The sequence below is a fragment of the Bradyrhizobium agreste genome, from assembly GCF_016031625.1.
Taxonomy (GTDB): domain Bacteria; phylum Pseudomonadota; class Alphaproteobacteria; order Rhizobiales; family Xanthobacteraceae; genus Bradyrhizobium; species Bradyrhizobium agreste.
The window spans coordinates 1-222396 of record NZ_JACCHP010000017.1 but is presented as its reverse complement, the minus strand read 5'-3'; the positions used below and the strand labels follow the sequence as shown (position 1 = coordinate 222396).

Annotated in this window: 205 protein-coding genes, 1 tRNA gene, 1 other RNA gene and 8 pseudogenes; 93 read left to right on the top strand and 122 right to left on the bottom strand. The window is 64.6% G+C overall.

The genetic code is table 11. From position 1 onward, the window contains the following. From HZZ13_RS24725 to gspD, 8 genes and pseudogenes are all read right to left on the bottom strand, one after another. Positions 1-832 (bottom strand): annotated as a pseudogene (locus HZZ13_RS24725) (RHS repeat domain-containing protein); the annotation flags it as partial. 151 nt (positions 833-983) lie between these two features. Then, a complete protein-coding gene (locus tag HZZ13_RS24720; RefSeq protein ID WP_197962102.1) occupies positions 984-3788 on the bottom strand; it encodes a SpvB/TcaC N-terminal domain-containing protein in 2805 nt (934 codons plus the stop codon). Between the two features lie 615 nt (positions 3789-4403). Further along, the gene (locus HZZ13_RS24715; protein ID WP_197962101.1) at positions 4404-5189 is read right to left on the bottom strand and encodes a type II secretion system protein GspK; all 786 of its coding nucleotides are present in this window, start codon (positions 5187-5189) and stop codon (positions 4404-4406) included. Positions 5190-5205: 16 nt separating this feature from the next. Next, complete coding sequence (locus HZZ13_RS24710) at positions 5206-5871, bottom strand: type II secretion system protein GspJ (protein ID WP_197962100.1); 666 nt, start codon at positions 5869-5871, stop codon at positions 5206-5208. Beyond that, positions 5868-6299: a type II secretion system protein gene (locus tag HZZ13_RS24705; RefSeq protein WP_197962099.1), complete on the bottom strand. Its 432-nt coding sequence runs from the start codon at positions 6297-6299 to the stop codon at positions 5868-5870. The genes HZZ13_RS24710 and HZZ13_RS24705 overlap by 4 nt, the downstream gene beginning before the upstream one ends. Then, positions 6286-6738: a GspH/FimT family pseudopilin gene (locus tag HZZ13_RS24700; RefSeq protein ID WP_283817189.1), complete on the bottom strand. Its 453-nt coding sequence runs from the start codon at positions 6736-6738 to the stop codon at positions 6286-6288. Before HZZ13_RS24700 ends, HZZ13_RS24705 begins: the two co-directional genes overlap by 14 nt. Beyond that, positions 6738-7958 carry a type II secretion system F family protein gene (locus HZZ13_RS24695; RefSeq protein WP_197962097.1) on the bottom strand — a complete coding sequence of 407 codons (1221 nt, stop codon included), beginning with the start codon at positions 7956-7958 and terminating at the stop codon, positions 6738-6740. The genes HZZ13_RS24700 and HZZ13_RS24695 overlap by 1 nt, the downstream gene beginning before the upstream one ends. 5 nt (positions 7959-7963) lie before the next feature. After that, positions 7964-10066 (bottom strand): type II secretion system secretin GspD, encoded by a 2103-nt coding sequence (gene gspD / locus HZZ13_RS24690; RefSeq protein WP_311972751.1) that lies wholly within the window; start codon positions 10064-10066, stop codon positions 7964-7966. A gap of 446 nt (positions 10067-10512) precedes the next feature. On the opposite strand from gspD, the gene gspG reads away from it, so the two are divergent. Both gspG and HZZ13_RS24680 read left to right on the top strand, forming a co-directional pair. After that, entirely contained in the window at positions 10513-10983 is a 471-nt protein-coding gene (gene gspG / locus HZZ13_RS24685; protein WP_197962096.1) for a type II secretion system major pseudopilin GspG, read from the top strand. 318 nt (positions 10984-11301) lie between these two features. Continuing rightward, positions 11302-11760, top strand: a complete 459-nt coding sequence (locus HZZ13_RS24680; RefSeq protein ID WP_197962095.1) for a GlcG/HbpS family heme-binding protein — start codon at positions 11302-11304, stop codon at positions 11758-11760. A gap of 227 nt (positions 11761-11987) precedes the next feature. Here the strand turns inward: HZZ13_RS24680 and HZZ13_RS24675 are convergent, their stop codons facing one another. After that, complete coding sequence (locus HZZ13_RS24675; RefSeq protein ID WP_197962094.1) at positions 11988-12770, bottom strand: enoyl-CoA hydratase/isomerase family protein; 783 nt, start codon at positions 12768-12770, stop codon at positions 11988-11990. Between the two features lie 166 nt (positions 12771-12936). Here HZZ13_RS24675 and HZZ13_RS24670 point away from each other — a divergent pair, with 166 nt between their 5' ends. Further along, complete coding sequence (locus HZZ13_RS24670; protein ID WP_197962093.1) at positions 12937-14322, top strand: caspase family protein; 1386 nt, start codon at positions 12937-12939, stop codon at positions 14320-14322. Here the strand turns inward: HZZ13_RS24670 and HZZ13_RS24665 are convergent. From HZZ13_RS24665 to HZZ13_RS24645, 5 genes are all read right to left on the bottom strand, one after another. Then, a complete protein-coding gene (locus HZZ13_RS24665) occupies positions 14295-16421 on the bottom strand; it encodes a molybdopterin oxidoreductase family protein (RefSeq protein WP_197962092.1) in 2127 nt (708 codons plus the stop codon). The genes HZZ13_RS24670 and HZZ13_RS24665 overlap by 28 nt on opposite strands. A gap of 162 nt (positions 16422-16583) precedes the next feature. Continuing rightward, the gene (locus HZZ13_RS24660; protein ID WP_197962091.1) at positions 16584-17390 is read right to left on the bottom strand and encodes an SDR family NAD(P)-dependent oxidoreductase; all 807 of its coding nucleotides are present in this window, start codon (positions 17388-17390) and stop codon (positions 16584-16586) included. A 22-nt stretch (positions 17391-17412) separates the two neighbouring features. After that, positions 17413-18705 carry a TRAP transporter large permease gene (locus HZZ13_RS24655; protein WP_197962090.1) on the bottom strand — a complete coding sequence of 431 codons (1293 nt, stop codon included), beginning with the start codon at positions 18703-18705 and terminating at the stop codon, positions 17413-17415. Further along, positions 18696-19247, bottom strand: a complete 552-nt coding sequence (locus HZZ13_RS24650) for a TRAP transporter small permease (RefSeq protein WP_197962089.1) — start codon at positions 19245-19247, stop codon at positions 18696-18698. Before HZZ13_RS24650 ends, HZZ13_RS24655 begins: the two co-directional genes overlap by 10 nt. A 64-nt stretch (positions 19248-19311) precedes the next feature. Further along, a complete protein-coding gene (locus HZZ13_RS24645) occupies positions 19312-20283 on the bottom strand; it encodes a TRAP transporter substrate-binding protein (RefSeq protein ID WP_197962088.1) in 972 nt (323 codons plus the stop codon). 238 nt (positions 20284-20521) lie between these two features. Between HZZ13_RS24645 and HZZ13_RS36970 the strand changes: the two are divergent. Beyond that, positions 20522-20630, top strand: a pseudogene (locus HZZ13_RS36970) (cyclase family protein); the annotation flags it as partial. Positions 20631-20640: 10 nt separating this feature from the next. On the opposite strand, the gene HZZ13_RS24640 reads toward HZZ13_RS36970, so the two are convergent. The 3 genes from HZZ13_RS24640 to HZZ13_RS24635 form a co-directional block, all read right to left on the bottom strand. Further along, positions 20641-21369, bottom strand: coding sequence for a Crp/Fnr family transcriptional regulator (locus tag HZZ13_RS24640; RefSeq protein ID WP_197962087.1), 729 nt, complete (start codon positions 21367-21369; stop codon positions 20641-20643). A gap of 281 nt (positions 21370-21650) precedes the next feature. Further along, positions 21651-21776, bottom strand: a complete 126-nt coding sequence (locus tag HZZ13_RS37250; protein ID WP_283817188.1) for a hypothetical protein — start codon at positions 21774-21776, stop codon at positions 21651-21653. 96 nt (positions 21777-21872) lie between these two features. Continuing rightward, positions 21873-22586, bottom strand: coding sequence for a helix-turn-helix domain-containing protein (locus HZZ13_RS24635; protein WP_197962086.1), 714 nt, complete (start codon positions 22584-22586; stop codon positions 21873-21875). Between the two features lie 151 nt (positions 22587-22737). Between HZZ13_RS24635 and HZZ13_RS24630 the strand changes: the two genes are divergently transcribed. Next, positions 22738-23055: a c-type cytochrome gene (locus tag HZZ13_RS24630; RefSeq protein WP_197962085.1), complete on the top strand. Its 318-nt coding sequence runs from the start codon at positions 22738-22740 to the stop codon at positions 23053-23055. Positions 23056-23061: 6 nt separating this feature from the next. On the opposite strand, the gene HZZ13_RS24625 is transcribed toward HZZ13_RS24630, so the two are convergent. From HZZ13_RS24625 to HZZ13_RS24615, 3 genes are read right to left on the bottom strand one after another with little or no spacing between them, the layout of a single operon-like run. Further along, on the bottom strand, positions 23062-24165 hold the full coding sequence (locus tag HZZ13_RS24625; protein ID WP_197962084.1) for an ABC-type transport auxiliary lipoprotein family protein: 1104 nt from the start codon (positions 24163-24165) through the stop codon (positions 23062-23064). 3 nt (positions 24166-24168) lie between these two features. Further along, positions 24169-24936 carry an ABC transporter ATP-binding protein gene (locus HZZ13_RS24620; RefSeq protein ID WP_197962083.1) on the bottom strand — a complete coding sequence of 256 codons (768 nt, stop codon included), beginning with the start codon at positions 24934-24936 and terminating at the stop codon, positions 24169-24171. Positions 24937-24938: 2 nt separating this feature from the next. Then, positions 24939-26075 (bottom strand): ABC transporter permease, encoded by a 1137-nt coding sequence (locus HZZ13_RS24615; protein WP_197962082.1) that lies wholly within the window; start codon positions 26073-26075, stop codon positions 24939-24941. Between the two features lie 173 nt (positions 26076-26248). On the opposite strand from HZZ13_RS24615, the gene HZZ13_RS24610 reads away from it, so the two are divergent. Together HZZ13_RS24610 and HZZ13_RS24605 are read left to right on the top strand one after the other, a co-directional pair. Further along, complete coding sequence (locus tag HZZ13_RS24610; RefSeq protein ID WP_197962081.1) at positions 26249-26524, top strand: hypothetical protein; 276 nt, start codon at positions 26249-26251, stop codon at positions 26522-26524. Further along, a complete protein-coding gene (locus HZZ13_RS24605; protein ID WP_197962080.1) occupies positions 26525-27013 on the top strand; it encodes a phage holin family protein in 489 nt (162 codons plus the stop codon). 397 nt (positions 27014-27410) lie between these two features. Here the strand turns inward: HZZ13_RS24605 and HZZ13_RS24600 are convergent, their stop codons facing one another. Together HZZ13_RS24600 and HZZ13_RS24595 are read right to left on the bottom strand one after the other, a co-directional pair. Beyond that, positions 27411-30104 carry a bifunctional acetate--CoA ligase family protein/GNAT family N-acetyltransferase gene (locus tag HZZ13_RS24600; protein ID WP_197962079.1) on the bottom strand — a complete coding sequence of 898 codons (2694 nt, stop codon included), beginning with the start codon at positions 30102-30104 and terminating at the stop codon, positions 27411-27413. A 63-nt stretch (positions 30105-30167) separates the two neighbouring features. Then, entirely contained in the window at positions 30168-31001 is an 834-nt protein-coding gene (locus HZZ13_RS24595) for a universal stress protein (RefSeq protein ID WP_197962078.1), read from the bottom strand. A 180-nt stretch (positions 31002-31181) separates the two neighbouring features. Here HZZ13_RS24595 and HZZ13_RS24590 point away from each other — a divergent pair, with 180 nt between their 5' ends. From HZZ13_RS24590 to HZZ13_RS24580, 3 genes are read left to right on the top strand one after another with little or no spacing between them, the layout of a single operon-like run. After that, complete coding sequence (locus HZZ13_RS24590) at positions 31182-32165, top strand: zinc-dependent alcohol dehydrogenase family protein (protein ID WP_197962077.1); 984 nt, start codon at positions 31182-31184, stop codon at positions 32163-32165. 23 nt (positions 32166-32188) lie between these two features. Beyond that, complete coding sequence (locus HZZ13_RS24585) at positions 32189-33727, top strand: bifunctional aminoglycoside phosphotransferase/ATP-binding protein (RefSeq protein ID WP_197962110.1); 1539 nt, start codon at positions 32189-32191, stop codon at positions 33725-33727. Next, positions 33727-34713 (top strand): CHAD domain-containing protein, encoded by a 987-nt coding sequence (locus HZZ13_RS24580; RefSeq protein WP_197962076.1) that lies wholly within the window; start codon positions 33727-33729, stop codon positions 34711-34713. The genes HZZ13_RS24585 and HZZ13_RS24580 overlap by 1 nt, the downstream gene beginning before the upstream one ends. Here the strand turns inward: HZZ13_RS24580 and HZZ13_RS24575 are convergent. Then, positions 34710-36536 (bottom strand): PHA/PHB synthase family protein, encoded by a 1827-nt coding sequence (locus HZZ13_RS24575; protein WP_197962075.1) that lies wholly within the window; start codon positions 36534-36536, stop codon positions 34710-34712. The genes HZZ13_RS24580 and HZZ13_RS24575 overlap by 4 nt on opposite strands. A 210-nt stretch (positions 36537-36746) precedes the next feature. Here HZZ13_RS24575 and HZZ13_RS24570 point away from each other — a divergent pair, with 210 nt between their 5' ends. After that, positions 36747-37475, top strand: a complete 729-nt coding sequence (locus HZZ13_RS24570) for a CBS domain-containing protein (protein ID WP_197962074.1) — start codon at positions 36747-36749, stop codon at positions 37473-37475. 26 nt (positions 37476-37501) lie between these two features. On the opposite strand, the gene HZZ13_RS24565 is transcribed toward HZZ13_RS24570, so the two are convergent. The 3 genes from HZZ13_RS24565 to HZZ13_RS24555 form a co-directional block, all read right to left on the bottom strand. Further along, complete coding sequence (locus tag HZZ13_RS24565; RefSeq protein WP_197962109.1) at positions 37502-37960, bottom strand: RidA family protein; 459 nt, start codon at positions 37958-37960, stop codon at positions 37502-37504. A 21-nt stretch (positions 37961-37981) separates the two neighbouring features. After that, a complete protein-coding gene (locus HZZ13_RS24560; RefSeq protein WP_197962073.1) occupies positions 37982-39670 on the bottom strand; it encodes a benzoate-CoA ligase family protein in 1689 nt (562 codons plus the stop codon). A gap of 145 nt (positions 39671-39815) precedes the next feature. Further along, positions 39816-40307, bottom strand: coding sequence for a MarR family winged helix-turn-helix transcriptional regulator (locus HZZ13_RS24555; RefSeq protein WP_122406549.1), 492 nt, complete (start codon positions 40305-40307; stop codon positions 39816-39818). A gap of 281 nt (positions 40308-40588) precedes the next feature. Here HZZ13_RS24555 and HZZ13_RS24550 point away from each other — a divergent pair, with 281 nt between their 5' ends. Together HZZ13_RS24550 and HZZ13_RS24545 are read left to right on the top strand one after the other, a co-directional pair. Then, positions 40589-41764, top strand: a complete 1176-nt coding sequence (locus tag HZZ13_RS24550) for an ABC transporter substrate-binding protein (RefSeq protein WP_197962072.1) — start codon at positions 40589-40591, stop codon at positions 41762-41764. 105 nt (positions 41765-41869) lie between these two features. Next, positions 41870-42325, top strand: coding sequence for a cupin domain-containing protein (locus HZZ13_RS24545; RefSeq protein WP_197948733.1), 456 nt, complete (start codon positions 41870-41872; stop codon positions 42323-42325). Between the two features lie 7 nt (positions 42326-42332). Here the strand turns inward: HZZ13_RS24545 and HZZ13_RS24540 are convergent, their stop codons facing one another. The 4 genes from HZZ13_RS24540 to HZZ13_RS24525 form a co-directional block, all read right to left on the bottom strand. Next, positions 42333-43583, bottom strand: a complete 1251-nt coding sequence (locus HZZ13_RS24540) for a flavin-dependent oxidoreductase (RefSeq protein WP_197962071.1) — start codon at positions 43581-43583, stop codon at positions 42333-42335. Positions 43584-43634: 51 nt separating this feature from the next. After that, on the bottom strand, positions 43635-45986 hold the full coding sequence (locus HZZ13_RS24535) for a bifunctional salicylyl-CoA 5-hydroxylase/oxidoreductase (RefSeq protein WP_197962070.1): 2352 nt from the start codon (positions 45984-45986) through the stop codon (positions 43635-43637). Between the two features lie 101 nt (positions 45987-46087). Beyond that, positions 46088-46924: an enoyl-CoA hydratase family protein gene (locus HZZ13_RS24530; protein WP_197962069.1), complete on the bottom strand. Its 837-nt coding sequence runs from the start codon at positions 46922-46924 to the stop codon at positions 46088-46090. A 41-nt stretch (positions 46925-46965) separates the two neighbouring features. After that, entirely contained in the window at positions 46966-47727 is a 762-nt protein-coding gene (locus HZZ13_RS24525; protein ID WP_197962068.1) for an SDR family NAD(P)-dependent oxidoreductase, read from the bottom strand. A gap of 212 nt (positions 47728-47939) precedes the next feature. Here HZZ13_RS24525 and HZZ13_RS24520 point away from each other — a divergent pair, with 212 nt between their 5' ends. Genes HZZ13_RS24520 through HZZ13_RS24500 form a run of 5 tightly spaced genes read left to right on the top strand, consistent with a single transcriptional unit; the run spans position 47940 to position 53658 of the window. Beyond that, on the top strand, positions 47940-48737 hold the full coding sequence (locus HZZ13_RS24520; RefSeq protein ID WP_210349455.1) for an alpha/beta fold hydrolase: 798 nt from the start codon (positions 47940-47942) through the stop codon (positions 48735-48737). A gap of 12 nt (positions 48738-48749) precedes the next feature. Then, the gene (locus HZZ13_RS24515; protein ID WP_197962066.1) at positions 48750-50039 is read left to right on the top strand and encodes an acyl-CoA dehydrogenase family protein; all 1290 of its coding nucleotides are present in this window, start codon (positions 48750-48752) and stop codon (positions 50037-50039) included. A 2-nt stretch (positions 50040-50041) separates the two neighbouring features. Next, complete coding sequence (locus HZZ13_RS24510) at positions 50042-51577, top strand: class I adenylate-forming enzyme family protein (RefSeq protein ID WP_197962065.1); 1536 nt, start codon at positions 50042-50044, stop codon at positions 51575-51577. Beyond that, entirely contained in the window at positions 51574-52662 is a 1089-nt protein-coding gene (locus tag HZZ13_RS24505) for an NAD/NADP-dependent octopine/nopaline dehydrogenase family protein (RefSeq protein WP_197962064.1), read from the top strand. Before HZZ13_RS24510 ends, HZZ13_RS24505 begins: the two co-directional genes overlap by 4 nt. A gap of 3 nt (positions 52663-52665) precedes the next feature. After that, on the top strand, positions 52666-53658 hold the full coding sequence (locus HZZ13_RS24500) for a 3-hydroxybutyryl-CoA dehydrogenase (protein ID WP_197962063.1): 993 nt from the start codon (positions 52666-52668) through the stop codon (positions 53656-53658). Here the strand turns inward: HZZ13_RS24500 and HZZ13_RS24495 are convergent. The 6 genes from HZZ13_RS24495 to HZZ13_RS24470 form a co-directional block, all read right to left on the bottom strand. Further along, positions 53655-54701, bottom strand: a complete 1047-nt coding sequence (locus tag HZZ13_RS24495) for a 2,5-dihydroxypyridine 5,6-dioxygenase NicX family protein (protein WP_197962062.1) — start codon at positions 54699-54701, stop codon at positions 53655-53657. The genes HZZ13_RS24500 and HZZ13_RS24495 overlap by 4 nt on opposite strands. A 32-nt stretch (positions 54702-54733) precedes the next feature. Next, positions 54734-55501: an ABC transporter permease gene (locus HZZ13_RS24490; protein WP_197962061.1), complete on the bottom strand. Its 768-nt coding sequence runs from the start codon at positions 55499-55501 to the stop codon at positions 54734-54736. Beyond that, entirely contained in the window at positions 55498-56283 is a 786-nt protein-coding gene (locus HZZ13_RS24485) for an ABC transporter permease (protein ID WP_197962060.1), read from the bottom strand. The genes HZZ13_RS24490 and HZZ13_RS24485 overlap by 4 nt, the downstream gene beginning before the upstream one ends. Next, entirely contained in the window at positions 56280-57125 is an 846-nt protein-coding gene (locus tag HZZ13_RS24480; protein ID WP_197962059.1) for an ABC transporter ATP-binding protein, read from the bottom strand. Before HZZ13_RS24480 ends, HZZ13_RS24485 begins: the two co-directional genes overlap by 4 nt. A gap of 94 nt (positions 57126-57219) precedes the next feature. After that, the gene (ilvD, locus tag HZZ13_RS24475) at positions 57220-58914 is read right to left on the bottom strand and encodes a dihydroxy-acid dehydratase (protein WP_197962058.1); all 1695 of its coding nucleotides are present in this window, start codon (positions 58912-58914) and stop codon (positions 57220-57222) included. 75 nt (positions 58915-58989) lie between these two features. Continuing rightward, complete coding sequence (locus tag HZZ13_RS24470) at positions 58990-59973, bottom strand: ABC transporter substrate-binding protein (RefSeq protein ID WP_197962057.1); 984 nt, start codon at positions 59971-59973, stop codon at positions 58990-58992. Positions 59974-60132: 159 nt separating this feature from the next. On the opposite strand from HZZ13_RS24470, the gene HZZ13_RS24465 reads away from it, so the two are divergent. After that, positions 60133-61050 (top strand): NAD(P)-dependent oxidoreductase, encoded by a 918-nt coding sequence (locus HZZ13_RS24465; RefSeq protein ID WP_197962056.1) that lies wholly within the window; start codon positions 60133-60135, stop codon positions 61048-61050. Between the two features lie 7 nt (positions 61051-61057). Here the strand turns inward: HZZ13_RS24465 and HZZ13_RS24460 are convergent, their stop codons facing one another. The 9 genes and pseudogenes from HZZ13_RS24460 to HZZ13_RS24420 form a co-directional block, all read right to left on the bottom strand. Continuing rightward, positions 61058-61621, bottom strand: a complete 564-nt coding sequence (locus tag HZZ13_RS24460; protein WP_197962055.1) for a flavin reductase family protein — start codon at positions 61619-61621, stop codon at positions 61058-61060. Between the two features lie 9 nt (positions 61622-61630). Continuing rightward, positions 61631-62836 (bottom strand): acyl-CoA dehydrogenase family protein, encoded by a 1206-nt coding sequence (locus tag HZZ13_RS24455; protein ID WP_197962054.1) that lies wholly within the window; start codon positions 62834-62836, stop codon positions 61631-61633. 89 nt (positions 62837-62925) lie between these two features. Beyond that, positions 62926-64194 carry a CaiB/BaiF CoA transferase family protein gene (locus tag HZZ13_RS24450; RefSeq protein WP_197962053.1) on the bottom strand — a complete coding sequence of 423 codons (1269 nt, stop codon included), beginning with the start codon at positions 64192-64194 and terminating at the stop codon, positions 62926-62928. Positions 64195-64408: 214 nt separating this feature from the next. Continuing rightward, complete coding sequence (locus HZZ13_RS24445; RefSeq protein WP_197962052.1) at positions 64409-64837, bottom strand: GNAT family N-acetyltransferase; 429 nt, start codon at positions 64835-64837, stop codon at positions 64409-64411. 441 nt (positions 64838-65278) lie between these two features. Continuing rightward, positions 65279-65878 (bottom strand): annotated as a pseudogene (locus tag HZZ13_RS37420) (PBSX family phage terminase large subunit); the annotation flags it as partial. A 562-nt stretch (positions 65879-66440) separates the two neighbouring features. Continuing rightward, positions 66441-67175 carry a hypothetical protein gene (locus tag HZZ13_RS24435; protein WP_197962050.1) on the bottom strand — a complete coding sequence of 245 codons (735 nt, stop codon included), beginning with the start codon at positions 67173-67175 and terminating at the stop codon, positions 66441-66443. A 52-nt stretch (positions 67176-67227) separates the two neighbouring features. Beyond that, on the bottom strand, positions 67228-67608 hold the full coding sequence (locus tag HZZ13_RS24430) for a hypothetical protein (RefSeq protein WP_197962049.1): 381 nt from the start codon (positions 67606-67608) through the stop codon (positions 67228-67230). Then, positions 67598-67870: a hypothetical protein gene (locus HZZ13_RS24425; protein ID WP_197962048.1), complete on the bottom strand. Its 273-nt coding sequence runs from the start codon at positions 67868-67870 to the stop codon at positions 67598-67600. The genes HZZ13_RS24430 and HZZ13_RS24425 overlap by 11 nt, the downstream gene beginning before the upstream one ends. Positions 67871-68184: 314 nt before the next feature. Next, positions 68185-68571: a hypothetical protein gene (locus HZZ13_RS24420; RefSeq protein WP_376707077.1), complete on the bottom strand. Its 387-nt coding sequence runs from the start codon at positions 68569-68571 to the stop codon at positions 68185-68187. 455 nt (positions 68572-69026) lie between these two features. On the opposite strand from HZZ13_RS24420, the gene HZZ13_RS36965 reads away from it, so the two are divergent. Further along, positions 69027-69380: a hypothetical protein gene (locus tag HZZ13_RS36965; protein WP_246504545.1), complete on the top strand. Its 354-nt coding sequence runs from the start codon at positions 69027-69029 to the stop codon at positions 69378-69380. A gap of 194 nt (positions 69381-69574) precedes the next feature. Next, on the top strand, positions 69575-71095 hold the full coding sequence (locus HZZ13_RS24410) for an FAD-dependent monooxygenase (protein ID WP_197962047.1): 1521 nt from the start codon (positions 69575-69577) through the stop codon (positions 71093-71095). A gap of 137 nt (positions 71096-71232) precedes the next feature. Here the strand turns inward: HZZ13_RS24410 and HZZ13_RS24405 are convergent, their stop codons facing one another. The 5 genes from HZZ13_RS24405 to HZZ13_RS24385 form a co-directional block, all read right to left on the bottom strand. Then, positions 71233-72813, bottom strand: a complete 1581-nt coding sequence (locus HZZ13_RS24405; RefSeq protein ID WP_197962046.1) for a hypothetical protein — start codon at positions 72811-72813, stop codon at positions 71233-71235. A 356-nt stretch (positions 72814-73169) separates the two neighbouring features. Further along, positions 73170-73790, bottom strand: a complete 621-nt coding sequence (locus HZZ13_RS24400) for an imm11 family protein (protein ID WP_197962045.1) — start codon at positions 73788-73790, stop codon at positions 73170-73172. A 43-nt stretch (positions 73791-73833) separates the two neighbouring features. After that, positions 73834-74037 (bottom strand): hypothetical protein, encoded by a 204-nt coding sequence (locus HZZ13_RS24395; protein WP_197948756.1) that lies wholly within the window; start codon positions 74035-74037, stop codon positions 73834-73836. Further along, entirely contained in the window at positions 74037-74813 is a 777-nt protein-coding gene (locus tag HZZ13_RS24390; RefSeq protein ID WP_197962044.1) for a DUF4261 domain-containing protein, read from the bottom strand. Before HZZ13_RS24390 ends, HZZ13_RS24395 begins: the two co-directional genes overlap by 1 nt. A gap of 502 nt (positions 74814-75315) precedes the next feature. Then, positions 75316-75489, bottom strand: a complete 174-nt coding sequence (locus tag HZZ13_RS24385; RefSeq protein ID WP_197962043.1) for a hypothetical protein — start codon at positions 75487-75489, stop codon at positions 75316-75318. Between the two features lie 332 nt (positions 75490-75821). Between HZZ13_RS24385 and HZZ13_RS24380 the strand changes: the two genes are divergently transcribed. Together HZZ13_RS24380 and HZZ13_RS24375 are read left to right on the top strand one after the other, a co-directional pair. After that, complete coding sequence (locus tag HZZ13_RS24380) at positions 75822-76022, top strand: hypothetical protein (protein WP_197962042.1); 201 nt, start codon at positions 75822-75824, stop codon at positions 76020-76022. Beyond that, entirely contained in the window at positions 76019-76243 is a 225-nt protein-coding gene (locus HZZ13_RS24375) for a hypothetical protein (protein ID WP_197962041.1), read from the top strand. The genes HZZ13_RS24380 and HZZ13_RS24375 overlap by 4 nt, the downstream gene beginning before the upstream one ends. Before the next feature lie 110 nt (positions 76244-76353). On the opposite strand, the gene HZZ13_RS24370 is transcribed toward HZZ13_RS24375, so the two are convergent. After that, complete coding sequence (locus tag HZZ13_RS24370) at positions 76354-76602, bottom strand: hypothetical protein (RefSeq protein ID WP_197962040.1); 249 nt, start codon at positions 76600-76602, stop codon at positions 76354-76356. Positions 76603-76717: 115 nt separating this feature from the next. Between HZZ13_RS24370 and HZZ13_RS24365 the strand changes: the two genes are divergently transcribed. Further along, a complete protein-coding gene (locus tag HZZ13_RS24365; protein ID WP_197962039.1) occupies positions 76718-77125 on the top strand; it encodes a hypothetical protein in 408 nt (135 codons plus the stop codon). 196 nt (positions 77126-77321) lie between these two features. Here the strand turns inward: HZZ13_RS24365 and HZZ13_RS24360 are convergent, their stop codons facing one another. Next, entirely contained in the window at positions 77322-77549 is a 228-nt protein-coding gene (locus HZZ13_RS24360) for a hypothetical protein (protein WP_197962038.1), read from the bottom strand. 128 nt (positions 77550-77677) lie between these two features. Between HZZ13_RS24360 and HZZ13_RS24355 the strand changes: the two genes are divergently transcribed. From HZZ13_RS24355 to HZZ13_RS24340, 4 genes are all read left to right on the top strand, one after another. Beyond that, the gene (locus HZZ13_RS24355) at positions 77678-77869 is read left to right on the top strand and encodes a hypothetical protein (protein WP_197962112.1); all 192 of its coding nucleotides are present in this window, start codon (positions 77678-77680) and stop codon (positions 77867-77869) included. 250 nt (positions 77870-78119) lie between these two features. Beyond that, positions 78120-78305: a hypothetical protein gene (locus HZZ13_RS24350; RefSeq protein WP_197962037.1), complete on the top strand. Its 186-nt coding sequence runs from the start codon at positions 78120-78122 to the stop codon at positions 78303-78305. 148 nt (positions 78306-78453) lie between these two features. After that, positions 78454-79740 carry an NRAMP family divalent metal transporter gene (locus HZZ13_RS24345; protein ID WP_197962036.1) on the top strand — a complete coding sequence of 429 codons (1287 nt, stop codon included), beginning with the start codon at positions 78454-78456 and terminating at the stop codon, positions 79738-79740. A 141-nt stretch (positions 79741-79881) separates the two neighbouring features. Continuing rightward, positions 79882-81141 (top strand): mandelate racemase/muconate lactonizing enzyme family protein, encoded by a 1260-nt coding sequence (locus HZZ13_RS24340; protein ID WP_197962035.1) that lies wholly within the window; start codon positions 79882-79884, stop codon positions 81139-81141. Positions 81142-81153: 12 nt separating this feature from the next. Here the strand turns inward: HZZ13_RS24340 and HZZ13_RS24335 are convergent, their stop codons facing one another. Then, on the bottom strand, positions 81154-81432 hold the full coding sequence (locus tag HZZ13_RS24335) for a hypothetical protein (protein ID WP_197962034.1): 279 nt from the start codon (positions 81430-81432) through the stop codon (positions 81154-81156). 164 nt (positions 81433-81596) lie between these two features. Continuing rightward, on the bottom strand, positions 81597-82574 hold the full coding sequence (gene rocF / locus HZZ13_RS24330; RefSeq protein ID WP_197962033.1) for an arginase: 978 nt from the start codon (positions 82572-82574) through the stop codon (positions 81597-81599). 247 nt (positions 82575-82821) lie between these two features. Here rocF and HZZ13_RS24325 point away from each other — a divergent pair, with 247 nt between their 5' ends. From HZZ13_RS24325 to HZZ13_RS24315, 3 genes are all read left to right on the top strand, one after another. After that, complete coding sequence (locus tag HZZ13_RS24325) at positions 82822-83082, top strand: hypothetical protein (protein ID WP_197962032.1); 261 nt, start codon at positions 82822-82824, stop codon at positions 83080-83082. A 334-nt stretch (positions 83083-83416) separates the two neighbouring features. Beyond that, entirely contained in the window at positions 83417-83734 is a 318-nt protein-coding gene (locus HZZ13_RS24320) for a hypothetical protein (RefSeq protein ID WP_197962031.1), read from the top strand. 58 nt (positions 83735-83792) lie between these two features. Continuing rightward, positions 83793-83978: a hypothetical protein gene (locus tag HZZ13_RS24315; RefSeq protein WP_197962030.1), complete on the top strand. Its 186-nt coding sequence runs from the start codon at positions 83793-83795 to the stop codon at positions 83976-83978. On the opposite strand, the gene HZZ13_RS24310 is transcribed toward HZZ13_RS24315, so the two are convergent. From HZZ13_RS24310 to HZZ13_RS24300, 3 genes are all read right to left on the bottom strand, one after another. Then, on the bottom strand, positions 83975-84565 hold the full coding sequence (locus tag HZZ13_RS24310) for a MarR family transcriptional regulator (protein WP_197962107.1): 591 nt from the start codon (positions 84563-84565) through the stop codon (positions 83975-83977). The two genes, HZZ13_RS24315 and HZZ13_RS24310, sit on opposite strands and share 4 nt — an antisense overlap. Before the next feature lie 405 nt (positions 84566-84970). Then, positions 84971-87709: an EAL domain-containing protein gene (locus HZZ13_RS24305; protein WP_197962029.1), complete on the bottom strand. Its 2739-nt coding sequence runs from the start codon at positions 87707-87709 to the stop codon at positions 84971-84973. A gap of 59 nt (positions 87710-87768) precedes the next feature. Beyond that, entirely contained in the window at positions 87769-88995 is a 1227-nt protein-coding gene (locus HZZ13_RS24300; protein WP_197962028.1) for a FecR domain-containing protein, read from the bottom strand. A gap of 125 nt (positions 88996-89120) precedes the next feature. Here HZZ13_RS24300 and HZZ13_RS24295 point away from each other — a divergent pair, with 125 nt between their 5' ends. From HZZ13_RS24295 to HZZ13_RS24285, 3 genes are all read left to right on the top strand, one after another. Further along, positions 89121-90917, top strand: a complete 1797-nt coding sequence (locus HZZ13_RS24295) for a ShlB/FhaC/HecB family hemolysin secretion/activation protein (protein ID WP_197962027.1) — start codon at positions 89121-89123, stop codon at positions 90915-90917. A gap of 148 nt (positions 90918-91065) precedes the next feature. Further along, positions 91066-91896 carry an alpha/beta fold hydrolase gene (locus HZZ13_RS24290; RefSeq protein ID WP_197962026.1) on the top strand — a complete coding sequence of 277 codons (831 nt, stop codon included), beginning with the start codon at positions 91066-91068 and terminating at the stop codon, positions 91894-91896. 282 nt (positions 91897-92178) lie between these two features. Beyond that, positions 92179-92496: a c-type cytochrome gene (locus tag HZZ13_RS24285; RefSeq protein WP_197962025.1), complete on the top strand. Its 318-nt coding sequence runs from the start codon at positions 92179-92181 to the stop codon at positions 92494-92496. Positions 92497-92781: 285 nt separating this feature from the next. On the opposite strand, the gene HZZ13_RS24280 is transcribed toward HZZ13_RS24285, so the two are convergent. Both HZZ13_RS24280 and HZZ13_RS36955 read right to left on the bottom strand, forming a co-directional pair. Continuing rightward, positions 92782-93123: a phasin gene (locus HZZ13_RS24280; RefSeq protein WP_128926959.1), complete on the bottom strand. Its 342-nt coding sequence runs from the start codon at positions 93121-93123 to the stop codon at positions 92782-92784. Between the two features lie 145 nt (positions 93124-93268). Continuing rightward, a complete protein-coding gene (locus HZZ13_RS36955) occupies positions 93269-93454 on the bottom strand; it encodes a hypothetical protein (protein WP_246504543.1) in 186 nt (61 codons plus the stop codon). 570 nt (positions 93455-94024) lie between these two features. Between HZZ13_RS36955 and HZZ13_RS24270 the strand changes: the two genes are divergently transcribed. Then, positions 94025-94381, top strand: coding sequence for a hypothetical protein (locus tag HZZ13_RS24270; RefSeq protein WP_197962023.1), 357 nt, complete (start codon positions 94025-94027; stop codon positions 94379-94381). A 45-nt stretch (positions 94382-94426) separates the two neighbouring features. Here the strand turns inward: HZZ13_RS24270 and HZZ13_RS24265 are convergent, their stop codons facing one another. Beyond that, positions 94427-95002, bottom strand: coding sequence for a hypothetical protein (locus HZZ13_RS24265; protein WP_197962022.1), 576 nt, complete (start codon positions 95000-95002; stop codon positions 94427-94429). A gap of 46 nt (positions 95003-95048) precedes the next feature. Next, on the bottom strand, positions 95049-95585 hold the full coding sequence (locus tag HZZ13_RS24260) for a GcrA family cell cycle regulator (protein WP_197962021.1): 537 nt from the start codon (positions 95583-95585) through the stop codon (positions 95049-95051). Positions 95586-95741: 156 nt separating this feature from the next. Here HZZ13_RS24260 and HZZ13_RS24255 point away from each other — a divergent pair, with 156 nt between their 5' ends. Together HZZ13_RS24255 and HZZ13_RS24250 are read left to right on the top strand one after the other, a co-directional pair. Next, positions 95742-96350: a S24 family peptidase gene (locus HZZ13_RS24255; RefSeq protein WP_024343287.1), complete on the top strand. Its 609-nt coding sequence runs from the start codon at positions 95742-95744 to the stop codon at positions 96348-96350. 102 nt (positions 96351-96452) lie between these two features. Next, the gene (locus tag HZZ13_RS24250; protein WP_197949840.1) at positions 96453-96728 is read left to right on the top strand and encodes a hypothetical protein; all 276 of its coding nucleotides are present in this window, start codon (positions 96453-96455) and stop codon (positions 96726-96728) included. Between the two features lie 138 nt (positions 96729-96866). Here the strand turns inward: HZZ13_RS24250 and HZZ13_RS24245 are convergent, their stop codons facing one another. Then, on the bottom strand, positions 96867-97841 hold the full coding sequence (locus tag HZZ13_RS24245; RefSeq protein ID WP_197962020.1) for a quinone oxidoreductase family protein: 975 nt from the start codon (positions 97839-97841) through the stop codon (positions 96867-96869). A 223-nt stretch (positions 97842-98064) separates the two neighbouring features. Between HZZ13_RS24245 and HZZ13_RS24240 the strand changes: the two genes are divergently transcribed. From HZZ13_RS24240 to HZZ13_RS24230, 3 genes are all read left to right on the top strand, one after another. Next, a complete protein-coding gene (locus HZZ13_RS24240; protein ID WP_036007702.1) occupies positions 98065-98265 on the top strand; it encodes a hypothetical protein in 201 nt (66 codons plus the stop codon). Positions 98266-98412: 147 nt separating this feature from the next. Beyond that, positions 98413-99360: an AAA family ATPase gene (locus tag HZZ13_RS24235; RefSeq protein WP_197962019.1), complete on the top strand. Its 948-nt coding sequence runs from the start codon at positions 98413-98415 to the stop codon at positions 99358-99360. 5 nt (positions 99361-99365) lie between these two features. Beyond that, positions 99366-100745, top strand: coding sequence for a vWA domain-containing protein (locus HZZ13_RS24230; RefSeq protein ID WP_197962018.1), 1380 nt, complete (start codon positions 99366-99368; stop codon positions 100743-100745). A gap of 19 nt (positions 100746-100764) precedes the next feature. Here HZZ13_RS24230 and HZZ13_RS24225 read toward each other — a convergent pair whose 3' ends face one another. Continuing rightward, the gene (locus HZZ13_RS24225) at positions 100765-100941 is read right to left on the bottom strand and encodes a hypothetical protein (protein ID WP_197962017.1); all 177 of its coding nucleotides are present in this window, start codon (positions 100939-100941) and stop codon (positions 100765-100767) included. A 349-nt stretch (positions 100942-101290) separates the two neighbouring features. Here HZZ13_RS24225 and HZZ13_RS24220 point away from each other — a divergent pair, with 349 nt between their 5' ends. Continuing rightward, the gene (locus HZZ13_RS24220) at positions 101291-101512 is read left to right on the top strand and encodes a hypothetical protein (RefSeq protein WP_197962016.1); all 222 of its coding nucleotides are present in this window, start codon (positions 101291-101293) and stop codon (positions 101510-101512) included. A gap of 8 nt (positions 101513-101520) precedes the next feature. Here HZZ13_RS24220 and HZZ13_RS24215 read toward each other — a convergent pair whose 3' ends face one another. The 3 genes from HZZ13_RS24215 to HZZ13_RS24205 are packed head-to-tail and all read right to left on the bottom strand — an operon-like array spanning position 101521 to position 105456. Beyond that, positions 101521-102903: an NCS2 family permease gene (locus HZZ13_RS24215; RefSeq protein ID WP_197962015.1), complete on the bottom strand. Its 1383-nt coding sequence runs from the start codon at positions 102901-102903 to the stop codon at positions 101521-101523. An 11-nt stretch (positions 102904-102914) separates the two neighbouring features. Further along, positions 102915-104780: an adenine deaminase gene (locus HZZ13_RS24210; protein WP_197962014.1), complete on the bottom strand. Its 1866-nt coding sequence runs from the start codon at positions 104778-104780 to the stop codon at positions 102915-102917. Positions 104781-104793: 13 nt separating this feature from the next. Then, positions 104794-105456, bottom strand: a complete 663-nt coding sequence (locus HZZ13_RS24205; protein WP_197962013.1) for a TetR/AcrR family transcriptional regulator — start codon at positions 105454-105456, stop codon at positions 104794-104796. A gap of 216 nt (positions 105457-105672) precedes the next feature. Between HZZ13_RS24205 and HZZ13_RS24200 the strand changes: the two genes are divergently transcribed. Further along, the gene (locus tag HZZ13_RS24200; RefSeq protein ID WP_197962012.1) at positions 105673-106686 is read left to right on the top strand and encodes a formamidase; all 1014 of its coding nucleotides are present in this window, start codon (positions 105673-105675) and stop codon (positions 106684-106686) included. Positions 106687-106723: 37 nt separating this feature from the next. Beyond that, positions 106724-106905, top strand: a pseudogene (locus HZZ13_RS37675) (hypothetical protein); the annotation flags it as partial. Here the strand turns inward: HZZ13_RS37675 and HZZ13_RS24195 are convergent. Together HZZ13_RS24195 and HZZ13_RS24190 are read right to left on the bottom strand one after the other, a co-directional pair. Then, a complete protein-coding gene (locus tag HZZ13_RS24195; protein WP_197962011.1) occupies positions 106872-108245 on the bottom strand; it encodes a hypothetical protein in 1374 nt (457 codons plus the stop codon). The pseudogene HZZ13_RS37675 and the gene HZZ13_RS24195 sit on opposite strands and share 34 nt — an antisense overlap. Before the next feature lie 107 nt (positions 108246-108352). Then, the gene (locus HZZ13_RS24190) at positions 108353-109609 is read right to left on the bottom strand and encodes an allantoate amidohydrolase (protein WP_197962106.1); all 1257 of its coding nucleotides are present in this window, start codon (positions 109607-109609) and stop codon (positions 108353-108355) included. A 394-nt stretch (positions 109610-110003) separates the two neighbouring features. Here HZZ13_RS24190 and HZZ13_RS24185 point away from each other — a divergent pair, with 394 nt between their 5' ends. Genes HZZ13_RS24185 through HZZ13_RS24160 form a run of 6 tightly spaced genes read left to right on the top strand, consistent with a single transcriptional unit; the run spans position 110004 to position 115882 of the window. After that, positions 110004-111116 (top strand): BMP family ABC transporter substrate-binding protein, encoded by a 1113-nt coding sequence (locus HZZ13_RS24185; RefSeq protein WP_197962010.1) that lies wholly within the window; start codon positions 110004-110006, stop codon positions 111114-111116. Then, positions 111113-112225, top strand: coding sequence for an ABC transporter permease (locus HZZ13_RS24180; protein ID WP_197962009.1), 1113 nt, complete (start codon positions 111113-111115; stop codon positions 112223-112225). The genes HZZ13_RS24185 and HZZ13_RS24180 overlap by 4 nt, the downstream gene beginning before the upstream one ends. Position 112226: 1 nt before the next feature. After that, on the top strand, positions 112227-113153 hold the full coding sequence (locus HZZ13_RS24175; RefSeq protein ID WP_197962008.1) for an ABC transporter permease: 927 nt from the start codon (positions 112227-112229) through the stop codon (positions 113151-113153). A gap of 17 nt (positions 113154-113170) precedes the next feature. Then, entirely contained in the window at positions 113171-113854 is a 684-nt protein-coding gene (gene biuH, locus HZZ13_RS24170) for a biuret amidohydrolase (RefSeq protein ID WP_197962007.1), read from the top strand. Next, positions 113851-115383 (top strand): ABC transporter ATP-binding protein, encoded by a 1533-nt coding sequence (locus HZZ13_RS24165; protein WP_197962006.1) that lies wholly within the window; start codon positions 113851-113853, stop codon positions 115381-115383. The genes biuH and HZZ13_RS24165 overlap by 4 nt, the downstream gene beginning before the upstream one ends. A 13-nt stretch (positions 115384-115396) precedes the next feature. Next, on the top strand, positions 115397-115882 hold the full coding sequence (locus tag HZZ13_RS24160) for a nucleoside deaminase (RefSeq protein WP_197962005.1): 486 nt from the start codon (positions 115397-115399) through the stop codon (positions 115880-115882). A 77-nt stretch (positions 115883-115959) separates the two neighbouring features. Here HZZ13_RS24160 and HZZ13_RS24155 read toward each other — a convergent pair whose 3' ends face one another. Next, complete coding sequence (locus HZZ13_RS24155; RefSeq protein ID WP_197962004.1) at positions 115960-117063, bottom strand: hypothetical protein; 1104 nt, start codon at positions 117061-117063, stop codon at positions 115960-115962. Between the two features lie 568 nt (positions 117064-117631). On the opposite strand from HZZ13_RS24155, the gene HZZ13_RS24150 reads away from it, so the two are divergent. From HZZ13_RS24150 to HZZ13_RS24135, 4 genes are all read left to right on the top strand, one after another. After that, complete coding sequence (locus HZZ13_RS24150; RefSeq protein WP_197962003.1) at positions 117632-119203, top strand: ABC transporter ATP-binding protein; 1572 nt, start codon at positions 117632-117634, stop codon at positions 119201-119203. Next, the gene (locus HZZ13_RS24145; RefSeq protein ID WP_197962002.1) at positions 119187-120278 is read left to right on the top strand and encodes an ABC transporter permease; all 1092 of its coding nucleotides are present in this window, start codon (positions 119187-119189) and stop codon (positions 120276-120278) included. The genes HZZ13_RS24150 and HZZ13_RS24145 overlap by 17 nt, the downstream gene beginning before the upstream one ends. After that, positions 120265-121182 (top strand): ABC transporter permease, encoded by a 918-nt coding sequence (locus tag HZZ13_RS24140; protein WP_197962001.1) that lies wholly within the window; start codon positions 120265-120267, stop codon positions 121180-121182. The genes HZZ13_RS24145 and HZZ13_RS24140 overlap by 14 nt, the downstream gene beginning before the upstream one ends. A 76-nt stretch (positions 121183-121258) precedes the next feature. Further along, positions 121259-122335 (top strand): BMP family ABC transporter substrate-binding protein, encoded by a 1077-nt coding sequence (locus HZZ13_RS24135; RefSeq protein WP_197962000.1) that lies wholly within the window; start codon positions 121259-121261, stop codon positions 122333-122335. A gap of 109 nt (positions 122336-122444) precedes the next feature. On the opposite strand, the gene HZZ13_RS24130 is transcribed toward HZZ13_RS24135, so the two are convergent. After that, positions 122445-123794 carry an 8-oxoguanine deaminase gene (locus HZZ13_RS24130; protein WP_197961999.1) on the bottom strand — a complete coding sequence of 450 codons (1350 nt, stop codon included), beginning with the start codon at positions 123792-123794 and terminating at the stop codon, positions 122445-122447. A gap of 146 nt (positions 123795-123940) precedes the next feature. On the opposite strand from HZZ13_RS24130, the gene HZZ13_RS24125 reads away from it, so the two are divergent. Together HZZ13_RS24125 and HZZ13_RS24120 are read left to right on the top strand one after the other, a co-directional pair. After that, positions 123941-124768 (top strand): FAD binding domain-containing protein, encoded by an 828-nt coding sequence (locus tag HZZ13_RS24125; RefSeq protein WP_197961998.1) that lies wholly within the window; start codon positions 123941-123943, stop codon positions 124766-124768. Then, on the top strand, positions 124765-127491 hold the full coding sequence (locus tag HZZ13_RS24120) for a molybdopterin-dependent oxidoreductase (protein ID WP_197961997.1): 2727 nt from the start codon (positions 124765-124767) through the stop codon (positions 127489-127491). Before HZZ13_RS24125 ends, HZZ13_RS24120 begins: the two co-directional genes overlap by 4 nt. On the opposite strand, the gene uraD is transcribed toward HZZ13_RS24120, so the two are convergent. The 5 genes and pseudogenes from uraD to HZZ13_RS24095 form a co-directional block, all read right to left on the bottom strand. After that, positions 127488-128375, bottom strand: a complete 888-nt coding sequence (uraD, locus tag HZZ13_RS24115) for a 2-oxo-4-hydroxy-4-carboxy-5-ureidoimidazoline decarboxylase (RefSeq protein ID WP_197962105.1) — start codon at positions 128373-128375, stop codon at positions 127488-127490. The two genes, HZZ13_RS24120 and uraD, sit on opposite strands and share 4 nt — an antisense overlap. 4 nt (positions 128376-128379) lie before the next feature. Then, positions 128380-129315 carry an allantoinase PuuE gene (gene puuE / locus HZZ13_RS24110; protein ID WP_197961996.1) on the bottom strand — a complete coding sequence of 312 codons (936 nt, stop codon included), beginning with the start codon at positions 129313-129315 and terminating at the stop codon, positions 128380-128382. Beyond that, positions 129316-129729, bottom strand: a complete 414-nt coding sequence (locus tag HZZ13_RS24105; protein ID WP_036045261.1) for a DUF3830 family protein — start codon at positions 129727-129729, stop codon at positions 129316-129318. It lies immediately after the preceding gene. Positions 129730-130050: 321 nt separating this feature from the next. After that, positions 130051-130275, bottom strand: coding sequence for a hypothetical protein (locus HZZ13_RS24100; protein WP_197961995.1), 225 nt, complete (start codon positions 130273-130275; stop codon positions 130051-130053). 567 nt (positions 130276-130842) lie between these two features. Continuing rightward, positions 130843-131616, bottom strand: a pseudogene (locus HZZ13_RS24095) (nitrilase-related carbon-nitrogen hydrolase). 259 nt (positions 131617-131875) lie between these two features. On the opposite strand from HZZ13_RS24095, the gene HZZ13_RS24090 reads away from it, so the two are divergent. The 6 genes from HZZ13_RS24090 to HZZ13_RS24065 all read left to right on the top strand — a co-directional run bounded on the left by HZZ13_RS24090 (position 131876) and on the right by HZZ13_RS24065 (position 134612). Then, on the top strand, positions 131876-132100 hold the full coding sequence (locus tag HZZ13_RS24090) for a hypothetical protein (protein WP_197961994.1): 225 nt from the start codon (positions 131876-131878) through the stop codon (positions 132098-132100). A gap of 85 nt (positions 132101-132185) precedes the next feature. Then, positions 132186-132512 (top strand): hypothetical protein, encoded by a 327-nt coding sequence (locus HZZ13_RS24085; protein WP_197961993.1) that lies wholly within the window; start codon positions 132186-132188, stop codon positions 132510-132512. Positions 132513-132669: 157 nt separating this feature from the next. Next, positions 132670-132972: a hypothetical protein gene (locus tag HZZ13_RS24080; protein ID WP_197961992.1), complete on the top strand. Its 303-nt coding sequence runs from the start codon at positions 132670-132672 to the stop codon at positions 132970-132972. 537 nt (positions 132973-133509) lie between these two features. Beyond that, positions 133510-133725 carry a YrhB domain-containing protein gene (locus HZZ13_RS24075; RefSeq protein WP_246504550.1) on the top strand — a complete coding sequence of 72 codons (216 nt, stop codon included), beginning with the start codon at positions 133510-133512 and terminating at the stop codon, positions 133723-133725. 47 nt (positions 133726-133772) lie between these two features. Beyond that, a complete protein-coding gene (locus HZZ13_RS24070) occupies positions 133773-134219 on the top strand; it encodes a hypothetical protein (RefSeq protein ID WP_197961991.1) in 447 nt (148 codons plus the stop codon). A gap of 78 nt (positions 134220-134297) precedes the next feature. Then, on the top strand, positions 134298-134612 hold the full coding sequence (locus tag HZZ13_RS24065) for a hypothetical protein (RefSeq protein ID WP_197961990.1): 315 nt from the start codon (positions 134298-134300) through the stop codon (positions 134610-134612). A 741-nt stretch (positions 134613-135353) separates the two neighbouring features. Here HZZ13_RS24065 and HZZ13_RS24060 read toward each other — a convergent pair. Next, positions 135354-135430: transfer RNA gene (locus HZZ13_RS24060), tRNA-Pro, on the bottom strand. Positions 135431-135498: 68 nt separating this feature from the next. On the opposite strand from HZZ13_RS24060, the gene HZZ13_RS24055 reads away from it, so the two are divergent. The 6 genes and pseudogenes from HZZ13_RS24055 to HZZ13_RS24030 all read left to right on the top strand — a co-directional run. Next, the gene (locus HZZ13_RS24055) at positions 135499-136488 is read left to right on the top strand and encodes an L-threonylcarbamoyladenylate synthase (RefSeq protein WP_197961989.1); all 990 of its coding nucleotides are present in this window, start codon (positions 135499-135501) and stop codon (positions 136486-136488) included. 16 nt (positions 136489-136504) lie between these two features. Beyond that, positions 136505-137932, top strand: coding sequence for an FAD-binding oxidoreductase (locus tag HZZ13_RS24050; protein ID WP_197961988.1), 1428 nt, complete (start codon positions 136505-136507; stop codon positions 137930-137932). After that, positions 137929-138375 carry a GNAT family acetyltransferase gene (locus HZZ13_RS24045; RefSeq protein ID WP_197961987.1) on the top strand — a complete coding sequence of 149 codons (447 nt, stop codon included), beginning with the start codon at positions 137929-137931 and terminating at the stop codon, positions 138373-138375. The genes HZZ13_RS24050 and HZZ13_RS24045 overlap by 4 nt, the downstream gene beginning before the upstream one ends. Positions 138376-138385: 10 nt before the next feature. Then, positions 138386-138967 carry an NUDIX hydrolase gene (locus HZZ13_RS24040; protein WP_197961986.1) on the top strand — a complete coding sequence of 194 codons (582 nt, stop codon included), beginning with the start codon at positions 138386-138388 and terminating at the stop codon, positions 138965-138967. 156 nt (positions 138968-139123) lie between these two features. Next, positions 139124-140053, top strand: coding sequence for a glycine reductase (locus HZZ13_RS24035; RefSeq protein ID WP_197961985.1), 930 nt, complete (start codon positions 139124-139126; stop codon positions 140051-140053). Positions 140054-140088: 35 nt separating this feature from the next. Then, positions 140089-141144 (top strand): annotated as a pseudogene (locus HZZ13_RS24030) (CaiB/BaiF CoA transferase family protein); the annotation flags it as partial. Here HZZ13_RS24030 and HZZ13_RS24025 read toward each other — a convergent pair. Then, positions 141141-141788 (bottom strand): annotated as a pseudogene (locus HZZ13_RS24025) (SOS response-associated peptidase); the annotation flags it as partial. The pseudogenes HZZ13_RS24030 and HZZ13_RS24025 overlap by 4 nt on opposite strands. A gap of 63 nt (positions 141789-141851) precedes the next feature. On the opposite strand from HZZ13_RS24025, the gene HZZ13_RS24020 reads away from it, so the two are divergent. From HZZ13_RS24020 to HZZ13_RS24005, 4 genes are all read left to right on the top strand, one after another. Next, positions 141852-142361: a hypothetical protein gene (locus HZZ13_RS24020; RefSeq protein WP_197961984.1), complete on the top strand. Its 510-nt coding sequence runs from the start codon at positions 141852-141854 to the stop codon at positions 142359-142361. Positions 142362-142370: 9 nt separating this feature from the next. Further along, the gene (locus HZZ13_RS24015) at positions 142371-142805 is read left to right on the top strand and encodes an NUDIX hydrolase (protein ID WP_197961983.1); all 435 of its coding nucleotides are present in this window, start codon (positions 142371-142373) and stop codon (positions 142803-142805) included. Positions 142806-142850: 45 nt separating this feature from the next. Continuing rightward, positions 142851-143228, top strand: a complete 378-nt coding sequence (locus HZZ13_RS24010) for a TIGR02301 family protein (protein WP_197961982.1) — start codon at positions 142851-142853, stop codon at positions 143226-143228. Between the two features lie 257 nt (positions 143229-143485). After that, on the top strand, positions 143486-143752 hold the full coding sequence (locus tag HZZ13_RS24005) for a hypothetical protein (protein ID WP_025034564.1): 267 nt from the start codon (positions 143486-143488) through the stop codon (positions 143750-143752). Positions 143753-143799: 47 nt separating this feature from the next. On the opposite strand, the gene HZZ13_RS24000 is transcribed toward HZZ13_RS24005, so the two are convergent. From HZZ13_RS24000 to HZZ13_RS23980, 5 genes are all read right to left on the bottom strand, one after another. Then, a complete protein-coding gene (locus tag HZZ13_RS24000; protein ID WP_197961981.1) occupies positions 143800-144120 on the bottom strand; it encodes a cupredoxin domain-containing protein in 321 nt (106 codons plus the stop codon). A 9-nt stretch (positions 144121-144129) separates the two neighbouring features. Next, positions 144130-144663 carry a DUF4142 domain-containing protein gene (locus HZZ13_RS23995; protein WP_197961980.1) on the bottom strand — a complete coding sequence of 178 codons (534 nt, stop codon included), beginning with the start codon at positions 144661-144663 and terminating at the stop codon, positions 144130-144132. A gap of 86 nt (positions 144664-144749) precedes the next feature. Continuing rightward, positions 144750-145442 carry an RNA polymerase sigma factor gene (locus HZZ13_RS23990; RefSeq protein WP_197961979.1) on the bottom strand — a complete coding sequence of 231 codons (693 nt, stop codon included), beginning with the start codon at positions 145440-145442 and terminating at the stop codon, positions 144750-144752. Positions 145443-145552: 110 nt separating this feature from the next. Next, positions 145553-146422 carry a sulfurtransferase gene (locus HZZ13_RS23985; protein ID WP_197961978.1) on the bottom strand — a complete coding sequence of 290 codons (870 nt, stop codon included), beginning with the start codon at positions 146420-146422 and terminating at the stop codon, positions 145553-145555. A 163-nt stretch (positions 146423-146585) separates the two neighbouring features. Continuing rightward, positions 146586-147920 (bottom strand): dihydroorotase, encoded by a 1335-nt coding sequence (locus tag HZZ13_RS23980; protein WP_197961977.1) that lies wholly within the window; start codon positions 147918-147920, stop codon positions 146586-146588. Between the two features lie 97 nt (positions 147921-148017). On the opposite strand from HZZ13_RS23980, the gene ygfZ reads away from it, so the two are divergent. From ygfZ to HZZ13_RS23945, 7 genes are all read left to right on the top strand, one after another. After that, positions 148018-148893, top strand: a complete 876-nt coding sequence (ygfZ, locus tag HZZ13_RS23975; protein ID WP_197961976.1) for a CAF17-like 4Fe-4S cluster assembly/insertion protein YgfZ — start codon at positions 148018-148020, stop codon at positions 148891-148893. Then, positions 148890-149516 (top strand): DNA-3-methyladenine glycosylase I, encoded by a 627-nt coding sequence (locus HZZ13_RS23970; protein WP_197961975.1) that lies wholly within the window; start codon positions 148890-148892, stop codon positions 149514-149516. The genes ygfZ and HZZ13_RS23970 overlap by 4 nt, the downstream gene beginning before the upstream one ends. Then, positions 149513-150127 carry a YfbR-like 5'-deoxynucleotidase gene (locus HZZ13_RS23965; RefSeq protein ID WP_197961974.1) on the top strand — a complete coding sequence of 205 codons (615 nt, stop codon included), beginning with the start codon at positions 149513-149515 and terminating at the stop codon, positions 150125-150127. Before HZZ13_RS23970 ends, HZZ13_RS23965 begins: the two co-directional genes overlap by 4 nt. Before the next feature lie 144 nt (positions 150128-150271). Beyond that, complete coding sequence (locus HZZ13_RS23960) at positions 150272-150778, top strand: tyrosine phosphatase family protein (RefSeq protein ID WP_197947694.1); 507 nt, start codon at positions 150272-150274, stop codon at positions 150776-150778. Further along, positions 150775-150963 carry a hypothetical protein gene (locus HZZ13_RS23955; RefSeq protein WP_197961973.1) on the top strand — a complete coding sequence of 63 codons (189 nt, stop codon included), beginning with the start codon at positions 150775-150777 and terminating at the stop codon, positions 150961-150963. Before HZZ13_RS23960 ends, HZZ13_RS23955 begins: the two co-directional genes overlap by 4 nt. Beyond that, positions 150960-151928, top strand: a complete 969-nt coding sequence (locus tag HZZ13_RS23950; RefSeq protein ID WP_197961972.1) for an NUDIX hydrolase — start codon at positions 150960-150962, stop codon at positions 151926-151928. Before HZZ13_RS23955 ends, HZZ13_RS23950 begins: the two co-directional genes overlap by 4 nt. Before the next feature lie 51 nt (positions 151929-151979). Continuing rightward, positions 151980-154691: a DUF2339 domain-containing protein gene (locus tag HZZ13_RS23945; RefSeq protein WP_197961971.1), complete on the top strand. Its 2712-nt coding sequence runs from the start codon at positions 151980-151982 to the stop codon at positions 154689-154691. 3 nt (positions 154692-154694) lie between these two features. On the opposite strand, the gene HZZ13_RS23940 is transcribed toward HZZ13_RS23945, so the two are convergent. The 6 genes from HZZ13_RS23940 to HZZ13_RS23915 form a co-directional block, all read right to left on the bottom strand. Further along, positions 154695-156383 carry a methyl-accepting chemotaxis protein gene (locus HZZ13_RS23940; RefSeq protein WP_197961970.1) on the bottom strand — a complete coding sequence of 563 codons (1689 nt, stop codon included), beginning with the start codon at positions 156381-156383 and terminating at the stop codon, positions 154695-154697. A 285-nt stretch (positions 156384-156668) separates the two neighbouring features. After that, entirely contained in the window at positions 156669-158405 is a 1737-nt protein-coding gene (locus HZZ13_RS23935) for a methyl-accepting chemotaxis protein (RefSeq protein WP_197961969.1), read from the bottom strand. A gap of 191 nt (positions 158406-158596) precedes the next feature. After that, entirely contained in the window at positions 158597-158842 is a 246-nt protein-coding gene (locus HZZ13_RS23930; RefSeq protein WP_197961968.1) for a DUF6894 family protein, read from the bottom strand. 163 nt (positions 158843-159005) lie between these two features. Further along, complete coding sequence (locus HZZ13_RS23925) at positions 159006-159593, bottom strand: hypothetical protein (protein ID WP_197961967.1); 588 nt, start codon at positions 159591-159593, stop codon at positions 159006-159008. 114 nt (positions 159594-159707) lie between these two features. Continuing rightward, positions 159708-160694, bottom strand: coding sequence for an acrylyl-CoA reductase (NADPH) (gene acuI, locus HZZ13_RS23920; protein WP_197961966.1), 987 nt, complete (start codon positions 160692-160694; stop codon positions 159708-159710). A 42-nt stretch (positions 160695-160736) separates the two neighbouring features. Then, positions 160737-161990 (bottom strand): MFS transporter, encoded by a 1254-nt coding sequence (locus tag HZZ13_RS23915; RefSeq protein ID WP_197961965.1) that lies wholly within the window; start codon positions 161988-161990, stop codon positions 160737-160739. Positions 161991-162324: 334 nt separating this feature from the next. Here HZZ13_RS23915 and nadA point away from each other — a divergent pair, with 334 nt between their 5' ends. Genes nadA through nadC form a run of 3 tightly spaced genes read left to right on the top strand, consistent with a single transcriptional unit; the run spans position 162325 to position 165954 of the window. Continuing rightward, a complete protein-coding gene (gene nadA / locus HZZ13_RS23910) occupies positions 162325-163449 on the top strand; it encodes a quinolinate synthase NadA (protein ID WP_197961964.1) in 1125 nt (374 codons plus the stop codon). A gap of 11 nt (positions 163450-163460) precedes the next feature. Next, positions 163461-165065 (top strand): L-aspartate oxidase, encoded by a 1605-nt coding sequence (locus tag HZZ13_RS23905; protein WP_197961963.1) that lies wholly within the window; start codon positions 163461-163463, stop codon positions 165063-165065. Positions 165066-165075: 10 nt separating this feature from the next. Then, positions 165076-165954: a carboxylating nicotinate-nucleotide diphosphorylase gene (gene nadC / locus HZZ13_RS23900; RefSeq protein WP_197961962.1), complete on the top strand. Its 879-nt coding sequence runs from the start codon at positions 165076-165078 to the stop codon at positions 165952-165954. Positions 165955-166069: 115 nt separating this feature from the next. Here the strand turns inward: nadC and HZZ13_RS23895 are convergent, their stop codons facing one another. The 20 genes from HZZ13_RS23895 to rsmH all read right to left on the bottom strand — a co-directional run bounded on the left by HZZ13_RS23895 (position 166070) and on the right by rsmH (position 193989). Continuing rightward, on the bottom strand, positions 166070-167524 hold the full coding sequence (locus HZZ13_RS23895; protein WP_197961961.1) for a cell wall hydrolase: 1455 nt from the start codon (positions 167522-167524) through the stop codon (positions 166070-166072). A gap of 308 nt (positions 167525-167832) precedes the next feature. Continuing rightward, positions 167833-169986 carry an NAD-dependent DNA ligase LigA gene (ligA, locus tag HZZ13_RS23890; protein ID WP_197961960.1) on the bottom strand — a complete coding sequence of 718 codons (2154 nt, stop codon included), beginning with the start codon at positions 169984-169986 and terminating at the stop codon, positions 167833-167835. 154 nt (positions 169987-170140) lie between these two features. Continuing rightward, the gene (recN, locus tag HZZ13_RS23885) at positions 170141-171814 is read right to left on the bottom strand and encodes a DNA repair protein RecN (RefSeq protein WP_197961959.1); all 1674 of its coding nucleotides are present in this window, start codon (positions 171812-171814) and stop codon (positions 170141-170143) included. 13 nt (positions 171815-171827) lie between these two features. Beyond that, positions 171828-172718 (bottom strand): outer membrane protein assembly factor BamD, encoded by an 891-nt coding sequence (locus HZZ13_RS23880; RefSeq protein WP_197961958.1) that lies wholly within the window; start codon positions 172716-172718, stop codon positions 171828-171830. Between the two features lie 243 nt (positions 172719-172961). Continuing rightward, positions 172962-173924 (bottom strand): UDP-3-O-acyl-N-acetylglucosamine deacetylase, encoded by a 963-nt coding sequence (gene lpxC / locus HZZ13_RS23875; protein WP_197961957.1) that lies wholly within the window; start codon positions 173922-173924, stop codon positions 172962-172964. Between the two features lie 363 nt (positions 173925-174287). Next, positions 174288-176072, bottom strand: a complete 1785-nt coding sequence (ftsZ, locus tag HZZ13_RS23870; protein ID WP_197961956.1) for a cell division protein FtsZ — start codon at positions 176070-176072, stop codon at positions 174288-174290. Between the two features lie 87 nt (positions 176073-176159). Beyond that, positions 176160-177482 (bottom strand): cell division protein FtsA, encoded by a 1323-nt coding sequence (ftsA, locus tag HZZ13_RS23865; RefSeq protein WP_197961955.1) that lies wholly within the window; start codon positions 177480-177482, stop codon positions 176160-176162. Continuing rightward, positions 177479-178501 carry a cell division protein FtsQ/DivIB gene (locus tag HZZ13_RS23860; protein WP_197961954.1) on the bottom strand — a complete coding sequence of 341 codons (1023 nt, stop codon included), beginning with the start codon at positions 178499-178501 and terminating at the stop codon, positions 177479-177481. Before HZZ13_RS23860 ends, ftsA begins: the two co-directional genes overlap by 4 nt. 351 nt (positions 178502-178852) lie before the next feature. Further along, positions 178853-179839: a D-alanine--D-alanine ligase family protein gene (locus HZZ13_RS23855; RefSeq protein WP_197961953.1), complete on the bottom strand. Its 987-nt coding sequence runs from the start codon at positions 179837-179839 to the stop codon at positions 178853-178855. Positions 179840-179935: 96 nt separating this feature from the next. Continuing rightward, a complete protein-coding gene (gene murB, locus HZZ13_RS23850; protein ID WP_197961952.1) occupies positions 179936-180856 on the bottom strand; it encodes a UDP-N-acetylmuramate dehydrogenase in 921 nt (306 codons plus the stop codon). A 186-nt stretch (positions 180857-181042) separates the two neighbouring features. Next, positions 181043-182446 carry a UDP-N-acetylmuramate--L-alanine ligase gene (gene murC, locus HZZ13_RS23845; protein ID WP_197961951.1) on the bottom strand — a complete coding sequence of 468 codons (1404 nt, stop codon included), beginning with the start codon at positions 182444-182446 and terminating at the stop codon, positions 181043-181045. A gap of 185 nt (positions 182447-182631) precedes the next feature. Then, positions 182632-183732, bottom strand: a complete 1101-nt coding sequence (gene murG / locus HZZ13_RS23840) for an undecaprenyldiphospho-muramoylpentapeptide beta-N-acetylglucosaminyltransferase (protein WP_210349452.1) — start codon at positions 183730-183732, stop codon at positions 182632-182634. A 170-nt stretch (positions 183733-183902) separates the two neighbouring features. Next, the gene (gene ftsW / locus HZZ13_RS23835) at positions 183903-185054 is read right to left on the bottom strand and encodes a putative lipid II flippase FtsW (RefSeq protein WP_197961950.1); all 1152 of its coding nucleotides are present in this window, start codon (positions 185052-185054) and stop codon (positions 183903-183905) included. Between the two features lie 210 nt (positions 185055-185264). Continuing rightward, a complete protein-coding gene (murD, locus tag HZZ13_RS23830) occupies positions 185265-186662 on the bottom strand; it encodes a UDP-N-acetylmuramoyl-L-alanine--D-glutamate ligase (protein ID WP_197961949.1) in 1398 nt (465 codons plus the stop codon). 10 nt (positions 186663-186672) lie between these two features. Beyond that, positions 186673-187776 carry a phospho-N-acetylmuramoyl-pentapeptide-transferase gene (gene mraY, locus HZZ13_RS23825; RefSeq protein ID WP_197961948.1) on the bottom strand — a complete coding sequence of 368 codons (1104 nt, stop codon included), beginning with the start codon at positions 187774-187776 and terminating at the stop codon, positions 186673-186675. Between the two features lie 140 nt (positions 187777-187916). Further along, the gene (locus HZZ13_RS23820; protein WP_197961947.1) at positions 187917-189299 is read right to left on the bottom strand and encodes a UDP-N-acetylmuramoyl-tripeptide--D-alanyl-D-alanine ligase; all 1383 of its coding nucleotides are present in this window, start codon (positions 189297-189299) and stop codon (positions 187917-187919) included. After that, positions 189296-190768, bottom strand: a complete 1473-nt coding sequence (locus HZZ13_RS23815; protein ID WP_197961946.1) for a UDP-N-acetylmuramoyl-L-alanyl-D-glutamate--2,6-diaminopimelate ligase — start codon at positions 190766-190768, stop codon at positions 189296-189298. The genes HZZ13_RS23820 and HZZ13_RS23815 overlap by 4 nt, the downstream gene beginning before the upstream one ends. An 84-nt stretch (positions 190769-190852) precedes the next feature. Continuing rightward, positions 190853-192607: a peptidoglycan D,D-transpeptidase FtsI family protein gene (locus HZZ13_RS23810; protein WP_197961945.1), complete on the bottom strand. Its 1755-nt coding sequence runs from the start codon at positions 192605-192607 to the stop codon at positions 190853-190855. Beyond that, on the bottom strand, positions 192604-192996 hold the full coding sequence (gene ftsL, locus HZZ13_RS23805) for a cell division protein FtsL (RefSeq protein ID WP_197961944.1): 393 nt from the start codon (positions 192994-192996) through the stop codon (positions 192604-192606). Before ftsL ends, HZZ13_RS23810 begins: the two co-directional genes overlap by 4 nt. A 3-nt stretch (positions 192997-192999) precedes the next feature. After that, on the bottom strand, positions 193000-193989 hold the full coding sequence (gene rsmH / locus HZZ13_RS23800) for a 16S rRNA (cytosine(1402)-N(4))-methyltransferase RsmH (RefSeq protein ID WP_197961943.1): 990 nt from the start codon (positions 193987-193989) through the stop codon (positions 193000-193002). A gap of 515 nt (positions 193990-194504) precedes the next feature. Between rsmH and HZZ13_RS23795 the strand changes: the two genes are divergently transcribed. After that, positions 194505-195287 carry an N-acetylmuramoyl-L-alanine amidase gene (locus tag HZZ13_RS23795; protein WP_376707078.1) on the top strand — a complete coding sequence of 261 codons (783 nt, stop codon included), beginning with the start codon at positions 194505-194507 and terminating at the stop codon, positions 195285-195287. 200 nt (positions 195288-195487) lie between these two features. Here HZZ13_RS23795 and HZZ13_RS23790 read toward each other — a convergent pair whose 3' ends face one another. Together HZZ13_RS23790 and HZZ13_RS23785 are read right to left on the bottom strand one after the other, a co-directional pair. Further along, the gene (locus tag HZZ13_RS23790; protein WP_197961941.1) at positions 195488-196717 is read right to left on the bottom strand and encodes an RNA polymerase sigma factor; all 1230 of its coding nucleotides are present in this window, start codon (positions 196715-196717) and stop codon (positions 195488-195490) included. Positions 196718-196739: 22 nt separating this feature from the next. After that, positions 196740-197093, bottom strand: a complete 354-nt coding sequence (locus HZZ13_RS23785) for a YciI family protein (protein ID WP_197961940.1) — start codon at positions 197091-197093, stop codon at positions 196740-196742. 148 nt (positions 197094-197241) lie between these two features. On the opposite strand from HZZ13_RS23785, the gene rnpB reads away from it, so the two are divergent. Continuing rightward, an RNA gene (gene rnpB, locus HZZ13_RS23780) (RNase P RNA component class A) lies at positions 197242-197673 on the top strand. A 269-nt stretch (positions 197674-197942) separates the two neighbouring features. Here rnpB and HZZ13_RS23775 read toward each other — a convergent pair. Beyond that, positions 197943-198380 (bottom strand): DUF983 domain-containing protein, encoded by a 438-nt coding sequence (locus tag HZZ13_RS23775; RefSeq protein WP_376707076.1) that lies wholly within the window; start codon positions 198378-198380, stop codon positions 197943-197945. A gap of 78 nt (positions 198381-198458) precedes the next feature. Here HZZ13_RS23775 and HZZ13_RS23770 point away from each other — a divergent pair, with 78 nt between their 5' ends. Both HZZ13_RS23770 and HZZ13_RS23765 read left to right on the top strand, forming a co-directional pair. Next, entirely contained in the window at positions 198459-199829 is a 1371-nt protein-coding gene (locus HZZ13_RS23770) for an aminotransferase-like domain-containing protein (RefSeq protein ID WP_197961938.1), read from the top strand. A gap of 136 nt (positions 199830-199965) precedes the next feature. After that, complete coding sequence (locus HZZ13_RS23765; protein WP_197961937.1) at positions 199966-200709, top strand: sulfite exporter TauE/SafE family protein; 744 nt, start codon at positions 199966-199968, stop codon at positions 200707-200709. 51 nt (positions 200710-200760) lie between these two features. Here HZZ13_RS23765 and HZZ13_RS23760 read toward each other — a convergent pair whose 3' ends face one another. The 4 genes from HZZ13_RS23760 to HZZ13_RS23745 all read right to left on the bottom strand — a co-directional run bounded on the left by HZZ13_RS23760 (position 200761) and on the right by HZZ13_RS23745 (position 207479). Further along, entirely contained in the window at positions 200761-202161 is a 1401-nt protein-coding gene (locus tag HZZ13_RS23760; protein WP_197961936.1) for an MATE family efflux transporter, read from the bottom strand. Between the two features lie 52 nt (positions 202162-202213). Next, a complete protein-coding gene (locus tag HZZ13_RS23755; protein WP_197961935.1) occupies positions 202214-204013 on the bottom strand; it encodes an ABC transporter ATP-binding protein in 1800 nt (599 codons plus the stop codon). A gap of 361 nt (positions 204014-204374) precedes the next feature. Further along, entirely contained in the window at positions 204375-205961 is a 1587-nt protein-coding gene (locus tag HZZ13_RS23750) for a DHA2 family efflux MFS transporter permease subunit (protein WP_197961934.1), read from the bottom strand. Between the two features lie 207 nt (positions 205962-206168). Then, a complete protein-coding gene (locus HZZ13_RS23745; RefSeq protein WP_197961933.1) occupies positions 206169-207479 on the bottom strand; it encodes an HlyD family secretion protein in 1311 nt (436 codons plus the stop codon). Between the two features lie 192 nt (positions 207480-207671). Here HZZ13_RS23745 and HZZ13_RS23740 point away from each other — a divergent pair, with 192 nt between their 5' ends. Both HZZ13_RS23740 and HZZ13_RS23735 read left to right on the top strand, forming a co-directional pair. Then, positions 207672-208307: a TetR/AcrR family transcriptional regulator gene (locus HZZ13_RS23740; RefSeq protein WP_197961932.1), complete on the top strand. Its 636-nt coding sequence runs from the start codon at positions 207672-207674 to the stop codon at positions 208305-208307. Between the two features lie 43 nt (positions 208308-208350). Then, on the top strand, positions 208351-208680 hold the full coding sequence (locus HZZ13_RS23735) for a DUF6665 family protein (protein ID WP_197961931.1): 330 nt from the start codon (positions 208351-208353) through the stop codon (positions 208678-208680). A gap of 168 nt (positions 208681-208848) precedes the next feature. Here HZZ13_RS23735 and HZZ13_RS23730 read toward each other — a convergent pair whose 3' ends face one another. Further along, positions 208849-210045 carry an extensin-like domain-containing protein gene (locus tag HZZ13_RS23730; RefSeq protein ID WP_197961930.1) on the bottom strand — a complete coding sequence of 399 codons (1197 nt, stop codon included), beginning with the start codon at positions 210043-210045 and terminating at the stop codon, positions 208849-208851. A gap of 95 nt (positions 210046-210140) precedes the next feature. Here HZZ13_RS23730 and HZZ13_RS23725 point away from each other — a divergent pair, with 95 nt between their 5' ends. After that, entirely contained in the window at positions 210141-210308 is a 168-nt protein-coding gene (locus HZZ13_RS23725; protein WP_197961929.1) for a hypothetical protein, read from the top strand. Between the two features lie 240 nt (positions 210309-210548). Here the strand turns inward: HZZ13_RS23725 and HZZ13_RS23720 are convergent, their stop codons facing one another. Beyond that, positions 210549-211460 (bottom strand): DUF2147 domain-containing protein, encoded by a 912-nt coding sequence (locus HZZ13_RS23720; protein WP_197961928.1) that lies wholly within the window; start codon positions 211458-211460, stop codon positions 210549-210551. 195 nt (positions 211461-211655) lie between these two features. On the opposite strand from HZZ13_RS23720, the gene HZZ13_RS23715 reads away from it, so the two are divergent. Together HZZ13_RS23715 and HZZ13_RS23710 are read left to right on the top strand one after the other, a co-directional pair. Further along, positions 211656-212438, top strand: a complete 783-nt coding sequence (locus HZZ13_RS23715; protein WP_197961927.1) for a DUF2147 domain-containing protein — start codon at positions 211656-211658, stop codon at positions 212436-212438. Positions 212439-212702: 264 nt separating this feature from the next. Beyond that, a pseudogene (locus HZZ13_RS23710) lies at positions 212703-214144 on the top strand (FecR domain-containing protein). A gap of 186 nt (positions 214145-214330) precedes the next feature. Here the strand turns inward: HZZ13_RS23710 and HZZ13_RS23705 are convergent. Together HZZ13_RS23705 and asd are read right to left on the bottom strand one after the other, a co-directional pair. Continuing rightward, the gene (locus HZZ13_RS23705; protein ID WP_197961926.1) at positions 214331-214894 is read right to left on the bottom strand and encodes an NUDIX hydrolase; all 564 of its coding nucleotides are present in this window, start codon (positions 214892-214894) and stop codon (positions 214331-214333) included. Between the two features lie 68 nt (positions 214895-214962). Beyond that, positions 214963-215826, bottom strand: a complete 864-nt coding sequence (gene asd / locus HZZ13_RS23700; protein ID WP_197961925.1) for an archaetidylserine decarboxylase — start codon at positions 215824-215826, stop codon at positions 214963-214965. Positions 215827-215861: 35 nt separating this feature from the next. On the opposite strand from asd, the gene HZZ13_RS23695 reads away from it, so the two are divergent. Then, positions 215862-217526 carry an aminotransferase class III-fold pyridoxal phosphate-dependent enzyme gene (locus HZZ13_RS23695; RefSeq protein ID WP_197961924.1) on the top strand — a complete coding sequence of 555 codons (1665 nt, stop codon included), beginning with the start codon at positions 215862-215864 and terminating at the stop codon, positions 217524-217526. A 201-nt stretch (positions 217527-217727) separates the two neighbouring features. On the opposite strand, the gene HZZ13_RS23690 is transcribed toward HZZ13_RS23695, so the two are convergent. From HZZ13_RS23690 to HZZ13_RS23680, 3 genes are all read right to left on the bottom strand, one after another. Further along, the gene (locus HZZ13_RS23690) at positions 217728-218387 is read right to left on the bottom strand and encodes a hypothetical protein (protein ID WP_197961923.1); all 660 of its coding nucleotides are present in this window, start codon (positions 218385-218387) and stop codon (positions 217728-217730) included. 237 nt (positions 218388-218624) lie between these two features. Further along, positions 218625-219314 (bottom strand): class I SAM-dependent methyltransferase, encoded by a 690-nt coding sequence (locus tag HZZ13_RS23685; RefSeq protein ID WP_197961922.1) that lies wholly within the window; start codon positions 219312-219314, stop codon positions 218625-218627. A gap of 33 nt (positions 219315-219347) precedes the next feature. After that, positions 219348-220400, bottom strand: a complete 1053-nt coding sequence (locus tag HZZ13_RS23680) for a glycosyltransferase family 4 protein (RefSeq protein WP_197961921.1) — start codon at positions 220398-220400, stop codon at positions 219348-219350. Positions 220401-220673: 273 nt separating this feature from the next. Between HZZ13_RS23680 and HZZ13_RS23675 the strand changes: the two genes are divergently transcribed. Both HZZ13_RS23675 and HZZ13_RS23670 read left to right on the top strand, forming a co-directional pair. After that, positions 220674-221399 carry a L,D-transpeptidase gene (locus HZZ13_RS23675; protein ID WP_197961920.1) on the top strand — a complete coding sequence of 242 codons (726 nt, stop codon included), beginning with the start codon at positions 220674-220676 and terminating at the stop codon, positions 221397-221399. Positions 221400-221498: 99 nt separating this feature from the next. Further along, a complete protein-coding gene (locus tag HZZ13_RS23670; protein WP_197961919.1) occupies positions 221499-221930 on the top strand; it encodes a c-type cytochrome in 432 nt (143 codons plus the stop codon). Positions 221931-222396 lie beyond the last annotated feature (466 nt).

Here is a 222396-nt window from a genome sequence, read left to right as displayed (position 1 = left end):
GGCCGAGTGCATTGGTCTTAGTGACGGACAGGCCGTGATAGGCGACCTGGGACACGCTGCCGTCCGGCTTGGTCTTGGTCAGGGCGCGGCCCAGCGCGTCGTAGGTGAAGGTCGTGTATTGCGGCGTCCCGCCGTTGACGAAGTAAGGCCGGCTGGTCTGCGACACCCGCCCGAGCGCGTCGTACATGGTAGCCACACGGATCGCGGTGCCGTCAAAGCCCTGCGTCTCTCGCGCTATTTCGCGATCGAGCTGGTCGAAATACACGGTGACCGTCGGTCCGCTGATCGTGCCGTTGGGCGCATATGGTCGTTTTGCGACGAGATAGCTCGCCCCAGCGACGCACACTTCGGTGCCTCCGGCGACGCCGTTGCACAGCCTGTAGAACCACCATGTATAGGTGCCGTCCGGGCGGATCTCGCGAACCTTGCGACCGAAGCTGTCGTATTCCCAGGTCGTGGTCAGGCCGTTGGGGCCGGTCTGGCTGGTGGGCGAGCCGAACCGGGTGTCATATTGCCAGCTCTCGCTCTGGTTCAGTGCATTGGTATTGCCCGTGTTGAACTGCCCTTTGGCGTCGAAGCTGGAGGCCGAACTCCGGGTCGCGATATCAGCGCCGCTGACGGTCACCGTCAGTCTGTTGCCGAAGCTGTCATAGGTGTAGTCGGTTTGCAGCCGCAACGCCGGCGTGTCCGGTTCGACCACCTCCTGCACTAGCAGGCCCGAGGCCCCGTCGTAGGCAAACGACGAGGTTCGCGTCACGCTCGAGCCCCATGCCGCGCTCGACATCGCTGCTACGAGCCCCGCCGCAGCCGACAGCTTCTTGATCGTATCCATTGCCATTCCCAAGCCCCAGATTCCAAAATCGTGCCCGGCACAGATCGAGCGGTGCCGCAGCCAGCTCACGCCAGCCTCAACTCATGCAGATCGCTACGCAAACGAAGCACGCCCGGCCGGAGCAGCTCCGGCCGCGGCAAATCCTGATCAGCTATGGCGCGACACCGGTGACCGACGATCTCGTCAGCCGCCCCAAATACCAAGCGCTCGTATCGTTACTGTAGGTACTTACGGTCGTCTTGCTGAAGCCGTCAGAAGTCGATGTCACGACCTGCGTCGGGTTCAGATAGGCATCGTACTGGTTCGTCGTCGTCACCGACGGCAACGCCGATCCATCGAGATCGGACCCGCTTGAGACGCTCTGAGACAACGACACCTTGTATGGCGCCGAGTTGACGCTCGGCGAGCTCACGCTGGCCGCACCAGACGCATTGCTGAACTGATAGCTGTTCGACAACTGGGTCAGTTGCATTCCCTGAGCCGCAGCGCCTCCCGGCGGCGTGCCAGGCGTCACGCTCTTGGCCGTTGATGCGATCATGCCAGTATAAGGAAAGTCCTGCCGGTAAGTCGTCGTACTCGCGATGCCGGTCTGCAGGTCCTTCACGCCGGTCTGGGCAAAGCCGAGGAACGCCCGCCTGCGCAAGTCGATCCGCCCTCCAGAATAGGTATAAGACGCGCCGACGGTGCCGCCGATCCCGTTGCTGGTGTTAACCTGCGATACGACATATGCGGACGAAACAAGGTCAAGCATGGGGAACGCCGTGCCCGTTCCCTTGGTGACAACCGACGTGTTGGTGCCGGGCTGGTACGTGAACGTAGTCGCACTGCCGAGGCCATTGACAGCCGAAGTCATGACATCGGCAGCAGGGCCGCTCGTCCCATTTGTAGCGACGCATATGTCCGAGGCAGCGAAACCAACGATCCCCTGAAAGCCCGTGCCTTTAACATCGACCAGCATCCTTGGATAAGTGTTGTTGTCTGTCCAGCCGGTCGATACGCCCCACGCATCCGTGCTCCAAGTCTGACGTCCGCCAAAGCTCGTTCCGGTATTAAGGGAAACCATGACGGCCGACGCGGCAATTCCCACCAAGTCGGGAAGACCATCGCCATTTACATCAGTGAACCACCGCGGATACGTATTGTTGTCGGTCCACCCTGTCGAAGTACCCCAAGGATCGCTGCTCCAATACTCGCGGGGGCCAAAACTAGCGCCTGTATTCAAGGCGACCATGACGTTCGACGCTGCAATACCTACCAGATCCGGCAAACCGTCGCCGTTCACATCGACCAACGTTCTCGGATAGGTGTTGTTGTCGGTCCAGCCGGTCGATACGCCCCAGGCATCCGTGCTCCACGTTTGGCGTCCGCCAAAGCCCGTTCCGGTATTGAGGGAAACCATGACGGCTGACGCGGCAATTCCCACCAAGTCCGGAAGACCATCGCCATTTACATCAGTGAACCACCGCGGATACGTATTGTTGTCGGTCCACCCTGTCGAAGTACCCCAAGGATCGCTACTCCAGTACTGGCGGGGGCCAAAACTAGCGCCTGTATTCAAGGCGACCATGACGTTCGACGCTGCAATACCTACCAGATCCGGCAAACCGTCGCCGTTCACATCGACCAACGTTCTCGGATAGGTGTTGTTGTCGGTCCAGCCGGTCGATACGCCCCAGGCATCCGTGCTCCAAGTCTGACGCCCGCCAAAGCTCGTTCCGGTATTAAGGGAAACCACGACGGCCGACGCGGCAATTCCAACCAGATCCGGCAAGCCGTCGCCGTTCACATCAACCAACATTCGGGGATAGGTATTGTTATCTGTCCACCCCGTCGACGTACCCCAGGCATCCGTACTCCAGACTTGGCGGGCGCCAAAACTCGTTCCAGTGTTGAGAGAGACCACGACCGCTGAGGCTGCTATTCCTACCAGGTCCGGCAGACCGTCCCCGTTCACGTCCATGACCCAGCGAGGATACTTGTTGTTGTCAGTCCATCCCGTCGATACACCCCAGGGATCCGAATTCCATATCTGACGGCCGGCGAAGCCAGACGACGTGCTCGTCCAGTTGAAGCTTGTCGAGGGCAAGCAAGAGCCGCTGCCATCGCAGATCGAGACCTTGGTCAGTCGGCTGCGATTGGCAGGACCACTTTGCTCGTATGCGAGCCGATAGTCCGACACCAGGGTAGACCCCACGTAGGTCTTCACATTTGTCAGGCGAAAGGCGGTCGTGAACCGAAATCCTGCCTGGTACTGCGGAATGATGTCCGGACGCGTCGCATAAGCGAACTGCACCGAGTTCGACGCGCCGACTCCCGTTGCCACGTTCCCGGTGTAGTCGATCCTGCTCGGATAAAATTGTCCGTTGGTAAGATCGCTGGTGTAGGTGACTGCATAGAAATTCGACTTGCTGTCGCTAACTTTGTTGACGCCCCAGACCCGCACTGACGCCTGCCCCTGCGCCAGCAGGCGTGAATCGGCGGTGTTGCCAAACTCCATCGTCTGGCCGGACTTGGTGTGGACCTCGAACCAGGCCGGCCCGCTGCCTGCGCTGCCGTGTGAGATGATCTTGGCGAGCGATTCGATCTCGGTGCGATACTGCGTGCCGTCGCCACCGTAGGTACCACTGGTCGCCACAAGCCTCTGCCCATTCATGCAAAAGCGGTCATTCGCATCGAAATTGACACCGCCAGTCGCGCCGTCTTGGGCCAATGTCCTTCCACAACGTCCAATCGACGGCAGGCCTGCGAGAGCCCATCCCATTCCCAATGGGCCGTTTCCGCCCTGACTGCTATAGGCTAGCGACAATGCTGGCATCATGCCCGCCGCGCCCGGCGGCACACTGATCGGCATCGAATAGGTTGCGGCTCCCGTCGGACTTACATCGAAGCTGCCAGGAACAGACATCGTCCCGGCGAATCCAGAAACAGAACCTCCAGCAAACACAATTGCGGACATCAAGATCGCAATAGCCGGCCGCGCCAACGCTCTAGAGCCTCCGTCACTCGGAGAACCAAAAGCCAGTCTGATCATTTGCACTCTCTTCTGATGATCTAGAAATCGGACCCTCGCGCGAACGACGACGAGCAGATACGTCTGCTTGAACGCTCACGCGTAAGCTGGAGACAGATTCGGTAAGAAGGTGATGCTAGACGCGCCGTTATCAGACAAGCGCGACCGCAATCTTTCTCACGGTACGCTGTAGGCGAGCCGCCAAAAGATGAAACGCGAGCAAGCTCGCTCGAGTGCCACCAATATCCCCGAAGCAATCATCAATCGCCCCTGCACTCCCATTCCACAGCGCAAGGAAATAAACCTTCAGTTGTCTTGGTCGTCAACGCGAAGCAACACTTCTCCACAACTCAAAAGAGTCAATGCAGAGCTGCATGGAGATCCGGCAATGCAGCACCTGTTGTAGACATCGTCGGCCGATCAACGATCGCAAGAATGGCAGCAAGGACACTTGTTGGAAGCATTCTTCGCGTGACGCATCCATGACGCTCGTGTGAAGGACCGAGTATGATGAGACAAGCGGCGCGATTGTTCGCAGCGTTGCGCGCTGCCGGCCTGAGCTCAGCTCTTCGACACGATCTGAAAATCCAGCAGCCAGTACGGCTTGGCGCGATCATCGGTGAAGCGGATGGCTGCGCGATAAGCCCGCTTGTGACTGCCGTCGGTAGCCTCGATCGCAAGCGAAAAGGCGCGGCCCTTCAAGGACGGCGCAATTCCGAGCGTGTCTTGCGCGCGACGGGCCAGGGCTTGGGCGACCTGATCGCGCGTCGCGCCGGGCAATGCGAGCAGGGCTTCGAGCGGCGCGAGTTGAGGGTCGAACGTCGGGCGCTGCGAATAAACCGTAAGGGCCGGCTCGATCCTGGCGAACAGGTCCTGCGAGATACCGGGAACGAGAAGCAATTCGTTGACAGCATGAAACAGACGCCGTTGCGGCCAGCCATTTGCACTTACGCCGGGGACCGGCATCATCCGCCACTCGATGATTGACAGCGCGAGTGCGGTGGCCTTCTGCGGCTCGGATCCGACAGACCGAAGCAGCCCGAACAGCAGATCTTGATCCGCAAAATTGAGGTCAATGCGACCGAGCTCGTCCTGGATCCGGACCACCGCGCGCCATTTACGAAGCTCGAATTGGCGTGGCCGGCCATCGGCGCGCCAGCCCGTTCCCGGTGCAGGGTCGGACAGGCCGATGGCCGCCCGCACGATTGCCGCCTCCGCCATCGCGTCGGCTTCGGCAGCATAAAGGCCATTGTCAGCAAGTTTTCGTGACGTTCCGGTTGCATCCATGACGGTCGTGGCGATGACGGCAAGAAGCGCTATTCCCCACAACACCGAGACCAGCGGCATGGCTCAACTCTCCCTTCTAGCGACCGCGGCAGCGCTTGGTGAGATCATCGAGCACGCAACCGACGTCGACGTCGATGCGAAGCACGATCAGCAGTTCCGGCCACACCCGCTGATCACCCGGCGGAAACCGAACGTTGACCCGAATGGCTGCAGGCAGTGCCGCCCCTGCATCCCAACGATCCGCCCACCGCGCCTCGCCGGACGCGACCTTCGGAAGATAGGAGAACGCGACGCCGGCAACGTTTGCGAGCAGCACATCCTTGCGGCCATTCGTGGCTGCGCGGGGATCGTCGATATCGACCACCAAAGCCGGTGGGCTGGACGAGTTCATCGCAATTGTAAAATTGGACCGGCCGCCACGACCGCCGGACTGCATCGCGGGTGCAACAAAACGGATCGAGGTCGGCGTTCCCTCGAACTCCAGGCGGCCCGTTCCGTTAGCCTCGCCAATGAGCCGGGGATAGGCCAGCGTGAGACTGTTGCGCAGGAAATCTTGAACGGCGACGACCTTGTCGAAGGCCGTGGCCCGGAGCGCGGTTCGCTCCCGAATTGTCAGGCCGTAACGGATCGCACCGAGCAGCATGACTGCAAGCAGGCTAGTCAGGACAAGGCCGACCAGCATTTCCACCAGCGTGAACCCGGCCTCGGACGCGTTCTGCTCACTGAGGAAACCATCGGTCATCGCGGCCGCGCGCCTCCAGCGAGACGAAGCGTCGTGAGGCGGATCGATTTCTCGGCTTCCCCCTCCCCCCAGAAAACCTCCGCCGAGACCTCGATCGCCATGATCGCCGCGCGGCCGTTGCCGGGCCCGTCCCCGAAAGCCTTGCGACTCAGGCGCCATCGGAGGCCATGACCATCATCGCCCGACGTTTCGCCGGCGCTCGCGGGAATGTCGGTTCCGACCTTTGCGATCAGTCCTTGCGCAACCAGCCGCGCGCGGTTGACCGTCTCGGCGTAGCTTTGATTCCCGAGTGCATTGGCGAGGACGTGATAGATCACGCCGAGCGAGAGGGACAGGATTGCGAGCGACACGACGACTTCGAGCAGAGTAAAGCCTTCGGTCGCCAGGCATCGTCGCGCCAGCACGGCGGGCGATCTAATCGCAATCATCGCGCGGGAGCCCCGTCAGCCAGTGAACGCAAAGGCGCGCGATCCGGTCGTCAAGTCTGAGGGTCAGGTCGCCACCGGTCGACGAGCCATCCGGATAGAAGCGGATCTCGGCATGAGACCTATCGGTGGCTTCGAGACCTGCCACCTTCAGCGCGAGCTCGATCTTTGCCGGCAGCATCGTCGTGGGAAGTGCCGGTGACTGGAACGTCCGCGCGTTCAGATCGATCACCAGCGAGGCTTCAGTGCCTCTGATGATGGCTGCTGCGCGCGTCGTCTTGAGTGCGTTCAGGAGCGCGGTCTGCGCGGACTCCAGCTGAAGACGGTCAGCCGTCCTGCCGATGAGAGGTTGGGCCAGCGCAAGCCCCGACGCAATGATGGCCAGCACGACGAGCAGCTCCAGCATGGTGAAGCCGTCGTCCTGATGCAGCAACAACCGCATCAGCGCCCGACCACGTCGTTGATGCTGAGAATCGCCATCATAACGGTCAGCACCAACCCGCCGACGACGACAGCAACGCTCAAGGTGAGCGCCGGCGTCAGAAGCGCCATCGCGCGGTCGATACTCTTGAGCGCCCGGTCCTCGAACACGGCCGCGGACCGGAGCAGCATCTGATCGAGTTTGCCGGTCTCCTCGCCGATCGCCATCATCCGGATCGCGGCGGGGGGAAACACGCCCTCGTCCCGCAAAGCGACGGCCAGCGGCCTGCCTTCGCGAACGAAACCGACTGCTCTCTCGACCTTGGTTGCCAGCAGCCTGTTGCGGATCACCGCCTGCGCGGACATGGATGCCTCAAGCAGCGACACGCCGGCCCGCAACAGGGTACCAAGCGTTCGTTGAAAATTGGCGGTGTCCTGGCTGAGCGAGATCATGCCGATAATCGGCAGCTTCAATCGATACGCGTCGAAGGCGAGGCGCCGTGCAGGCGAACGTCGGATGCCGATCCAGCATGCGAGTGCTAGCCCGCCCAGCGCAAGCATGCCGACGGCAACGAATCCCCAATTATCGGCCAAGGTCACCAGCAGCAGAAGGGCTCCAGGCATGGGCTTGCCCCCTTCTTGAAAGATGGGTGCAATGCTCGGCACCAGGGCTCCGATGACGATGGCGATCGAGACCACTGCCAGCACGAGCAGGATTGCCGGATAGGTCAACGCCGACTTTATCTTGGCGTTCAGCTCCTGCCGTCGCTCAAGCAGGCGCGCCAGCTCCTCGAACGCCGGCCCCAACGTGCCGCTGGTCTCACCGGCGCGTACGATGTTGATGAAATCACCGGGATAGGTCGCGGGCCGCTCGGCCATTGCCCCGGATAGCGTCGCGCCGTTCAGAATGTCTTCCAGCAAGCTGTCGCAGGTCTGCCGAAGCTCGCGGGTAGTCGATTGCTCGGCAAGGATGCGCAGACAATCGTCCAGCGCTACACCCGACTTGTAAAGATCCGCAAACTCGCGCGCGAAAGCCGCCAGGTAGGCTGCATTTGGACCGCTCTTCGACAGCAGATCACGCTGCCACCATGGCTGCGTGTGCTGTGACACCTCGATCAGCTTGAATGCCGTCAGCCCACGCCGGCCAAGAAGGGCATCGGCCGCATCGGCGGACAGCGCCTGGATGCGCCCCTCCGCGAGCTCCCCACTGCTGCCGTAAGCTTTGTATAGAAACGACGGCATGCCGCCTACTCCAGGGTCCTGCGCAACTTCTGTTCGGGGGTTCGCGGAGGTAGGGGCCGCCGCCCGTACGGCATGATGATCGCAAGCTCGCGCCTGAATTCATCTGTCATCTGCCGGGCTTCGTTCAGGTTCCGGATGACGTGAGGCGCGATCATGATGACGAGCTCGGTCTTGCCGATCAGGTCTTCCTTCATCCTCATTGCGTTTCCGAGGATCGGGATATCTCCAAGGACTGGAATCTGCGTCCGCGTCTTGGTTCTCTTGTCCTGAATGAGCCCACCCAAAGCGAACGCTTCGCCGTCATTGACGACGACCGTCGTCCTCACGCGCCGCTGGCTGATCGTCGGAGAATTGATCGACGATGTGGTCGTCTCGGAAACGGTCGACACTTCCTGCTCGATGTCGAGCATGACCCGTCCGCTTTCGCTGATCCGTGGCGTGATCGAGAGAATGACGCCGGTGTCCTTGTAGCTGACAGAATTCACGACCGGCGCCCCCGGCGTCAACACGCTGACGGCCGATTGCGTGGTGATCGGCACCTGGTCGCCGACCTGAAGAGCCGCGGTCCTGTTGTCGGCAACGGTCAGCGAGGGAGATGAGATCACATTCACGTCGGTGATCTCATTAAGCGCCGTCAGCGTCGCCGCGATATTGGACGCCCGCACCGCATAGTTGAAGCCTGGAAATACCGAGCCGATCGACCCCGAAAGATCGTCGGTCAAGGTACCGCTCTGGTTCTTGTTGCTCAGGAACCATCGCAGGCCGAAGCGCAACTCGTCCTTCAGGGTCACCTCGGCGATCATCGCCTCGATCAGAACCTGGTTCGGGATGACGTCGAGCGTACCGATCACACGAGCGACACGCCGATAGTCGGCGGCGGACGCCTCGATCAGGACCGTATTCTTCGCTTCGTCGGCAACGACCTTGATGCGTGGCCCGCCCGTGCTGTCGTCCTTACCGATCTGAAGCGAGGATGTTGTTTCCGGCCCGGTATCCGCGGCTTTTGCGGCGGACGGAGCGCCGGGTTGCGAACCACCCATGCCGCCCAAGCCGCCGGATTGCATAGACGCACCTGCCTGTTGCTTCATACCCGACGTCTGAGCGCTCACCTCGGTATACTGTGGGGCGACGCTGCGGGTACTACCGCTGTCGCTGCCGCCATCCTTGCCCTGGGTGAACATGGATTGCAGGACGCTGACCAACTCCGTGGCGCGCCGGTTTTGCACCACGTAAGTATAGAATTGCTTCTCGGTCCCCTCGCCGCGGTTGTCCAGCCGACGAATCCAGGTCGTTGCCCGCGACAAATATTGGGGTTGAGGCGTGATGACAAGAATGGCGCCCATTCGCTTGTTGGGCAGAAAACGGACCATTCCTGCCATCGGGCCTTCCCGATCGGAGTCAAAGACCTTGCGAAGTTCGTCGGTGATAGCGGCCGGATCGCTTGCTTTGACGGGCACGATACCAAAGGACATGCCCTTCATCACGTCGACATCGAAGACACTGATGGCATCAAGGACGCCGCTGATATCCTTGTCGTTGCCTGACAGCGTGATGGTGTTTCGGGCATCGTCCGTCCGGACGATCGTACCGCGCGGCGAGATCGGCTCGACCACGCGGCGGATCTCCGAAGCGCTCACATATTTGAGCTGCACGACGCGCAAACTCGAGGCGATGGCGCCGGTGCCGTCCGGATCGCCGTCGATCTGGAGGTTCGCCCCCACAGCGGCCTGGTCGAGCGCCACAATCTTGTACGCACCGCCCGCGTAGATCAGCGCCGCGTTGTTGGAACGGAGCGCGGTCTGAAAGAGGTTGAGAGCGGCCGACCGCGGGATCGGTCCTGGACTTTGGAGCGTAACCTTCCCGTCGATACCCGGATCAATCGTATATTTTGCGGCAAGCAGGTCGCCGAGCACCGTTTTTGCGGCTTGAGCGACGGATGCATTGAGCAGGTTGAGTGTGACGCCATCCCCCGCCTCTTCGGGGGCCGCCCCTGTCGAGCCCGTTGGCTTGCTGCCGAGGAAACGTCCCGAACCGTTGAAGAAAACCGGCTCGCCCGTCGTTCTTGGCCCTAGCGGAGATGGTATGGCCTGATTGCTGTAGCTGCTCACGGCAGCGGTTCGCGCTGCCGGCGGTGGAGCATTCCAGGCCTCTCTCACGCTATCAGAAGAACTTTCAATCAGTGCAGTCTGACAGGCAGTAAGGCCTAGCAGAAGGCTGAGAGAAGCCAGTCTAGCTAGGCGCTTGTGACAGATTGCTGACACCGACAACTCCGCTGACTCAAAAACGCCAGCGACTTCGCAATCAGTCCTTGGTTAGATGCAGGGGAATTGCTCCAACCGCTTATCACGATCGGCCCGTATCAACTGTCCCGCCCACACAAAACCAGCGGCAACGATAGCGCTTGGGTTTGGTCCAACAGAACTATAGCCCAGCGACATCACACCGCGTGGTTGGGCCCCGGTTTTTCCACAACTATCGCCAGATTGCACAGGACGAAACCTTGGTCGTCTCTGATTTTGCAGATACGACAAAAGGAGCAATGTCAGGTTGAGCAATGCGCAAGTATCAGCAGTGTTTAGATCCGCTAAAGAGGCGTGTTCCCCGCCTGTTGCAGGAGGACGGGTTCACACTCGTCGAAATGCTGGTCGTGATTACCATCATAGGTCTGGTCGTGGGTCTTGTCGGCCCCCGCGTTCTCAATCATCTTTCTGATTCAAAGACGAAGGCGGCCAAGATTCAGATTGAGGGGTTAGCTCAAGCGCTTGACCTCTACTATCTCGACAATGGCTCATATCCGCCCACGAATGTTGGCCTGACCGCGCTGGTGCAGAAGCCAAACAGTGCCGAACGCTGGAATGGCCCTTACTTGAAGGGTAATGCGGTGCCGAACGACCCATGGGGCAAACCGTATACGTATGCATTCCCGGGAACGCACGGGCTCGCCTATGATCTTGCGTCCCTTGGAGCCGACGGTCGCGAAGGGGGGACCGAGCAGGCGGCCGATATCGTCAATTGGCAGAAGTAACGTGAGTAGCCGTTCGAAGACGGGGGACGAACTATCGAATACGATCAGGCGAATATTGTTTGCCGGAACGAAGATGCTCACTACGGAAAGCGTAGCAATCAGTCCAGTTTCTGAGGGTCTGACAGCTGGCCTACCTGCTCGACAATGGAGCACAGCAGGACCCTTTGCTAAATTAAGTGTCTCGAACCTGGGCAAGTAAACCGACAAGCTTATGTTTCCTATCAGTCAATCGCGTCGAAGCCACAGACAACTTTCACACGGGCCCAAGAGTCTCGCACGTGGGGACTCACCGACTAAAAGCGACTTGGCCCAATTGCGATGCGCCGCCTTCATAATCAACTAGGTCAGAGACGGAGCGCGAAGGGGCGGCGCAGAAGCGATACCTCCAGAGCCGCCTTCGCAAAGGCCGGCGAGCTCAAGCTGAAGCCGCTGGTCGTCACCATCCTGGACGCGCGCGGCGTGCTCAAGCTCGCGGCCGCGCAGGACGGCACCAGCCTGATGCGCGCCGAGATCGCGCATGGCAAGGCCTACGGCGCGCTCGCCATGGGCATGGGCTCGCGGGCTTTGTTCCAGCGCGCGCAGGAGCAGGCCTATTTCATCGATGCCGTGAACACGATTGCCAAGGGCGCATTGGTGCCGGTCCCCGGCGGCGTGCTGATCATGGACGGCGCGACCCTGCTCGGCGCGGTCGGCGTCTCCGGCGATACGTCGGACAATGACGAGGCCTGCGCGGTGGCGGGTATTCAGGCGGCGGGATTGAAGGCGAACGCGGGGTAGGATGCCGTAGGGCCCGAGTTTGCGCGAAGCTCAGTTGGCTGGAATCATCGACCTCTTCTGGTCGCATGCTCTCGTGCCCCGGACGCAGCGCAGCGCCCCTTGCGGTGCGCTGCAGAGCCGGGGCCCATGTCACCGCATGTCTCCGCGCCGCCTTCTGGGTCCCGGCTCTGCGCAGCAACGCTAACGCGTTGCAGCGCGTCCGGGACACGAGAGCTGCGCTCCATCCCCTACCGCCCCGTCCAGACCGGCTTCCGCTTCTCGCTGAACGCTTTCAGGCCTTCCTTGGCGTCCTCGGTCATCGCGAGCAGCGCGATCTGGCTTTCGGTGTAGGCGATGCTCTCGTCGAACGACATCGAGGCGATCGCGCGCATGGCGTATTTGCCGCGGCGGATCGCGGTCGGCGATTTGTCGACGATGCGGCCGATCAGCCAGTCGACCTTGGCATCTAACTCGGCGGCAGGCACGACGTAGTTGAGCAGGCCGGCGGCCTGCGCGGCTTTGGCGTCGAACGGCTCGCCCGTCAGTGCCCATTCGTTGACGAGACGGGACGGAGCGATGCGCTGGAGCAGGCTCAGTACCTGCATTGGGAACACGCCGACCTTCACCTCCGGCAGGCCGAAGACGACGTGATCGGCCGCAACCGCCATGTCGGTCATGCAGAGCAGGCCCATGCCGCCGGCCATGCAGACGCCGCCGACCCGCGCAATCGCCGGCTTGGTGGCGTTCTGTGACAAACGTAACAGATCGGCATAGTCGACATTTGGTTTGGAATGATCCATCGCGAAAGCCGCGCCGGAATTCTGCAGGTCGGCGCCCGCGCAGAACGCCTTGTCGCCCGCGCCCGTCAGCACGATGACGCGGACGTCCTTGTCGTCATGCGCGTCGCGATAGGCTCTTGTGATGCCGGCGATGACCTCGCCGTTCAGCGCGTTGCGTTTCTCCGGCCGGTTGATGGTGATCCAGAACGCCTGCCCGCGCTTCTCGGTGATGATAGCTGTGGTGTTGGTCATGGCATGCTCGCTTGCTTGGTCCCGTTTTGCAGCCATTTGCGGCAGCTCGGGCCGCGCGCGCAAGGGCAATCTGCGAGGTCGCGTCAGCATAGCGCGTGGGCGCAACTTCGCTTCGCGATTGAATTGGGGCTTGCGCGCGTTATCCTGACCGGAGATTTGAGCACCGATGAGCCATTTCATGCGCGCCGCATTGATGTTGCTGCTGGCAGGACTGGTCGTGCTGAGCGGCGGCGCCGCATGCCATGCGGCCGACGCCGCACGAATCGCGCTGGTGATCGGCAACGCGAAATATCCCGACAATGAGTTCGTCCTCAGCGAGGTCGCCAATGATGCCCAAGACATGGCCGACGAATTGAAGCGCAGCGGCTTTGTCGTCGACAGGCAGAGCAATATCACCGGCGATGCCATGCGGCAGGTGCTGGGCCGCTTCTACGACCGCATCGAGCGCGGCACGGTAGCGCTGATCTTCTTCGACGGCTTTGCCATCCAGTCCAACCGTCAGACCTATCTGCTGCCGGTCGACGCCCAGATCTGGACCGAGCCGGACGTCTCGCGCGACGGCTTCAGCCTCGACACCATCCTCGCCGAGATGAACACGCGCGGTGCCGCGATCAAGATCGCGCTGATCGACGCCTCCCGCCGCAACCCGTTCGAGCGGCGCTTCCGCCGCTATTCGGCCGGCCTGGCGCCGGCGATCGCACCGAGCAATACGCTGGTGCTCTACTCCGCTGCACTCGGCGCGGTCACGGCGAGTGGCAAGAGCGATCGCAGCCTGTTCGTCGCCGAACTGCTGCGCGAAATGCGCGCACCGAACATCAGCGCCGACCAGGCCCTGACCAACACCAAGAACGGCGTCGTTGCCGCCACCAAGCGCGAGCAGGTTCCCTGGCTATCTTCCTCGCTGACGACGGACTTCTCGTTCGCAGGCACGGCGGCGCGGCCGCGGGACGATGCGGCTCCGACCAAGCCGGAGCCGCAGACAGTCGAGCCGCAGAAGCCGGTCTGCGAGGTGCCCCAGGCGGAGCCCGCCCCGAATACGGACGAGCTGGCACGAGATCCCGTCATCGCCGATCTCAGCCGCAAGATCACGGCCAACGCAAACGATGTCACCTCGCGCTACAAGCGCGGCCAGGTCTACGCGATCAAGCGCGCCTATGCGCTCGCGATGCAGGATTTCGACGCGGTGCTCCGCCGCGCGCCCAGAGACGCGGAAGCCTTGAATAACCGTTGCTGGACCCGGGCTGCGACCGGCGACCTGCAAGGCGCGCTCGCCGACTGCAATCTGGCGCTCCAGATCAACCCGGGCTTGAGCGACGCGCTCGACAGCCGCGGGCTCGTCAACCTCAAGCTCGGACGCAATGCCGAGGCGATCAAGGATTATACCGACGCGATCCAGCGCAACCCCCGCTCCTCATCCTCGCTGTTCGGCCGCGGCATCGCCGCGCGCAGAAGCGGCGGCGACGGCGCCGCCGACATCGCGCAGGCGAAGGCGATGAACCCGAACATTGCGAAAGAATTCGTAAGTTACGGCGTCAAGGAATGCGGGCCCTGAGCTGAGGCCGCCTTCCTGATCCAGACCTTGTTGTCGTGGAACGCCGCGCCGCCGATCGGTGCGACGGCGTCCGCGCCGGTCAGCATGTTGATGCCGCGGCCGCCGATATGGTTGCTGTTGGGATGAACGGATTCGGCGATCAGGACGCCGCGCTGCACGCCCTCGAACAGCTTCGCGATCAGCGTGGCCTCGCCGCGGCCATTGCCGAGCGTCACCGCATCGCCATCGGCGATGCCGAGCGCGGCGGCGTCGAGCGGGTGGATCATCACGCTGGCCCTGCCCTCGCGCGCCTGCGAGGACGGCGTCTCGTTGAAGGTGGTGTTGAGGAAGCTGCGCGAGGGGCTGGTCGCGAGCCGGAACGGATGGGCCTGGTCGGCATGCTCGATCACCGCCCAATGATCCGGCAGACCGGGCATCTTGTCGACGTCGCCCATGATCTGGCCGAACGGCGGATGCGCCCAATCGGCTTTGAAATGGAACTTGCCGTCGGCGTGAGCGAAGCCGTCGAGATAATGCGAGGTGCGGAAATCCGGCTGCAGATCGCGCCAGATGTCGGCCTCGAGGCCGGCGATGTCGCCGTGATTGCTCAGCTTCAATGTCGCGTCGATCAATTCGCGCGGGCTCATCTCGAAGCCTGGATGCCGGGCGCCGAGCCGCGGCGCCAGTGCCTGCAACACCTCGTGGTTGGAGCGGCATTCGCCCGGCGGGTCGATCAGCTTCGGCCCGACCGAGATGTGCTGGTGACCGCCGCCGTAATAGAGGTCGTCATGCTCCATGAACATGGTCGCCGGCAGCACGATGTCGGCCATCTGCGCCGTCTCGGTCATGAACTGCTCGTGCACCGCCACGAATAGATCCTCGCGCGCAAAGCCTTGGGCGACCAGCGCCTGCTCCGGCGCCACCGTCATCGGATTGGTGTTCTGGATCAGCAGCGCCTTGACCGGGCCCCTGCCGCGCAAGGCCTCGGCGTCGCCGGTGAGGATGCGGCCGATCTTGGACTGGTCGAGCGCGCGGACGCTCGGGTCAATCGCATCGTGGCCTTCGATGATGGATTCGTTGAAGTGCCACAGCGCGTAATTGTTGAAGAAGGCGCCGCCGCCTTCATATTGCCAGGCGCCGGTCACCGCGGGGATGCAGTTTGCGGCGTGCATCTGCGTCGCGCCGTTGCGGCTGCGCGTAAAGCCGTAGCCAAAGCGGAAGAAGGTGCGCTTGGTTTCGCCAACGGCTTTGGCGAAGGCCTCGATCTCCGACACCGGGACGCCGCAAATGGCCGAGGCCCATTCCGGCGTGCGCGTCTTCAGATGCGCCTCGAGCTCGGCCGGGCAGTCGGTGTACTTGTCCATGTAGGCGCGGTCGGCATAGCCGTCGCGGAACAGGACATGCATGACGGCGCAGGCGAAGGCGCCGTCGGTGCCGGGGCGCAGGATGATCCTGATGTCGGCCTGCTTCATGGTGTCGTTGTCGTAGATGTCGACCGCCGCGATCCTCGCGCCGCGCTCCTTGCGGGCGCGCGAGGCGTGCGTCATCACGTTGACCTGGGTGTTGACGGGATTGGTACCCCAGATCACGACGAGGTCGGACAGCGCCATCTCGCGCGGATCGACGCCGGCGATCTTGCCGGTGCCGATCGCAAATCCGATGCGCGCGACATTGGCGCAGATGGTCTGATAGAAGCGAGAATATTTCTTCACATGCGTGAGGCGGTTGAGCCCGTCCCGCATCACGAGCCCCATCGTCCCCGCATAATAATAGGGCCAGATCGATTCCGCACCGAACTCGCGCTCCGCCTGGTTGAACCGGTGGCCGATTTCGTCCAGCGCCTCGTCCCAGGAGATCCGCGCGAACTGCCCTGAACCTTTGGGCCCGGTGCGGCGCAGCGGATAGATCAGCCGCCCGGGATGATGGATGCGCTCGGCATAGCGGGCGACCTTGGCGCAGACGACGCCGGCGGTGTAGGTCTGCTTCTTCGAACCGCGGACGCGGCCGATGCTGCGGCCTTCGACCACCTCGACATCGAGGGCGCAGGCCGAGGGGCAATCATGCGGACAGGTCGAATGGCGGATCTCGATCTTCGTGTCGATCTTGGCGTGCTGGTTCATGTCCCAGTTCGTAACACCAAAATACCGGCCAGCCGAGCGCATTTATCCGGCAAGCCCCATGCGATTTGCTCAAACTGCGCGCCGGAGCTTCCTGCTGCGGTTGCGAAGGAGGCCGGCCAGTGAGCCGCACTAGGTGAAAGCGCAACCCGAGCTGCGCCTGTGCTACTTATGCAACTGGGTGAGGCCGGTCGGCGGGCCGTCGACGGCGGTCCAGCCGCCGTCGACGAACAGCGTGCTGCCGCTGACATAGCTCGCGGCATCCGAGGCGAGATAGGCGACCGCGGTTGCGACCTCGTCGGCGCTGCTCCAGCGGTTGAACACGGTGTGGCCGGCGTAGAGATTGTAGATGTCGGGGCGCTGCTTGAACGGGCCGGTCAGCGCGGTCTCGGCGATGCTCGGGGCGATCGCGTTGACGCGCACGCCGGCATGGCCGACCTCGGAGGCAAAGCCCTTCACCAAGAGGCCGATCGCCGCCTTGGTCGAGCCGTAGACGCCGAGACCGGGCTCGATGGTCACCGCGCGGACCGAGGAGCAGGCGATGATGCTGCCGCCCTTCTGCGCGACCATGATGCGGCCGAAGGCCTGGAAGAAAAAGACCGTGCCCTTGACGTTGAGGTTGAGGACGCGGTCGAGATCCTCCTCGGTGTAGTCGAGGATGGTCTTGCGGATGTTGAGCCCAGGCGTCGTCACCGCGATGTCGAGCCGCGGAAACTTCTGCATCACGGTTTTCGCGAGTGCGTTGACGTCCGCGGCGCTTGCGGCGTCGCAGCCGGCTGCTTCCGCCCAACCGCCCTTGTCGCGAATGCCGGCGGCGGTCGCCTCCGCTGCGTCGAGCGCGCGATCGGCGCAGACGACCCGGGCGCCGAGATCCGCAAGCGCTTCGGCCGACGACCTGCCGATGCCGGATGCAGCGCCGAGAACGAGCGCGGTCTTGCCGGTGAGATCGAACAGCTTGCGATAATCCGTCACTGACGATGTCTCCCTGGTGCTGCTAGCCCTTGTAGCCCATCAGGAGGCGCGGCAGCCACAGCGAGAATGCAGGGACGTAGGTCACGAACATCAGTGCCGCGATCAGCGCGGCATAGAACGGCAGGATGGTGCGCATCACCGCGCCGACCGAGATGCCGCCGATGGCGCAGCCGACGAATTGCGTCGTTCCGACCGGCGGCGTGTTGAGCCCGAGGGCGCAATTGATCAGCATCAGCATGCCGAACTGCACCGGGTCCATGCCCGCCTTCATCGCGATCGGCAGGAAGATCGGGGTGCAGATCAGGATGGTCGCCGCCATGTCCATGAACGTGCCGAGCACGAACAGAATGACGTTGATGAGCAGGAAGATCACCCAGGGCTGCGTCGACACCTTGCTCATCATCGCGCCGGCGAGATCCGCCACCTCGTAAAGTCCCATCAGGTACTGGAACATGGTGGAGACGCCGATCAGCAGCAGCACCACTCCCGTCGTCTTCACCGCCTTGGCGGCGGCGCGCAGGAAGTTGCCCCAGGTCATGCTGCGGTAGATGAGGAAGGTCAGCAGGATCGTGTAGGTGACGGCGATGGCCGCCGATTCGGTTGCCGTGAAGACGCCGGACAGGATGCCGGCCAGGATGATGCCGACGATCAAAAGCCCCGGCAACGCGGCTGCCAGCGAACGAACCACCTCGGCCCAGCCCGGGAACTTGCCGGCGGGATAGCCGCGCTTCACCGCGACCGCGTAGGCGGCAACCAGCATGCAGATCATCAGCACCAGCGCCGGCAGCAGACCGGCGGCGATCAGCGCGCCGATCGAGACCTTGCCGCCGGCCGCCAGCGCATAGATGATCATGTTATGGCTGGTCGGCATCAAGGCGCCCACGAGCGAGGCGTGGGTGGTGACGTTGACGGCGTAGTCGGTGTCGAACCCCTCCTTCTTCATCATCGGGATCATCACCGCGCCCATCGCCGACACGTCGGCGACGGGCGAGCCCGAGACGCCGCCGAACAGCGTGCAGGCAACCACGTTCGACATGCCGAGCCCGCCGCGGATGTGCCCGACGAGGTTCTTGGCGAGCTGCACGATCTTGTCGGCGACGCCGCCATGCAGCATCAGCTCGCCGCTGAAGACAAAGAACGGGATGGCGAGGAAGGAGAAGATGTTCATCCCCGACATCATCTGCTGGAAGATGACGGCGACTGGCAGGCCTTCGTAGAGAATGGTGCAGATGGCCGACAGGCCGATCGCGAAGGCGACCGGTACGCCGAGGATCAGAAAGCCGAAGAAGGTGGCGCCGAGGATGATCAGTTCCATGACGGGACGACCTCTTCGCCGCGCAGGAGAGCAATGATGTGCTCGATGGAAAACGAAACGATCAGGATGCCGGAGGCGATCAGCGGCACGTAGCGGATCACCTCGGGCAGGCCGAGATTGGGGATCTTCACGGTGCCGACCGACGCGCCGAGGATCCAGCCGTTATAGGCCATGGCGAGGCCGAACACGGCGACCAGAACGTGGATCACGATCTCGATCTTCTCCCGCGCGTGATCGGGGAGCATGACCAGCAGGCTGTCCATGCCGATATGCCCGGCATCGCGTACGCCGACGGCGGCGCCGATCAGCGTGACGTAGAGGATCAGGACCAGCGCCAAATTCTCCGTCCAGGTCGGGCTGGAGTTGAGCACGTACCGTCCGAACACCTGGTAGAAGACGATGGCGACGATGACGAGCAGGCCGCTCACCGACAGGTACATGCCAAGGCGCGCGATGGGGGCATTGACCCGCGACAGCAAGCCCGTGGACGGGCGTGCCGCTACGGCGCCCTGCTCGTGACTTGCGATGTGTGGGTCTGTCATGGCCGCGCCTCCTGAGGTGTCCGGTGCCGCCTCGCGGCGACGCCGGACCCGGTCCCCGAATGTCTTACTTCGTGTCCTGGATGCGCTTGACGAGGCTCTGCAGCTTCTCGTCGCCGGCGAACTTCTGGTAGACCGGCTTCATTGCATCGACGAACTCCGCCTTGTTGGCGATCGTGACGACCTGAACGCCGGCGGCTTCGACCGTCTTGCGGGCGGCCTGCTCACGCTCGTCCCAGAGCTTGCGCATGACGGGCACCGATTCCTTGGCTGCCTTGCGGACCATCGCCTGGTCCTCCTTGCTCAGCGTGTCCCAGACCTTTTTCGAGATCACGAGAACTTCGGGCGCGAGGGAGTGCTCGGTGATGTTGTAGAACTTGGCGGCCTCGAAATGCCGGGAGGATTCGTAGGACGGCCAGTTGTTCTCGGCAGCGTCCACGAGGCCGGTCTTGAGCGCGGTGTAGACCTCGCCATACGGCATCGGCGTCGGGTTGGCGCCGAGGCTCTGGATCATGCCGACCCACAGGTCGGATTGCTGGACGCGGATCTTCAGGCCCTTCAGATCGGCAAGCGATTTGACCGGTGCCTTGACGGTGTAGATCGAGCGCGCGCCGCTGTCGTAATAGGCAAGGCCCACCAGGCCCGCGGGCTCCATGGCCGCCAGGATCTCATCGCCGATCGGACCGTCGAGCACGGTGCGCATGTGCTGCGTATCCCGGAAGACGAAGGGCAGGCACAGGGCGATGGTCTCGGGCACGAAATTGTTCAGCGGCGATGCATTGATCCGCATCATGTCGAGCGCGCCGATCTTGAGTTGCTCGATCGTGTCCTTCTCCGAGCCCAGGGCCCCGTTCGGAAACACCTTCACGCCGAGCTTGCCGCCGCTCGCCGCCGCCAGCTGCTTGCCCATGAACTTGACCGCCTCGACGGTCGGATAATCGGCGGGGTGAACGTCGGCGGAGCGGAAATCGCGTGCGGTGGCCAGGGGTGCTGAGACCGCCAGTGCAACGGCTGTGATGATACCGGTGAGCGTCTTCATTTGGGCTTTCCTCCTGGGTTGATCGGATTGATTGTATCGTTGTCGGCCCGGCTGCAGGCCGCCTTGGGTCGCTCCGCTTCAGGTGTGAAGTCAAGCGCCAATGTCGTCCGTAGGGCGGGCGGCATTCTCTGTCCAAGCCAAATCCGGCATCGATCGATGCAAGACTTGCATCGATCGATTTCTGGCGCAATTCGCACTATGGTGGGTAGGGCGGGCTGGCTCGACGTCGCTGGCCCGTGACTTGACGCCTCGGCCATCGACCGGATTCACGATCTCGTGCGTCCCGGTGAAGATCGAGCGCGCCTCCGCAGGGCTGGACCCGCGCGGTCGCCATCATCGACAATTAGGCCGACGCCGTCACTCGCCGTCGAGGCCGCTCTCGGCGAGCTCGCGCAGCGCGTCCGTATCCAGCACGACGATGGCGCCGTGCTCGAGGCGGACCCAGTTGCGGCCGGCCCAGGCGCGCAATTGCTTGTTGATGCTCTCGCGCGTCATCCCGACCATCTCGCTGATCTCCTGCTGCGTGATGGCGAGCGTGCCGCTGCCGGAATCCAGCTTGCGCTCTTCGGTGAGACCGAGCAGTGCACTGGCAAGCCGGCCCGGCAGATTCTGCAGGATCACCTGCTCGACCTGCTGACTGGTCCAGCGCAGACGCGCGCACAACAGCTCGATGAACTTCATCGCCAGCGCCGGCTGGCTCTTCACGAACGGCAGGAAGTCCCGGCGATCGATGACGTAGAGTTCGCAATTGGTATTGGCGGTCGCATCCGCCGACCTGGGAGCGCCGTCGAGCACGGCGATCTCGCCGAAGATTTCTCCCGGGCCGATCAGATTGAGGATCGCGTTCCGTCCATCAGGCGAGGAGGAGGAAATCTTGACCGTCCCCGCGATCACCGCGAACAGATTGTTGCCGGGATCGCCCTTGGCGGCGATCGTCGCGCCACGCTTGACGGTGGTGTGCTTGGCGTAGCGGCAGAGCTGATCCAGCGCCTCCGGCTCCAGATCCGCGAAGATCGGGTGCTTGCGCAGGACCGATAGTTTGTGACCCGCCTGTTGTCGGGGGTCGCCGGTCTTGTCCTGAGGCACGCCGCGGGGCTCCTAAGACTACGAGGCATCGAGGTCCTGCGTAGTCAACGTTACCAGGCATTTCAACCGGAAAGCACGTGCGCGATTTGAGGCAAATGCCACGAAAAGGCCGTAACGTCGGAAGTCAGCAGCCGAAAGCTGCGGCGATGCGCCTCTCTCGACGCAGAGTTGCGGATTGCGCAAACCGCGATTGCGTTGAGACGCTGCCGAGGGCCAGCGCCCCCGCCTGGGCGAATATCGACCCCAGGCGCGCTGGCCTCAGACCAAACCTGCAGAAGGCTTCAGGGCCTGGAATCCGGATCGAGCCGGCCCGCGCTGGTTTGCCGGTCTGCCCAAGCCAGAACTGCGCCAAACACGACGAAGATCGCGACGACGACAACGGTCACCAGCAACGCATCAGCGGGCATCATCCCCTCCCGGATCTGTTTCCGGCATTATTTTGCGGGGCATGGCCGGCGTCATTGATCGGGATCAAATTTGCCGAAGACGCCGTGGACGGGAGGTCAGGCGGCGGCCATGGCCTCGACGCGGGCCGGATCGAGCAGGGTGATGCCGCCATGAATGATCTCGATCACGCCCAGACGCTCCAGTTTGGTGAAGGTGCGGCTGACGGTCTCGATGGTCAGGCCGAGATAATCGGCGATATCCTGGCGGCTCATTGGAAGCGCTACCATGTCGGACAGACCCATGAGCGAGACCAGCCGCTCACGCCAGCCAAGCAGAAAGGTCGCCACCTTCTCATCGGCCGAGCGTCGGCCGAGCAGGACCATGTGGTCGCGAGCCTGGCTCAACTCGCGAATGGCCAGCTCGTTGATCCGCCTGAGCAATTGCGGCCGGCCCTCGATGAAACGGCCGAAGGGCCCTTTTGGGAATTGGCAAACGTTCACCGCGCCGATCGCATCGGCCGAAAAATTGTGACGGCCGGACAGATTCATTCCCAGGAAATCACCGGGCAAGGCAAAGCCGACGATCTGCCGCCGGCCGTCAGGCAGCAGCTTGTACAGCCGCATGACGCCTTCGAGGACGTTGTAGAACGAGGTCGTGATGTCCTCCTCGGAAAACACGGTCTCGCCCGAACCAAAGTGGACGCGGCGGCCGAGATGCTCGAACTCCCGGAGTTCGGCCGCATCCAGCGACGAGCAGACCGCCGCTCCGCGAACGGCACAATCGTCGCAAAAATGCCCGTTCGGCTCACTCGTGACCGCGAAAGGCTTCATCCACCGCTCCCCGCGCCGGCCGCTCCCGACGTCAGGCCGAGTCCACCGCGCGGCTGCATTTTACTGCACCGTGCCGCAGCCGATTGACTCAGATCAAATTCGGCTGGCACCCCCCTCTTATTCTGCTTTCACGGTTCGACGGGATGATTCCATGCTGCAAAGCGCACTGCGTCACGGCCTGATTGGGCTGCTTCTGATCACGCCTGCGCTAGCGGCCCCGACAGCCGAACAACGCGGCAAGGCTCTTGCCCGAGCCAATTGCGCGCGCTGTCACGCGATCGACCGCGCCTCCAGGAGCCCGCTGGAGATCGCGCCCCCGCTGCGCAACCTGCATCGGCGCTATCCGATCAACAGCCTCGGCGAAGCGCTGGCCGAGGGGATCTACACCGGACATGCCGACATGCCGGCCTTCGAGTTCAGCCCGGACCAGATCCACGACCTGCTGTCCTATCTGAAGACGCTGGAATAGTCGGCCTCACACCGCCTGCACGGTCCATCCGATCAGCTCCTTGGCGATGCGCGCGAAGGCCGCATCGAAGGCGGCGACTGAAGCGGCCGGTTCGACCTTGTCGAGCTTTTCGCTGGTCTCGATGAGCCGCGATGCGATCACCTTGCCGTTCTTGTCGACGATCCGCGCCGACAGTCCGATCTCGGCCCGAGCTTCCCCGTCCGTGGCGATCCGAAAGCACCGGATGTCGATCAGGAGCTGGTAATCCGCCGGCCCGAGGTCCGTCGTGCGCAGTGGGGCGTGGGCGATGTCGTAATTCTCGAAACTGTCGATGAGGCGCGCCTGCACCAGTTTCGGAATGCTGTCAGCCCAGAGGAAGTCCGCAAAGCCCGGCCTGTCCCCGCTCGGCGCGAACAGCATGCGCTGGGTCTGCAGCATCGCCACGGCCGTCGGCTCGGGAATGGCCAGTGAGGCGGCTAGCATCTTGCCGGCCGGCCCGAGATTCTGGGGCGTGCGCAGGTCGTAGGTGATCTTCTGCGCCGGCGTGCCGCCGCCGGTCATCTTCTCGAGGCCCGCCAGGATGCCGTCGATCTTGCCGGCGTTGCGTGCGAGCCCGTCGGAGAAGGTCTTGAAATTGGCAATGGTGTCCTTCAGCGGGCCGGAATTGTCCTGAAGCACGGTGTCGACCCGCCGCAGCGCCTCGCGCGCCGCCTGCGTCATGCTCTGGCCTGCGCCGGCCTCCGCAATCAGGGTTGGCAGCTCGCCGGACTTGGCGACGATCATGCCGCCCACCAATGTCACCACGGGAACGCCGGTCAGGCCCTGGAATTCGAGACCGACCTTGGTGTCGGCACGCACCGGCGTCGCCGTGGCGACCGAGATCGTCGCATTGACGAAGCGCGGGTTATCGGGCGCGAGCCCGAGCTGGGTGACCTCTCCGACCCGAATGCCGTTGAACAGCACGCCGGCGCCGACCAGGAGGCCGGGCACCGGGCCCTGGAATTGGACGTGATAGCTCGTGCGCGGCCCAATGCCGCCGGTGTTGTTGAGCCAATAGACGAAGCCGAACACCGCGACGATCGCGGCCAGCACGAAACTGCCGATCAGCACATAGGGAGCGCGGGTTTCCATCTCTCATCTCATCTCGTGTTGCAGCATCTGCGAGCGCTTGCCGTGGAAATAAGCACGCACCCAGGGATGCTCGGATTGCAGCAATTCGCGCATCGGGCCGATCGCCACGATCTTGCCGTCGGCGAGCGCGGCGACGCGGTCGCAGACCGTGGTCAGGCTCGCAAGGTCATGGGTCACCATGAACACGGTGAGCTCCAGGGTCTTTTGTAGCGTCTTGATCAGCGCGTCGAACTCGCCGGCGGCGATCGGGTCGAGGCCCGAGGTCGGCTCGTCCAGGAACAGGATCGGCGGATCGAGCGCGAGCGCGCGCGCCAGCGCCACGCGCTTGGTCATGCCGCCGGACAGCTCCGCCGGATATTTGTCGGCGTCCTCGGCACGCAGGCCGACCATTTCGAGCTTGGCGATCGCGATCTCGTCCATCAGCTCCTGCGACAGGACGAGATTCTCGCGCAAGGGAAACTGGACGTTCTGGCGCACCGTCAACGAGGAGAACAGCGCGCCCTGCTGAAACAGGATGCCCCATGCCGTCGCTGCGCCGCGGCCGTGGCCGCCGGCGGGTTGTCCCATGACCTCGATGGTCCCGCTCCGGCGCGGGATCAGCCCGATGATGGTCCGCATCAGGACCGACTTGCCGCCGCCGGATGCGCCCACCAGCCCGAGGATCTCGCCGCGGCGAACGTCGAGCGACAGATGGTCGAGCACGGTCTGGCGGCCGAAGCCGACCACGAGATCGCGGACGCGGATCGCGAACTGGTCTTGGAATGCGTCCATCGTCACATTCCGATCGAGGCAAAGAAGACCGCGAACAGACCGTCGAGCACGATGACCAGGAAGATCGATTTCACAACCGAGGTCGTGGTCTGCCGCCCCAGCGACTCGGCGCTCCCCTTGACGCGCAATCCCTCGCTGCAGGCCACGATCCCGATCACCAGCGCCATGAACGGCGCCTTCAGGATGCCGACCTCGAAATGGGTGACGGAAATAGCCTCGTGCAGGCGCGCGATGTAGATCGCCGGCCCCATGTCGCCATAGAACTGCGCGACGAGCCCGCCGCCGTAGAGCGCGGCGATCGATCCGATGAAGGTGAGGATGGGCAGCGCAATGACCAGGGCCGCAACGCGCGGCAGGATCAGGACGTCGACCGGATCGAGCCCCATGGTCGAGAGCGCGTCGATCTCCTCGCGCATCTTCATCGAGCCGAGCTCGGCGGTGTAGGCGCTCCCCGACCTGCCGGCGACCATGATGGCGACGATCAGCACGCCGAGCTCGCGCAGCACCAGGATGCCGACCATGTCGACCGTATACGATTCCGCGCCGAATCTGCGGAAGTGGAAGAAGCCCTGCTGCGCGATGATGGCGCCGATCAGGAAGGTGATCAGCGTGACGATGGGGATCGCCTGCCACCCGATGCGGTAGAGCTGATACACCAGCGAGGTCAGCCGCAGCGAACGCGGCCGGCGCAGCACGCCGATGATGGCCATGAACAAGGCGCCGAGCATCTGGAGGAAGATCGTGATGTCTTCCCGCGCGCCGACCGCGGACTTGCCGAGCTCGCCCAGCCTCGCCAGAACCGGATTCGGCGCAGCGCTCGGACCCGGTGTGTGGCGGTTGACCTGGCGCACCTCGTCCAGCAGCCCGCTGAAATGATCGGCGACGCCGACGAACTCGGCTGGCCGGCCTGACGAGGCGGCCCTGCGCGACAGCTTCTCCAGGACCCAGGCGCCGAGCGTATCGAGCGCGCTGATGCCCGACATGTCCAAGGTGACGGCGCGTGAGCGATCGACGTCGGTCCCGACCGAACGGGACAAAGTCTCGAGCGTCATCACGTTCGCGGCGGTCCATGGCCCCTCGGGGCGCAATTTCAGCACGTCGCCGGACGGTGTCACGTGCAGCAGCGGTTCGTGGTTCACGCTTTCCACCTCATCGGGACAATTGGTCCCCAGCCGGCATTTCTAGGCCAGCATGTGGCGGCCGGATTGACCTGTCTCAACAGACCCGAACACGCCCGCCTCTTGACGCAAATCAAGCGCGATCGCGCCGGCGGGTCCTAGGCTCGCTTGGGTTCAATGGGGACACTAGATCCATGTTCGACAGTGACAGGATGAGCGAGGAATTGCAGGCGTTGAAGGTCGACGTCACCCGCCTCTTGAGCACCGCCGGCGAGGAGATGTTCGAGAGCTCGAAAGCTCGCACCGAAGCGCTCGCCGGTCAGGTCAGGGCCGCGCTCGCCGAGCTCGGCGAGACCGTCGAACAAGAGGGGGAGCAGCTCCAGGACCTCGTTGCGGAGCGTCCGATCAGCTCGCTCGCCTCCGCCTTCGCACTGGGCGTGGTTGTCGGCTTCATGCTGAGGAGACACTAGGTGAATACCGAGAATGTCGTCAAACATCTGCGCGTGCTGTGGCGCACCGACAGGATCATCGCCGACATCAGGCTGCGCCATTTGCTGATCGGCCTCGGGCTGCGCGCCTTCGCGGCGCTGATCGCCGCGTTCGGGCTGCTGATGCTGGAGCTGTCGGCCTATTTCGCGTTGGTGCAGATCTGGAGCGCGATTGCCGCGGCTGCCATCCTCGGCGCCGTCAATTTCGTCATCGCGGCCGCTCTCTTCCTGATCGCCGGCCGCGCTCCGTCGGGGCGTGACATCGAGCTCGCCAACGAAATTCATGACACCTCCATCGAAGCCCTCCAGCTCGAGGCGCGTGCGCTCCAGGCCCAGGTGTCAGGCGCGGTGCATCATCCGCTCAGCACGATCGTGCCGATGCTGATGCCGCTGATCGCGATCATCATCAAGAATCTGCGGACGTCGGCCAGGACATCCGCCGACGCAAATTCGGCTGAAGCGCGCTCCTGAGACGCCCGCCGTTGGCGGGCCCTCAGGATGAGGTTCGAGGGCGGCTACGCCAGAACGCTGCCTCCCAACAAAAATTCGAAAACAACCCCATGCACAGTAGACCGCCCCTGTCAGAACAAGGACTTGCGGGATGGACGAAGCATTTTCGGATTTACGAAATAAATCCTGGCACGTCGGGCAAAACAGTGGCATACTAGCATCATCGCAACAGTCACGAGCGTCACGGCCTGAAAGCCGCGACCATCCCGACGCGGTTGCGCATAAACCCTTCATCGACATTTCGAAATTCGCATTCGCGCACAGCGCGCCTGCGCCGCCAGAAGGACTCAGTGCGCAAGCGGGAGGGGAGTACACCTCCGTCGTGCCACAAACCTGATTCAGCGCGCAGGTCCGGACGTCAGAGCTTCAGCCTGACGTCGCAGATTTCAGGCTCGGCCGGGTCCGGCCTGACCTCGAAGCCGAGCTGCCGGCACATGTCGAGCATCACGGTGTTCTCCTGCAGCACGTCGCCCGATATGGTCTTCAATCCTTCCGACCGCGCGTAGTCGATGATCAGCTGCATGAGGGCCCAGCCGAGCCCCCTGCCCTTCAGGTCGGACCGCAGCAGGATCGCGTATTCGCCGGTCTCGTAGATCGAGTCGGAATGGAGCCGGACCACGCCGACCATTTCGCCGGTGGCCTCGTCGAATGCGATGAAGGCCATCGCGCGCGCATAGTCGAGCTGGGTCAGGCGTGCGATGAATTCGTGCGTGAACTCCTTCATCGGGGCGAAGAAGCGCAGGCGCAGGTCGTGTGCCGTGACGTGACGCAGGAATTCGTGGATGGTCGGCTCGTCCTCGGGGCGCATCGGGCGCACGAAGATGCGCCAGTCGTCCTTGAGCTCGAGGCGGCGCTCCCATTGCGACGGATAGGCGCGAACGGCGAAATTGGCCGGACCGGAGCCGGCGAACTTCCGCTGCGGCGGCCCGACCGCGACGCGGGCGTCCACCGCGGTCACGCCGGTTTCGTCCGCCAGCAACGGATTGATGTCGAACTCGCGGATCTCGGGAATGTCGGCCGCCATCTGCGCCAGCTTGACCAGCACCATGGCGACGGCGTCCTGCTTGACCGCCGGCACGTCGCGATAGGACTTCAACAGCCGTGACACGCGCGTGCGGTCTATCAGATCGCGGGCCAGTTGCAGGTCGAGCGGCGGCAGCGCCAGCGCCTTGTCGTTGATGATCTCCACTGCCGTGCCGCCGCGGCCGAAAACGACCACCGTGCCGAAGGTCGGATCGTCGGCGAGACCCAGGATCAGCTCGCGTGCCTTTGCTTTGACGACCATGGCCTGGACGATGACGCCGCCGATGCGGGCCTCGGGCCGCAGCTTTCTGGCTCGCGCAAGAATGTCGGTGGCCGCCGCACGCACGGCCTCCGGCGTCGTCAGATTGAGCACGACACCGCCGACGTCGGATTTGTGGGTGATGTCCCGCGACATGATCTTCAGCACGACGGTGCCGCCTTGCGCGAAGATATCCTTTGCATAGGTCACCGCCTGCTCGACATCGGCCGCCGCATAGGTCGGCACCATCGCGATGTCATAGGCTTCGAGCAGGTGCTTGATCTCGACAGGTTCGAGCCACTGGCGGCCGTCCGCGATCGCCGCCGTGACGATCTCCCTGGCCCCCCTGGCATCCGGAACGAACGTATCGGGCATCGCGGGGGGCACCTGGCTCAGCTCCTCCACCACTTCCCGGTGCCGGACCAGATGCATGAAGCCGCGCACGGCATCGTCCTCGGTCGGATAGTTCGGCACCCCGGCGCTGGAGAGTGCCTGGATGATGTGCTGATCGGCGCCGACCCAGGCCGCCAGCACGGGCTTTGCCCATCGGCGGTGCTGCTCGCGATACTTAGCCACGAGCTCCGTCACGGTCTTGGCGATCTCGGCGGCCGATGCGATCGCCGTCTGCACGTTGAGGACGAGGACTGCGTCGTTGTCGCGATCGGCCAGCAATTCCTCCAGCGCCGCAGCATAACGCGCAGCGTCGGCGTCGCCCACGATGTCGACGGGGTTTGCACCCGACCAGGTCGGCGGCAGCGCCGCATCGATCTTCCCGCGCGCATCAGTCGAGATCGTCGCCGGAATACCTCCGAGCTCGACCAATCGATCGACGGCGAGGACGCCGATGCCGCCACCGTTGGTCAGGATGGCGAGACGCTTTCCCGTCGGCGATTCGACCCGGCCGAGGGTCTCGGCACAGTCGAACAGCTCGCGCAGATCGGATACCCGCAGCACGCCCGCGCGGCGGAACGCCGCATCATAGACGGCGTCGGCACCGGCGAGCGCCCCGGTATGCGTGGCAGCGGCCTTCGCACCCTGCGCCATGCGGCCGGACTTCACCACCACGACGGGTTTCACCCGCGCGGCCGCGCGCGCCGCCGACATGAACTTGCGCGCATCCTTGATCGCCTCGATGTAGAGCAGGATCGCGCGGGTCTTGTGATCCATCGCGAAATGGTCGAGCAGATCGGCAATGTCGACGTCGATCTGATCGCCGATCGAGACGATGCCGGAGAAGCCGACGCCGCGCTGCGCGGCCCAATCCACCATGCCAGCGGCAATGGCACCCGACTGCGAGATCAGCGCGAGGTTGCCGGCCCCCGGCATGTGCGCGGCGAAACTGGCATTCAGGCTGACGCCCGGCATCATGATGCCGAGGCAGTTCGGCCCGATCAGCCGCATGCCATGTTTGCGGGCAGCAGCGCTAGTCGCCTCCTGCAGCGATCCCGGTCCCTGGCCGAGACCGGCCGAGACGATCAGCGCACCCGCAGACCCGCGACGTCCGGCCTGGTCGACGATGCCCGGAATCTCGCCCGCGGGCGCGGTGACGACGACGAGCTCGGGCACGAAGTCCAGCCTGTCCAGGCTCTTCACCGCCGCAAGACCGCCGATCTCGGCGTGGCGCGGATTGACGAGGCCAAACCGCCCCTTGAATCCGGCCTGGCGAATGTTCTCCAGAACCGCGCGTCCAACGGACGCCGGACGCGCGCTCGCGCCGACGAGCGCGACCGAGCGCGGCGACAGCAGATTGTTCAGACGGTAAGTCGACATGAAAACAAATGCGCCGCGTCGGCGGCGGTTCCGATGATTGACGATCGGGCTGGAAGAAGACGCCTAGTGCGAGATCATAACCCAGCACGGTGGCTGGCCAATGACGGTCTTTGTCACACCGCCCCACACGATCTCGTTCAGGCGCGAATGATGATAGGCGCCCATCACGATCGCATCGATGCCATGGGAATTCGCCCAGCTTCCCAGTACCTTGCCGGTCGAGCTGCCGCCCCCCTTCGTGGTTTCGAACGAGGCGAAGACACCGTGTTCCCGCAAATGGTCGACGAGTGCCGTTCCGGATTGCACGACCGCGTCCGTCTTGCCCTCCGCCACGGTCAGCACACGAACCGAGGTCGCAGCCTGAAGAACAGGCAATGCATCGCCGACCGCACGCGCGGCCCGCGCAGAATGATCCCAGGCAATCATGACGTTCTCGATCTCGGGCCGGAGCTCGTCAGCGCGATGTTCGGGACAGAGCAGAAGCGGCCGTCCGGATTCGAACAACAGCGCCTCCACGAGGGCCTCCATTCGGCTGTCGTGCGGCTTCACGGGAACCAGGGTGAGGTCGCTGAAGCGGGCGTGCTCGGCAAGGATCGTTCGGATCTGATCCGCAGGCAGCTTGCCCGACCGGCTCTGCGCGCGGACGTTGGCGCGCGAAGCCGCGTTGGTGAAGGCATTCAGCAGTCGTTGCATGTCGCTGGCCTCGAGGCTGGCCCGCGCGGAATCGCGATCGTCGGGCAGCATCACCCTCGGTCGCTCGAAGACATCTTCCTCGAGCGCAAGCGCGGTGATCCTGGCGCCGAGATCGGCGGCCACAGCAACGCACTTCTCGATCGCGACCAGGGCTGGCCCACGCGGCTGGCCGACAAGGGGCAGAAAGACATCCTTGATGGGCATCGGAATCTCCTGAGTCACCATAATAAGCCGGCTGTCGTCGAGACCCTTGATCCTCGTCAAGACCGCAGGAAACTCCGTCCGATCACCCCCGAGGAACAGGCGTTGACTGACGTCAAGGACTGGCCACCCGGTCGGTCTATGGAGATAATTCAGTCGGAGCGGTTCGCCCCGGAGACAGACATGCGTGCGATGGTGTTGCCGGCCCCACGAGCGCGGCTCCAGTTGGAGGAACGGCCCGACCCGATGCCGGGCGAGGGTCAGATCCGGGTGAAGATCAGCGCCTGCGGGGTATGCCGGACAGATCTTCATCTCGTCGACGCCGAGCTGCCCGGCATCCACTATCCGATCGTGCCTGGCCACGAAATCGTCGGACGGGTCGACCTCATCGGTGCGAATGTGACGACACATGTGCCTGGTGACCGCGTCGGCATTCCCTGGCTCGGCTTCACCTGCGGAAAATGCCGCTTCTGCCGGGAGGGCATGGAAAACCTCTGTGACACACCGCTGTTCACCGGCTACACGCGCGACGGGGGCTACGCGACCCACACCATCGCCGACGCACGTTACGCTTTTCCGCTCGGCGAGACGGGCAGCGACGTGGAGATTGCGCCTCTGTTGTGCGCGGGGCTGATCGGCTGGCGCTCGCTGGTCCTGGCCGGCCCCGCCGAGAGGCTCGGTCTCTATGGCTTCGGGGCCGCCGGCCACATCATTGCGCAAGTCGCGGTCTGGCAGGGACGCTCCGTCCATGCATTCACGCGGGCCGGCGATGCCGCTGCACAAGACCTTGCTCGTCGTCTCGGCTGCGTCTGGGCGGGGTCATCGGACCAGGTGCCGGATGAGCCGCTCGACGCTGCGATCATCTACGCACCAGCCGGCGAGCTGGTGCCGGCAGCGTTGCGCGCCGTGCGCAAAGGCGGTCGCGTCGTTTGCGCCGGCATCCACATGAGCGACATTCCGAGCTTTCCGTATGATCTGCTGTGGCAGGAACGGCAGCTGGTCTCGGTCGCCAACCTGACCCGGCAGGACGGCCTCGATTTTCTCAAGGTCGCGCCGCAAGCCGGCGTGCGCACCGAGACGACGGCGTTTCCGCTCGATCAGGCCAACGAAGTCCTGGCCTTGCTGCGCAATGGCCGGATCCTCGGCGCGGCCGTGCTGACGCCCTGATGGTGCTTGCCATGTCCGCTGCGATGAAGGATGACACGGCGGCCCAGGAGCGCATCTTTCGGATGCTGACCGACCATCCCGGCGTGACGCGCATCGACACGCATGCTGCCTCGGTATTCCTGGACGCAAAGCGCGCGCTGAAGATCAAGCGCGCCGTCCGATTTCCCTTCCTCGACTATTCGACGCTCGAAAAGCGCAAGGCAGCCTGCGAGGAGGAGATCCGGATCAACCGGCCCCTGGCGCCGCAGATCTATCATCGCGTCGTAGCGATCACGGAAGAGCCCGATGGATCGGTGAAGGTCGACGGCAGCGGCCGGCCGATCGAGTATGCGGTCGACATGTCGCGCTTCGACGAAAGCAGGACGCTGGATCATCTGACCGAGACGGGCCCGCTGGACGCGAAGCTTGCCGCGGCCGTCGCTGACGCAATCGCGGCCTCTCACGCGGCGGCGGCACGCGCCGACGGAAAAGCATGGGTCTCCTCCATCCCGGCCCTGATCGACGGCAACACGAATGGCCTGCGGGCCGGCGGATATTTCAGCCCAGAGAAGATCGAGCAACTCGGCGAGGCCTCGCACACGGCTTACTTGCGCATTCGTCCCCTGCTCGCAGAGCGCGGCCGCCGGGGCTTCGTGCGCCGCTGCCATGGCGATCTGCATCTGGCAAACATCGTTCTGATCGAAGACCGGCCCGTGCTGTTCGACGCGATCGAGTTCGACGCGCAGATGGCGACGGTCGACGTGCTCTACGATCTCGCATTCACGCTGATGGACCTGTTGCAGCACCATCAGCCGGGCGCGGCCAACTTGGTGCTGAACCGCTATCTCGCCGCGACGCCAGCCGACAATCTCGAGGCGCTCTCGACCCTGCCGCTGTTCATGTCCATCCGGGCGGCGATCCGCGCCCAGGTGACCTTGGCACGACTCAAGCGGTCGCATTCCGACGGTCACGACATGCTCGACCAGGCACGGCGTTATTTCGACCTCGCCGAGACGCTGATCCATCCGCCTGCTCCGCGTCTGATTGCGGTCGGCGGACTGTCCGGCACCGGAAAGACCTCCCTGGCGCACGCGCTCGCGCCGGTCGTGCCACCGGAGCCGGGCGCCGTCGTGCTGCGCAGCGATCTGGTCCGCAAGCAGATGTTCGCCGTCCAGGATACCCACCGCCTGCCGCCTTCGGCCTATACGCCGGAGGTCACGGCCCGCGTCTACGACACGCTGGTGCAGCAGGCCCGGCGGGTGCTGGCGCAGGGCCATTCGGCGATCGTCGACGGCGTATTCGCGCGCGAGGACGAACGCGATGCGATCGCGGCGCTGGCGCGCGAGCGCAACGTGGCGTTGAACGGGCTGTTCCTGGTCGCAGATCTTGCGACGCGGCAGGCGCGCATCGGCAACCGGAGGGGAGACGCATCGGACGCCACGCCGAAGGTTGCCGCACTGCAAGAGCACTATAATATCGGCCATGTCGGCTGGGCGACCATCGATGCATCCGGGACACAGGAGCAGACGCTTCAGAACTGCCGGAACGCCATCGCTGAGGGGCAAACAAGGCAATCAGACTGATGCGGGCAAGGAAGACGCGACCCACCACGCGCTCGACGGCGACCACGCCTGCCAAGCCGGCGACGCGGCGCAACGCGCTTCCCGCCCGCCTCAGTCCCGGCATGGCCTGCGACACGGCCTTCCGGATCATCGCCCGCCGTCACCTCGATGCGGTGATCGCTCAGCACGACGGCACCTGCCGCGGCGATCCGGATGCGCTGCACGAGATCCGGATCGCACTGACGCATTTGCGGACTGCCATTCGCTTCTTCTCGCCGATGGTCGACGATGCGCTGCGGCCGGATGTCTGGGCCGAGCTGAAGTGGCTAAACGGTCAGCTCGGCATGGTGCGGGACCTCGACGTGGCAATCGAGCGGATCGTTGCGGAGAGTGGCGCCGAGCTCGCCGTGGTCGCCGAGCTTCAGCGCTGGGACGAGAAGCGCGCGGAGAGCCACCGGCTGCTGGCACGTGCGCTGCAATCGGCGCGGTATCGCCGCCTGGTCGAGCAAACCTCAACGTGGATCGAAAGCGGCCCCTGGTCGACGCGCCGCAGCAAGGAAGCGATCCGGCTGCGCCGCCGTACCCTCGCCGACCATGCGACGGAGCGGCTGACCGAGTGGGAGACGACGCTGCTCAAGAAAGCCCGGAAGCTGAAGAAGCTCGATGTCGGGAAACGTCACAAGCTGCGGCTCCTCAACAAGCGAATGACCTGTTCGGTCGAGTCGCTTGCGGATCTGTTCGCCGATGGAGCGGCGGTGAAGCAGAAGTCCATCCTCAAGCAATTGCGCAAGGCACAACGGTCGCTCGGCCAATTGAACGACGATGCACGCGGACAAGCGCTGGCGACATCGTTGAATGGCGCCGGGATCGATGCCAGCAACCGATTCCTCGATCGCAAGCGCGAAAAGAAGCTGTTGCGGAAGGCCTCGACGGCCTACCGGAAACTGGACAAGGCCAAACCGTTCCGCTCCTCGGATCTCGCCCCGAGTTCGGACCCGGAGGCTTAGGTGTGGACGTAATCCCCCGGTGCATCGGCCAGGCCAAGGGCGCCTCCAAGCCCGATCTGCGGGGGATCGCAGGGGGCGCCGGAACGTGCCGCCAGCCAATTGGTCCATTCCGGCCACCACGAGCCCTCGACGCGCGGGGCCAGCTTCAGCCATTCGTCGGCACCGATATAGGGCGCGTCAGCGGCCTTGGTCAGCACCTGATAGAAGTGGCCCTCCTCCTGCGGAGGCGCAACGACACCGGCATTGTGGCCGCCGCTGGTCAACAGGAACGTCACGTCGGCATCGACCTGGTAATGAATTTTGTAGACGGATCGCCATGGCGCGACGTGATCGGCGAGCGTGCCGACCACGAACATCGGGGTGTGAATGTCGGACAGCGAGATGCTCCTGCATTCGACGCGATAGCGACCTTCCGCCAGATCGTTGTCCAGAAACAGCTGGCGCAGATACTCCGAGTGCATGCGATAGGGCAGCCGCGTGGCGTCGGCATTCCAGGCCATCAGGTCGCTCGGAGGCGAGCCGTCGCCCATCAGATATTCACGCGAGAGCCGCGACCAGATCAGTTCGTTGGAGCGCAGCAGCTGGAAGGCGCCGGCCATCTGCGTCGTGTCGAGATAGCCCCGCTGCCACATCATGTCTTCGAGAAATGCCACCTGGCTCTCGTTGATGAACAGCGTCAACTCTCCCGCCTCGGTAAAGTCGGTCTGGGCTGCCAGGAGAGTAACAGTGCCGAACCGGTGATCACCGTCGCGCTCCATCGCGGAGGCGGCGATCGACAGCAATGTGCCGCCCAGACAATAGCCGAGGGCATGGGTCTTCCGACCCGGCATGATCAGGCCGATCATGTCCAACGCCGCCATGACGCCCAGCTTGCGATAGTCGTCGAAAGCGAGGTCCCGGTCCCTCGCATCCGGATTGCGCCAGGAGATCGCGAACACGGTGAAGCCTTGACCCGTCAGATATTTGACCAGCGAGTTCTGCGGCGACAGATCGAGGATGTAGTACTTCATGATCCAGGCCGGCACGATCAGGATCGGTTCGGGTCGCACCTGCGCTGTGGTCGGGTAGTACTGAATCAATTCGATCAACTCGTTGCGGTAGACGACCTTGCCGGGCGAAGCCGCCGCCGTCTTGCCGACGACGAACTGATCCTCGCCGGTCAGCTTCGAGCCGGACAGCAGGCGCATCAGGTCGTTGCACCAGTTTTGCCAGCCGAACACGAAATTCTCGCCGCCGCTCTGGAAGGCTTTTTCCAGAACCTGTGGATTGGTGGCTGCGAAGTTCGAGGGCGCCAGCATATCGAGCATCTGGCGCATCGAGAACTCGACGATAGCTTCATTTGCGTGGGACACACCGCGTATGCCGGTCGTGGCATCGTGCCACCAACGTTCGGTGAGCAGAAACGCCTGCGCAAGCAGATTGAACGGCGCGGCCTCCCATTGCCGGTCCTTGAAGCGGCGATCCCGCCCCTGCGGCCGGATGACGGACCACGGTCCTTGCGACGTCGCGTGCGCGGCAGCTTCCAGCAAGCGGCCGGAATCGCGGAAAATACTGCGGGAGAGCTCCATCTGGTGCTGAGGCGCCGCCGCAAGATGCGCGCCCCAATCGAGCCAGGCGAGCGACAAGGCCACCGGCGAAATCCCGCCCGTGAACCGCGCCAACATGGCATGAAACGCACGATCGAGCGGATAGGAATCCGTCGCTTGCGGGCAAGTGTAGTCAGCCGGCCTCCCTGCGAGCTTTTTGGCAATCTCGGCAACCGGCCTGGCTGCGGGAGCTTGCAGCGGCGCTTCGGCCCGTGGAAGTATCTTCACGACGCTCATGGCTGATTGTTCCTGCGGGGTCCTGTTCTACGCCTGCGGCAGGATATGGCGACGCTTCCGCCACGCGTTGAGCTGCATCAAATCCGCGCACGGATCGCAATCGGTCAATCAGGGCAAGAACGGCTTGGTCCGCTTGACTTGGGTCAAACCGCACCCCGACGGTTTGACTAGGTTTTGCGCATTCAAGTCGACATGCCAGCGGAGTTGTCCATGCGCGCCCACCAGATCATGACCCGGTCGGTCATCTCGGTCACCCCCGACACCAGCATCGTCGAAGCAGCCAACATCATGTTGAAGCGACATGTGAGCGGTCTCACGGTGGTGGACGATAGCGGCAAGCTGGTCGGCGTGGTGTCGGAGGGAGATTTCATCCGCCGCAGCGAAATCGGCACCGGGCGCAAGCGCGGGCGCTGGCTGCGGTTCATCCTGGGTCCGGGCAAATCCGCCAGCGACTTCGTCCACGAGCACGGCCGCAAGGTGTCGGAAGTGATGACCGACTCGCCCGTGACCATCACCGAGGATACCGCCCTCGCGGAGATCGTCGATCTCATGGAGCGGAACAACGTCAAGCGGCTGCCGGTGGTGCGGGGCGACAAGATCGTCGGGATCGTGTCCCGCGCCAACCTGCTGCAGGCGGTGGCGGGGCTCGCCCGCGAAGTGCCGGATCCGACCGCCGATGACGATCACATTCGCAGCCGCATCATCGACATCATGGAGAAGCACGAGTGGTGTCCGTTCGGGCTGAACGTCATCGTGCGCGACGGTATCGTTCATCTCAGCGGCGTCATCACCGAAGAGCGCGCTCGGCAGGCTGCAATCGTCGCCGCGGAAAACGTCGAGGGCGTGAAGAAGGTGCACGATCATCTCTGCTGGGTCGACACCATGTCCGGCGTCTATCTCAACTCGCCCGAAGACGACGAGCTCGCCAAAGCGAGCTGATCAAGGCGAGCTGATCGCGGCAGAGTTCAGCTCGGAATGACGGCGGTGGCTTCGATCTCGACGCGCGCCGCCTTCTCGACGAGGCGGACGACCTGTACCAGCGCCATCGCTGGATAGTGCGTCCCGAAGACGTCGCGGTAGATCTTGCCGAGTTCCTTCAGGTTGGCCAGATACTCGTCCATGTCGACGACGTACCAGGTCAGGCGCACGAGGTGCTCGGGCCGGGCACCGGCCTCGGCCAGGATCGCGGCGATGTTGTCCAGGGTCTGGCGCACCTGCGCGACGAAGCCGTCCGCGAGACGCTCCTCGGCGTCCCAGCCGATCACCCCGCCGGTGACGACGATGCGTCCTTCGGCAGCCATGCCGTTGGCATAGCCCTTCGGCAGCGGCCAGCCTGACGGCTGCAGGATCTGCGCCTTGACGCGCATTCCGTCCTCGGCTGCGGTCGGCAGCACCGCGAGTTGCGGGCCCTTCGGCGTCGTCACAGACAATTCTCTATCCTTCTCTCATTCCGCGGCGACGCCTGAGGACGTCACTGCCTGCGCCAGCTGCCGCAGGGCAAAGCGCTTCAACTTGCCGGTCTCGGTCTTCGGCAATTGCGCCACGAACTCGATGGCGCGCGGATACTTGTACGGCGCGATCTCGCGTTTGACATGCTCCTGCAACTCGGCCACCAGCTGAGCGTCAGGCGTCACGCCGGGCGCGGCAATGATATAGGCCTTCACGATCATGCCGCGCGCCTCGTCGGGCGCACCGACCACACCGCACTCGGCGACCGCCGGATGCGTGAGCAGCGCCGCTTCGACGTCGGTTCCTGCGATGTTGTAACCGGCCGACACGATCATGTCGTCGGAGCGCGACTGGTACCAGAAATAGCCGTCGCTATCCATCAGATAAGTGTCGCCCGTGATGTTCCAGCCGTTCTGGACGTATTTCCGCTGCCGCTCGTCGGCCAGATAGCGGCAGCCGGTCGGCCCGCGCACGGCGAGACGGCCCATCGTTCCGGGCGGCACGTCCCGACCCTCATCATCGACAATCTTGGCTTCATAGCCCGGCACGGGCTTGCCGGTGGCACCGGGCCGGATCTCGTCCTCGGTCGCGCTGATGAAGATGTGCAGCATCTCGGTCGAGCCGATGCCGTCCATCAGCTTGATCCCGGTCGCCTTGAGCCAGGCATCGAATGTCGGCTTGGGAAGGGTCTCGCCCGCGGAGACACACTTGCGGAGCGAAGAAATGTCGCGGCCTGCAAGCTTGCCCAGCATGGCGCGGTATGCGGTGGGCGCCGTGAAGCAGACCGTGGTCTTGTACTGCTCGATGGCATTCAGAATGTCGTCCGGCGTCGTCTTCTCCAGCACGACGAAGGAGGCGCCGATATGCATCGGAAACAGCACGCCGCCGAAGCCGAAGGTGAAGGCGAGCGGCGCTGAGCCGATAAAGCGATCGTTCTGCTCGGCCCGCAGAATGTTGCGCGCGTAGCCATCGCAAACCGCGAGCATGTCGCGATGGAAATGCATGGTGCCCTTGGGATCGCCTGTCGTGCCCGAGGTGAAGGCGATCAGGCAGATGTCGGCGGCGGCGGTATCGACCGCCTTGAACTCCGGATTGGCATCGGCGATCAGCGCTTCGAGCGAATCCGCCGCGCCATTGCCCCAATAGACGACCCGTTCAAGACCGGGCGCGCTAGCTTTCGCCTTCTCCATCTCCTCGGCGAGTTTTCCGTCGCACAGCGCCAGCGTGATCTCCGCCTTCTGGATCGGATAGGACAGCTCCTTGGCGCGCAGCAGCGGCATCGTCGCCACGCAAATTCCGCCGGCCTTGATCACCGCGAGATAGGCCGCAACCATCATCGGATTGTTGGCCGAGCGCAGCAGCACACGCCCGCCGGTGACGAGACCGAGCTTGCCAACCAGCACATTGGCGATGCGGTTCACCAGCGTCTGCAGCTCGCGATAGGTGTAGCTGACGGCTGGGCTGATGACGCAAGGGGCATCGCCATGGCCCTGCTCGACCCAGCGATCGAGGAAATAGCCGACGCAGTTCAGTCGCGGCGGATAGTGCAGCTCCGGCCGCGTGAAGATGAATTCGGGCCAGAGCTCGCGCGGCGGCAAATGCTGCTGCGCGAACGTATCGACATGGGCCGTCGCGGCGCTGCCGTCAGACGAGCCCGTCACGTGAATCTTGGCGGCGTTGGCCATCGCACGCTCCTTTCAGCATGGATTGCACCCGGCAGCACGATCTGGAAAACATTTTAGGCTTAAAACAATTCGGCGCAATAGGGGATTTTGGGCAGCCCGTGCTTTTTCATGCGGCAAAAGGGCGGCGGCTGTCGCGCCCACGCGGCTACGGCCGGCGGCGCGCGGCCGATTTCTGCGCGGACGCCTTGGTTTTGGCGAGGAGACGCATCAATTCGCGCACATCCTTCGGCGAAAGGTCGGCGAAGAGATCGGCGATCCAGGTCTCGTGTTCGGCGGCCATCCTGCGGAACTCGGCACGCCCGAGCTTGGTCAGACGGATCACCTGAACGCGGCGGTCGGTTTCCGAGGTCCGCCGGTCGAGATGGCCAGATTCCACCAGGCGCTCCACGAGCCCTGTCACATTGCCGTTCGACACCATCATGCGCTTGGAGACATCGGACAGGGTCATGCCGTCAGGCGCCTTGTCGAGCTGTGCCATCAGGTCGAAACGCGGCAGCGTGACGTCGAACCGCTGCCGCAGCCGGCCGCGCACCTCGCCTTCGATCAGCGTCGTGCAGGTCAGGAGCCGTAGCCACAGCCGGAGCTCTTCGGCGTGGTCCTCCGGTGTTTCGACGGCCTTGGTCTCGGAATCGAGCATGTCGATGCAGTTCACTCACGGCCGGCATTGGCGCGGGCACGGATTCCCCAACGTTTTGAGCTTCAAATAAATCCGCGCCGGCCGCAAGTCCAAAGCTGCAACAATCGACCGCACGCCGATTTCTTTAGGCTTCAAATAATTGGCGCGCCGCTTGCATGTGCAGCTGCCCGCAAGGATGCGACGCCACGCGCTCGGCTTGCCGCGGCGGCCGTCATCGGCATAAGCTTTGGATTGGAGTACGTGGCTTGCAGCGCAAGCCAAATCGTCACGAGGGACAGATCATGAAGACGCAAATGACCTTGGCCGCAGCCGCGATGCTGCTGGGCACCGTGGTGACCCCTGCCCTCGCCCAGGAAAAAATCAAGCTGGGTCTGATAGTGACCCTGTCGGGGCCTGCCGCAGCGCTGGGCCAGCAGGTTCGCGACGGCTTCGCGCTCGCCGTGAAGGATCTCGGCAGCAAGATGGGCGGCCGCGACGTCGAGCTCATCGTCGTCGACGATGAGCTGAAGCCGGATGCCGCGGTGACCAAGGTGAAGGGCCTTCTGGAGCGCGAGAAGGTCGACTTCGTGGTCGGGCCGATCTTCTCCAACATCCTGCAGGCCATCCACCGACCGATTACGGAGTCGAAAACCTTCCTGATCAGCCCCAATGCCGGTCCGTCGACGTTCGCCGGCAAGGATTGCAACCCGTTCTTCTATGTGACCTCGTATCAGAACGATCAGGTGCACGAGATCCTCGGCAAGGTCGCGCAGGATCGCGGCTACAAGCGAATGTACCTGATGGTGCCGAACTATCAGGCTGGCAAGGATTCGGTGGCGGGATTCAAGCTCGACTACAAGGGCGAGATCGTCGAGGAATCCTACATGCCGCTGAACACGCTGGATTTCCAGCCGGAGCTCTCCAAGATTTCGTCACAGAAGCCCGATGCCCTGTTTACGTTCATGCCGGGCGGCCTCGGCGTCAATCTCGTCAAGCAGTACCGGCAGGCCGGGCTCGCCGACACCATTCCGGTGCTCTCGGCCTTCACGGTGGATGAATCGACCCTGCCGGCGCAGCAGGATGCGGCGGTCGGCATGTTCGGCGGCGCGAACTGGGCCCCCAATCTCGACAATCCCCAGAACAAGAAGTTCGTTGCCGCCTACGAGGCCGCCTACAATAGCGTTCCCGGCACTTACGCCGCTCAGGCCTACGATGCCGCGATGCTGATCGACAGCGCCGTCAAAGCCGTGAAGGGCGACCTCTCCAACAAGGACGCCGTTGGCGCCGCCTTGAAGAAGGCCGACTTCACCTCGGTCCGCGGGGCCTTCAAGTTCAACAACAACAATTATCCGATCCAGGATTTCTACCTGACCAAGGTCGCCAAGCGTCCGGACGGCAAATTCCAGACCGAGATCGTGCAGAAGGTGTTCGAGAACTACGGCGACCGCTATGCCAAGGATTGCAAGGCGGCGAACTGAGCATGATCCTGATCCGAAGGGCCGCGTCAGCGCAAAGTGCGCAGCTTTTTCCGAAATTGATCATGCTCTAACAATCGCCGCGCATCGCGTTAGGGGAGGACTGCAATGAAGAGCGAAATCACCGGCATCACGCGGGCCAATGAGGGAATCCAGGGCATTTCCTGGAACATCCTCGGCCAGACCTACGTGCCGAAGAGCTACGCCGAGAACAGCTTCTCCTGGCACGCGACGCTGCCGCCGGGCACCTTCGTGCCGCCGCACATTCATCCCGACCAGGATGAATATCTCTACATGCTGGAGGGCAAGCTCGATTTCGTGCTCGGCAATTCGGAGGCGCAGGCAAGTGCGGGCGACCTGATCCGCCTCGGCATGGGCGTGCCGCACGGCATCTTCAACAAGTCGGAGCAGACCGCCAAGGTGCTGTTCTGGGTCTCGCCAAGCCGCAAGCTGTTCGACCTGTTCTGGGGCCTTCACAACATGAAGGAGCAGAAGCCGGAGGACGTCGTGGCGATGGCCGCCGAGTTCAACATCCACTTCCTGCCGCCGCCGCCCGGCGGCTAGCGGCGCCTCAGGCGCGCACCGCCGCGAGTCCGGGCACCGCGGCGAAGCCTGCCTTGGTGGCATAGCCGCGCACGATGGCTTCGCGCTGGGAATAGCTCAGGACGTTGTCGACATTGTCGAAACCGTCTGGCGCGAGCTGCTCGACGGCGTCGATGACGCCCTCCGGCCCGCCGCGCCGGTTGGAGCGGACGATCTCGGCCGTCATCGGCAGACGCTTCTTCTCGTACTCGAGCAAGGCCTGACGCGGGTGTTCGGCGCGCACCAGCACATCCGCAAGGCAGCGCGCGTCGAGAATGGCCTGCGAGGCGCCGTTCGACCCCACCGGATACATCGGATGCGCGGCATCGCCGAGCAGCGTGACCCTCCCCGATGACCAATAGGGCAAGGGATCGCGATCGCAGGTCGGATATTCGTAGAATTCCGGCGTTGCCGAGATCAGGCTCTTCACGTCGATATAGGGCACCGAGAAGCGCGCCACATGCGGCATCAGCTCCTCGCGGCGGCCCGGCCGCGACCAGTCTTCCTTCCGTGGCGGCGGCGCGTTGCCCTCGCCCACTTTCACCAGCACCGCCCAATTGGTCAGGCGGCTCGCCGGGCTCGATCCTTCCGCGATCGGATAGATCACCACCTTGGCATTGAGACCGCCGGCCACGATCATCGATTTGCCGGTGAGGAACAGCGGCCAGTCGCGCGCACCGCGCCACAGCATCAGGCCGTTCCAGCACGGCGGCCCTTCGTTCGGAAACAGCGTCTCGCGGACGCGCGAGTGAATGCCGTCGGCGCCGATCAGGATATCACCGCGCGCGGTGTGGACATGGGCGCCGGCGCGATCGAAGAAGTAAGCGGTGACGCCGCCCTCGTCCTGCGTGAACGCGCCGAGCCGGCAGCCGGTGTGAATCGCCTCTGCCCCCAACCGCTCCTCGACGGCGCGATGGATGACGCCCTGAAGGCGGCCGCGATGGATCGAGAATTGCGGCACGTCATGGCCGGCGTCGATGCCGCGCGCTTCGCGCCAGACCTCCTGGCCGTGACGATTGAGATAATAGAGCTGATCGGTGCGGATCGCGACCTCGTCGAGCTTCTGCAGCAGGCCGAGGCCGGCCAGCTCTCGCATCGCATGCGGCAGCGTGTTGATGCCGACGCCGAGCTCGCGAATGGTGTCGGCCTGCTCGAAGATCTCGCAATCCAAGCCGCGCGAGCGGAACATCAATGCCGTGGTGAGACCACCGATACCGCCACCGACGATAATCGCCTTCATCGCCCTAACTCCACTCGAAACACAGGCAATGGCTTAACGTCGCACGGGCGGTCACTCCGCCGCAAGCGGCTTTGTCGCCTCCGCCTTGAGCTCGGCCCGGGTCTTGGGCTTAGCCTTAATCTTCAGCTCCTCAAGGTCCTGCCGGTCGCGCACGCTGTTGCGGAAAATTTGGTCCTTGCCAGGCAGATATTGCGGGGGACAGAAGGCGTCGTTTGCCCCGTACCAGGCCGCGGCTTTCATGGTGAAGAAGGGATCGACCAGATGGGGACGGCCGAGGGCGACGAGATCGGCCCGACCGGCGGCCAGAATGGTGTTGGCCTGGTCGGCCGTGGTGATGTTGCCGACACACATCGTCGCGACGCGCGCCTCGTTGCGGACCTGGTCGGAGAAGGGCGTCTGGAACATGCGTCCGTAGACCGGCTGCGCATCGCGCACGGTCTGGCCGGTCGAGACATCGACGAGATCGACGCCCGCCTCGGCAAAGGCGCGTGCGATGGCGACGGCATCATCGCCGGTGATGCCTCCGTCAGCCCAATCGGTCGCGGAGATGCGCACCGACATCGGCTTGTGCGACGGCCAGACCGCGCGCAGCGCCTCGAATATCTCGAGCGGGAACCGCAGACGGTTGGCGAGCGAGCCGCCATACTCGTCGGTGCGGGTGTTGGTCAGCGGGGAGATGAAGCTGGCGAGCAGATAGCCGTGGGCGCAGTGCAATTCGAGCATGTCGAAGCCGCAGCGCTCGCCGCGCTCGGCCGCAGCGACGAAAGCGTCCCTCACCGCATTCATGCCGACGCGGTCGAGCTCTCGCGGCACCTGGCTGTCGGGGAAGTAGGGCAGCGGTGATGCCGAAAAGACCTCCCAGCCGCCCTGCTCCAGCGGGCGGTCCATGCCGTCCCACATCAATTTGGTCGCGCCCTTGCGGCCGGCGTGACCCAGTTGCAGGCAGATCTTTGCGGCCGAGTTGCCGTGGACGAAATCCACGATGCGATGCCAGGCGGCCTCCTGCTCGTCGTTCCACAGACCAGCGCAGCCGGGCGTGATCCGGGCCTCTCGGCTGACGCACGTCATCTCGGTGAAGATCAGGCCTGCGCCGCCGATCGCGCGCGAGCCGTAATGCACCAGGTGGAAGTCTGTCGGCACACCTTCTTTCGCCGAATACATGCACATCGGCGACATCACCGCGCGATTGGCGAGCTTCATCTCACGGAGGCGGAACGGCTGGAACAACGGCACGATCGGCCGCTCGGTGTCGACATCGAAGCCGCTGCTGCGCACCTGCCTCGCAAACGACTTGTCGACCTCCGCCACGAAATCCGGTGCGCGGAGCTTCAGATTATCATAGGTGATCGCCTTCGAGCGCGTCATCACCCCGAAGGCGAACTGCACGGGATCGAAATCCCAGAAGCGGTTGACATGCTCGAACCAGACCAGCGAAACGTCGGCGGCATGCTGCGTCTTCTCGACCTCCTCGCGACGGCCGTGCTCATAGATCTCGAGCGCGGCCTTGATGCTGGGCGCCTTCTCCATGGCGTCGGCCAGCGCGATGGCGTCTTCCATCGCGAGCTTGGTGCCCGAGCCAATGGAGAAATGTGCGCTCGCCTTGGCGTCGCCGAGCAGTACCATGTTATCCTTGACCCAGCGCTTGCTGCGGATCATCGGGAAGTTGCGCCACATCGAGCGGTTCGTCAGCAGCTTGTGCCCATTAAGGAACCAGCCGAAGATGTCGGCCATCCGCGCGGCGGACTGCGCCTCGTCGAGACCCGTCAGCCCCGCGCGCTTGAACGTTTCAGGATCGGTCTCGAATATCCAGGTCGAGTGCCCGGCCTCGTACTGATAGGCATGGGCGATGAATGGCCCCCACTCCGTTTCCTGGAAGATGAAGGTGAAGGCGTCGAGCGGCCTGGTCGAGCCCATCCAGGCGAACTTGTTGGCGCGCAGGTCGACCTCCGGCTGGAAATGATCGACGTATTTCTCGCGGAAACGGCTGTTGATGCCGTCGGCGAGCAGGATAAGATCGGCATCGGCGAAGCCGGATTCGTCGTCGATATCGACCTCGAAGCGCAAGGCGACACCCAGCTCGCGTGCACGCTCCTGGAGGATCAGAAGCAGCTTCTGCCGCGAACAGCCGCAGAAACCGTTGCCGCCGACGCGGTGCACAGTGCCGCGGAAGTGCACCGCGATGTCGTCCCAGTAGGCGAACTCCTGGGTGATGCGGCGATAGCTCGGAAGATCGTGCTTCTCGAAATTGTCGAGGGTCGCATCCGAGAACACCACGCCGAAGCCGAAGGTGTCGTCGGCCCGATTGCGCTCATAGACCGTGATGTCCGCGCCCGGACGCTGCTTCTTGAGCAGGATCGCAGCATAGAGACCCGCAGGTCCGCCACCGATGATCGCGACTTTCATGGGAGCCTCGTCACTTCACCCGGCCATGAAACTATTTTAAGCCTAAAATAATTTCCCGCAAGTCCCCCTCGCTGGATTGGCTCCAGATAATTGCAACCGGCTCAATCGCCCCTGAAGACCGGTTTGACCTTGTTGGCGAAAGCCTCGAAGGCGCGCTCGAAATCCGCCGTGGTCATGCACAGCGCTTGCGCCACGGCCTCCGCTTCGATCGCCTCCTCCACCGACATCGCCCATTCCATGGCCAGCATCCGCTTGGTCATGGTGTTGGCGAAGGTCGGGCCTTCCGCGACCTGCCTAGCCAGAACCTGCGCCTGAGGCAGCACCTGCTCCGGCGTGACGATGCGGCTGAAGAAGCCCCAGCGCTCGCCCTCCTCCGCGGTCATGAACCGGCCGGTGTAGAGCAGCTCGGAGGCGCGGGACTGCCCGATGATCCGCGGCAGAATCGCGCAAGCACCCATGTCGCAGCCGGCCAGCCCCACCTTGTTGAACAGGAACGCCACCTTGGCTCCGCTCGCCGCAAGGCGCATGTCCGATGCCATGGCGATAATCGCTCCGGCCCCGGCACAGATACCTTCGACCGCGGCCACGATCGGCTGCGGACAGGCCCGCATCGCCTTGACCAGGTCGCCGGTCATGCGCGTGAAGGCGGTCAGACCCTTGGTGTCCATCTTCACCAGCGGGCCGATGATCTCGAACACGTCGCCGCCGGACGAGAAATTGCCGCCGGCACCGGTGACGACGATCGACTTGACCGCGTCGTCGAAGGCGCAGGCACGGAAGAAATCGGTCAGTTCCCGATAGCTCTCGAACGTCAGCGGATTCTTTCGTTCGGGGCGATTGAGCGTGACCGTGGCAACGCCGTCGACCACGGCCAGCAGGAAGTGCTGCGGCGAGTAATCCGCAACCGGCACCGTGACGGGATTTGCTGGTCTGCTCATGGGATCTCCTTGGCTTTCTTGTTCCGTGCCTGCCAGACAGGCTAGACTTCGCCACCGGCCACCGCGATCGCCTGTCCGGTGATCGCGCTCGCGCCCTCCCCGCACAGCCAGAGAACCGCGTCTGCGACCTCCTGAGGCGTGACCAGGCGTCCTTGCGGATTGTGCTTCGCGAGCTCGGCAATCGCCTGCTCGCGGGTTCGGCCCGTCTTCTTCATGATGTTGTCGATGCTCCCAGCGACGAGGTCGGTGTCGGTGAAACCGGGGCACACCGCATTCACGGTGACGTTGCTTCCGGCCATCTCGAGGGCGAGCGAACGCACCAGGCCGATGACGGCGTGCTTGGCCGCTGCATACGCGCTGACATAGGCATAGCCCTTGAGCCCTGCGGTGGACGCCACCGCGACGATGCGGCCGTAGGGACGATCCTTCATGCCCGGCAGCACGGCCTGGACGGCATGCACGACGCCCATAAAATTGACATCCATCATCCGGCTGAAGAGCGCGCTGTCCGATTTCGCGAACGGAGCCGATTCAGCGCTGCCCGCGTTGGCAATCAGAATGTCGATCGGCTTGCGCGCACTTGCCCCGGCGATCGCGGCTTTCAGAGACGCTTCGTTCGAGACATCGGCGACAGCCGCAAAGTGCGCGGCGCCTGCATTGACCGCCTCGTCGAGAACCGCCGCGCTCCGGCCGAGCACGGTTACGGTCGCGCCGGCGCCGACGAGAGCCGACGCGATAGCGCGGCCGATGCCCCGTCCGCCACCGGTGACCAGCGCGTGCGGCGAATGCGGCAATCCGGACATGCGCTGGCTCCCTCGGATCTCGTGATCGTACTTCCGATATATTTTAACCTTCAAGTTTTTGCAACGAAAGCGGCGCTCGGCCGGCGAGTGCGTCGCATCGGAGGCGGCCCGAAAATTGCTTTAAGTATAAAATTATCGCTTTCCATCCCCCACAGGCCTGTTAGCATCGATGGGGCCGAGCAGAAGGATGTCGCGTGTCGCAGCCTGTGCCAATGCTAACGACGGACGGACGTTTCGCCTACGAAGCCGCGGGCGATCCGGGCGCGATACCGCTGATCTTCCTGCACGGCATCGGCGGCGCGGCGCGGGCCTGGCGGCGGCAGCTTGCCACATTCGGGGACCGTTTCCGCGCGATCGCATGGGACATGCCCGGTTATGGCGGATCGGCGCCGCTTGCGAGCGTCAGTATCGATGCCCTGGCGGAGGCGCTGCAGCAATTCATCGCGCAACTCGGCGTCAGCAGGCCAGTTCTGATCGGCCATTCCATCGGCGGCATGATCGTTCAGAAGTGGCTGGTTCAGTTCCCCAAATTGGCACGCGCGGTCGTGCTGGCGCAGACCAGCCCTGCCTTCGGGAAGGCGGACGGCGACTGGCAGAAATCGTTCATCGCGGCAAGGCTCGGGCCGCTCGATCGTGGGGAGACGATGAGGTCGCTGGCCCCCTCCCTGGTGAAGGAGCTCGTCGGCGACGATCCCGATCCGAACGGGATGGAGATTGCCCGCGAATGCATGGGGAGCGTGCCCGAGGCCAGCTATCGCGCCATGATGCTGGCTCTCATCGGCTTCGATCAGCGCAGCACGCTTGGCACTATTTCCGTCCCGACGCTGCTGCTGTCCGGCTTAAAGGACAACAACGCGCCCGCGGCGATGATGGCCAAGACGGCGACCTTTATTCCAGGGGCTGAATATGTCGAACTGCCTTGCGTCGGCCATCTCGCCAATCTCGAACGTCCCGAGGCCTTCGACGAAGCTCTCGGGCGGTTTCTGAACTCTCTCGCGACGAAAGCGTAAGGTGACAGCGCGATGACCATGCAAGTCAGCAAGACGATTGGCACGACCAATAAGGTCGCGCTGGATGCGCCGATCTTCGACCCTGTCGCATTCCGCTTGAGGGAGGAGCAGGCCGATATCGTCACGCGCGCTCGCGAAATCGGCCAGAGCGTATTCGCGGCGCGCGCCGCGGCCTATGATCGCGAGGCGACGTTCCCGACCGAGAATTATCGTGACCTTCATCGCGTCGGTCTGCTCGGTATCGCCGTGCCAAAGAAGCACGGCGGCCTCGGTGCGAATTACCAGACCTATGCACTCGCGGCAGCCGAGATCGGCCGCTATTGTGGCGCGACCGCGCTGACCTGGAACATGCATGTCTGCTCGACGCTGTGGTCAGGTCCCCTCGCCGACGATCTGGACATGGATGGGCAGACGCGCGCCGAGCACGAGCAGCGGCGCGCGATCCATTACAAGCGCATCGTCGAGGACGGCGCGATCTATTCGCAGCCCTTCTCCGAAGGCGGAGCTGCCGCTGCCGGCGGCGTTGCTTTCGGCACGGAAGCAAGACCGGTCAAAGGCGGCTGGATCGTCAACGGCAAGAAGATCTTTGCCTCGCTCTCAGGCCACGCCGACTATTATGGCGTGCTTTGCACCGAGATCGAGCAAGGCGAGAAGGCGTCGCGCCGCAATACGCTTTACCTGGCGATATCGGCCAAATCAGAAGGCGTCTCGGTCGTCGGCGACTGGGATCCGCTCGGCATGCGCGGCACGGTCTCACGGACGCTACTGTTCAAGGACGTGTTCGTTCCGGAAGATTCGGCGCTGATGCCGCGCGGCGTCTATTTCCAGGCCGCGATGCGCTGGCCCCACATGTTCCTGACGCTGTCGCCGACCTATATGGGCCTGGCGCAAGCCGCCTACGATTTCACCGTGCGTTACTTGCGCGGCGAAGTCTCGGGCATGCCGCCGGTCAAGCGCCGCATGTACCCGACCAAGCAGATCGCGGTGGCGCAGATGCAGATCAAGCTGGAGCAGATCAAGGCAATCTGGTTCCAGGCCGTGACCGAGGCGCGCGCCAATCCGAGCAAGGAGCAGGTGCTGCGCGCCTATGCCGCGCAATATTCGGTGATGGAGGGCGCCAATGAGCTCGCCGCGCTCGCGATCCGCACCTGCGGCGGCCAGGCCATGCTTCGCTCGCTGCCGCTGGAGCGGATCTATCGGGACAGCCGCTGCGGTTCGCTAATGCTGCCCTGGACCGCCGAGCTCTGCCTCGACCGGATCGGCCGCGAAGCGCTTTACGAGGCCGGTGAAACGGACGACTGACCGTGGACCTCTGTAGCCTGATCGACCGCAACGCGGCGTTCGCGCCAGACAAGACGGCCATTGCCTTCGAAGGCAGGCGGCTGAGTTACGCGGCATTCGCCGCACGGATCGAACGGACCGCGACAGCCTTGAAGCGGGAGCTCGGCGTCGGCCGTGGCGACCGTGTCGCGATTCTAAGCCTGAACCGGCCGGATTATCTGGTTGTGCTCTACGCCTGTGCGCGGCTCGGCGCGATGCTGGTGCCGCTGAACTGGCGACTGGCCGTCGCCGAGCAGCTTTTCATTCTCAGCGATGCCGGTGCCAAGGTCCTGTTGCTGGAGCAGGCGTTTTCCGGAGTGCTTGCCGAGCTTGGGCACACCGCGGCTGGGACATCCGTTGTCGGCCTCGACTTCACGCCGCCTCGCGGCACGACGTTCGAAGACTTGCTGGCCCGCGGTGACGGCACGAGCCGAAATCCGCACACCGACCTCTCCTGCCCGCTGCTCATCGTCTACACGTCAGGCACGACGGGAAGGCCCAAGGGCGCGGTGCTGCGCCAGGAGGCGCTGTTCTGGAACGGCGTCATGAGCCAGCACATGCACAACATGACGTCTGACGACCACGTGCTGACCGTGCTGCCGTTCTTCCACGTCGGGGGTCTCAACATCCAGACCACGCCCGCGCTCCAATTGGGCGCGACGGTCACGGTGCACGCGCGCTTCACGCCGGACGCCGCGCTTGCAGCCATCGAAGGGGAACGGCCGACACTCACGGTGATGGTTCCTGCGATCCTTCAGGCGGTGAGCGAGCATCCTGCCTGGGCGACCGCCGATCTTTCCTCACTCAGGGCCGTTGCCACCGGCTCGACCATCGTGCCACCGCACCTGATCGAGCGCTTCGTTGCGCGCGATGTCCCGGTGCTTCAGGTCTATGGCTCGACCGAAACCTGCCCGATCGCCGTCTACACGCGGCTTGGCGGCGATCTCTCGCGCTCAGGGTCGACCGGCCTTGCCGGCCTGTGCTGCGAAGCAAAGGTGATCGATCAGGCCGGCGACGAACTGCCCGCGAGCACGCCGGGCGAGATCGCCGTGCGCGGCCCCAACGTGTTCTTCGAATATTGGGGCAACGAGGCCGCAACGCGCGAGGCGCTGCACGACGGCTGGTATCGCACCGGCGATATCGGCCTGTGCGACGCCGACGGCTATTTCTGGGTCCGCGACCGCAAGAAGAACATGATCATTTCAGGCGGAGAAAACGTCTACCCGGCCGAGGTCGAGCGCGTCCTGCTCGAACACCCCGACGTCAGCGAATGCGCCGTGATCGGCCGGCCTGACCCGCGCTGGGACGAGGTGCCGATCGCCTATGTCATTGCGAGATCCGGCTGCAGGCTCGAGGCTGACGAATTGAAGGCGCATCTTCAGGCGCAACTCGCGCGCTACAAGGTTCCGCGCGAGATCGTCTTCGTCACCGACCTGCCTCGCACGGCGCTTGGCAAGGTCCAGCATTTCCTGCTGAAGCAGCTTGATGCGCAGTCGCGCGCGCAAGGAGAAGCGTCTTGAAGATCGCGGTGCTGGGTGGGGGAAACGGCTCTTTCGCGGCGGCCGGCGATTTTGCGCTGTCGGGCCATGAGGTGCGGCTCTGGCGCCGCGATGCCGATCAGGTCGCGGCGCATCGCGCTGCCGGCTCGCGCATCCTGGTCAAGGATCACAACGGCCGTCATGACGCGAAGCTGGCGCTAGTCACGACCGACATGGCGGACGCCGTCGATGGCACGGAGCTGATCCTGTGCCCGGCTCCTGCCTTCGCGCAAGCGGACATCGCTCGCCAGCTCGCGCCGCATCTGCGCGACGGTCAGGTCGTCTTTCTGCCGCCAGCGACGTTTGGCTCGATGATCTTCGCCCAAGCGGCCCGAGATGCCGGCAACCATGCCAAAGCAAGCTTTGTCGAAACGGGCACGCTTCCGTGGCTGACCCGCAAGCACGGAGCGTTCGAGGTCGCGATCACCATCCGCGCCAAGCGACTGCCGGTCGGCGTGTTCCCGCTCGACCAGGCGCCCCACGCGCTCGGAATGATCGGACGCGCTTTCCCGGACGTGATCGAGGCATGCGGAGACGCGCTGTCGGGCGCACTGATGAACGCGGGCCCGATCATTCATCCACCGTTGATCGTGATGAACGCAGGGCCGATCGAACATTTCGAGCGCTGGGACATTCACAAGGAAGGCACGCAAGCCGCGATCCGCCGCGTCACTGACGCGCTCGACGCAGAACGCATCGCGGTGCGCGAGGCACTCGGCTACGGCGCGCCGCATTTCCCGCTCGCTCACCATTATGCGAGAGAGGGCGAGATCTGGATGTATGGCCGCGGCTCGCACGACCGTCTGACCGATTCCGGTGACTGGCGCGAGCGGATCGTGCTGACCGAGCACCGCTACATGCGCGAGGATCTGCGACTCGGGCTGTCGCTGCTGGTGTCCGTCGCCGGCCTGGCTGGCGTGGACACACCGCTGGCCAAAGCATTCCTGTCGATCGGCGGCGCCGTCTGCGGCGAAGATTTTGCGCGAGGTGGCCGAACGCTCCAGACGCTGGGACTCGGCGATCTCAGCAAGGCTGAATTGCAGACGCTGCTTCGCGATGGATTCTGATCAATGACCAGTCGCGCCAACATTGCCTGTCTCGGGGCCGGACGCATGGGGCGCGGTATCGCCGTCGCGTTCGCCTACGCCGGGCACAAGGTCACGATGATCGACGTCAAGGCTCGGTCCGCGACAGACTTCGCCAAGCTGGAGGCGGACGCACTCGGCGAAGTCAGTAAGACCTTCGCCAGCCTGTCCAAGCTGGGTCTACTCAGCGACGCGGATGTCGATCCGCTGATCGCGCGGGTCTCGGTGGTGCCGGCGAGCCGGAGCGGCGCAGCGTTGGCCGAAGCAGGAATGGTCTTCGAAGGCGTTCCTGAAGTCGTCGAGCTCAAGCGCGAGGTGCTGGGGGCGGCGTCAAAGCAGGTCCGCCCTGACACGATCATCGCGTCGACGACCTCGACCATCCTCGTCGACGATCTCTCGGGCGAGATCGTGAACCCGCGCCGCTTTCTCAATGTGCATTGGCTCAACCCGGCCTATCTGATCCCGCTGGTCGAGGTTTCGCCCGGCAAGACGACGGACCCGGTCGTCATCGACGAGGTCAAGACGCTGCTCGAAGGCATCGGGAAGGTGCCGGTGGTCTGCGCCGCCACACCGGGTTTCATCGTTCCGCGCATCCAGGCGCTGGCAATGAACGAGGCCGCGCGTATGGTCGAGGAAGGCGTCGCCAGCGCCGAAGAGATCGACAAGGCGATTCGCTACGGCTTCGGCTTGCGCTATGCCGTGCTTGGGCTGCTCGAGTTCATCGATTGGGGCGGCGGCGATGTCCTGTACTACGCCAGCCGTTACCTCGAAGGCGCGCTCGGCAGCGACCGCTATCGCGCGCCGGAGGTCATTTCCCGCAACATGCATGAAGGCCGGATCGGCCTGCGCACGGGCGCCGGCTTCCTCGACTATTCCGGCCTCGACGTCGACGCCTATCGCGCGAAACGGCTCCAGGCGATGGTCGACCTGCTCCGGCACTTCGGACTGGCGCGCCCCCCGGTGCTCGACCGCAGCTAGCCAAAGACGTCCTGGAGCACACCCTCCCGGACCACCGCAACGCCGTCGAGCTCGATCGTCGTTCCCATCATTGGCAGGTCGAAATGCCCCGCCGTATAGCGCCCTGCGAATTCATTTGCGCCGGTCGAGAACAGGAAGTTGCCGGAGACGGCCCGAATTTCGGTGCCGTTGGTGTCGCGCTGGTCGTACATGGATAGCGCCTCATAGCGCGCACCGGGATTCATGCCAAAGCCGACATGCGACACGGCATAGGCTTCGCGATCACCCCAGGCGGCGAGATAAGCGCGCATCATCGCGGCATCCGTGCCCTCGCCTTCGAGCTCGACGACATAATCGTCCTTCAGCGCCATCTTCACCGGCGACGTCAGATAGCGTTTGAAGGTGAGGTTGATGTCGCCCGGCGCCATCACCAGCGTGCCGTTGATGGTCCCGCTCTTGGGGAAACTGACGACGATTCCACCGGGCCAATGCGCGAGCGTGCCGGGCTTGTCGGTCCAGCCCCACACACCGACCGTGGAGGCCCCGACCATGTCGACGTCGAGAGCCGTGCCGGCCTTCGAGGTCACCCGCATCCGCTTGGTCGCGCGCAACATCTTGGCCGCGGCACGAACGCGCTTCTCGAGCGCGGAATCCGGCACCATGCGCTCCAGCGCTTCGGGATGCTCGTTGGAGATCACCAGGATCCGCGCGCCGGCTTTGAGGATCTCCGGCGTCTCGACCGCATGCATCAGTCCTTCGATGGTGCAATCCACCACGAAGCCGGCCTGCTGAAGCGCCGTGATGACTGGACCAAGCTTTTGGATCGCCTCGCTCGCCCCGGTTGAGCGGACCGGAACGACATGCCGGTTACGCGGTGTCGGCATCACCACATGAAACGGCCGCGCCCCCATCCGCAGCAGGGCCAGCTCCGCGAGATGCACGTTCAGCGCGCGCGACTGGGTTTCCGAGAGGATCGCCGCGGTATCGCCGGCCTTGACCGCGCATCGCTCAAAGATCTCGCAGAATGCGTCGATCCATTTTGCTTCGATGCGATCAGCCAGCATGGCTCACTCCCGGTCTTATGGATTCTTGTTTGTTACGCTTCGGGAAAGCCCCGGAGCAAGTACGAGCGTACGACTCCCAGCAGCCCATTCAGGACCAAGCCCAGCAGCGAGATCGTGATCAGCGGCACGAACATGTCAACGGCCTGGAAGGTTCGAGCCGCCGTCACGAGCGCGTGCCCCAATCCGTCCGTCGACGTTATCATTTCGGCCAGGAACACCACGATGCAGGAAATGACAAGGCCGATCCGGCATCCGGTCAAGATCGATGGCATCGCCGCCGCCAGCACCACCTTGAAGAGGATTTCGTAGCGTGGCGTTCCCGCTGCCATGGCCGACCAGATCAGCTTCTGCTCGACGGTCGACGCACCGTAATAGGTCGACAGCAGGATCGGGAAAAGAGCATCGGCAGCCACCAACGTAATCTTCGATCCATGGCCAAATCCGAGCAGCAGCAGCAAGGCCGGATAGAGCGCGACCTTGGGCAAAGGCGCCAAGACGCGCACGATCGGCCGAACCACGGCGTTGATCGCCGGATTGGCAGCGGCGGCGATGCCGATGCTGACACCGAGCACGACAGCAATCGCGAAGCCGGCAAACAGCCTGATCAGGGTCGCCGCGATCTCGTGCTGGAACGTCGAAGTCACGAGCTGCTGGAGCAGCCGGCTGAAGACGAATCCCGGCGGCGGCAGCAGAACTGCGGGCGCGAAGCCCAAAGACACCAAGCCTTGCCACAAGGCGACCACCAGGATGATCGGCGCAATCCCGAGGACGACGTTTGGTGAGAGAAACCGCGACATCATGAGAAGCTCAGCGGCATGTCGAACTGCGGCTCGGACCAGCGCACGAGCCTGGCACGAACCCTTTCGAAAATCGCGTCGAGGCAGATTCCCATCGCCCCCACGATGATGATCATCGCAAAGACGGTGTCGTATTGGCCCATGTCGAGCGCATTGAACAGAATGTTCCCGGCACCGGACTGACGGGCAATCATCTCGCTCGTGATCATCGTGATCAGCGCCAACACCAATCCCGTACGGCACCCCGTCAAAATCTCCGGCAGCGCCGCCGGCAGCACGATGCGTACCAGACGTTGCACCGGCAAGAGCCCCATCGCAGCACCGGACCACAGCATCTTCTCTTCGACCGCCTTGGCGCCTTCGAAGCTGTGATAAATCACGGGCAGGCTGACGCCAAGAAAGATCACAAGCGTCTTCGCGATGTCGCCGACGCCCAACCACAGCATGATGATCGGCATCAAGGCCGCCTTCGGCACCGGATAGATCACCATCAGGAGCGGATTGAAGAAGGCCGCAATCGCGGCGCTACGCCCCATCAAGAGGCCAAGCGGTATCGACACGAGCACGGCCGCACCAAATCCCATCGCCATGCGCCGGAGCGAGGCCAGAATATTGACCAGGGATTCCTTGTCGCCAAGGATGTCCGGAATCGCCGTGATCGCTCCCATCGCAGTCGGGAAGCTGTCATTCTTCAGCGCCAGTGATGCGACCTGCCACACCACCAGCAATCCGATGCAAGCGAGCACCGGGGCAGCGCGCTTGGTCATGCCGGCTGGCGACATCATGCGGGCACCCCGCCCTCGTCGCTCTCGTCGAACATGCGCTCGATATCGACGACGTACTTCTGGTAGCGCGGGTCGAGCAACAGCTCGTTGCGGCGGCGCGGCCGCGGCAGGTCGATGTCGATGACCTGCCGGATTCGGCCGGGCGATTTCGACATCATGACGACCTTGTCCGAGAGGAAGACGGCTTCATCGACCGAATGGGTGACGAACAGCACCGTCTTGCGGTCACGCTCCCAGATGTTCAGAAGATCGTTCTGCAGGCGCGTCCTTGTATGAGCGTCGAGCGCCCCGAACGGCTCGTCCATCAGCAGCACTTCGGGATGGTAGGCAAGGGTCCGCGCCAGCGCCACGCGCTGCTTCATGCCGCCCGACAACTCCTTAGGATAGAAGTTCTCGTAGCCCTTGAGGCCAACCATGTCGATCAAGGCCCGGCTCTGCGCTTCGGCCTCGGCGGCGCGAATCCCTTGCTGACGCGGCCCATACATCACGTTACCGAGCACGGTCTTCCAGGGAAACAGCGCAAACTCCTGGAAAACCGGTCCGCGATCCGGACCGGGGCCCTTGATCGCCTGTCCCTTCACCTTCGCCGCGCCGCTGGTTGGACTGACGAAGCCGCCGACGATGTAGAGCAGTGTCGACTTGCCGCAGCCGGACGGGCCAAGGATGGAGACGAAAGCTCTCTCCTCGATCCTCAGCGAGATATCCGACAGCGCAACATGATCTTTGCGTGCCGAGGTCTGAAAGACCTGCGAGACGCGGTCGATCTCGATGATTGCGGAAGCCGGGTCTTGTTGCGTCACCGGTCTCACCCATTCGCTCGATCTCGCGGATACTACCGTCATCCCGTCTTCCGTCCCACTCGCACGAAGATTCAGCGGCACGAGCCTAGCAAGAAGTCTGCCAGACAAGCTTTCATTTTCGCACCCGTGCGGTGCGTCATTCGAACCACGGCCATTCTGCCGGGCCTTCATGCGTCACGGCTCCGCCCGGCGCCTGCCCCACCAGCCGCGCATATTTTGCCAGCGCACCTGCACGGTGGCGTGGCGGGCGCGGCTTCCATTCGCGTCGCCGCGCGGCGAGCTCCTGTTCCTCGAGCAGGACATCCATCCGCCGATTTGCGGCATCAATCCGGATCCTGTCACCATTCCGGACCAGCGCCAGCGGACCGCCAACAAATGCCTCGGGGGACACGTAGCCGATGCACATCCCGCGGGTCGCGCCGGAGAACCGGCCATCGGTGATCAGCGCCACTTTTTCACCCATGCCCTGCCCATAGATCAGCGCGGTGACGCCGAGCATCTCACGCATGCCGGGTCCGCCGACCGGCCCCTCATTGCGGATCACGAGAACCTCGCCCGCCTTGTAGTTGCGGTCACGAACAGCTGCGACGCAGGCTTCTTCATCCTCGAAAACACGCGCCACGCCTTCGAAGAACTGGCTCTTCAAGCCCGCGACCTTGATCACCGCCCCATCGGGACAGAGGTTACCCTTCAGCACCGCGACGCCGCCGTCTGGCATGATTGGCGCGCGAGCCGTGTACACGACCTCTCCGTCGGGCGCGTTGGCCGCCCTGTACTCTTCGGCAAGTGTGCGGCCGGTGATCGACAAGCAGCTGCCATCGATATGACCGCTCTGGATCAGCTCGCGAATGATGACCGCAGCGCCGCCGACATCGTAGACATCCTTCGCCGTATACTTACCCCCGGGGCGCAAATTGCCGATCAACGGCGTCCTGGCAAAGACCTCACCCACATCATCGATGCTGAATGCAATCCCGGCCTCATTCGCGATCGCCGGCAGGTGCAGCGCGGCGTTGGTCGAGCCGCCCGTCGCTGCCACGATCGCCGCTCCGTTCTCTAGTGATTTCCGCGTCACGATGTCGCGCGGTAGCGGCCCGCCGCGGTCCAGCATCTCCATGATCAGACGTCCGGCGCGTCGGGAGATCTGCGCCCGCTCGGAATAGACGCCGGGCACCATCGAGACGTTGGGAATGGTCAGCCCCATCGCCTCCGAAACCATTCCCATGGTGTTGGCGGTGAACTGGCCGGCGCAGGCACCGATCGTCGGCAAACACGCGCGCTCGATCCGCTCGAGCGTGGCGCCGTCGATCTCGCCAGTCATGAAGCCGCCGACAGCCTCATAGGAATCGAGCACCGTCAGCGTACGTCCATCCACGCGGCCCGGCAGCGAGCTGCCGCCATAGATGAAGATGGAGGGCACGTTGCAGCGGACCATCCCCATCATCACGCCAGGGAGGGTCTTGTCGCAGCCGCCGTATCCGATCAGCGCATCGTAGGCCAGCCCATGGACCACGGCTTCGATCGAATCGGCGATCAGCTCCCGCGAGAACAGGGAGAACTTCATCCCCTCATGATTCATGCTGATGCCGTCGGACACCGAAATAGTCGCGAACTCACGCGGTGTACCGCCGGCCTCCTCGATGCCGGTCTTGGCTGCAGCCACCTGGAAGTCGTGGGTCATGTTGCAGGGCGTCTGCTCGCCCTTCATGCTCACGATGCCCACCATCGGCTTCGCAATCGCGGTGTCGTCGAGCCCCATGGCGCGCATGAATGCACGATGCGGCGCTCGGTCGAGCCCGTCCGTTGTGACCCGTGATCGCAACTTCTTCATCTATGCATCTTCTTCATGCAGCGTCCCGGATGATCCGGAACGCCAGGATGTTACGTTCGGTAGTTCGACCCGCTTCTATTGCAGCGGCGCGACGATCGAGGGATGCTTGAACTGTGCGACATCCAGCTTCGGAAGCATTCCGGTCTCCGCATAGATGTCCAGCATCTTCTGGATCGCCGGGAAGTTCGGCGCTGCGCCTGGGTCGCGGCCGAAATCATTGTCCTTGAGCAGATAGGTCTCGAGCACCGGGATCGGGGCTTTCAGCACTTCATTGACGACCTTGAGAGTCTCCTCGCGGTTCGCCAGCGCCTTCTTCATCCCCGAGGTGATGTCGCGGACATAGGCCTTGACCAACTCGGGGTTCTTGTCGACGAAATCGGCACGGCAGGCTTCCAGGATGTGCACGATGTTCGGCATGGCCTGGGAGAGCGAGAACAGCTTCCTTGTGCCGCCCTTCGCCTCCGCGCGCGCCGCAAACGGCTGGTTCATGTTGACCGCGTCGACGCGGCCTTGGCGCAGCGCGTCCTCGGACACGGCAAAACCGACCTCGACCAGCTTGATGTCCTTGGCCGGATCGACGCCATTCTGCTTCAAGAGCAGATTGAACGGTCCTTGCGTGCCGCCACCGATCACGGAAATGCCGACCGTCTTGCCCTTGAGATCCGCGATTGTCTTGATGGGTGAGTCATCCTTGACGGCCCAGTAAACCGAGAAGCCGCCGGGCATCTCGAAAACGTGTTGCGCCACGATGTAAGCCTTGAGATTGCCGCCGACGACCCCATTGGAGAGCGAGAGCGGCGCCTGCGTCGCACAGTCCAGTGCACCGGCTGCCAGGGCCTGCGTCATCGGCGCGGTGCCCTGGAATTGGGTCCATTCGATGTTGTAGGTCTTGCCGAGATTGGGAAATTCGGTCGGCCGGCGCATCATCCAGTACTTGGATTCCTCTGCAGGGATGGTCCAGCCGACGCGGATCGTCTGCTGCCCCCATGACGGGCTTGCGCCCGCGCTCACGGCTGCTGCCGCTCCCAAAGCCAGGATCCACTTCGAAACGGTTCGCATCGTGCCACTCCGCTGCTCTGGCGCCGACCGGCGCCCCCAACCCGACCGCCTCAAATGTTTCATGGTTCAAACAATCAGGCAAGCCATGCGAGGCCGGCGGTTTTGCCGGCAGATAGGCATTGTATGGTAAAGCGGCGCGGCGACAGAAGGAGGCAACCTATGGCTGACGACAGCAAGGCAAACCCGCAACGCGTCGAGAAGCTCGGCTATCTCGGCCAGGGACTCATGGGAACGCCCATGACCCGACGCCTGCTGAAGGCCGGCTATTCGGTCGCGGTTTGGAACCGCTCGGAAGGCAAGGTGGCGCCACTCGTCGAAGCCGGCGCCAAGCGTGCGGTCACGCCCCGGGATCTCCTGGCGAGCTCGGATATAGTCTTCATCTGCGTGACGGATGCGGCGGCGGTGGAGGAGGTGATCTTCGGGCCCGAAGGTCTGGCGGCAGCCCCTGGCGCGGGCAAGCTTGTGGTCGATTTCTCGTCAATCCATCCAGACGCGGCGCGCGACCTCGCAAGGCGATTGAAGGACGCGAACGGTGCGGGCTGGATCGATGCGCCGGTGTCCGGGGGCACGAAGGGCGCCGAGGAAGGCACGCTCGCCATCATGGCGGGCGGAGAAGCTGGCGACATCGAGAGGGTGCGGCCCTATGTCCTGGCCATGGCGCGCAGGTTCACGCACATGGGCCCGATCGGCGCCGGCCAGACCACAAAGCTGTGCAACCAGGTGATCGTCGGATGCGCGATGGCCGTGCTCGCGGAAGCAACACGCCTTGCCGTGAACGCCGGAATTGACGCCGATCGATTGCCCGAAGCACTCGCCGGCGGCTTTGCGGATTCCATCCCGCTCCAGCTGTTCGTGCCGCGGATGGTCAAGGGCATTCACACCCCGCCGCTCGGCCACATCGCCACGATGCTCAAGGACCTCGATACGGTCGCCGATGTTGCACAGGCAACCTCGACGCCGGTGCCAATGGCCGCGCTTGCCGGACAGCTATTCAGGCTGGCGAAGGCCGCGCGAGGTGCGGACGCGGACGCGCTGGAGATCTACAAGCTTTCGGCGGCAGAGCGCAAAGCGCTCTAGGGGCGCGTTACGGCCCGTTCTTGCGCTCATCGTCGGCCATGAAGCGACCGAACGTCCCCCGCGCAAAGAGCAGCGGCTCCTTCGCATTGTAGGTGTATGCCTCGACCGCGCCGAGAAAGATCACGTGGTCACCGCCATAATAGCGATTCACGGAGCGGCATTGAAAATTGGCGACGCTCTCGGCGAGCACTGGCGCGTTGCCGAGGCCAGGGTTCCAGTCGACGCCAGCGAACTTGTCGTCCGACGATTTTGCGAATTTGTTCGCAAGCGCCTGTTGCGAAGCGCCGAGAACGTTGACGCTGAAATGGCTGGCGTTCTGGAAGACGGTCAGGCTCGAGGAATAGACGACGAGGCTCCACAGAACCAGCGGGGGATTCAGTGAGACCGAGGCGAAAGAATTACACGTCAGCCCGTACGGCCTGCCGTCAGGCGCTGCCGCCGTGATGATCGTCACACCCGTTGCATAAGTTCCGAGCGCGTTGCGAAAGTCGCGAGGATCGATCTGCGAGCTGTCGCTCGCGAACTCGTTGGCGGGATCCGGAGCGCGAGGCTGCTTCGGCAGGTCATTCATCGACCGACCTCACAGCGTGAGATTCTCGGAGGGCAGGCCGAGGGCCACCCGTCCGTAGTTGGTCCCCGCCGCATCGAAGTTGAATGCGAGATGTGAGTTGATCGCGTGCGCATCGCGGAATTGCCGCTGTAACACGCCGCTCGTGAACAGGCCACGCGCGCCGCTCGCGGCGAACAGCATCGAGACCGCGTCCGTGCACAAGTTCACGGAAAAGGATCCGTCGCGGCGATATCTGGTCTTCGTCGCCATGTCAGGGATATGGCCGCGCCGTGCGTCCTCCATGGCATCGAGACAGACCGACCGCATGATCAGGCGTGCCGCATCGATCTTGGCCGAGGCCTCGGCGATCTTGATCTGCGTGCTTTGAAAATCGCTCAGCTTGGCGCGGTTATAGGTCGAAACGCGATGACGCGCGACTTCCGTGTAATCGTCGAGGCACGCCTGTGCATTCCCCAGCGCGACACCGGAGAGGACGTAAGGAAACAGCGAGAAGACAGGCAGCGCATACAGCGGATTCGGATTGACCGCGCTTCCCGGCGTCGGGCCACCTGAAAGGTCCCCTACGGCGACCGTCATATGATGAGGAACGAAAGCGTCCCTGATCTCCACATCGCAGGATCCCGTCCCGCGCAATCCCGCGACATTCCAGGTGTCCAGCACCTTGTAATCGGCCTCGGGCAGCAGGAAGATCCGATACTCGATGCCGTCCGCCTCATCGTCGGAATAGACCACGCTTGCCAGCATGTTCCATTCGCAGGAGGCAACACCCGAGGAGAACGGCCAGCTGCCGCGCAGCTGGTATCCGCCCTCGACTTTCGTCGCGCGCCCGGCCGGAAAAATGAACGAGGATGCAATCAACGTGTCCGGATTGCGGCCCCAGACCAGATCCTGCGCCCTTGGCTCGAACATTCCCAGCATCCAGTGATGGCTCGCCAGATTGGCGAGATTCCAGGCGACCGACGCATCCGCCTGCCCGAGCAGTTCAGCGCAATCGACGAGAGCGACATAGTCGAGCTCAGCGCCACCAATCCGGGCCGGCTGCAGCATCCGGAACAGGCCGGCGTCGTGGAGATCCCTTTCGGTTTCCGGGGGAAGATGCCGCAGCTCCTCCGTCCGCGCCGCCCGCTCGCGCAGTCGCGGCAGAAGCGCCCGAGCCTTCGCGATCATTGACGCATAGACCTCGCCGCCGGCTTGCAGGCCCGCGGGCTGGGTCATGCTCGGCTCCTGGCCAGGCGCCATTCGTGTCCCTCGCTTTCACACATTTATGCGGCGGGACCTTCGCCAAATCAAGCCGAGCCATTGCCTCAAGTCGACCTCAGAGGCTTGACCGAGCCAAAGGCGCCCTTCTCGACAAAATCGGCGATCCGATCTTCGTCGTAGCCGAGCGTTTCATGGAGGACCTGCTTCGTATGCTCTCCCAAGAGAGGTGCCGCGACAGGATCGATCGTGCCGGTCAGGCTCATCGTAATCGGCGGCTCGATGTTGGGCACCCACTCGGCTGTCGGATGCGGAATCCGGTTCAAGCGATGGCGCTCGCGAGCCTCGGGGGCGTTGAAGCCCTCCTCGACCGTGCGGAGATAGCCGACCGGGATATTGGCCAGCTTCATCTTGGCCATCCAGTTCTCGAGCGTATCGCTGGCGAAGACTTCGGCAATGGCTGCCCGCAGCAGCTCCTTGTTCTCCGAACGGGCTTTGCGCGTCGCAAATCGCGGATCGGTGATGAGATCGGGCCGATTCAGCACCTCGACCACAAGCCGGCGATAGAGCCGGTCGTTGGCGCAGGCCATGTAGAGCGGCCCGTCTGAGGCCTCGTAGACGCCGACGGTGGGAGACCCGCTCGGCGAATTGCCGAACCGGCCGGGGTTTTCGCCGTTGATGAGATAGGCCATGCCGTAGAAGCCCGTCATTCCCATCGCGACGTCGAACAGCGCAACTTCGACATGCTGCCCACGGCCGAGCCGCTCCCGCGCCAGCAGCGCCAGCAGGATGGCATTGCAGGCGGACATCCCCGTCGCCATGTCGACGATGGGCGGGCCGGTGCGAACCGCCGGGCCGTCGGCAAATCCGTTAAGCGACATGAAGCCGCTTTCCGCCTGCGTGATCGGATCGAAGCCGGGCCGCGAGGCAAACGGTCCGGCGCGTCCGTAGGCGGAGATCGAGCAATAGACCAGCCGCGGGTTCAGCGGCGCAACCGACTCATAGTCGAGCCCGAACTTCTTCATGACCCCGCTCGAAAAATTCTCCACGACCACATCCGCCTTGCGGATCAGGTCCAGCGCGATCTCGCGCGCCCCTGGCACGGCAAGATCGAGCGCGATGCCGCGCTTGTTGCGGTTCAGGCTGAGAAAGGCGGCGCTCTCGCCTCCGATCTCCGCGTGCTCGTAGGTACGCGTGTCGTCGCCGCCATCGGGATTCTCGATCTTGATGACGTGCGCACCGTAGTCGGCGAGCGTCTGGGTGCAGGCCGGACCGGCGACCACGCGCGTGAAATCGACCACCAACAGGCCATCGAGCGCGGTCGGTCCTCCCGTCCTTTGCGAGGCACGTACCGGCAATTGAGGTTTGCTGGGCATCGATCGCGCTCTCCCTGACATCGGCTTATGGCCGCCGAATTTCCTGCAAGAGCAAACTTAAAGCCCGGCGCTGCCGTCTTCGCAAGTCCCCGCGCCGGCATCGCTTCAATACGCAAAAAGGACCCGGCAGCCCTCGGGCTGCCGGGTCCTCGGACGTTCCACGCACGTACCGGCCGTTAGATAGATGGCCCATTCCGTGCGGCGGCAAACCTGCTCAGTGCAGCCACTTCCGCCAATAGAGCGTATGCGCCCAAGCCCAAGGGATCTCGGGCTCGAACAGCCGATAGCCCGCCTGAATGAAGTTGTTCGCCGAAACCGGGTTGTCCGTCGTATCGGAGACGATGCTGTCCCATCCGGTACGTCGCCCCTTCGCCTCGATCACACGCATCAATCTGCGCTGAAGGCCGCGTCCCCAATGCCGTTGCAACACGCCAACTCTGGAGAAATAGCCGCCATTTCGAACGTGGGTCGACGGCACGACCCCGGCGAAGGCGACTGCTGCCTCTTCGTGATAAGCCAGCCACCACGCGCCAAGGTCGAACGTGGGCATCGCCGCGGCATCGAAGAACGTCTGTCGATGCAGATCGGCCAGGGTCTCGGCAACGTCCTCATCGGAGGCATCGACGATTCGAATTCTGTACATGAGCGACTCATTGGGCAGCAGATCTGGGGCAGCAGATTATGATCGGGCGCGGAGCGACGTCACCGCCGCCATCAAAGCTCATTTGCCCAGCACGACCTTGACACCAAGCCAGACCGCACCCATCAGGCCAGTGGCAATCACTGTGATCACCGCCTTGAAGGTGTAGCTCTGGGCCTGCTCCACGCTCTTTCGCCACCTCCGCAGGTGTTGAAAGTCGGCTCGCAGCTCGCTCCCGACCCACTGGACGATCCACATCGTGAAGGCATCCGCCGCAGCACCGGCGCCGCCGATGTCGATGAAGGCGCGCAGCGGCAACAGCGGATCCGCGGCAACCTTTCCGATCCGCCCTTGCGCGCGCGCTTCGGACAGGAGCTGCGCGAAATAGGCGCCCTCGAAGGCGCGCGCATAGTCTCCCTCCCAGATGTGGTCGTAACGCTCCGGATAGAGCTTCTGGTCGAGCACCCGCTCCTCCTCGAGCACATCGGGGAACCAGGGGTTGTCGCGCCAATTGGCTTTCACCACCACGGCACCATCCGGCTGTCGCCCACGCAGAAAATCGTCGATCGCATCGCTCTTGCGGCGCGGATTCCAGCTTGCCCACAATTCGGAGTCCTTGGCGCGGATCGTCGGCCGCAGCAGCGCGAGGCTGCGCGCGCTCAAGGATTGCGCCTCGTCGATCCAGGCGATGCGAAATCCCTCCAGAGATTTGATCGAGTCGGCCGTGTGATCCTGAAGTCCGCGGAAGATAATGAGCCCATCGCCGGGTGTCTCGATCTTGTCGCTGAACAACTTGAAGCAATGTCCGAGCCCGAGGCTCGCGATCTTGCCTTCGATCAAGCGCTTCGACGATTGCGCCAGCGTTCGCTGCGCCTCACGGATGCAGACCGCGAGCGTGCCGCGCTCGGCCTGGCAGGTCTCGACCAGGAGCTCGCCGAAGAAATGCGATTTGCCCGAGCCACGTCCGCCATAAACGCCCTTGTAGCGCGCAGGCTTCAGCAGCGGCTCGAAGATCTTGGCCGTCGGAATTTTCAGGATAGACAATGGCTGCGCTCGCTCGCCCTAGGGCAGACCGGTGCGCCTGCGCCACATCGCGGACCAGTCTTCGGTGTTTGGTGAGTCGGATGGGCTTTGCGGAGCTTGATATGCACCGGCAAGGACGCCGCCGGCAGGTGTCGGCCACGATCCGAATCGTCTCTCGAATTCGCTCTGTGGCGAGAGCGGAAACGACGCGTCGGGAGGAACAAACGGCACCGGCGCGCTGTCACTCGAGAAGGCGGATCGATCCGATTTTTCGGCAGGCATCCTCCTCAGAACCCGCACGTCTTCCAAGCGGGTCCGAGGCACGCGATCCGCATCTTGCAGATACCGTAGATACTCCGGAATGTACGCAGGTGGACCCGAGTTGAGATCGACTGATGGCTGCACGTCAGCACGAGGCGCGGGACTTATGATCCTATCTGCGGCATTCCTGACAGACCGCTGGTCGTCAGCAAGTCCCGCGCGGTCGTTGGTCGCATTCCAGCGATCGGAAAAGCTAGCTGGCCCATCAGCCAACGCTCGAATGATCGCAGGTTCGTTTGCGAGATATGTTGCACCGGCGCCGTCAACGCCTATTCGGGGAACATAGGGGAAGCCGTTCTGCGCAGCAATCATCGCGTTTTTTTAACGCGAGTTTCGGTGTTGGTCCCTGCTTGTAGAATTGAACCAGCAATGCATTTCGGGTCGATGGATCCAAACGTTTCCAAGCGTCGATCCCGGTCGTCAGATTGCCATGGACGCTCATGTTGGATTGATAGTTTCGAACGCCTTCACGCAAATATGCGCCAATGGTTGACGCCATGAGTGCGTGATCGCTGCCTTTATGCAAAGCGACGCCGGCCGAATATAGATCCTTCACATATGGCGCGAATGCAGGATCATCCGGGTTATTGAGAATTGCCCGAATGGCGTTCTGGAATTTCATTCCAGAAGGGCCATAGTCAACGAGCAGAGGATTTCCAAGCTTCTTTCTGATGTCCTTTCCGACCGTCATCGCATTCGGATCGGCGTTGTACCTATCCAGGATAATATCCGAGGCTCCTTGTGTGGGATGCAATCGGTTCCGTGTTCTTCCGTCAATGAACATCCTGTCAAGAAATTCACGTGCAAGGACGGCAGAGCCGACCATCCTCGCGTAATTCGTCAAAGAGTCCTGTTGGTCAAACTGCTCTTGAGCCAACGCGCCAGCGATTGCTTCGGCGGGCACTCCGTACCTCGCCGCCGCAGCAGCGATCTGAGACGGCATCTTTCCGAGCAGAGCGAGATTGTCTTGAGTATAGGACGGAAGCTTCCTGGCCATGACGGGCCTCGATCCTTGTTTTCAGGTACGGCGTTTCAGCGGTCGTGAGGCGCTAGGAAAGAGCAAGGAGGAGCATGGACATTCCAGTCCAGTCGAGAATGACGCTGGCCAGAACCACCGTGCTCCATAAGCCGACACGGGTTACGTGCCCAATGCAGGCAAGTATCACGATGAGGACGATGACAAGCGGCGAAAAATGGGTAACCACATTGAATACAAGCAATCGATCATATTGATGCGAAAACGGCCAAAGAACCGGCGTCATCCCGATCGCAAATGTCGAAAGACCGAAAACAATCCCCAGCGACAAGACCAGCCTGTAAGTCGCAGGTTGAAGACGAAGAAAGTATGTTGGGAGCACGGATACGATCGAAGCGACCGTCGAGAAATCATTGATCGCAGGGATCGCGCTCACGAGTTGATCAATGTCCATGACTTGGCCTCGCGGACTGATCGAGAGAAGCGCAGATGCTGTCCACGAATGGGGAGACGACTATTTCGCCCGCGCTCCAACTGCCGCTCGGCACATCCATCAGACTGTTGATCAGCTCGCGCATATCGATCGTGCGCTTGCTGCCGCCGCCCTTCATCGGCGCAATTGGCCTCTCCCCCAGCGCCAGTTCCTCGTCTGTCGAAGCACCGAGACAGCGCATCCAGCTACGACTGCTCCGGTCGCGCGTCTTCCTCGTCGACATTACCCCCTCCTTACAAGTCTGAGGGCCTCATTGAATCAGGAATGATTGCGAAGATTCAAGGTCGCAGACGTGCAGAATTTCATGAAAGACACCTCATTCTGGCACTCTCGCGCTGTTCCCACATCATTGGCAGGGAGTCACAATGGCGATAGCTGTCCCGTTGCAGCGCGCCTATGCTGGACTGCTGCGGACGAGCAATCAGACCAGCAATTTGTCCAAGACATCAAGACAAAAAACCCGCGCTGGATCGCGTCCGCGCGGACAACAACAACTTCTGTCGACGATGCCATTCTGCCAGTGTTTTGCCCGACGGATCAACCGGCAATCGAGGCGCGATTGCCGGTCGGGATCTCCGCCGTCTCGAGCGTGGTGACGGCGTCACCACCGTTCGAGCTCGCGGGATGCACGATGATGCGCTCGATCCGATGAATCAATTCCAGCACTCCGTCCTGGCCGTTCTCGACGGGCTGTGCGGCCTTGCCCCAGCCGCGATCAAGGATGGCGTTGGCAGCCGAGACGCGCGCCGCCGGCGTCGCATCCTCACTTCGCATGATGCCGACGAGCACCCTGATGGCGGTTCGGGTGTGGCTGCGCGCAAGCGAGCGGATCTCGGTCAGGTTGCGCGCCCGCGAGGTCTTCCCGCGCGCGGGCAGGCGGACCGGCGCGCGCTCGCACTCGCCTTCGATGATGTCCTCGCTCACGAAAACGTCTCCCACAGCAGGATGGCAACGAGGCCGGCGACGGCCAGCGATATCAGGTAGGCGGTCATCATCTCTCCTTGTCAAGAAAATGCGCGGCAGATCGCGCGGAAAGCGCGCGATCGTTTCGAGCGCGAACCCTATCTCCGGTCCCCGGAGGCCGCAGCGGCGCGGGGCAATGGCCCGGCGCCGCGGGCCGGCACGTTCGCGCGTGCACGGCCATCAATGGTTCGGACGACGGCGCGCCAATCGGCGCTCCCTAAACGCGTTATCCAAGCGAGTGCGTGGCCGCAATGCGCCGCCGCCGTCCGATTCCGAAATCGAGAACGAAAAAACCCGCAGCGGATTTTGTCCCGCGCGGGTGAACCAAACTCGTCTCGATGATGACATTATGCCGGTGTTTTGCCCGACGTGTCAAAACCTCCATACTTGCGCGACTGTCGTCGCGCCAAGCGGACATGAAAAAGCCCGCCGCGGATTGCATCCCGCGCGGGCCAACTCAAACTCGTTTCGATGATGCCATTCTGCCAGTGTTTTGCCCGACGTGTCAAACGAACGAATTCGCACAAGCCGCGTTGGACAATCAGGAGCGACCGGCCATGACCATCAAGACGCCCTCACACGGCACATCGCCAAGCGACACGTCGCGAAATCGTCCGGGCTCAAAACCCGCATCGACAAAGAACGCGCCACGCAGCAAGCGACCGAAGACCGCCGACGAGCCGGCGGATGACGATCGCGATCTCGCACATGGCGAAGGCGGCACCATCGATCTGCCCACAAGACCCGGCGATATGTCGAAGGACGATTGAGCCGGCCCGCAGGCCGCGCGCGCATCTCGATGATGCCATTTACGAAGGTGTTTTGCCCGACGCGTCAATCGACAGCGCGCAAAATCGGAAAGCCCCTCCTCCCAGCTCAATATGTGGTGCGCAACGGGCTTGCTTCAAGCCCCCGATGATCGCGTAAGACCCTCGGCCCGAACAACCAGTCGAGGGGTCACGACATGCCTTTGCTGCTTCCGACGTCGCGGTCGCGCGGCCGAACCAGCGCGCAACGCGCAACAGCCGGCCATGCGGTCATCATCGCCGGCGCCGGCCCGACCGGCCTGATGCTGGCCGCCGAGCTCGCGCTCGCTAGAATCGACGTCGCAATCGTCGAACGGCGCGCGAGCCAGGCCATCGTCGAGACGCGCGCCGGCGGACTGCACGCGCGCAGCATCGAGATCCTCGATCAGCGCGGCATTGCCGATCGCTTCCTGCGCGAAGGGCAGATCACCCAACTCGCCGGCTTCGCCTGGACGAGGCTCGACATCAGCGATCTCCCCACGCGGCACCCTTACGGGCTGAAGCTGCGGCAGACCCGCATCGAGCAAATCCTGGCCGATTGGGTCGAACAGCTCGCGGTGCCGATCTATCGCAACCGCGAGGTGACGGGCTTTGCCGAAGACGCGACCGGCCTCGACGTCACGCTGTCCGGCGGCGAGCGCCTGCGCGCACTTTATCTGGTCGGCTGCGACAGCGGCCGCAGCCTGGTGCGCAAGAGCGCCGGCATCGACTTCCCCGGCCCGGAACCTTCGCTCAGCAACCTCATGGCCGAGGTCGAGATGGGCGAGGCGCCGGAATTCGGCCTGCGTCACGACGCGCTCGGCTTCCACGGCCTCAGCAAGACCGAGAGCGGGCGCGTGCTGGTGGTGCTGACGGAGGCAAATCTCGCGCGAGGCAGCGAGCCCTCCTTGCGCAATCTCAGCGCGGCGCTCAAATCCGTCTACGACACCGATTTCGGCGTCAAGAATCCCGCCTGGATCTCCCGGTTCACCGACGCGGCGCGGCAGGCCGCCTCCTATCGCAAGGGCCGCGTGCTGCTCGCCGGCGATGCCGCGCACACTCATCACTCCGTGGGCGGCCAAGGCCTCAACCTTGGTGTGCAGGACGCGGTCAATCTCGGCTGGAAGCTGGCGCAGGTGGTCAAGCGCATCTCGCCCGAGAGCCTGCTCGACACCTATCACGGCGAGCGCCATCCCGTGGCCGCGCGCGTGCTGAAAAACACCATGGCGCAGATCGCCCTGCTCCGCCGCGGCGACGACGGCCGCAAGGCCGCGCGCGAGGTGATCGCCGAGCTGCTCGCCATGGACGAGCCGCGACAGCGCTTTGGTGCGATGATGAGCGGGCTCGACATCGCTTACGATCTCGGCGCAGGCCACGCGCTGCTCGGGCGCCGCATGCCCGATCTCGATCTCGTGGTCGACGGACGGAAGCTGCGGTTGTTCACGCTTCTGCACGGCGCGCGCGGCGTGCTGATCAATTTCGGCAAGCGCGGCGACATCGACATCACGCCCTGGGCGGATCGCCTCGCGATTGTCGATGCCGATTACGACGGCCCCTGGCAGCTCCCGGCCATCGGAGCGGTCGCAGCGCCGCGCGCGGTGCTGGTGCGGCCCGATGGGCATGTGGCCTGGGTGGGCGAGGAGAGCCAGCGCGGGCTTGCGGAGGCGTTGGCGCGGTGGTTCGGGCCGGGTGGCGCGTAGAGCACAAACCTCGCTACGCCGCCAACACAAACAAGCCCGCAGTAAACCCGCGGGCTTGTTCCGAATTCTTCGATGATGCCATTCTGCCAGTGTTTTGCCCGACGTGTCAAACGACGGCTCTCGCTCCACCACAAACGTCATTCCGGCGGAAGCAAAGGCCGTATCCAGCGCGAGAACCATTCCTCGCTGTCACTGCGTGGATTGACGGAGCCGTCCACTCCGAAGATCGGTGGGGAAACGAGGTAGCTCGGCTCGTCTGCAAACACGCCAATCGGCCTGCTCGGTTGCGGATGCTGGCTGCCAGCGGTCGGGGCGGTCCAATACCCAAACCGCCCGTCGAACTCAGTAGACGGCAGATACGGGACTGGCGCACTGCCCGTCGTGAACACGTTGCCCGCGTTCGTCTCGTTCACACGGGCGAGACGCCGGACATCTTCGGGTGCGACTGATCCGCTTAAGCGCGAGACTCCTGTTTGAAGCGCTTGCGGCTGCTGAGCTGGTTTCTCAGAGGTATCGTCCTGATTTCCGCGATGATCCATCATTAAGGACGTTGCGATCGGTTTGGCATCTTCGTTCGACCAAGGGCCCGCATTCAAGCCGCCAACGTAGCTACTCGTCTGGTCGCGATTGAATGGATCATATCTGGGCGCTCCGGTGGAGAACACTCCTCCGTCGCCAGTCCGAGCAGTTGCTAGCGTAGGTGCGCTAGCAGCTAGCCCAGCGACCCCTACTCGAGCCCAGAGAGGCAAGAATTGTGGCGCTAACACCGCAGCCGCGGCAAGTCCCGCTCCCATGTAGAGGCCAGCCGGCGGCGTTGCATGAGACGGAGCGCCGGGGTCCAATATCGGTGAGCGTTCGGAGAATGGAAGGGCCCAACCGGTTGCTGGATCAAACTTGAGCACTAAAGGATCCTCGGCCACCCCAGTAGTAGGAGGTAGTTGTCCAAAGCCTTGAGGATTGGTCGCCGGAAATCCCGGCAACCCGTACGTGATAAGCGGATTGCGAGGCGTAAATCCTTCCGGTTCGTTGATTTCCTCAAGCGGAGGCGGAATAAAGCCTGGCAAACGCGTATTGACGAAGGGCGGCACGAGGCCCGGAAGATCGGGGACAGGTCCGACGTTAGTAAATTGCAGCGAAATAGGAGAGCCTTTCGGCGAACGCTTCAGGATTTCGATCCTCTCTGCCATGCTGAGACCGCTCGTCGGAAAGAGAAGCGGAAAGTCCAAGGCCGCGTCCGCGCGACCGGCAGCGAGGAATTGGTCCACTGTCTCCTGCATCTGCTGGATCTGCGTCTGATGATCGGCGGCATATGTTCTCCAGTTCTCGAACCATTGCTTGTTCACCGCATTTGCGTTTTCGGGGGACATTCCCGTAGGGGTATTGGCAAACAGATGACCGTTCGCCAGCGCGTATTTGGCAGCCGCGACAAATGCGTTCACGTCCGAAACAAGCTCATCGAGCTCATGCGGATCACCCGCGAGAGCCGCCGCGTACCTCGCAGATTTTTGAACCATCTCCAGGTAGTCGCCGAACCCCTTATAATACGTCCCGAGATGGCCTCCAGTATGAGGGCTCGCACTCAGATCGGTTGCCACCGATTGTGCGGAGGGCAAATTCATACGGTTTCGAATTGCGTCAACTTCAAACCGTCCACGTAGAAAATGGATGACTGGGTGGTCGGCGAAATGCTGAAGCAGAATGTGGTGATTTTGAAACATGAGAATGCGGCTCCTGCCGTACGCCGGCATCCGCGCTGCTCCTGAATTGCAGCCGGCGTTCTGGTTTGAATGCTGTTTGGATGGCCAGCAGCGAGGGAGGCTGGCCTCTGGATTTGCAGGTCGCGTCGTTCGGGTCGGGCCGGGAGGACGTGTGGCACGAAGCTGCTGCCGTCGTCGGCATCTGCCGAAAGGCTTCGGGACAGCGGAGGGTTCGCTACATTACGAAGATCGGGGGAATTCCCCGCACAGAGAACGCGCAAGCATCTTCGGACGCGGGCGATTTCACCTGCGTTGAAAGATCATTGAGTCTCAGGAGACTATCGACCTATCTCAGTGCAAGAAAGCTACGGCTGGGGTTAACCCCAATTGACGTAAGGGTTTCCAAATCTTAGGCCTTTCAGACCGGCAGCCTTACAGGCGTCCTTCATTGCTTGATCACAAACAACTTTGTACAAAAAGCGGGCTCGGAAGATATGAGCCGAACCGATGACCTCTTCGCGAAAGACGAACCTGGAATCCGACGCCATGCGGTCGTACTGCCTGAAATCAGTCCCATCGTCCAGGACTTTAAAGTTCGACTTCTCCTCATCGATGACATCGAGCTCACGGACGATGTCGCAGAGCCAGTATACCGGTGCTTCTCCCCTCAACGACCGCGTTTCGCATCTCAGAAAAGCAACCCCCTCTCTGTCCACCGACTCGAGAACGTTTTTCATCCGATCGGACACGAGCCAAAAGTCGTGAAATGGCTCCCAGTCGGCCGGCGGCCGCCCGAGAGATCTGGCGATCAGCAGCCGCGGCGTTTCTAAGAGCGGAGGAAAGCTTCGCTTGCCTCGTGGTGAATACAGCACGGGGCCAACGCCCAAGGCGTCGAAATTTTCCATGTTCCAACCGGGCGACGTGCTAACTCTATCCCGTTCGAACTTGTATAACTTTGACGACTTTTTCTTTCGCGCTGCAATACCTGACACGGGCATCGTTTGTCGCTCCTTTGGCCTATTCGTTCGGCCCACGCGCTTCTCAGAGCTTTGAAGTCCTCAAGCCGATTTCTTTGCGCGCCATTGCCTTACAGGTGGAACGCGGCTTCCGCGCAAAAATAAAGCCCACGGCTTCCCGCGAGCTTGATCGGCCTTTTTCGATGATGCCATTCTGCCGGTGTTTTGCCCGACGTGTCAAACGATCGATCTCGACCAATGAATCTGGCTGCAAGTCGCGCGCCACCATCAGTGCCCGACCTCATCCACACAGTAAAACACCGGCAGCCCACCAAACGCGCCGGAATCCCTGTGACGCACCTGGATCCGCTCGCTCGAGCTTGCTCCGATCGTATCGCCGTCCTTCACCACGTTTCCGTGCTCGATCAGATACGCGGAAAGTCCTGCCACCTTCTCGAACAAGGCCGGAAGCGCGAGCTCACCGGTCACGAATTCGATCTCGCGGCCCACAAACGCAGACAATCCCACGGTAATCATTCCGATCTTCGCGCCTGACCGGAACGGAAGAATGTCGACCCACAGTGTAAACGGATAACGGGGAAACGGCGCAAAGGAGCGGCTCGACTCTTCCTGCCAAAGGCCGGACGGTCGCGCCACCCGGCCGTCCCAAACCACGCCACAACATTCCGGCAAGGCGGCGATCAACGCGCCGACCACCGCGGTGGTGACGCGCGCGGCGACGAGAGGACTCTCGTTCTTTGCCAGCGCCGAGACGACCAGGTGACCGCGATGCCGGACGGCCACCGCCTTGCCCTCCGGCCATATCGTGGCAGCGCGCGTCCACAGACCGGCATCGTCCGGTATCGGGGATGGCATCGGCATGACGGCAACAAGCCGGTTGCCGCAGCGAAGGAGCGGCGAGCTTGCTTGGACCTGTCGCTCGCCAGGATCGTTGGGCTCCGTCATCAAATCCGGATGTCGCGCGCGAAGGATCTTCGCGACAGCGGACATGTCGGGCGTGACCGGTCTGTCCAGCAACACAAAAGTAATAAACGAGTTACTCATGAACTGCCCCGCCAACGCTTCGGGCGAGACCCCAGGTCTCGCTCACAGGTAGAACCTTCCAATGGAACAAATAGAGAACAATGTCAACAAACATTCTGCACTCTTTCACCAGCGACGCCCTTCCGGATTGAATGTGGGTCAGTGCAAGAGCGGCACTTCGTGTTGGCCGATCACCGCGCCTCCGAATGCGAGGCGTTATAGGATCCAAAAAATAAGGCCCGCACGATCGCCGCGGGCGTTATCGGATTCCATCTCCATTATGTCATTCTGCCTGTGTTTTGCCCGACGTGTCAAAGCCATTTCGGGCGGTGCAAGTGCTACTGGACACGCTCAAGAAGCTCGGGAGACTAGTGCTCGAATTCATCCGTACAATGAAACACCGGCAGACCTCCAAAGACATCGACGCACCAGCGCTCGATTGCCCACGCGATCCGTGACCGCGCCGCGCAAACCCGCACGCTGCAAGCCGGCCTTTTCCCGACCATCGCTGTTGCGCCGACGCTCAACCCTTCTCGTTCGGCGTAGCGTCTGACTCGGGCGGGAAAGGCTCGTGCGTCTTGCGTCCGAGAAACGTATCGGGCAGCGGCTGCTTCAACAGCTCGCGGCATTCGCGCACGATTTGACGCATGTATTCAGCCTGCTCGTGTTCGACAGGCAACGGCCAAAACACTGGCATGGTGCGGCTCCCCTTGCTTTGCAGGCGGGAGCACGCTCGGTCTCTCAGCCACCGACGCCTACGGACGAAGCCTTGGCCGGTGATGTCCTGTAAACTACTTGAGGTCAGTTTGGTTTCAAGGTGAACTTAGTCTCACCGAAGCACTCAAGTTGAGTAAGTGGCTCAACACGCTGAAATCGCGCGCAAAAATTTAATCGGCGCCTCATATCATATGATGTGACTCTCCGCCGCCGGAGGCGTAGGGTTCATACATCACCGCAAGGCCCGTGGCATGAGATCGGTGATGAGAACGCCAGTTGCGCTCCCGCCTCTTTCATACAAGGGAGTACGCCATGCTGAAGCGGCGTAGGTTCAAGCAGACCACCACACTGAACGAAAGACTCGCAGACGCGGCCGCGCGCTGCCGCGAGGAGGCGCGCACGCTGACGCCGGGCCGCCGCCGCGACATGCTGCTGCGCCAGGCGCGGCAGGACGAGACCGCCATGCAGATCGACGCCTGGCTGCGCTCGCCCGGGCTGAGGGCGCCGACATGATGCAATATCGCGCTTATCTCGTCGGCGAGAACGGCGTCCTCCGCTCCGCCGAAGCGTTCGAAGCTCCGTCCGATTCCTCCGCCCTGGACTTTGCGAAGCGGTTCACGCGGCTCGGCAAGGTTGAGGTCTGGCAGCTCGGCCGGAAGATCGCCGTGCTGGACTCCGAGCAATTGTGCCCGCCCCTGCCCGACCCAACCCGGCCGACGCTGACGCGTCAATGACCGCGTGACTGCGGCCGCGACCTAAGATCTTCGACCTGGAAATTGAACTTCACCTGCATCACAGGACCGCTCGCATCGCGAACCTCCGAGCCCGGCCGGCTTGCGCCGGCCTACTCCTCCGTGAGCTTGCACTCGATATAGGCGTCCACCGTCTCGGCGAACGAGCGCTGCACCCCGACCGCGACATCGTGCTGGTCGAGCGCATCGCGCTGGAGCACGCGCAGGCCGCGCCCGCGCATGCTCACTGGTGCCGTGTTCAGGAACTGGTCGATGGCGCCCTTGGCTAGCGGGATGGCCTTGGGATCGCCCCTGGCGATCAGGAGCCGGAGCAGGCTCTGGCATTCGGCCAAACCGGCCATGGCGTCGCTCACCGTTGCCGCGATTTCGGCTTCGGCCGCTCTACCTTCTGGGTATGGGTGCCGAACAGCGCCAGCAGCAGCGCGACTTCTTCCTTCGAACCGATCTGGATCATGATTGTCTCTCCGTTTCGCTTCGTTGGTCGGCGCTCGGCCCGGCGGAGTTCAGGACGATCTGGTTTCAGCATGGTTTCAGGCGTGTTTCGTCAGTGGGCTGCACCGCGCGTTCGGCGGGCTTGTATGCACAATGGCTGATCCCTGGCTGATCGAGCTTTCGCTGCAGCCATTCTTCGAGACGCCCGCTCCTCTACCAGGGCACTTGTCACTCGAGCCGAAGATGGACGAGCTGAAGGTCATCGAACTGCAGCCGGGAGTAGCCCAACTCTACGTGCCGATAACCTTCAAGATTTCACCGGCTGGGCAGACGGCGCAACCTGCGCGGTTTCTGATGAATCAAGTGCTTGTTAAGACGGGTGATGGTTGGAAGATAACCAGCATTCTTTCAATTCCTGCGCCTCAGCCGTAAAGCGAGCACGCGCTTCACGACGTGGACTTAGCAAAAGATAAGCCCGCGGCGGATTGCTCCGCGCGGGCTTGATTTCGAGCGCAGCTCAGGTGAGAGCCTTCGCTCAGTGCATGTGGCCGATCAGATCGATGCCGCCACCGAGAACGATCACGGCCGGGACGCCCCACAGCAACAATGCGGGCATCCCATCTTCTCCTTAGTTCGAGGTGCAGACCTTGACCGTCTTCATGCCGGCCTCGGCTTCCGCCCTCGTCTTGTACACGGTGTCGCCGCTCACCACCGTCGTTTCAGTGGTCGTCGGCTTCGACTCGGTGATGGTGCACTTCTTGGTCTTGACGTCCTGCACAATGTAGAACGCTTGCGCGAACGCGGGCGCCGCAACCGACGTCAGTACGGCGGCGGCAATGATCGCTTTGATCCTCATCGTGTCCTCCTCCAGCAGCCCGGTCATCCAGGCGTGTGTTCTACAAACCCGACAAATTGCCGCTTGTTCCCGACCGTTCCCCGAACCAACTCCGCCCGATTGCGTTGGTGCGCAAACAGGAGGCTTCGATGCTGGATGTGCGGCTGGTCAGGACCGCGCGCGCCTCGATGCGCTTCTGCACGAGCGATCGGTCAACCTTCAGGAGCGCAGCGCCGTCTTGGCAGAGGTCCGGCTGGACCGACTTCGATGCCACCAGCCCGCCATTGTCGCCGAAGGATATCGTCCGCGAGCGCGAGCTCTACGGTGTGGGCCGGCGGTAGGGCAGCGGATCTCTCGCGCCAGAGGCCTCCACAACGAACTCCGACACGACAAGGCCCCGCCATGCGGGGCCTTTTTGATGTCGACGACCAGCCATCACGCCGGCACGCGTTGATGGTGCCATTTTGCCAGTGTTTTGCCCGACGGATCAAACTTTATCTCAAATGCTACAAATCGGATTGGGCGAAGTGAAATCTCTTCGCCGCATGCTGGGACATGTCGCCTGGACAGGGCAAGCCGGAGAGACCTTCGATGTATTACGTCGCCGCTGCATTGCTGGTGCTGTCGGGACTGTTCTACTCGGCCAGCCATCATGAGCTTGGCCAGTTCGGCGCCGATGTTTGTCGATATGGCAGCACGTTCTGCAACAATCCGGTGATGCTGTTCACCGGCGCCGCGCTGGCCGCGGCCTGGGGCATGTTCGTCAGCATCAAGTAGGCCGATCATGGCAATCTAGCCCTGTTTTGCCCGACGGAGCAAACTCACTTAGCATTTTCGAAAATCAGCCGCCCGCGCCGGCAGCGGGAACTTCTGTTCCTTGATTCGCATTTGCTAAGTCGACGTCCGCACCCGTTCGAGCCCGTTCATGAGCGAAAGCGCCATCACCCCGACGAAATCCGCGCTCTCGCTGCTGCAACGGTTGGGGCCCGGCCTCGTTACCGGAGCGGCCGACGACGACCCGTCGGGCATCGCCACCTATTCGCAGGCAGGCGCGCAATTCGGTTTCGGTCTGCTGTGGACCGTGTTTCTGACCACGCCGTTCATGATCGCGATCCAGCTCGTCAGCGCGCAGATCGGCCGCGTCACCGGCAGGGGGCTCGCTGCCAACGTCATGCGCGTCGCGCCGCGCTGGGCGGTGCTGGCGCTGGTCTTCATGCTGGTCGCCGCGAACACGTTCAATATCGCCGCCGACATCGCCGCGATGGCCGAGGCGCTCTCGCTCGTCATCGGCGGCCTCAACCACGAGCACGCGCTGATCTTCGCGGCCGGCTCGACCCTGCTGCAGGTGTTCGTGCCCTATCGCCGCTATTCGCCGGTGCTGAAATTCCTCACGCTGGCGCTGTTCGCCTATGTCGCCACCGCCTTCACGGTGCAGATTCCCTGGAGCACGGCGCTGCTCGCCGCGGTCTGGCCGAAGGCCAACGTCAGCGCCGACTATCTCCTGATGGTCGTGGCCGTGCTCGGCACCACCATCAGCCCCTATCTGTTCTTCTGGCAGGCCTCGCAGGAGGTCGAGGAGATGAACCAGGGCGAGCGCGACGAGCCGCTTCGCAAGCTCAAGCGCGGCGGCGGTCACGAGCTCGACCGCATCAAGACGGACACCATCTCGGGCATGCTGCTCTCGAACGGCATCGCCTTCTTCATCATCCTGACCACTGCATCGGTTCTGCACGCCAACGGCGTCACCAATATCGGCTCGGCGACGGAAGCGGCCGAAGCGCTGCGGCCGCTCGCCGGCGATTTCACCTTCGCCCTGTTTGCGACCGGCATCATCGGCACGGGCCTGCTAGCGATCCCCGTGCTGGCGGGCTCGGCGGCCTATGGCGTTGCCGAGATCTTCGGCTGGCGCGCCACGCTGGAGGCCAAGCCGGACGATGCGGCCGGCTTCTACACCATCATCGCCGCGGCAACCCTGATCGGCTTTGGCCTCGGCTTCACTGGCATCGACTCGATCCACATGCTGGTTTGGAGCGCGGTGCTCAACGGCATCGTCGCGGTCCCCATCATGGCGATGATGATGCTGATCGTCTCGAACCGCACCATCATGGGCCGCTTCAGGGCCCGCTCCTGGCTGATCGCGCTGGGCTGGCTCGGCACCGCACTGATGGCGCTCGCCGTTCTCGCCTTGCTCGGCTCGTCGGTGATCGGCTGACGCAAGGCCTGCTTGGGACGCGCTGCCGCGCCGCATCGCTGCATCTTCCCGCCGCCCCACGCTTGGCTTAACAATGCGGTCCGGGCCCGGCCTGAGATCGGGCCGCGAAAAACAAGCCCGGCCGGGCGAGTAGGGAGCGACATGACCAAATCTTCAAAAGCAACAAGCCTCGAGATCCTCGCCTGCGATGCCGGCTGGAGAAACTATCATTTCGTCAAGCTGACGACCGAGGACGGCATCGTCGGCTGGAGCGAATTCGACGAAGGCTTTGGCTCACCCGGCGTCAGCGCCGCGATCCAGCGCCTCTCGGCGCGGGTGATCGGGCAGAACGTCTTCCAGCACGAGCGCATCTTTGCCGAATTGTTCGCGGCGACGCGTCCTGCGGCCGGCGGCGTGGTGGCGCAAGCGTTAGGAGCGATCGAGAATGCGCTGCTCGATGCCAAGGCGAAATCGCTCGGCATTCCCTGCTATGAGCTGCTCGGCGGCAAGATCCGCGATCGCGTCAGGGTGTACTGGTCGCATTGCGCCACCTGGCGCATCAACCACCCGTCCTGGTACAGGCCGCCGATCGAAAGTCTCGACGGCGTCAAGGCGATGGGACGCGAGGTGCGCGAGAAGAAGTTCACCGCGCTCAAGACCAATATCTTCTCCTATGACGAGGGCAAGCCGACCGGCTGGCGCCCCGGCTTCGGCTCGCCCTTCGCGCCCGAGATCAACGTCGACCGCAAGATCCTGCGCGACCTGCACATGCATCTGGAAGCGATCCGCGACGGCGCCGGCCCCAACGTCGACATCCTGCTCGACTGCAACTTCAACGCCAAGACCGAAGGCTACTTGAAGATCCTGCGCACCATTGCCGACGTCGACATGTTCTGGGTCGAGATCGACAGCTTCAATCCGGAAGCGCTCGGCTATATCCGCCGGCAAAGCCCGCACCCGATCTCGTCTTGCGAGACACTGCTCTCCTTGCGTGAATTCCTGCCCTATTTCCAAGCGCAGGCTATGGACGTCGCGATCATCGACACGCCCTGGAACGGCGTCTGGCAGTCGATGAAGATCGCCGCGGCGGCCGAAGCCTTCGAGGTCAACGTCGCCCCGCACAATTTCTACGGCCATCTCTGTTCGATGATGAACGCGCATTTCTGCGCCGTGGTGCCGAACCTGCGCATCATGGAGATCGACATCGATCGCCTGTCCTGGGATCGCGAGCTGTTCACGCACGAGCCGGAGATCGAGAACGGGTATCTCATCATCCCGAACCGGCCCGGCTGGGGCACCGAGCCGAACGAGGACGCTTTGCGCGCCCATCCGCCGAGGACGAGTAGCGGGCTGCTCAACTACGTCGCAAGAGCTGAGAAGCTAGAGCATGATCCGCTAATGCGCGATGACGGTCCATCCTAATCGCATCGCGCTTTACGGCGTCACGGGATTGACGGTCGGAGAGGTCTTCGGCCGCTGCGGCTCGATCGGCGATTTCGGATTGGTCGGGAGCACCAGGGCGCCAGCGGCCCGTGCCGCTTCGCCCGTGGTCGCATACATGGCGACATGGGCCGGCTGTGTCTTGGCCCGGCTCCACGGGCCGTGGTCGACGATCAGCATGGCCGCAATCGTCACACCCGCCACGATCAAAGCGACCACGCCGGGATGGCGGAGCGCGTTGGAGATGGAATCCGCGAAGCGAGTATTTGTCATCGAGGGATCCACATTTTTCCTATCGCAGGTCAACCCATTCGAGGCCACCCCGGTTCCGCGATTCCACGAGCAGGTTCCAAGCCTGCCGCGCCCGCCCCCAAGGCTTCAGCCGAGTTCCACTGCACGATTGTTCACCACCGCGCTTCAGAGTTCGAACACGCCGCTCACTCGCCCGGCGCGATGGCATTGCTCGGCGTCGGCCGGTCGGTGATCTGCTGGCCGAACAGGCTGCCGATCAGCTCGACCGCCGTGCGCGCGGTCCGGCCGCGTTCGTCCAGGAACGGGTTGAGCTCGACGATGTCGACGGATCCGACGACGCCGGAATCGTGCAGCAGCTCCATGATGAGGTGCGCCTCGCGATAGGTGGCGCCACCCGGCACGGTGGTGCCGACGCCCGGCGCCACGCAGGGATCGAGGAAATCGACGTCGAAGCTGACATGCAGCACGCCATTGCTCGCCTTGACGCGTTCGATGACGCGGCGGATCAGGACGGCGACGCCGAACTCGTCGATCTGGCGCATGTCGACGATCCTGATCCGGCGCGAGCGCATCAGCTCCTTTTCGAGCTTGTCGATCGAACGCGCGCCGAACAGGTCGAGTTTGTCCGGGCCGATCGAGGCGCGTGGATCCTCGCCGAGCAGGCCCTCAAGCCCGGGCTCGCCGCACAGGAACGCCGCTGACATGCCGTGCATGTTCGCGGTGATCGTCGTCTCCGGCGTGTTGTAATCGGCGTGGGCGTCGAGCCACAGCACGAACAGGTCGCGGCCGCGGTCCTGCCAATGCCGCGCCATGGCATTGACCGACCCCATCGACAGGGTGTGATCGCCACCGAGAAAGATCGGGAGCGCACCCGTCGACGCGATCTCATAGCCTTTGCGGCTCAGGATGCGCGTCCAGCGCTGGATTTCGCGGTAGTGATTGGCCTTTTCGGGCGGCCTGTCGGTGAGGTCCCGGACTTCGGCCACGGACAAATCGCCGTAGTCGACCACCTCGAAATCCAGGCTTTCCAGCAACGTCGCAAGGCCGGCGGTGCGCAGCGCCGCAGGCCCCATCAAGGTGCCGCGCTGCGAAGCCCCCATATCGATGGGAGCACCGAGCAAAGCGATGCGCCGGGCTCGATCCGTCATGGTCCGGTCGGTCACGGCTGTCTCCTGACGTCAGCAAGGTTCACCCAGCCTAACAGAGATTCGCACCCGTCGTTTCCCGGCCGGCATATCGTCCGGAACAAAATTCCCTGCGCTGAATTGCCCCTCCAAGGCCGGCACCCGCCGTCAATCACGGCGCCTGTCGCGGATAGCCAAAGGTCACCAAGACCCGCTGTTCAAAACGAGCGCTCGCGCGGATAGCCAAAGGTGCCGGCTTCCATCAACACGCCTGGAGGTCGCGCCCTTGAGCACGGAGATACCGGAATCCACGTCCCAACCCGGCATGGCCGAGCGTGCCATCGATACGGCCGCGGACGTCTCCCGTACCATTGGGGAAGTCGCCGGAGGCCTGCACGCCGCCGTCGACCGTCTGACCTCCGCAGTCGAGGAATCGCGCAAGCCCGGCGGGGCACTCGCGACAGTCGCCGCGATCACGCGCGAAGCACCGCTTGCGAGCCTGTTCGTCGCCTTTCTCTTTGGCGTGGCGGTGGCGCGGCGGCGGTAGCGACGTTTTCGGCAACCGCCGCTCTCGGTGAGATCGTCCTCCATCAGGACGCACCGAGCTCGCGGCTGGCGGGCCGAAGGAAAAACCGGCCCGCCCGGAGTACCGGACGGGCGAACACGAGAAACGGGTGACCACCGGTAGCTCGTCCGGACCGAGATCCGCACCGGCGAGCGCGTCCCCGAGGGCGTGGAGATCGAGGCGAGGTCTATCGCGAAGCCCCGGCACTGCGTGAATACTGGTACATCAACCGCGACAGCCGCACCCACATCGTCGAACCGGGCGATCGTCGCATCATCGAAGAGATCGATTGAGTTCACATCGAGGAGAAACCACCATGAAGACAATCGTACTTGCTGCAGCGGCCGCGGCGCTGCTGGGATCGGCGGCAGTCGCCGCTCCGCTCAATCCGACCGCCATCGGTTCAACGGAAGCCTCCACCATCGACCAGGTCCGCCTGGTCTGCAACGAATATGGACGTTGCTACCGCACCCGCGGCCCCCGCTACGTTCAGCGTTACTATGACGCCGATGACGGATACGTGGTGCGCCGCAGCTACGGCTACTATGGAGCGCCCGGCTATTACGATCGCGGCTACGGCTACTACGGCGGTGGCCCGAGCATCGGCTTCAGCTTCGGCACGCGGAGCTGGTGAACTAGGAAAGGGCTGCTCTCAGAGTGGCCCTTTCGGCCATTCCGTTGTCGGTGATCTGATGTCTGCTGTTGCGAAGCTCCTGGCTCAGAAAGAGCAGTTGCTGGCGCGGCTCGAGAGCGATCCCGGCTCGAACGAGAGCGCCGAAATCCAAGCGCTCCTCGCCAAGATCGAGACCGCGCTGAAGCTGCTTGGCGACCCGGATTCCGGGGCGTGCGCGCCGACTTCATCCTTGTCGGAGAACTAGTCGGGGAAGGCGCCGCTCTCTCTACGCTCGAAATTGAAGCACAGAAGATCGATTTCGGATGCGTCGACATTTGCACGAAAGAATCTGCACGTATATTCAGGCCGCCTTCTGCTCGCCGGGCTGGAGGCCGCCTCACTTAGGAAGATGCACTTTCTGCAAAAATCCGCATGGTGACGATCCCGGCGCGCGTCGAGTTGCTCCAATATTTGGCGAAGCGAATCTCGAAAGTTGTTTGCGCCACGTTCAAGCGAAGCAATCGCGTCAACGAGCTGTGTGATAGGGTCGCTTAGGAGCAGCTTCTCTCCTCGCGGAGTTACATCGAGAATCACCGAGCGCTTGTCTTGATCGGAATTTCGGCGCTGAAGGTAGCCCTTGTCTTCGAGACGCTTGACTGTCTGAGAAGCGGTAGCACGAGTTGTGCCGACAAACTGGGCTAATGCGGAAGGGGTCCGCGAGAATCTGTTTGCACGCGCGAGAAAGCGCAGCGCCATCCACTCTCGATCACGCAATCCGTTGAAAGCATCGTCAAACTGCCAACTGCCCGCGGCTTGAATTAGCAGGTCGACTGCTTCCTGTGCTGCCGTGATCATCCTCGTCCTCTCGTATGCTCTGGCAATACACTGGTCAGAGCTAGCAGCGCACGGAGAAAACGAAGTCTACATACGAAGGTTTACAATCAACACTTGTGCGGCCACGTTGACGATCATCTGCAATAGGCCATTGCTTACATGAATCTGACGGGGGTTACCGCCTACGGCGCGGCAGTTCAGCGTGTAAGAAGTCCACCGTCAGAGATTCACATCACGCATGAGTCGCAAGCTCCAACAGTTCAGTGCGCTAGACTCGCTTCGCAACCAATTGCAGCAGTAAGCGGCGGATGGCTTCAATTCAGCTCGTGCATGAGAAATTGGCGCTGCTCCTGATGTGCTGGCGCACCATCTCCCGAAGCTCGTTGACCCGCCTTTGCATCTGGATCATGAGCTTCTTCTCGCTCAGGCCGCGCTGACGGTGGCGAGCTCAGCCAGGAACTGTTTCTCGAATGCCTCGGCCGGCATCGGACGGCCGAAGAAATATCCCTGCCCTTCCTCGCATCCCATGCTGACCAGGAGGTCGGCCGTTGCGCGGTTCTCGATGCCTTCGGCCACGACCGTGAGGCCGAGCTGCTTGCTGAGTCCGATGGTCGAGCCGACGATGGCGGCGTCGTCGGAGTTCGAAAGAAGACCGAAGACGAACGACCGGTCGATCTTGAGGCCGTCGAGCGGAAACTTCTTGAGATAGCTCAGGCTCGCATAACCGGTGCCGAAATCATCGAACAGGATCCGAACGCCGAGCTCCTGGATTCGCTTGAACATTTCGAGGACGCGGCGTTCGTCATGCAGCAGGATGTCTTCGGTGACTTCGATCTCGAGCAGCGACGGCGTCAGTCCCGTCTCGTCGAGCAGTGCGGCGACCGAATGCGCGAGATCGCCGGACTGAAGCTGCGAGGGGGAGAGGTTGATCGCGACGCGCACATCGTTGCCGGACAATTCCCAGGCTCGCGCCTGACGGCAGGCGGTCTCCATCACCCACTTCGCGATCCGCTCCGACAGCGCCGAGGTGTTGACAACAGGCATGAATTCGGCAGGCGAGACGTAGCCGCGCACCGGATGCCGCCAGCGGATGAGCGCTTCGGCGCCGACCAGACTGCCGTCGATCAGATGAACCTGGGGCTGGTAGAACAGCTCGAATTCGCCGCGATCGGCGGCAAGCGCCAGCTCGCCCTCCAGCGTCAGCCGGTGCTCGAGCTCCTGCCGGATCGCTGCTTCGAACACCACATGACTTCCGCGCCGCGTCGCCTTCGCGCGGCTCAGCGCCAGATGGCCATTGCTCAGGAGATCGTCGGCCTTTTGCCCGCCTTCGGGATAAACGGCGACGCCGACGCTGATCCTGACGCGGTGCTGCCGGGCGCCAGCTGCGACCGGGGTCTCGAACGCACGCGCGATCCGCTCGGCGAACGCCGGGACCGGCTCGCCGAGGTCAGCGCAATCGATCGCGATGGCAAATTCGTCGCCGCTGAGCCGGGCGACGATCGCCTTGCCCTCGACTTCGCCCCGGAGCCGCTCAGCGACCGCGCGCAGCACGAGATCGCCGGCGGAGTGTCCGAGCATGTTGTTGATCTCCTGGAAGCCGTCGAGCCCGAGCACGAGCAGAGCAACTCCCGAAGATGGCTGCTCCGCCGCAGCGATCAGATCGGTGAGACCGACGTGCAGCTTGTTCCGGTTGGCAAGCCCAGTCAGCGCGTCGTGTTCAGCCAGATACCTGATGCGTTCGGCTTCGCGTTTGCGCACCGAGATATCGCGCAGGATCGCACCATATTGAAAGCCGTCCGTTCCCTGCCAGCCCGAGAAGCTCGCCTCGACCGGAAAGGTTTCCCCGGTCTTGCGCCGGCCTTCGAACTCGACGACGACGGCGCCGCCCGGAACGAGGAGCGCCTGGCGCGCGGCGTCGTGCATGGAGGGCCTTGCACCGCCGTCCGCGGGCGGAGTGCACAGCGTTTCGAAGGGACGACCGATGATCTCGGCCGGCATGTAGCCGAAGATCGCGCTGGCGCCGGGATTCCAGACCGTGATGCGGTGATCCTCGTCGGTGCAGACCAGCCCGTCGCCGAGCGACATCGCGATGCGATGAAAGCGGCTCTCGGCGATGCGCCCGAGCAGGCTGCGGAAATCGATTTCGTCGAGCGCAATCGCCGTCAGGTAAGCGATGATCGCGATGTGGAACAGCGACGTATCGATGACGAGGGGCCATCTAGCCTGCACGAGGAGAGCGGCGAGTTCGACCGCCGCCCAGGCTGCGATCAGGATTGCGACGCGAAGTCCTGGTGCGACGCGGCGCCACGAATACATCATCAGCAGGGAGATCGCGCCCAGCCCGAGCACCATGCCCATATCGGAGGTCCAGCGCAGCATCCGGTTCTGAAGGATCGATTCAGCGGCGAGCGCCTGGAGGACCGGCCCCGAGATGATCCTGCCATTCGGAACGCTGAAACGGTCGCCGAGCTCGAGCGCGGTGGCGCCAATGATGACCTTCTTGCCTTTCAGCTTGTCGAGCGTGGCACTATCGCCGCGCAGCACGTCGACATAGGAGAACGCGGGAATGGAGGGTGCACGAATGCTGAAGTCGACGAGAAAGGGCGGCCGCTGATTGGCGTCACGCCCGGCCAGCACGACGGCCATCGAAGGCATGAAGGCGTCGCCGAGCTTCTCGCCGAACGGATAACGGCGAACCAGACCGTCGGATTCGATCGCGACATTGACGACGGCCGGCCATGACTGGTTGCTGAACGCCTTCAGCGGCCGGTTGACGTGGGCCGGGCCGCCCTTCGGCGTCGGCTGCTTGAAGGATGGCAGGACCGTCGAGCCGCCGGCGTCCCGCAACGCCTTGGCGAAGGCCTCGTCGGAGGCGGAATCTGACGGCGTGCTGAAATCGACATCGAAGGCAACATCCTGCGCTCCCGCCGCTTCCAGCCTTCGTAGCAACTCGGCATGGAGATGCCGCGGCCAGGGCCACACCCCGATCTGGTCGATCGACGGCGCATCGATGCCGACGACGACGATGTCGCCGGTGGCCTCACGCGATTGCCACTTGAATCGGAGATCGGTGAGCGCATTGCGAAGCGCAGCGTGCCAGCCCGTGGACAACACCACCGCGAGCGCGATCACGACGAGAATATGCGGCCGATAGCGTTTCACCCGATCCTCCCGCGCACCCGCTACCAGCGGATGCGCCCCTCTTCCCCTAGCAGACCGCCTTAATGTCGGCTGCGGCCGTGGCCATTGCCGCCGGGACCGCCGCCGTTCGAACCGCTGTTACCGCTGTTGTGCCAGCCGTTACCGGTGGCGCCGTTGTTGCCGCTGTTGCCGTTGCCGCTATTGTCATTCTTGCCGTTGCCGGAGTTGCCGTCTCCGCCGCCGCCGTTTCCGTTATTGGCCGCCGCTGCCGCCGCTGCAGCTATCGCAGCGCCAGGATTGGATGAGCCGCCGGCGCCGGGAGTTGTGGCACCACTCCTCGTTGCAGGGGTTTCAATCGCGCTGTTGGATGCCGTCGTGCTGGTCTTGTTGTCGCTCCAGACCGTCTCGGCACTCGCGCCGGCATTGGCGTTACGCACCTGACCGGGCACCACGGCGCCGTGGGCAAGCCCGCGCGTGACCTTGTGGAAGTCCAGCTTGACCTCGCCGAGCGAGCTCGAGATCCGCACGAGGCCGGCCTTGGCGACGTGACCAGCAGCCGCCTGATGCGACGGCTTCGGCGCGCCGGCCGTCTTGTTGCCCTTGTCGATCGGACCGAGCGCATGGATGGCATGGCCATTGGCCGCATGGCGCGGCGCCGACAGGCCTGATTTCGGCACTGGGACGCGCTCGATCGTGGGCGCGCGGGGCTTGCCCTGCTCGATCGGATTGAACGTCCCCGCACCGCTCAGGTTGAGACCGGGCTTGCCGTGTTCAAAGACGGTGGCCGCTTGGCCGGGCATCACTTGTGCAATCTGCCCCGTCTTGAAATCGGAGACTTCGACCTGGCCGCGGAGCACGCCGACCTTGGTGCTGCCGGCGCCGACCGTGACGCTGAACTGGGTGCCCTTGACCACGGCGGCGAGATAGGGCGTCTCGACCTCGAAATGCTTGACGTTGCGCTTCTCGACCTCGAGCAGGATCGAACCCGCCTGCTGGATGATGGTGGTCGACAGGCCGTCCTTCTTCTCGGCCGGCAGGCCCACCACCGAATTGGGAGAGATCAGGATCGTTTCCTCGCCGCGGACGAGGAGTACGCGGCCGTTGCGACCGGTGCGAATTGTATCGCCAGGTTTCAGCGTTCCTTCGGGGGTCAACGACACCTGTTGGGCAGCGCTCGTTGCAAGCCAGACCTCGCCCGAGGATTTGCTGACGGACCACACACCGTCGTCCGCCGCGAATGCACCGGAGGCCGTGCCCAGGATCAGCGCCGCCGCCAGGGCGCGCCGCATTGCAACTTTGCCGAACATGATAACCCTCAGCCCGCGTTTACGGCTGAGGGGTATCCGAAATGACTCAAGATAGGATTATCGGAAAGCGGCCAGCGGCGCGGCCTGATTAACCAATCGTTGACCATAAAAAACTATGAAAAATCATGCGGCTAACGAACCCTTACCGCCCCGTGGCAGATCCTCCGTTGAACTACGGAGACAGTGTCGCCGCGCGCTGTGAGAAACGGCATCTCCTTACCGCATTGGCATCGCTGGCAGCAATTTTCGCGGCTGTTCCAGTGGCATTCGCGCAGCAGGCGAACCAGCCGGGTTTCGATCCGCGCCAGCCCGAGAAATATTTCGATAACCAGACCGAGCAGGAATCGCTCGGCCGTCCAGCGGTCCGGTTGCCGAGCGTCGGACAGTCCACGACGGACGGCGATACCAAGCCGCAATTCGTCCTGCACGGCGTCAGCGTCAGCGGAGCCCATGCCGTTTCCCCCGACCGCATCGCTGCGGTCTACCGGCATTATCTAGGCCGGAAGGTCTCGCAGGCGGATTTGGGCACGATCGCAGGCGCCATCAGCGACCTCTATCGCGAAGCCGGCTTTCATCTGAGCCGCGCCATCGTGCCACCGCAGGACATCGCCGACGGCCGTGTCCGGATTCAGGTCTTGGAAGGCGCAATCGTGCAGGCCGAGCTGAAGGGCGACGGCGCCGAGCAGTTCGGCATAAGGCCGATGCTCGCGCCGGTTCTGGCCGAACAGCCTTCGCGACTGGTAACGCTCGAACGCCAGCTCTTCCTGATCAATGGCAGGCCGGGCGTCCGGATCACCGACACTGCGCTGGAGGAGATCGGCGGTACGACGGGCCGCTTCCGCCTGACCATCTATTTGAAAACCTGGCACGTCTTCTCCTCGTTCGGCCTCGACAATCTCGGATCCTCGTCGGTCGGTCCCTGGCAAACCTACGCTACCGGCGCGTTCAACTCCTACCTCACGCCCGGCGACACCTTGGCGGTCAACCTGTCGACCATTGCCAACGACCCCCGCCAGCTCGGCTTTGCACGCCTGTCGTACGATGCACCCGTCGGCATCGACGGTGTCCGCCTCGGCGCTTCCGTGCTGTACAGCGCGGTACGGCCGGGCGACATGCGCCGGCTCGACAGCGACATCACCACGACCGAGGCGTTCGAGCTGCGTGCCAGCATGGTCCCGTTGCAGTCGCAATCCTCCACGCTCACGCTGACCGCTGCGACGACCTTCAGCAATGTGTCCGAGCATGACCTTTACGGGCCCTGGTACAACGACCACATCAGGACGGCGAGCCTGACCGCCGACTACCGGCTGCTGGATCGTTTTGGCGGTACCAATTTTGCGACTCTGGCTTACCGTCAGGGCCTGGACATTTTTGGCGCCTCGCATTTCGACGACGATCTGTTGTCGCGCGACGGCGCCTCCTCGAACTTCTCGGTGCTGAACCTCTGGTTCACGCGCTATCAGACACTCAACGATGTCTGGTCGCTCAAGCTCGCTGCGGCGAGCCAGACGGCGTCGCGTCCGCTGTTCACCTCACAGCAATTCTATCTCGGCGGCGCGGCCTTCGGCCGCGGCTATCGCGCAGCCGAGATCAGCGGCGACAACGGCCTCGCCGGCTCGCTCGAGCTGCGCTTCGACCAGAAGCTCAATTTCCGCTACTGGACCGGCTATCAGCTCTATGCCTTTGGCGACGCCGGCGCCGTCTGGAACCACGGTTACCGCCTGAGCGACGGCCTGTCGCTGACATCGGCCGGAGCCGGTGTGCGCTTCTTCCTGCCGGACGACCTCCAGGCCGATTTCGGCGTCGCCGTCCCCCTGAGCTACCGGGCGCCGGACAACGAGCGTCGCAGCCCGCGCTTCCTTTTCACGCTGTCGAGCGCGTTCCGGCTCTGCCCCGAACGCGGCCGGGCGAGCTGTCTCTAGCCCGTTCTTCGCGCGATCGAGCCGGCTTGCGGCCTTTTCGCGGCCTTGTCCACAGACTTGCCTAAATTTGATCCCGTAACCTCCTCACGATCGCTCGACCGGGAGTTCCCAACGATCATGTTCAGGCAAAGGTGATTTGAGACGGATCATGAAAAAGGTGTTTGCCACCCTGGCGCTTCTCTGCGTCCTCGGCATCGGGCAGTATTTCGTCGTCAGCCAGTTCGCGATCCGCCATGAGGCCCTGGCCCTCTTCGACGCCTCGCGCCAGCGCCCGATCTCGGTCGAGATCGCCGTGCGGCGCGACTACGAGACCAAGGCCAATCTCGGCCTCTGGAAGCTTCCCCTCGCCGTCATCAGCAACGGCAACACCGTCAAGGCGACCGAATATTCCTTCCTTGCCAACGTGCTCGCCGCGCGAGGCTATCTGGTTGCCAGCATCCAGCAGGACTTGCCGAGCGATCCGCCGCTGATGACGCAAGTCGGTCAGCAATATGTCGGTCGGCGTGACGTCTACATCCGCTGCGAAGCCAACATTCTCTTCGTGCTGGGCGAGCTGAAGAAACGGCAGGAGAACGTCGAATACGACCACATTACCCTCGTCGGCCACTCCAATGGCGGCGACGTCTCCATGTATGTCGCCCATCAGCACCCGGAGCTGGTGTCGAAGGTGATCACGCTCGACAATCTGCGGGTGCCCTTTGTGGTCAGCGACCACATGAAGATCCTGTCGTTCCGCTCGAAGGACCCGCACTTCGTGACAGACCCCGGCGTGCTTCCGACGCCGGAAGAGGCCAAGGCGCGCGGCATCGACATCATCCTCACCGGCGCACAGCACACGGAGATGAGCGACCGCGGTCCCACCTCGGTCAAGGAGAAGATACAGGAGACGCTCGACCGCTTCCTGCGTGACAGCGCCAGCAGCGCGCTCGCGCCGGCGGAAACGAAGAGCCCAATGATCATGAACCCAGGAGATTATTAGCCGGGACGCTTTGCGGCAGATCAAGGCGGCTCTCACGCGGCGCGGTAGAAAACCACATGGCGTCGGAGAGACACGTGTCGCACGATACCGGAAGTCTTGATACGAAAAGCTTTGTTCCGAAGGGCCAGCCCGCGGCGAGAGTGCCGGGATTCATGCGGCATCTCTATCGTTCGACCCGCAGGCTACTGCGCTCGATCGTCGCTCGCATCGATCTCTCGCAGTTTCCAGGATCCTGCTGCGGATGAGCGCGGCAGCCGCAAGCGAATGCAGAAAGATTGCCCTATGCTCCGGCATGTGAGACGGATTTTCCTGCTGCTTGGCCTCGTCTCTGGCTTCGGCTCGTCGTCTGCTCTCGGCGCTGATGCCAATCACGGCGCCGAACTCGCCAGGCGCTGGTGTGCCAGCTGCCATGTCGTGGCGAACAGACAGGCCCAGGCGAGCGCCGACGTCCCTTCCTTTACGTCCGTCGCGCGCCGGCCGGATTTCAGTGCGGAAAGGCTCGCCTTCTTCCTGCTCGATCCGCACCCGAAGATGCCGAATTTTCCCCTGAGCCGAACCGAAGCCGGCGATATCGCGGCCTACATCGCATCGCTGCGTTAGATGCCTGATCGGCCGCCGAAGGCCGCGCTCGCGCAAACAGCGCAGCGCATTTCCGAAGGTCATGCTTCAGGAATAGATCGAGCTTCATCCCTGATGGTTACGCCGGGCTGCACGAAGGCTGCAAATGCAAATCCCTGCCGGTGGACCGGCAGGGATCAGCAGAAAGGATGACGGACGGCGAATGGGATCATTCGGTGGCCCGTCATGGACCTGCACCGGTATCGAAGCGCGGATCTTCACGTCATACAAGATCAATTTGTGGGCACGCTGTACACAGACCGAGAATCAGGACTTGCCTTTGCCGGGCTGCATGAGACTGCCGGTCATCTGACGCATGTGATCCCCGGCGCTGGTGAACTGACTGCGGAGGAAATCGGATTGGATTCGCATCGCCTCCTGGAGGTCGGTGGCATGCACCAGCTTGCGTGCATGCTCGAAGGCCGACTTCATGTTCTGCTCCGTGAAAGCCAACGCCTGCTTCGACACCTCTGTCCCCGCCCCCGGAACGGACGACATCGATTTGGTCGCCGCTTCAAAGAACATGCCGAAAGCCTTCTCCGCCTGGTCGATCGTCTTCTCGGCCAAGTCGCGCAGTTCGGCCGGAACTTCGAGCTTCGGTTCGATCATGATCGCACTCCTCCCTTTTTCCCATCTGAATACCACACTTGCCCGGCCGCTATCCAGCGGCCAGCCCTGCGGGGAACGACACCGGGAGCCCTGCTTCGGCAGGAAAGGATCGGGAAACGGCATGGGGCCGGCGCGCGGCCAGACTTTAGGATAAGGGGTGCTCGGGAAGAACTTCTTCGGTGGCGAGATCTTCGACCAGCTTGATCACCTCGAAGCGCTGTCGCGGCGCAAGCTTCAGGAAGGCGCGGAGCAGGCGCAGACTTTCGACAGTGCTGCCTGCAGGCACACCGAGCTTGAGATGCAGCTCGGCCGCGAAATTGAGGTTTTTCATCTCGCACCTATGACAAGCATCGGTCGTGATCCTCTCGACAACCGAACGCCGAACAGAACCATGGCGACGAACGTTCGGCCGAAGGGACCCGCCGGGTTGCACGCTGAACCGCATCCAAACGACAGCCGCCATCTGGTTGCAACTATGCCAAGCAACAACCCATCCGGCAAGCCCAACCGTGGGTATAGCGATGCCTGGTCTGCATCGCGCTACGGCGTTTTCCGGATAACAGGAATATCGCTCGCCGTCACCCACCTGCGTCAAGAAGCGGCATCAATCACGCAACACAGGCCCTCGTGGGTATCAATCGACACAGGGTTTCGTCGTGTTTCCGATGTGAATGCACGTTAGCGCGCACGAATTGGCGATTCTTCGGCAATATACACGCATTTGTTGAATCCGGTCCCGGCGGTTGCATTAGGCGCGTGAAAGTCGATCTCGCGGCCGGTCCACCGTGAACCGCCGTCAATGCGCAAGCGACCAAGCCGTTGCGGCACGGCCACGCAGATTGGGGCGCCATGGCTGAAGACTCTCCGATGTGGGCGCGCCTCAGCACCAAAGGACGACGGCATGCTTTCTCGCTGCGATCTCATCAAGGGCGCCGCAGTCGCGCTTCTCACCCTCTCGACACAAGGCGCATGGGCGCAGGAGACCAAGATGAACCTGTTCAAGATCGTCACCGTCAAGGACGAGATCGTCGTCGGACTGTCGGCGGAGGAGCTTCAGGCGCTCGGCGGCAATGATGCGAGCGCCGTTGCACATGCGCTGGCACAGAAAGGCGATCTCACCGTCTGGCAATACAACGTGCATCGTGGCCCCAACGGCGAATTGCAGCAGGCACCGACAGCCAAGATCGGCCTGCTGGCCCATGCCTCGCTGCGCGTCGAGCCCTACACCACGCCCTACCGAATCGTCCCTCATCCGTAAGCAATCGATGGGACGCCGGCGGCCGCGACCGCCGGCGTTCCGCAATCATCCGCGCCGGCTCCCGCGCGCCGTTCCCGTCTCCGTCGCGAAGCCGTAGATCAGCGCCAGCCGGTCCAGGCATTCGCGAAAACGCCGCGCGAAGTAATCGTTCCAGCGTTGCGTGCGGACGGCACGACGCTGACCGACCTGATCCATGGTCAGACCCAGCACCAGTACGTCGTGTACCAGCGCGGCACCGTCGGTGCCGAGCTCTCGCTCGACTCGATTGAGCCGCAACACCGCCTGACGCTGGCTCTCGGTGACGGGCTCGCGCGTGCCGGTCCCATCGACATATTCGCGCGTCGTATCCACCGCCTGCGGGCCACGCTCCGCCCGCTCCCAGTCGTTCTGGAAGGCGCGCCCGCCGCGGTACTGGGCCTCGTCGATCTGGTGGTGCGCGTGCAGCCGGCCGAGCGGATCGCCGCGGACGGACCGGATGGCCAGGATCTTCTCGCCGGAATCGAGCCCGAGCGGATTGTCGACCTCCACCTCCGCGATCTCGGCGTTAAACGGCACCTCCCGCGACCGCCGGTCGTAGATCTGCGCTAATTTGTAGGACTTGTTGCGTCGGGCACGAGCCACTCGGATACTCCTTGCAAGACTTGGGATTGAACGGCGGGCGGGACTGTCAGACGACCGAGACCAGCCGCAGCACGACGGGTCCTGCGACACGGGTTGCTGACGCAGCCTCGGAACGGCGCGTCAGGCGGCCATGCGGCGCGCAATAGCTTGAGCCCGGCTGGCGCGGGTGGCCGCAGAAGGCGATTTCCTCACCGTCCTTGTCGCCGCCATAGGGATAGCGGCAGTCGGTCGGCTCGAGTTCGACCAATGGGATCAGGCGCGGCTGGATGCCGACACAGCGCAACTTCAGCCGCGCCGCAGGCTTCATGGCGGACTTCGGCGGCAGATTGAGGCTCGGCCACGTGGCCCGGCGCGGCGAAATCAGGCTCGGTTCGCCCGGCAAGGGCGGCGCCAGCGCCGGGCTGGTCATCCATTGCGGCACGATGAGCCCGAGCCGCTTGGCGCGGCCGATCACCGCGCTTCGCGTATAAGCCGTTCCAAACCTTGCGTTTAATTGCCTTCCAATCTCCGCATAAGACATGCCTTTGTGAAAATAGTCGCGAAGCGCGTCGGAGTGCTCCGACGGCCAATGGCCCGGTTCCATGCTGCTGTCCTGTGATGCGCCTCCACCCGAGAGGCGAGACACACATTCCGTTATTCCGAATATAGAGTCAAGCTCGTATTTCTGATATTCATAATTGCATCAATTCCGAATTTCGGATTATAAGAGGCGAAACGGTGCGCAATCGAGGGAATCACCATGTTGGACGTAGCAATGATCGAGCGGGGCCTTGAGAAGACGGGCAAGAGCAAGGGCGGCCTGGCGGCGGCCATGGGCGTGCGACCCGGCGCCGTCTCGGAGATTCTCGGCGGCGAGCGCCTGGTGAAGGCCTCGGAGATCATTCCGATCATGGAATATCTCGAGCTCAATCTCGCGCCGATCATGGGCCGCGTCGGAGCCGGCGCGGTGATCGAGCCGGATTACGAACAGGTTCCGCCGGAAGGTCTCGGTGACGTCACATTGCCCTTCCCGATCATGGAAGAGACGATCGCATTCGAGATCGTGGGCGATTCGATGCTGCCGAAATACGAGAGCGGGGACGTCATCGTCGTCTACAAGGACCAGCGCCACCCGCTGTCGAGCTTTTACGGCGAAGAGGCAGTGGTCCGCCTCAAGACCGGCGAGCGCTATCTGAAGACCATCGAGCGGGGCAAATCCCCCTCGGTGGTCAACCTCACGAGCTTCAATGCCAAGCCGATCGTCGGTGTCAAGCTCGACTGGGTCGGGGAGATCTGCCTGTCCATGCCCAAGGGGCAGCTTGAGCGGCTGCGCGCGAAGTCGGCGCGCCCGCGCAAGAAGGGTAAATGAGACAGCCGCCATTTCCGATTTATAGAAATCGCGCTTGACATAATTCCGATTTTCGAAAATAATCTGCCGCACCCCGACCACGGAGCGCGGCAGGATCGTTTCATGCAATATTTCGTCGTGATGATCGATTATGGGCGGCGGGGCCGCGAGGCGGTCGTCGATCCCGAAATCACCCGGCGCGAGGTCATCTCCCGCCTCGCCTCGGGTGAGTATCGGAACGTCTCGTTCATCCACGAGATTGTGGAGAACTCGGTCGAGGATGTCACCGAGGCCATCCTGGCCGAGGCGGCTCTCCCACAGATCGAGCCCGAGGACGTCGATCTCCAGGCAATCCGCCTCGATCACATCCGCGACCTGCGCAAGCACGAGAGGACGTGACGCAGGCCAAGAGCATGATCCGGAAAAGCGTGCCGCGGTTTTCCGAAAAGATCATGCTCCGTCAATAGCCTAAAGCGCGATGACGATTCATCCTAATCGCATCGCGCTTTAGAGCCTGCGCCACCGCCCCGTCGGGCATTACACCAGGAGAACGGTCGATCCCGTGGTCTTGCGTGCCGCAAGATCGGCGTGCGCCGTGGCGGCGTCCTTCAGCGGATAGGTCTGATGCACCTCGATCTTGACCGCACCGGACTTGACGACGTCGAACAACTCGCCCGCCATCGCCACCAGATTTTCGCGCTTGGCGGCATAGGTGAACAGTGTCGGACGCGTGACGTAGAGGGAGCCCTTCTGGGCGAGCAGGCCGAGATTGAGCGGCTCCACTGCGCCGGAGGACTGGCCGAACAGCGCAGCGACGCCGAGCGGGGCGAGGCAATCCAGCGATTTCAGGAACGTGTCCTTGCCGACGGAATCATACACCACCGGCACCTTCTTGCCGCCGGTGATCTCGTCGACCCGCTTCACGAAATCTTCCCTTGTATAGATGATCACGTGGTCGCAGCCATGCGCCTTGGCGAGCTTCGCCTTCTCGTCGTTGCTGACGGTGCCGATCACAGTCGCGCCGAGATGCTTGGCCCACTGGCTCAAGATCAGGCCGACACCGCCGGCGGCGGCGTGGAGCAGGATGGTATCGCCAGCCTTCACCCGATAGGTCTGGCGGATCAGATATTGCGTGGTGAGCCCCTTGAGCATCATGGCCGCCGCCGTCTTGTCGTCGACGCCGTCGGGCAATTTCAACAGCCGGTCGGCGGGAATCAGCCGCGCCTCCGAATAGGCCCCGAGCGGCGAGGCGCCATAAGCGACTCGATCGCCCAGCTTCAGATCGGTGACGCCGGGCCCGACCTCCTCGACGACGCCGGCCGCCTCGCTGCCGAGCCCGCTCGGCAGTTGCGCCGGATAAAGACCGGAACGGTTATAGATGTCGACGAAATTGAGGCCGACCGCGGTGTGGCGGATGCGCGCCTCGCCGGGCCCAGGTTTGCCGACGCTGACCTCCTCCCAGACCAGGACTTCCGGACCGCCGGTTTTGTGAAAGCGAATGGCATGCGTCATGGGCGTGCTCCCTTATCGTTGAGATGAAAGTCCGAATACCGGATCGGCCTTTGAAATAGCCATTTGGTCCGCCCGTTACAGTACAGAGCCGTAACAAGAATGTCACAGCGAACGACAAACGCCCGCCGTTCCGCCTCCGTTCGAAAGAGTTGATGAGGGGATCAGGGCAACCGGCAGTAGCCTTTGCGCGGGGTTTGATGGTCGCCTGCGAAGGAGAGCCGAGATGCCAGCTTACGTTCAGCATCATCAGGACGTCGAAATCGCGCCAGTGAATTGCCCTACCTGTATGGGGTTCCTGCCGATGTATGTGCGCGAGGTCGAGCCGCATTGGAGCCTGGCCAAGATCGACTTCGTCTATGAATGCGCCGATTGCGGCGCCGAGCTGCGGCAGACGATCCGCAAGCCGGAGCTGCTGCGGCACTGACCGCGCCAAGGGCGAACCGCTCAACTATTTGCGCTTAGCGGAAAAAATGCCGTTCGCGCGGGTCTGATGTCTCCCAAACGTGGCTTGTTCTTTGCCGGGAACGCAGGCAGAACAAGCCTCAAGCAAGACCTTTGGGAGCGCCCTTTCGTGGCTGATCAGAAGGCCTCGACCTCGATCGAGGCAGTGGAGAGCGGCCTCGCCGCGCAGGGCTACATCGCGAGCCGGCAGATCGCGACCGCCGTCTATTTGTCGCAGCAGATCGAGAAGCCGATCCTGGTCGAGGGCCCCGCGGGCGTCGGCAAGACCGAGCTCGCCAAGGCGATCGCGGCCTGGCGCGGCCTGAAGATGATCCGCCTGCAATGCTACGAAGGCCTCGACGAGGCCAAGGCGCTCTACGAGTGGAAATACGCCAAGCAGCTTCTCTACACGCAGATTCTCAAGGACAAGCTCGGCGAGGTTCTCGGCGGCGCGCAGACGCTGCATGCCGCACTCGACCAGCTTCACGATTTCGGCGACGTGTTCTTCTCCAAGGAATTCGTCGAGCCGCGGCCGCTGCTCCAGGCGCTTGGGCAGCCGGGCGGCTGCGTGCTCCTGATCGACGAGATCGACAAGTCGGACGCCGAATTCGAATCGCTGCTGCTGGAAATCCTCTCCGATTTCCAGGTCACTATCCCCGAGCTCGGAACCGTCTCGGCGATCGCGCCGCCGACGGTGATCCTCACCTCCAACAGCGAGCGCGACCTCGGCGACGCGCTGAAGCGGCGCTGCCTGCATCTGCATATCGGCTTCCCCGAGCAGCGGCTCGAAGAGCGCATCGTCGAAAGCCGCGTGCCCGGCATCTCGCAGACGCTGCGCAGGCAGATGGTCGGCTTCATCCACGAGATCCGCTCGTTGGATCTGAAGAAGCTGCCGTCGGTTAGCGAGACCATCGACTGGGCGCGCGTGCTGGTGCTGCTCCAGGCCTCCGAACTCGATACTGACATCGTCAAGGACACGCTCAACGTGCTCCTGAAATACGAAGCCGACATCGAGGCCGCGACGCCGCAGGTGACGACCTTCATTGCCAAGGCGGCCCGGTCCAACGTCTTCGGTTGACGCCGATGCGCGAAAATCTACATCGCTTCTTTCGGGCGGCGCGCGGCGCCGGTGTTCACGTCTCGCCGGCCGAAAGCATCGATGCGATGCGCGCCGTCGCGCAGGTCGGCATCTCCGACCGCGCCGTGCTGCGCGATGCGCTGCTGCTGACGCTCGCGAAGTCGCAAGACGAGAAGCTGGCGCTCGGCGACTGCTTTGATCTGTTCTTCAGCCAGCCGGAACCGCGACAGGATCAGCCTGAAGCTGCCAACGAACACGATGCTGCGCAAAGCGACGATCAGCCGCCCTCCTCCGGCTCGGCGGGCGAGGCGGGTGAGGGTCAGCCTCCCCAGGCGCTCGGTCCCTTGGCGCAGATGCTATTGTCGCAAGATCGCAACGCGATCGCGGCCGCGATTGCCAGCGCCTCCGGCGCGGCCTCCCTGTCCGACATCCGCTACTCCACCCAGCGCGGCATATTCTCCAGCCGCATCCTCGACGCCATGGGCCTCCAGCGCCTGCGCGACGATCTCGACCGGCTGACCGCGACCAACCCGCCACTGGCCGAGCGCCTGCGCGCGGCCCTCGACGCCTTGCGCGAAGCCGTGCGCGACACGGTCTCTCAGGGGCTTGCACTCTATGCCCGCGAGGAAGCTGAAAATCTCCGCAACGAGATCCTGCGCAACGCGCCGCTCGCCCGCATCGAGCGGCGCCAGGTTGCCGAGATGCGTGCCCTCATCCGCCAGATCGCGCGCCGGCTGCGCGAGCGCTATTCCAAGCCGCGCAAGCGCCAGCGCCGCGGCCATCTCGACGTTCGCCGCACGCTCCGCCGCAACGCGGCCTGGGGCGGCGTGCCGTTCCTCACGGCATGGAAGCGCAAGCATCGCGACCGGCCGAAGATCGTTGCGCTGTGCGACGTCTCGGGCTCTGTTGCGCAAGTCTCCGACTTCTTCCTGCTGCTGATCCACTCGCTGCACGAGGTGGTCGACGACGTCCGCTCCTTCGCCTTTTCTTCGCACCTGATCGAGGTCAGCGAGATCCTGGAGGCGAAGTCGCCGGAGGAAGCGATGTCCGAGATCATGTCCAAGGTCGGTTTCGGCTCGTCGGATTACGGCTCTTCGCTGGTCGATTTCGAGAAGGAGTTCATGAGCACGCTGACGCCGCAGACCACGGTGATTGTGCTCGGCGATGCCCGCAGCAACAATCTCGACCCACGCGCGGACATTTTGCGCCGGATCTCCGAGCGCTCGAAGCGGCTGGTCTGGCTCAATCCCGAGGGGCGGCTCGCCTGGGGCTTTGGCGATTCCGAGATGCCGCGCTACGCAACTTTCTGCAGCGTCGTGCGTCAATGCGCCACCGCGCAACAGCTCGAACGCGCTGTTTCCGACATTGTGGCGACTTATCAATAGGCAATAGCAGCCACCTCCGTCAGGCTGCGCTCAACTCGGCCTGATTGCACTCCCGAAAGTGATGCGCGATTTCGTCGAGCGCACGCTGCTCCCATTCTTCCGCCTGCGCCAGCCAGAACAGCCGGCGCTTCGAATCGAGCGCTGCGCGCTCTCGGCAAAGGAATTCCTGACTGCGAATTTTCACCAGCCTGTTCATGCACCCCACCTGCCGCGTGAAGTCGTTCCCAGCGAATCAACGTAACAGAGTCCTGAACCTCTCGCCTCATGATTTCTGTGCATATCGCGACGCAGAATGGGACAGCAATACTTCCCGTGCGCTGCGGCAGTTCGCACCGCAACATCCAGTCCGGATCATCAATTAGTGATCGGAGATCGTGACAATATTCGAACGCGAACGATCTTAACTTTTGTGATGCAACGAAGTGCCGCAATTTGTGAAGAGACGTTCTAAACGGCTGACCGAATTCCCGACTCATTGTCGTCGCACGGTCTTCATGCGGTGTCGCTAACAGGGGCACGCGAACCGGACGATCGCCTGAGGCAACATGAGCAACGATTTCGACTTCGATCTTTCAACCGACCAGTGGGAAGCGCTGAAAGCGCTTCGCAACCCGATGCCGAACGGTCGCCTCGCGAAGGCTTATGTCGTCAAGAGCCTGGTCGAGCTCGGCCTTGTCTTCATCGATGACGGCGTCCCTGCAATGACGCCGGCCGGGCGCAAGGCGTTGGTGCGCGGATCTTGCAGGTTGCTGGACCTCGCGGCCTGACGCACACGTCAAAAGATCTGTGCGATCACAATTGCGTAAGCGACGAACACGGCGCCAAGTCCCCACACCATCGCAGGAATCTGCGACCGCCGGCCGACTGACACTTCCAGCCCGATGTAGCTCAACGTGCCCAGGGCCATTCCGTTGATGAGATTGTTGGTCAGCACGGTCACGAGCAACGTCAGCACGATCGGAACCGCATTGACGATATCCGTCATGTCGATGCGGGCAAGCCCTTGCATCATCAGCACGCCGACCAGCACCAGCGCGGGCGCGGTCGCTTGCGGCGGAATGATGACAAAGATCGGCCACAAGAACAGTGCGAGACAGAAGAATCCCGCAACGGTCAGCGAGGTCAGGCCGGTGCGACCGCCGGCCTGCACACCGGTGATGGATTCGATGTAAGCCGTGACGACGGAGGTCCTTAGCAGCGGCCCCACGATCGAAGCCGTCGCGTCGGTCGCGAAGGCCGCGGTGGCGTTCGGGATCGAGCCATCGGGCTTGCGTAAGTTGGCAGCGCCCGTCACGCCGATCAGCGTGCCCAGCGTCGAAAAGAATTCGGCGCACAGGAAATAGAACAGCAGCGGCAGCGCCACGATGAAATGGCTGAAGAGATAGCCGACGTCGAGCGCCATGAAAGTGCTGGTCGGCCAGCGCGGCCACGACAGGATCGCCGATGGCATGGACGTCACCATCTTGCCGTTGGCGCCCGGAACGAAGAAGCCGATCAGCGTCAATATCACGATCGACAGGATCAGCGCCGCTGGGACCCGGCGCGCCACCAGCACGGGCGTGAGCAGGAGGCCGAACAGCGTCAGCAGCACAGGCGGGCTGCGCAGGGATCCCATGGCGATGTAGGTCGACGGATTCTGGATCACGAATCCCGCGCCTCGTAGTGCAATAAAGACGATGAGGGTGCCGACTGCCGCCTGGATGCCGATCTTCAACGCTTCGGGTACATCCTTCGCGACCTTCTCCCGCAGTTTCGACAGGCTGAGGATCAGGAATAGCACGCCGGTGAAGGCGACCATGGCAAGCGCGCCCTGCCAGGGCATGCCCATCTGCTTGACGATGACATAGGTGAAGATGATGTTCGAACCCATCGCGGGCGCCACGGCGAGCGGCAGATTGGCCCACAAGCCCATCACCACCGAGCCGAAGATCGCTGCCAGCGCCGTAGCGCTGACGAGATCGGCACGATCCATTCCGGCGTTGGACATGATCGCGGGGTTCACGGCGATGATATAGGCCATTGCCGCAAACGTGGTCGCTCCGGCCATCATCTCGCGCCCGACGCTCGTGCCACGTTCGGTGAGGCGAAAGGCGCGATCGAGCAGCTTCGCGGCCGCCGGCTGTGCGGGGGCGGCTTGCGGCTTCGTCATCTCGTTCATTCCTGTCCCCCCTACCAGACCACCGGGTGTGCTTCGCCCGTCTGCACGTTGATGAAACCGAGCGGTGCCTGCTCGCACGGCGCTACGAGCACCCAGCTCCAGGGCGCGCAGGTCAGCGTTGCAAACATCAGCCGTTCCGGGAAGCCCGGATACCAGCGCGGCCGGAACGTCGGCTCGTACATCCAGTCGACTTTGCGGCCTTCTGCGTAGAGCGCCTGCATCTCGGCATCGAGCGCTTGCGCCGAGCGACAGCTCATCAGCCCGCCGACCTCGAACCGCACGGTGGCGACGAGCTCGCCTTCGCGCACCAGCGCCCATCCGCCTTGAAGTTCGACCAGCGCGTTCACCGCCTTTGCCATCGCCGCGTCGCACGAGCCGACCACCCAGAGATTGTGCTTGTCATGCGCTACCGAGCAGGCGAGCGCCGTCTCCGGCGTACGCGGGCCACAGCCGCGCCAGAACATCTTGGCGACGCGCCCGTCGCCGGAGAAACGGTCGACGATGGCAAATTTTGTGATGGCCTCGCTCTCGTCGCGCTGCACCGCCCCGTCACGCACCGGCAGGTCGAGCGTGTAGAACTCAGGATGCCAATGGAACGGGCGGATCACCGCCGCTTTCATCGTGGCCCGCCCTGCCTCGGCCCGCAGCTCGAAATCCTCAGGCTTGATCGTGCGCTTGATATTGACGGTCTTGGTCGCCCATTCCGGCCATTCGATCTTGGGCACTTGGCCGAGATAGCGCGTGCCCTCGGAAACCTGCGCGCCATCGGCCCACACTTCAGCGATCGTAAGCTTGTCAACATCGGACAGCAGCACGACATCGCCGAAGCGCCCCGGCGCCAGACTGCCGACGAACGGCGTGAGGCGCATGTGCCGCGCCGGATTGATGGTGAGACACTGGATCGCGATTTCCGGCGCAAGGCCGGCCTCGATCGCGACCCGCGCATTATGATCGCTGGCGCCGAGTTCGAGCGTGTGGCTGGCACTGCGGTCATCGGTGGTGAACGCGATCTGCGACCAATCCTGCAAGCCCTTCGCGAGCAACCATTTGACGATCTCGTCCATGGCGTAGACGCGCAGCTCGACAAACAGGCCGCGCGTGAGCTTGTCCCAGGTTTCCTCGGGCGTCTGCACCTCGTGGTCGGACGCGAGTCCGGCCGCGGCAAAGGCGTTGATGGAGGGCAGATCCCGCAGGCCCGACGCGTGGCCCTCGACGACGCCGCGCGCAGCAAAGGTCGCCTCGATCATGCCCCAGAGCCGCTTGTAGGACGGGTTGTCCGGATTCCACACTGCCGGCCAATCCATGACCTCGTCGAGGCCGGTGACCATCAGGCTTTCGCTCATGAAGCGCGCCTGCTCATCGCGGCCATACCAGCCGCCACCCCACTCATATGCGGTCGGCGGCACAGCCGAGCCGGGTTGCGGAAATATCTTCAGCGGCGAGCCGCGACGGCGTGCCTCGAACCAGAATTCGAGATTGCGCGCACCATTGACGTTGGAGAATTCGTGGCTCGCCTCGCAGGTCCAGGTATTGCCGTGCGGCAGCACCAGCGCCGCTTCCCATTCCGGCGTCAGATGCGAGCTTTCGATATGCTTGTGCACCTCACCGAAGCCGGGCACGGCGGCAAGATCCGGCCGATGCACACGCTCGCGGACCTCGCCGGGATAGCTTCCGGCCGGCCCCACCCACGCGATACGCCGGCCCTTGAAGACTATCTCCTGGTCTTCGCTCCAGATGCGGCTGTGCACGTCGAGCAATTTGCCGACCCGCAACGAACGATCGGCCGGGCGCCGACCGAGCGCCGTCAGCACCAGGTCCTGGCGAATGCGGACCTCATCGGGCGCATTGATCAGGAGGTCGTCGGGGATCGCACTCATGGCCTGCCTCGCTCTATGCCGATACTTTCGCAGCCGCGGTCCGCTTCCGTGGTGACTTGACGGCCTTGCCGCGCGCAGCGGCCGCGGCATCGCGCCGCCGGACATCCTTCAAAAGGGTCGTGAGCGCCCACTCGATCGCGTCGGCGATTTCGGCGCTGGACATGCCGAAATCCTCACGCATCGCATTCCAAGCCAGCACGTTGTTGAGATAGGACGCGAGCGCCTCCGCCTGGCGGACCTCCTTCGCAGGGAGATGCCGCACCAGCGGCGCCATCGCCTTGCGATGCTGCTCTATCAGGTGCCGCCTGAAGCCGGCACGCACCCGCCGGCCTGCCCGCGTCATCGCGATCGCGCGCGCCAGATGCGGATGCCGGTCGAACCGCTTGCATAGCTTGCGGAAGATCTCCGGCAGCTCGTCGGGCGAGGTGAAGGGAATGTAGCTGAAGACGTTGTTCTCGATCCATTCGCCGGCCGCCGCAAACAGCTCCGCACGGGACTTGAAGTGCCGATAGATGGTTCGCTCGGCCACCTTCGCACGCTTGGCCACCGCGGCCATGGAGATGTCGTCGGCTGCCTCGTCCTCCAGAGCCTCGACAAACGCCGCAACGATGCGCTGCCGCGTCATCTCGGCATATTCATCACGCAGGCTTGCGTCATGTCGTACGGCTGTACTCATGTCATAAGTCTGACACCGGTTGATTTGGACGGTCAAGCCGAGACTTGAGGCACGCAGCGCTGCAACAATAGGCGCCTGCGTTTTCCCGGACGCCGGCGGCCAACCCGGGCACGGCCGATCGCCGGCCGCCTGAAAAATGGACTTTTGCGCACCGCCAAAATCGGATTTGCTCTAGCAAGAACTGCGGGCAACGGCGCGGGCAGCAAGGAGCAGACCATGAACGGACTTGGCGGGCTGAACAAATCGCCTGAGGGCGTGGTCATCGGACTGGTTCAATTGCAGCTGCCGAACGTCGTGACGCGCGCCGATCTCGCCAGGCAGACCGAGCGCATCGTCTGGATGGTCGGCAAGGCCCGCCGCAATCTCTCCACCATGGATCTGGTGGTCTTCCCCGAATACTCGCTGCACGGCCTCTCGATGGACACCAATCCGGAGATCATGTGTCGGCTTGACGGACCGGAGGTCGCGGCCTTCAAGCAGGCCTGTGTCGACAACAAGATCTGGGGCTGCTTCTCCATCATGGAGTTCAACCCGCACGGCAATCCCTACAATTCCGGCCTGATCATCGACGACCATGGCGAGATCAAGCTCTACTATCGAAAACTCCATCCCTGGATTCCAGTCGAGCCCTGGGAGCCCGGCGATATCGGCATTCCCGTGGTCGAGGGGCCGAGAGGCGCGAAGATCGCGCTGATCATCTGCCATGACGGCATGTTCCCGGAGATGGCGCGAGAATGCGCCTATAAGGGCGCGGAGATCATGATCCGCACCGCCGGCTACACCGCGCCGATCCGCGACGCCTGGCGCTTCACCAACCAAGCCAACTCGTTCCAGAACCTGATGGTCACCGCGAATGTCTGCATGTGCGGCTCGGACGGCTCCTTCGATTCCATGGGCGAAGGCATGATCGTCAATTTCGACGGCACCGTGCTGGCGCATGGCACGACCGGTCGTGCCGACGAGATCATCACCGCAGAGGTCCGGCCGGATCTCGTGCGCGAAGCCCGCATCAACTGGGGCGTCGAAAACAACATCTACCAGCTCTGGCACCGCGGCTATGTCGCGGTGAAGGGAGGCGCGATGGACTGCCCCTACACCTTCATGCAGGATATGGTCGCCGGCACCTTCCGACTGCCATGGGAAGACCAGGTCAAGGTCACCGACGGCACCTCGTGCGACTTCCCGGCCCCGACGCGGATGTTCGGCAAGACGGCGAAGGCGGCGGAATAACCCGGTTTCTCCGGCGAAACCGCGACAATCTGGCACTGTGGCCCGCGCGCTCGGCAACCTCGTCGCAATTGCGTCGCAGCCGTCGTGGTCGCGGCCTGGGAAGACGATCTCGACCGCGCCATGGCGACGAAGGTGCTGGAGGGCGGCGATGTGGTCGAAGTGACGGCGGGATCGCGGTTCGCGGATCAGTCATTCCACTTGAGGAGCGGCGTGCCGTAGGCCCTCCTCCAGACCGACAGGAAGCGCGGAAACCACGAGTGGGCCACGGCTCCCTTGTAGGCCCAGGTGCGATACTTCAGACCTTGCTCCGAGATCAGCTCCTGATAGCCGCCGTGGAGTTCGGTCGCGGCGCGAATGTCCTTCAGGATTCCTTGCGCGCAGGCCCGATAGGTATCGCCACCCGAGAACTCGTCATAATCCAGCATGCGGTCGGCAAATTCGACGTTGAACGTCGGCCAGGAGGAGCGCCCCTGATAGGCGGGAGCTGCAATCTTGTGGATCATCTTGGTCCGCGGGTTGTCCGCAGAGACCAGGAAGTGGAACGTGCTCGGTATGCGAAACCGTGGCTCGGCGATGATCAGATCCGTCGTCGCGGCAAACAGGGCTCGTTCGCTCGCCTCGCCCAGATCCCAAAATCCGCGATGCACGCCGACGAAATCCAGCGCGACCGAGGAGGCGGGCGTCCCCGCCGGACCGTCCAGGGAATGCCTGATATAGCCGTCTTTGCCGAAGAGGCGGAGCAGGTCTCTCTTGTACTGCGCGAGGTCGCGCCCGAGCAGCCGTTTCAGCTCGTTCTCGTCGACGATCCCGAGCTGCACGCCCCATACGAAGGTCGTGTAAACGGACGCATTGGTCACGAAGCGCCGCCGTTCGGCGCGGGTGTCTGTTGCGGCGGAACGGGGGGCATGGAGATCGCAAAGCAGGTATCTAGTGTCGTCCTCGTTGAACGGCTCGAGTTCGCCTGCGAGCTGCAAAATGGCCCGCTTGAGGTCTCCGCCATATTCCGCCAGCAACAAGCGGCCTGCATGCGCGCATTGTGACATTGCCACATAGGGCGATGCCCTCTCCTCGGCAGAGATCATCTGATGAAGGCCGGCGAGAATGCCGAGCAGCGTATCCGAGGGCCGCGAGAAATAGTTCACGCCGAGGTACCGACCCCGTCCCGCCGGGACAATGGTCGTGGTGACCACGTCGGCGCGAACCGCCTCCAGCAGCAGGCGCACGCTCTTCTCGAGCAGGCGCACCCGCCGCACCGCGTCCTGCGAGTCCATGATCGTCTCGGGATCGAGCACGTCGGGATAGAACCAGGCGAAGTCGCGAGGGTAATAGGCGGAGGCGTGCGGCGCGCCCGTGACGAGGAAGGCCTCGGTCACGGAAAAGGCACTGTCCATCGAGTGCCGATAGAGGTCCTCGATGGCCGACAACGAATGATGCGATTGTCTGAGGAATCGATCGCCAAGAAAATTGACCGCCTGAAGGGCGTTGGCGACGAAGGTCGCAGCCATCCCTTGATAAAACCGGTTTTCACGATGTGATGGAAAAGAGATGTCGCTGTTCATGTCCGTCAATCGGCTGATTGTCCCGTGACCCTCGCGATGATGGCCACCATTTTAAGCATGACTGATTCGTATCTCTACCCGGTGACTTGCGGGTTCGTGACGCTCGCCTAAGCCGTGCGCGGCCTGAAATTCTCGATCACCCGCAGCAACACCCGCGCGCCGGCGTCGGCATCGTTGAGTTCGACATGCTCGTCCGGGTGATGGCTGATACCGCCGCGGCAGCGGACGAAGATCATGCCGACATCGGCGATGTCGATCATGGCCATGCCGTCGTGCCCTGCCCCGCTCGGCAGCTCGAACACGGAGAATCCTTCGGCTTCGATCGCCTGCGCGATCTGCTGCTTCAGCCATGCCGCGCAGGGCGCGGTGCGATTCTCATGGGTGACGTCGAGCTGAAGCGCCAGCTGCCGCCGCTTGGCGATCGCCTCGATCTGGCGGACGACATCGGCCACCGCGCGCTTGCGGTGCATGTCGGCTGGCGCGCGCATGTCGATGGTGAACGATACTTCGCCCGGAATGACGTTGGTCGCGCCGGGCCTCGCCTGGATGTAGCCCACGGTACCGACGAGGCCGCCCTCGTCGGTGCGGCAAAATTGCTCGATCGCACCTACGCATTCGGCCGCGCCGGCGAGCGCGTCACGGCGCAGCGCCATCGGCACGGTCCCGGCGTGACCGGCCATACCGGTGAGCCGCGCCGCAAGGCGCGTGGCCCCGGCAATGGCGGTGACGACGCCCACGGGCAGGTCATGCGCTTCCAGCACCGGGCCCTGCTCGATGTGCAATTCGAGATAGGCAAGCAGCTCGCGCCGCGCGCGCGCGGCCGCACCGATATGGTCCGGATCAAGGCCGAACTGCACGAGCGCCTCGCGCATCGACACGCCATTGCTGTCGCGCGTATTCAGCGCGCTCTCATCGAAGGTGCCGGCCACGGCACGGCTGCCGAGCAAGGTCGAAGCGAACCGCACCCCCTCCTCGTCGGCAAAGCCGATCACCTCGATCGCAAACGGCAGGCGCTTGCCGCGGCGGTTGAGATCAGCGACGCAAGAGATCGCCGTGATCACACCCAGCGGTCCATCCCATTTGCCGGCATCGCGCACGGTGTCGTAATGCGAGCCGAGCATCAGGCAGGGCATGCCCGGCCGGTCGCCTTCATACCGGCCGCAGACATTGCCGATGGCATCGATGCGCGCACTCATGCCGGCCTCGCGCATCCAGCCCAGGATGAGGTCCGCTGCTTGGCGCAGTTCCTTGCTGAGGAAGACGCGGGTGAGTTTTTCGGGCTCTTCCGAGATCGCGCCGAGCTCATTGATCCGGCGAACGATCTCATTGCCGAGCGATGCATCGCGAACGTTACCAGCACCCATCTCGACGAGCTTTCCATCTTCTGAGGACACGGCGGTCCTCACGACAATCGATACAAGTTCGGTGCCAGCGGACATCCTCCGGCGCCGTCCCCGTCGGCGCGTGGTTAGCATGAATGCGCCTTGCCAGCCGACCGTCTGACACCGGTCATGCACATGCACGAGCCGGTTAGGGTGCTCAAGTCAACTGCATACAATTACCAAACAATGCCTAGTAATTAATCTGTTGTCTTCCTCGCCAAATTTCCTCAATTGACAATTCGCCACATGTTTCAATCACTTGTAAAAATTGCACCCTTCATAGCCTCTGGCACGAAGCTTGCGACATCTGATCCGGCTCCGCCAAGCCGGCGCAGCTACGAGATCAAGGCGGGGCATCCGCCAAGGGGAGCGAGCAATGGATTCTGGCACGATTTCACGACGTCATTTGTTGCAGGGCGCCGCGGCCCTCACCCTCGGTGCGGCAGCGGGCCTCCGCCCGGCCTTCGCGGCCGAGACCACCATCGGCTTCATCTATGTCGGCTCGCGCGACGACTACGGCTACAATCAGGCGCACGCGCAGGGCGCGGCGGCGCTGAAGAAGATTCCCGGCCTCAAGGTGGTCGAGGAGGAGAAGGTGCCGGAGACCGACGCGGTCGAGAAGACGATCGAGTCCATGATCAATCTCGACGGCGCCACCCTGCTCTTCCCGACCTCCTTCGGTTACTACAATCCGCATATGATCAAGATGGCCAACAAGTACCCGAAGCTCCGCTTCGAGCATTGCGGCGGCCTCTGGAGCGAGAAGGACCCCAAGAACTCCGGCAGCTATTTCGGCTATATCGACGAGGCTCAATACATCTCCGGCATCGTCGCCGGCCTGACGTCGAAGAGCGGCAAGCTCGGCTTTGTCGCGGCCAAGCCGATCCCCCAAGTGTTGCGCAACATCAACGCCTTCACGCTTGGCGCCAAGTCCGTCAATCCAAAGGCCACCACGCAGGTGATCTTCACCGGCGACTGGTCGATGCCGGTCAAGGAGGCCGAAGCCACCAACAGCCTGATCGATCAGGGCGTGGACGTGCTCACCTGCCACGTCGATGGGCCCAAGACCATGGTCGAGAATGCCGCGCGGCGCGGCGCCTTCGTCTGCGGCTATCACACCAACCAGTCGGCGCTGGCACCCAAGGCTTATCTCACCGGCGCGGAGTGGAACTGGGAAGCGCTCTATCCGAAGTTCGTCAAGATGATCGCCTCCGGGGAAGGCATCCCGAATTTCTACCGCGGCGGCCTAAAGGAAGAGATCGTCAAGACCTCGCCCTACGGCGAAGCGGTCTCGGCCGAAGCGCGCAAGGCGGCCGATGAGGCCAAGGCAAAATTCCTGTCGGCAGAAGGCTACGCCATCTTCAAGGGTGGGCTGGTCGACAACAAGGGCAAGACGGTGATCCCCGCCGGTACTGACCGCGGCCAGAAGGATCCTGAACTGGAGAAGATGGACTACCTCGTCGAGGGCGTGCTCGGAGCCACTTCGTGACCACGGAAGCGGCGGATTCCACGGACGCGGTCGGGACAATCGCCCCGGCCGCCGATCCCGGTTTTCTCCAGCGTCACGGCGGCACGATCGAATATGTCCTGATCCCGGGCGCGGCGCTCGTCGGCGCGCTCGCGGTGTTCGGCATCTTCGTCGCGATGTTCGGCAAGAACCCGCTCGATCTCTATTTCTACATGTATTACGGCGCGTTCGGTACCTGGTTCTCGTGGCAGAACACGCTAACGCGTGCAGCGCCCCTGATCCTCACCGCACTCTGTACCGCGCTCCCGGCGCAGCTCGGCATGGTCATCATCGGTGGCGAAGGCGCGCTGCTGATCGGCGCATTGTCGGCAACCAGCGCCGCACTCGCGCTTCAGGGCCTGCCGCCGTTCGTCGTCCAGATCGCCATGATCTGCGCTGGCGTGATCGGCGGCGGCTTATGGATCATGCTTTCCGGCGGCTTGCGGCAATATCGCGGCGTCAACGAGACCATCTCGAGCCTGCTGCTGGTCTACATCGCGCTTGCGATCCTCAACCATCTGGTCGAAGGACTGATGCGAGACCCCGCCAGCCTCAACAAGCCGTCCACCCGCGAGATCGGCGCCGCCAACATGATCGGCTCCATTCCAGGCACCGACGTGCATTGGGGCCTCGTGTTTGGCCTGATCGCCGCGATCGCCTCTTACATTCTGATCTATCACACCGTGTTCGGCTTCGCCGCGCGCGTGGCCGGCGGCAACATCCGTGCTGCGAAGATCGTCGGCCTCGGTGTCGACAAGCTGATCCTGACCGTCTGCTTCCTTGCCGGCGGCGCGGCTGGCCTTGCCGGCATGGCCGAGGTCGCCGCCGTGCAGGGACGCACCAACGCCAACCTCGCCGCCGGATACGGCTTCACCGGCATCCTAGTTGCCTTCCTGGCGCGGCAAAATCCGCTCGCCATCATCCCCGTTGCGATCCTGCTCGGCGGCATCAGCGCCAGCGGCGGCCTGCTACAACGCCGCCTGGGGCTGCCCGATGCGTCCGTGCTGGTGCTGCAGGGCATCATCTTCGTTTTCGTGCTCGCCAGCGATGCGCTCTACGGCCGCATCGGATTCCTGAAGGGAAAATCCTGAGATGGCAGACGGATCGATCGGCCTCTGGACCGTGCCGCTCGCCGTGCTTGGCGGCGCCATTCGCGTCTCCACCCCGTTCCTGTTCGTGAGCCTCGGCGAATGCATCACCGAGCGCTCGGGCCGCATCAATCTCGGACTCGAGGGCACGCTGGTGATGGGTGCGATGAGCGCCTATGGCATCTCCTATCTCAGCGGCTCTCCGTGGCTCGGCGTGCTCGCCGCCGGAATCACCGGCGCGCTGCTGGGTGCGCTGCATGCCGGCATCTGCTCGCTGCCGCGCGTCAACGACGTTGCCGTCGGCATCGCCTTGATGCTGTTCGGCACCGGGCTTGCCTTCTATCTCGGCAAGCCCTTGATCGAGCCGACCGCGCCGCGGCTGCCGGCCATCGACTTCGGCTGGTGGAGCGACATCCCGCAAGTCCGCGCGGCGCTGCGCATCAACGTGCTGTTCCTGATCGGCGTGGTGCTGGCGCCAATCCTGTATTGGGCATTCCGCACCACCCGCTGGGGCCTTCTCATCCGCACCGCCGGCGAGAGCGCGGACGCCGCACGCGCGATGGGCCATTCCGTGCTGCTGATCCGCCTGCGCGCCACCATGGTCGGCGGCTTCCTCGCTGGCATCGGCGGCTCGTTCCTGTCGTTATTCTATCCCGGAAGCTGGAACGAGGGCCTTTCGTCGGGCCAGGGCATCACCGCCGTCGCGCTCGTGATCTTCGCGCGCTGGGATCCTCTGCTCTGCCTGTGGGCCTCGCTCGCCTTCGGCGGCGCGGCCGCGCTGGGACCCGCACTGCAATCGGTCGGCGTTACCTCCGGCTACCACCTCTTCAACGCTGCGCCCTACATCCTGACGCTGGCGATCATGATCATCACCTGCTCGCCGAAGCGGACGCTGACCGGCGCGCCCGCCGAACTCTCGATCACACGGTAACACGCACGAGGTCGTCCATGCCCGAGCGCTACATCAAGTCCGAGCCCTATGCCTGGCCCTATAATGGCGATCTCCGCCCCGAGAACACGGCGCTGATCATCATCGACATGCAGACCGATTTCTGCGGCGTCGGCGGCTATGTCGACAAGATGGGTTACGACCTCTCGCTGACGCGGGCGCCGATCGAGCCAATCAAGCGGCTGCTTGCCGTGATGCGCAAGCAAGGCTTCCATATCATCCATACCCGCGAGGGCCACCGCCCCGATCTCTCCGACCTGCCCGCCAACAAGCGCTGGCGCTCGCGCCAGATCGGCGCCGGCATCGGCGATCCCGGTCCGTGCGGCCGCATCCTGGTGCGCGGCGAGCCCGGCTGGGACATCATCGAGGAGCTGGCGCCGTTGCCGGGCGAGCCGATCATCGACAAACCGGGCAAGGGCTCGTTCTGCGCCACCGATCTGGAGCTGATCCTGCGCCTCCGCGGCATCGAGAACATCGTGCTGACAGGGATCACGACCGACGTCTGCGTCCACACCACGATGCGCGAGGCCAACGACCGCGGCTTCGAATGCGTCCTGCTGCACGATTGTTGCGGCGCGACCGACAAAAGCAACCACGATCATGCGCTGAAGATGATCAAGATGCAGGGCGGCGTATTCGGCGCAGTCTCGACCTCTGATGCCTTCATCGGAGCGATTTCGTGATCATCGGCGAAACGCCGCCGCCCTCGGGCGCCTTCGGCGTCGATGCCATCGCCATGACCATGCGCTTCGGCGACTTCCTGGCGCTGGACAATGTCGAGCTGAAGGTGCGGCCAGGCTCGTTCCACGCGCTGCTCGGCGAGAACGGCGCCGGTAAGTCCACGCTCGTCAAATGCATTATGGGGTACTACCACGCGACCGAAGGCGACATCATCGTCGGCGGCCGCGAGCAGGCGATCGCCAACCCGAAGGACGCCCACGCGCTCGGCCTCGGCATGGTCTACCAGCATTTTACGCTGGTGCCGGCGATGACGGTTGCCGAAAACCTCGTGCTGGCGCGCGACGACGTGCCGGCCGTGGTGAACTGGCCGAAGGAGATGAAGGAGCTAGAGGCGTTCTTGGGCCGCATGCCTTTCAAGGTGCCGCTCGGCGCAAAAGTTTCGGACATTTCTGCCGGCGAACGGCAGAAGTGCGAGATCCTCAAGCAGCTCTACCTGAAGCGCCGCTTTCTGATCCTGGACGAGCCGACCTCGGTGCTGACGCCGGCGGAAGCCGACGAGGTGCTCGGCATGCTCCGCGAGATGGTGGTCAGGGGCGAGCTGACGATCCTGATGATCACGCACAAGTTCCGCGAGGTCATGGCGTTTGCCGATGACGTCACGATCCTGCGCCGCGGCAAGCTCGCCGGAGCCGGCAAGGTTTCCGAGCTGACGCCGGATGAGATGGCACGCACCATGATCGGCGCCGAGGAGTTGACGGTGCAGCCGCCGCGCACCGGCAAGCCTGGCCAAGCCAGGCTCGAGCTGCAAAAGCTCCGCGCGCTCGACGATGCCGGCGCAGTCGCCGTGCATGATATTTCGCTCACCTTCCGCGCCGGCGAGATCGTCGGCATCGCCGGTGTCTCCGGCAACGGCCAGCGCCAGCTGGTCGAGGTGCTGGCCGGCCAGCGCGAGGCCGAAAGCGGCGAGATCCGTATTGCCGGCGATCCCTACCGCGCCAGCCGTGAGGAGATGCGGCGCCACAAGATGTCTCTCTTGCCCGAGGAGCCATTGAAGAACGCGTGCGTTGGCGGCATGAGCGTCGCCGACAACATCGCGTTCCGTGATTTCGACCGTGAGCCTTTCGCTCGCGGCGGCTGGTGGCTCAATCCCCGCGCCTTTCGCGACGAGGCGAGGACGAAGATCGCGCGGTACAAGATCAAGACCCGAACCCCGGACACGCCGATCTCGGCACTGTCGGGGGGCAACGTGCAGCGGGCCGTGCTCGCCCGCGAGCTCGGCGACGAGGTCGAAGTGCTGATCGCAGCCAATCCCTGCTTCGGCCTCGATTTCGCTGCGGTGGCCCAGATCCACGCCGAGATCATGGCCGCGCGCAACCGCGGCGCCGCAGTCCTGCTCGTCAGCGAAGACCTCGACGAACTGCTCGAACTATCGGATCGGCTGGTGGTGATGTTCCACGGCGAATTCGTGTATGAAGCACGCACCAGCGAAGCCGACCTCACCGTGGTCGGCCGGCATATGGCAGGGCACTGACCCGGGGGGAATGATGAACGGCGCATCGGAACGTGACAAGCACTTCCTTCGCTTGTCCTTCGCGGTCGCCCGCCGTTCGCTCACTCATGGCAATCATCCGTTCGGCTGCATCGTCGTCGATGCCGACGGCAAGGTGCTGACCGAGAGCGAGAACGGCTACATGCCGGATCACGACGGCACCGCGCATGCCGAGCGCCTCGCAGCCACCCAGGCCTGCCGTACGCTCGATCGCGAGGTGCTGGCGAAAGCCACGCTCTATTCCTCAGCCGAACCCTGCGCGATGTGTGCGGGCGCGATTTACTGGGCCGGCATCGGCCGCGTCGTCTACGGCCTCAGCGAGCATCGCCTGCGCGGTATCACCGGCAATCATCCGGACAATCCGACCCTCAACCTGCGATGCCGCGAGGTCTTTGCCAGCGGCCAGCGGCCGACTGAGGTGGTCGGGCCGCTGCTCGAAGACGAAGCCGAAGCGCTGCACGACAGGGTTTGGACAAAGTAGCAGCAAATCCCAAAGGAGATGACGCCGCGGATGTTTGACGCGGCGCCATCGTCCTTCACCTGCAGAGCATCAGGCGATCAGAACTTCACGGTGATACCGGAGTAGAGCGAGGACTCCGTGCACGCTCCGGTGCTCACCCTGGCGCCACCGACCGGCGTGGTACAGCCGACCGCGAGGTTGTGATCGAGGCCGAACTTGTTCTGCCAGTAGCGGTAGGCAACCCAAACGTCCACGAAGTGCGAGTACTTGTCGCCCCAGGCCGCCTTCGAAGCATCGAAGGTCAGGCGGATGGGCTCCGAATTCAACTCGACCGCGGTATTGTAAACACCATTCGCCGGGCTGTAAGGGAGTGGCTCGGTGTCCGTGCCCTTCTTGCCGTACCAGCCGGCGCGGCCGCTGATCGAGAAATACTGCATGTTCGGCGGCAGGAAGCCGAGGTCCATGTAGTAATTGACCTCGACAGCCCAGGTCGGCTTGAACGAGGTGTTGCCGTCCGCAAGACAGGTGAGGCCGGGAACGCCCGGACCAAACAGCCCGCACTGGCTGAAGGAATTGTGGTTGGCGAACTCCCAATAAACCAGCGGCGCGACGTTGATATACCCCTTGTAGGGCAGGTCGAATGCAAATTGCAGACCGCCGACGACGTCGCGCTTGGCAGCCCCGAAATACCGGTTCTCGGTATTGGCATCCATGCCGACTTCGAACGAGATGTTGTGCAGCGGGCCCGCGCTGAACGCCTTGGTGTTGAAGAGCTCGTTCCAGCCGAAGGTCGAGCGGAACAGGCCGTAGATTTCGGTCGCACCTGCGCAGGTGGCAGGCGTACCGAAGATTGTCCCAGCATTGGTGCACGGCCCGGCCGGATCATTGTGATCCGACTTGAACATCGAGATAGTGAAGAAATTCGTGCCGTACGCCCAGAGGTCGAAATGCGTGAACGAATAGACCTGCTTGGTTGTCTTGCTGTCGATCGACCCATCTGGCCGGAATGACCACGCGCCGGGTTGCGCAGCGTTGAAGATGTACGAGAACGTGACGCGGTTATCGATCACCAGGAAGAATGGAAGGTCTGGAGCCTTGTTGGCCGCCTTGACCGGCAGATCCGCCGCCTGAGCTGGGCCACCGGTGGCCAGCGTAGCAAGTGACAGCGCCGCTGCTGCCATTGCCGTGTAACGAAACGACATCCTGAATACCCCCTTCTATGGACAAGCAAAAACGCGCGCCCCTGGGTGCGACATTTGCGCCGATCTCCCGGACCGAGAAGCCTCAAGTTTTCACATGGCGTGCCGCATGTTGCAGCAGCACGCGACGGACGACGGAAGAGCTGCAGCGCCCGAGGTGGCACGAACATGCAAAGCGAGGGGCACCGCTGCCGAACATTCCCGATTGTTTCTATTCGGATTTTCGATCGCGCCCGAACGCAGTGCCGCAGTGACGCAGCTGTCGCCGCCACTGCAGTGCGCGCGACGGACGACCGACACCGTCCATTGCTCAACATGGCGTCAGGCCTGCACAGCGGGTTCCGATTTGCCTTGAACCGTCACAAATTTGCAACAGGGACCCACCTGCAGACGCGATCGCCGCCGCTATCCAGGTGCTGTTTGCCGGGTTTGATCGTTCGGAATCGACCACGAGCGCTGGGCCGAGCGCCTGCCGAAGCGTTGAGCAAGGGATGATGCTTTTTCACATCTTACGCCGCGGTTCAAACTGGCCCAGTATTGAGGCACTTCACCCATGCAAGCGCATCAGCGAATGTTAGATCCGACCCCCGACGGCCAGCATTCCGGCAAGTCCCCGCTCCTGAGGACCATCGGCCTCACCAAACGTTATGCCGATTTCCTCGCCAACGATTGCATCGATATCGAGATCTGGCCGAGGGAAATCCATGCCCTGCTGGGCGAGAACGGCGCCGGCAAGTCGACGCTGGTGAAGGCGATCTACGGACTGATCCAGCCCAGCGCCGGCGAGATTCACTGGCAGGGTGAGCGAATCGTGCTGTCCGGTCCGTCCGAAGCGCGCAGCCGCGGCATCGGCATGGTGTTCCAGCACTTCTCGCTGTTCGACAATCTCACCGTTGCCGAGAATGTCGCGCTCGGCCTCGACGGCAAGGAATCCTTCAAGGACATGTCGGCCCGGCTGGAACAGGTGTCGAAGACGTACGGTCTGCCGCTCGATCCCAGGCGTGAGGTGTGGCAGCTCTCCGTCGGCGAGCGTCAGCGCATCGAGATCGTCCGCGCCTTGATGCAGGATCCGAAATTCCTGATCCTGGACGAGCCCACCGCGGTGCTGACGCCGCAGGAAGCCGACCAGCTCTTCATCGTGCTGGAGCGCCTCAAGGCCGAAGGCCGCGCCATCCTCTATATCAGCCACAAGCTGGAGGAGGTGAAGCGGCTCTGCGACACAGCGACGATCCTGCGCGGCGGCAGGAAGGTCGCCACCTGCAACCCTCGGCTCGAAACCGCCGCCTCACTTGCGCGGATGATGGTCGGCGGCGAGGTCAAGGAGGTGAAGGGCGCATCCGGCCGCAAGACCACCCTGCCGCGGCTCGCCGTCAACGATCTCTCGCTCGCTCCCGCCGAGGCGCACGGCGTGCGGCTCGAGCACATCTCATTCGAGCTGAAGGGCGGCGAGATCCTCGGCATCGCCGGCGTCGCCGGCAACGGCCAGGACGAATTGTTCGCCGCGCTCTCCGGCGAGCGCCTGTCGAAGGACCCCGGAACGGTGGTGATCGAAGGCATCGCTGCCGGTCATCTTTCGATCACCCAGCGGCGCAAGCTGGGCGCGGCTTTCGTTCCCGAGGAGCGTCTCGGCCACGGCACCGCGCCGCGGATGAGGCTGTCGGAGAACGCGCTGCTCACCGGCCATGCCGCCGGCGGCATGGTCCATCGCGGCTTCATCGATACGGCGGCCACGCTGAGAACGGTCGACCGCGCGACCGAAACCTTCGACGTCCGCAAGGCCAAGCGCGATCCCGAGGCCGCGAGCCTGTCCGGCGGCAATCTGCAGAAGTTCATCGTGGGACGCGAGATCCTGCGCAATCCCGCGGTGCTGGTGGTGAGCCAGCCGACCTGGGGCGTCGATGCCGGCGCTGCCGCCGTCATCCGCCAGGCGCTGCTTGATCTCGCCACCGCAGGCGCCGCGGTGCTCGTGACCAGCCAGGATCTCGACGAGCTCGCCGAGATTGCCGACCGCATCGCCGTGATGTTCCACGGCAAGCTGTCGGCTCCGCTCTCGGCACGCGAAGCCAGCCGCGAGAAGCTGGGCCTTCTGATGGGCGGCAGCAGCCTGGAGCCGAAGGAGGTCGCGCATGCAGCTGGTGCTTGAGAAGCGCGCCGAGCGCTCCGGCGCGATCGCGCTGGTGTCCCCCATGATCGCGATTGGCCTTACGATCGTCACCATGGTCATCCTGTTCGCGATCCTCGGCAAGAATCCGCTGCTTGCCCTGCACGCTTATTTCATTGCGCCCCTCACCGACGGCTATTCGCTGCAGGAGATCGCGGTGAAGGCGACGCCGCTGGTGATGATCGCGATCGGCCTGTCGCTCTGCTATCTCGCCAACGCCTGGAACATAGGCGCCGAAGGGCAATTCCTGATCGGCGCAGTTGCGGGAAGCTGGATCGCGGTGAAGACGCAAGGTACCGATGCCGGCGCCTGGGTGCTGCCGGCCATGCTCGTCCTCGCCGCCGCCGCGGGCGCGCTCTATGCGCTGATCCCGGCGATCTGCAAGGTGAAGTTCGGCGCCAGCGAGATCCTGACCAGCCTGATGCTGGTCTATGTCGCCGAGCTTTTCCTCGACTATCTCGTGCGCGGCCCCTGGCGCGATCCGCACGGCTTCAATTTCCCGACCACGGCCGAGTTCGACCCGGTGGCCACGGTGCCGTTGCTGATCGAAGGCGGCCGACTGCATCTCGGCTCGATCATCGCCCTGCTCGTCGTCGCGGCTGCCGCGATCCTGCTTGGGCGCAGCATTAAGGGCTTCGAGATCCGCGTGGTCGGCGCCGCGCCGCGTGCGGCGCGGTTCGGCGGCTTCAACGCCAACCAGCTGATCATCCTGACCTTTGCCGTCTCCGGGGCGCTGGCCGGGCTTGCCGGCATTATCGAGGTGGCGGGTCCGGTCGGGCATCTCCAGCCGGGCATCTCGCCAGGCTACGGCTTTACCGCGATCATCGTCGCTTTCCTGGGCCGGCTGAACCCGCTTGGAATATTGATTGCAGGCCTCTTCCTGGCGTTGACTTTTATCGGCGGCGAGCAGGCGCAGATCGCGATGAAGATTCCCTTGGACGTCACCAAGGTCTTCCAGGGCATTCTGCTGTTCTACGTGCTCGCCTGCGACTCCCTCATTCTCTACCGCTTCAAACTGGTGTTCCCGAACCGACAGGTGGCCCATGGAGCTGGTTGAAGCCATCGTCCTGGCGGTGCTCGCCGCGTCGACGCCGCTGTTGATTGCGGCGACGGGCGAGCTCGTGGTGGAGCGTTCCGGCGTGCTCAATCTCGGGGTCGAGGGCATGATGATCGTCGGCGCGGCCTGTGGTTTTGCCGGCGCGTGGCTGACCGGATCGATCTTGATCGGCGCGCTGTTCGGCATCGTCGCGGGCACGTTGATGTCGCTCGTCTTCGCGCTGATGGCGCTTGGGCTTGCCGTCAACCAGGTCGCAACAGGCCTCGCACTGACCATCCTCGGCGTCGGGCTCTCGGGCCTGATCGGCGCCGGCTTCGTCGGCGAGCGCATCACGCCGGCCGTGCATCTTTTTATCCCCGTCCTGACCGACATCCCGCTGATCGGCCGCGTGCTGTTCGGCGAGGACGGCTTCGTCTATGTCTCGATCACGCTGATCATCGCCGTGTGGTGGTTCCTGTACCGCACCCGGGCGGGATTGATCCTGCGCGCCTGCGGCGACAATCACGTTTCCGCGCATGCGCTCGGCTATCCCGTCCTGCGCATCCGCACCTTTGCCGTGATGTTCGGCGGCGCCTGCGCGGGTCTTGCTGGGGCCTATCTGCCGCTCGCCTATACGCCGTTCTTCATTCCGGGCATGACCGCCGGCCGTGGTTGGATCGCACTGGCGCTGGTGGTGTTCTCGTCCTGGCGGCCGGGCCGGCTCGTCGTCGGCGCTTATCTGTTCGGCGCGGTGACGATCCTGCAGTTGCACGCGCAAGGTTGGGGCGTCGGCATTCCCTCGCAGTTTATGTCGGCGCTGCCTTATCTCGCGACCGTCATCGTGCTGGTCCTGCTCTCCCGCGCGCGCACGGGCGGCTCGACCGCACCGGCCGCGCTCGGCACGGTGTTCGTCCCCGACCGTTGAATTTCGTTTCCGCAGTGTGCGCGATGGGGCGCGCATGCTGCGGATTGTGGCTTTCCCCGATGTTTGGAGATTGACGATGAGGAAATCACTTCTTGCACTGGCTGCCGGGCTCTTGCTCGCCGGGAGCATCAGTGCCGCCTCCGCCGCCGACAAGCTGAAAGTCGGCTTCATTTATCTCGGTCCGATCGGAGACCTCGGCTGGACCTATCAGCACGATCTCGGTCGCCAGGCGCTGGTGAAGGAGTTGGGCGACAAGATCGAGACCACCTATCTCGAGAACGTGCCCGAAGGCCCGGACGCCGAGCGCTCGATCGAGCAGCTCGTCCGCGCCGGCAACAAGCTGATCTTCACCACGTCGTTCGGCTACATGGATCCGACGCTGAAGGTCGCCAAAAAATATCCAAACGTGCATTTCGAGCACGCCACCGGTTACAAGCGGAACCCGAACATGTCGACCTATTCGGCGAAATGGTATCAGGGCCGCTACATTCAAGGCCTGATCGCGGCCAAGATGTCGAAGTCGGGCGTGCTCGGCTATATCGGCTCGTTCCCGATTCCGGAGGTCGTCTCCGGCATCAACGCGACGGTGCTGGCGGCGCAGACGATCAATCCGAACATCAAGGTCAAGATCATCTGGGCCAACACCTGGTTCGACCCCGGCAAGGAGGCCGACGCGGCCAAGGCGCTGATCGACCAGGGCGCCGACGTCATCATGCAGCACACTGATTCGCCCGCCGCCATGCAGATCGCCAGTGAACGCGGCAAGCTGGCCTTCGGACAAGATTCAGAGATGATCAAGTTCGGGCCCAAGTCCCAGCTGACTTCGATCCTCGACACCTGGGGCCCCTACTACATCGAGCGCGTCAAGGCCGAGCTCGCCGGCACCTGGAAGTCCGAGGACACCTGGGGCGGTCTCGACAGCCACATGTTCGCCATGGCGCCCTACACCAATATGCCTGACGATGTGAAAAAAATGGCCGAGGATGCCCAGGCCGCGATCACCGCGGGCAAGCTGCATCCGTTCAAATGCCCGATCGTTGGGCAGGACGGCAAGCCGGTCGAGTGCAAGGGCGGCGATCACCTCGACGACGGCCAGATCCTCGGCATGAATTTCTACGTGAAAGGCATCGACGACAAGCTGCCGGGCAAGTAGCACGCTTCTTGCATCGACCAAATCACCTGCTCCTCCCGGAGGAGGTTCGGAGGGGGTGGCCAGAAGCACCCGGCACTTGTGGCTGCCCCCTCTTTCTATTTCGCTCCGACTATCCAGTTTGCATGGCTCGCGCCGCGGAACTGTGGCGGCGGATGAGGTCTGCGACATCGAGGCCCGGGATCGCACCGTCGATCACCGCCCATTTTCCGGCCACCATCACCCGGTCGGCGCGATGCGCCCCGCAGAGCACGAGTGCGGCCAGCGGATCGCCGTGGCCGGAGAAGCGCAGCTCGTCGAGCCTGAACAGCGCGAGATCGGCCGCCTTGCCGACGGCGATGTCGCCGAGTTCCGGCCGGCCGACACACGCCGCCGAGCCCTTGGTCGCCCAGCGCAGCGCATCCTTGTGGCTGACCTTCGTGACGCCATAGCGCGAGCGTTGCAGCAGGAACGCGGCCCGCACCTCCTGCATCAGGTTGGACCCGTCGTTCGAGGCCGAGCCGTCGACGCCGATGCCGATCCCGACCCCGGCCTCTTCCATATCGCACACCGGGCAACAGCCCGACGCGAGCAGCTGGTTGCTGCACGCACAATGGCTGATGGTCGTGCCGGCCTTGCCGAGCCGTCGCATCTCGTCCGGATTGAAGAAGATTCCATGGGCGAGCCAGGCGCGCGCATTGAGCCAGCCGCATTGTTCGAGATAGTCCAGCGGACGGCAGCCATACATCTGCTGGCAGAATCTGTTCTCGTCCTCGGTCTCGGCGAGATGGGTGTGCAGGCGCACGTCGAGCTTGTCGGCGAGATCGGCGGTGGCGCGCATCAGCGACGTCGTCACCGAGAACGGCGAGCATGGCGCCAGCGCGATCTGCACCATCGCATCCGCCCCGCGCTGGTGATGCTTGGCGACCACGCGGGCGCTATCGGCGAGAATGGTGTCCTCGTCCTGCACGACGCTGTCGGGCGGCAGGCCGCCGTCGCGCTGCGACAGGTTCATCGAGCCGCGCGTGAGCAGCACGCGCACGCCGAGGCGCTTCGCCACCGCCACCTCGATATCGATGGCGTCTTCGAGTCCGGCCGGGAAGACGTAGTGGTGATCCGTCGTGGTGGTGCAGCCGGAGAGCAAAAGCTCGGACATCGCCACCGTGACGCCGAGCTCGAGCGCTTCAGGCGTCAGCCTCGCCCACACCGGATAGAGCGCCTGGAGCCAGGGGAACAGCTCGCGGTCCATCGCGGCCGGCAGCGCCCGCGTCAGCGTCTGGTAGAAGTGATGATGGGTATTGATCAGGCCCGGCAGCACGACGTGCTCGCCCGCGTCGAACACTGCGGCATCCGCGGTTGCGGGCACACCGCCCGCCGGCACGAGCTCGACGATCCGGCCGTCCTTCACGACAATACCGCGCTCGGCCCCGTCGGCGAGGATGGCCAGGGGATCCCTGATCCAGGTCGAACTTGCCTCACTCATGGTCCAGCTTCTCCTCGCGCACGCTGTCGGCGAACCTGCAAGGTCGAGGACGATCGCGCCCTTGCTCCGACTTGTTGTTGCCACTTGGCTCCCGTCTTGCCACACTTCTCTCGGACCATTCAGCCGTCGGAAGCGTTGGCGCAGCCATGGACTTGAATACCATCACAGCCGTCGCTCATCCGCAAACGCGCGCGCAATTGCCCGTTTGGACGGCAGGTGATGCTTGGCTCGCAGGCGGCACCTGGCTGTTCTCGGAGCCGCAAACACATCTGACGCGACTGATCGATCTCACCGATCTGAAATGGCCGGCACTGACGATCACCGAGAGCCATCTCTCGATCGGCGCCACCTGCACCATCGCAGAGCTCGATGGACTCGCCTGCCCGTCCGATTGGCTCGCAGCGCCGCTGATCAACCAGTGCTGCCGGGCCTTCCTTGCGTCGTTCAAGATCTGGAAGACTGCGACAATCGGCGGCAATCTCTGCATGTCGCTGCCGGCGGGACCGATGATCTCGCTGACGTCGGCGCTCGAGGGCGTCTGCACCATCTGGAAGGCCGGCGGCGGCGAACAGAGGCTTCCGGTCGCCGAATTCGTCACCGGCAACCAGCGCAATCGCCTGACGCCAGGCGACCTTCTCCGGCAGATCGACATCCCGATCGCCGCCTTGAGGCGCCGCACAGCCTTCCGCCAGATCTCGCTGGCGCCGGTCGGCCGCTCGGCGGCGCTGCTGATCGGCAGCCTCGAAGCCGGCGATAGGCTGACACTCACAGTCACCGCGTCGACGGTGCGGCCGATCCAGCTGCGTTTCCACAAAGCCCCGGACGCAAGCGCGCTGCGCGCCGCGCTCATGCAGGAGATTACCGATGATCTGTACCACACGGACATCCATGGCGCGCCACTCTGGCGCAAGCACATGACGCTGCGCCTGGCCGAGGAAATTCGCGGCGAGCTCTTGGGAGCGACGCCCGCATGAGCCTGGAGGTCAACGGCAAGGCGTTCGCCCAGCAGCCGCGCATCGGCCAGTGCCTGCGCACGTTCCTGCGCGAGCTCGGCCATTTCGGCGTGAAGAAAGGCTGCGATGCCGGCGACTGTGGCGCCTGCACCGTGCTGCTCGACGGCGAGCCTGTGCACAGCTGCCTGATTCCGGCGTTCCGGGCCGAGGGGCGCACCGTGACCACGATCGAGGGCCTTGGCGGCGATCACGGCACGCATCCGATGCAGCAGGCCTTCCTCGATGCGCAGGGCTTTCAATGCGGCTTCTGCACCGCCGGCATGATCCTGACCTGCGCCTCGCTGAACCAGGCGCAGCGCACCGACCTCGGCACGGCGCTGAAAGGCAATATCTGCCGCTGCACCGGCTATCGCTCGATCGAGGACGCAATCCTCGGCAAATCCAATGTCGAGGCGAGCGTCGAGGCCGGCGCCGCCTTCGGCCGCAGCCTGCCGGCCCCCGCAGGCCCCGGCGTGGTCCGCGGCACGGCACGCTACACCTTCGACACCGCAATCGATGGCCTGCTGCACATCAAGCTGCTGCGCTCGCCGCACGCCCACGCCAGGATCGTCGCGATCGACAAGTCGGACGCGCTGAGCATCCCCGGCGTGCACGCCGTGCTGACGCACGAGGATGCGCCGTCCGTCCTGATGTCGACGGCGCGGCATGAGAAAGACTGGATGGACCCGGAGGATACCCGCATCCTCGATGACGTCGTCCGCTTCATTGGCCAAAAGGTTGCCGCCGTCATCGCCGAGACCGAAGCCGCTGCCGAGGCGGCGTGCCGCAAGCTGAAAGTCAGTTACGAGATCCTGCCGGCGCTGATCGATCCCGAGCAAGCGATGACACCGGGGGCGCCCGTCGTTCATCCCGACCGCACCATTGCGAACCGCGTTGCCGATGCAAAGCGCAACCTGGCCGCGGAGACACATGGCGAGTTCGGCGATGTCGCATCGGCGCTCGCCACATCTGCCGTCACCTATGAGGCCACCTTTCACAGTCACCGTGTGCAGCACGCTGCGCTCGAGACCCATGGCGGCCTCGCCTGGCTCGACGATTCCGGCGTGCTCAACGTCCGCACCTCGACGCAGGTGCCGTTCCTGACCCGGCGTGCGCTGTCGGACATCTTCCAGCTTCCCATGGACAAGGTCCGCGTGTTCTGCGAACGCGTCGGCGGCGGGTTCGGCGGCAAGCAGGAGATGTTCGTCGAGGACATCCTGGCGCTCGCCGCGTTGAAGACCGGGCGCCCGGTCAAGCTGGAGCTGACACGCGAGGAGCAGTTCATCGCGACCTCGACGCGGCATCCGATGCGGATCCACGTCAAAGCCGGCGCGGACAGCGACGGCAAGCTCACCGCGCTCCAGCTCGACGTGCTCTCCAACACCGGCGCCTACGGCAATCACGCCGGCCCCGTGATGTTCCACGCGCTGGCGGAGTCGATCGCCGTCTACAATTGCCCGAACAAACGGGTCGACGGCCTCGCCGTCTACACCAACACCGTGCCGGCGGGGGCGTTTCGCGGCTATGGCCTGCCACAGGCGCTGATCGCGGTGGAAGCGGCGATCGACGAGTTGGCGAGACAACTCGGTATCAGCCCCTACGAGATGCGTCGGCGCAATGTCGTGAGGCCCGGCGATCCCATGCTGTCGCCGCCGCCGTCCGAATATCACGACGTGCTCTACGGCTCCTATGGGCTCGACCAGTGCCTCGATCTCGTCGAGCGCGCGATGCAGGCCGATGGCCCGCAGCCGGAGCTGTCGCCGGATTGGCTGGTCGGCGACGGCATCGCGCTGACCATGATTGACACCGTGCCGCCGGCCGGCCACTTCGCGGATGCGACGATCGCGCTCAACGATGACGGCGACTTCGACCTCACCGTCGGCACGGCCGAGTTCGGCAACGGCACCAGCACCGTGCATCGCCAGATCGCGGCGACCATGCTGGCGACCACCGTCGAGAGAATCCATCTGCGCCAGTCCGACACCGCCCATGGCGGCCACGACACCGGCGCGTATGGCAGCGCCGGCACCTTCGTTGCGGGCAAGGCGACGCATGCGGCAGCCGTGCAGCTTGCGAGCGAGCTGAAGGCGGCCGCCGCCGGGGCCTGGCTGTGCGATGTTCAGACTTGCGCGCTCGATGCGGACTCCGTCGTCAGCGGCGTCCGCCGCATGCCTTTTACGGAGCTGGCGCAGCTCGCCCGCGAGCGCGGCCGGCCGTTCGCAGGCAGCGGCACGTCCGGCGGCACGCCGCGATCGGTCGGGTTCAACGTGCAGGGCTTTCGCGTCGCGGTGAACAAGGCGACGGGCGAGCTCCGGATTCTCAGGAGCGTGCACGCCGCGGACGCGGGCGTCGTCGCCAATCCCATGCAGTGCCGCGGTCAGGTCGAAGGCGGCGTGGCGCAGGCGCTCGGCGCTGCGCTCTATGAGGAGATGGTGATCGACGCGAGCGGCCGCGTCACCAATCCGAAATTCCGCGACTACCACCTGCCCTCTTTCGCCGACGTGCCGCGCACGGAGGTGTTTTTCGCCGAGACCTCCGACACGATCGGACCGTTAGGGGCGAAATCGATGAGCGAGAGCCCGTACAATCCGGTCGCCGCGGCGCTCGGCAACGCGATTGCCGATGCCACCGGCATCCGCTTCACTGCGCCGCCCTTCAAGCCGGACCGGCTGTTTCCGGCGCTCCTCGACAAGTTTGGGGGCTAGCTCCCGCGATAGGTCGAGTAGCTCCAGGGCGTAACCAGCAGCGGCACGTGGTAATGGCTTTCCGGCTCGCTGATCGCAAAGCGCAGCGGAATCTCGTCGAGCAACGGCGGGTCGGACAGCGGCACGTTGCGCGCGGCGTAATATTCGGCAACGCTGAATCTGAGCTCGTAGCGGCCGATCGGCAGCGGACGGCCGCCGATCAGTGGCTGGTCGGTGCGGCCGTCGGCATTGGTCACCACGCGCGCGATGACGCGGTTCTCGCCAAGGCTCGCGAGCTCCACGAGCTCAATCGGGATGCCCGGCGCGGGCTTGCCAATCTGGTTGTCCAGCACATGGGTGGAGAGCCGGCCGTGCACCTTCAGCCTGTCGTCGGCGACGACCAGTTGATCGAGCCGCAGCGCGGAGATGCGGCCGATCTCCTCGATCGCACGCCTTATCTCGGTCTTGGCAATGTTGAGCAGCCGGGCCTCGAAGTCGCGCAGCACGGAATCCTTGGTGTGACGGCGCACGCAGACGATATAGGGGAAGCCGAACTTGTCCCGGTAGGCGTTGTTGGCCCGCTCGAACGCGGAATATTCGGCATCCGACAGCCGGTCGAGGCCGGCGCTGTTCTGCTCGTCGGTCGATTCCGCGGTGAGGCCGGCGGCGCGCTGCGTCTTGTTGGCGAGATCGGGATGCGCCCGGATCAGCGCCAGCTGCACGTCGGGCTCGGCGCTCTGGATCGCCGCCATCAGGGCGGCGTGCAGCTCATTGATGCCGACGAACGGCCGCTTTGCCGCGAGCTGTTCGGCGATCCACGGCGAATATTCGACGACATTGGCGAGCGCCGCGACGAAATCGGCCTTGCTTGCAGCGTTGAGATCGGCAAGCGAAACTTGCGACATCATCTCACCCGATCTCGAATGCGTCGGCGGCAAGATGGGCGTGCTTCTCGTGCCAGTGCTGCGCGATCTGCAGCCGCGTCGGCACCCAGACGCGCTCATGCTTGCCGATATAGTCGAGGAAGCGCATCAGGCCCGCTGCGCGACCGGGCCGGCCGGCGAGGCGGCAATGCAGGCCGACCGACATCATCTTCGGCGCGGTCTCACCCTCGGCGTAAAGCACGTCGAAGGCGTCCTTCAGATAGGTGTAGAACTGCTCGCCTTCGGCAAACCCTTGCGGGTTGATGAAGCGCATGTCGTTGGCATCGAGCGTATAGGGAATGATGAGCTGCTTGCCACTCGCGCCCTTGACCCAATAGGGCAGATCGTCGGCATAGGAATCGCAGAGATAGAGGAAGCCGCCTTCCTCCATCAGCAGACGATTGGTGTTGATCGAGGAGCGCCCGGTGTACCAGCCGAGCGGACGCGAGCCTGTTGCCTCGGTATGCACGCGGATGGACTCGGCGATCTCGACGCGCTCCTGCGCCTCGGTCATATCCTTGTGCTCGATCCATTTCAGGCTGTGGCTGGCGATATCCCAGCCCGCCTCCTTCATGGCCGCGACAATCTCGGGATTACGCTTGAGCGCGGTCGCGACGCCGAACACCGTGGTCGGCCACTTCCGCTCGCTGAACATCCGCCACAGCCGCCAGAAGCCGGCCCGCGAGCCATATTCGAACATGGATTCGATGTTGGCGTGGCGCTGGCCGGGCCAGGGCTGCGCGCCGAGCACATCGGACAGGAAGGCTTCCGAGGCGCGGTCGCCGTGCAGGATGTTGTTCTCGCCGCCCTCCTCGAAATTGACGACGAATTGCACCGCGACCCGCGCATTGCCGGGCCATTGCGGATGCGGCGGGTTGCGGCCGTAACCGCGGAGATCGCGCGGGTAGCGGGGCTCGGTCACTCAGACTTCCTCAAAGCGGATCGGCAGCGCGCCCTTCCACAGCACGCTCTTGCCCAGCGTCGCCAGATTCTCCAGGCCCGAGGTCAGCGTGATGAAATGGTTGCCGGCGAGCTGGCCCATCTTGCTCGCGAAATGCACGCCGCCATAGGCCAGCAGGATCTCGGTCTCGCTGATGCCGCCGGGATAGAGGATGATCTGGCCGGGCGCGGGATAGCTGGTGTGGTTCTCGTAGCCGACGCCGAAGTCGAGGTCGCCGAGCGGCATCCACACGCCCTCGCCGCTCCAGCGCACATGGATGATGTGGCTTTCGAACGGCAGCGCCTTGCGGAAGGCGGCGACGGTCTTGGGCGCCGCTTGCTCCTCGAAACGGGCATCGAAGGTGAAATCGCCGGCGCGGATAACGAGTTTGCTCATCTCATCTCTCTGGATCGGGGGCGATGCGCCCCGCGGGGAACTTGCAGAAAAAGCACTCCATCGGGCTTCGCGCAAGGGAGCTCAGTGAGCGCATTGAACCGGATTGCGCAGGCCAAGTCCATACGTGGGGCGGCGATCGTGCTCACGAACGTGTCCCGGACAAGCTGCAACGCTTTGAGCGTTGCAGCGCAGAGCCGGGACCCAGAGCGATACGGCACGATGCCGCGACGTGGGCCCCGGCTCTGCAGCGCACCGTCGAAGAGACGCTGCGCTGCGTCCGGGGCACGAGAATTGAGTGTGGCGCAGGATCTATCGGATTCGTCATTGCGAGCACAGCGAAGCAATCCAGACTGTCTCCCCGGAAAGATTCTGGATTGCTTCGCTGTGCTCGCAATGACGGAACAAGCGGCGGCACTGAAATTCACCAAACTGCATGGCAAATTGCAGACGCACCTTCGCTTTCTCGCGGCGTGATACGCCCGAGCTTTGCTTGATCTCGCCGCCCTCACGTTCAAGGGCGCAGGGAAGGCCGGGTGCCGGCGGCACCCGCGGTCCGCTGCGCGAAAATGTAGCGCAAAAAGACCGCACAGCAGCATACAGGTGAAGCCCAACACACGGCCTTCCCTGCGCGATGGTCGGACGGCTTATGCCGCGCTCTCCCGGGAGCCGAGTTCGTTCTGGCCTCCCTCGCCCTCACGAAAGTCGCCGGCACCGCGCCGGTTGACGCGAGCGCCGCATTCGCCAGAGCTTGACCGTAGCAACGACGGCCAGGACCACACGGTTTTGCCGTACGCGCGGTTCGTTGGCGCCGCAGGGTTCGACGGCGTTGTGCACGTTGCCATCGAAATGCCGGCGCGACGAACCTGACAGCGCCGCTCGTCCGGTACGAAGCCTTGGGGCTCACGGAGAGCAATCCGCCCCGCCCTCAGGCTCTCGTACACGACGCTGCCGCGTCCACCGCAAGCCCGGCTCGCGACAATGACGACCGCATGATCGCCCCTCGAGAATGAGCCGGGATAAGCGACACATACGATATTTCCGAATTTCGGTAAAGCGGAATGTTTTTACGTCGATGGATTGACAGCGAAGCGAAACACCCCCGGTCCGGCAGCATCACCCCTTCACCGGCGTCCCATCCGCCATGATCGTCACGCCCTTCCGCTCGACGATCATGCCGTAGGCATGCGGCTGGCGGTGGACGTCGAAATTGAAGGTGGTGCGCTTGTAGGAGTTGCAGAGATCGAGATCGCAGCGCGCCAGCGCGATCTCGTCGCCCTTCGTCGTGCAGGCCGCGATGATCTCGCCCGAGGGCGCGATGATGCAGCTGCCGCCGATGTGATCGACGCCCTCCTCGATGCCGGCCTTGGCGACGCCGACCACGAAACTGCCGTTCTGGTAGGCGCCGGACTGCATCACCAGATGATTGTGGAACAGCGAGAGATCATCATGCTCCGGCGCGGGCGGATTGTGCACCGGCGTGTTGTAGCCGATCAGCACCATCTCGACGCCCTGCAGGCCCATCACGCGATAGGTCTCGCTCCAGCGGCGGTCGTTGCAGATCTAGCGCCTGACCAGCCCGGCCTCGAGCGTCAGCTCGGCATAGCCGAGGCAGAAGCCGATGCCGAGCTCGCGCGCGAGATCGAACAGCGCCTGCGTCTCGGGGCCCGGCATCTCGCGCTCGAAGAAGCCCTCGATCTCGGCCTGGTCCTCGAAGTACCAGCGCGGAAAGAACGTGGTCAGCGCCAGCTCGGGATAGACGATCAGGTCGCAGCCGCAAGCCCGCGCCTCGCGCATCAACGCCATCAGCCGCGCCACCACCGCGGTCCTGGTCTCGCTCCTCGCGATCGGGCCGAGCTGGCCGGCTGCGATGGTCACAATTCTCGTCACGCGTCATTCCTCATCTTTTTTCGAGTGCGCCAGGCCTGAGCCTATCACCGCGCAAACAGGCCGCCTCGGCCCTCTGCGCCGAGGACACAATCAAATTCCGTGCCTGCGGGTATCATCGTGCGGCGCTGGGCGAGCACCCCAAACAGAAACTTCGTTGCCGATCTGCAACGGTTCCCCACCGTCTGAAGCCGGACAAAACAAACTCCCATTCCGGCCACGAACCGCTCTCACAACACCGTGAGACTATCAGGGGAAGACGATGCGTGCACAACGCGTTTGGAAAGTGAATGGGGCCGCCAGCATCGGGCAGCTTCAATCGAGACTGGACGATCTGAACAAGCGACTCGGTCAGCTCGAAAACCAGCATCCGGACAGCTGGACGCTCGAGGAGCTGAGATCGAGCGCGCTCAGCCTGTCTCGCGAGATCGACGACATCCGCTGCGCCGAGGCGACGGCGGCCCTGAGCGAGCTGCTGCGGAAATAGTCGGCCTGCCGATTCGCGCCGCGCGCAAGGAACCAAGCTCGGCGGCGGCCATTTCCAAAAGAATTGGCGCTGTGAGGGACCTCGCATGACCTCCGATCCCGAAGAATCGGTGCGGCTGCAAGGCTACGGCGAGATGACGCTGCGCACCGCCGTCGAGACCTTGATGCTGCTCGCACCGCGCGAGCGGTCCGAGGCCGCGATCTTTCGCGTCCGCGACGGCGTGCGCCTCGCGCAGAGCGAGATCGCCGAGCTCGCAACACACTGGGGTATCGAGCCCACGCCAAACGTGCGATCGCCGAAACTGGTGCCGGAGCAGCACTGGCAAGACATCATTCGCGGCATGGTGCGTGACGCCCCGCTGCCGTCGCTGCTCGTGGCCTTTCTGGTGGGTGTGCTGGTCGCTCGCAAATGATGGTGCGCGCTCGCGACGACGCGCACGTGAACGGAATCTCCGCGTTCCGGGAAACCCGAGGAAACCCATTTTGCTCGCGAAATCGCGACCGCTCCGCGCGGAACGTCTCGAAGCAGCAGGGATTGGTCTCCCGTTGAACCCGAACATGGAGACAACCATGACACGTGCGAAACTCGTGAGCGTCGCCGCAACTCTGGCCGCGATTTTGCCGCTCGCAACTGCAAGCCCCAGCCTCGCTGCGGGACGCGGTCCCGGCTGGTGCACCCCACCGGCTGGAGAAGCAGTCGGCGCCGCCGGACCCGCCATGAGCGGCGGCCAGTTGATGGCCGGCGTCGGCCAATGCCAGCGCATCGGCAGTTGGCACCCCACCAACACCTACGGCTATTGGAGCCCGGGCTACGGCTACGACGAGCCTCGCTGGGGCACATCTGCCTACGCACCCTACGACTACGAGGACTAGGGCCCTTCACATCGCAAGATCACAGCGGCGCGGCCGATCACGGCCGCGCCGTTTGCGTTTGATGGGCATCGATCGGAGTGAGGGATCAGGCGTAGTGCGAGCCGAGAAAGGCCATTGACTGCCGCCGCCAGCTATCCGCCAGCCATGCCGCCGCAACAAGCCGCTTTGCTGATCCAAATCGGCCGTGGACCCGCCCCGAAAATCGTTGCAAAAGAGCGTCCGAGGCGCCGGCGGCCGGTCTGCCAAGCCTTTAGGAAAACGTCGACTTTTGGAAGAATGGTCGGAGTGGCAGGATTCGAACCTGCGACCCCTGCGTCCCGAACATCCCGCCCCTCTCGCAACCTATTGATTTTTGAGCGATGAGCCTCGCCGGTTTTGTGACCCTTAGAAGACGCAACAGCCTTGCGATCACATGACATTCGATGAGACTCGACACAATGGATTTCACTAAGGCGGCAGCGCTTGCAAGTGCATGGGTGGACATTACGTGCGAAGGACAGGCGCGCATTGTACCTGAATCCACAATTGCGAAACCATATGGTTGGGTTTTTCTTCTATCAATCCATAGAGTTTCTCGATAACGGCGTCGCATCGGCGCGGCTTGCCGGGAACGCTCCAATTATAGTGGACAGAAACACATCTGAGTTGCGTGTAACCGGTACAGCCAAGCCGCTGGAGCATTATTTGGAGCATTACGAGAACACGCTCCCTCCCGGCTCGCTTCAGCGCACGCCCCAACTCCCAAGTTGGTAAGCGGAGTTGAGGTTAGCCAAATCGCCAAACGTTCATCAACAACAGCTATGACTACGTTCGAAGACGAAATTCGAGAGGTGTTGAAAGTTGAGTTTGGCACGGGCAGCTTGAAAGAAGCGGGCACCGCCGACGAGATCTTTCGGTTGATCCAACATGGATATCCGATAAGTGGATCGAAGATCGATTGGAAGCGCGTTCCAGGCGCAATCCGATGTTTCGAGGAGATCAAGTCCAAAAGGCCAGAGCGGTTCATCCAGTTCTTCGATGAGGTTTGCGCTCAGTTCGAACTTAAGGGCCCGGTGCTTTACGCCGGTGATAGCGCGACAGATTTCGCGTTGGCCGGATCAATCCAGTCCATGAGGAGGGCTCTGCCTGAGCTAATTGACATCCCGCAGCACCATTATTTTGTTGGCCCGAATGCCAGTTGGTGCTTTTGCTTCACGATGGAGGGCGACATGGATTTTGGTAGTGTTGCCGCCCCTCCATTGAGCTAATCGGTATCCAGCTTTCTTTTCTATGTGTTGGAAGCGACGCGGGGAAACGTGGATTCGCAGCACAGGATCGTCACCAGCATGCCGCTCACCGAATTGTGGAACAGCAGCGGCACCCTAGACGCATTCCGCGTAGCGAGTGCGGGGGAGACGGATATCGTCCAACTGCTGCGAGGTGGTTCAAGCTTTGTGGTCGCGGAGGTAGGGCAGCCCTTGCGGTGGATATCCGAAGGCGAACAATTTGCATTTTGGAAGTCTGAGGTGAAGTGCCGCCTAGTCGCTCCAGATGCAAATAACTTCCAGCTCGACGACTACCCAAGCCAGTACTGCTATGTAGCAGCTGTCTGGCAGTGCGTGCCCTTCACAACGGTAATTGTCCTCGAGAAGCACCACTGATCTGGACCTCAGCGCTCCTGAACCGAAACATAGCCCCGTTTGCGGCGGAGGCGCCCTAGGTGATCTCGACTTAGAATCCGCTTTCCTGGTATCCCGACATACTCGTCCAGCGCTCGGCGACCGGAATTGTCCTCGATGGTCACGGTGAAGCTATACTGCCCGGGACCGTCAGCTGAGTAGCTCGCGGAAAGCTCGCGAAACATTGTTGGAGACGCACCGTGCTTCTTGCATAAGAAGGCCAGTGCATCAGGAGAGTCCGCGATCGTTCGGGCGAGTCGAGGGGAAACGTCGCCCTGTGTGGCTTGTCCGATTAAAAAATCGACCACGACACGGCGCTCAGGGCTGTGGAGAGCCGCACCGAACACGCTTAGCTTTGGTCCCTCAAAAAAGCCAAACAGAAGGCTGTCGCCGCTCGCGAGCGAGTCGGCGATATTATGGCCGATAGATCGTAGCTGATCGAACTTCACCTTGGCACATTTGCAAGTAGACGTAGAAACCGCACAGTTTCTAACCCAGAAATAGGAACCACGCCAACTTCGAGTTGGTCTCCAACTCGGACCTCCGGCGAACCCGCCCTTGGTGAGGACGAAAGTCAATGAAGATGAACAAGAATGGACGTGATCGAGGGCGCGTATGCACCTTCGGGCCTTGCGTGCTCCCCGTCATGATCGAGGGTGATCTATTTCTTGGGCCCTTTCTTGGGCCCCAAAAAGTGCTAGAGGCTTAAGCCATTGAAACTAATGGTCGGAGTGGCAGGATTCGAACCTGCGACCCCTGCGTCCCGAACGCAGTGCTCTACCGGGCTGAGCCACACTCCGACAAGAAGGCGGCTTATAGCGTCGGGTTTGACGCACTGCAAGCGGCCGAGCTGAGGAATTTTGCCCTAGTGAAAACGGGTGCTGAAACGCTGATTTTGCCGGCCGGCGCGGCCGGCGCGGAAGCTGCCGCCCGGCGAATTGCCGCCGGCGGGCTGGTCGCGTTTCCGACCGAGACGGTCTATGGGCTCGGGGCAGATGCCGCCAATGCCACCGCGATCGCCCATCTCTACGCCGCCAAGGGCCGGCCGGCGTTCAATCCGCTGATCGCGCACGTCGCGGACCTCAAGGCCGCGCGGCGAATCGGGCGGTTCGATGCGCGCGCGCTGGCGCTCGCGGAGGCGTTCTGGCCGGGGCCGCTGACGCTGGTGGTGCCGAAGACCGACGACTGCCCGGTGGCGGATCTCGCCACGGCAGGCCTGGACACGGTGGCGATCCGCATTCCCGCCCACCCCGTCGCACAGGCGATCCTGCGCGCCTTCGGCGGCGCCGTGGTCGCGCCGTCGGCCAACATCTCCGGCCACGTCTCGCCGACGCTGGCCGCCCATGTCGAGAGCGACCTTGCGGGGCGGATCGACCTGATCATCGACGGCGGGCCTGTTACGGTCGGCGTGGAATCCACGATTCTCGGCTGCTTCGACGCGCCGATGCTGCTTCGTCCCGGCGGGCTGTCACGCGAGCGGATCGAGACGGTGCTGGGCACGCCGCTGGCGCGGCCGCCGGTGGAGGCTGGCAACGACGACAGCCAGCCGCTGGCCCCTGGCATGCTGGCCTCGCATTACGCGCCGCGCGCCCCTGTGCGGCTCAACGTGCGTGAGGTCGCGCCGGGCGAGGCGCTGCTGGCGTTTGGGCCGGAGCGCCTGCCCGGTCTTGACGCCGCATCGGCCGTGATGAATTTGTCGCCCGCCGCCGATCTCGATGAAGCCGCCGCCAATCTGTTCGGCTATCTTCGCAGCCTCGATGCGAAGGCGCCGCGGGCGATTGCGGTGATGCCGATTCCCGAAGATGGTCTGGGCGAGGCGATCAACGACCGGCTGCGCCGCGCCGCGGTGGCGCGGTGAAGCAAGAGACGAGGACATGAACATCGACAAGCCTGCCACCCCGCCGCTTGCGCCCGAATTGATCGCGCAATTCCGCAAGATCGTCGGCGACCGCCACGCGATCACCGATCCAACGGATATCGAGCCTTACGTCACCGAGGAGCGCAATTTGTTCCACGGCCGCTCGCCGCTGGTGCTGCGCCCGGGCTCGACGGCGGAGGTCTCTGCGATCTGCAAGCTCGCCTCCGCGCACAACATCGCGCTGGTGCCGCAGGGCGGCAACACCGGGCTCGTCGGCGGCCAGACGCCGCACAATGGCGAGGTGGTGGTGTCGCTGCGCCGGCTCGACAAGATCCGCGAGATCGACACCGCCTCCAACACCATGACGTGTGAGGCCGGCGTGGTGCTGCAGATCGCGCAAGCCAAGGCCTCCGAGGTCGACCGGCTGTTTCCGCTGTCGCTAGGGGCCGAAGGCAGCTGCACCATCGGCGGCAACCTCTCGACCAATGCCGGCGGCACCGCGGCGCTCGCCTATGGCGTCGCGCGCGAGATGGCGCTGGGCCTCGAAGTGGTGCTCGCCGACGGGCGCGTGCTCAATTCGCTGTCGAAGCTGAAGAAGGACAACACCGGCTACAATCTGCACAACCTCTTCATCGGCGCCGAAGGCACGCTCGGCATCATCACCGCAGCGACGCTGAAACTGTTTCCGAAGCCGCGGGCGATCGAAACCGCCTTTGTCGGGCTGAAATCGCCGGCGGCAGCGCTCAAGCTGCTCACCATCGCGCAAGGCGAAGCCGCCAATGCGCTGACGAGCTTCGAGCTGCTGTCGGAGCTGGCGGTGGATTTCTCCGTCCGCCACGGCATCGACGTGCGCGATCCGCTTGAGGCGAAGCATCCCTGGTACGTGCTGATGGAATTGTCATCGCCGAGCGAGGATGCCCGCACGCCGCTGGAGACGATCCTCACCCGCGCCATGGAGGAGGAGATCGTCGACGACGCCGTGATCGCGGCCAATCTCACCCAGCGCGGCGCGTTCTGGAAGCTGCGCGACGAGATGTCGGCGGCGCAGAAGCCGGAAGGCGGCTCGATCAAGCACGACATCTCCGTGCCGGTTGCGGCCGTGCCCGACTTCATCGCCGAAGCCGATGCGGCCGTGGTGAAGCTGATCCCCGGCGCCCGGCCGGTGCCGTTCGGCCATCTCGGCGACGGCAATCTGCACTACAACGTCAGCCAGCCGATCGGCGCCAACACCGCCGATTTCCTGGCACGCTGGCACGATGTGAACGCGGTGGTGTTCGAGATCGTGCTGCGCATGGGCGGCTCGATCTCGGCCGAGCACGGCATCGGCGTGCTCAAGCGCGACGAGCTGCCCGAGGTGAAGGACAAGACCGCGATCGAGCTGATGCGGCAGGTCAAGGCGATGCTCGATCCGCTCGGCATCATGAACCCGGGGAAGGTGCTGTGAGCGGTTCACTTACGATCGATGTGATCACCGATGCCGATGTCGAGCCGGTCGTCGCGCTGTGGCAGCGCTGCGGCCTGACGCGGCCCTGGAACGATCCCCATGCCGACATCGCACTGGCGCGGCGGCGCGACAATTCCACCGTGCTGGTCGGCCGCGACAATGGCGCGATCGTCGCCACCGTGATGGTCGGCCATGACGGCCATCGCGGCTGGGTCTATTACGTCGCGGTCGATCCCAGCTGTCAGAAGCGCGGCTATGGCCGCATCATCATGGCGGCGGCCGAGGACTGGCTGCGAAGCGCCGGAATTTCGAAGCTGCAGCTCCTGGTCCGCCGCGAGAACGCGCAGGCCAATGCGTTCTACGGCTCGCTGGGCTTCGAGCTCTCGACCTCCGTGATGTTCCAGAAGTGGCTCGACGGCCGCGCGACCACGCCAAGCAACTGAGATCCAGCCCATGACCATTTCCGACCGCGTCCGCATCAAGGACGTCCGCGTGCTCTCGGACGGCTGGACCACGCTGAAGACCACGACCTTCGAGTACCGGCGCGCCAATGGCGAGTGGCAGACCCAACATCGCGAGACTTATGAGCGTGACAATGCCGCGGCCGTGCTGCCGTATAATCTCGCGCGACGGACCGTGATCCTGGTGCGCCAGTTCCGTCTGCCGGCCTACATCCGCGGTTACGACGACCTCTTGATCGAGGCCGCCGCCGGCGTGCTCGACAACGCCGAGCCCGAGGAGCGGATCCGGGCCGAGGCAGAGGAGGAAACCGGCTATCGCCTGCACCACGTTCACAAGGTGTTCGAGGCCTTCATGAGCCCCGGCGCCATCACCGAGAAACTGCATTTCTTCGTCGCCGAATACGAGCCCGAGATGCGGGTGAGCGACGGCGGCGGCCTGGAGCACGAGGGCGAGGACATCGAGGTGCTGGAGCTCTCCATCGATGAGGCCCTGGCGATGATCGCCGACGGCCGGATCATCGACGCCAAGGCGATCATGCTGCTGCAGTATGTGGCGCTGCACGTGTTCAGGTGACGTGCTGACCCTCCCCTGGAGGGGCCCTGGAGGGGGAGGGTAAGAGACGCCGCGTCATCCTCGTCTGCAATTCTGTGCTGCGCCGCCCCGCCCCCCGGTTGAGCAACCGCAAAACTATCTCTAGTCTGGCGCCAACCAAGAACCAGGAGACGCGCCATGTCTGCTCCGCGCGACGACGAATTCGGCTTTGCGCCCGACTACGATTCCCCCGTCCCCTACATGCAGCGCACCCGGGATTATTACGCGGCGATCGGCTACGCTACGCCGTACCGCTGGGCGCATTACACCGCGGCACCGTTCCAGCCGCTGAAGAAGCCGCTTTCGCAATCGCGCGTCACTATCATCACCACCGCTGCGCCCTACGACCCGGCCAAGGGCGACCAGGGGCCGGGCGCGGCGTATAATGGCGGCGCGAAATTTTATCAGGTCTATGAGGGCGACACGTCGAAAGAACACGATCTGCGCATCTCGCATATCGGCTACGACCGCAAGCACACCTCGGCCACCGACAGCGGCACCTGGTTTCCGCTGCCGCAGCTGTTGAAGGCATCCGCTGCGGGGCGCATCGGCGAAGTGGCGCCGCGCTTCTTCGGCGCGCCGACCAACCGCAGCCATCGCGTCACGCTTGACACCGACGCGCCGGAGATCCTCGCACGCTGCCTCGCCGACAAGGTGGATGTCGCGGTGCTGGTGCCGAACTGCCCGGTCTGCCACCAGACCACGGCGCTGGTGGCGCGGCATCTGGAGCGCAACGGCATTGCCACCGTGATCATGGGCTGCGCCAAGGACATCGTCGAGCACGCGGCCGTGCCCCGCTTCCTGTTCAGCGACTTCCCGCTCGGCAATTCCGCCGGCAAGCCGCACGACATCGCCTCGCAGGCACAGACGCTCGAGCTCGCCTTGAGGCTGCTGGAGACCGCGAGCGGTCCGCAGACCACGATGCAGTCGCCGCTGCGCTGGAGCGAGAACGCCTCCTGGAAGCTCGACTACAACAATGTCGCGCAGCTCTCGCCTGAAGAGCTGGCGCGGCGCCGCGCCGAGTTCGACAAGCAGAAGGAGATCGCGCGCGGCAACCGCGCCGCCTGACGTCCTCCAATAACAACAAGCCGAGGGAGAGCGAGGTGACGCGACCGTTCGAGGGCGTGAAGATCCTGGATTTCACGCAAGTGCTGGCCGGCCCCTATGCGAGCTACCAGCTCGCGCTGCTGGGCGCCGACGTCATCAAGGTCGAGCGGCGCGAGGGCGAGGACATGCGCCGCACGCCGCTCAGCCGCGAATGGGCCGAGCGCGGGCTGGCGCCGGCCTTCCAGGCCATCAACGGCAACAAGCGCAGCCTGACGCTTGATCTGCAGAAGCCGGAGGCGATCGCGATCGTGAAGAAGCTCGCAGGCCGGGTCGACGTGGTCATGGAGAATTTCCGCCCCGGCGTGATGGACAAGCTCGGCATCGGCTATGAGGCGCTGTCGGCGATCAATCCCAAGCTGATCTATTGCGCGGTGTCGGGCTTCGGCCAGACCGGCCCGGACCGCCTGCGGCCCGGCTATGACGGCAAGATGCAGGCGCTGTCGGGCATCATGGCCATCACCGGCCACCCCGAGACGGGGCCGACGCGCGCGGGCTTTGCGGTGTGCGACGTGCTGTCCGGCGCCACGGCGGCGTTCGGCGTGTCGAGCGCGCTCTACCAGCGCGACCGCACCGGCAAGGGGCAGCTGATCGATGTCTCCATGCTGGAAGCGACGCTGGCGTTTCTCTCCGGCCAGATCGCCGATTGGTCGGTGGCCGGCCATCGGCAGACACTCTCGGGCAATCAGGCGGTGAGCCGACGGACCACGGCGAATTTGTTCAAGTGCGGCGAGGGCCATATCCTGCTCGCCGTCAACAACGAGAAGCAGTACCGCGCATTGATGAGCGCGCTCGGCCGCGAGGATACGCTGTCAGATCCGCGCTTTGCCGACTGGTTCGCCCGCAACGAGAACGAGGGCGCGCTGCGCGCCATCATCGAGGAAGCGCTGGCGAAACGGCCGGCGCGCGAGTGGGAGACGATCCTGGAAGACGCCGGCGCGCCCTGCGCCAGCATCTGGAAGGTCGAGGAGATCATCGACCATCCGCAAATCAAGGCGCGCGGCGCGATCCAGGAGCTGGACACGCAATATGGCCGGCTGCGCTTTGCCGGCAGCTGCTCGTCGTCATTGGCGACGCGGTTGACGCGGGTAGTGACGGGGTGCCAGGCGAATTCGCCGCTGCGCGGGGGCCTCATCAGCGGCAGGATCGCATCGACCTCGTCGCCTTTGATGTCGAGCCAGCGCTCGAAGTCGCGCGGGCTGATGGTGACGGGCACGCGGTCATGCAGCGCGGCGAGATCCTCGCCCGCCGCGGTGGTGACGATCGCGACCGTGTCGAGCTCCTCGCCGTTCGGCCCGACCCAGGTCTCGAACACAGCGGCAAAGCCGAGCGGCTCACCGTCGGCGCGGTGGATGAAAAAGGGCTGCTTGCGGCCGGCTTCGGTCTTCCACTCGTAATAGCCGTCGGCCGGAATCAGACCGCGCCGGCGGCGAATCGCGTTCTTGAAGGCGGGTTTCTCCAGCACCGTCTCGGAGCGAGCGTTGATCAGGAGCGTGAAACCGCGGGGGTCCTTGACCCAGCTCGGCAGCAGACCCCAGCGCATCAGGCGGAAATGGCGCGCGCCGTTCTCGACCAGCACCACCGGAATCGGTTGCGTCGGGGCGACATTGTACCGGGGCGGAAAATTCGGCTGCTCGACATAGCCGAACAGTTGCCGCAAAGCCGCGGGGGCCGAAGTTATGACGAAGCGTCCACACATCCTTGGAGGCCTATATAGGGTCCGTTCAGGTCCTTTTAACCCCGAACGTTAACACTGCGGCAGATGAGCTCAACGGCCACCCAACCCGCGCGGACGCATGTACAGACGGGCCCTGAGGCGACCGCCTGGGCCGAACGGCTGCGCGTCGCCAACATCAACCCGCGGACCGGGCTTGCCACCGACTATCTCAACCATTTCAATGAAGCCGTGATGCTGCTCGAAATGGTGCCTGACATGCCGGAATGCGCCGAGGACTTCCTGACCTGGACGCCGCTGTCCTATGCCGAGCATTTCACGGCCTCGAATTTCAAGGCGCGGGATCTCGCCATCGAGGCCTATGAAAGGGCCGATCCCAACGTGCGTGCCCAGTTCGACCACATCACGGACACCATGACCTCGATTCTGACCGCGGTCGGCACGGCCATGCGCGAGGTCGACAAGGACTCGACCCGCGTCCGCCTCGCCGAGCAGGCCGCCCTCTGGGTCAAGCCGCTGATCGCGGCCTGCGGCGGCATCATCAATGGCGGGGCGGAGGCCGACGTCGACACCATCATGACGAACTCGACCGGATAGGTGGCGCGATTGGCCGCAATCGTCCACCCTGCCCACCCCCAGCTTGCGGTCAGCGCAGCGATCTTCCGCGACGGCAAGGTGTTGCTGGTCCGCCGCGCCCGCTCGCCGGCCAAGGGCTTCTATTCGCTGCCGGGCGGCCGGGTCGAGTTCGGCGAATCGCTGCACCAGGCCCTGAGCCGCGAGGTCGACGAGGAAACCGGCCTTGCTATCGAGATCATCGGCCTCGCCGGCTGGCGCGAGGTACTCCCGGCCGCAGCCGGCGCCGGCCATTACCTGATCATGTCCTTTGCCGCGCGCTGGACGGCGAAGGAGCCGGCGCTGAACGACGAGCTCGACGATTACCGCTGGGTCGCCCCCAGCGCCTTGGCAAGCCTCGGCGACCTCAAGCTGACCGGGGGGCTGGAGGAGGTCATCCTGTCCGCTCACCGGCTGCTTGGGACCTGACGGCCCGCCTTGCGCCAGCCGTCCCGAGGGGGCATACAGCCGCCGATGTCGACGCGATTTCTGGCCATTTTTGCCCTGATTCTCGCCTGCGCCTCCGCGCCTGCGAGGGCCCAGGACGTGGCGGCGCCGTTTGACGGCGAACTGCAGCGGCTGGCCGAGATCCTCGGCGGGCTGCACTATCTGCGCGGCATCTGCGGGGCCAACGAGGGCAACAAATGGCGCAACGAGATGCAGGCGCTGATCGATGCCGAAACCCCCTCCGGCGAGCGCCGCACCCGCATGATCGCCGGCTTCAACCGCGGCTATAACGGTTTTCAGCAGACCTATCGCAGCTGCACGCCGGCCGCGATGGTGGCGATCCGCCGCTACATCGAGGAAGGCTCGAAGATCTCGCGCGATCTCACGGCGCGCTACGCGAACTGAGTTCTGCATTCGTCATTCCGGGGCGCGACGAAGTCGCGAGCCCGGAATCCATTCTTCCACCATCTCTGCGGCCAGATGGATTCCGGGCTCGCGCTGCGCGCGCCCCGGAATGACGGGAGTGCTGCAACCCTGTCATCGACTTTGTTCACAGCCGTTAACCGTTCTTAAAGATGTGGCCTAGCGGTCGTTAACGCCCGTGCTACACCTTCTCGCACAGCGCATCGCCGTGGATCGCGCCCCAGCCCTGACCGAGTTTCATGAGCCAGCCGATTTCCTACGCCCCCGCCCGCGCGCCGCTGCCCGATCACGAGCAGAAACAGGCTGCGCTGAGCTATCTCAACGAGGCCTGGGCCGAGGCGCGTCATGACGGCGTCGACGGCGACTGCCTGGCGCAGGCGAGCCTGTTCGCGGCCCTCGCCGAGCTCGTCGGCACCTATGGCGAGGACGCGGTGGCGAAGTTCGTCGAGGGCTTCCCCGGCCGCATCCGCAATGGCGAATTCTCGGTCGGCATCTCCCGGCAGTAAGCCGCGGGAGATGTTCCCGACAGAGCCGGGAACGCGCCCCTCCTGCGTTACGGCTCGATCTTGAGCGTCGCTTTCATGTTGGGATGATAGCGGCAGTAATACTCGATCGTTCCGGCCTTCTTCAGAACCGATGTCGCCGATGTCTTTGGCGGCAGCATCACGTCGAAATCGCCGTTCCCTGCGGTGGCGGTGTGGGCGAAGACGTCCCTGTTGACCCAGGTGATGGTATCGCCGATCTTCGCCGATACCTCAGGGGGAGCAATCACGAGATTGTCCATCGTGATCTCGATCGTCGCGGCACGTGCCGGGACGACCGTCGACAGAAGCACGGCCGCAAGCGCGATCGAAGCGAGGCGTCCCGGCATCATGCGACGCTCCTATTTCAGCTCGGCCGCAATGTGCTCGGCGTGCTGCTGATGACCCTGGAAGATCTTCAGCCCGGTCTGCAGCAGGCTCTTCAGCTCGGCATTGCTCGCAGACGGGATCAACTGCGTCTCCAACGCGCCATTGACCGCCTTGTGGTAGGCGACCTCGTTGGCGACGTAGGCCTTGTCGAACGCCGCGCCGTCGAGCTTGTCGAGCTCGGCCATCTTGTCGGCCGCCTGCTTCGACAGCGCCTTGCTGGTCTCGTTGTCCTCCGGCGTGACGTTCAGCTTCTTGACGAGCGCGAGGGCCTGCTTGTTGACCGCCTCGTGGTCGCGCAGCATGTCCTCAGCGAATGCCTTGACGTCCTTGTTCTTGGCCTTCTTCTGCGCCTGCTTGGCAGCGTTGATGTCGATCACGCCCGCGGTGTAGGCGATATGCGCGATCTGAGGATCGGTGGGCTTGTCGGCTGCGCTGGCGCCTTGCAGCAATACGGGGTTAGACAACATCATCGCTGTGGCGGCCGCCGCGCTCCAACGGATCAACATGGCATGACACTCCTGTGGGCCGGAAACGTTCCGGACTGTTGCTTGCACAGATTGGATGCCAATTCCGCGCGAACGTTCCCGAAAAATTACGCCCCGATGCCAAGGCGCCTGAGCACGGCCTCCGTCAGGCGCTCGCAACGCTCACCTGCGAACGGAAACGCATCCATCACGACCGGACCGATCTTCTTCTCGACGTTCTCGCGCAGCATGGTGCGCGCGCGGTGCAACCGCGTCTTCACGGTCTCGGGCTTGGTGCCGAGCAGCCCGGCGGTCTCCTCCACGCTCATCCCCTCCATCACCCGCGCGATGAAGACCATGCGGAAGGTCTCGGGCAGTTCGTCGACCGCGCGTTCGACGACACGCTGGATCTCGCGTTGGGCCATGGACTTTTCCGGATCAGTTGCGGCGGACGAAAGCGGAAACTGGATGATTTGTGCTTCGAGCGTTGCCTCCGGCACCGATCCCAGCTCGACCTGCGGCCTCCGGCCGCGTGCGCGTCCGAGCGCTTCGTTGATGGCAATGCGCGACAGCCACGTCGACAGCGCCGACTCGCCAAGAAAGCCGTCAAGGTGGGTGAAGGCGCGGACATAGGTCTCCTGCACCACGTCCTCCGCGTCGCTGTCGCTGCGCAGGATGCCGCGGGCAAGCCTGAAGAGCCGGCGGTTATTGGCCTGCATGATCTCGCGCAAAGCGGCCTCGTCGCGGCGCCGCGCGCGATCCACCAGTGCGGCTTCCAACGTCCTGGCGCCGGCGGTCAGGCCGGCTGCGGTCCCTGGCATGGCGGGCATCCTGTCTCCATTGGTTCCGGACATTGGATGCAGGCGCAGGGGAAAGGTTCCCAATTTTCTTACCTGGGATCTTACCCTTTCCGGTGGGTAACGACCGCCTCCTAACCCGTCTCGATCGGCAGCGAGGGATCTCTCGCCCATTCGCCCATCGAGGCGTCGTAGAGCGTCAGCTTGTCATAGCCGAGTTGCGCCAGCAGCAAGAGGTCGATCGTCGCCGAGATGCCGCCGCCGCAGTAAAGAATCACATTCTTGTCGCGCGTGACGCCCTGGGCGGCGAACTTGGCTTCCGCATCCGCAAGATTCGTCAGCGTCTTGTCGGCATTCACGAGCGTGGCTGCAGGAACGTTGACGCTGCCGGGAACACGGCCCGGCCGGCCATAGCGGCTCGGCTCCAGGCCGCGATGAAACTGCGGCCCGAGCGCGTTGACGATGACGGTTGCGGGATCGCCGATCTTTGCCAGCACCGCTTCCTTGTCGACGAAGCAGCCCGGGCGCGGCGCCGCCTTGAAGGTCGTGGCTGGATAGGCCTTGGGTGCGCCTGTCTCGACTGGCCGCCCCTCCTGCTTCCATTTGTCGAAGCCGCCGTCGAGCACGCGGGCATCGACGCCGAGCGCGCGCAGCATCCACCAGAATCGTGTCGACCACATCATGGTGCCGATGCCGTAGAGCACGATTGTCTTGGACGCATCGAGGCCGTGACGGCCGAAGGCGGCCTCGAGCTGAGCGACATCGGGCATCATGAAGAAGTGTTGCGACGAGGTGTCCGAGAACTCACCTTGCAGGTCGAGGAAATCGGCGCCCGGGATGTGACCGGCCGCAAACGTCTTGTCGCCGGGCACCGCGCGATAGGGCACGGCGCTGCCTTCCGGCGCGGGCTCAAGATAGGTCGTGCAATCGTAGAGGCGGAGGTTGGGATCGCTGAGGATCGGAGCGAGTTGTTCGGTGGTGATGAGGGCAGCTGGCTGGGACATCGGACTACGCTCCCGTTCGAGAGGAAATGTAGCTCTCTCCTCTCGTCATTGCGAGCGTAGCGAAGCAATCCAGAGTCTTTCCGCGGAGGGATTCTGGATTGCTTCGTCGCAAGAGCTCCTCGCAATGACGGGGAACGGTGCGTTCGCCCTCCGACAAAAGCGGCTACGCCTTCAGCGTCTCCAGAAACCGCACCGGCTCGCCCTGCGCGGCCGTTACCAGCTCGCCCTGCCACATCACGCGACGGCCGCGGATGAAGGTGCCGACGGGCCAGCCGGTGACGCGAACGCCGTCATAGGGCGTCCAGCCGGCCTTGGACGCCACCCATTTGTTGGTGATGGTCTCGCTGCGCTTCAAATCGACGATGGTGAAGTCGGCATCGTAGCCGGCGGCGATACGGCCCTTGCAGGCCATGTTGTAGAGGCGCGCGGGGCCGGCGCTGGTGAGGTCGACGAAGCGCGCGAGCGACAAGCGTCCCGCATTGACGTGATCGAGCATGATCGGCACCAGCGTCTGCACGCCGGTCATGCCGGAGGGCGACGCCGGATAGGTCTTCTGCTTCTCCTCCAGCGTATGCGGGGCGTGATCGGAGCCGAGCACGTCGATGATGCCCTGCTCGATGCCGCGCCAGATCCCGGCGCGATGATCGGCGCCACGCACCGGCGGGTTCATCTGCGCCAACGTGCCGAGCCGCTCGTAGCACTCCGGCGCGACAAGGGTGAGATGGTGCGGCGTCGCCTCGCAGGAGGCGACGTCCTTGTGGTCGCGCAGGAACTCGATCTCCTCCTTGGTCGAGATGTGCAGCACGTGAATGCGCTTGCCGGTCTCGTGCGCGAGCTTGACCAGGCGCTGCGTCGCCATCAGCGCCGCGGTCTCGTCCCGCCAGACCGGATGCGAGCGCGCATCGCCCTCGATGCGCAGCGATTTGCGCTCGTTGAGGCGGTATTCGTCCTCGGCGTGGAAGGCGGCACGGCGGCGGATCACCTGGAAGATGCGGCGTAGGCTCTCGTCGTCCTCGACCAAGAGGGCACCGGTGGACGAGCCGATGAACACCTTGACGCCGGCGCAGCCGGGCGCGCGCTCCAGCACGGGCAGGTCCTGGACGTTCTCGCGGGTGCCGCCGATGAAGAAGGCGAAATCGCAATGCATGCGGTGATGGGCCCGCTTCATCTTGTCGGCGAACTCGGCCTCCGTCACGGTCAGCGGCGAGGTGTTGGGCATCTCGAACACGGCGGTGACGCCGCCCATCACGGCGCTGCGCGAGCCGGTCTCGAGGTCTTCCTTGTGCGTCAACCCGGGCTCGCGGAAATGCACTTGCGTGTCCATCACGCCGGGCAGGATGTGCAGGCCCTTGCAGTCGATCACCTCGGCGGCCGAGCCTTGCGACAGCGGACCGAGCTCGGCGATGCGACCGCCCGTGATGCCGATATCGCGCACACCCTCGCCGTCCTGGTTGACCACGGTGCCGCCCTTGAGGATCACATCGAAATGCTGGGTCATTGGGCCTCTCTCATCCTCAGGGCGCAGGGCTCGAGGTCTTGTCGTTTATGCGTTGCGGGCTTACGTTCCGGAGCAACATGTCGCAAGAGATTTTCGCATGAAATCGGCGTTTCTTCCCGACCGGGGTGTGGTCAAGGTCGCGGGCGAGGATGCGCGCAACTTCCTCAATGGTCTCGTCACCTCCGATCTCGACAGGCTGAAGCCCGGCCTGGGGCGATTCGGCGCGCTGCTGACGCCGCAGGGCAAGATCATCGTGGATTTCCTGATCACGGAAGCGCCCGCGGGCCACGGCGGCGGGTTCCTGATCGACTGCCCCAAGGCGCTGGCGGACACCCTCGCCACCAAGCTGAAATTCTACAAGCTGCGCGCCAAGGTCACGGTGGACAACCTCGACCTCGGCGTGCTCGCGGCGTGGGACGGCGAGCCGGCGGCCCAGCCCGACCTTGCCTTCGCCGATCCGCGGGCTGAGGGGCTCGGCACCCGCATCCTGATCCCCGAAGATCTCAAGCAGAAACTGTCCGATCTCATCGGCGCCGAGCTGGTCGATGCGGCCGAGTACGAGGCGCACCGCATCGCGCTCGGCGTACCGCGCGGCGGGCTCGATTTCATGTACGGCGATGCGTTCCCGCACGAGACCAATATGGATCGCCTCGCCGGCGTCGATTTCGACAAGGGCTGCTATGTCGGCCAGGAGGTCGTCTCGCGCATGCAGCATCGCGGCACCGCGCGCACGCGCAGCGTGAAAGTGCTGATCGAGGATGCCTCGCCCGAGCCGGGCACCACCATCCTCGCCGGCGACAAGCCGGTCGGCACCATCGGCTCGACAGCCGGCGGCAAGGGCATCGCGCTGGTGCGCATCGACCGTGTCGCAGACGCGCTCGATGCGGGCCAGCCGCTCACCGCTGGGGGGCTGGCTTTGACGCTCGCGGAACCAGACGTCGTTCGAATTCCAGCCAAGCAGCCCATCGCATGAGCCGTGCTGCCCGCTTGCATCCCGATGGTCTGACCCGCTGCCCCTGGCCGGGCGAAGATCCGCTTTACGTCGCCTATCACGACACCGAATGGGGCGTGCCGGAATACGACGACCGCGCGCTGTACGAGAAGCTGATTCTGGACGGCTTCCAGGCCGGTCTGTCCTGGATCACGATCCTGCGCAAGCGCGATAACTTCCGCAAAGCCTTCGACGATTTCCAGCCGGAGAAGATCGCGCGCTACACGCCTAAGAAGGTGCACGCGCTGATGAACGATGCCGGCATCGTGCGCAACAAGGCCAAGATCGAAGGTGCGATCCTGAGCGCGAAGTCCTATCTCGATATCATGGAGAAGGGCCCGGGCTTCTCGAAGCTGCTGTGGGACTTCATGGACGGACGGCCCAAGGTCAACCACTTCAAGACCACCGCGAGCGTGCCGGCCTCGACGCCGCTCTCGGTGCAGATCTCAAAGGAGCTGTCCTCGCGCGGCTTCAAATTCGTCGGCCCGACGATCGTCTATGCCTTCATGCAGGCGACCGGCATGGTCAACGACCACCTGGTCGATTGCCACTGTCATGCGACCTGCAGCAAGACCCAGCGCAAGCCGCGCCTCAAGGCCAAATGACGGCGAAGAAGGCGGCCCGCAACGAAGAGGTCCGCGCCTGGCAGCGCATGCTGTCCGGCCGGCGGCTCGACCTGCTCGATCCCTCCCCGCTCGACATCGAGATCGGCGACATCGCGCACGGGCTGGCGCGGGTGGCGCGCTGGAACGGGCAGACCCTCGGCGCGCACATCTTTTCGGTCGCACAGCATACGCTGCTGGTCGAGACGGTGCTGCGGCACGAGATGCCCCGCGTCGACCAGCGCGTGCGGCTCGCGGCCCTGCTGCATGATGCGCCGGAATATGTGATCGGCGACATGATCTCGCCGTTCAAGGCCGTGCTCGACGGTCATTACAAGGCGGTCGAGAAGCGGCTGCTCGGCGCAATCCATATCCGCTTCGGCTTGCCACCGGTATTGCCTGACGACATCACGCAGGCCATCAAGGCCGCCGATCGCGGCGCGGCCTATCTCGAGGCGACCGAGCTCGCCGGCTTCAGCGCGAGCGAAGCGCGGCGCCTGTTCGGCAAGGATCCGGGTCTGTCCGACAGCGTCAGGCGCGACTATCTGACGCCCTGGACCGCGGCGCGGGCCGAGAAGCAGTTTCTGGAGCGGTTTGGCGGCGTGTTTGCGTGAGTCTTGTAGGGTGGGCAAAGGCGCCCTTGCGTCGTGCCCACCAAACTAAGCGCGATGCGCGCAGTTGCGAAATGGTGGGCACGGCGCGATGCGCCTTTGCCCACCCTACAGCGCTCGTTATAATCGGGTGCAAAAAGGTTCGCCATGATCCACGTCTGTTCCCTCGCCGCACTTCCCGAAACCGTCCGCCTCACCAAGGCCAGTCACGTGCTGACCGTGATGGCCAATGTCGAGCAGGTGGCGCGTCCAGTCTCGGTGCTCCCGGCCAATCATCTCAAGGTGTCGATGGACGACATCACCGAGGAGATGGACGGCTTCGTTGCGCCCTCGGAGACGCATATCGAGCAGGTGCTGAACTTCGTGCGCGGCTGGGACCGCAGCGCCCCGCTGGTGGTGCATTGCTATGCCGGGATCAGCCGCTCCACCGCGAGTGCGTTCGCGGCCGTTTGCGCGCTCAATCCGAACCGCGACGAGATCGAGATCGCCCGGAAGATTCGCGCGGCCTCGCCGATCGCCTCGCCCAACCGGCGCATCGTCAGCCTCGCCGATCGTGCACTCGGACGCAACGGCCGCATGCTGCGCGCGCTCGACGAGATGGGCCCCGGCGCGATGATGGTGGAAGGCCGCCCCTTCGCAATCGAGCTCGAATGACAGCTGGTCGTCACAATGGAGATATTGCCGTCATGGCCGGGCATAGCCGTCCGAAGGACGGCGTCGCTTCGCTCGCCTATGTCCCGGCCATCCACGAACTTTCTCGCGGCACGACGAACGTGGATGCCCGGGACAAGCCCGGGCATGACGAGTTTGTAGCAACATCCGCGACCATCAACGCATGAGCGAGACGCTGCTGACACCGATCGAGATCGGACTCACCGCGGCCATCGTCGCGATCGAGAACCACGAGCCGCTGATCCTGACCGCACGCGGCGCTGACGGGCTCGCCGGCCTGCCGTTCGGCCCGTTCGACGCGGTGAGCCACCGCACGTTCGAGATCGGCCTGCGCGCCTGGGTCGAGCAACAGGCGGGGCTGCGGCTCGGCTACGTTGAGCAGCTCTACACGTTCGGCGATCGCGGCCGTCATGCCGAGGCTGGCGATACCGGCGCCCATATGGTGTCGATCGGCTATCTCGCACTGACGCGCCCTGTGGACGGCGAACTCGCCGCGAACGGGGCGAGCTTCGCGCCCTGGTATCGCTTCTTCCCCTGGGAAGACTGGCGCGACGAGCCGCCGGCGATCATCGCCCGCGACATCATCCCCGCACTGACCAAGTGGGCCGAGGAGGAGACGCCGGAGACGACGCGCGCGCTGCCACGCAAGGATCGCGTGCGGTTCTATTTCGGTCTCGACGGCGCGCCCTGGGACGAGGAGCGCGTGCTCGACCGCTACGAGCTGCTCTACGAGGCCGGGCTGATCGAGGAGGCACGCCGCGACGGCCGTCCTGCGGCATTGGCGCGCAAGACGCTTCCCCCGCTCGGGACCTCGATGCGGTTTGACCACCGCCGGATTCTCGCCACGGCAATCGCGCGGCTGCGCGCAAAGCTGAAGTATCGTCCTGTCGTCTTTGAACTTTTGCCGGCTGAATTCACACTTACTGAACTGCAGCACACGGTGGAGGCGATCTCCGGCCGGCACCTGCACAAGCAGAACTTCCGCCGCCTGGTCGAAATGGAAGCCCTGGTCGAACCGACCGGGGTGATGTCGACACAGACGGGCGGACGGCCGGCGGCGCTCTACCGCTTCCGCCGCGAGGTGCTCCAGGAGCGGCCCGCGCCGGGCTTGCGCGTACGCTCCCGGCGCTAGATCCTGATATTTGTGGTACCGGCCCCTGCCCGCCGGTTGCCTGGAGGCTTCATGTTCGACGGCCCGTTTGACGCCTTTGCGCTGATCATTGCGATCATCGCCTTCCTGATCGCGATCAAGGCCTCCAACCAGGCGGCCGACCTGCGCCGCCGGCTCAACTCGCTCGAAGAGATGCTTTACGCGCTGCGGCCGGTGCAGCCGCCGCCGCTGGTGCCCGCGCAGGTGCAGGCCGAAGCCCCCGCCACGACTGCAGCCGCCGAGCCGCCGCCGTTGGCGCCGGAAGCTGAAACGACGCCGCCTCCGCTCGTCACCGAAGAGACTTCACCGCCCCCGCTTGAGTCGAGCACGGGCGCCGCTGCGCCCCCACCGGTGCCGGAGGTAGCACCCGGCTTGGAGGAGCGGCTCGGCACCCGCTGGGTGGTGTGGATCGGGGGCCTCGCGCTCGCGCTCGGCGGCTTCTTCATGGTGCGCTATTCGATCGAGGCCGGCCTGCTCGGCCCCGGCGTGCGCGTGTTCCTCGGCGGCCTGTTCGCCACTGCATTGCTGGGCGCCGGCGAATGGACGCGGCGCAAGGAGAGCATCTCGAGCATCGCGGCGCTGCCGATCGCCAACATCCCCGCGATCCTCACCGCGGCCGGAACGGCGGTGGCGTTCGCGACCATCTATGCGGCCTACGCGCTCTACGGCTTCCTCGTGCCAGCGACGGCCTTCGTGCTGCTCGGCATCGTTGCGATGGGCACGCTGGCCGCGGCGCTGTTGCACGGCCCCGCGCTCGCCGGGCTCGGCGTGGTCGGCGCCTTCGTGACGCCGATCCTCGTCTCCTCCGGCAAGCCGGATTATTGGGCGCTCTACATCTATCTTGCGGTCGTCACGGCCGCGAGTTTCGGTCTCGCCCGCATCAGGCTATGGCGCTGGCTTGCGGTCACGACCATTGCCTTCGCGGTACTCTGGATTTTCCCGGGTCTCGATACCGAACAGGTGCAGGTCGCGCCGCACGCCCTCCATGCCATCGCCGGCTTCGTGCTCGCCGCACTGCTCGTCGTCTGCGGCTTCATGTTCGGACCCAGCATGGAGGACGGCGAGATCGAGCCGGTCTCATCGGGCGCGCTCGGCGCCTATCTGTTCGGCGCGATGCTGGTCGTACTGTCGAGCGCGCATGCGGATCTCGCGCTGATCGCCTTCACGCTCCTGGTTGGCGGCACACTGTTCGTCGCCTGGCGTGCACCGGCGGCGACCGGCGCGCTGGGCGCAGCCGCGGCGACCGTGTTCATCGTGTTCGCCGAATGGGCGGTGCGCGCCAATCCTGACATGCTGGTGCTGCCGGGCGGCCCGATGCCGGGCGTCGGCCCGGTCGCGACCGACAGCGCGGTGACGCTGCATCTGGTGACGGCCGCGATCTTCGCCGCCGGCTTTGGCGTCACGGGCTTTTTCGCGCAGGGCCGCTCGAACTCGGCGATCATTCCCGTGGTGTGGTCGGCGGCGGGCGTCGCGACGCCCATTGCCATCCTGGTTGCGCTCTATGCGCGCATCGCCCATCTCGACCGCTCGATCCCGTTCGCGATCCTCGCCGTGCTGCTCGCAGCCAGCTTTGGCGCCGCGACCGAAGCGCTGATGCGCCGCGAAGAGCGGCCCGGCGTTGCCACCTCGGTCGCGCTGTTCGCGACCGGTACGCTCGGCGCGCTGGCGCTGGCGCTGACCTTCGCCCTGGAGAAGGGCTGGCTCACCATCGCCCTCGCGCTGATGTCGCTCGGCACCGCCTGGATCTCGTTGCAGCGGCCGATTCCGGTGCTGCGCCGGTTAGCTGCCGTCTTCGCCGCGATCGTCACCGCGCGCATCGCCTATGATCCGCGCATCGTCGGCGATGCCGTCGGCACGACGCCGATCTTCAACTGGCTGTTGTGGGGCTATGGCCTGCCGGCCGCCTCGTTCTGGGGCGCGAGCATCTTCCTGCGCCGCCGCGCCGACGACGCGCCGCTGCGCGTGGTCGAGACCGCGGCGATCCTGTTCACCGCGCTGCTCGCCTTCATGGAGATCCGGCACTTTGCGACCGGCGGCCGCATGACCTCGCCGCCCTCCCTGCTCGAGTTCGCGCTGCAAGTCTGTGTCACGCTCGCCATGGCAATCGGCCTGGAGCGCCTGCGGCTGCGCAGCCACAGCATCGTGCACAATGTCGGCGCGATCGTGCTGACGGCGATCGCCGGTCTCATCAGCGTGTTCGGCCTCCTGATCCTGGAGAACCCGATGCTGCTCTCCAGCGTCAATGTCGGCGGGCTCGTGTTCAACCTGCTGCTGCTCGGCTATGCGTTGCCGGCGGTGCTGATGCTGTTGCTCTCCTACGCGGTGGCGGGACACCGCCGTGTCGCATACGCAAACACGATTGCGGGTGGTGCGCTGGTGTTCGCGCTCAGCTATGTGACGCTGGAGATCCGCCGCTTCTATCACGGCCCGGTCCTGCTCTACGGCGGCACCACGAGTGCCGAGCAATACACCTATTCGATCGGCTGGCTTGCCTTCGGCGTGGTGCTGCTCGGCGTCGGCATCCTGGTCAATTCGGAGCGTGCGCGGCTCGCCTCTGCCGCCGTTATCGCGCTGACGATCTTCAAGGCCTTCGCGGTCGACGTGTGGACGCTGACCGGCGTCTACCGCGCACTCTCGTTCATGTGCCTCGGCGTCGTGCTGGTCGCGATCGGCTGGCTCTATCAGCGCATCCTGTTCCGGCGGCAGATCGCACCGCCGCCGGCCGCGCCGCAGACGGGCAGCTAAGCGTCAGGCCGCCCGGACCGATTCCAGGAACTGCGCGACTTCGACCTTCAGGCGGGTGCTGTCGGTCGCCAGCGACTTCGCCGCCGACAGCACTTCGCTCGAGGCCGAGCCGGTCTCGATCGCGCCGCGCTGCACGTTGGTGATGTTGGACGACACCTCCTGCGTGCCGAGCGAGGCCTGCTGAACGTTGCGCGAAATCTCCTGCGTGGCCGCGCCCTGCTCCTCGACGGCGGCGGCGATCGCGGCGGACACCTCGGACAGCCGCTCGATGGTGCCGCCGATCTCCTGGATGGCGCTGACGGATTCCTGCGTCGCCGCCTGGATGCCCGAAACCTGCGCCCCGATCTCGCCGGTCGCTTTCGCAGTCTGCTCGGCCAGCGCCTTGACCTCGGAGGCGACGACGGCAAAGCCGCGGCCGGCTTCGCCTGCGCGCGCCGCTTCGATGGTCGCGTTCAGCGCGAGCAAGTTGGTCTGGCTCGCGATGGTGTTGATGAGCTCGACGACGTCGCCGATGCGGGCGGCCGCCTGCGACAGCGCGTTGACGCGCTCGTTGGTCCGCGCCGCCTGCTCGACCGCTTCCGCCGCCATCCGCGCCGAATCCTGCACGCGGCGGCTGATCTCGGTGATGGAGGACGACAGCTCCTCGGAGGCGGAGGCCACCGCCTGGACGTTGGTGGAAGCTTCCTCCGACGCAGCCGCAACAACGGTTGCGAGCTCCTGGCCGCGCTGCGCGGTGCCGCTCAGCGTCGCCGCGGACGCCTCGAGCTCGGTCGAGGCCGACGACACGGTCTCGACCACCTCGCCGATCATGACCTCGAAATTGCGGGTGATGGCATCGACGCGGCGCCCACGCTCGATCTTGGCCTCGGCGTCGCGCGCCGCCGCCTCGTCGGCGGCTTTCTTGGCGATCAGCGCCTCCTTGAAGATCTGGAGTGCATCCGCCATCGCGCCGATTTCGGTCTTCTCGCCGCGATGCGGCACCTCGGCCGAAAGGTCGCCCTCGCCGAGCGACTGCATCGGCCGAATGATCGAGGCGATGCCGCGCGAGACGTCGCGCACGAGATAGTAGGCGGCGCCGATCGCGATCACGACGGCAGCGACGATGATGCCGACGAGCACGCGGAACACGGTGGCGTAGCTGTCGGCCGCCTGCTTGGTCTCCAGCTCGGCGCCCCTGTTGTTGAGCTCGATGCCCTTCTGCAGCAAGGGATCGGCGGCCTGAGCCATCTTCGCGACCTTGGTCTGCAGCAGCTCGTTGGCGTCGGTCGGGAAGCGCCCGACGCTCTTGCGCGACAACGCCATCACGTCCTGCACGCCATTCAGATACTCGGCCCAGGCCTTACTCCATTGCTCGTACAGCGAGCGCTCCTCGGCGACCGTGATCAGCGGCTCGTAGACCTTGCGGGTCTTCTCGATGCGCTCACGCAAGCCTGCCAGCCGCTTCTCCGCGGCCTCCTTGCCTTCGGCGGTGTCCTGCATCAGGTGCAGACGCAGCGCGACGCGGAGCTCGTTGATGTCGGCACGCATCGAGCCGAGCGCACGCACGCTCGGCAGCCAGCTCTCCGCGATCTCGACGGTATGGGCGTTGATGTTCTGCATCGTGCCGATCGCCATCACACCGACGCCGGCGAGCGAGAGCACGAGGACCGACAGCACGGTCAGCAGCTTGAAGACGATCGACAACTTCGACATCACACAAATCCCGATCATACCAGCGCACGCAAATCGCCTGCGCCGTAGTCGTCGCGACGGACGACGGGGCCAGGGTCAGTTCAACGATGCTGGCTGGTTCTCATCCCGTAAGATTGCGCCAATCATTGCAAACAGGCGTTAACAGGAAGCTACGGTAAACTACGGCGATTGCTGTCGTCGCAGTCATCTGTTCCGCAACCATGGCTTGCAGTGCGACCCACATCGCGCAGCTCGATGGTGACGTTGAGCGCCAGCGGGTCGACTTGCGCGCGTTAGACGCCGCCGTCAGGCGGCGCGAACGTTGCCGAGGAACCTGCCGACCTCCAGCTTGAGCCGGTTGCTGTCGCCGGACAGCATTTGCGCCGCGGACAACACCTGCGAGGATGCCGAACCGGTCTCGCTCGCGCCGCGCTGCACGTCGGTGATGTTGGACGACACCTGATGGGTGCCCGTCGCCGCCTGCTGCACGTTGCGGGAGATCTCCTGCGTCGCCGCGCCCTGCTCTTCCACCGCGGCTGCGATGGTCGAGGAGATCTCCGACAGTCTCTCGATGGTGTGGCTGATGTCCTTGATCGCGCCGACCGAATGCTCGGTGGCGGTCTGGATGCTGGCGATCTGCTGGCCGATCTCGCCGGTCGCCTTCGCCGTCTGCTCGGCAAGCGCCTTGACCTCGGAGGCGACGACGGCAAAGCCGCGGCCCGCCTCGCCGGCGCGCGCGGCCTCGATGGTTGCATTGAGCGCCAGGAGGTTGGTCTGGCCGGCGATGGTGTTGATCAGCTCGACCACGTCGCCGATCCGCGCCGCTGCCGCGGAGAGCTCGCCGACGCGATCGGTCGTGGTGCGGGCCTGGTTCACCGCATCGCCGGCGACGCGGGCGGATTCCTGCACCTGCCGGCTGATCTCGGTGATCGACGACGACAGTTCTTCGGTCGCCGATGCCACCGACTGCACGTTGGTGGACGCTTCCTCGGAAGCGGCAGCAACCATGGTGGTGAGCTCCTGACCGCGCGCCGCAGTCGCGGTCAGCGTCGAGGCGGAAGCTTCCAGCTCGGTCGCGGCCGAGGACACGGTGTCGACGATCTCACCGATCGCGGCCTCGAAGCTGTCGGCCAGCTTGTGCATCTCGGCCTTGCGCTGCGCGGCCGCAAGCTGGTCCTGCCTGATCTTGGCTTCGGCCTCCTCGCGCGCCTTCTGCTCCGACACGATCTTGAACTTTTCGACGGCGGCCGCGACGCCGCCGACTTCGTCCTTGCGGCCGAGACCGGGCAGAACCACGGAGAAATCGCCGCTGGCGAGCTTGTCCATGGCGACCGTGAGCGCACGGATCGGCCGCGCGATGGTCAGGAACGACATCAGCCAGGAGCCGACGAGGACGAGCATGGCGAGTGCGCCGATCAGGATCGCGATCTGCTCGCTCGATCTCATTTGTGCGGCGGCCGCGGCATTCTTCTCCTCGGCTTTGTGCCTCGCGTAATCGGCGATCTGACCGACCAGCACGTCGAGCTCGCCGGCAATCGGCAGGGTCACCTCGCGTGCGATGCGAATGGCGTCTTCGCTGAGCTTCGCAGCGCGCGCGGCGCCGTCTGCACCACTGGCGGCCAAGGCTTCGCCGCGCACGCCCGCAATCTGCTGCGCGGCCTTTTCGTAATTCGCGGCAAGCGATCTCAGTTTCTCCATCCGAGCGCGGTTCTCCGCCTCGTGAGAAAGCTTCAGCATCTCATCGATCACTGCATTCGTCGATTTCTGTTGGTCACCGAGGCTCTGGGTGGCTTTCTGAATATCGGCCGAGCTATTGGCGAGACGAAGGTCTCGTACCGCGAGCTGCATGCCGCGGACCGCGACCTCGGCCTTGACCGCGTCGCGCGCGATCTGCTGCTGCGCAAGTGCGCTCTCGCTGCTCTCGCGGATGCCGGCATTGCCGAGCATCTGGCTTGCGATCATGGCTCCAACCAGGAGCACACCGAGCGCCGACGCAATCGCCAGCTTGGTGCCGATCCTGAGATTCTGAACAAGGCTCAACATGGGCATGTTTCCCCCGAAGGAACGCGCAGCCGAGTCATTGTCGGCTTCCGCCATTGCCCAAGAAGTGAGCTTTTCACATTCCGATTTGGTTAACGGAATCCCTCGCTCAAATATTGACTTTCTACGCTAAATGATTGAGCGCGAAGGGAAATGATCCCGCCATAGTTGTAAATTGCAGCTTCAAGTCGGATCTAGGACGCTCTGCATCCGATGGCCTCGCCGACGAGGCTAATGCGAAAGACCGGCTGCTTGTCCTCGTCGAGCAGCTCCATGGACCACTCGGCGTTCGGCTTCAGACTGCGCGCGATGCCACTGAGCAGATTGGCGCACACCTCGGTCATCTCGGTCCAGGCGGCTGCGCGATCCTCGAACTCGTACGGCAGGTCGGCGGCGCCGGAATAGCGGCCGGTACTGATGCGGAAGAAATAGAGCGCCATCGTTGAACCCTTGCGTGGGACCGCCCCCCGGCCGCGCGCAAACTTGGGCCCCAACAGCTACCAAGACATGAAAGCCGTCGTCCGTATGACTACGACGCGGGCGGCTTCGTGTTCGATGATATCTTCGACGATCAATGGCGCGGGCTGTCCCGCGCAGGCGAGATCACTGCGTGGAGCGGCGCAGCTCCAGCGGACCCTCGTTCTTCGCCGGCTCGGACTTCACCGGCTCGAGCCGGCTGCCCTCGACACGCGGCGTCTCCACGCGCGCGGCGACCTCGGTGTTCGACGCGGCGACCGAGCCGGTATGCTCCGGCCTGTGCAGCGAGCGCGGCCGCGCCGCGGCGCGCGCCATCAGCATCTGATTGCCGCCCTGGTGATGGAAGTCGCAATAGGCGAAGCCCATGCCCGACACCGAGCCGCGGAAGCTGCGATCGTCGGTCTTTTCCAGGTTGAAGCAGGGCTCGAACGGGATGCCCTTGATCGAGGCGCAGACGTTCTGGCCGCGGATCTGGAGCGTGTTGCCGGGCAGGCGGAGATGTTTCACGGGGCCCGAGCCCGAGAACTGCACGGCGCCGGCGGCGCCGAGATCATCGAGGATGCGGCCTGCACCGCGGGTGCCGTCGAAACAGGTGAAGGCGAACACCTTGCCGGCCACGAAGCGGCGCGCTTCGTCGGCGTTCATGCTTCCAGCGATGGCCGGCGCAAACGTCGCTGCCGCCGTGACAGCCCCCAACACAATACGCGCAAGCATGCTCAACTCCGAACCAACCCCCGCAGCGGGCGATGCCTTTATCTCTTTACCCGCTGCTTACCATACGAACCATGGCGACATTGAAGCAGCTTGGTTGGTAAAGTCTGAACGCCGTTAGACAATTTTTACCACGACGCGGCCGCGAACCTGGCCGGCCAGGATTTTCGCGCCCCAGTCCGGCACCTCGTCGAGCGAAATTTCCTCAGTGATTTCAGACAGTTTTGTCCGATCAAGGTCGGAGGCCAAACGCTGCCAGGCGGCTTTCCGGGGCTCAATCGGGCACATCACGGAATCGATGCCGAGAAGGCACACTCCGCGCAAAATAAACGGCGCCACCGAGGACGGCAGGTCCATGCCGGCGGCCAGGCCGCAGGCCGCGATCGCGCCGCCATATTTCGTCATCGAGAGCAGGTTGGCGAGGGTGGTCGAGCCGACACTGTCGACGCCGCCGGCCCAGCGCTCCTTGGCGAGGGGCTTTGCCGGCGCCGACAGTTCATTGCGATCGATGATCTCGGCAGCCCCCAACTGCTTCAGGTAGTCGGCCTCGGAGGGCCGGCCGGTCGAAGCGATGACGTGGTAGCCGAGCTTCGAGAGGACGGCGATCGCGACCGAGCCGACGCCGCCGGCAGCGCCCGTCACCACGACCGGGCCGCTCTTCGGCGAGATGCCGTGCTTCTCCAGCGCCAGCACCGAGAGCATCGCGGTGAAGCCGGCGGTGCCGATCGCCATGGCATCGCGCGCCGACAGGCCCTGCGGAAGAGCGACCAGCCAGTCGCCCTTCACCCGCGCCTTCTCGGCATAGGCGCCGAGATGGGTCTCGCCCATGCCCCAGCCGGTGCCGACCACCTTGTCACCCGCATTCCACTGCGGATGCGAGGAGGCTTCAACGGTGCCGGCGAAATCAATGCCGGCGATCATCGGGAAGCGGCGCACCACCGGCGCCTTGCCGGTGAGCGCAAGGCCGTCCTTGTAGTTCAGCGTCGACCATTCCACCCGGACGGTGACGTCGCCCTCCATCAGCTCGGCTTCGTCGAACTGTGCGAGCTGCGCGGTGGTGCCCTTGTCCGCCTTGTCGATCCTGATCGCCTTGAATGTGGCCACGACTGAACTCCCTGACTTTGTTTGTCGAGGATGTTTAGCCGATCAGGCCGGCTGCGCAACCGCCCGCTGGACCGGTTTCTCCACGATCGGAAGATTGATCAGCGCCGAGAGCACGCCGAACAGGATCGAAAGCCACCAGATCGGCGTGTAGGAACCGAACTTTTCGAACACGATGCCGCCGAGCCAGACGCCGAGGAAGCCGCCGACCTGGTGGCTGACGAAGGCAAAGCCGTAGAGCGTCGCGAGCCAGCGCGTTCCGAACATCAGCGCCACCAGCGCCGAGGTCGGCGGCACCGTCGACAGCCAGGTCAGGCCGGAGATCGCGCCGAACGCGATCGCCGAGAACGGCGTGATCGGAAACGTGATGAACGCAAGGGTTGCCAGCGCGCGCGTGAAATAGATGGTCGAGAGGATGTAGCGCTTGGGCAGATAGTTCTGGAGATAGCCGACGCTGAGCGAGCCGATGATGTTGAACAGGCCGATCGCCGCGATCACCCAGCCGCCGGTTTGCGTCGAGATGCCGCGATCGACCAGGAAGGCCGGCAGATGCACGGTGATGAAGGCGAGCTGGAAGCCGCAGGTGAAGAAGCCGAGCACCAGGAGCACGTAGGAGCGGTGACCGAAGGCCTCGGCAAGCGCCTTGGTGATGGTCTGGTCGTCCGCGGGCGTTGCGCTGCTCGCGCTCGTCACCGGCGGTGTCGAAAGCGCCAGCGACAGCGGGATGATCAGCAGCATCAGGAAGCCGAACACGGAGAGCGCCTGCTGCCAGCCGAAATTGTCGATCAAGGCGACGCCGATCGGTGCGAACAGGAACTGCCCGAACGACCCCGCCGCCGTGCCGGCACCGAGTGCAAGGCCGCGCTTCTCAGCCGGCAAGAGCTTGCTGAACGCCGACAGAACCAGATTGAACGAACAGCCGGCGAGGCCGAAGCCGATCATGACGCCGGCGCCGAGGTCGAGCGACAGCGGCGTCGAGGAATAGCGCATCAAGAGCAGGCCGCCGGCATAGAGCAGCGCGCCGACGCACATCACCCGGAACAGACCGAAGCGATCCGCAACTGCGCCGGCGAACGGCTGGCCCAGTCCCCACAACAGATTCTGCACGGCGATGGCGAGGCCGAACACGTCACGGCCCCAGCTGAATTCGTTGCTCATCGGCTGCACGAAGAAGCCGAGCGCCGAGCGCGGACCGAAGCCGAGCATGCCGATGGCACAGCCACAGAGGATGATGACGGCCGGGGTGCGCCAGTTGAGGGAACGCGAGGCCGGAGCGAGTTCGCCGATCTGTGTCGACATGGTGTCCTCGTCTGTTGTTGGCGGATCCGCAATTCAGCAGCCGCGGGAGGGCCCGTTTAATGCATCTGCATGAAAATCCCAAGCCGAAAGCGATTGCATTCCGCGAGGAGCTGACGCGCGAGCATTGCATTTCAATCTGGCCTCGCCTGGCAGGTGCGCAGTGACGGGAATGTGTACGGCAGGACCTAGCGGCGCGCGGCGATGCGTGCTATCCTCGATTTACTCATATTGAGCATATTAGGGCAGCAGCGACGTTCCACCGGCCTCTCGGCCGGATTTCTCGGGCCCTACATATTCTCAATTTGAGCATAATAACCCTGCTTGGGAGGCTTCAATGCCGATCACTGGAATTTACGGACCCGACGACTTTGCCAACCGGCCGCAAGGCCAGCCCATCGCCTCCCGCGCCGTGCCGGTCGCCCCCCGCGCCGCGCCGGTCCCTCCGGGCCCGAAATGGCCGAGGCCCGCACTGGAATGGACGCCGGCGGTCGAACGCGCCACCGCGCCGCTCTATGACCGCGTCAAGCACGTGATCCCTGCGATCGAATGGCCGCTGATGGCGCCGACGATTCACGCGATCAACGAGCTGAAGCGCGCGCGGGGCGCCGTCGTCCTCGCCCACAACTACCAGGCTCCGGAGATCTTCCACTGCGTCGCCGATATCGGCGGCGACTCGCTCCAGCTCGCGGTCGAAGCCAGCAAGGTGAAGGCCGACATCATCGTCCAATGCGGCGTGCACTTCATGGCGGAGACCTCGAAGCTTCTCAATCCGGACAAGACCGTCTTGATCCCGGATTCGCGCGCGGGCTGCTCGCTCGCCGCCAGCATCAGCGGTGCCGACGTGCGCCTGCTGCGGGAGAAATTCCCCGGCGTGCCAATCGTCGCCTACGTCAACACGTCGGCGGAAGTGAAGGCCGAGGTCGACATCTGCTGCACGTCCTCGAACGCGGTGCAGGTGGTCGAGAGCCTGAACGCCCCGACCGTGATCTTCCTGCCCGACCGATACCTCGCCACTTACGTGGCGTCGAAGACCGACGTGAAGATCATCGCCTGGAAGGGCGCCTGCGAGGTGCATGAGCGCTTCACGGGCGAGGAGCTGCGGAGCTTCCGCGAAGCCGATCCGTCCGTGCAGATCATCGCGCATCCGGAATGCCCGCCGGACGTGCTGGCGGAAGCCGACTTCACCGGTTCGACCGCGCACATGATCAACTGGGTGCGCGCGAAGCGGCCGCGGCGGCTGGTCATGATCACGGAATGCTCGATGGCCGACAATGTCCGCGCCGAGCTGCCTGACGTCGAGATGCTCCGCCCATGCAACCTCTGCCCGCACATGAAGCGCATCACGCTCGCCAACATCCTGGAGAGCCTGCTCACGCTTGGCGAGGAGGTGACGATCGATCCCGCGCTCGCGGAACGCGCGCGGCGCTCGGTCGAGCGCATGATCAACCTGAAGAATTGAGGGCGAGCAACATGCAACACGACATCCACAACCTCGCCCGCACCGGCGATGTCGTCATCGTCGGCGGCGGCCTTGCCGGACTGTTCTGCGCGCTGAAGCTGGCTCCGCGGCCGGTGACCTTGATCTCGGCGGCACCGCTCGGGCACGGCGCATCCTCCGCATGGGCGCAAGGCGGCATCGCCGCGGCAGTGGCCGAAGGCGATACGCCGGAGGCACATGCTGCCGATACAGTCGCCGTCGGCGGCGGCCTCGTCGATGCCGCCATCGCGCTCGGGATCGCGCGCGAGGCGGCGCCGCGCATCCACGATCTTCTCGCCTATGGCGTTCCGTTCGATCGCGATCTCGACGGCAGGCTTGCCGTCGGACGCGAAGCTGCGCATTCCGCGCGTCGCATCGTGCATGTGCGCGGTGATGGCGCCGGCGCCGCGATCATCGCGGCCTTGAGCGAGGCCGTGCGCCGCACCCCCTCGATCCGCCTGATGGAAGGCTTCGTCGCCGAAGCCTTGCTGACCGAGGACGGCGCGGTCACCGGCCTTCAATTGCGCAAGGCCGGCAATGCAGCGGCACGGCCGCTCGTGCTCGCCTCGCGCGCGGTCGTGCTGGCGACCGGCGGGCTCGGCCATCTCTACGCCGTCACCACCAACCCGGCGGAAGCGAGCGGCACGGGCCTTGCGATCGCAGCCCGCGCCGGCGCCGTGATCGCCGATCCTGAATTCGTGCAGTTCCATCCCACTGCCATCATGGTCGGCCGCGACCCCGCGCCGCTCGCCACCGAAGCGCTGCGCGGCGAAGGGGCAACGCTGATCAATGGCGACGGCGAGCGCTTCATGAGCGCCCGCCACCCGCTCGCCGAGCTCGCGCCCCGCGACATCGTGGCCCGCGGCGTTTTCGCCGAGATCGCGGCCGGGCGCGGCGCCTTTCTCGATGCGCGTCAGGCGCTGGGCGCTCGCTTCGCGACGCGGTTTCCGACCGTGCATGCGAGCTGCATCGCCGCCGGCATCGATCCCGCGACGCAAGCCATCCCGATCGCACCGGCCGCGCATTACCACATGGGCGGCATCGCCGTGGACGCGCGCGGCCGCAGCTCGATCGACGGGCTCTGGGCTGCCGGCGAAGTGACCTCAACCGGCGCGCATGGCGCCAACCGGCTCGCGTCGAATTCCCTGCTCGAAGCCGTCGTCTATGCCGCCCGCATTGCCGACGACATCGCCGGCCGCACCCTGCCCCCGCCCGCCCGGCTTCCCGACGGTTTGGTGACGCCGCGCGCTGGCGCGCTGGACGCTGCAGAAGTGAAGCGGCTGCGCGCGATGATGAGCGCACATGTCGGCGTGATCCGCGACGGTGATGGGCTTGCGCAGGCCGTGCGCCATTTCGCCAGGCTCGCGCGCGAGGCCGGACAGGGCCTGCTCGGCAATATGGCAATTTCGGCCCTGCTCGTCGCCGTTGCGGCCTGGACGCGGCGCGAGAGCCGCGGTGCGCATTGCCGTTCCGATCACCCGGTCGAGACCCCAACACTGGCGCAGAGAACGATGACCACGCTCGCCGCGGCGCGCGAGGTCGCGGAGAGCATCGAGGAACGCCCGCGGCCGCGCATCGCGCAATCCATGATCGCCTGAAGGAGGCCCCATGATCACCCCGACCTCACTGCTCTACCCCGATGCCTTCCTCTCGCCGCTTGCGATCGAGGCGGCCGTTGAGCGCGCGCTCGGCGAGGATCTCGGCCGCGCCGGCGACATCACCTCGCTCGCGACGATCCCCGAGGCGACACGCGCGCAAGCCATCCTCGTCGCGCGGCAGTCCGGCGTCATCGCCGGATTGCCGCTGGCGCTCGCGACCTTGCAGAAGCTGTCGCCCGACATCGAGGTGCGCGCACATGTCCGCGATGCCGCGCGGGTTGCGCGCGGCCAGCACGTGCTGACGATCTCGGGGCCCGCGCGCGCCATCCTCACGGCGGAGCGGACCGCGCTGAACTTCGTCGGCCGGCTGTCGGGCATCGCCACGCTCACGGCGGACTATGTCGCGCGCACCGAAGGCACCAGGATGCGCATCTGCTGCACGCGCAAGACCACGCCGGGACTGCGCGCGCTGGAGAAATACGCGGTGCGCTGCGGCGGCGGCTTCAACCATCGCTTCGGGCTCGACGACGCCATCCTGATCAAGGACAACCACATCGCGGTGGCCGGCGGCATCCGCCCGGTGCTGGAGCGCGCCCGCGCCCATGCCGGCCATCTGGTCAAGATCGAGATCGAGGTCGACACGCTGGCGCAGCTGCGCGAGGTGCTCGACAGCGGAATGGCCGACGCGGTGCTGCTCGACAACATGGATCTTGCGACGCTGCGCGAAGCGGTGAGGCTCAACGAGGGTCGCCTCGCGCTGGAGGCGTCCGGCGGCGTCACGCTGGACTCGATCGGCGCCATCGCAGCCACGGGCGTCGACTATGCCTCGGCCGGCGCGCTGACGCATTCAGCGCCGAATTTCGACTGTGCGCTGGACATCGAGGCTTAGGGCACGACTTACACGGGTTCGTCATGCCGGGCTTGTCCCGGGCATCCACGTTCTTCATTTCGCGAAGCTAGACGTGGATGGCCGGGACAAGCCCGGCCATGACGCAGTACAGAAACTATCTCCGCTCCGTCACGCCCATCTCCGCGGAGCTCTTGGCTTCCTGCGCAAGTGCGGCGGAGAGCGCGGCGGTCTGCGCCGGCGAGCCCCAGCTCGGTTCCTCGCTGCCGTCACCCCAATTGCGCGGCCGGTAGAAGGTGTGCACGCCGGTCTTGTACAGCTTCTTCATCTCGGCAACCCAGGACGGGCGGACCCAATAGGCATGGTAGTGCGTGGACTTGCCGACCTCGGGCAGCCAGATCTGGCCGTCGAGCATCGCCTTCGAGATCTTCTTCGCTCGTTCCCACATCTCCGGCTCGCGAATCACATCCGGATTGTTGTCGCAGGCGAAGGTGAACTGGCAGGCGAAATGGCGGTACTTGTTCTGGTAGACCACGCCGCACACCGTATCAGGGTATTTGCCGGAGAACACGCGGTTCATCACCACCTGCGCCACCGCGATCTGGCCGCGCACGGCCTCGCCGCGGGATTCGAAGTAGACGGCCTCGGCGAGGCACTTTTCCGATTTCGCACGCGCCTTGTCGTCAAGCGCGAGCCGTTCCGCCGGCGACTTGGCGCGCTGGTTGTCGGCGTTGACCTCGCCCTTCGGCGCGAGGCTCTCGCCGCTCTCGATGTTCTTGGCGATCTCCGCCGTCGGCGGGGTCAGCGAGGCCGTCACCTTCATGTCGGGGTCGGGCATCACGATCAGCGGCTCGGCGCCGGGCTGCCAGCTCTCGATCGTCTCGAGATTGCCGCCGAACGAGGAGCTGCCGAAGAACAGGCTCGATGTCTTGACGCTGAAAGGATCGCGCGCGGGCGCAGCCGGCGCCGTGGCCCGCTTCGGCGCTTCCAGCGGCTGCACCGCGAACCCGCGCGCGGCCTCGCTCGCCTGCGGCGGATTGGAATATTGCGGCAGCGGCGGCGCGCGCATCGCCTCCTGCAGCTCGGGATCGAGCGCGGCCGCGGATTCCGGCGACATCGCCGGCGGCAATGCGGCAGTCTTGGCGCCGAACACCGAGCTGTTCGAGGTCGCGGGATCTTCCTTGGCCGGGGCTGCAGCCGGCGCGGCCGACTCGGGCGACTGCGTCGGCGCGACGATTGCGAGACGATCGCCCTTCAGGGCGCGATCGACCTTGGGAAAGTCGGAAGCCTGGTAGCGCGGCGGCGCCTGAAGCGCCGGATTGCGGCTGATCGCGCCGGTGATGTCGCGGCCGTCGAGGCTTGCGAGCCGCACCATCGCGCTCTGCGGAACCGACGTGCCGATGGGGCGGGAAAAACTGTAGGTGGCGAGCTGGATCGAGGACGCAGCGGAGAACACCTGCTTCTGCCACCGCTCGGCGACGCCGGGTTGGCGCGCCAGCAGCGAGGCAATGTCCTGATAGCCGGTCTCTTTCGGCATCAATGCGAAGATGCAGAGACCGATGCCGAAGGACGCGAACCGCGCGCCCTTCGGATGGTTACGCAACACTGACATCGATACGCTCACGCTACGCTTACGCTCGTCAGATCGAACTCAGTACATCCGTGCAATTCGATCTTTATCGTCAGTATCTAATTTAGGTTGCCGGGGCGTTAATCGGCGTTGCGCAGGCGGCACACTCAAGCGAATGCAGGTGTTTTCACGGGGCGACGTGGCGCATTGGTAAATGCGGGCTCACGTGAAGCGGTAAAGATCGGGTCAACGCGAAAGGTGAAGGAACTCTTGCGGCCGCGTCTCATTACGGGACGCTTGTTGCGAGACCGCCTGTGCGATGGTGATGGACGCGAGGCGTCAGTGCGCCCTCACTCGGCGATCAGCTTCAGCCACTCGTCTTCGGTCAGCACCTTGACGCCGTGCTTGTTGGCGTCCGCGAGCTTCGAACCGGCGCCGGGGCCCGCCACGACGAGATCGGTCTTTTTCGAGACCGAGCCCGACACCTTGGCCCCTAGTCGCTCGGCCGTCGCCTTGGCTTCATCCCGCGTCATCCGCTCCAGCGATCCCGTGAACACGACCGTCTTTCCGGCCACGGCCGAATTGCTCTTCGGCTTCTCGGCATCGACGATCTCGACCTCCCTGGTCAGGCGTTCGACGATGCCGCGATTGTGGCTCTCGCCGAAATAATCGGCGATGCTCCTGATCACGGTGTCGCCGATCTGGTCCAGCGCATCCATCTCGGCCATCGCCTCCTCGTCGCCGTTGGCAACTTTCAGGCAGGCATCGTGGAACGCATCCCATGAGCCGTAGCCGCGCGCCAGCGCCAGCGCCGTGGTCTCGCCGACATGGCGCATGCCGAGCGCGTAGATGAAGCGCTCCAATGCGATTTTCCGCCGGCTCTCGATGGCGCCGAACAGGTTGCGCACCGAGGTCGCGCCGTAGCCCTCGACCTCCTCGAGCTTGAGTTTCGAATTGCGCTTCTCGAGCGTGAAGATGTCGGCGGGCTCCTTCACCCAGCCCTCGTCGAAAAAGTACTGCAGCTGCTTCTCGCCCAGGCCGTCGATGTCGAAGGCCCGCCGCGACACGAACAGCTTCAGATGCTCGATCTTCTGGTAGGGACAGGCGAACTCGCCGGTGCAGCGGGCGCGCGAGCCCTCCTCGCCCGTCGCCGTCTCCTCGCGCACGACGTCGGTGTGAAGCGGACACGGGCACGTCTTCGGGAAGTGGAATTCCCTGGCGGTCTTCGGCCGCTTGTCGAGGACGATGTCGACCACCTGCGGGATGACGTCGCCGGCGCGCTGGATCACGACGGTGTCGCCGATCCTGATATCGCGCCCCTCGCGCAGCACCTCGCCCTTGTTGCCGATGCCCTTGATGTAGTCCTCGTTGTGCAGCGTGACGTTCTGCACGATCACGCCGCCGACGCCGACCGGCTCGAGCTTGCCGACCGGCGTGAACGAGCCGGTGCGGCCGACCTGGATCTCGATGTCGCGCAGCAAGGTCATGGCACGCTCGGCCGGGAATTTGTGCGCGATACCCCAGCGCGGCGTGCGCGAGACGAAGCCGAGCCGCTCCTGCCAGTCGATGCGGTCGACCTTGTAGACGACCCCGTCGATGTCGTAGTCGAGCCGCGCGCGCTGCTCCTCGATTGCATGATGAAAGGCGAGCAGCTCATCGACCGAGTGACAGAGCTTGGTCAGGGGATTGGTCTTGAAGCCACAGCGCTCGAACCAGCCGATCATGCCGCTCTGCGTGTCTTCCGGCATCGCGCTCATCTGGCCCCAGGCGTAGGCAAAGAACCCGAGGGGACGGGAGGCGGTGATGGTCGGGTCCTTCTGGCGCAGCGAGCCGGCGGCCGAATTGCGCGGATTGGCGAAGATGGTATCGCCTGCCGCCTTCTGCCGCTCGTTGAGCGCCAGGAACGCCTTCTTGGTCATGTAGACTTCGCCGCGCACCTCGCAGATGTCGGGGATGTTGCGGCCCTTCAGCTTCTGCGGCACGTCTTCCAGCGTGCGGATGTTGGCGGTGACGTCCTCGCCGACCGCGCCGTCGCCGCGCGTCGCGGCGGTGACGAGCTCACCGCCCTCGTAGCGCAGCGACATCGAGAGGCCGTCGATCTTCGGCTCGGCCGAGAAATCGATCTGGTCGTCGTCGAGCTTCAGGAAGCGCACGATGCGGCCGATGAAGTCGCGCACATCCTCCTCCGCAAAGGCGTTATCGAGCGACAGCATGGGCACGGTATGCCGGATCTTCTTGAAGCGCCCTGACGGCGCGGCGCCGACCTTCTGCGAGGGCGAGTCCGCGGTGACGAACTCGGGAAACCGCTGCTCGATCGCGTTGAGGCGCTGGCGCAGCGCGTCGTACTCGGCGTCGGTGACAACAGGCGCATCCTCCTGATAGTAGCGCTCGTTGTGCCCCTCGATCTCGAGCGCGAGCCGCATATGCTCGACCTTGGCCTGCGCCTTGGTGAGATCGGCGACCTCGCGTAGCGGTGTTGCTTTGGATTTTGCTGCTCTGGCCATGGCGCTTGGATACGACGGACGGGGCGGGAGGGTAAAGGCGGTAAGAGTCTCGTGCCCCGGACGCAGCGCAGCGCGAAGCGGTGCGCTGCAGAGCCGGGGCCCATGTGGCGGCATTCTGGGTCCCGGCTCGCGCTGCGCGCGTCCGGGACACAAGCTAAGCCGTCGCCGCCTTCAGCAGCCGTTCCGCCGCCGCCCTCGCTTCGGCCGTGATCTCCGCGCCTGCGAGCATGCGGGCGATCTCCTCGCGGCGGTGGTCGGCGGCAAGTGCATTGACGCGGGTGGCGACGCGCTTGCCCTTGTCGAGGGCGTCCTTGGAGATCAGCAGGTGCTGGTCGGCGCGGGCGGCGACCTGCGGGGCATGGGTCACGGCCATGACCTGGACCTTGCCGGCAAGCCGCGAAAGGCGCCCGCCGATGGCATCCGCAACCGCACCGCCGACGCCGGTGTCGATCTCGTCGAAGACGAGCGTCGGCGCCGAGCCGCGGTCGGACAGCACGACCTTGAGCGCGAGCAGGAAGCGCGACAGTTCGCCGCCGGAGGCGACCTTCATCAAGGGACCCGGCTTGGTGCCCGGATTGGTCTGCACCCAGAACTCGACGCGATCGAAACCTTGCGGCCCGGGCGCGGCCTCGTCGGTCTCGACCTGGGTCATGAACCTGGCGCGCTCGAGCTTGAGCGGGGCAAGCTCGGCGTTGACCGCCTTGTTGAGCTTCTCGGCCGATTTCTGCCGCGCCAGCGACAGATTCTTGGCAGCCGCCGCATAGCGGCTGTCTGCCTCGATCGCGGCCTGCTCCAGCTTCTTCAGGCGCGAGGCGCCGGCATCGATCAGGACCACGTCGGCGGCATATTTGGCGGCCAGCGCGGCGAGGCCGTCGACCGGCGTCGAATATTTGCGAGACGCCGCACGCAAGGCAAAAAGCCGTTCCTCGATGCGCTCGAGCTCGGCCGGATCGAAATCGGTTGCGGCCAGCGCCGCCTGGAGGTGCTGATCGGCCTCCTCCAGCGCGTTGATCGCCGCGTCGATCGCCTTTACCGCCGGCTCGACCAGCGCCGGCGAGTTGACGCCGCGCCGCTCCAGCCGGCGCACCGCCGCCGAGAGGGCTGCGACCGGCGAATGATTGCCGCCGACCGCCTCCTGCGCCTCGCGCAGGTCGGAGGCGATCTTCTCGCCCTGCATCATGGTGGTGCGGCGGGAGGCCAATGCGGTCTCCTCGCCGTCCTTGGGCGCGAGCTGCTTCAGCTCGTCAGCGGCGTGGCGCAGATAATCGGCCTCGCGCGCGGCGCGCTCCATGGCGGCGCGATGCTCCTCTAGCGCGGAGTTGGCGGTGCGGCGCGCATCCCAGAGTGCTTCGACCGCCGCGACTTCCTTTTCGAGGCCAGCAAAAGCATCGAGCAGACGGCGGTGGGTGGCGGCATCGACCAGTGCGCGCTCGTCGTGCTGGCCGTGGATCTCGACCAGGGCGGTACCGACCGCCTTCAGCGTCTGCACGCTGATCGATTGGTCGTTGATGAAGGCGCGGGTGCGGCCGTCGGCGAGCTGCACGCGGCGCAGGATCATCTCGCCGGTATCGTCGAGGCCGTTCTCGGCCAGGATCTTCGTCGCAGGGTGATTCTTGGGGACATCGAATACGGCCGTGACCTGCCCCTGCTCCGCGCCGTGACGCACGAGGCCGGCATCGCCGCGGCCGCCGAGCGCCAGCGCAAAAGCATCGAGCAGGATGGATTTGCCCGCACCGGTCTCGCCGGTCAAAACCGCGAGGCCGGTGGCGAATTCGATATCGAGCCGTTCGATCAGGACGATGTCACGGATCGACAGACGCGCCAGCATGGAACCGCATTTCCTAGCCGAGACCCATTTTCTTGAAGGTCCGGCTGATCCAGGACCCCTGATTCTCGCTCGGCTCGAGACCGCCGGATTTTACAAGATTATAGGCGTCCTTGTACCAGCGGCTGTCAGGAAAATTGTGCCCGAGCACGGCCGCCGCGGTCTGCGCTTCGCCGACGATGCCGATCGCCATATAGGCCTCGGTGAGCCGGAACAGCGCCTCTTCGACATGGCGGGTGGTCTGGTACTGCGTGACGACGGTCTTGTAACGATTGATGGCGGCCGTGTAGTCGCGCTTCTGGGCGTAGTAGCGGCCGACATTCATTTCCTTGCCGGCGAGCTGGTCGCGCGCGCCCTCGATCTTGGCCTTGGCCGAGGTCGCATATTCCGAGTTCGGATATTTGCGCACCACCTCTTCCAGCGCGGCGATCGCCTTTTCGGTGCGGGTCTGGTCGCGGCTGATGTCCGGGATCTGGTCGTAATGGGAGGCGGCGATCAGGTATTGCGCATAGGCCGCATCCGGGCTGCCGGGATGCAGCGTGACGTAGCGGGTGGCGGCGCCGATGCAGCCGTCATAATCGCCGCCCTGATAGGACGCATAGGCCGACATCAGCAGCGACTTGCGGGCCCAATCGGAATAAGGATGCTGGCGGTCGACCTCTTCGAACTTCTTGTTCGCCGCCTTCATGTCCTTCTTCTCGTTCATGAGGTACAGGCCCTCATTGTAGATCTTGTCGGCGGGCTCCTCGACGAAGGTGTCGTCCTTGGCGGTGAACTTGTCCCAGAGCGCGCCCGTGCCGCATCCGGCAAGGGGTAGCGCGAGCATGATGAAGGTGACGGCCTGAAGCAGCCCGCGGGCTCGCGACGAGACCGAGAAATATCCGCGCGTCATACGCTGTGCCGACATGAGTTTAAGCCCTGACGCCCTGTGATGCGGTGTCCGCCAGCCCACGAACCCCTCATGGGCGCGAAATGTAACCGTGGTGCCTGCCGCGCGACCACGCCGATGTATCCGAAAAACGACCGTTAACGAACCGGATAGGGAGGCATTTCGCCCGGATTAAGGCGAACCTGCCGCAATGCTAGCCGATCATGGTTACCAGGAGTTTCCCGGGGGGCCGCCAACCAAATCCGAAAGCGGCAGGCCGCGTCAGGACACATCCGGTCCGAAGGCCGCAGCGACCCGGCCGCCGACGATGCCGCGACCGACCTCGCCCACGGCACGCGTGGGGCGGCGGGCAGCCTCGCCCTCGACCACCCTCCAGGCGGTCCGATCGGCCAGCAGCGCCGTCAGGACGGCGTGGTTGAGCTTGTGGCCGCCGCGCACCGAGCGGTAGGCGCCAAGCAGCGGCAGGCCGGCCAGCGAGAGGTCGCCGATCACGTCCAGCACCTTGTGGCGGGCGCATTCATCGGCATAGCGCAGGCCTTCGGTGTTGAGCAGCCGCTCGTCATCGAACACGACGGTGTTGTCGAAGGAGGCGCCGAGGGCATAGCCCGCGCTCCAGAGCCGCGCGACGTCGCACATCAGGCCGAAGGTCCGGGCCCGGCCGACCTCCCGGCGGAAACCTTCCGGATTGACGTCGAAGGCGTAAGCCTGCTGGCCGATGACGGGATTAGTGAAATCGATCTCGACCTCGACGCGGAATCCATTGGCGTCGGGCCTGATCTCGCCGAAGGAATCGCCGATCTTGACCGAGATCGGCTTCAGAACCTGAATGAAGCGACGCTGCGCCGGCTGGGTGACGATCCCGGCCTGGTCGATCGCCGCAATGAAGGCCGCGGCACTGCCGTCCATGATCGGAACTTCCGGACCGTCGATCTCGATGGTGGCGTTGTCCACGCCCATTCCCCGCAGTGCAGCAAGCACATGCTCAGCGGTGGACACCAGCGGACCGTCGCGGTCGCCGAGGACGGTGGCAAAGTCAGTCGCAATCACCTGCTCGGCGGTGGCCTGAAATTCGCGGTCACTTCCCTCAAGTCCGGTCCGGACAAAAATAAAACCCGCGTCGACAGGCGCAGGCCCAAGCGTGAGAGTGACGGGAAGACCGGAATGAACGCCCACGCCTGCCACAGAGGCTTGCGCACGAAGCGTTGTTTGCCGGCTAAACTTCATCAGGAACCGCCCCACTACGACCCATTGCGACTTATACGAGACCCGCCTGGCCGGCCACAGCCGACGCTTCCGAATCTCCGTATCCCCAAGTCACGGCAGACCATAGTTGCTGCCTCAAACAGCGCCAACTCACGCTTTTTTACCGATTGTTACCCCAAACCTGCCGTATTCGCGCCAAGGCTTAACCAAATTGCGCCGGCGTCCGAGACCGTCATCGGCAGTTTTACTGAACCACCAAGTGCGTAATTAATGATTTAAAATCAGTTGCTTGGCTGCACAATCCGGACATGCCCGGGGCAAAAGGAAAGGTCCCGGCGAGCGTCTCGCCGGGACCTTTTGTCATCTGCCTTATTGTAACAATCCTCAGGTCGCCTGCCGCCGCAGGAAGGCCGGGATATCAAGATGGTCGTCACCCTGTGGCGCCGGCGCAACAGGCGCGGGGCGGCCGTGGACGTCCAAGCCTTGCGGTGCGGGACGGCGGGCATACTCTGATACCGGCTCACTCGACGCGATCTGCTGCGCCACGGTCTTCTGCGGCCGGCGCTCGGGCAGCGGCGGCATGGCGGGACCGGCGGTGCGGGCCGCCACCGGCGGCTCGCTTTCCTCGTCGCGACGGCCGAGACCAACATTGGCGAGGCGCTGCAGCAGCGACAGGCGGGTCTTCTGCGGTGTCTCTTCCTCGGCCTCGCCGCGGGCCTGCCGAATCTCGGCCTGCGCCGGCATCGGCAGCTCCTCGATTCGCGGCATGCGCGGCGTACGGGCCGGACGCTCGGCCTGCGGCGGGATGAAGGTATCAGGCGTCATCGGCTCCTGCACCGCGACCGGGGCCATGTCGGCCTCCGGGAACAGGGTCGGCTTCTGCGCGATCGGGCGCACGGTGACGTCGCCATAGGTCTGCGGCGCGGGCGCCTGCGGCACCTCGGCAACGGCAGCGGCGATCGCGGCGAGCGCAGCTCGCTCGACGTTCGGACGGGGCGCGGCAGCCGGAGCCGGCGCGGCGGCCGGGGTCTGGGCTTCCAGCTTCTGGGCGCGCTCGGCCAGACGCTGGTTGTCGGCACGCAGCCGGGCGGTCAGGTCGGCGAGACGGCTCTCGGCGGCGGCGGCCGGGGCGGCAGCCTGCGGCATCTGCGGTGCCGGGTTGGCGACGGGCGCAGACGTCGCCTGGCTGTTGCGGGCGATCGCGGCCTGCTCGATGCCAGTGGCGACGACCGAGACGCGGATCAGGCCGTCGAGCGCTTCGTCGAAAGTGGCGCCGACGATGATGTTGGCGTCCTGGTCGACTTCCTCGCGGATGCGGGTCGCCGCCTCGTCGACCTCGAACAGGGTGAGGTCCTTGCCGCCGGTGATGGAGATGAGCAGGCCCTTGGCCCCCTTCATCGAGCTGTCGTCGATCAGCGGGTTGGCGATCGCGGCTTCCGCGGCGGTCAGCGCGCGCTTGTCGCCCGAGGCTTCGCCGGTGCCCATCATCGCTTTGCCCATCTCGCGCATGACGGCGCGGACGTCGGCGAAGTCGAGGTTGATCAGGCCTTCCTTGACCATCAGGTCGGTGATGCAGGCGACGCCCGAATAGAGCACCTGGTCGGCCATCGCGAAGGCGTCGGCGAAGGTGGTCTTCTCGTTGGCGACCCGGAACAGGTTCTGGTTCGGGATGATCAGGAGCGTATCCACGACCTTATGCAGCTCGGCGATGCCGGCTTCGGCCGTGCGCATGCGGCGCTGGCCCTCGAAGTGGAACGGCTTGGTCACCACACCGACGGTGAGGATGCCCATCTCGCGCGCGGTCTTGGCGATGACGGGAGCGGCACCCGTGCCGGTGCCGCCGCCCATGCCGGCGGTGACGAACACCATGTTGGCGCCCGAGAGATGGTCGCGCAGCTCGTCGATGACTTCTTCCGCCGCTGCGGCGCCGACGTTCGGCTGCGAGCCGGCGCCAAGGCCTTGCGTGACAGCGGTGCCCATCTGCACGATGCGCTGCGCCTTCGACATCGTCAGCGCCTGCGCATCGGTGTTGGCGACCACGAAGTCGACGCCCTGCAGGCCCGCCGTGATCATGTTGTTGACGGCGTTGCCGCCGGCGCCGCCGACGCCGAACACGGTGATCCGGGGCTTCAGTTCGTGAATATCAGGAACATTGATGCTGATGGTCATGGTTGCCTCTCGATCACGCGCGCGTGGGTTCGCCCCGGCCGGTGGCCGCGGGAGTTGGTGAAAATCGAAGATTGCGGAAAGCGGTCATCAAAAGCCCTCGCGTAGCCATCGTCCGACCTTTCCGAAATATCCGCCGGTCCCTGTCTTGATCTGCTGCCGCGTATGCCGCGGTTCGACATGTTCGAGGTGAACATATTGCGGGTAGACCAGAAGTCCGGCCGGCACCGCGAACGCGGCGTTCTTCGCCTCATTGGGCAGCCGGCCGAAACCGAGCGGACGACCGACCCGAACGGGCCGGCCGAGAATCCGGGTGCCAAGATCGACGAGACCGGTCAGCTGCGAGGCGCCGCCCGAAAGCACGACGCGGCCGTTCGGCTCTGCGGCGAAGGGCGAATCCTTCAGCTTGTCCCGAACCATTTCGAAGACTTCCTCGGCACGGTGCTTGACGATGTTCGCGATGGTGGCGCGGGAAACGATCTGCGGCAGATCCTGCTCGTCACCGGCTGTCGGCACAGACATCAGCTCACGCGAGTCCGATCCGCCGGTGATGACGGTACCGTATAAGGTCTTGATTCGCTCGGCATCGGCAATGGTCGCCGAGAGTCCGCGCGCAAGATCCATCGTGATGTGTTGCCCGCCGACCGCAAAACCCGCCGCGTGCACGAAGCGGCCGCCCGAATAAACGGCAATCGTGGTGGTGCCGGCGCCCATCTCGACGACAGCGGCGCCGAGATCGGCCTCGTCGTCGGTCAGCACCGACAGGCCGGCCACATAGGGGCTCGCTGCCATGGCTTCGACATTGATGTGGCAGCGCTCCACCGCCAGCATCAGGTTCCGCGCCACGGTGGCGTCGCAGGTGACGACGTTCATGTCGACACCGAACTGGTGCGCGACCATGCCGCGGGGATCGCGGATGCCCTTGACGCCGTCGAGCGTGTAGCCGACCGGCAGGGCGTGCAGCACGGTGCGGCCTTCGCCGGTGGCGTGGCGCATGCCGGTGGAGGTGACGCGGCTGACATCGGCCGGCGTTACGGCGCCGCCACGAATGTCGGCGGCAGCCTCGACCAGCTGGCCGGCGAGCCGCCCGCCGGAGACCGACAACAGCACGGACTCGACCCGCACCTTGGCCATCTTCTCCGCGAGCCCGACGGCCTGGCGCACCGCCTGCTCGCATTCGGTAAGATCGATCACCGCGCCGGCCTTCATGCCGCGCGCCTGGATCTGGCTGTAGCCGATCAATTCCACCGCATGGGTGCGGCCGCGCAGCGCATCGCTCGGCGGCGACGGCTTCAGCCGCGCGATCATGCAGGCGATCTTGCTGGTGCCGATGTCGAGGCAGGCGACGATGCCGCCGCGCTTGTGCGGCATCGGGCGCGTCTTCGGTGTCTGGGTGCGATCGAGACCGGTCATGCGGAATCCCCGGCCTTCTTTTTCTTCTTGTCCTTGAACGGCTCCTCCCGCGCCTTGGCGGCGTCCTCGGAGAGCTGCACCACGAGCCGATCGGGCAGGCGCATGTCGACGGCGACGATATCGCGCGAGAACAGCCGGTCCTCCTTGTCGAGCTTCGACAGCATCGCAAGCGCGTTGCCGATGTCCTGCTCGGGCAGGCGGATGTCGAGACCGTCCTTGAGTCGCAGGTTCCAGCGCCGCTCGCCGACATAGATCGCGGCCTTGGTCACAGAATTGACCTGAGGATAGCGCGCCAGTAGCGCCAGGAAATCGCGTGCCTGGGTCTCGGCGCCCTTGCCGACAACGAGCGGCAGCGACAGGAAGCGGCGCGAGACATAGGGCTCGAGCACGGCGCCGTCGTCGGCGATGACGGAGAGCCGGCCGGCCTCCTGCCACAGCGCGAACGCCTTGCGCTCGGTGAGCTCGATCATGAGCTGGCCCGGATAGAGCTTCAGCACGGTCGCATCCGCGATCCAGGGATTGGCCTTGAGCTTGTCGCGCACTGCCTCGGCGTCGAGGAACAGCAGCGAAGAGCGGCCGCTGACGCCGCCGATCGCGAGGATCTCGTCCTGAGTCAGCTGCTTGCGGCCGTTGATCACGACGGAGGTGATACGGAAGCCGGCGGAATTGGCCAGCGCATTGCGGGCATCGCTGACCGCGGTGACGAAATCCTGGAGATGGCCACCCTTGACGATGCCGAAGCCGCAGCTGCCGATCAACAGCAGCACGGTCATGCCGAGGCCGACCCGGCGCGGCAGATAGCGCTCGACCAGCGCGACCAGGCGCGGCGGCGGCTCGCGCTCGACGGCGGCCCTGACCTTGGCTTTGGCCTTGTCCTTGGCGGCAGCGCGCGCCTCTTCGCGCTTGTCCTCTATCCACTCGCGCAGAAGCACGACCGCTCCGATAGCGGCCGCCTTCAGGTCAGCTTGGGGCCTCAGCGATCTCAAAAGCGATCGGGTGAGGCGTCCTGCACCATCCATTGCACGAGCTCGTCAACAGTTTGCCCGCGACATCGCGCGGATCCTGGCGAACATGACGTCTCGGACCTGCCGGGCCGGGTGCTGGTCTTCAGCAGAAGAAAACCTCTCCCCTTCAAAGCGTTCGCTGGGGGGTGACATCACCCGCGACAGCTCACGCGCCGGCAGCCAAAGCGCCATATGCGCCGCCAGCGTTAACCTTCGGACGTCCTGGTAAACAAAAGGTAAAATTCGTTAACGACTTGCGCATTTTGCCCCGCAATGTGAGGCATTTGCGCCGCGATGTCCGGCATTTTACCGGTTTTGGCCGCCAAACCGGCCCGTTTCGCCGCTCCGGCCGTTAACCAATCCTGACTATTTCCGCACGCGCTGGCAGGCGAGCTCGACCAGGCCGCGCAAGAAGTCGACAAATTCGATGCCTTCGGCTTTCAGCGCCTTGGGGTAGAGCGAGGACTTGGTCAGCCCGGGCAGCGTGTTGGTCTCGAGATAGACGAGGCCCTTGTCCGAGACGATGAAGTCCGAGCGGGAATAGCCGGTGCAGGACATCGCCCGATGGGCCAGCATCGCCTGCGCCTTGAGCGCGGCGGTGATCTCGGGTGCGAAGCGGCCGGGGCAGATCTCCTGGGTCGACTTCAGAAGATATTTCGCCGCGTAGTCGAAATTACCCTCGCCCGGAATGATCTCGATCGGCGGCAGCGAGATGATCGAGCCGTCGGTGCGCTCCAGCACGCCGCAGGTCGCCTCCACGCCAGCGACGTAGGGCTCGATGACATACTCTTCATGCTTGGCCGCGTTGCGGACGGCGACGAGGTCCTGCTTGGCGTTGACGAAGATCAGGCCGTAGCTCGACCCGTCGCGCGCGGGCTTTGCGATCAACCGGCCGTATTCGGCGAAGGCCTCGTCAATATCATCGAGCGCAAGATTTTCCGGCGGCGTCACGCCGCCGAGCGCGGCGAAGCGCTTTGCCGCGATCTTGTCGAAGGCGAGATGCGAGGACGCCGAGCCCGAGCCGGTGAAGGGCACGCCGCGCGCCTCGCACATCACCTGCAATTCGCCGTTCTCGGCGCGGCCGCCATGCAGGCCGAGCACCAGCACGCGATCCTCAGCCTTGGCCTGATCAAGCGCCTGCTCCAACGGGATCCCGCGCGTGCCGGGCTTGAACTCGTCCTCAAACGGACGGGCATGCTCGAGCAGCTGCTTCGACTGCACGACGTGAACCTTGTCCTCGACGTCCCACCACCAGAGGTCAGCCTCGGGCAGCGCCTGATGCAGCGCCTGGGCTGTGGCTACGGAGACGAGACGTTCGCGGTTGGAGCCGCCGAAGAGGATGGTGATGCGCATATGTCCTCTCATTTCGTCATTCTGGGATGGTGCGCAAGCACCAGACCCGGAATCTCGAGATTCCGGGTTCGCGCTTCGCACGCCCCGGAATGACTGTTAGATCGAAACCCCGATCCGCTTGATTTCCCAGTGTAGCTCAATTCCGGAATTCGCCTTCACGCGTTCGCGCACCGTCTCGCCGAGTGTCTCGATGTCGTGCGCGGTGGCCTCGCCGGTGTTGATCAGGAAGTTGCAATGCATCTCCGAGACCTGCGCGCCGCCGACGCGCAAGCCGCGGCAGCCGGCGGCGTCGACCAGCCTCCAGGCGGAATGGCCGGGCGGATTCTTGAAGGTCGAGCCGCCGGTCTTCTCGCGGATCGGCTGCGCGGTCTCGCGATGGCTCTGCACCTCCGCCATCCGCGCGCGGATCGCCTCCGCGTCCCTGATCTCGCCGCGAAAACGCGCTGAGGTGAAGATGATGGAGGGATCGACGCCGCTGTTGCGATAGACGAACTTCATCTCGGCGTTGGAGAAGACGTGCTTCGTCCCGTCGCGCCCGACGCCCCTCGCCTCGATCAGCACGTCCTTGGTCTCGCCGCCATTGGCGCCCGCATTCATGCGCAGCGCGCCGCCGATGGTGCCGGGAATGCCGAAGAAGAATTCGAGCCCGCCGATATTGGCGGAGGCCGCAACTTCCGCCACGCGCTTGTCGAGCGCGGCAGCGCCGGCGGTCACGATGTCGCCGCTCGCGGTCGCCTCGCCGAAGGCGCGCGGTGCAAGCCGGATCACGACGCCGGCAATGCCGCCGTCGCGCACGATGAGGTTGGAGCCGACGCCGATGACGTAGACGGGAATGTCGGAAGAAAGATGCGCGAGGAAGTAGGCGAGATCGTCTTCGTCGGCCGGCGTGAACAGCACCTGCGCCGGGCCGCCGACGCGAAACCAGGTGAGCTCGGCCAGCGACTGGTTCGCCAGCAGCCGCCCGCGAAGCTCAGGCATCGCGGCTTTGAGTGAAGGGGTGATGTCGGGGAAGGTCATGCCGTCGCCTCACGTGAGGAACGCATGCTCTTTCCGTTCCCTCCCCCCTTGTGGGGGAGGGTCAGGGAGGGGGGTAGCCCCAAGCGAGGTCGGAGTTTGTGGCTACCCCTCTCCCCCACCCTCCCCCACAAGGGGGGAGGGAGCGCAGTGTGCCGTGTAGCTGCTTGTGAGACTCTCATCGAGCGCTCACCCCAGCGCCTTCAACTGGTCCGGCAATGCATACGCCCATTGCGTGATGTTGCCGGCGCCCAGGCACACGACGAGATCGCCGGACTTCGCCAGTCCCTTGACGATGCCGGCAAGCTCGGTGGCTGCCGGCAGCGGGATCACCTCGCGATGGCCGTGGGCGCGCAGGCCGGCGACGAAATGGTCGCGGTCGATACCTTCGATCGGCGCTTCGCCGGCGGCATAGACGTCTGCGACGACGACCGCGTCGGCATCGTTGAAGCAGGTGCAGAACTCCTCGAACAGTGATTGCAGGCGGGTGTAGCGATGCGGCTGCACCACGGCGATCACCTTGCCGGTGTAGGAATCGCGCGCCGCCTTCAGCACCGCTGCGATCTCCACGGGATGATGGCCGTAATCGTCGATCACGGTGACGCCGCTCCACTCACCGGTCTTGGTGAAGCGGCGCTTGACACCGCCGAAGCCGGCAATCGCCTTGCGTATCGCCTCGTCCGAGACGCCGAGCGCATGCGCGACCGCGATCGCAGCCGTCGCATTGGAAGCGTTGTGCCGGCCTGGCATCGGCAGCGCGAGATCGGCGATCTCATGCGTGGTGCCGGTCTTGCGGGCGCGGATCACGACCTTGAACTTCGAGCCGCCACCGCCGGCGGTGAGATCGACCAGCCGCGCATCGGCCTGCGGATTCTCACCGTAAGTGATGATGCGGCGATCCTCGATCTTGCCGACGAGGCTCTGCACCACGGGATGATCGATGCACATCACGGCAAAGCCGTAGAACGGCAGGTTCTCGACGAAATGCCGGAACGCGTCCTGTACGGCGTCGAAGGTCTTGAAGTGGTCGAGATGCTCGGGGTCGACATTGGTGACGATCGCGACATCGGTCGGCAGCTTCAGGAAGGTGCCGTCGCTCTCGTCGGCTTCAACCACCATCCAGTCGCCGGCCCCCAGCCGCGCGTTGGAACCGTAGGCATTGATGATGCCGCCGTTGATGACGGTCGGGTCGAGCCCGCCGGCGTCGAGCAGCGTTGCGACCATCGTCGTCGTCGTGGTCTTGCCGTGCGTGCCGGCGATGGCGACGCAGCTCTTCAGCCGCATCAGCTCGGCCAACATCTCGGCGCGGCGCACCACGGGAATGCGTTTCTCACGCGCCGCCATCAGTTCCGGATTGTCGCGCTTGATCGCGGAGGACACGACCACGACCTCGGCGCCGTCGATATTCTCGGCCTTGTGGCCGACCGAGACTTTCGCGCCCTTCTTGCGCAGACGGTCGAGATTGTAATTGTCGGAGGCATCCGAGCCTTGCACGGCATAGCCGAGATTGACCAGCACCTCGGCGATGCCGCTCATGCCGATCCCGCCGATCCCGACGAAGTGGATGGGTCCGATCTCGCGCGGCAGTCTCATATTGTCTCCTCGACGTCGCGAAGCCTGAGATTCAAATCAGCCTGCGTCGACTACTGGATGCCCCGCTTTCGCGGGGCATGACAAGGGGCATTTTTGGTCATTCCGGGGCGCTCGCATCGCGAGCGAACCCGGAATCTCGAGATTCCGGATCGGTCCGCTTCGCGTCCCGTCCGGAATGACGGGTGCTACAACCCGGCGACCTTGACCACGAGATCCGCCAGCCGCTCGGCCGCATCGAGCCGCCCCGCCCCCTTCGCGGCCGCCGCCATGGCGGCGAGGCGCGCGGGCTCGGCGGCGAAGGCGGAGATTTCGGACGCCAACCGGTCGGAGGTGAATTCGGTCTGCGGGATCCGGATCGCGCCGTCGACCTTGGCCAGCACGCCGGCATTGGCGAACTGGTCCTGGTCGATCGAGCCCGGCAGCGGCACCAGGATGGAGGGCCGGCCGATCGCGGCGAGCTCGGCCACGGTGCCCGCGCCGGAGCGCGATACCACGAGATGATTGGAGGCGAGCCGCGCCGGCAGATCCGTGAAGAACGGCGCGAGCTCGGCCTTGATCTTGAGCTTGTCGTAGACGGCGCGCACGCGGCTCATGTCCTCTTCGCGCACCTGTTGGGTGAGAACGAGACGGCTCCACAGTGCAGGCTCGAGCCGCTCGATCGCGCCCGGCACGATGTCGGCCATGATGCGCGCGCCCTGGCTGCCGCCGACGACGAGCAGACGCAGCGGACCGTTCGGCTCGGGCGCTAAGTATTTCACCGCAGCGGCCGCAAGGATCGCCGGACGCATCGGTGTGCCGACGGTCGTCGTCTTGCCTGCCAGCGCCGGATCGCGATCGAGCACGCCGGGCAAGGACGTCGCGATGGCGCGCACGCGGCTCGACAGGAAGCGGTTGGCACGGCCGAGCACGGCGTTGGCGTCGTGGATGATGCCAGGCACGCCCGCGAACTTCGCGGCGACCAGCGGCGGCAGCGTCGGATAGCCGCCGAAGCCGACGACGGCGACGGGCTTCAGCCGCTTGATCAGCGCGTAGGCCGCCAGCGTGCCGGCGGCGAGCGTGAGGCCGGCATAGGCGAGCTGGAGCGGATTGCGGCCGCGCGCGGTTTCGCTTCTGACGACGTCGATCATGTCCTTGCTGAACAGCCCGCTGTAGCGCAGCGCGCGCTCGTCGGTGACGAGGCGAACGCGATAGCCGCGCCGGATCAATTCGACTCCGAGCGCCTCGGCCGGGAACAGATGGCCGCCGGTGCCGCCCGCGGCGAGAAGAATCAGGGGGGACGTGTCCATGATGGCGTTTTACAGGGAGTTTTCGGTCATTGCGAGCCGCGTGCTCGTGCCCCGGGCGCAACGCAGCGCGCCGCACTTCGCGGCGTGGTGCGTTGCTGAACCGGGGCCCATTGGTGCGACATTCTGGGTCCCGGATCTGCGCTTCGCTTGTCCGGGACACGAAACCTGCATCACGCGTAACTGCGCATCGCCTCGGCGTGGCCGCTCGCCTCGACCTCGGTGCGCGGGCGCAGCCGCGTCAGCGCCAGCATCATGCCGACACCGTAGGCCAGCGAGACGATAGAGGAGCCGCCATAGGAGATGAAGGGCAGCGTCATGCCCTTGGCGGGGATGAGCTGCAGGTTCACCGACATGTTGATCGCCGCCTGCACGCCGAACAGGATCGCGAGCCCAGAGGCCGCAAAGCGCGAGAACATGTCCTCGTTGGCATAGGCGCGCGACAGCGTCCGGATGACGACGAAAGCGAACAGCGCCAGCATCGCAAGGCACAGGATGATGCCGAACTCTTCGGCTGCGACCGCAAAGACGAAGTCGGTGTGGCTGTCGGGGAGGCTGCGCTTGGCGATGCCCTCGCCCGGTCCGAGGCCGAACCAGCCGCCGTTGTAGAAAGCCTCCATGGCGGTGTCGACCTGGAAGGTGTCGCCGGAGGCCGGGTTCATGAAGCGCTTGATGCGCCCCGCCACGTGGGGAACGAAAAGATAGGCGCTGAACAGGCCGGTCGCGCCGAGACCTGCGAGGCCGAACACCCAGATCATGCGCATGCCTGCGATGAAGAACAGCGAGCCCCACACCATCAGGATCAGCATGGTCTGGCCGAAATCCGGCTCCATCACCAATAGCGCGACCAGCATCAGCAGCAGCACCACCGCCATCGAGGTCGCCGGCATCTCCGGGCGCCGGGTCGATTCCGCAAACAGCCAGGCCGCGATCACGACGAAGGACGGCTTTGCGATCTCGGAGGCCTGGATGTTGACGCCGAGCAGCGTGATCCAGCGCCGCGAGCCCTTTACCTCGGGGCCGATGGCGAGCGTGAGCACGATCAGGACGATGCTCGCCGCGAAGATGATCAGGGCCGAGCGGCGGATCGCGCGCGGCGACAGGAAGGAGACCCCGAGCAGCACGATGCAGGAGGGCACCAGAAACAGCACGTGGCGGCTGAAGAAATGGAAGGCATCGAGCCCGATGCGGGTCGCAACCGGCGGGCTCGCCGCCAGCGACAGGATCACCCCGGTCAGCATCAAGGCCAGGATGGCGCCCATCAGCGGCTTGTCGACGGTCCACCACCACTCGGAAAAGGGGGTGCGTTCTTCACGGGAGAGCATGGGCGGCCGCTTTCGGACAGAGGTCCGTCCATTGGTCGCCGAGGTTGGTTACCGGGGGGTTAAGGAAGTAGATGAACTTGTGAACGGTCTCGTGCCCCGGACGCAGCGCAGCGCGCCGCCTCTTCGCGGCGTGGTGCGCTGCAGAGCCGGGGCCCATTGCGGCCTCTGGGTCCCGGCTCGCGCTACGCGCGTCCGGGACACGAGAACTCGCTACACCACCGGCTTCACACCCGGCAGCGCCTGCACCAACTCGCGGAACTTGGCGCCGCGGATTTCGAAATTGCGGTACTGGTCGAACGAGGCGCAGGCCGGTGACAGCAGCACGACGGCATCCGCAAGTCCCGAGGCTTCCGCATCACGCGCGGCGTGCTCGACGGCGACGTCGAGGGTCTGGCTGATCTCGTGCGGGACCGAGCCGAGCGTGCCGGAAAAGTCCTGCGCGGCCTCGCCGATCAGATAGGCTTTGCGGATGCGCGGGAAGAAGCCGGTGAGGCCAGTGATGCCGCCGGCCTTCGGCTTGCCGCCGGCGATCCAGAAGATGTCTGTGAACGACGACAGCGCATGCGCGGTGGCGTCCGCGTTGGTGCCCTTGGAATCGTTGACGAACAACACGTTGCCGCGGCGCCCGACTTGCTCCATGCGATGCGCCAGGCCCGGAAAGCTGCGCAGGCCGTTCTGCAGCACGTCCAGGCTGATGCCCATCGCGAGCGCGGCGGCGGCCGCACAGGCCGCGTTCTGCGCGTTGTGCTGGCCGCGCAGCGAGCCGATGCCGCCGAGTGCGGCGACTTCGCTGCGGGCGCCGCCCGAGGCGCGCACGATGGTGCCGTGCTCGACGTAGATGCCCGTGGCCAGCGGATTCTTGACCGAGATGCGCACCACGTTCTTGCCGGCGCGGTCGAGCCGGTCGGCGATGTCGCGGCAATAGCCGTCATCGACGCCGACGATCGCGGTGCCGGCGCCTGGCACGCCGGCAACGAGGCGCTCCTTCACTGCGGCGTAGTGCGCGATCGTGCCGTGGCGGTCGATGTGGTCCTCGCTGACATTGAGCAGGATGCCGACGGAGGGATCGAGCGAGGGCGTGAGGTCGATCTGGTAGGACGACATCTCGATGACGTGGACGCGGCCCATGCGCGGCGGCTCCAGCGACAGGATCGCCGTGCCGATATTGCCGCCCATCTGGGTGTCGTAGCCGGCGACCTTGGTGAGATGCGCGATCAGTGCCGTCGTGGTCGACTTGCCGTTGGTGCCGGTGATGGCGACGAACGGGGCGTCCGGCGCGTGGCGCCGACGCTCGCGGCAGAACAGCTCGATGTCGCCGATCACCTCGACGCCGGCCTCGCGCGCCTTCAAGACGCTCCAGTGCGGCACCGGATGCGTCAGCGGCACGCCGGGCGCGAGCACGAGACTTGCGAACTTCGCCCAGGAGACGTTGCGCAGATCCGCGGTGATGAAGCCGGCCTGCGCGGCCTTGGCGACGTTCTCGGCATTGTCGTCGGCGGCAACCACCTCGGCGCCGCCGGCCTTGAGCGCATGGCAGGAGGCGAGCCCGGAGCCGCCGAGGCCGAACACCGCGACGGCCTTGCCGGCGAAGGAGGTGACCGGGATCATCGCGTAACCGTCAGCGCAGTTTCAGCGTCGAGAGGCCGGCGAGCGCCAGCATCACCGAGATGATCCAGAAGCGGATCACGATCTGCGGCTCGGTCCAGCCCTTCTGCTCGAAGTGGTGATGGATCGGCGCCATCCGGAACACGCGCTTGCCGGTGAGCTTAAAGGACACGACCTGCACGATGACCGAAACCGCCTCGAGCACGAACAATCCGCCGATCACGGCGAGCACGATCTCATGCTTCACCGCGACCGCGATCGCGCCAAGCATGCCGCCGAGCGCGAGCGAGCCGGTATCGCCCATGAAGATCGAGGCGGGCGGCGCGTTGAACCAAAGGAAGCCGAGACCGGCGCCGAGCAATGCGCCGCAGAGCACCGCGAGCTCGCCGGTGCCCGCGACATATTTGATCTGGAGGTAGTCGGCGAAAACCAAGTTGCCGGTGAGATAGGCGATCATCGCGAAGCTCGCCGTCGCAATCATCACCGGCACGATGGCGAGGCCATCGAGACCGTCGGTGAGATTCACCGCATTGCCGGCGCCGACGATGACGAAGGCGCCGAAGACGACGAAGAACCAGCCGAAATGCAGCACGGTGTCCTTCAGGAAGGGAATCGTCAGCGCGGTCGAGGCGGGATCGCGGTTGAGCCGCACCAGCGCGTAGCACGCGACCAGCGCGATCACGGCTTCGATCAAGAGGCGCAGCTTGCCGCCGAACCCGCTCGTGGTCTGCTTGGTCACCTTGAGGTAATCGTCATAGAAGCCGACGAAGCCGAAGCCGAGCGTCACCGCCAGCACGATCCAGACATAGGGGTTGAGCGGATTGGCCCACAGCACCGTGCCGACCGTGAGCCCGGACAGGATCATCAGCCCGCCCATGGTGGGCGTGCCCTTCTTGGCGAGATGCGATTGCGGGCCGTCGGTGCGGATCGGCTGGCCCTTGCCCTGACGGATGCGCAGGTGATCGATGATCCAGGGTCCGAACAGGAATACGAACAGCGCGCCGGTCACGATGGCGCCGCCGGTGCGGAAGGTGATGTAACGGAAGACGTTCAGGACCGTGCGAAAGGCACCGAGTCCCGGAAATGTGTTGGAGAGCTCAATCAGCCAGTAAAACATTCAGACGGTCCTATGGCGCCTTTGCACGTCCAGGTGCCTCACGCGCATTCGCTGGTCTTCGTCATGGGCCGCGCGTTTCGGGGAACGAACGGGTTCCTGCCGCAAAGGGTGGGATTCGGGAACGGCGCCTTCCAAGCAGTTTACGCCTTTGCCTGCAAGGCGGCCACCAGCCCCGGCACAAACTTGTTGACCCAGAACATCTTCTTGCTGCCCTTGACAACCACGACGTCGCCTGCCTTCAGCAGATTTGCGACCTCGCCCGGCCTTAGCGTGGCGGGATCGTCGTGCCAGCCGAGCCCCTTGCCTGAGGGCAGCACATCATAGAGGTGGCGCATCAGGGGGCCGACGCAATAGACGCCGTCGATGCCGTCGAGGTGGCTGGCAAGGCCGGTGTGATAGCTCGGTGCGTCCTCGCCGAGCTCGAGCATGTCGCCGAGAATCGCGATGCGGCGGCCGCCGCTGATGTTGCGCGCCTGCAGGCTTTGCAGCGCCGCCGCCACGCTGGCCGGATTGCCGTTGAAGCTGTCGTCGATCACGGTGACGTCGCCGACCGCCTGCTCGACGCCGCGGCCGGTCATGATGCCGACGCGGTCGAGCTTGACCGCGAGCGTCGCGACATCGAGATGCGCGGCATGAACGGCGGCGAGCGCGGCCAGCGCATTGTGCACCCGGTGCGGCGCGCCAGGGGTCAGGCTGAAGGCGATCTCCTTCCTGCCGATCGCGGCCACGACCTGCCAGCTCTCGCCGTGCGGCGCATGCGCGACCTCGTGCACCTCGGCATGCTCGCCGCCGAAGCGCACGACCTTGCCCTTCCACTCCGGCGCCTTGATCCCGGCGGGCAACACCAGCACGCCGTTCTCGGGCAGGCCGAGCGCGATCGACACCTTCTCGCGCCGGATGGCCTCGAGCGAGCCGAGCTTTTCCAGATGCACCGGCTGGACGTTGACGACGAGGGCGACGGTCGGCTGCGTGAGCTCGCTCAGTCGCGCGATCTCGCCCTTCTGGTTCATGCCCATCTCGACGACCCAGAGGCTGGCGTCGCGCCTGGCATTGCACAGCGTCAGCGGTACGCCCCAGAAATTGTTGAAGCTCGACGGGCTCGCATAGGCATTCGGATAGGCGGCGAGAAACTCCTTGGTGCTGGTCTTGCCGGCGCTGCCGGTGAGCCCGATCACCGGGCCACGAAAGCGCGCGCGCGCGGCGCGCGCGAGGCCCCAGAGGCCGTCGATCAGCGTGTCCTTGACGACGATCTGGGGAATGCGGATGCCCGCGATCTCGTGCGGCACGATCATCGCCACGGCGCCGGCGGCTTCCGCCTTGTCGGCGAACTCCCAGCCATCGCGCGCGCTGGCGAAGGCCGAGACGAAGCCGCCGCTCGGCGTGCCGCTCAGCGCCACGAACAGGCTGCCCGGCTTCACCAGCCGGCTGTCCTGCGTGACGAAATCGATTGCCGTATCCGGGAACGATCCGGTGACGCCCAGCGCGCGCGCGACCTCGGCAATTGTCCATATTGGCCCGCTCATGCAATCCTCGATGCCAGTGCGGCGGCGACCGCCTCGTGATCACTGAAAGGCAGCACCTCGCCGCCGACGATCTGCCCGGTCTCGTGGCCTTTGCCGGCGATGAGCAGCGCATCGCCCTCCTGCAGGTCCTCGATCGCGGCGCGGATCGCCTCGGCGCGGTCGCCAATCTCGCGCGCGCCCTTTGCGGTGGCGAGGATCGCGGCGCGGATCGCTTCGGGCTTCTCGCTGCGCGGATTGTCGTCGGTGACGATGATGGCGTCGGCATTCTCCGCCGCGATCTCGCCCATGATCGGACGCTTGCCGGCATCGCGGTCGCCGCCGGCGCCGAACACGACGACCAGCCTGCGCCTGGCATAGGGCCGCAGCGCCTGCAGCGCCTTGGCCAGCGCATCGGGCTTGTGCGCATAGTCGACGAAGATCGGCGCGCCGTTGCGCTCGCCGACGCGCTCGAGCCGGCCCTTGGCGCCTTCGAGATGTTCGAGGCTCGCAAACACATCGGCCGCTTCGCTGCCGGTGCCGATGGCAAGGCCGGCCGACACCAGCGCGTTCTCGATCTGGAATTCGCCGACCAGCGGCAGCCGGATCGCGTAAGCCCTGCCGCGATGTTGGACCGTGAGTTTTTGCGAGAAACCTTCGACCAATGCCGCGGTGAGGCGGATGCCCTCACCTGCGCCATCGCCGTTGCGGCCGACCGCCATGACGCGCAGGCCGCGCGACTTCGCCGCATCGATCGCCTCCGCCGAGCAATCGTGATCGGCCGAGATCACCGCGGCGCCATCCGGCGGCACCAGTTCGCGGAACAGGCGGAGCTTGGCCGCAAGATAATGCGCGACAGTCGGATGGTAATCCATGTGGTCGCGCGAGAGATTGGTGAAGCCGCCGGCCGAGACGCGCACGCCGTCGAGGCGATATTGATCGAGCCCGTGCGAGGACGCCTCGAAGGCAAGATGCGTGACGCCCTCGCGCGCGATCTCGTCCAACTGCCGGTGCAGCGCGATCGGGTCCGGCGTGGTCAGCGAGCCGTAGACGGTGCGCTTTTGCGACACCAGACCAATGGTGCCGATGCTGGCGGAGGCATGCCCGAGCCGCTCCCAGATCTGGCGCGTGAAGGCGGCGACCGAGGTCTTGCCGCTGGTTCCGGTCACCGCGGCGATCGTCGCCGGCTGCGCCGGGTAAAACCTTGCCGCGGCCAGCGCCAGCGCGCGGCGCGGATTGGCGCTCGTGATGAACGGCACGTTGCAGGCGGCCGGTGCGTGGTCGCCGACGACGGCCACCGCGCCCGCCGCAATCGCGGCATCGACGAAGCGGGCGCCGTCGGTCTTGCTGCCTGCGAGCGCGAAGAAGAGATCGCCCGGCTTGACCGCACGGCTGTCGAGCGCAACGCCGCTCACCTCGAGCGCCGCCGCAGCGGCCTCGATTGCGGCATCATTGCCCGGAACATCCTGACCCAAGAGGTCGCGCAGCTTCATGGTCTTCCAGTCGACATGCCCAGCCGGAAGCCGAATCCTCAGAAAAAATCCCGACTCAGCACCGGCGATGGCCCACCCGGTTGATTACTGGGTTGTCCTGGATGCTGCAAGAATAAGGCGCTCCGCAGGCGGCAGCTCGAACCGCGGCTCGACCCCCAGAAGCGGGGCGATCCGCTCGATCACCTTGCCGCCGGTCGGCACCGCGTTCCATCCCGACGTGATGAAACCATGCGTTTCGGGCAATGCCTGCGGCTCGTCCAGCATGACGAGGACCTGGTACTTCGGATCATCGCACGGCATCACCGCCGTGAAGGAGTTGAGCACGCGCTTCTTGGCGTAGCGGCCGTTGATGACCTTCTCGGACGTGCCGGTCTTGCCGCCGACGTAGTAGCCCTTGACGTCTGCCTTTCTCGCCGAACCGACTTCGGCATTGAGCCGCATCAGGAACCGCATCTTGTCGCTGGTCTCCGGCTTGATGACGCGCTTGGCCATCGCCTGGGCTTCGGATTCGCTGCGCTTCAGGAATGTCGGCGGAATCAGATAGCCGCCGTTCACCAGCGCGTTGATGCCCATCACCGCTTGCAGCGGCGCCACCGACAGGCCCTGGCCGAACGCGGCGGTGACCGTGTTCAGCTCGCTCCAGCGCCGCGGCAGCAGCGGCGCCGCGCTCTCCGGCAATTCGGTGCGCAGCCGCGACATCTGGCCCATCTTGGCGAGGAACGCCTTGTGCGCCTCGACACCCTGATTGAGCGCAATCCGTGCCGCACCGATGTTGGAGGAGTAGGTGAACACTTCCTTGGTGTTGATGAAGCGCCCGAGCGGATGGCTGTCGTGGATCGTGAACTTGCCGTAATGCAGGTTTCCGCGCGCGTCCCACATCGAGTTCAGATTGATCTTGCCGGAATCGAGCCCCATCGCCAGCGTGAACGCCTTGAAGGTCGAGCCCATCTCGTAGACGCCGGTGGTGAGGCGGTTGATGCGGTCGGGGTCGTGCGCTTCCTTCGGATTGTTGGGATCGAAGTCCGGCAGCGAGACCATCGCCACGATCTCGCCGGTCTTGACGTTGGAGACGATGCCTGAGGCGGCCTTGGCGTGGAACTTGTCCTTGGCCTTAAGCAGCTCGTCGCGCAGCGCATGCTCGACGCGCAGATCGACCGCGAGCTCGATCGGCTTCTGCAACCGGTCGGTGGCAAAGCCGGCGCGGTGGAGATCGGCAAGCCCCTGATTGTCGAGCCACTTCTCGAGGCCGGCGATACCCTGGTTGTCGATATTGACGAGACCGATGAGGTGGGCGACTTCGTTGCCGGTCGGATAGACGCGCTTGTTCTCGCGCAGGAAGCCGATGCCGGGGATGCCGAGCTTGTGGACGGCCTGCTGCTGCGCCGCCGTGACCTCGCGCTTGAGCCAGACGAAGCCCTTGCGCGTCTTCAAGCGCTCGCGCACCTCGGCCTCGTCGAGGTCGGGAATGGTCGCGGTCAGGAGCTCGATCGCCTCGTCCTTGTCGATGATGCGGCGCGGCTCGCCGAACAGGCTCGCCGCCTTGACGTCGGTCGCAAGGATCGCGCCGTTGCGATCGACGATGTCGGGCCGCGCGGTCGCAACCACCTCCTGCGCCGCGGCGCGGCGCGCGCTGTGGGCGTCGGCGCCGATCGCGAACATCACGAGCCGCCCGCCGATCAGGGCGTAGACCGAAGCGAAGGCGAGCATGGCGAGGCCGACGCGCGCGCGCGCCTTCGCGGCGCGATCGACGTTGCGCCCGTAGAGCAGGCTTCGGATCAGCCGCTGCCGCCAAGGTTCGGCCGACTTTTCGGTGGGCTTTGCAGGCGTTGCCGGGCTCATTGCTTGTCCTCGGGCTGAGGCACGGAGCCCGTCACCGTATCGGGATCGCTCGCGGCTTCGATGGTCTTGAGCATGGCGCCGATCGGATCGGGCTCGCCCGGCCTGAACATCCGCGGCGGACGCTCCGGCAGGTTCTTCAGCGAATCATACTGCGTGCCGTTGACCGGTTTGAGGTGCAGATGCCGATCGGACAGGCCTTGCAGCCGCAGCGGCGCATCGAGCTTGGCCCACTCGGCCCGCAGCGCCGCGATCGCATCGCGCTGCTCGCGGATCTCCGCACGCAGCCGCAGCACCTTCTCGGTGCGCGCCGTGGAGTCCATCTTGATGCGGTAGACATGGGCGGCTGCGAAGATCAGCGCACCGATGACGAGAAGGTGGATGATGCGCATGCGCTAGCCGCCCCTCATCACGTCGGCGAGCTTTGGCCAGGACGACGCCTCGTCGTCCTCATGCGCCGGCGCCGCGGTGCGCTCGGCCGCACGCAGCTTTGCCGAGCGCGCGCGCGGATTGTGCGCAACTTCGTCCTCGCCGGCGACGACCGGCCGCCGCGTCAGCAGCTGGAAGCTCGGCGCAATTTGCGCGACTTCCGGCAGATGCCGCGAGCCGCCACCGGTCTTGGCGCGCTCGGAGAGGAAATTCTTGACGATGCGGTCCTCCAGCGAATGGAACGAGACGACGACAAGGCGCCCGCCCGGCTTGAGCACACGCTCGGCCGCAGCGAGCGCCGTCTGGAGTTCCTCGAGCTCTTCGTTGACGAAGATGCGAAGCGCCTGGAACGTCCGCGTCGCCGGGTGAATGTCGCCGGGCTTCGAGCGCACCACCCTGCCGACGAGATCGGCGAGCGCGCGCGTGGTCGTGAACGGGGTTTGCTGCCGGTCCGCCACGATGGCGCGGGCGATGCGGCGCGAATGCCGCTCCTCGCCAAAGAGATAGATGATGTCGGCAAGATCGCCTTCCGAGGCGCGCGCCACGACGTCGGCCGCGGTCGGGCCTGTCTGCCCCATCCGCATGTCGAGCGGACCGTCGAGGCGGAAGGAGAAGCCGCGGCCGGCCTGGTCGAGCTGCATGGAGGACACGCCGACATCCATCACGACGCCGTCGACGCCAACGACACCCTGCGCGGCGCAGACCTCGGCAAGGTTGGAGAAGCGGTCCTCGACCAGCGTCAGCCGGCCCGCGGCGCGTTCGACCAGCTCGGCACCGCCGGCAATCGCGGTGCGGTCGCGATCGATGGCAATCAGTCGGGTTCCCGGCACGTCGAGGATCGCGCGGCTATAGCCGCCGGCGCCAAAGGTGGCATCGACGTAGACGCCGCCCTCGCGCGGGGCGAGATGCGCGATGGCCTCACGGCCAAGAACGGGGATATGTGGAGCCGAGCTCATGCGCCACGCCTGCCGATCGCCCGGCCTGATGCCCGAGCGAGATCGGGGCCGAACAAGCCCATAACGTCTCGAATCGTTGCGCGTCGCGGCGGTTCCACGACAAAGCCCCTGTCCAGCATGGTTCCCGAGCCCGATCGTCCCGGGCCACAAACCCAGTGTTCCCAGCGGAATTTGTCGGGCAGCCATGGGATTTCGAGCCAAAATACGCTTTGGCCGCCTCCGGACGCGGGTCGGCTCTTCATCCCTCAGTAACGGCCCTTAGCGTTAAGAAAGCGTTGCTCGGTTTGGTGACAAGTGGAAAAGGTGATGAGGCAAGTGATGCGTCATCCACACACATCGCCAAAATGAGTCCGTTAACCGCGCCGCGCGATTGCGTGCGATGGACGGTAAAGGAATAGTAAAGAGAAGGGCCCACTCTCCGTCCATTTGAGCTGCTCATGCCCTCGGGTTCGTCCACGCCTGGATCTGATTCGAAGCGTCACCGCGTTCTCCCGGTTCCCAAGACCGTGGCAGGCCTGCGGACGTTCGAGCCCGATTCCTCGATCGTCTCGGACATCATCCCCTCGCCGAACTATGGCGAGCGCAACAAGGGACGGCAGCCGGACATGATCCTACTGCACTACACCGGCATGCCCGATGTCGAGGGCGCGCTGGCGCGCCTCTGCACCGCCGGCACCGAAGTGTCGGCGCATTACGTCGTGCTGGAGGACGGCCGCATCGTGCAATGCGTGCCTGAGGCCAAGCGCGCCTGGCATGCGGGCGCCTCCTCCTGGGCCGGCGAGGACGACATCAACTCGTGCTCGATCGGCATCGAGATCATCAATCGCGGCCATGACTGGGGCTATCCCGAGTTTCCGCTGCGCCAGATCGCCGCCGTGATCGCGCTGTGCCGCGGCATCATGCTCCGCCGCAAGGTGCCGGCGCACCGGGTGCTCGGCCATTCCGACGTCGCGCCCGCGCGCAAGAAGGATCCCGGCGAGAAATTTCCGTGGCATTCGCTGGCCAATTCCGGCGTCGGCCACTGGGTGACGCCGGCGCCGATCGTTCGCGGCGAGACTCTGATGCTCGGCACCATCAGCGATGCGGTGCTGAGCATGCAGCAGGCGCTCGCCAGATATGGCTATGGCGTGCCCCTGAACGGCAAATACGACGCTGCGACCATGGAGGTCGTCACCGCCTTCCAGCGCCATTTCCGCCCGGCGCGACTCGACGGTGTCGCCGATCATTCGACGCTGTCGACCTTGCAGGCGCTGCTGGCGAGCCTGCCGGCGGAGGGGACGACGGTCGCGACGAAGTAACGGTGTAACCGTAGGCTCGTCATTGCTTACTTCCGTGTCCCGGACGCGATGCAACGCCTTTCGCGTTGCATCGCAGAGCCGGGACCCAGTTGGCTACGCAGGTGCTCTGCGGAGAGATGGGCCCCGGCTCTGCAGCGCACCGCACCGGACGATGCTTCGCATCGCCGGGGGCGCTGCGCTGCGTCCGGGGCACGAGATCGCTACTCCATCTCCCTCATCCTTCGCGCATAGAGCCGCCGCAACGGCTCGAGCTGCGTCGCCTCAGTCGCCGCACGATACGCCTCGCGCGCCTCGGCCTTGCGGCCGAGCCGCCGCAGCAGATCCGCGCGCACGGCGGGCAACAGCTCATAGCCGCGAAGCCCACCGCGCGCGGCGATGGCATCGACCAGATCGAGCGCTCGTGCCGGCCCATCGACCATCGACAGCGCGGCAGCGTGGTTGAGCTCGATCACCGGCGACGGATTGATGCGCAGCAGCACCTCGTACAGCCCTGCAATCTGCGGCCAGTCGGTCGCCTCGAAGCTCGGCGCACGCGTATGGAGCGCCGCGATCGCGGCCTGCACGGCATAGGGCTGCGGCCGGCCCTGCACGCGCAGCGCGTGCTCCACCAGACGAAGGCCCTCCTCGATCTGCGCGCGGTCCCACAGCGAGCGGTCCTGCTCTTCGAGCAGGACGATGTCGCCGGCCGGCGTCTGTCGCCCGGCGCGGCGCGCGTCGTGCAGCAGCATCAGGGCCAGCAGACCTGTGATGCCGGCGCGATCGGGCATCAGCCTGTTCAGCAGACGACCAAGCCGGATGGCCTCGGTCGCCAGGTCGGGTCGCATCAGGTCCGCGCCCTCGGTCGCGACATAGCCCTCGGTGAAGACGAGATAGATCACAGCGAGCACGCCATCGAGCCGCGGCGCCAGCATCTCGCGCTCCGGCACCTCATAGGGTATGCCGGCAAGCCTGATCTTCTGCTTGGCGCGGACCAGCCGCTGCGCCATCGCCTCCTCGCTGATGAGGAAGGCCCGTGCCACCTGCGCCGTCGACAGCCCGCAGACGGTGCGCAGCGTCAGCGCGACCTGCACCTCGGGCGCGAACGCGGGATGGCAGCAGGTGAAGATCAGCCGCAGCATGTCGTCGTCGAGCGTTGCGGTCGGCTCGTTGGGGCCCAGTGCGTTGAGCTCGAGCTCATGCACCAGCGCCTGCTGCTTGCCGCGAAAGATCGTCTGACGGCGGATGCGGTCGATCGCTTTGTGCTTGGCGACGTTGACGAGCCAGGCGCGCGGATTGTCGGGGACCTCACACACCCAGCGTTCCAGCGCGACCGCAAAGGCATCCTGGAGTGCGTCCTCGGCGAGATCGAAATCGCCGACGAGGCGGATCAGCGTGGCCAGCGCCCGCCCCGCCTCGTCACGGAAGATCTTGTCGATCTCGCCAGGGGTCATGCGTGAATGCGCGGTCCGGACGTCACTTGTCATAGACCCAGATCGGCCGCACCTCGATCGAGCCGATGCGTGCGCTCGGAATCCGCGCCGCGATCTCGATGGCCGCATTCAGGTCTTTGGCCTCGATCAGGTAATAGCCGCCGAGCTGCTCGCGCGTTTCCGCGAACGGACCATCGGTCGTCAGCGTCTTGCCCTCGCGCACACGCACGGTCGTCGCCGTCGTGGTCGGCTGCAGGCGGTCGCCGGCCTTGAAATTTCCGCTCTGGACGATGGATTGCGTGAAAGCCTGGTACTCCGCCAGCATCTTCTGGCTGGTCGCCACGTCGTTCTTGGCGTACTCGACCTCGTTCTGGTAGATCATCAGCAGATATTGCATCGCTTCACTCCTGTGTTCGGCTGGGTTGCCGGCATCCGGTCGAACGGGCCACGCGCCAAACGACATCTTCAGGATAAATTATTTCTGGCCGAGCGTGCCTCGCGATATCGGCTTGACGAAACCGTCACAAATGCCCATGCCTAAGCCGTCAGTCGGCCGGACGGCCGCTCCGGCAGGTGCCGAAAGGCCGCCGGGGAGGAAAGTCCGGGCTCCCTTGACATGCGGTGCCGGATAACGTCCGGCGGGGGTGACCCCAGGGAAAGTGCCACAGAGAACGAACCGCCCGCCTTCGCCCCTTCGGGGCCTCGGCGAGGTAAGGGTGAAAAGGTGCGGTAAGAGCGCACCGCGGTTCCGGCAACGGAGCCGGCATGGCAAACCCCACCGGGAGCAAAACCGAATAGGGACGGCAGATGCGGGCTGATCGCGCAAGCGATAACGCCGCGGGGCGATGTCAGGCCCGCCGTCCGGGTAGGTTGCTCGAGGCCGTGTGCAAACATGGTCCCAGAGGAATGGCCGTCACGTATCGTTCGCGCAAGCGGATGGTGCCCTACAGAACCCGGCTTACAGGCCGGCTGATGTTCTAAAGCGTTTTCGAGCGAAGTGGGTTTCCGGTTCGCGTGAAGAAAACGCGCCTTGCCAAGGAAGCAACGAGGGGTTCGATGCTAGCGCATCGGACCCCTCACCATTTTGGCCGAGCCGTAACAATTGAAATGCTGTCATTCCGGGGCGTGCGAAGCACGAGCCCGGAATCCATCGCGCGGCAACGTTGGTGGATGAATGGATTCCGGGCTCTCGCTTCGCGAGCCCCGGAATGACGACGAGAGTTACACCGCCATCAGCGCCCGCGCTTCAGGCCGCGCGCGTGTCCTTCACCAGCACCGGCGCAAGCTCGCCGACCTCGCGCCGCAGCTTGCCCGCCTCGAAACCGTGCATGCCGAGCTGCCATTGCAGGGCGACGATGGCGCCCTTGGTCGGTTGCAGCAGCGCGAGCGAGGCGAACAGCGTTGCTGGCAGCCACACCGCGAGTTGCAGCCATTCCGGCGGCGCGTAGGCGGTCTCGACCGCGAGGATCGCCGGCACCACGAGGTGGCCGACCACCACCATCACGAGATAGGCGGGAAAGTCGTCGGCGCGCTGGTGGAACAGCTCCTCGCCGCAATGGTCGCAGGCCTGCGTCACTTTCAGGAAACGGCCGAACATGTGCCCTTCCCCGCAATTCGGACATTTGCCGCTGAAACCGCGCCACATCGCCTTGGCCAGAGAGACCGTCGCCAGAGAAACAGACATGACCACACCTCTTCCTTTTCGACGATCCATACAATAATATCTTGCATCCATACATTCAAAGGTTATAGCCCTAATTGCATGGACTGGATCCCTACAATCTCGGAGCTTTCGGGCCCACGCTACCAGCGCATCGTCGAGGCCATGGAGGCCGACATCGCCGCCGGCAGGCTGGTGCGCGGTCAACAGCTGCCGACGCAGCGCGCCCTGGCAAAAGCACTCGGCATCGACCTCACCACGGTGACGCGTGCCTACAGCGAGGCGCGGCGCCGCGGCATCATGGAAGCCCGTGTCGGACAGGGCTCGTTCGTGTCGGAGACCAGCGCGCGGCGCGCGGTCGACCTGCCGCACCCGGTCGCGATCGACCTGTCGATGAACGTGCCGCCGCACCCTCTGGAGGCGCAGCTCGACGAGCGCATCCTCGCCGGACTGGAAGCGCTCCGCGCGCAATCGGGCCTGACGGCGTATCTCAACTACCAGCCGCCCGGCGGCAGCGCGCATGAGCGCGAGGTCGCGGCGCGCTGGATGCGTGCCCGCGTTCCGCATGCGCAGGCCGACAGGCTGGTGATCTTTCCCGGCGCTCAGACGATCCTCTTCAACCTGCTCGCCCACCTTGCGCGGCCCGGCGAAACCGTGCTGACCGAAGCGCTCACCTTCCCTGGCATCAAGGCCGCCGCGGCACTGCTCGGCGTCAAGCTCGTCGGTGTCCCCATGGATGAGGACGGCATCCTGCCGGATGCGCTGGCAAAGGCGTGCCGCGTGCACAAGCCGAAGGCCGTTTATCTTATTCCGACGTTGCACAATCCGACCACAGCAACGCTTTCCGCCGAGCGGCGCAGCGCCATCGCGAAGATCATCCGCGATGCCGGCACCGTTCTGATCGAGGACGATGCCTACGGGCTGCTCGACCGCTCGGCCTCGCCGATCGCGAACCTCATTCCGGAGCGGACCTATCTTGCGACCACGCTGTCGAAATGCATCGCGCCGGCGCTGCGCGTTGCCTACCTGGTGACGCCCGACAGCAGCGCGCAGCGGCACATGCGCGCCTCCCTGCAGGCGACCGTGCAGATGCCGGCGCCCCTGATGGTCGCGCTGGTGACGCATTGGATCGAAAACGGCGTTGCCGACCGCATCATCAGCGCCATCCGCAACGAAGCGGTCGGCCGTCAGCAGCTCGCGCAACGCGCGCTGAAAGGCTTTCAGTTCCTCGCGAGGCCCGCGGCGCATCATCTGTGGCTGCGACTGCCGGAGGAGAAGCCCGATCTCGCCGCGCATCTTCTGCGGAATGGGCTTGCGGTCGTCGCCGGCGATGCCTTCACCGTCGACGGGGCACCGCCGCATGCAGCACGCGTCTCACTCGGCGCGGCCCGGAACAGATCGGAATTGACGCAAGCGCTGCGCATCCTGGTCGGCGCGCTGCAGAAGCCGGCCGACATCAGGCAGATCGTCTAGGTCATTGACGATGACGGCGATGGAGCGCCCGCAGATCACGCTTGCGTGCGGCATGGATTGACCTCGATGGCGGCAGGCATGTTATGCGAGCCGTGCGATCAACCGTTCGGCATCGCCCCTTGCGAAGGACCATCCGTTGGAAACGCTCACCTACGTCCTGCTGCTGCTCGGCGCGCTCGCCGGCGGCTTCGTCTCGGGACTGGCCGGTTTCGGCACGGCGCTGATGGCGCTCGGCATCTGGCTCTACGTGCTGCCGCCCTCGCTCGCGGTGCCCTTGGTGCTGATCTGCTCGGTGATCGCGCAGACCTCGACGCTGCCCTCGATGTGGAAGAATTTCGATCTCTCGCTGGTCTGGCCGTTCCTGATCGGTGGACTGATCGGCGTGCCGCTCGGGACCATGATGGTCGCCTCCGCGGATCCGGAGGTGTTCAAGCTGAGCGTCGGCGTGCTGATCCTGATTTTCTCCACGGCGCTCTATCTGAACAAGCGGCCGCTCGCCTTCAAGTTCGGCGGCCGGATCGCCGACGGCGCGATCGGCTTTGCCGGCGGCATTCTGGGCGGACTTGCCGGGCTGTCCGGCCCGCTGCCGATCCTGTGGGCCAACATCCGCGGCTGGAGCAAGCACGAGCGGCGCGGCATCTTCCAGCTCTTTAACTTCACGGTGCTCGCCACCGCGCTGGTGTTGCAGACCGCCTCGGGCCTCGTCGCCTTCAAGGTGGTCGGGCTCGCAGCCGTCGCGTTTCCGGGCACCCTGATCGGCGCATGGGCGGGCGCGCGCGTCTATCACGCGCTGAACGACAAGCATTTCGGCGATGTCGTGCTCGGCCTCTTGTTTCTGTCGGGCCTCACGCTCGTCTGGAACAGCATCGGCGCGCATTAACCCCACGGCGCCGCAAGCTGGCGGGAGCCGTGGGGAGAAAGGTCAGTTTCGCTACGCGGGAGCGCGGACGGGAGGCGCGACTGGCCCGGCTTCCACTGACGCCGCGGCCTGGTCCTGCGACGCGAAGCGCTTGCCGAACTCGCGGCGCAGCAACCACAGGCTCAAGCCGGCCTGCAGCGTCGTCGCCGCGATCGAGAGATACCAGACGTGCTCGATGCGGAAGCCGGGCCGCGTCGACAGCCAGAGCGCCGGCAGCGAATAAGTGAACACGCGCGTCACCGAGCTCACCAGCACAGGCCTGGTGTTGCCGAGCCCCTGGAACATGCTGGAGCAGGTGAAGATGAGGCCCTGCGCCACCATATTGAGCGAGATGATCCGCAGGAACAGGAAGGCGATCTCCATCGTCTCCCGGTCGTTGGAGAATCCGGCCAGCAGCAGCTCCGGCTTGAGTTGCGCGAGGATCATGAAGCCGACCGCCACGACGCTGGTGAGCAGCGCCGTCTTGACGAAGGTTTCCCGCACCCGCGCGGCATTGGCGGCGCCGAAATTCTGGCCGGCGATGGGCGCTGCCGCCAGCGCAATCGCGAGCGCCGGCATGTGGATCAGTCCGAGCACACGCTGCCCGATGCCGAAGCCGGCCTGCGCCGCCGCGCCGAAGTCGCGCAGCACGTAATAGACCACCGCCATGAAGATGAACATCATTGCAAACTCGCCGCCGGCCGGCAGGCCGACATTGAGGATGCGCATCAGGTGCCGCGGTTGCGGACGCCACTGCGCCGCGTTGAAGGCGACATAGCGCTCGACCTTGCGGAAATGGACCAGCAGCATCAGCACGCCGACGGCGACTGCGATCGAGCTCGCCAGCCCCGCGCCGGCGACGCCGAGCGCATGGCCGGTGCCCCAGCCCGAGATCAGCACCGGCGCCAGTGCGATATTGATGGCGACAGCGAGCGCCTGCACCAGCATGATGGGACGTACAATCCCGGTGGCGCGCAACGCAGCTCCCATCACCTGCGTCGCGAACTGCAACGCGAGCGCCGGCATGAACCATAGCAGATAAGTGGTCCCGGCCTCGATCGTGGCTTGATCCGCGGCGATCGAACGCATGTAGGCGCGCGACAGCGCGGCACCTGCGACCAGGGTCAACAGGGCGAACAGCACCGACAGCACCATTCCCTGATTGAAGACCAGGTTCGCGTCCGGCCGGTCCTTGCGCCCCACGGCATGCGCGATCAGCGCCCCCGCGCCGACGCCGAGCACCTGCATCAGCCCGTTGACGAGGAAGCCGGCATTGCCGGCCGCAGCGACGCCCGCGACGGCGGCACCGCCCAGACCTGAGACGAAGTACAGGTCGACCAGCTGGCAGACCATGATCGAGATCATGCCGGCCATGATCGGCGGGGTCATGATCAGGATATGTCTCACGATGGAGCCGTGTGTCAGGTCTTTCATCTCTTTCCATCCTCTGCCGACGTGGCCGGCATTCGTCCGCCGGCCACGCGCGTCATTCCGCTGCTGCGATCTGTCCGAGCTCCACCACCTGGCGCTCGAACAGGCTGCGATAGATGCCGTCCGGCTTGCGCGCGAGCGCGGCATGCGTGCCCTGCTCGACGATCTCGCCGCGATCGAACACCAGGATGCGATCGAGGCTCTTCACCGTCGACAGCCGGTGCGCGATCACGATCGAGGTGCGGCCCTGCATCAGCCGCTCCATCGCCTCCTGGATCAGCGCCTCGGATTCCGAATCGAGGCTCGATGTCGCCTCGTCCAGGATCAGCACCGGCGCATCCGCCAGGAAGGCGCGCGCCAGTGCCACGCGCTGCCGCTCGCCGCCCGACAATTTCACGCCGCGCTCGCCGACCAGGGTGCCGTAACCCTTCGGCAGGCGCAGGATGAATTCGTGCGCATTGGCAAGCCGCGCCGCCTGCTCGATCGCTTCCAGGCTGGCGCCGGGCCGGCCATAGGCGATGTTCTCGGCGAGCGTGCGGTGAAACAGGATCGGCTCCTGCTGCACGATCGCGATCTGGCTGCGCAGCGATTGCTGCGTGGCCAGCGCGATGTCCTGCCCGTCGATCAGCACCCGGCCGCCGCTGACGTCGTAGAGCCGCTGCACCAGCTTCACGAACGTGGTCTTGCCGGAGCCGGAGCGGCCGACCAGGCCGACCCGCTCGCCGGCGCGGATCGTCAGCGACAGCCCGTCATAGAGCGGCGTGCGATGGCCGCCGTATTGAAACAAGACGTCGTCGAACACGATCTCGCCGCCCGCGATCGCGATCGGCTGCGCGTGGGGCGCATCGGCGATGCCGATCGGCTCGTCGTGGATCGCCACCAGCTCCTCCATGTCATTGACCGAGCGCTGGAGGTTGTTGATGTGCATGCCGACGTCGCGCAAATAGGCATGGATCACGTAATAGCTCGTCAGCACATACGTCACGTCGCCGGGCGAGGCGTAGCCGGAGACCCACAGCAACACGGAGCCGCCGATCACCGAGGCGCGCAAGGTCAGCAGCAGCGTGAGCTGCGCCATGGCGGTGTAGTTGTAGCGAAACCACGTCCGCCGCACCCGCACACCCCAGCGCTTGATGACGCGGGCGAGCCGCGCATCCTCGCGCAGCTCCGCGCCGAAGGATTTCACCACAGCATTGCAGGTCAGCGCATCCGCCAGCGTGCCGCCGACCTTGGTGTCCCATGCGTTGGAGACCCGCGCGGCCGGCGCGATGTAGCGGGTCGAGAACAGCACCGTCATCGTGACATAGGCCAGCGCGCCGAGCGCGATCACCGCGCCGAGCGAGGCCCAGTGCACGCCGAGCAGGATCATCGAGCCGATCAGAACGACGAACGAGGGCAGCAGCGCGAGCAGCAGCGTGTCGTTGAGCAGGTCGAGCGCCCACATGCCGCGGGTGATCTTGCGGACCGTGGAGCCGGCGAAGGAGTTCGCGTGCCAGTCGGTCGAGAGGCGCTGCACGCGCGTGAACGCCTCCTGCGCGACCTCGGACATGATCTGCAGCGTGAACGGCACGATCGCCTGCAATCCCGCGAGCCGCAGCACCATCGAGGCCGCACCCAGCGCCACGATGGCGCCGAACGCGACCAGCGCCGCGTGCCGCGCATCGGGGTCGGACGGACCGCGGGTCAGCGCATCGATCAGGTGTCCGGAGAAGACCGGCATGAACAGATCGGCAGCGGTCGCGCCCAATAGGCCGCCGGCCACGACGAGGCCGCGCCCCGGCTGCTTCAGCCAGTGCTTGAACACGAAGGGCAGCACGACGCGAATCGCCGTGGGCTTCTTGGACAGAGCGGTCATGGCATCATCCGGCCGCTTCGCGCGCGCCGGCTCCATCGATGGACGCAATGCGGCCCGAAGGCCGCAACGGCGTCACGTAAGACTGACTTTGACTTGGGATTTGACTTCGGAAACGAAGCGATCGGGACGCTGGGCCAAAACCTTGGCCCGATCGAAGCTGGCGGAAGAGGCCTCTAGCAGGCCGCGTACATACCGAGCCAGAACGTGATCGAGGTCATCATCGAGCGCGGGCGTACGATCTGCGATTGCAACGAAATCATGCAAATCTCTCCCCGGTTCGAATGAATGAGATGCGCTTTATAGATGTGTCGCCAGCCGATTGCAACGGGGCCCGTGCGAGATCACGGATGAGTGTTGCAAATTAGTGCGCGTCGCCGCCGGCGCCGAACGGCGACGGCGGCCTCTTCAGCAGCACGACCAGGAAGCTGAGGGCGAGATAGAACAGCGTCAGCATGAAAAAGGCATCGCCAAAGCTCATCACCACGGCTTGGCGATGAACCAGCTGGGAAAGCTGCTTCATGGCCATCAGCGTGGAATCGCCAAGTCCCTGAAATTTCTGCATGAACATGCTCAGGGTTTCGGTCGCGTTCGCGTTGCCCCAGGTCACGCGCTCCTGCAGACGGGTGATATGCAGGTCGGTGCGGTCGTTGAGCACGGTGTTGATGACGGCGAGGCCGAGCGCGCCGCCGAGATTGCGCATCAGGTTGAACACACCGCTCGCGTTCTTCACCTTGTCAGGTGCCAGCGTGCCGAGTGCGACGTTGTTGGTCGGGACCATCGCGAACATCATGCCGATGCCGCGCAGGATCTGCGGCACCAGCAGCTCGTAGAAATCGTAATCGCGGGTGATCCAGGTCATCTGGTACGAGCCGATCGCGAACACGATGAGGCCGAATGCGATCATGTAGCGCATGTCGAGCTTGGCCATGAGCCGGCCGACCAGCGGCGCGACCAGGAACATGGTGATGCCGGAGACGAACATGGTATCGCCGATCATCAGCGCGCTGTAGCCGCGCACTTCGGCGAGATAGCGCGGATAGATGTAGGTCAGGCCGTAGAGACCGATGCCGATGCAGAATTGTAGCGTGCATCCGACGGCGAAATTGCGGTCGGAGAAGGTGCGCAGATTGACGATCGGCTCCGCCGCCGTGAACACGCGCCAGAAGAACGCGATGGCCGAGATGGCGCAGATCCAGGCGCAGATCGCGACCGACGTGTCCTGCATCCATTGGTATTGCGGGCCTTCCTCCAGCACGTATTCCAGCGTGCCGAGGAAGCTGGCCATGAACAGCAGGCCCCACCAGTCGAAGCGGTCGAGCAGCTCGAAATGCGGCTCGTCGAAATCAACCAGCGCCAGCACACCCAGTGTAATGCCGATGCCGGGCACGACGTTGATGAAGAACAGCCAGTTCCACGACATCGCGTCGGTGATGTAGCCGCCGACCGTTGGCCCGATGGTTGGGGCCAGGGTCGCGACAAGCCCGATGATGGGGCCGACGATGTGGAATTTCGTGCGCGGGAAGACGGTGTAGGCCGAAGCGAACACGGTCGGGATCATGCCGGCGCCGAGAAAGCCCTGCAGTGCGCGCCAGAGGATCATCTCCTCGATCGTCGTGGCGAAGCCGCAGAGCAGGCTCGAGAAGGTGAAGCCGGCGGCCGAGATCGCGAACAACAGCCGCGTGCCGAAGGCGCGCGACAGGAAACCCGACAGCGGGATCGCGATCACCTCGGCGATCAGATAGGCGGTCTGAACCCAGGAGACCTCGCTGGAGCTCGCCGACAGGCCGGCCTGGATTTCGCTCAAGGAGGCCGAGACGATCTGGATGTCCAGGATCGACATGAACATCCCGAACACCATGATGATAAACGCAAACAGCCGCTTCGGCGCAATGCGCTCCGAAGCGGGATCCGCCATCAGGGCAGGTGAAGCGGTAGTGGCGGTGGCCATGTGTCAGCTCTGACTGGAGCGGCGGGCTCTTACCTCTCCCGCTTGCGGGAGATGTCGACGCGCTCGAAGAGCGCGGCGGGTGAGGGCTTTCTCCTCTTGGGGAGTCTCCCTGGAGGAGACACCCTCTCCCCAGCCCTCTCCCGCAAGCGGGAGAGGGAGCGCACTTGCACTCGCAGCCAGGGTGTCTCGTCTCATGCCTGGTCCACTCTACTTCGGATGGATCGCGGTGGGATCGTCGAGGTCGACCTCGCTGTCGGCGTCAGCAGCGCCCTTGTTGGTGTCGACGGTGGCGTAGACCGACATGCCGGCGCGGAGCAGGTTCTGCTTCGCCACCGATTTGGGCACGCGGATGCGGACCGGCACGCGCTGCACGATCTTGGTGAAATTGCCGGTGGCGTTGTCGGGCGGCAGCAGCGTGAACACCGAGCCCGCGCCCGCCGCGATGCTGTCGACCACGCCGGAGAACTTGCGCATGCCATAGGCATCGACCTTGATCGTCACCGGCTGTCCCGGACGGATGCGCTTGAGCTGCGTCTCCTTGAAATTCGCGTCGATATAGACCTCGTCCAGCGGCACGATGTTGCCGAGGCGCTGGCCGACCGCGACGAAGTCGCCGGTGTTGACCAGGCGGTTCGAGAACGTGCCGCTGACCGGCGCGCGCACCGCGGTGAAGCCGAGGTCGCGCTCGGCCTTGGCCAGCGTCGTCTTGAGCTCGCCGAGCTGAGCCTGCGCTTCGGCCTGCTGCGCTCTGGCCACGTCGACATTGCTGACGGCAACCTCGTAGGCGGCCTTTGCAGCCTTGACCGCGGCGGCGCCCTGGTCGCGCCCGGCTTCCGAGCTTTCGAAGGTGGCGCGCGAGGCAAAGCCCTTGCTGCTTAGCGCCTGCTGGCGTTCGTAATCGAGGTCGGCGCGCTTGAGGCCCGCTTCGGCGGAGACGAGCTGCGCCTTGGCCTGGGCGACCTGGCTGTCGAGCGCGGCGACCTGGCGGCCGATGCGATCGATGGTGGCCTGCTGGGTCGCGATCTTGGTCGCGGCGGCTTCGACCGCGATTTTGTAATCGCCATCGTCAATGCGGAAGATGATGTCGCCGGCCTTTACGGGCGTGTTGTCGCCGGTGAGGATCGAAGAAATGTGGCCGGCAACGCGCGCGCCGAGCATGGTGTTGTTGGCGCGGACATAGGCATCGTCGGTCGAGATGTAGAAGCGGCCGACCAGCGTGTAATAGCCGGCATAGCCGGCAACGGCGAGCGCCAGGGCGAGGCCGACGCCGGTCAGGACGAATTTGCGCTTGCCGGATTTGGGTGTAGCGGCGGCGGGCGCCTCCGTCGCGGGCGCCGGCGGCTTGTCGGTCACCGGGTTCTCCGGCGCGCGGGTCGGACGCTTCGTTTCCTCGGCGACATGAGCGCGCAGCTGCTCGGCGGCGGGGGCGGATGTCTCGGAGACAGCATCACCGCCCGCCTGGTCCTCCACCGCTTCCTGGCGAAGGACGCGAGCCGCCTGGTCTCTCGATAGGGCCATCAGGGCCTCCCCATAAAACGCAACCGAGGGCAGCCGCTATTTCAGGCGGCTTCCTCGCCGGATCTCAAATACCATTGACCGAACGGTTCGGTCAATATACAGATTGTGTCCTGCAGACCTTACTGCCGCGAATCCTTCGTTGGCGTTTTATGGCCCTGATCCGATCCAAATACCTTCCGAGACCCTAAACCAATGGTTGTAGCTGCCGGCGAACAATTGCACATCGTCCCGGACGAGGACAATTCCAAGCGCCGCCAGATTCTGGACGGTGCCCGCAAGGTGTTCATGGATCTTGGCTTCGACGGCGCCAGCATGGGCGAGATCGCCCGCGCCGCGCAGGTCTCCAAGGGCACGCTCTACGTCTACTTCGCCGACAAATGCGCGCTGTTCGAAGCCATCGTCGAACAAGAGGCGCTCCAGCATGGCCAGGTCGTGTTCAGTTTCGATCCCGACCGCGAAGCCGAGACCACGCTGAAGGAGTTCGGCCTCGCCTATCTTCACCTGGTCTGCCGCCCCGGTGGCGGATCGGCGATCCGCACCGTGATGGCGATCGCCGAGCGCATGCCGGATGTCGGCCGGCGCTACTATGCGCGGGTGCTGGACAAGAGCATCAACCGCCTCTCCGCTTATCTCAGGGCCCGCGTCGCATCGGGCGATCTTGCGATCGACGATTGCGATCTTGCCGCCTCGCAATTCATGGAACTGGCCAAGGCTTCACTCTTCCTGCCCTTCGTGTTCCAGGCCGCGCCGGCACCTTCGGAAGAGCGCATGGCCGAGGTGGTCGACAGCGCAACGCGGATGTTCCTGGCGGCGTACAAGGCGAGATAGCAGCGCGTTGCACCTGCGGGCCGGGCGACACTATATTGCGGCCATGTCTCGTGATCTTCGCCCGCCGGTCGACATCCTCCACTACGAGATCGTCCAGGAACAGGCCTCGGCGCTTGGACGGATGGGCCGCGCCCTCGAACAAAGCCTGTCGCGCTTGCGTGAATTCGACGCCGCCCACGCAGCGACCGATGTGCCGCAAGCGATGCAACCGGCCAGGCGCAAGCTGGTGCTGGAAGCCGGCCAGGCACTTTGGATGTTCGTGGTGCAACGCGAGGCATCCGGCTTGCGCGACAGCCGCCACATCATGCGCACCTACAACGTGCCGGGCGAGGTGCAGCGCTGCATGGGATTGGCACCGTCGAAGCTGCCGTAGATCCGTAGCCCGCATCTGCCGGCGCTTAGGCCGATGAAGCTTCCACATCGTCATGGCCGGGCTTGTCCCGGCCATCCACGTCTTTGCTCGCGGCACTAAGAACGTGGATGCCCGGGACAAGCCCGGGCATGACGACCCTGCGAGTGCCCTGGGACTGCACGGGCCGCCTTAGTCGTCGGCGTACTCGTCTTCTTCCCGCTTGCGCATCGTGCTCTTGCGCGTACCGAGCGAACCGGTCACCGACGGCTCGCGCGCACTCGCATAAGGTCTGCGCGATTGCGCGCGTGCGGCGACCTCTTCGCCCGACACCGCGGCGGGCTGGCAGATCAGGCGCCGGCTGGCGCGGCGCATCAGATCGACGTGGATGTGATCGTAGTGGTAGACGTTCGAGCCCGGCGCCAGCACGGTGGTGAAATGCGCGCACGCACCCGACTGCACGTCGCGCAGGAAGCCCTGCTCTTCCGGCATGCCGCGCCAGCCGTCCTTGATCGTGACGCGGCGGCCGTCGGCGAGCACGAAGGCCGAAATGTCGAGCGCATTGCCGAAGGCGTGCTCGGAAATGTGGGAGTGCGGATTGCCGTTCATGCCGCGGCAGGAATAGGCGGAGATCTGCTTGATCTCGGCGACACGCACGCCGAACCAGCGCATCGCCGACGGCTGCACCGTGTCGGCGAGCCAGCGGTCAAGCTCGGACACGATTGGACAGGCGAGCGTCGCCGTCGGCTTGATCGCAACCGGGCCGACGGTGGTGACGGGATTGCCCTGCGCAGGACCAAGACGCGGCAGCGGCTGCTGTCCCGGCGCCTGCGAGTAAGGACGAGCCGGATAGCTCGGTGCGTTCATATAGCGCGCCGCACCCGCGGCATCGGTGCCCTCGGGCGGCAGATCGATCTCGTCCTCCTGCGCGGCCACGCCGGGTGCGTTCAGCGACATCGGCCCCGTCGAGCTGCCGTAGCCGGCCGGCTGGCGCACTGCACTCTCGGGATAGTTCGAGCGCTGCGGATAGGACGATGCCGGATAGCTCTGGCTCTGCGGATAATTCGACTGCGGCTGCACCGGCCAACGCGGCTGGTTGCCGATGCTGCCGGGCGGACGCAGCGCCTCGTCGGCAAAGCCATAGGTGCCGGAGGCCTCGCCGATGGCGGCGACCTTGAGCGGAAACTCGGCGCCGCAGCTGCCAGGCCCGGAGATCGGATCGATGCGGACGATGTCCGCACTTTCCTTGACCGCGCCCGATTTCAGGCATGCGGCTTCCGCCTCGGCCCGCCACGGCTCGCGTTCGGCCTGGAAGAAGCCGCGACCGCAACCCGCTAGCGAAACAAGGACGATGGAGCCGACGAGATACAAACGAACTCCGCGCGTCATGCACGCACGTTCGGTGAATTTACTTAAAGACTCTTCAACGTGTTGATTTCAGTATCCTTTAACCATACCGGACGCGGCGGCACCGGTTGCTGTCGATGACGAGCGACAGCGAGCCTGACTTTTTCGAAAAGAGACTTTCTGTTAACCATAAGGGCAGCGCGCACGGAGGAAGCGACCTCATGACGTTCGCCGGCAGACTGAGCGTTATCACCGCCTACCTCGCCATGGCCTTCGTCGGCGCCATCGTGCTCGGGATGATTTAGACCGCATCGATCAACACACCGCGGCCGCTTACCCTCCCCTGGAGGGGCAGGGCAATCGCATTTGAATATTGCAGAGGTCGTCATGCCCGCGCTTGTCCCGGGCATCCACGCTCTTTGTGCCGCGTGGAAAGGCGTGGATGGCCGGGACAAGCCCGGCCATGACGCTGTGGAGATAGCCGGTGCCCATAGCCACATCTCATATGCGATAGCCCTGCCCCTCCAAGGGAGGGTAAAAAAACACTACGACCGCTTGCGCGATGGCTGTGACGAGGCGGTGATCTGCTCCCGCGGCGCCTCGACCCGCGTCCAGTCGTTGCCGGAGCACCAGAAGCGGCCGAGCGCGCAGGCTTCGACGTGCAGCTTGCCGGAGCTCTTCAGCGTCATCGTCGCGTAATAGGTGTTGCCGCTGGAGCGGCTGTAGATGCTGCCGGTCCAGACATCGTGCTTGTTCGGCTTCATGTTGACGAGCACGCTCTCGCCGCGGCTGGATGCTTCACTGAGCGCGTAACCGCACAGTGCAGGTCCACAGCGCTCGATCCGGACCGTGCCCTTGGCACCTGGGCTCTCCCATTCGCCGAGCGGCGCATGGCTGTCGTCATCGCCGGTCTGCGCCAACGTTGCGGTGTGATTGATCTCGGCGCTCGGGACGATGACCTTCGGCTCGATCCGCGGCGCTTCGAGCGCGGCGGTCTTCGGCTGATCGGTGCGCTCCAGATCAACCCGCGGCGGAGCGGGGCTCAGCGTCTCCAATCTCGGAATCTCCAAGCTCGGCGCTGGCGGCGGTGCAACGGGCTGCGACGTCGCCGCAGCAAGAACGGGAGCCGCCGGTGGCGGCACCACCACAGCCGCTTGGGGCGGTTTGACCGCGGCCGCCGGACAAGCCGGCTGCGAGACCTGGAGCACCGGCGCGGGCGCCGGCTGCGAGGCCGGCGCCGTGCCGACATCGTCCGTCGTCCTGAGGCTGCGCTTGGAGGCCACCGTGATACAGGACGCGGATCGGCAATTGCGCGGCGCCTCGACATGGAATCGGTGGCCGCCGATCGAGAACGTGTAGGAGCCGGCCTGCGCCGTCGGCGCGATCGCCAGCAGCGCGATCGATGTGCCAAGACAAGTGGCAAGACAGGTGGGAAGCCAGGGCGCAAGTCGCTGCATCTGCGTCTCCCTCGGTGTCGCGATTACGTTACGCAGCGCAGGCGCGGCTGAATGTGCGCTGCATCACCCAGAAGGCGTCCGCTCGTTGTGACGCCCATCACAGAACGCCCCACCGCCCCGGCATAGGGTCGAACCACGCTTCATCCACCAGCGACTTCAGTCCATCTCGGGACCACGCAATTTTCGGAGGTTGTCATGAGCAAGCTCTCCATCGCCGCCACCGCCCTCTTCCTCGCGTCGACCGCCGCCGCGCAGGCCGGCAATTCGATCTCGTTCCAGATCGAGGGCCAACACATCCGCATCGAGACGCCGCGCAACTGCGCTTCGCTCAATTGCGTGACCATCGTCGCGCCCGGTCTGTCGGACAAGCCGATCAAGCTGAACAACATCAACCTCAAGGGTCTTGGCGGCTCCAAGGACGATGACGACGACACCACGCCGGCTCCGGCGCCGACGACGGCGCAGCCCACGCCGGCTCCGGTGCAGCAGCAGCCCGTGCCGCAGGCGGCCGCGCCGGCAGCGCAAGCCGCGACCGCACCCGCGGCCCCAGCCGCGACCGTTGCCGCCGCTCCCTCTGTCGGCTTCGATAACGCGCAGCCTGCTCCTGTTGCTGCGCCTGCGCCGGTTGCCGCCCCCGCTCCCGTCGCCGCGGCTCCCGCGCCGGCTCCGGTGGCCACCGCGCCCGTGGCCGCAGCGAACTCGCCGATCGGCGTCTGGGCCACCGAAGAGAACAAGGGCAATGTCCGCGTCGAGCAGTGCGGCGCCAATCTCTGCGGCTATGCCGAGAAGACCAATGAGCGCATCCTGATCAACATGAAGCCCGAAGGATCGAAGTGGAGCGGCCGCATTCGTGATCCCAACTCCGGCCGCAATTACGACTCCACGATCTCGATGAAAGGTCCGAACGCGATGCGCGTGCAGGGCTGCGCCTTCGGCGGCATGTTCTGCGGCGGCCAGACCTGGAAGCGCGTGAGCTGACGCGCGCAGCGCGTCATCCCGGGGCGATGCGCAGCATCGAACCCGGGATCTCGGGCCGCAGACTCCCACTACAATTTCGAGATTCCGGGTTCGCGACTTCGTCGCGCCCCGGAATGACGAGCAAGAAGGCGACGCCCCTTCCGGAGCGAACGTCGCTTCACACGTGCCTCCCTGCGACACCTATTCATCCGCCATTCACACGCCCCCGGCTGAATTCCACCAGCTCTCGCCTCGCCTTCTCACCGGGACCTCCTCGTGACTTCATTGGTAGCCTGGCGCCGCCTTGTATTCGCGCTCGCCCTGCCGGCCTTGCCGCTGGCCGGCAGCAACATGGCATTCGGCTCCGAGGCCGTCGAGTTGGCACAGGCGCAGCCGCAAGCCCAGCCAACGCCCGCGCCTTCGCCGACGCCTTCGGGCACGCCGGCACCGGCGGCGGACGCACAGCCCGCCGCCGTCGAGCCGATCGGCAACGTCGCGACCGTGACGGGGATCGCGACCGTGATCCGCGACAAGAATTCCTATCCGCTAGCGTGCGCGACGACATCTATCTCAACGACATCGTGCAGACCTCGTCGAACTCCTCGCTCGGCATCACCTTCAACGACGCCACCACGTTCAAGCTCTCGGCCAGCGCCAGGATCACCATCGACAATTACGTCTATGACGACGGCGGCAAGCAGAATTCGGCGATCTTCGACGTCGGCAAGGGTACGGTCGCGTTCGTGGCGGCCGCGGTGGCGAAGACCGGCGACATGAAGATCACGACGCCGACGGCAACGCTCGGCATCCGCGGCACCACCGGGGTCGTCGACGTGCCCGAAGGCGCGGCGGCGAGCAGGGCGAGCAACGTCAACATCAAGCTCTATCCCGACGCCGACGGCCGGGTCGGCCACATCGATGTCGACGACCGCTCCAGCGGCGCGCGGCTCGGCGCGCTGACGCAAGCCGCGAGCGGCTTTGCGATCCGCCCGGGCGCGGTCACGGCCGGCGGCATGCGCTTTGCGGCCGTGCCGATCACAATTCCCGCGCAGCAGATCGCGCGTGACCGCGGCTTCGTCAGCCAGGTGCATCTGGCACAGACCGCGGGCCGGCAGATCGTCATCGAGCAGCGCGACTTCCGTCGCGCCAATCCGACTGCGCTCAGCCGCATTCCGCGGCCGGCACAACCGCCGCAGCAACAACAATTGCGGCCGACGACGGCTCCGAACCAATTGCCGCAACGGCCGAACGGCCAGCCGCGCCAGGATAACCGTCCGGGTCAGCAGCAGCCGGGCACGCCGGGCCGGCAGGGACAAGGCGCGCAGCCGCAGCAGCGGCAGGGACAACAAGGCGGCACGGCGCAGCCGGGCACGCCGCGAGCCGGGCAGCAAACCTTGCAACCGCAGCCCGGCCAGCCGCAAGGTGCCGGCCGTCCACGCGCACCGCGCGCCGGACAAGGCACGGCGCCCAACAGCGCACCGCAGACCCAGCCGCCGCGTGGTGGACAGATTCAGCCCGGAGGAATCGTGCCGCCGCAACCGGGCGGCACACAGCAAGCGGGCCCGCAGCAGCCATTGCCGCGCACAGGATTGCAACCGGGTCAGCCTGCGGCTCAACAACCAGGCATGCAGCGCCCCGGCGGCTTCCAGCCGCGCCTCCCCGCCGCGCAACGTCCCGCAGCGCCGCGCAGGCTCCCGCCCGCTCCGAAAGAGAAAGAGCGGCGGTAAAGTGGCGACGCAAGTGAGCGCGCTCGGTGCGCTCCCTCGCCCCGTTCTTACGGGGAGAGGGTTGGGGTGAAGGGCTGTTTCCGCAGAAATGGTGACAGTGGGACTCGCGGAGAGTCCCCCTCACCCGGATTGCATCTACGATGCAATCCGACCTCTCCCCGCAAGCGGGGCGAGGTGAAGACAAACTCACGCCTCGCCGCGCAGCCAGGCCTTCACCTTCTGCAACAGGCCGTGCCGCAACTCGTCGACGGAAGCTGCTTCGGCGGGTGTCAGTGTCTGCAAGGCTGCATCGATGTCATCGGCCGATTGCATCGGCTCTTGCGGCGGCGATTGCGCCAGTCCCGCGGCCGCGAGCGCGATCGGTCCGATCTGAGTCAGGAACGCGCGCTCATATTCGCGCGACAGACGGGCGATCGCGTCGTCCAGCGCCAGCCAGTCGACCGCCTTGATATCGTTCATCAGCTTGCGGACCGGCCCGCCGTCGGCCTCCATCCGCCAGAAATGCACGACCTTGGAGCGCCCGCCGGACTGATAGACGAGCGTGCCCAGAAATTCGTGCACGGCGACGTCGTGGCCGGTCTCCTCCAGCACTTCGCGGTGCGCGGCTTCCTTCGGCGTCTCGCCGTCGTCGAGCTTGCCCTTGGGCAGGACCCATTCATTGCGCTTGCGCTGGCGCACGACTGCAACCAGCGGCACTGGTCCCCGCCGCAGCACAATACCACCCGCCGCCATGACCGGCGCCCGCGCCATCACCACATCCGTATCGATCGAATCGTCCCCGGCCGACGATATAGGCGGCGGGGACGGCGGATTGAAGGCTACTTTCTTCTGAGCAGCGCTTGACCGGCGCGAATGCGCGTGCCCTCGGCAATGCCGTCGCAGAAGCTGAAATCGCCGGGCGCGAGGATGATGATGGTGGAGCCATGCTCGAACCAGCCGAGCTCCTCGCCTTTGGTCACGTTGACGTCGCAGGGGAAATTGACCGGGCCGCGCGTCTGCGCGTTCAGCACCATGTCGAGGAAGTGCAGGCGGATGCTCGCGACCAGGATCGCCGCCACCGGGACCAGCGTCACGGCTTCGCCGGTCGACAAATGCGTGCGGATCACCGCGCGCTCGTTCTTGCAGAACAGACGCTCGACGCGCTTGAGCGCGATCGGGTTGACGTTCCAGACGTCGCCGTGGATCAGCGTGACCCGCTCGATATGCGCGTCATAAGGCGCATGGAAGCGGTGATACATGCTCGAGGTCAGCCGCAGTGTGACGAAGGAGCCGTTGCGGTGCTGCTCGACCAGCGCGGAATCGCCGACGAGATCGAGCAGCGAATAAGGCGCGCCCTTGACCTGGAACAGCTCGGTGTCCGCGATTTTGCCGTGAGCGCCGACGATGCCGTCTGACGGGCTCGCCACCACCGCAGCATCAGGATCGAACGGCCGCAGGCCCGGCTTCAGCTCCCGGGTGAAGCAGTCGTGCAGACTCGTGAAATGAGTCTTGCGCGCCTCCGACAGGTCGAGGTCGGAGAACAGCTTCCACAGCGCGATCGAGAAGTCCCGCACCAGGGGATTCTCGATCTTGGAGAACCAGCCCATGAAGCGGGTGAGGGCCGCGCGCGGGATGCGGTTGGTCAACAGGAAGTTGAGGTCTTCCTGCTGGGTGAACGAGGCGATGAGGGCTTTGACTGTCATGAATCTGTCAGCTCACAGGTTTAGCGCTTGTTGTCATGGAAACGACACTCCCGATTCTCTCGATGTCCGTGGCCGCCGCAGCGTCCGCTGCCGCCGTCCTCCCGAAGATCAAGGCGCGGGTCGAGCTGTCCCGCGCCAAGCACCGCTCGCTCGCCGGGCACTCCAAGATGTCGCGCCGGGTGGCGCGGCTGCTGCCGTTCTACGAGTTCGAGGGCGATCAGTACTTCGCCTGCGACGGCGCGCCGGCGAGCATCGCAGCGCAACGCAAGGACGCCTTCTTCCGCCTCGCCAGGCTCTATGCCGAGCGCTACCCCAAGGGCCGCGCGATGACGAAGGAGGCCGCCGAGAAGATCTCCGATCTCAACTTCACCGAAAGCTACCGCGTGCCGTTCCAGTTCTCGCGTCTCGTCCGCGAGCATCTGGGCACCTCGACCTTCATGGAATCCTCGCGCGGCGTCACCGTCACCGATGTCGATGGCAACACCTCCTACGATCTCACGGGCTCCTACGGCGTCAACATCTTCGGCAACGACTTCTACAAGGAGTGCATCGAGGGCGCCGAGAAGCGCGCGCATGCGCTCGGTCCCGTGCTCGGCCCCTATCATCCCGTCATCCTCGAGAATGTGCAGCGGCTCTGCCAGATCTCCGGCCTCGACGAGGTCTCGTTCCACATGTCCGGCACCGAGGCCGTGATGCAGGCGGTGCGGCTGGCGCGCTACCACACCAAGCGCACCCATCTCGTCCGTTTCGCCGGCGCCTATCACGGCTGGTGGGGCGACGTGCAGCCCGGCGTCGGCAATCCCATTCCTGCGCACGAGACCTACACCCTCGCCGAAATGTCGGAGAAGACGCTGCATGTCCTGCGCACGCGCAAGGATATCGCCTGCGTGCTGGTCAACCCGTTGCAGGGGCTGCATCCCAACGCCAACGCGCCCGGCGATTCCTCGCTGGTCGATTCCTCGCGCGGCGGCAATTTCGATCGGGCGGCCTACACCGAATGGCTCAAGAAACTGCGCGCGGTCTGCGACCAGCGCGGCATCGTCCTGATCTTCGACGAGGTCTTCGTCGGCTTCCGCCTCGCCGCCGGCGGTGCCCAGGAATATTTCGGCGTCAAGGCCGACATGGTGACCTACGGCAAGAGCCTCGCCGGCGGTCTCCCGGTCGGCGTGGTCTGCGGCAAGCGCGAGTTGATGCGCCGCTTCCGTGAAGACCGTCCCGCCGACATCTGCTTCGCCCGCGGCACCTTCAATTCGCATCCCTACGTCATGACGGCGATGGACGAGTTCCTGAGCCGCCTCGCCAGCCCGAATTTTCGCGCGGTTTATGAGGGCCTCGAGGCGACCTGGAATGGTCGCGTTCAGAAGCTCAACGAGATGATGGAGAGCGCCGACCTGCCGGTCCGGTTCGCCAACTTCTCCTCGATCTGGACGGTGAAATACACCACGCCGTCCCGCTACAATTGGATGCTGCAATATTACCTGCGCGCCGAAGGCCTGGCGCTGAGCTGGGTAGGCACCGGCCGGCTGATCTTCAGCCTCAACTACACCGATGCCGACTTCACCGAAGTCGCCGACCGCTTCGTCCGCGCCGCGCAGAAGATGAAGGCCGACGGTTTCTGGTGGCACGACGGCGTGCTCACCAACAAGCAGATCAAGCGGCAGATCCTGAAAGAGATGCTGGCCAAGCGCTTCGGGCGCTGAGGCCGGTTCTCTCCTCATCGTCCCCGTCATTCCGGAGCGGTCCGTAGGACCGAACCCGGAATCTCGAGATTCCGGGTCTGGTCCTTCGGACCATCCCGGAATGACAGCGTACATCAAAGTCCCCAAGACGTGGATGCCCGGGACGAGCCCGGGCATGACGAAGCCATCAGACATCGAAGTGCCTGGTGAGACCAGCACGCGTCAGGCGTGCTGCTCTTCGAGCACGGGTTCGTCGATGAAGCCCAGCGTGTGCTCGGGATTGAGGTGCAGGCCGGGATCCATCAGCTCGCCGCGCATCAAAGCGAGCGGGGCCTTGTGGTAGAGCATCAGATCGTGGAACGGGTCGGTCAGGATCTTGGTCATCCAGACGAGGCCGGTCTCGACGTCGCGGATGAAGAACAGGTGCACGGTGCGGAACAACAGGCCGCCGCCGCCGACCACGAGCCAGATCTTCGCCACCTGCCGCATGAAGTCGGTCGCGCTCTGCCATGGCGTGAACAGCCCGAACAGGGTGGGATCGACGACCAGCACCAGCGGCGACAGCGCCCAGATCGCCATCAGCACCACCTTGCGCTGCAAATTGTAGCCGACCTTGATCTCTTCCTTGTACTCGTGCGTCGCCTGGTTGATGTGGTCGTAGGTGTGCGGCTCGAAGAAGAAGTGGCCGGCCTGGCGCGAGGTCATCGACACCAGCCAGCCGACCAGCGCGGAGACGACGGGATCGATGAACAGCCAGACATAGGCGAAGAGGAAGCTCAGCGCGCTGACGAAGTGCAGGCTCTGATTGATGCGGCTGTGGTGATAGTAGCGATGGTCGTCCCAGCGCTGGATGCGCAGCTGCTCGAGATAGTTCTTGATCATGCTCTTCCCCAAAATGCTTTCGGGTTCAGGATTTACAGAGATTCGATGTAGGCTGTGTGACATCATCATTTTGTCATGTGACGATGTGCAGCGGCGCGATGACGCACGGTTTACTCTCTCTCCTCATCCTGAGGAGCGCGGAACGCGCGTCTCGAAGGATGAAGGCCGAGCTGCATCAGCCGGGCCTTCATGGTTCGAGACGGCGCTTGCGCGCCTCCTCACCATGAGGAGCGACAGTCACGCCGCCTTGGCGACGTCGACCTTGCGGAAGCGCACCAGCGAGAAGTGTCCCAGCGGCGGAATCAAGCGGCGCTCGGCGAGCTCGATGCCATGCGCGCCGGAGAGCCACTTGGCGTAACGCGACCAGGCGAACTCGGCGGTGCGGAAGCCGAGCGGACGCACCACCGGCTGCAGCTTCTGCTCGATGAAGCGGCGCATGCCGGTGTCGGCACTGACGCGGGTGAGGATGATCAATTCGCCGCCCGGCCGCAGCACGCGGGCGAATTCGTCGAGCGCCTTCTCCGGGTTGGGCACGGCGGTGACGACGTATTGCGCCATCACGACGTCGAAGGAATTATCGGGGAATTCGAGCTTCTCGGCGTCCATCACCGCGAGCCCCTCGACGTTCTTCAGCTTCAGCTCCTTCACGCGCCGGCGCGCCTTGTCCAGCATCGCTTCCGAAATATCGGTGCCGAAGATGCGCAGGTTCGGCGCGTAGAGCGGCAGCGAGATGCCGGTGCCGACGCCGACCTCGAGCACGCGCCCCCCGATCTTGTTGGTCGCTGCGATCGCGGCTTGCCGGCCTTTCGCAAACACGCCGCCGAACACGAGATCGTAGACCGGCGCCCAGCGGTCATAGGCCTGCTCGACCGTGCCGCGGGTGAGGTCGAGCTGCTGGGTGCCGTCAAGGTTCATGATCTTAGCCATCGATGAGGTTCTCGCTGTGGGTCAAATGAAAGGTCAGCCGCGCACCGGCCGCCGCGCCATGCGAGGCGAGGCGCGGAGGACGCGGCTGGGTTGCAGTGAGGTCAGGTTGCCGACGAACTGGCGCGCGCTGTTCTCCCAGGAGCGCTCCAGCGCGAAATTGCGGCAGGTCTCGCGCGACATCGTGAGTGCGCGCAGGCACGCGGTGCGCAGATCGTGATCGATCGCGCCGATCGGGTGATCGGCAATGACGTCCTTCGGTCCCGTGACCGGAAACGCCGCAACCGGTGTGCCGCAGGCGAGCGCCTCGAGCTGCACCACACCGAACGTGTCGGTCAGGCTCGGAAACACGAAGACGTCGGCGGCGGCGAGATGCGCGGTGAGATCCGCCCCCTTCTTCTCGCCGAGGAAGACGGCATCGGGATATTTTTTCTCGAGCGCCGCCTTCTGCGGGCCGTCGCCGACGACGACCTTGGTGCCGGGCAGGTCGAGCGAGAGGAACGCTTCGAGATTCTTCTCCACCGCCACGCGCCCCATCGTCATGAAGATCGGGCGTGGCAGGTCGAGCTCTGCCGGAGCGTCGGGATGGAACAGCGCGGTGTCGACGCCGCGTGTCCAGAAGCCGAGCCGCTTGAAGCCGCGCTCGGACAGCTCCTGCCGCAGCGAGGGCGTCGCCACCATGGTCATGGCGGCGGCATCGTGGAAGTGGCGCAGCACGGCATAACCGACGCTCGCGGGAATGCCGGTCCGCACCGAGACATATTCCGGAAAGCGCGTCGTATAGGAGGTGGTGAAGGCGAGCCGGTTGCGGCGGCAATAGGCGCGCGCCGCCCAGCCGATCGGGCCCTCGGTGGCGATATGCAGCGCCTCCGGCGCGGACTTCTCGATCCGCCGTGCGATCTCCTTCCCGCTCGGCAGCGCAAAGCGCAGGCCCGGATAGGTCGGCAGCGGCCAGGACGGGAAGCCCTCGGGGGTGAGGAAGTCGATCTCGACGTCGAGGGCCTTGGCCGCATTCGCCAGCGAGGTCAGGGTGCGGACCACACCGTTGACCTGCGGATGCCAGGCGTCAGTCGCGATTAATACCCGCATGGGAAAATCCCGAGAGTTTGATGATTCTCAGGCATCGACCATCAACGAAGGATATTTCAGGCGTGTGACGTCACAGAAGTGTCGGCGTGCTGTTTTGTTCGTTAACGGGCCGCCGGAGCCACGAAACTGTCATGAAACAATTCTTGCCGCCGTGAAACCGTTTTCGGTTTTCCGCGCAAATGTCCCGAAACGTTTTGCCGTTAGGACTTTAGGCAACGGAGCACCGCAATGGTGCCGCGGTGAGCAAAACGCCGAGCAAACAGGGGCGATCACATGTTCAATCCGGACACGTTCAGGACGTTTTCGCGCGCGGTTGCGCTCAGTGCGGTCGCGGTCTCCGCAATCGCGTTCGCTAGTGCGGCCAACGCCGCGCCGGTGCAGATCTTTCCGTTCTTCCAGCCGCTGCCGCCGATGACCGCGCCGCAGCCGCTGCAGCCCTATCAGCCGTATCAGCCCTACCAGGCGCCGACCTACCAGACCGAGCCGTCCGAGGATCAGGACGCGGTCGAGCTGCCGGCCCGTTTCCGCCGCCAGACCGTCTCTTACGCGACGCGCGAAGCGCCGGGCACGATCATCATCGATACGCCCAACACCTATCTCTATTACGTGCTCGGCAATGGCCAGGCATTGCGCTACGGCATCGGCGTCGGCCGCGACGGCTTCACCTGGTCCGGTGTCCAGTCGGTGAGCCGCAAGGCCGAGTGGCCGGCCTGGACTCCGCCGGCGGAGATGATCGCCCGCCAGCCCTATCTGCCGCGCCACATGGCCGGCGGACCGGGCAATCCGTTGGGGGCCCGTGCGATGTATCTCGGCGGCACCATCTACCGCATCCACGGCACCAACGCCCCCGAAACCATCGGCAAGCGCGTCTCCTCCGGCTGCATCCGCATGACCAACGAGGACGTCACCGACCTCTATTCCCGCGTCAACGTCGGCACCAAGGTGATCGTGCTGCCGATGACCGAGCGCCGTGCCGACCTCGGCGCCGCGACGCGCTGAAGCGACAGGACAACGTGATGCGAACGGCCCCGGAACCCGCCGGGGCCGTTTTCGTTTGCCCTCGACATCCCGCTGCGCCTGCTGCGGCGCAGGTCCCCGATGGAGGCGCAAATGCGACCACGAAGGCTCTCCTCGCCAAGCCCATGGCGCCACGCCCTCGCAGGCGCCGGAGCACTGACGCTGCTCCTGTCCGCGCCCACCTCGCTCGCGCAGCAACCTGCGCCTGACGACACGGGCCAGCAGGCCTTCAACAATGCCTGCCGCACCTGCCACTCCATGAAGGAGGGCGACAATCGCCTCGGCCCCAACCTCAACAAGATCCTCGGACGCAAGGCCGGCTCGCTGCCGGAGTACAATTACTCCTCGTCGATGAAGGACGCCGGCTTCAACTGGGACCAGGACAAGCTCACCCGCTTCATGGTCAAGCCGGACGAGGTCGTGTCCGGCCACAAGATGCAGCCCTATGGCGGCATCTCGGCGGAGGAAGCGGCGAAGGTGATTGCCTATCTGCAGGCGGCGGGCGGGCAGTAACAGCAGCCGCGCCGCTGTGGATTCAGATTTGCACTCGCGGCGCATCCTTCGAGACGCCCGCCTCCGGCGGGCCCTCAGGATGAGGACTGAGTGTGGGGCTTCGATTGACCGCCGAGACGTTTCCTGGTCAACGAAGACTCTTCTCTTGTGCCGAGGCCCAGCTGCCAGTTAGCCTCATCCTTGTATGGGGGGTGAGTTGTCAAGAGAGCATTGTTTGTTGGCGGCGGTCTTGGGCGCCGAGGCGAGGCACGGTCAAGGCTGGCCGCAGGCCACCGCCGGAGGCGGCGCGTTAGCGGCCTTGACCGCGACGAGCTCGGCGCCACAATGGAGCGTTCGCAACATGCGCATCGGCGCTGGCAGGCGGGACGTGATGCGAGGCCTGGGCCGTGAACGACAATGCGGCAGGACCGCATCACCTTGTATCCGGTCGGGCACGCGGCCCGGTACCCTGATCTTTCATGCACGG

Coding starts and splice junctions, on each gene's coding strand:
- HZZ13_RS24720 (WP_197962102.1), bottom strand. CDS start 3,788: ATGTCCGCAATTGTGTTTGCTGGAGGTTCTGTTTCTGGATTCGCCGGG.
- HZZ13_RS24715 (WP_197962101.1), bottom strand. CDS start 5,189: ATGCCGCTGGTCTCGGTGTTGTGGGGAATAGCGCTTCTTGCCGTCATC.
- HZZ13_RS24710 (WP_197962100.1), bottom strand. CDS start 5,871: ATGACCGATGGTTTCCTCAGTGAGCAGAACGCGTCCGAGGCCGGGTTC.
- HZZ13_RS24705 (WP_197962099.1), bottom strand. CDS start 6,299: ATGATTGCGATTAGATCGCCCGCCGTGCTGGCGCGACGATGCCTGGCG.
- HZZ13_RS24700 (WP_283817189.1), bottom strand. CDS start 6,738: ATGCGGTTGTTGCTGCATCAGGACGACGGCTTCACCATGCTGGAGCTG.
- HZZ13_RS24695 (WP_197962097.1), bottom strand. CDS start 7,958: ATGCCGTCGTTTCTATACAAAGCTTACGGCAGCAGTGGGGAGCTCGCG.
- gspG (WP_197962096.1), top strand. CDS start 10,513: ATGCGCAAGTATCAGCAGTGTTTAGATCCGCTAAAGAGGCGTGTTCCC.
- HZZ13_RS24680 (WP_197962095.1), top strand. CDS start 11,302: ATGCGCCGCCTTCATAATCAACTAGGTCAGAGACGGAGCGCGAAGGGG.
- HZZ13_RS24675 (WP_197962094.1), bottom strand. CDS start 12,770: ATGACCAACACCACAGCTATCATCACCGAGAAGCGCGGGCAGGCGTTC.
- HZZ13_RS24670 (WP_197962093.1), top strand. CDS start 12,937: ATGAGCCATTTCATGCGCGCCGCATTGATGTTGCTGCTGGCAGGACTG.
- HZZ13_RS24665 (WP_197962092.1), bottom strand. CDS start 16,421: ATGAACCAGCACGCCAAGATCGACACGAAGATCGAGATCCGCCATTCG.
- HZZ13_RS24655 (WP_197962090.1), bottom strand. CDS start 18,705: ATGGAACTGATCATCCTCGGCGCCACCTTCTTCGGCTTTCTGATCCTC.
- HZZ13_RS24650 (WP_197962089.1), bottom strand. CDS start 19,247: ATGACAGACCCACACATCGCAAGTCACGAGCAGGGCGCCGTAGCGGCA.
- HZZ13_RS24645 (WP_197962088.1), bottom strand. CDS start 20,283: ATGAAGACGCTCACCGGTATCATCACAGCCGTTGCACTGGCGGTCTCA.
- HZZ13_RS37250 (WP_283817188.1), bottom strand. CDS start 21,776: ATGCCCGCTGATGCGTTGCTGGTGACCGTTGTCGTCGTCGCGATCTTC.
- HZZ13_RS24635 (WP_197962086.1), bottom strand. CDS start 22,586: ATGAAGCCTTTCGCGGTCACGAGTGAGCCGAACGGGCATTTTTGCGAC.
- HZZ13_RS24630 (WP_197962085.1), top strand. CDS start 22,738: ATGCTGCAAAGCGCACTGCGTCACGGCCTGATTGGGCTGCTTCTGATC.
- HZZ13_RS24625 (WP_197962084.1), bottom strand. CDS start 24,165: ATGGAAACCCGCGCTCCCTATGTGCTGATCGGCAGTTTCGTGCTGGCC.
- HZZ13_RS24620 (WP_197962083.1), bottom strand. CDS start 24,936: ATGGACGCATTCCAAGACCAGTTCGCGATCCGCGTCCGCGATCTCGTG.
- HZZ13_RS24610 (WP_197962081.1), top strand. CDS start 26,249: ATGTTCGACAGTGACAGGATGAGCGAGGAATTGCAGGCGTTGAAGGTC.
- HZZ13_RS24600 (WP_197962079.1), bottom strand. CDS start 30,104: ATGTCGACTTACCGTCTGAACAATCTGCTGTCGCCGCGCTCGGTCGCG.
- HZZ13_RS24595 (WP_197962078.1), bottom strand. CDS start 31,001: ATGCCCATCAAGGATGTCTTTCTGCCCCTTGTCGGCCAGCCGCGTGGG.
- HZZ13_RS24590 (WP_197962077.1), top strand. CDS start 31,182: ATGCGTGCGATGGTGTTGCCGGCCCCACGAGCGCGGCTCCAGTTGGAG.
- HZZ13_RS24585 (WP_197962110.1), top strand. CDS start 32,189: ATGAAGGATGACACGGCGGCCCAGGAGCGCATCTTTCGGATGCTGACC.
- HZZ13_RS24580 (WP_197962076.1), top strand. CDS start 33,727: ATGCGGGCAAGGAAGACGCGACCCACCACGCGCTCGACGGCGACCACG.
- HZZ13_RS24575 (WP_197962075.1), bottom strand. CDS start 36,536: ATGAGCGTCGTGAAGATACTTCCACGGGCCGAAGCGCCGCTGCAAGCT.
- HZZ13_RS24570 (WP_197962074.1), top strand. CDS start 36,747: ATGCGCGCCCACCAGATCATGACCCGGTCGGTCATCTCGGTCACCCCC.
- HZZ13_RS24560 (WP_197962073.1), bottom strand. CDS start 39,670: ATGGCCAACGCCGCCAAGATTCACGTGACGGGCTCGTCTGACGGCAGC.
- HZZ13_RS24555 (WP_122406549.1), bottom strand. CDS start 40,307: ATGCTCGATTCCGAGACCAAGGCCGTCGAAACACCGGAGGACCACGCC.
- HZZ13_RS24550 (WP_197962072.1), top strand. CDS start 40,589: ATGAAGACGCAAATGACCTTGGCCGCAGCCGCGATGCTGCTGGGCACC.
- HZZ13_RS24545 (WP_197948733.1), top strand. CDS start 41,870: ATGAAGAGCGAAATCACCGGCATCACGCGGGCCAATGAGGGAATCCAG.
- HZZ13_RS24540 (WP_197962071.1), bottom strand. CDS start 43,583: ATGAAGGCGATTATCGTCGGTGGCGGTATCGGTGGTCTCACCACGGCA.
- HZZ13_RS24535 (WP_197962070.1), bottom strand. CDS start 45,986: ATGAAAGTCGCGATCATCGGTGGCGGACCTGCGGGTCTCTATGCTGCG.
- HZZ13_RS24530 (WP_197962069.1), bottom strand. CDS start 46,924: ATGAGCAGACCAGCAAATCCCGTCACGGTGCCGGTTGCGGATTACTCG.
- HZZ13_RS24525 (WP_197962068.1), bottom strand. CDS start 47,727: ATGTCCGGATTGCCGCATTCGCCGCACGCGCTGGTCACCGGTGGCGGA.
- HZZ13_RS24520 (WP_210349455.1), top strand. CDS start 47,940: ATGCTAACGACGGACGGACGTTTCGCCTACGAAGCCGCGGGCGATCCG.
- HZZ13_RS24515 (WP_197962066.1), top strand. CDS start 48,750: ATGACCATGCAAGTCAGCAAGACGATTGGCACGACCAATAAGGTCGCG.
- HZZ13_RS24500 (WP_197962063.1), top strand. CDS start 52,666: ATGACCAGTCGCGCCAACATTGCCTGTCTCGGGGCCGGACGCATGGGG.
- HZZ13_RS24495 (WP_197962062.1), bottom strand. CDS start 54,701: ATGCTGGCTGATCGCATCGAAGCAAAATGGATCGACGCATTCTGCGAG.
- HZZ13_RS24490 (WP_197962061.1), bottom strand. CDS start 55,501: ATGATGTCGCGGTTTCTCTCACCAAACGTCGTCCTCGGGATTGCGCCG.
- HZZ13_RS24485 (WP_197962060.1), bottom strand. CDS start 56,283: ATGATGTCGCCAGCCGGCATGACCAAGCGCGCTGCCCCGGTGCTCGCT.
- HZZ13_RS24480 (WP_197962059.1), bottom strand. CDS start 57,125: ATGACGGTAGTATCCGCGAGATCGAGCGAATGGGTGAGACCGGTGACG.
- ilvD (WP_197962058.1), bottom strand. CDS start 58,914: ATGAAGAAGTTGCGATCACGGGTCACAACGGACGGGCTCGACCGAGCG.
- HZZ13_RS24470 (WP_197962057.1), bottom strand. CDS start 59,973: ATGCGAACCGTTTCGAAGTGGATCCTGGCTTTGGGAGCGGCAGCAGCC.
- HZZ13_RS24465 (WP_197962056.1), top strand. CDS start 60,133: ATGGCTGACGACAGCAAGGCAAACCCGCAACGCGTCGAGAAGCTCGGC.
- HZZ13_RS24460 (WP_197962055.1), bottom strand. CDS start 61,621: ATGAATGACCTGCCGAAGCAGCCTCGCGCTCCGGATCCCGCCAACGAG.
- HZZ13_RS24455 (WP_197962054.1), bottom strand. CDS start 62,836: ATGACCCAGCCCGCGGGCCTGCAAGCCGGCGGCGAGGTCTATGCGTCA.
- HZZ13_RS24450 (WP_197962053.1), bottom strand. CDS start 64,194: ATGCCCAGCAAACCTCAATTGCCGGTACGTGCCTCGCAAAGGACGGGA.
- HZZ13_RS24445 (WP_197962052.1), bottom strand. CDS start 64,837: ATGTACAGAATTCGAATCGTCGATGCCTCCGATGAGGACGTTGCCGAG.
- HZZ13_RS24435 (WP_197962050.1), bottom strand. CDS start 67,175: ATGGCCAGGAAGCTTCCGTCCTATACTCAAGACAATCTCGCTCTGCTC.
- HZZ13_RS24430 (WP_197962049.1), bottom strand. CDS start 67,608: ATGGACATTGATCAACTCGTGAGCGCGATCCCTGCGATCAATGATTTC.
- HZZ13_RS24425 (WP_197962048.1), bottom strand. CDS start 67,870: ATGTCGACGAGGAAGACGCGCGACCGGAGCAGTCGTAGCTGGATGCGC.
- HZZ13_RS36965 (WP_246504545.1), top strand. CDS start 69,027: ATGAAAAAGCCCGCCGCGGATTGCATCCCGCGCGGGCCAACTCAAACT.
- HZZ13_RS24410 (WP_197962047.1), top strand. CDS start 69,575: ATGCCTTTGCTGCTTCCGACGTCGCGGTCGCGCGGCCGAACCAGCGCG.
- HZZ13_RS24405 (WP_197962046.1), bottom strand. CDS start 72,813: ATGTTTCAAAATCACCACATTCTGCTTCAGCATTTCGCCGACCACCCA.
- HZZ13_RS24400 (WP_197962045.1), bottom strand. CDS start 73,790: ATGCCCGTGTCAGGTATTGCAGCGCGAAAGAAAAAGTCGTCAAAGTTA.
- HZZ13_RS24395 (WP_197948756.1), bottom strand. CDS start 74,037: ATGGTGGCGCGCGACTTGCAGCCAGATTCATTGGTCGAGATCGATCGT.
- HZZ13_RS24390 (WP_197962044.1), bottom strand. CDS start 74,813: ATGAGTAACTCGTTTATTACTTTTGTGTTGCTGGACAGACCGGTCACG.
- HZZ13_RS24385 (WP_197962043.1), bottom strand. CDS start 75,489: ATGCCAGTGTTTTGGCCGTTGCCTGTCGAACACGAGCAGGCTGAATAC.
- HZZ13_RS24380 (WP_197962042.1), top strand. CDS start 75,822: ATGCTGAAGCGGCGTAGGTTCAAGCAGACCACCACACTGAACGAAAGA.
- HZZ13_RS24375 (WP_197962041.1), top strand. CDS start 76,019: ATGATGCAATATCGCGCTTATCTCGTCGGCGAGAACGGCGTCCTCCGC.
- HZZ13_RS24370 (WP_197962040.1), bottom strand. CDS start 76,602: ATGGCCGGTTTGGCCGAATGCCAGAGCCTGCTCCGGCTCCTGATCGCC.
- HZZ13_RS24360 (WP_197962038.1), bottom strand. CDS start 77,549: ATGAGGATCAAAGCGATCATTGCCGCCGCCGTACTGACGTCGGTTGCG.
- HZZ13_RS24355 (WP_197962112.1), top strand. CDS start 77,678: ATGCTGGATGTGCGGCTGGTCAGGACCGCGCGCGCCTCGATGCGCTTC.
- HZZ13_RS24350 (WP_197962037.1), top strand. CDS start 78,120: ATGTATTACGTCGCCGCTGCATTGCTGGTGCTGTCGGGACTGTTCTAC.
- HZZ13_RS24345 (WP_197962036.1), top strand. CDS start 78,454: ATGAGCGAAAGCGCCATCACCCCGACGAAATCCGCGCTCTCGCTGCTG.
- HZZ13_RS24340 (WP_197962035.1), top strand. CDS start 79,882: ATGACCAAATCTTCAAAAGCAACAAGCCTCGAGATCCTCGCCTGCGAT.
- HZZ13_RS24335 (WP_197962034.1), bottom strand. CDS start 81,432: ATGACAAATACTCGCTTCGCGGATTCCATCTCCAACGCGCTCCGCCAT.
- HZZ13_RS24320 (WP_197962031.1), top strand. CDS start 83,417: ATGAAGACAATCGTACTTGCTGCAGCGGCCGCGGCGCTGCTGGGATCG.
- HZZ13_RS24315 (WP_197962030.1), top strand. CDS start 83,793: ATGTCTGCTGTTGCGAAGCTCCTGGCTCAGAAAGAGCAGTTGCTGGCG.
- HZZ13_RS24300 (WP_197962028.1), bottom strand. CDS start 88,995: ATGTTCGGCAAAGTTGCAATGCGGCGCGCCCTGGCGGCGGCGCTGATC.
- HZZ13_RS24295 (WP_197962027.1), top strand. CDS start 89,121: ATGCGGCTAACGAACCCTTACCGCCCCGTGGCAGATCCTCCGTTGAAC.
- HZZ13_RS24290 (WP_197962026.1), top strand. CDS start 91,066: ATGAAAAAGGTGTTTGCCACCCTGGCGCTTCTCTGCGTCCTCGGCATC.
- HZZ13_RS24285 (WP_197962025.1), top strand. CDS start 92,179: ATGCTCCGGCATGTGAGACGGATTTTCCTGCTGCTTGGCCTCGTCTCT.
- HZZ13_RS24280 (WP_128926959.1), bottom strand. CDS start 93,123: ATGATCGAACCGAAGCTCGAAGTTCCGGCCGAACTGCGCGACTTGGCC.
- HZZ13_RS36955 (WP_246504543.1), bottom strand. CDS start 93,454: ATGAAAAACCTCAATTTCGCGGCCGAGCTGCATCTCAAGCTCGGTGTG.
- HZZ13_RS24270 (WP_197962023.1), top strand. CDS start 94,025: ATGCTTTCTCGCTGCGATCTCATCAAGGGCGCCGCAGTCGCGCTTCTC.
- HZZ13_RS24260 (WP_197962021.1), bottom strand. CDS start 95,585: ATGGAACCGGGCCATTGGCCGTCGGAGCACTCCGACGCGCTTCGCGAC.
- HZZ13_RS24255 (WP_024343287.1), top strand. CDS start 95,742: ATGTTGGACGTAGCAATGATCGAGCGGGGCCTTGAGAAGACGGGCAAG.
- HZZ13_RS24250 (WP_197949840.1), top strand. CDS start 96,453: ATGCAATATTTCGTCGTGATGATCGATTATGGGCGGCGGGGCCGCGAG.
- HZZ13_RS24245 (WP_197962020.1), bottom strand. CDS start 97,841: ATGACGCATGCCATTCGCTTTCACAAAACCGGCGGTCCGGAAGTCCTG.
- HZZ13_RS24240 (WP_036007702.1), top strand. CDS start 98,065: ATGCCAGCTTACGTTCAGCATCATCAGGACGTCGAAATCGCGCCAGTG.
- HZZ13_RS24230 (WP_197962018.1), top strand. CDS start 99,366: ATGCGCGAAAATCTACATCGCTTCTTTCGGGCGGCGCGCGGCGCCGGT.
- HZZ13_RS24225 (WP_197962017.1), bottom strand. CDS start 100,941: ATGAACAGGCTGGTGAAAATTCGCAGTCAGGAATTCCTTTGCCGAGAG.
- HZZ13_RS24220 (WP_197962016.1), top strand. CDS start 101,291: ATGAGCAACGATTTCGACTTCGATCTTTCAACCGACCAGTGGGAAGCG.
- HZZ13_RS24215 (WP_197962015.1), bottom strand. CDS start 102,903: ATGAACGAGATGACGAAGCCGCAAGCCGCCCCCGCACAGCCGGCGGCC.
- HZZ13_RS24210 (WP_197962014.1), bottom strand. CDS start 104,780: ATGAGTGCGATCCCCGACGACCTCCTGATCAATGCGCCCGATGAGGTC.
- HZZ13_RS24205 (WP_197962013.1), bottom strand. CDS start 105,456: ATGAGTACAGCCGTACGACATGACGCAAGCCTGCGTGATGAATATGCC.
- HZZ13_RS24200 (WP_197962012.1), top strand. CDS start 105,673: ATGAACGGACTTGGCGGGCTGAACAAATCGCCTGAGGGCGTGGTCATC.
- HZZ13_RS24195 (WP_197962011.1), bottom strand. CDS start 108,245: ATGAACAGCGACATCTCTTTTCCATCACATCGTGAAAACCGGTTTTAT.
- HZZ13_RS24190 (WP_197962106.1), bottom strand. CDS start 109,609: ATGGGTGCTGGTAACGTTCGCGATGCATCGCTCGGCAATGAGATCGTT.
- HZZ13_RS24185 (WP_197962010.1), top strand. CDS start 110,004: ATGGATTCTGGCACGATTTCACGACGTCATTTGTTGCAGGGCGCCGCG.
- HZZ13_RS24175 (WP_197962008.1), top strand. CDS start 112,227: ATGGCAGACGGATCGATCGGCCTCTGGACCGTGCCGCTCGCCGTGCTT.
- biuH (WP_197962007.1), top strand. CDS start 113,171: ATGCCCGAGCGCTACATCAAGTCCGAGCCCTATGCCTGGCCCTATAAT.
- HZZ13_RS24160 (WP_197962005.1), top strand. CDS start 115,397: ATGAACGGCGCATCGGAACGTGACAAGCACTTCCTTCGCTTGTCCTTC.
- HZZ13_RS24155 (WP_197962004.1), bottom strand. CDS start 117,063: ATGTCGTTTCGTTACACGGCAATGGCAGCAGCGGCGCTGTCACTTGCT.
- HZZ13_RS24150 (WP_197962003.1), top strand. CDS start 117,632: ATGTTAGATCCGACCCCCGACGGCCAGCATTCCGGCAAGTCCCCGCTC.
- HZZ13_RS24145 (WP_197962002.1), top strand. CDS start 119,187: ATGCAGCTGGTGCTTGAGAAGCGCGCCGAGCGCTCCGGCGCGATCGCG.
- HZZ13_RS24140 (WP_197962001.1), top strand. CDS start 120,265: ATGGAGCTGGTTGAAGCCATCGTCCTGGCGGTGCTCGCCGCGTCGACG.
- HZZ13_RS24135 (WP_197962000.1), top strand. CDS start 121,259: ATGAGGAAATCACTTCTTGCACTGGCTGCCGGGCTCTTGCTCGCCGGG.
- HZZ13_RS24130 (WP_197961999.1), bottom strand. CDS start 123,794: ATGAGTGAGGCAAGTTCGACCTGGATCAGGGATCCCCTGGCCATCCTC.
- HZZ13_RS24125 (WP_197961998.1), top strand. CDS start 123,941: ATGGACTTGAATACCATCACAGCCGTCGCTCATCCGCAAACGCGCGCG.
- HZZ13_RS24120 (WP_197961997.1), top strand. CDS start 124,765: ATGAGCCTGGAGGTCAACGGCAAGGCGTTCGCCCAGCAGCCGCGCATC.
- uraD (WP_197962105.1), bottom strand. CDS start 128,375: ATGTCGCAAGTTTCGCTTGCCGATCTCAACGCTGCAAGCAAGGCCGAT.
- HZZ13_RS24105 (WP_036045261.1), bottom strand. CDS start 129,729: ATGAGCAAACTCGTTATCCGCGCCGGCGATTTCACCTTCGATGCCCGT.
- HZZ13_RS24090 (WP_197961994.1), top strand. CDS start 131,876: ATGCGTGCACAACGCGTTTGGAAAGTGAATGGGGCCGCCAGCATCGGG.
- HZZ13_RS24085 (WP_197961993.1), top strand. CDS start 132,186: ATGACCTCCGATCCCGAAGAATCGGTGCGGCTGCAAGGCTACGGCGAG.
- HZZ13_RS24080 (WP_197961992.1), top strand. CDS start 132,670: ATGACACGTGCGAAACTCGTGAGCGTCGCCGCAACTCTGGCCGCGATT.
- HZZ13_RS24075 (WP_246504550.1), top strand. CDS start 133,510: ATGGTTGGGTTTTTCTTCTATCAATCCATAGAGTTTCTCGATAACGGC.
- HZZ13_RS24070 (WP_197961991.1), top strand. CDS start 133,773: ATGACTACGTTCGAAGACGAAATTCGAGAGGTGTTGAAAGTTGAGTTT.
- HZZ13_RS24065 (WP_197961990.1), top strand. CDS start 134,298: ATGCCGCTCACCGAATTGTGGAACAGCAGCGGCACCCTAGACGCATTC.
- HZZ13_RS24050 (WP_197961988.1), top strand. CDS start 136,505: ATGAACATCGACAAGCCTGCCACCCCGCCGCTTGCGCCCGAATTGATC.
- HZZ13_RS24040 (WP_197961986.1), top strand. CDS start 138,386: ATGACCATTTCCGACCGCGTCCGCATCAAGGACGTCCGCGTGCTCTCG.
- HZZ13_RS24035 (WP_197961985.1), top strand. CDS start 139,124: ATGTCTGCTCCGCGCGACGACGAATTCGGCTTTGCGCCCGACTACGAT.
- HZZ13_RS24020 (WP_197961984.1), top strand. CDS start 141,852: ATGAGCTCAACGGCCACCCAACCCGCGCGGACGCATGTACAGACGGGC.
- HZZ13_RS24010 (WP_197961982.1), top strand. CDS start 142,851: ATGTCGACGCGATTTCTGGCCATTTTTGCCCTGATTCTCGCCTGCGCC.
- HZZ13_RS24005 (WP_025034564.1), top strand. CDS start 143,486: ATGAGCCAGCCGATTTCCTACGCCCCCGCCCGCGCGCCGCTGCCCGAT.
- HZZ13_RS24000 (WP_197961981.1), bottom strand. CDS start 144,120: ATGATGCCGGGACGCCTCGCTTCGATCGCGCTTGCGGCCGTGCTTCTG.
- HZZ13_RS23995 (WP_197961980.1), bottom strand. CDS start 144,663: ATGTTGATCCGTTGGAGCGCGGCGGCCGCCACAGCGATGATGTTGTCT.
- HZZ13_RS23990 (WP_197961979.1), bottom strand. CDS start 145,442: ATGCCAGGGACCGCAGCCGGCCTGACCGCCGGCGCCAGGACGTTGGAA.
- HZZ13_RS23985 (WP_197961978.1), bottom strand. CDS start 146,422: ATGTCCCAGCCAGCTGCCCTCATCACCACCGAACAACTCGCTCCGATC.
- HZZ13_RS23980 (WP_197961977.1), bottom strand. CDS start 147,920: ATGACCCAGCATTTCGATGTGATCCTCAAGGGCGGCACCGTGGTCAAC.
- ygfZ (WP_197961976.1), top strand. CDS start 148,018: ATGAAATCGGCGTTTCTTCCCGACCGGGGTGTGGTCAAGGTCGCGGGC.
- HZZ13_RS23970 (WP_197961975.1), top strand. CDS start 148,890: ATGAGCCGTGCTGCCCGCTTGCATCCCGATGGTCTGACCCGCTGCCCC.
- HZZ13_RS23965 (WP_197961974.1), top strand. CDS start 149,513: ATGACGGCGAAGAAGGCGGCCCGCAACGAAGAGGTCCGCGCCTGGCAG.
- HZZ13_RS23960 (WP_197947694.1), top strand. CDS start 150,272: ATGATCCACGTCTGTTCCCTCGCCGCACTTCCCGAAACCGTCCGCCTC.
- HZZ13_RS23955 (WP_197961973.1), top strand. CDS start 150,775: ATGACAGCTGGTCGTCACAATGGAGATATTGCCGTCATGGCCGGGCAT.
- HZZ13_RS23950 (WP_197961972.1), top strand. CDS start 150,960: ATGAGCGAGACGCTGCTGACACCGATCGAGATCGGACTCACCGCGGCC.
- HZZ13_RS23945 (WP_197961971.1), top strand. CDS start 151,980: ATGTTCGACGGCCCGTTTGACGCCTTTGCGCTGATCATTGCGATCATC.
- HZZ13_RS23940 (WP_197961970.1), bottom strand. CDS start 156,383: ATGTCGAAGTTGTCGATCGTCTTCAAGCTGCTGACCGTGCTGTCGGTC.
- HZZ13_RS23935 (WP_197961969.1), bottom strand. CDS start 158,405: ATGTTGAGCCTTGTTCAGAATCTCAGGATCGGCACCAAGCTGGCGATT.
- HZZ13_RS23930 (WP_197961968.1), bottom strand. CDS start 158,842: ATGGCGCTCTATTTCTTCCGCATCAGTACCGGCCGCTATTCCGGCGCC.
- HZZ13_RS23925 (WP_197961967.1), bottom strand. CDS start 159,593: ATGCTTGCGCGTATTGTGTTGGGGGCTGTCACGGCGGCAGCGACGTTT.
- HZZ13_RS23915 (WP_197961965.1), bottom strand. CDS start 161,990: ATGTCGACACAGATCGGCGAACTCGCTCCGGCCTCGCGTTCCCTCAAC.
- nadA (WP_197961964.1), top strand. CDS start 162,325: ATGCCGATCACTGGAATTTACGGACCCGACGACTTTGCCAACCGGCCG.
- HZZ13_RS23905 (WP_197961963.1), top strand. CDS start 163,461: ATGCAACACGACATCCACAACCTCGCCCGCACCGGCGATGTCGTCATC.
- nadC (WP_197961962.1), top strand. CDS start 165,076: ATGATCACCCCGACCTCACTGCTCTACCCCGATGCCTTCCTCTCGCCG.
- HZZ13_RS23895 (WP_197961961.1), bottom strand. CDS start 167,524: ATGTCAGTGTTGCGTAACCATCCGAAGGGCGCGCGGTTCGCGTCCTTC.
- ligA (WP_197961960.1), bottom strand. CDS start 169,986: ATGGCCAGAGCAGCAAAATCCAAAGCAACACCGCTACGCGAGGTCGCC.
- recN (WP_197961959.1), bottom strand. CDS start 171,814: ATGCTGGCGCGTCTGTCGATCCGTGACATCGTCCTGATCGAACGGCTC.
- HZZ13_RS23880 (WP_197961958.1), bottom strand. CDS start 172,718: ATGTCGGCACAGCGTATGACGCGCGGATATTTCTCGGTCTCGTCGCGA.
- lpxC (WP_197961957.1), bottom strand. CDS start 173,924: ATGAAGTTTAGCCGGCAAACAACGCTTCGTGCGCAAGCCTCTGTGGCA.
- ftsZ (WP_197961956.1), bottom strand. CDS start 176,072: ATGACCATCAGCATCAATGTTCCTGATATTCACGAACTGAAGCCCCGG.
- ftsA (WP_197961955.1), bottom strand. CDS start 177,482: ATGACCGGTCTCGATCGCACCCAGACACCGAAGACGCGCCCGATGCCG.
- HZZ13_RS23860 (WP_197961954.1), bottom strand. CDS start 178,501: ATGGATGGTGCAGGACGCCTCACCCGATCGCTTTTGAGATCGCTGAGG.
- HZZ13_RS23855 (WP_197961953.1), bottom strand. CDS start 179,839: ATGCGCATCACCATCCTCTTCGGCGGCTCCAACCGCGAACGTCTCGTC.
- murB (WP_197961952.1), bottom strand. CDS start 180,856: ATGACCTTCCCCGACATCACCCCTTCACTCAAAGCCGCGATGCCTGAG.
- murC (WP_197961951.1), bottom strand. CDS start 182,446: ATGAGACTGCCGCGCGAGATCGGACCCATCCACTTCGTCGGGATCGGC.
- murG (WP_210349452.1), bottom strand. CDS start 183,732: ATGGACACGTCCCCCCTGATTCTTCTCGCCGCGGGCGGCACCGGCGGC.
- ftsW (WP_197961950.1), bottom strand. CDS start 185,054: ATGCTCTCCCGTGAAGAACGCACCCCCTTTTCCGAGTGGTGGTGGACC.
- murD (WP_197961949.1), bottom strand. CDS start 186,662: ATGATCCCGGTCACCTCCTTCGCCGGCAAGGCCGTCGCGGTGTTCGGC.
- mraY (WP_197961948.1), bottom strand. CDS start 187,776: ATGTTTTACTGGCTGATTGAGCTCTCCAACACATTTCCGGGACTCGGT.
- HZZ13_RS23820 (WP_197961947.1), bottom strand. CDS start 189,299: ATGAGCGGGCCAATATGGACAATTGCCGAGGTCGCGCGCGCGCTGGGC.
- HZZ13_RS23815 (WP_197961946.1), bottom strand. CDS start 190,768: ATGAAGCTGCGCGACCTCTTGGGTCAGGATGTTCCGGGCAATGATGCC.
- HZZ13_RS23810 (WP_197961945.1), bottom strand. CDS start 192,607: ATGAGCCCGGCAACGCCTGCAAAGCCCACCGAAAAGTCGGCCGAACCT.
- ftsL (WP_197961944.1), bottom strand. CDS start 192,996: ATGCGCATCATCCACCTTCTCGTCATCGGTGCGCTGATCTTCGCAGCC.
- rsmH (WP_197961943.1), bottom strand. CDS start 193,989: ATGAGCTCGGCTCCACATATCCCCGTTCTTGGCCGTGAGGCCATCGCG.
- HZZ13_RS23790 (WP_197961941.1), bottom strand. CDS start 196,717: ATGACCCCTGGCGAGATCGACAAGATCTTCCGTGACGAGGCGGGGCGG.
- HZZ13_RS23785 (WP_197961940.1), bottom strand. CDS start 197,093: ATGCAATATCTGCTGATGATCTACCAGAACGAGGTCGAGTACGCCAAG.
- HZZ13_RS23775 (WP_376707076.1), bottom strand. CDS start 198,380: ATGTCTGTTTCTCTGGCGACGGTCTCTCTGGCCAAGGCGATGTGGCGC.
- HZZ13_RS23770 (WP_197961938.1), top strand. CDS start 198,459: ATGGACTGGATCCCTACAATCTCGGAGCTTTCGGGCCCACGCTACCAG.
- HZZ13_RS23760 (WP_197961936.1), bottom strand. CDS start 202,161: ATGAAAGACCTGACACACGGCTCCATCGTGAGACATATCCTGATCATG.
- HZZ13_RS23755 (WP_197961935.1), bottom strand. CDS start 204,013: ATGACCGCTCTGTCCAAGAAGCCCACGGCGATTCGCGTCGTGCTGCCC.
- HZZ13_RS23750 (WP_197961934.1), bottom strand. CDS start 205,961: ATGGCCACCGCCACTACCGCTTCACCTGCCCTGATGGCGGATCCCGCT.
- HZZ13_RS23745 (WP_197961933.1), bottom strand. CDS start 207,479: ATGGCCCTATCGAGAGACCAGGCGGCTCGCGTCCTTCGCCAGGAAGCG.
- HZZ13_RS23740 (WP_197961932.1), top strand. CDS start 207,672: ATGGTTGTAGCTGCCGGCGAACAATTGCACATCGTCCCGGACGAGGAC.
- HZZ13_RS23735 (WP_197961931.1), top strand. CDS start 208,351: ATGTCTCGTGATCTTCGCCCGCCGGTCGACATCCTCCACTACGAGATC.
- HZZ13_RS23730 (WP_197961930.1), bottom strand. CDS start 210,045: ATGACGCGCGGAGTTCGTTTGTATCTCGTCGGCTCCATCGTCCTTGTT.
- HZZ13_RS23725 (WP_197961929.1), top strand. CDS start 210,141: ATGACGAGCGACAGCGAGCCTGACTTTTTCGAAAAGAGACTTTCTGTT.
- HZZ13_RS23720 (WP_197961928.1), bottom strand. CDS start 211,460: ATGCAGCGACTTGCGCCCTGGCTTCCCACCTGTCTTGCCACTTGTCTT.
- HZZ13_RS23715 (WP_197961927.1), top strand. CDS start 211,656: ATGAGCAAGCTCTCCATCGCCGCCACCGCCCTCTTCCTCGCGTCGACC.
- HZZ13_RS23705 (WP_197961926.1), bottom strand. CDS start 214,894: ATGGCGCGGGCGCCGGTCATGGCGGCGGGTGGTATTGTGCTGCGGCGG.
- asd (WP_197961925.1), bottom strand. CDS start 215,826: ATGACAGTCAAAGCCCTCATCGCCTCGTTCACCCAGCAGGAAGACCTC.
- HZZ13_RS23695 (WP_197961924.1), top strand. CDS start 215,862: ATGGAAACGACACTCCCGATTCTCTCGATGTCCGTGGCCGCCGCAGCG.
- HZZ13_RS23690 (WP_197961923.1), bottom strand. CDS start 218,387: ATGATCAAGAACTATCTCGAGCAGCTGCGCATCCAGCGCTGGGACGAC.
- HZZ13_RS23685 (WP_197961922.1), bottom strand. CDS start 219,314: ATGGCTAAGATCATGAACCTTGACGGCACCCAGCAGCTCGACCTCACC.
- HZZ13_RS23680 (WP_197961921.1), bottom strand. CDS start 220,400: ATGCGGGTATTAATCGCGACTGACGCCTGGCATCCGCAGGTCAACGGT.
- HZZ13_RS23675 (WP_197961920.1), top strand. CDS start 220,674: ATGTTCAATCCGGACACGTTCAGGACGTTTTCGCGCGCGGTTGCGCTC.
- HZZ13_RS23670 (WP_197961919.1), top strand. CDS start 221,499: ATGGAGGCGCAAATGCGACCACGAAGGCTCTCCTCGCCAAGCCCATGG.